General features: G+C 68.2%; 184 protein-coding genes (1 of these 184 running past the window's edge). 118 read left to right on the top strand and 66 right to left on the bottom strand.

Translation table 11 applies throughout. The annotated features are described in order from the left end of the window. The first annotated feature begins 95 nt into the window (after positions 1–95). Positions 96–401 carry a hypothetical protein gene (locus tag KOR34_RS17240; protein WP_146566472.1) on the top strand — a complete coding sequence of 102 codons (306 nt, stop codon included), beginning with the start codon at positions 96–98 and terminating at the stop codon, positions 399–401. A gap of 125 nt (positions 402–526) precedes the next feature. Next, a complete protein-coding gene (locus KOR34_RS17235) occupies positions 527–976 on the top strand; it encodes an acetyltransferase (RefSeq protein WP_146566470.1) in 450 nt (149 codons plus the stop codon). A 41-nt stretch (positions 977–1017) separates the two neighbouring features. Here KOR34_RS17235 and KOR34_RS17230 read toward each other — a convergent pair whose 3' ends face one another. The 4 genes from KOR34_RS17230 to KOR34_RS17215 form a co-directional block, all read right to left on the bottom strand. Further along, positions 1018–1683 (bottom strand): CatB-related O-acetyltransferase, encoded by a 666-nt coding sequence (locus KOR34_RS17230; protein WP_146566468.1) that lies wholly within the window; start codon positions 1681–1683, stop codon positions 1018–1020. A gap of 136 nt (positions 1684–1819) precedes the next feature. Next, on the bottom strand, positions 1820–2623 hold the full coding sequence (locus KOR34_RS17225) for a polyphosphate kinase 2 family protein (protein ID WP_146566465.1): 804 nt from the start codon (positions 2621–2623) through the stop codon (positions 1820–1822). 81 nt (positions 2624–2704) lie between these two features. Next, entirely contained in the window at positions 2705–2887 is a 183-nt protein-coding gene (locus KOR34_RS17220) for a CPXCG motif-containing cysteine-rich protein (RefSeq protein ID WP_146566463.1), read from the bottom strand. Between the two features lie 97 nt (positions 2888–2984). Further along, complete coding sequence (locus KOR34_RS17215; protein WP_146566461.1) at positions 2985–4382, bottom strand: RtcB family protein; 1398 nt, start codon at positions 4380–4382, stop codon at positions 2985–2987. Positions 4383–5036: 654 nt separating this feature from the next. On the opposite strand from KOR34_RS17215, the gene KOR34_RS17210 reads away from it, so the two are divergent. Continuing rightward, complete coding sequence (locus tag KOR34_RS17210; RefSeq protein WP_146566460.1) at positions 5037–5444, top strand: hypothetical protein; 408 nt, start codon at positions 5037–5039, stop codon at positions 5442–5444. A gap of 297 nt (positions 5445–5741) precedes the next feature. Continuing rightward, on the top strand, positions 5742–8735 hold the full coding sequence (locus KOR34_RS17205) for a secretin N-terminal domain-containing protein (RefSeq protein ID WP_146566458.1): 2994 nt from the start codon (positions 5742–5744) through the stop codon (positions 8733–8735). A 17-nt stretch (positions 8736–8752) separates the two neighbouring features. Here the strand turns inward: KOR34_RS17205 and KOR34_RS17200 are convergent, their stop codons facing one another. Continuing rightward, a complete protein-coding gene (locus tag KOR34_RS17200; RefSeq protein ID WP_146566455.1) occupies positions 8753–10198 on the bottom strand; it encodes a hypothetical protein in 1446 nt (481 codons plus the stop codon). A 196-nt stretch (positions 10199–10394) separates the two neighbouring features. On the opposite strand from KOR34_RS17200, the gene KOR34_RS17195 reads away from it, so the two are divergent. The 5 genes from KOR34_RS17195 (at position 10395) to purB (ending at position 17496) form a co-directional block, all read left to right on the top strand. Next, positions 10395–12518, top strand: a complete 2124-nt coding sequence (locus KOR34_RS17195; protein WP_146566453.1) for a serine/threonine-protein kinase — start codon at positions 10395–10397, stop codon at positions 12516–12518. Positions 12519–12689: 171 nt separating this feature from the next. Continuing rightward, entirely contained in the window at positions 12690–13292 is a 603-nt protein-coding gene (locus tag KOR34_RS17190) for a hypothetical protein (protein WP_146566451.1), read from the top strand. Between the two features lie 536 nt (positions 13293–13828). Continuing rightward, the gene (locus KOR34_RS17185; RefSeq protein ID WP_146566449.1) at positions 13829–14392 is read left to right on the top strand and encodes a hypothetical protein; all 564 of its coding nucleotides are present in this window, start codon (positions 13829–13831) and stop codon (positions 14390–14392) included. A gap of 219 nt (positions 14393–14611) precedes the next feature. Then, positions 14612–16021 (top strand): HD domain-containing protein, encoded by a 1410-nt coding sequence (locus KOR34_RS17180; protein ID WP_146566447.1) that lies wholly within the window; start codon positions 14612–14614, stop codon positions 16019–16021. A 50-nt stretch (positions 16022–16071) separates the two neighbouring features. After that, positions 16072–17496 carry an adenylosuccinate lyase gene (gene purB / locus KOR34_RS17175; protein ID WP_146566445.1) on the top strand — a complete coding sequence of 475 codons (1425 nt, stop codon included), beginning with the start codon at positions 16072–16074 and terminating at the stop codon, positions 17494–17496. A 68-nt stretch (positions 17497–17564) separates the two neighbouring features. On the opposite strand, the gene KOR34_RS17170 is transcribed toward purB, so the two are convergent. From KOR34_RS17170 to KOR34_RS17160, 3 genes are all read right to left on the bottom strand, one after another. Beyond that, entirely contained in the window at positions 17565–18338 is a 774-nt protein-coding gene (locus tag KOR34_RS17170) for an SDR family NAD(P)-dependent oxidoreductase (protein ID WP_146566443.1), read from the bottom strand. Positions 18339–18352: 14 nt separating this feature from the next. Next, complete coding sequence (locus tag KOR34_RS17165; RefSeq protein ID WP_146566441.1) at positions 18353–18868, bottom strand: Fur family transcriptional regulator; 516 nt, start codon at positions 18866–18868, stop codon at positions 18353–18355. A 147-nt stretch (positions 18869–19015) separates the two neighbouring features. Further along, entirely contained in the window at positions 19016–19282 is a 267-nt protein-coding gene (locus KOR34_RS17160) for a flagellar biosynthesis anti-sigma factor FlgM (RefSeq protein WP_146566439.1), read from the bottom strand. A gap of 657 nt (positions 19283–19939) precedes the next feature. On the opposite strand from KOR34_RS17160, the gene KOR34_RS17155 reads away from it, so the two are divergent. Beyond that, the gene (locus KOR34_RS17155; protein ID WP_197531517.1) at positions 19940–20713 is read left to right on the top strand and encodes a CvpA family protein; all 774 of its coding nucleotides are present in this window, start codon (positions 19940–19942) and stop codon (positions 20711–20713) included. A 118-nt stretch (positions 20714–20831) separates the two neighbouring features. Here the strand turns inward: KOR34_RS17155 and KOR34_RS17150 are convergent, their stop codons facing one another. Both KOR34_RS17150 and KOR34_RS17145 read right to left on the bottom strand, forming a co-directional pair. Then, complete coding sequence (locus KOR34_RS17150; protein ID WP_146566436.1) at positions 20832–21185, bottom strand: hypothetical protein; 354 nt, start codon at positions 21183–21185, stop codon at positions 20832–20834. A 128-nt stretch (positions 21186–21313) separates the two neighbouring features. Further along, positions 21314–24466: an AsmA-like C-terminal region-containing protein gene (locus tag KOR34_RS17145; RefSeq protein WP_146566434.1), complete on the bottom strand. Its 3153-nt coding sequence runs from the start codon at positions 24464–24466 to the stop codon at positions 21314–21316. Between the two features lie 520 nt (positions 24467–24986). Here KOR34_RS17145 and KOR34_RS17140 point away from each other — a divergent pair. Then, the gene (locus KOR34_RS17140) at positions 24987–26150 is read left to right on the top strand and encodes a serine hydrolase domain-containing protein (RefSeq protein ID WP_197531516.1); all 1164 of its coding nucleotides are present in this window, start codon (positions 24987–24989) and stop codon (positions 26148–26150) included. Here KOR34_RS17140 and tilS read toward each other — a convergent pair. Further along, positions 26147–27133, bottom strand: coding sequence for a tRNA lysidine(34) synthetase TilS (gene tilS, locus KOR34_RS17135; protein ID WP_146566430.1), 987 nt, complete (start codon positions 27131–27133; stop codon positions 26147–26149). The two genes, KOR34_RS17140 and tilS, sit on opposite strands and share 4 nt — an antisense overlap. A gap of 839 nt (positions 27134–27972) precedes the next feature. Between tilS and rny the strand changes: the two genes are divergently transcribed. The 5 genes from rny (at position 27973) to KOR34_RS17110 (ending at position 33172) form a co-directional block, all read left to right on the top strand. Further along, positions 27973–29586 (top strand): ribonuclease Y, encoded by a 1614-nt coding sequence (rny, locus tag KOR34_RS17130; protein WP_146566428.1) that lies wholly within the window; start codon positions 27973–27975, stop codon positions 29584–29586. Between the two features lie 87 nt (positions 29587–29673). Then, a complete protein-coding gene (locus tag KOR34_RS17125) occupies positions 29674–30492 on the top strand; it encodes a TIGR00282 family metallophosphoesterase (RefSeq protein WP_146566426.1) in 819 nt (272 codons plus the stop codon). 43 nt (positions 30493–30535) lie between these two features. Continuing rightward, the gene (locus KOR34_RS17120; RefSeq protein WP_146566424.1) at positions 30536–31054 is read left to right on the top strand and encodes an O-acetyl-ADP-ribose deacetylase; all 519 of its coding nucleotides are present in this window, start codon (positions 30536–30538) and stop codon (positions 31052–31054) included. Positions 31055–31212: 158 nt separating this feature from the next. Beyond that, complete coding sequence (locus KOR34_RS17115; RefSeq protein WP_146566422.1) at positions 31213–31911, top strand: PEP-CTERM sorting domain-containing protein; 699 nt, start codon at positions 31213–31215, stop codon at positions 31909–31911. Between the two features lie 352 nt (positions 31912–32263). Next, entirely contained in the window at positions 32264–33172 is a 909-nt protein-coding gene (locus KOR34_RS17110; RefSeq protein WP_146566420.1) for a LysM peptidoglycan-binding domain-containing protein, read from the top strand. 73 nt (positions 33173–33245) lie between these two features. On the opposite strand, the gene KOR34_RS17105 is transcribed toward KOR34_RS17110, so the two are convergent. Continuing rightward, positions 33246–34163 carry an alpha/beta hydrolase gene (locus tag KOR34_RS17105; RefSeq protein WP_146566418.1) on the bottom strand — a complete coding sequence of 306 codons (918 nt, stop codon included), beginning with the start codon at positions 34161–34163 and terminating at the stop codon, positions 33246–33248. Positions 34164–34406: 243 nt separating this feature from the next. On the opposite strand from KOR34_RS17105, the gene KOR34_RS17100 reads away from it, so the two are divergent. The 3 genes from KOR34_RS17100 to KOR34_RS17090 all read left to right on the top strand — a co-directional run bounded on the left by KOR34_RS17100 (position 34407) and on the right by KOR34_RS17090 (position 39293). After that, a complete protein-coding gene (locus tag KOR34_RS17100; RefSeq protein ID WP_146566417.1) occupies positions 34407–36389 on the top strand; it encodes a vWA domain-containing protein in 1983 nt (660 codons plus the stop codon). 687 nt (positions 36390–37076) lie between these two features. After that, positions 37077–38687 (top strand): PDZ domain-containing protein, encoded by a 1611-nt coding sequence (locus tag KOR34_RS17095; protein ID WP_146566415.1) that lies wholly within the window; start codon positions 37077–37079, stop codon positions 38685–38687. Positions 38688–38783: 96 nt separating this feature from the next. After that, positions 38784–39293 (top strand): DUF4112 domain-containing protein, encoded by a 510-nt coding sequence (locus tag KOR34_RS17090; protein WP_146566413.1) that lies wholly within the window; start codon positions 38784–38786, stop codon positions 39291–39293. Positions 39294–39312: 19 nt separating this feature from the next. Here the strand turns inward: KOR34_RS17090 and KOR34_RS17085 are convergent, their stop codons facing one another. From KOR34_RS17085 to KOR34_RS17070, 4 genes are all read right to left on the bottom strand, one after another. After that, complete coding sequence (locus KOR34_RS17085) at positions 39313–40398, bottom strand: acyl-CoA dehydrogenase family protein (protein WP_146566411.1); 1086 nt, start codon at positions 40396–40398, stop codon at positions 39313–39315. Positions 40399–40507: 109 nt separating this feature from the next. Beyond that, positions 40508–41788, bottom strand: a complete 1281-nt coding sequence (locus tag KOR34_RS17080) for a hypothetical protein (protein WP_146566409.1) — start codon at positions 41786–41788, stop codon at positions 40508–40510. 504 nt (positions 41789–42292) lie between these two features. After that, the gene (gene glgP, locus KOR34_RS17075) at positions 42293–44491 is read right to left on the bottom strand and encodes an alpha-glucan family phosphorylase (protein WP_146566407.1); all 2199 of its coding nucleotides are present in this window, start codon (positions 44489–44491) and stop codon (positions 42293–42295) included. 183 nt (positions 44492–44674) lie between these two features. After that, positions 44675–45730: a GGDEF domain-containing protein gene (locus tag KOR34_RS17070; protein ID WP_146566405.1), complete on the bottom strand. Its 1056-nt coding sequence runs from the start codon at positions 45728–45730 to the stop codon at positions 44675–44677. A 229-nt stretch (positions 45731–45959) separates the two neighbouring features. On the opposite strand from KOR34_RS17070, the gene metF reads away from it, so the two are divergent. After that, positions 45960–46832: a methylenetetrahydrofolate reductase [NAD(P)H] gene (gene metF, locus KOR34_RS17065; RefSeq protein ID WP_146566403.1), complete on the top strand. Its 873-nt coding sequence runs from the start codon at positions 45960–45962 to the stop codon at positions 46830–46832. 63 nt (positions 46833–46895) lie between these two features. Beyond that, the gene (locus KOR34_RS17060; protein ID WP_146566401.1) at positions 46896–48395 is read left to right on the top strand and encodes a serine/threonine-protein kinase; all 1500 of its coding nucleotides are present in this window, start codon (positions 46896–46898) and stop codon (positions 48393–48395) included. Between the two features lie 22 nt (positions 48396–48417). Here KOR34_RS17060 and KOR34_RS17055 read toward each other — a convergent pair whose 3' ends face one another. After that, on the bottom strand, positions 48418–48621 hold the full coding sequence (locus KOR34_RS17055; RefSeq protein WP_146566400.1) for a hypothetical protein: 204 nt from the start codon (positions 48619–48621) through the stop codon (positions 48418–48420). 519 nt (positions 48622–49140) lie between these two features. On the opposite strand from KOR34_RS17055, the gene KOR34_RS17050 reads away from it, so the two are divergent. Next, the gene (locus KOR34_RS17050; protein ID WP_146566398.1) at positions 49141–49434 is read left to right on the top strand and encodes a hypothetical protein; all 294 of its coding nucleotides are present in this window, start codon (positions 49141–49143) and stop codon (positions 49432–49434) included. Between the two features lie 424 nt (positions 49435–49858). Next, complete coding sequence (locus KOR34_RS17045) at positions 49859–51145, top strand: citrate synthase (RefSeq protein ID WP_146566396.1); 1287 nt, start codon at positions 49859–49861, stop codon at positions 51143–51145. A gap of 6 nt (positions 51146–51151) precedes the next feature. On the opposite strand, the gene KOR34_RS17040 is transcribed toward KOR34_RS17045, so the two are convergent. Continuing rightward, positions 51152–51754, bottom strand: a complete 603-nt coding sequence (locus KOR34_RS17040) for a hypothetical protein (protein ID WP_146566394.1) — start codon at positions 51752–51754, stop codon at positions 51152–51154. Between the two features lie 198 nt (positions 51755–51952). On the opposite strand from KOR34_RS17040, the gene KOR34_RS17035 reads away from it, so the two are divergent. The 13 genes from KOR34_RS17035 to KOR34_RS26770 all read left to right on the top strand — a co-directional run bounded on the left by KOR34_RS17035 (position 51953) and on the right by KOR34_RS26770 (position 66145). Next, on the top strand, positions 51953–52585 hold the full coding sequence (locus KOR34_RS17035; RefSeq protein ID WP_146566393.1) for a hypothetical protein: 633 nt from the start codon (positions 51953–51955) through the stop codon (positions 52583–52585). A gap of 138 nt (positions 52586–52723) precedes the next feature. Continuing rightward, the gene (locus tag KOR34_RS17030) at positions 52724–54142 is read left to right on the top strand and encodes an aldehyde dehydrogenase family protein (protein ID WP_146566391.1); all 1419 of its coding nucleotides are present in this window, start codon (positions 52724–52726) and stop codon (positions 54140–54142) included. A 119-nt stretch (positions 54143–54261) separates the two neighbouring features. After that, the gene (locus tag KOR34_RS27510) at positions 54262–54663 is read left to right on the top strand and encodes an endonuclease domain-containing protein (protein ID WP_146566389.1); all 402 of its coding nucleotides are present in this window, start codon (positions 54262–54264) and stop codon (positions 54661–54663) included. Between the two features lie 65 nt (positions 54664–54728). Further along, complete coding sequence (locus KOR34_RS17020) at positions 54729–55886, top strand: iron-containing alcohol dehydrogenase (protein WP_146566387.1); 1158 nt, start codon at positions 54729–54731, stop codon at positions 55884–55886. A gap of 26 nt (positions 55887–55912) precedes the next feature. Beyond that, positions 55913–57037 (top strand): outer membrane protein assembly factor BamB family protein, encoded by a 1125-nt coding sequence (locus KOR34_RS17015; protein ID WP_146566385.1) that lies wholly within the window; start codon positions 55913–55915, stop codon positions 57035–57037. Positions 57038–57173: 136 nt separating this feature from the next. Continuing rightward, on the top strand, positions 57174–58472 hold the full coding sequence (locus KOR34_RS17010) for a coproporphyrinogen-III oxidase family protein (RefSeq protein ID WP_146566383.1): 1299 nt from the start codon (positions 57174–57176) through the stop codon (positions 58470–58472). Between the two features lie 258 nt (positions 58473–58730). Continuing rightward, positions 58731–59714, top strand: coding sequence for an aldo/keto reductase (locus KOR34_RS17005; RefSeq protein ID WP_146566380.1), 984 nt, complete (start codon positions 58731–58733; stop codon positions 59712–59714). A gap of 924 nt (positions 59715–60638) precedes the next feature. After that, on the top strand, positions 60639–60956 hold the full coding sequence (locus tag KOR34_RS17000; RefSeq protein WP_146566378.1) for a phage holin family protein: 318 nt from the start codon (positions 60639–60641) through the stop codon (positions 60954–60956). Positions 60957–61048: 92 nt separating this feature from the next. Next, complete coding sequence (locus tag KOR34_RS16995; protein ID WP_146566377.1) at positions 61049–61297, top strand: hypothetical protein; 249 nt, start codon at positions 61049–61051, stop codon at positions 61295–61297. A 374-nt stretch (positions 61298–61671) separates the two neighbouring features. Continuing rightward, entirely contained in the window at positions 61672–61989 is a 318-nt protein-coding gene (locus tag KOR34_RS16990) for a hypothetical protein (protein WP_146566375.1), read from the top strand. Between the two features lie 41 nt (positions 61990–62030). Beyond that, positions 62031–62345 carry a hypothetical protein gene (locus KOR34_RS16985; RefSeq protein ID WP_146566373.1) on the top strand — a complete coding sequence of 105 codons (315 nt, stop codon included), beginning with the start codon at positions 62031–62033 and terminating at the stop codon, positions 62343–62345. Then, positions 62342–63823 (top strand): radical SAM protein, encoded by a 1482-nt coding sequence (locus tag KOR34_RS16980; protein WP_146566371.1) that lies wholly within the window; start codon positions 62342–62344, stop codon positions 63821–63823. The genes KOR34_RS16985 and KOR34_RS16980 overlap by 4 nt, the downstream gene beginning before the upstream one ends. Before the next feature lie 414 nt (positions 63824–64237). Next, positions 64238–66145 carry a sodium:solute symporter gene (locus KOR34_RS26770; protein ID WP_197531515.1) on the top strand — a complete coding sequence of 636 codons (1908 nt, stop codon included), beginning with the start codon at positions 64238–64240 and terminating at the stop codon, positions 66143–66145. Positions 66146–66232: 87 nt separating this feature from the next. On the opposite strand, the gene KOR34_RS16970 is transcribed toward KOR34_RS26770, so the two are convergent. Further along, a complete protein-coding gene (locus KOR34_RS16970) occupies positions 66233–66724 on the bottom strand; it encodes a DinB family protein (protein WP_146566370.1) in 492 nt (163 codons plus the stop codon). A 125-nt stretch (positions 66725–66849) separates the two neighbouring features. On the opposite strand from KOR34_RS16970, the gene cysC reads away from it, so the two are divergent. Both cysC and KOR34_RS16960 read left to right on the top strand, forming a co-directional pair. After that, positions 66850–67521 (top strand): adenylyl-sulfate kinase, encoded by a 672-nt coding sequence (gene cysC, locus KOR34_RS16965; protein ID WP_146566369.1) that lies wholly within the window; start codon positions 66850–66852, stop codon positions 67519–67521. 346 nt (positions 67522–67867) lie between these two features. Next, positions 67868–68080, top strand: a complete 213-nt coding sequence (locus KOR34_RS16960; RefSeq protein ID WP_146566368.1) for a BON domain-containing protein — start codon at positions 67868–67870, stop codon at positions 68078–68080. A gap of 75 nt (positions 68081–68155) precedes the next feature. Here the strand turns inward: KOR34_RS16960 and lpxK are convergent, their stop codons facing one another. Then, on the bottom strand, positions 68156–69232 hold the full coding sequence (gene lpxK, locus KOR34_RS16955) for a tetraacyldisaccharide 4'-kinase (protein WP_228714676.1): 1077 nt from the start codon (positions 69230–69232) through the stop codon (positions 68156–68158). 240 nt (positions 69233–69472) lie between these two features. Here lpxK and KOR34_RS16950 point away from each other — a divergent pair, with 240 nt between their 5' ends. Next, entirely contained in the window at positions 69473–73084 is a 3612-nt protein-coding gene (locus tag KOR34_RS16950; protein ID WP_146566366.1) for a hypothetical protein, read from the top strand. 89 nt (positions 73085–73173) lie between these two features. Here the strand turns inward: KOR34_RS16950 and KOR34_RS16945 are convergent, their stop codons facing one another. Then, positions 73174–73830 (bottom strand): hypothetical protein, encoded by a 657-nt coding sequence (locus KOR34_RS16945; protein ID WP_146566365.1) that lies wholly within the window; start codon positions 73828–73830, stop codon positions 73174–73176. A gap of 152 nt (positions 73831–73982) precedes the next feature. Next, positions 73983–74549 carry a zinc ribbon domain-containing protein gene (locus KOR34_RS16940; protein WP_146566364.1) on the bottom strand — a complete coding sequence of 189 codons (567 nt, stop codon included), beginning with the start codon at positions 74547–74549 and terminating at the stop codon, positions 73983–73985. A gap of 200 nt (positions 74550–74749) precedes the next feature. Here KOR34_RS16940 and nadB point away from each other — a divergent pair, with 200 nt between their 5' ends. From nadB to KOR34_RS16895, 9 genes are all read left to right on the top strand, one after another. Continuing rightward, complete coding sequence (gene nadB, locus KOR34_RS16935) at positions 74750–76405, top strand: L-aspartate oxidase (protein ID WP_146566362.1); 1656 nt, start codon at positions 74750–74752, stop codon at positions 76403–76405. Between the two features lie 373 nt (positions 76406–76778). Beyond that, the gene (locus KOR34_RS16930) at positions 76779–77537 is read left to right on the top strand and encodes an ABC transporter ATP-binding protein (protein ID WP_228714675.1); all 759 of its coding nucleotides are present in this window, start codon (positions 76779–76781) and stop codon (positions 77535–77537) included. A 92-nt stretch (positions 77538–77629) separates the two neighbouring features. Continuing rightward, a complete protein-coding gene (locus tag KOR34_RS16925) occupies positions 77630–80437 on the top strand; it encodes a Gldg family protein (protein ID WP_146566360.1) in 2808 nt (935 codons plus the stop codon). Between the two features lie 104 nt (positions 80438–80541). After that, positions 80542–82485, top strand: a complete 1944-nt coding sequence (locus KOR34_RS16920; protein WP_146566358.1) for a DUF4340 domain-containing protein — start codon at positions 80542–80544, stop codon at positions 82483–82485. A gap of 33 nt (positions 82486–82518) precedes the next feature. After that, positions 82519–83013, top strand: a complete 495-nt coding sequence (locus tag KOR34_RS16915; RefSeq protein ID WP_146566356.1) for an ankyrin repeat domain-containing protein — start codon at positions 82519–82521, stop codon at positions 83011–83013. 126 nt (positions 83014–83139) lie between these two features. Continuing rightward, positions 83140–83337, top strand: coding sequence for a hypothetical protein (locus KOR34_RS16910; protein WP_146566354.1), 198 nt, complete (start codon positions 83140–83142; stop codon positions 83335–83337). Between the two features lie 62 nt (positions 83338–83399). Next, a complete protein-coding gene (locus KOR34_RS16905) occupies positions 83400–83894 on the top strand; it encodes a hypothetical protein (protein WP_146566352.1) in 495 nt (164 codons plus the stop codon). Positions 83895–84056: 162 nt separating this feature from the next. Continuing rightward, complete coding sequence (locus tag KOR34_RS26765) at positions 84057–84359, top strand: hypothetical protein (protein WP_197531514.1); 303 nt, start codon at positions 84057–84059, stop codon at positions 84357–84359. Positions 84360–85077: 718 nt separating this feature from the next. After that, on the top strand, positions 85078–87690 hold the full coding sequence (locus tag KOR34_RS16895) for a secretin N-terminal domain-containing protein (protein ID WP_146566350.1): 2613 nt from the start codon (positions 85078–85080) through the stop codon (positions 87688–87690). 16 nt (positions 87691–87706) lie between these two features. Here the strand turns inward: KOR34_RS16895 and KOR34_RS26760 are convergent, their stop codons facing one another. The 4 genes from KOR34_RS26760 to KOR34_RS16880 form a co-directional block, all read right to left on the bottom strand. After that, the gene (locus tag KOR34_RS26760) at positions 87707–87877 is read right to left on the bottom strand and encodes a hypothetical protein (protein WP_197531513.1); all 171 of its coding nucleotides are present in this window, start codon (positions 87875–87877) and stop codon (positions 87707–87709) included. A 103-nt stretch (positions 87878–87980) separates the two neighbouring features. After that, entirely contained in the window at positions 87981–88406 is a 426-nt protein-coding gene (locus KOR34_RS16890) for a hypothetical protein (protein ID WP_146566348.1), read from the bottom strand. Between the two features lie 111 nt (positions 88407–88517). Then, entirely contained in the window at positions 88518–89951 is a 1434-nt protein-coding gene (locus KOR34_RS16885; protein ID WP_228714674.1) for a BNR-4 repeat-containing protein, read from the bottom strand. A gap of 190 nt (positions 89952–90141) precedes the next feature. Next, positions 90142–90669, bottom strand: a complete 528-nt coding sequence (locus KOR34_RS16880) for a hypothetical protein (protein ID WP_146566346.1) — start codon at positions 90667–90669, stop codon at positions 90142–90144. 230 nt (positions 90670–90899) lie between these two features. On the opposite strand from KOR34_RS16880, the gene KOR34_RS16875 reads away from it, so the two are divergent. Beyond that, on the top strand, positions 90900–91550 hold the full coding sequence (locus KOR34_RS16875) for a PEP-CTERM sorting domain-containing protein (protein ID WP_197531512.1): 651 nt from the start codon (positions 90900–90902) through the stop codon (positions 91548–91550). A gap of 202 nt (positions 91551–91752) precedes the next feature. After that, entirely contained in the window at positions 91753–92292 is a 540-nt protein-coding gene (locus KOR34_RS16870; RefSeq protein ID WP_146566342.1) for a helix-turn-helix domain-containing protein, read from the top strand. Between the two features lie 288 nt (positions 92293–92580). On the opposite strand, the gene KOR34_RS16865 is transcribed toward KOR34_RS16870, so the two are convergent. The 5 genes from KOR34_RS16865 to KOR34_RS16845 all read right to left on the bottom strand — a co-directional run bounded on the left by KOR34_RS16865 (position 92581) and on the right by KOR34_RS16845 (position 100242). Beyond that, positions 92581–92895, bottom strand: a complete 315-nt coding sequence (locus KOR34_RS16865) for a DUF971 domain-containing protein (protein WP_146566340.1) — start codon at positions 92893–92895, stop codon at positions 92581–92583. 55 nt (positions 92896–92950) lie between these two features. Next, the gene (gene trhO / locus KOR34_RS16860) at positions 92951–94801 is read right to left on the bottom strand and encodes an oxygen-dependent tRNA uridine(34) hydroxylase TrhO (RefSeq protein WP_146566338.1); all 1851 of its coding nucleotides are present in this window, start codon (positions 94799–94801) and stop codon (positions 92951–92953) included. Positions 94802–95615: 814 nt separating this feature from the next. Further along, positions 95616–98429, bottom strand: coding sequence for a sulfatase-like hydrolase/transferase (locus KOR34_RS16855; protein WP_146566336.1), 2814 nt, complete (start codon positions 98427–98429; stop codon positions 95616–95618). A gap of 217 nt (positions 98430–98646) precedes the next feature. After that, complete coding sequence (locus KOR34_RS16850; RefSeq protein ID WP_146566334.1) at positions 98647–99891, bottom strand: outer membrane protein assembly factor BamB family protein; 1245 nt, start codon at positions 99889–99891, stop codon at positions 98647–98649. A gap of 72 nt (positions 99892–99963) precedes the next feature. Continuing rightward, complete coding sequence (locus KOR34_RS16845; RefSeq protein ID WP_146566332.1) at positions 99964–100242, bottom strand: hypothetical protein; 279 nt, start codon at positions 100240–100242, stop codon at positions 99964–99966. Between the two features lie 211 nt (positions 100243–100453). Between KOR34_RS16845 and KOR34_RS16840 the strand changes: the two genes are divergently transcribed. The 3 genes from KOR34_RS16840 to KOR34_RS16830 all read left to right on the top strand — a co-directional run bounded on the left by KOR34_RS16840 (position 100454) and on the right by KOR34_RS16830 (position 104967). After that, positions 100454–102739 (top strand): DUF1588 domain-containing protein, encoded by a 2286-nt coding sequence (locus KOR34_RS16840; protein WP_197531510.1) that lies wholly within the window; start codon positions 100454–100456, stop codon positions 102737–102739. Positions 102740–102770: 31 nt separating this feature from the next. Then, positions 102771–104093 carry a DUF1552 domain-containing protein gene (locus KOR34_RS16835; RefSeq protein ID WP_146566328.1) on the top strand — a complete coding sequence of 441 codons (1323 nt, stop codon included), beginning with the start codon at positions 102771–102773 and terminating at the stop codon, positions 104091–104093. A 76-nt stretch (positions 104094–104169) separates the two neighbouring features. Then, positions 104170–104967 (top strand): hypothetical protein, encoded by a 798-nt coding sequence (locus tag KOR34_RS16830; RefSeq protein ID WP_146566326.1) that lies wholly within the window; start codon positions 104170–104172, stop codon positions 104965–104967. Between the two features lie 35 nt (positions 104968–105002). Here the strand turns inward: KOR34_RS16830 and KOR34_RS16825 are convergent, their stop codons facing one another. The 3 genes from KOR34_RS16825 to KOR34_RS16815 all read right to left on the bottom strand — a co-directional run bounded on the left by KOR34_RS16825 (position 105003) and on the right by KOR34_RS16815 (position 108119). Then, a complete protein-coding gene (locus KOR34_RS16825) occupies positions 105003–105686 on the bottom strand; it encodes a class I SAM-dependent methyltransferase (protein ID WP_146566324.1) in 684 nt (227 codons plus the stop codon). 46 nt (positions 105687–105732) lie between these two features. Further along, a complete protein-coding gene (locus KOR34_RS16820; protein WP_146566322.1) occupies positions 105733–107151 on the bottom strand; it encodes a sodium:solute symporter family protein in 1419 nt (472 codons plus the stop codon). A 65-nt stretch (positions 107152–107216) separates the two neighbouring features. Continuing rightward, positions 107217–108119, bottom strand: a complete 903-nt coding sequence (locus KOR34_RS16815; RefSeq protein WP_146566320.1) for a hypothetical protein — start codon at positions 108117–108119, stop codon at positions 107217–107219. A 269-nt stretch (positions 108120–108388) separates the two neighbouring features. On the opposite strand from KOR34_RS16815, the gene KOR34_RS16810 reads away from it, so the two are divergent. The 19 genes from KOR34_RS16810 (at position 108389) to KOR34_RS16720 (ending at position 133721) form a co-directional block, all read left to right on the top strand. Next, positions 108389–109135, top strand: a complete 747-nt coding sequence (locus KOR34_RS16810) for a carboxypeptidase regulatory-like domain-containing protein (protein WP_146566318.1) — start codon at positions 108389–108391, stop codon at positions 109133–109135. A gap of 187 nt (positions 109136–109322) precedes the next feature. Next, positions 109323–110483, top strand: a complete 1161-nt coding sequence (locus KOR34_RS16805) for a cytochrome c (protein ID WP_197531509.1) — start codon at positions 109323–109325, stop codon at positions 110481–110483. Beyond that, positions 110476–111486, top strand: coding sequence for a COX15/CtaA family protein (locus tag KOR34_RS16800; protein ID WP_146566314.1), 1011 nt, complete (start codon positions 110476–110478; stop codon positions 111484–111486). The genes KOR34_RS16805 and KOR34_RS16800 overlap by 8 nt, the downstream gene beginning before the upstream one ends. 27 nt (positions 111487–111513) lie before the next feature. Continuing rightward, on the top strand, positions 111514–112422 hold the full coding sequence (cyoE, locus tag KOR34_RS16795; RefSeq protein ID WP_146566312.1) for a heme o synthase: 909 nt from the start codon (positions 111514–111516) through the stop codon (positions 112420–112422). An 87-nt stretch (positions 112423–112509) separates the two neighbouring features. Continuing rightward, the gene (locus KOR34_RS16790) at positions 112510–113487 is read left to right on the top strand and encodes an ABC transporter ATP-binding protein (protein WP_146566310.1); all 978 of its coding nucleotides are present in this window, start codon (positions 112510–112512) and stop codon (positions 113485–113487) included. Positions 113488–113594: 107 nt separating this feature from the next. Further along, entirely contained in the window at positions 113595–114368 is a 774-nt protein-coding gene (locus KOR34_RS16785; protein WP_146566308.1) for an ABC transporter permease, read from the top strand. Next, positions 114365–114883, top strand: coding sequence for a DUF420 domain-containing protein (locus KOR34_RS16780; RefSeq protein WP_228714673.1), 519 nt, complete (start codon positions 114365–114367; stop codon positions 114881–114883). The genes KOR34_RS16785 and KOR34_RS16780 overlap by 4 nt, the downstream gene beginning before the upstream one ends. A gap of 56 nt (positions 114884–114939) precedes the next feature. Next, positions 114940–117264, top strand: coding sequence for an outer membrane protein assembly factor BamB family protein (locus KOR34_RS16775; RefSeq protein ID WP_146566306.1), 2325 nt, complete (start codon positions 114940–114942; stop codon positions 117262–117264). A 64-nt stretch (positions 117265–117328) separates the two neighbouring features. Beyond that, on the top strand, positions 117329–118333 hold the full coding sequence (locus KOR34_RS16770; RefSeq protein ID WP_146566305.1) for an AAA family ATPase: 1005 nt from the start codon (positions 117329–117331) through the stop codon (positions 118331–118333). 141 nt (positions 118334–118474) lie between these two features. Continuing rightward, entirely contained in the window at positions 118475–118888 is a 414-nt protein-coding gene (locus KOR34_RS16765) for a DMP19 family protein (RefSeq protein ID WP_197531508.1), read from the top strand. A 91-nt stretch (positions 118889–118979) separates the two neighbouring features. After that, on the top strand, positions 118980–119924 hold the full coding sequence (locus KOR34_RS16760) for a DUF58 domain-containing protein (protein ID WP_146566301.1): 945 nt from the start codon (positions 118980–118982) through the stop codon (positions 119922–119924). 182 nt (positions 119925–120106) lie between these two features. After that, complete coding sequence (locus KOR34_RS16755; RefSeq protein WP_146566299.1) at positions 120107–122353, top strand: vWA domain-containing protein; 2247 nt, start codon at positions 120107–120109, stop codon at positions 122351–122353. Beyond that, complete coding sequence (locus KOR34_RS16750; RefSeq protein ID WP_146566297.1) at positions 122350–124647, top strand: VWA domain-containing protein; 2298 nt, start codon at positions 122350–122352, stop codon at positions 124645–124647. Before KOR34_RS16755 ends, KOR34_RS16750 begins: the two co-directional genes overlap by 4 nt. A 167-nt stretch (positions 124648–124814) precedes the next feature. Then, positions 124815–128438 carry a hypothetical protein gene (locus tag KOR34_RS16745; RefSeq protein WP_146566295.1) on the top strand — a complete coding sequence of 1208 codons (3624 nt, stop codon included), beginning with the start codon at positions 124815–124817 and terminating at the stop codon, positions 128436–128438. Further along, a complete protein-coding gene (locus KOR34_RS16740) occupies positions 128425–129246 on the top strand; it encodes a hypothetical protein (RefSeq protein ID WP_146566293.1) in 822 nt (273 codons plus the stop codon). Before KOR34_RS16745 ends, KOR34_RS16740 begins: the two co-directional genes overlap by 14 nt. 157 nt (positions 129247–129403) lie before the next feature. Then, the gene (locus KOR34_RS16735; RefSeq protein WP_197531507.1) at positions 129404–130075 is read left to right on the top strand and encodes a metallophosphoesterase family protein; all 672 of its coding nucleotides are present in this window, start codon (positions 129404–129406) and stop codon (positions 130073–130075) included. A gap of 86 nt (positions 130076–130161) precedes the next feature. Then, positions 130162–130518 (top strand): VOC family protein, encoded by a 357-nt coding sequence (locus KOR34_RS16730; protein WP_146566289.1) that lies wholly within the window; start codon positions 130162–130164, stop codon positions 130516–130518. Positions 130519–130654: 136 nt separating this feature from the next. Next, complete coding sequence (locus tag KOR34_RS16725; RefSeq protein ID WP_146566287.1) at positions 130655–132007, top strand: dihydrolipoyl dehydrogenase family protein; 1353 nt, start codon at positions 130655–130657, stop codon at positions 132005–132007. A 73-nt stretch (positions 132008–132080) separates the two neighbouring features. Further along, complete coding sequence (locus KOR34_RS16720) at positions 132081–133721, top strand: hypothetical protein (protein ID WP_146566285.1); 1641 nt, start codon at positions 132081–132083, stop codon at positions 133719–133721. Here the strand turns inward: KOR34_RS16720 and KOR34_RS16715 are convergent. Beyond that, complete coding sequence (locus tag KOR34_RS16715) at positions 133718–134641, bottom strand: DUF3239 domain-containing protein (RefSeq protein ID WP_146566283.1); 924 nt, start codon at positions 134639–134641, stop codon at positions 133718–133720. The genes KOR34_RS16720 and KOR34_RS16715 overlap by 4 nt on opposite strands. A 433-nt stretch (positions 134642–135074) precedes the next feature. On the opposite strand from KOR34_RS16715, the gene KOR34_RS16710 reads away from it, so the two are divergent. From KOR34_RS16710 to KOR34_RS16700, 3 genes are all read left to right on the top strand, one after another. Continuing rightward, the gene (locus KOR34_RS16710; RefSeq protein WP_146566281.1) at positions 135075–135443 is read left to right on the top strand and encodes a hypothetical protein; all 369 of its coding nucleotides are present in this window, start codon (positions 135075–135077) and stop codon (positions 135441–135443) included. Between the two features lie 94 nt (positions 135444–135537). After that, a complete protein-coding gene (locus KOR34_RS16705; protein WP_228714672.1) occupies positions 135538–136590 on the top strand; it encodes a prenyltransferase/squalene oxidase repeat-containing protein in 1053 nt (350 codons plus the stop codon). A 186-nt stretch (positions 136591–136776) separates the two neighbouring features. Next, complete coding sequence (locus KOR34_RS16700) at positions 136777–137907, top strand: NPCBM/NEW2 domain-containing protein (RefSeq protein ID WP_197531506.1); 1131 nt, start codon at positions 136777–136779, stop codon at positions 137905–137907. Positions 137908–137925: 18 nt separating this feature from the next. Here the strand turns inward: KOR34_RS16700 and KOR34_RS16695 are convergent, their stop codons facing one another. Continuing rightward, positions 137926–138621, bottom strand: a complete 696-nt coding sequence (locus tag KOR34_RS16695; RefSeq protein ID WP_146566276.1) for an MBL fold metallo-hydrolase — start codon at positions 138619–138621, stop codon at positions 137926–137928. A gap of 32 nt (positions 138622–138653) precedes the next feature. On the opposite strand from KOR34_RS16695, the gene KOR34_RS16690 reads away from it, so the two are divergent. After that, entirely contained in the window at positions 138654–140249 is a 1596-nt protein-coding gene (locus tag KOR34_RS16690; RefSeq protein ID WP_197531505.1) for a hypothetical protein, read from the top strand. A gap of 34 nt (positions 140250–140283) precedes the next feature. Here KOR34_RS16690 and KOR34_RS16685 read toward each other — a convergent pair whose 3' ends face one another. Further along, on the bottom strand, positions 140284–141492 hold the full coding sequence (locus KOR34_RS16685; protein ID WP_146566272.1) for a 2,3-bisphosphoglycerate-independent phosphoglycerate mutase: 1209 nt from the start codon (positions 141490–141492) through the stop codon (positions 140284–140286). A 178-nt stretch (positions 141493–141670) separates the two neighbouring features. Between KOR34_RS16685 and KOR34_RS16680 the strand changes: the two genes are divergently transcribed. From KOR34_RS16680 to KOR34_RS16665, 4 genes are all read left to right on the top strand, one after another. Beyond that, a complete protein-coding gene (locus KOR34_RS16680) occupies positions 141671–143059 on the top strand; it encodes a glucose-6-phosphate isomerase (RefSeq protein ID WP_146566271.1) in 1389 nt (462 codons plus the stop codon). Positions 143060–143158: 99 nt separating this feature from the next. Continuing rightward, positions 143159–144616, top strand: coding sequence for a Gfo/Idh/MocA family protein (locus KOR34_RS16675; RefSeq protein ID WP_146566269.1), 1458 nt, complete (start codon positions 143159–143161; stop codon positions 144614–144616). Positions 144617–144791: 175 nt separating this feature from the next. Further along, positions 144792–146426 (top strand): fucose isomerase, encoded by a 1635-nt coding sequence (locus KOR34_RS16670; protein ID WP_146566266.1) that lies wholly within the window; start codon positions 144792–144794, stop codon positions 146424–146426. A gap of 506 nt (positions 146427–146932) precedes the next feature. Continuing rightward, the gene (locus KOR34_RS16665; protein WP_146566264.1) at positions 146933–149140 is read left to right on the top strand and encodes a serpin family protein; all 2208 of its coding nucleotides are present in this window, start codon (positions 146933–146935) and stop codon (positions 149138–149140) included. Between the two features lie 16 nt (positions 149141–149156). Here KOR34_RS16665 and KOR34_RS16660 read toward each other — a convergent pair whose 3' ends face one another. From KOR34_RS16660 to rnr, 6 genes are all read right to left on the bottom strand, one after another. Then, the gene (locus tag KOR34_RS16660) at positions 149157–150956 is read right to left on the bottom strand and encodes a biotin/lipoyl-containing protein (protein WP_197531504.1); all 1800 of its coding nucleotides are present in this window, start codon (positions 150954–150956) and stop codon (positions 149157–149159) included. 126 nt (positions 150957–151082) lie between these two features. Beyond that, positions 151083–151508 (bottom strand): hypothetical protein, encoded by a 426-nt coding sequence (locus KOR34_RS16655; protein ID WP_146566262.1) that lies wholly within the window; start codon positions 151506–151508, stop codon positions 151083–151085. A 42-nt stretch (positions 151509–151550) separates the two neighbouring features. Then, positions 151551–152924: an aminomethyl-transferring glycine dehydrogenase subunit GcvPA gene (gene gcvPA / locus KOR34_RS16650; RefSeq protein ID WP_146566261.1), complete on the bottom strand. Its 1374-nt coding sequence runs from the start codon at positions 152922–152924 to the stop codon at positions 151551–151553. Between the two features lie 104 nt (positions 152925–153028). Beyond that, positions 153029–153415: a glycine cleavage system protein GcvH gene (gcvH, locus tag KOR34_RS16645; RefSeq protein WP_146566259.1), complete on the bottom strand. Its 387-nt coding sequence runs from the start codon at positions 153413–153415 to the stop codon at positions 153029–153031. A 55-nt stretch (positions 153416–153470) separates the two neighbouring features. Then, entirely contained in the window at positions 153471–154610 is a 1140-nt protein-coding gene (gene gcvT / locus KOR34_RS16640; RefSeq protein WP_146566257.1) for a glycine cleavage system aminomethyltransferase GcvT, read from the bottom strand. Positions 154611–154700: 90 nt separating this feature from the next. After that, complete coding sequence (rnr, locus tag KOR34_RS16635; protein ID WP_146566255.1) at positions 154701–157082, bottom strand: ribonuclease R; 2382 nt, start codon at positions 157080–157082, stop codon at positions 154701–154703. A gap of 144 nt (positions 157083–157226) precedes the next feature. Between rnr and KOR34_RS16630 the strand changes: the two genes are divergently transcribed. After that, positions 157227–158300, top strand: coding sequence for a glycosyltransferase family 4 protein (locus KOR34_RS16630; RefSeq protein WP_146566253.1), 1074 nt, complete (start codon positions 157227–157229; stop codon positions 158298–158300). Here KOR34_RS16630 and KOR34_RS16625 read toward each other — a convergent pair. Continuing rightward, positions 158297–159268 (bottom strand): 3'-5' exoribonuclease YhaM family protein, encoded by a 972-nt coding sequence (locus KOR34_RS16625; RefSeq protein WP_146566251.1) that lies wholly within the window; start codon positions 159266–159268, stop codon positions 158297–158299. The two genes, KOR34_RS16630 and KOR34_RS16625, sit on opposite strands and share 4 nt — an antisense overlap. Before the next feature lie 164 nt (positions 159269–159432). On the opposite strand from KOR34_RS16625, the gene proS reads away from it, so the two are divergent. From proS to KOR34_RS16600, 5 genes are all read left to right on the top strand, one after another. Continuing rightward, positions 159433–160941: a proline--tRNA ligase gene (proS, locus tag KOR34_RS16620; protein WP_146566249.1), complete on the top strand. Its 1509-nt coding sequence runs from the start codon at positions 159433–159435 to the stop codon at positions 160939–160941. 88 nt (positions 160942–161029) lie between these two features. Further along, entirely contained in the window at positions 161030–162184 is a 1155-nt protein-coding gene (locus KOR34_RS16615; RefSeq protein WP_146566247.1) for a DUF1573 domain-containing protein, read from the top strand. Positions 162185–162331: 147 nt separating this feature from the next. Then, the gene (locus tag KOR34_RS16610; protein ID WP_146566245.1) at positions 162332–163924 is read left to right on the top strand and encodes a multiheme c-type cytochrome; all 1593 of its coding nucleotides are present in this window, start codon (positions 162332–162334) and stop codon (positions 163922–163924) included. 308 nt (positions 163925–164232) lie between these two features. Continuing rightward, a complete protein-coding gene (locus KOR34_RS16605; protein ID WP_197531503.1) occupies positions 164233–165252 on the top strand; it encodes a YheT family hydrolase in 1020 nt (339 codons plus the stop codon). 200 nt (positions 165253–165452) lie between these two features. Then, positions 165453–166403, top strand: a complete 951-nt coding sequence (locus tag KOR34_RS16600) for a calcium/sodium antiporter (protein WP_146566241.1) — start codon at positions 165453–165455, stop codon at positions 166401–166403. A 57-nt stretch (positions 166404–166460) separates the two neighbouring features. On the opposite strand, the gene KOR34_RS16595 is transcribed toward KOR34_RS16600, so the two are convergent. Then, the gene (locus KOR34_RS16595; protein ID WP_228714671.1) at positions 166461–167816 is read right to left on the bottom strand and encodes a PQQ-binding-like beta-propeller repeat protein; all 1356 of its coding nucleotides are present in this window, start codon (positions 167814–167816) and stop codon (positions 166461–166463) included. Positions 167817–168071: 255 nt separating this feature from the next. Here KOR34_RS16595 and KOR34_RS16590 point away from each other — a divergent pair, with 255 nt between their 5' ends. Then, complete coding sequence (locus KOR34_RS16590) at positions 168072–169010, top strand: AraC family transcriptional regulator (RefSeq protein WP_146566239.1); 939 nt, start codon at positions 168072–168074, stop codon at positions 169008–169010. Between the two features lie 18 nt (positions 169011–169028). Here KOR34_RS16590 and KOR34_RS16585 read toward each other — a convergent pair whose 3' ends face one another. Then, a complete protein-coding gene (locus KOR34_RS16585; RefSeq protein ID WP_146566237.1) occupies positions 169029–170831 on the bottom strand; it encodes an NPCBM/NEW2 domain-containing protein in 1803 nt (600 codons plus the stop codon). A 264-nt stretch (positions 170832–171095) separates the two neighbouring features. Between KOR34_RS16585 and KOR34_RS16580 the strand changes: the two genes are divergently transcribed. Beyond that, positions 171096–173159, top strand: a complete 2064-nt coding sequence (locus KOR34_RS16580) for a patatin-like phospholipase family protein (RefSeq protein ID WP_146566235.1) — start codon at positions 171096–171098, stop codon at positions 173157–173159. Here KOR34_RS16580 and KOR34_RS16575 read toward each other — a convergent pair whose 3' ends face one another. Further along, positions 173160–174071: a ZIP family metal transporter gene (locus tag KOR34_RS16575; protein WP_146566233.1), complete on the bottom strand. Its 912-nt coding sequence runs from the start codon at positions 174069–174071 to the stop codon at positions 173160–173162. A 114-nt stretch (positions 174072–174185) separates the two neighbouring features. Between KOR34_RS16575 and dtd the strand changes: the two genes are divergently transcribed. Continuing rightward, a complete protein-coding gene (gene dtd, locus KOR34_RS16570; RefSeq protein ID WP_315852860.1) occupies positions 174186–174614 on the top strand; it encodes a D-aminoacyl-tRNA deacylase in 429 nt (142 codons plus the stop codon). A gap of 30 nt (positions 174615–174644) precedes the next feature. Then, complete coding sequence (locus KOR34_RS16565) at positions 174645–176438, top strand: adenylate/guanylate cyclase domain-containing protein (RefSeq protein ID WP_146566229.1); 1794 nt, start codon at positions 174645–174647, stop codon at positions 176436–176438. A gap of 205 nt (positions 176439–176643) precedes the next feature. Here KOR34_RS16565 and KOR34_RS16560 read toward each other — a convergent pair whose 3' ends face one another. Further along, positions 176644–177675, bottom strand: coding sequence for a metal-dependent hydrolase (locus KOR34_RS16560; protein ID WP_146566227.1), 1032 nt, complete (start codon positions 177673–177675; stop codon positions 176644–176646). A gap of 205 nt (positions 177676–177880) precedes the next feature. Here KOR34_RS16560 and KOR34_RS16555 point away from each other — a divergent pair, with 205 nt between their 5' ends. The 6 genes from KOR34_RS16555 (at position 177881) to KOR34_RS16530 (ending at position 182701) form a co-directional block, all read left to right on the top strand. Continuing rightward, a complete protein-coding gene (locus KOR34_RS16555; protein WP_197531502.1) occupies positions 177881–179026 on the top strand; it encodes an EF-hand domain-containing protein in 1146 nt (381 codons plus the stop codon). 263 nt (positions 179027–179289) lie between these two features. Then, entirely contained in the window at positions 179290–179484 is a 195-nt protein-coding gene (locus tag KOR34_RS16550; protein WP_146566223.1) for a hypothetical protein, read from the top strand. Positions 179485–179610: 126 nt separating this feature from the next. Continuing rightward, on the top strand, positions 179611–180576 hold the full coding sequence (gene ispH / locus KOR34_RS16545; RefSeq protein WP_146567254.1) for a 4-hydroxy-3-methylbut-2-enyl diphosphate reductase: 966 nt from the start codon (positions 179611–179613) through the stop codon (positions 180574–180576). Positions 180577–180729: 153 nt separating this feature from the next. After that, on the top strand, positions 180730–181146 hold the full coding sequence (locus tag KOR34_RS16540; protein WP_146566221.1) for a secondary thiamine-phosphate synthase enzyme YjbQ: 417 nt from the start codon (positions 180730–180732) through the stop codon (positions 181144–181146). 64 nt (positions 181147–181210) lie between these two features. After that, positions 181211–181555, top strand: a complete 345-nt coding sequence (locus KOR34_RS16535) for a DMT family protein (RefSeq protein ID WP_146566220.1) — start codon at positions 181211–181213, stop codon at positions 181553–181555. A gap of 15 nt (positions 181556–181570) precedes the next feature. Continuing rightward, the gene (locus KOR34_RS16530; RefSeq protein WP_146566218.1) at positions 181571–182701 is read left to right on the top strand and encodes a DmpA family aminopeptidase; all 1131 of its coding nucleotides are present in this window, start codon (positions 181571–181573) and stop codon (positions 182699–182701) included. Here KOR34_RS16530 and KOR34_RS16525 read toward each other — a convergent pair. The 3 genes from KOR34_RS16525 to KOR34_RS16515 form a co-directional block, all read right to left on the bottom strand. Beyond that, positions 182691–183428: an alpha/beta fold hydrolase gene (locus KOR34_RS16525; RefSeq protein ID WP_146566216.1), complete on the bottom strand. Its 738-nt coding sequence runs from the start codon at positions 183426–183428 to the stop codon at positions 182691–182693. The genes KOR34_RS16530 and KOR34_RS16525 overlap by 11 nt on opposite strands. A gap of 648 nt (positions 183429–184076) precedes the next feature. After that, positions 184077–184949, bottom strand: coding sequence for an ABC transporter permease (locus tag KOR34_RS16520; protein ID WP_228714670.1), 873 nt, complete (start codon positions 184947–184949; stop codon positions 184077–184079). Between the two features lie 90 nt (positions 184950–185039). Then, complete coding sequence (locus tag KOR34_RS16515; RefSeq protein ID WP_146566214.1) at positions 185040–185867, bottom strand: ABC transporter permease; 828 nt, start codon at positions 185865–185867, stop codon at positions 185040–185042. A gap of 152 nt (positions 185868–186019) precedes the next feature. Here KOR34_RS16515 and KOR34_RS16510 point away from each other — a divergent pair, with 152 nt between their 5' ends. Beyond that, the gene (locus KOR34_RS16510; RefSeq protein ID WP_146566212.1) at positions 186020–186937 is read left to right on the top strand and encodes an NTP transferase domain-containing protein; all 918 of its coding nucleotides are present in this window, start codon (positions 186020–186022) and stop codon (positions 186935–186937) included. Between the two features lie 65 nt (positions 186938–187002). Here KOR34_RS16510 and KOR34_RS16505 read toward each other — a convergent pair whose 3' ends face one another. From KOR34_RS16505 to KOR34_RS16485, 5 genes are all read right to left on the bottom strand, one after another. Then, a complete protein-coding gene (locus KOR34_RS16505; RefSeq protein ID WP_146566210.1) occupies positions 187003–187215 on the bottom strand; it encodes a hypothetical protein in 213 nt (70 codons plus the stop codon). Further along, positions 187212–188648, bottom strand: coding sequence for a purine-cytosine permease family protein (locus tag KOR34_RS16500; protein WP_146566208.1), 1437 nt, complete (start codon positions 188646–188648; stop codon positions 187212–187214). The genes KOR34_RS16505 and KOR34_RS16500 overlap by 4 nt, the downstream gene beginning before the upstream one ends. 152 nt (positions 188649–188800) lie before the next feature. Next, the gene (locus KOR34_RS16495) at positions 188801–190057 is read right to left on the bottom strand and encodes an L-rhamnose isomerase (protein ID WP_197531501.1); all 1257 of its coding nucleotides are present in this window, start codon (positions 190055–190057) and stop codon (positions 188801–188803) included. A gap of 159 nt (positions 190058–190216) precedes the next feature. Then, complete coding sequence (locus KOR34_RS16490) at positions 190217–191719, bottom strand: rhamnulokinase (RefSeq protein ID WP_146566205.1); 1503 nt, start codon at positions 191717–191719, stop codon at positions 190217–190219. A 213-nt stretch (positions 191720–191932) separates the two neighbouring features. After that, the gene (locus tag KOR34_RS16485) at positions 191933–194140 is read right to left on the bottom strand and encodes a bifunctional rhamnulose-1-phosphate aldolase/short-chain dehydrogenase (RefSeq protein WP_146566203.1); all 2208 of its coding nucleotides are present in this window, start codon (positions 194138–194140) and stop codon (positions 191933–191935) included. A gap of 136 nt (positions 194141–194276) precedes the next feature. Between KOR34_RS16485 and KOR34_RS16480 the strand changes: the two genes are divergently transcribed. Further along, a complete protein-coding gene (locus KOR34_RS16480) occupies positions 194277–195104 on the top strand; it encodes a DeoR/GlpR family DNA-binding transcription regulator (protein WP_146566201.1) in 828 nt (275 codons plus the stop codon). 70 nt (positions 195105–195174) lie between these two features. Here the strand turns inward: KOR34_RS16480 and KOR34_RS16475 are convergent, their stop codons facing one another. Continuing rightward, the gene (locus KOR34_RS16475; RefSeq protein WP_146566198.1) at positions 195175–196413 is read right to left on the bottom strand and encodes an alpha-hydroxy acid oxidase; all 1239 of its coding nucleotides are present in this window, start codon (positions 196411–196413) and stop codon (positions 195175–195177) included. 502 nt (positions 196414–196915) lie between these two features. Further along, positions 196916–197917 carry a hypothetical protein gene (locus tag KOR34_RS16470; RefSeq protein WP_146566196.1) on the bottom strand — a complete coding sequence of 334 codons (1002 nt, stop codon included), beginning with the start codon at positions 197915–197917 and terminating at the stop codon, positions 196916–196918. Between the two features lie 663 nt (positions 197918–198580). Here KOR34_RS16470 and KOR34_RS16465 point away from each other — a divergent pair. The 4 genes from KOR34_RS16465 to KOR34_RS16450 all read left to right on the top strand — a co-directional run bounded on the left by KOR34_RS16465 (position 198581) and on the right by KOR34_RS16450 (position 205493). After that, positions 198581–199318, top strand: a complete 738-nt coding sequence (locus KOR34_RS16465; protein WP_146566194.1) for a hypothetical protein — start codon at positions 198581–198583, stop codon at positions 199316–199318. Further along, positions 199311–200861 carry a hypothetical protein gene (locus KOR34_RS16460; RefSeq protein ID WP_146566192.1) on the top strand — a complete coding sequence of 517 codons (1551 nt, stop codon included), beginning with the start codon at positions 199311–199313 and terminating at the stop codon, positions 200859–200861. The genes KOR34_RS16465 and KOR34_RS16460 overlap by 8 nt, the downstream gene beginning before the upstream one ends. Positions 200862–201752: 891 nt before the next feature. Further along, the gene (locus KOR34_RS16455; protein WP_228714669.1) at positions 201753–204017 is read left to right on the top strand and encodes a glycoside hydrolase family 95 protein; all 2265 of its coding nucleotides are present in this window, start codon (positions 201753–201755) and stop codon (positions 204015–204017) included. A gap of 78 nt (positions 204018–204095) precedes the next feature. Further along, positions 204096–205493, top strand: coding sequence for an arylsulfatase (locus KOR34_RS16450; RefSeq protein ID WP_228714668.1), 1398 nt, complete (start codon positions 204096–204098; stop codon positions 205491–205493). Positions 205494–205714: 221 nt separating this feature from the next. Here the strand turns inward: KOR34_RS16450 and KOR34_RS16445 are convergent, their stop codons facing one another. Next, positions 205715–207409, bottom strand: coding sequence for a GH39 family glycosyl hydrolase (locus KOR34_RS16445; protein ID WP_146566188.1), 1695 nt, complete (start codon positions 207407–207409; stop codon positions 205715–205717). 174 nt (positions 207410–207583) lie between these two features. Between KOR34_RS16445 and KOR34_RS16440 the strand changes: the two genes are divergently transcribed. From KOR34_RS16440 to KOR34_RS16425, 4 genes are all read left to right on the top strand, one after another. Continuing rightward, positions 207584–207832 carry a hypothetical protein gene (locus KOR34_RS16440; protein WP_146566186.1) on the top strand — a complete coding sequence of 83 codons (249 nt, stop codon included), beginning with the start codon at positions 207584–207586 and terminating at the stop codon, positions 207830–207832. 267 nt (positions 207833–208099) lie between these two features. Further along, positions 208100–208711, top strand: coding sequence for an NAD(P)H:quinone oxidoreductase (gene wrbA / locus KOR34_RS16435; protein ID WP_146566184.1), 612 nt, complete (start codon positions 208100–208102; stop codon positions 208709–208711). A gap of 85 nt (positions 208712–208796) precedes the next feature. Then, positions 208797–210851: a catalase gene (locus tag KOR34_RS16430; RefSeq protein WP_146566182.1), complete on the top strand. Its 2055-nt coding sequence runs from the start codon at positions 208797–208799 to the stop codon at positions 210849–210851. A 101-nt stretch (positions 210852–210952) separates the two neighbouring features. Continuing rightward, the gene (locus tag KOR34_RS16425) at positions 210953–211855 is read left to right on the top strand and encodes a diacylglycerol/lipid kinase family protein (RefSeq protein WP_146566181.1); all 903 of its coding nucleotides are present in this window, start codon (positions 210953–210955) and stop codon (positions 211853–211855) included. 18 nt (positions 211856–211873) lie between these two features. Here KOR34_RS16425 and KOR34_RS16420 read toward each other — a convergent pair whose 3' ends face one another. Then, on the bottom strand, positions 211874–212707 hold the full coding sequence (locus KOR34_RS16420; RefSeq protein WP_146566179.1) for a metallophosphoesterase family protein: 834 nt from the start codon (positions 212705–212707) through the stop codon (positions 211874–211876). Positions 212708–212753: 46 nt separating this feature from the next. On the opposite strand from KOR34_RS16420, the gene KOR34_RS16415 reads away from it, so the two are divergent. Both KOR34_RS16415 and KOR34_RS16410 read left to right on the top strand, forming a co-directional pair. Then, a complete protein-coding gene (locus KOR34_RS16415; RefSeq protein ID WP_146566177.1) occupies positions 212754–213494 on the top strand; it encodes a lysophospholipid acyltransferase family protein in 741 nt (246 codons plus the stop codon). Positions 213495–213576: 82 nt separating this feature from the next. Next, positions 213577–214092, top strand: a complete 516-nt coding sequence (locus tag KOR34_RS16410; protein ID WP_146566175.1) for a hypothetical protein — start codon at positions 213577–213579, stop codon at positions 214090–214092. A gap of 148 nt (positions 214093–214240) precedes the next feature. Here the strand turns inward: KOR34_RS16410 and KOR34_RS16405 are convergent, their stop codons facing one another. Next, complete coding sequence (locus tag KOR34_RS16405; protein WP_146566173.1) at positions 214241–215149, bottom strand: LysR family transcriptional regulator; 909 nt, start codon at positions 215147–215149, stop codon at positions 214241–214243. A gap of 241 nt (positions 215150–215390) precedes the next feature. Here KOR34_RS16405 and KOR34_RS16400 point away from each other — a divergent pair, with 241 nt between their 5' ends. The 3 genes from KOR34_RS16400 (at position 215391) to KOR34_RS16390 (ending at position 219280) form a co-directional block, all read left to right on the top strand. Next, positions 215391–215753: a hypothetical protein gene (locus tag KOR34_RS16400; RefSeq protein ID WP_228714667.1), complete on the top strand. Its 363-nt coding sequence runs from the start codon at positions 215391–215393 to the stop codon at positions 215751–215753. 301 nt (positions 215754–216054) lie between these two features. Then, positions 216055–218829: a DUF2092 domain-containing protein gene (locus tag KOR34_RS16395; RefSeq protein WP_146566170.1), complete on the top strand. Its 2775-nt coding sequence runs from the start codon at positions 216055–216057 to the stop codon at positions 218827–218829. Between the two features lie 37 nt (positions 218830–218866). Beyond that, positions 218867–219280, top strand: a complete 414-nt coding sequence (locus KOR34_RS16390) for a VOC family protein (RefSeq protein WP_146566167.1) — start codon at positions 218867–218869, stop codon at positions 219278–219280. Positions 219281–219567: 287 nt separating this feature from the next. On the opposite strand, the gene KOR34_RS16385 is transcribed toward KOR34_RS16390, so the two are convergent. The 3 genes from KOR34_RS16385 to kaiB all read right to left on the bottom strand — a co-directional run bounded on the left by KOR34_RS16385 (position 219568) and on the right by kaiB (position 222302). Next, on the bottom strand, positions 219568–220245 hold the full coding sequence (locus KOR34_RS16385; protein WP_146566165.1) for an MYXO-CTERM sorting domain-containing protein: 678 nt from the start codon (positions 220243–220245) through the stop codon (positions 219568–219570). Positions 220246–220465: 220 nt separating this feature from the next. Further along, positions 220466–221968, bottom strand: a complete 1503-nt coding sequence (gene kaiC / locus KOR34_RS16380; protein ID WP_146566163.1) for a circadian clock protein KaiC — start codon at positions 221966–221968, stop codon at positions 220466–220468. Between the two features lie 52 nt (positions 221969–222020). Beyond that, positions 222021–222302: a circadian clock protein KaiB gene (kaiB, locus tag KOR34_RS16375; protein ID WP_146566161.1), complete on the bottom strand. Its 282-nt coding sequence runs from the start codon at positions 222300–222302 to the stop codon at positions 222021–222023. A gap of 278 nt (positions 222303–222580) precedes the next feature. Between kaiB and KOR34_RS16370 the strand changes: the two genes are divergently transcribed. From KOR34_RS16370 to KOR34_RS16360, 3 genes are all read left to right on the top strand, one after another. Next, entirely contained in the window at positions 222581–222889 is a 309-nt protein-coding gene (locus KOR34_RS16370; RefSeq protein ID WP_146566158.1) for a hypothetical protein, read from the top strand. Between the two features lie 69 nt (positions 222890–222958). Then, positions 222959–223189 carry a hypothetical protein gene (locus KOR34_RS16365; protein WP_146566157.1) on the top strand — a complete coding sequence of 77 codons (231 nt, stop codon included), beginning with the start codon at positions 222959–222961 and terminating at the stop codon, positions 223187–223189. Continuing rightward, on the top strand, positions 223186–224340 hold the full coding sequence (locus KOR34_RS16360) for a S1 family peptidase (RefSeq protein WP_146566155.1): 1155 nt from the start codon (positions 223186–223188) through the stop codon (positions 224338–224340). Before KOR34_RS16365 ends, KOR34_RS16360 begins: the two co-directional genes overlap by 4 nt. A 12-nt stretch (positions 224341–224352) precedes the next feature. On the opposite strand, the gene coaD is transcribed toward KOR34_RS16360, so the two are convergent. Continuing rightward, a complete protein-coding gene (gene coaD, locus KOR34_RS16355; RefSeq protein ID WP_146566153.1) occupies positions 224353–224841 on the bottom strand; it encodes a pantetheine-phosphate adenylyltransferase in 489 nt (162 codons plus the stop codon). Positions 224842–224989: 148 nt separating this feature from the next. Beyond that, positions 224990–226159 carry an aminotransferase class V-fold PLP-dependent enzyme gene (locus tag KOR34_RS16350; RefSeq protein ID WP_228714666.1) on the bottom strand — a complete coding sequence of 390 codons (1170 nt, stop codon included), beginning with the start codon at positions 226157–226159 and terminating at the stop codon, positions 224990–224992. A gap of 164 nt (positions 226160–226323) precedes the next feature. On the opposite strand from KOR34_RS16350, the gene KOR34_RS16345 reads away from it, so the two are divergent. The 4 genes from KOR34_RS16345 to KOR34_RS16330 all read left to right on the top strand — a co-directional run. Further along, positions 226324–227547, top strand: coding sequence for a protein-L-isoaspartate(D-aspartate) O-methyltransferase (locus KOR34_RS16345; protein WP_146566151.1), 1224 nt, complete (start codon positions 226324–226326; stop codon positions 227545–227547). A 286-nt stretch (positions 227548–227833) separates the two neighbouring features. Beyond that, on the top strand, positions 227834–228847 hold the full coding sequence (locus KOR34_RS16340) for a TIGR03000 domain-containing protein (RefSeq protein WP_146566149.1): 1014 nt from the start codon (positions 227834–227836) through the stop codon (positions 228845–228847). Between the two features lie 123 nt (positions 228848–228970). Further along, a complete protein-coding gene (locus tag KOR34_RS16335) occupies positions 228971–229693 on the top strand; it encodes a hypothetical protein (protein WP_146566147.1) in 723 nt (240 codons plus the stop codon). Next, positions 229690–230686: the 5' portion of an HTTM domain-containing protein gene (locus tag KOR34_RS16330; RefSeq protein ID WP_146566145.1), read on the top strand. Its footprint extends 17 nt past the window's final position; the window shows 997 of its 1014 coding nt (coding positions 1–997); the start codon lies at positions 229690–229692; the stop codon falls past the right edge of the window. The genes KOR34_RS16335 and KOR34_RS16330 overlap by 4 nt, the downstream gene beginning before the upstream one ends.

Genomic DNA, 230686 nt, shown 5'->3' with positions numbered 1-230686 from the left:
GTTGGCCAGGCCAACCCACAAACCATTGGGGCGGCGCGAACCTGGTCGCGTCGTACGTGGTCCTCCCCCCGTTCCGTGTTCCGGAGGGGGAAACGATGGACTCATCTGACTGGCGGTCGTTGCGTGGAGATCCGGCCGCAGGCGACGACGCGCGGCGGCGCTGGGCGCGGTGGGCGCGGTGGGAGGCGAAGAGCGCCGCCACCGAGGCCGACCTCTGCCGGCGTACCGCCCCCGACGACCGCCCGCCGGCTTGGCTCGCCCCAGCGTTCCTGTCGGTCCTGCTGCTGGTCTGGCGGCTGAGCAGCTGCGCGGGCGACCCGGGCAGCACCCCGCCGGCGGCCGATTGGCGTGATGCGGTGGTTGTGGACTCGCCGCCGCCGAGGCACGAAGGTTGGCGGTAGGCGGCGTGCGGCGGGCGTAGTCTTTCAGCCGCCTCCGGACGCTACTCCCAGCAGCCATGCCGGTGGGGTAGCCTTAGCCCTAAATCGCGGATTCGACGCAAGATTACCGGCTCATGGAAGATGGCATGAAGGTCGAACAGGCCACGAGGAACGAGTACCCCGCCATGATAGAAGTCTGGGAGTCGTCCGTCAGGGCAACCCACGACTTCCTGTCCGCGGAAGATATCGACGGGCTCAAGCCGCTGATCCTCGAGCAGTACTTCGACGCGGTCGAGCTTACGTGCGCCGCCGCGGACGATGGCCGACTCCTTGGCTTCTGCGGCGTGCTGGCGGGCCGCATCGAGATGCTGTTTGTGGCCGCCGAGGCGCGGGGGCGTGGCGTCGGGCGATTGCTGACCCGCCACGCGGTCGAGATCCAGGGCGCCACCAAGGTTGACGTCAACGAGCAGAACCCGCAGGCGGTTGGGTTCTATGAACGCATGGGGTTCCACGTCGTGGGACGTTCGCCGCTCGACGGGCAGGGCAGGCCGTTCCCGCTGCTGCACATGGAGCTGGGGGACGCCGGGCTGCGCTAGCGCGGTAGTGCGAGCAACGCTGCCGGCCGCGGTCGCGTTTGCTAGCCCGCGTCCGCCGCGCGGGTCAGCGCGTCGATGTCGGCGCCGGTGATCGCGTCGATGCTGGCCTCGATCTTCTCGACCGGCCAGTCCCACCAACGGACTGCGAGGAGGGCTCGGGTGGTGGGCTCGTCGAACCGGCGCTTGACCGGCCGGGCGGGGTTGCCGGCGACGACGGTGTAAGGCGGCACGTCCGACGCGACGACCGCACGGGCGCCGATGATCGCGCCGTCGCCGACGGTCACGCCCGGCATGACGATGGCCTCCATGCCGATCCAGACGTCGTTGCCGATGACGGTGTCCCCCTTGCCGCCGGCGGCGTCGAACAACGCCTGGACCTCCGCGGGCGTGGTGTCACCGTCCATCGTGAAGTTGCTGAACGGGTAGGTCGAGAAGCCGCGCATGTCGTGGTTGGCGGAGCTCGTGATGAAACGCACGCCGTGGGCAATCTGGCAGAACCTGCCGATCACCAGCCGCTCTGGGCTGAGCGGGAACAGGAACGGCGCGAGGACGCCGGCGTAGTCGTCGAACTCGGTGAGCTGCCCGGAGTAGGTGAAGTCGCCGATCTCGATCCGCGGGTGGTCGATGACCCGGTTCAGGTGGACGACCGTCTTGATGACGGCGCCGTCGGGCATCACCATCGGGTGCTTCTTCGTAGGGTCGAGCATCAGATTCCTTTCCGCTAGGGGCGTCACGCGGGCGTTTCACGGACGCGGTGGGCGCGACAGGGGCATGTCCCTCGGTCGCCCCTCAAGCTGACGAACCGCTGGCCGTGGCTAGCGTCAACTTCCGACCGCCTCGCCTTCACTCCACAACAATCCCATCCAGCCCTTCTTCGCTGGGGGGGAACTGCGGGTCGAGGTCCTCGAGCGTGTCCTTGAGCAGCTCGCTGACGATCAGGTTGCGGTACCACTTGCGGTCGCTGGGGATGATGTGCCAGGGCGCGTGCTTGGTGTTGCACTTGTTGAGCGCGTCCTCGTAGGCCTCCTGGTAGTCGTCCCACAGCTTGCGCTCGGCCAGGTCGCCCTTGCTGAATTTCCACCGCTTGTCGGGGTTGTCGAGCCGCGCCTGCAGCCGCTCACGCTGCTCCTCCTTGCTGATGTGGAGGAAGCACTTGACGATCCGCACGCCGCCCTCGGTCAGCAGCTTCTCGAAGTCGTTGATGCGGTCGTAGCGGGTGCTCCAGACCGACTTGGGGACCAGGTTGTGCACCCGGACTATCAGCACGTCCTCGTACTGCGAGCGGTTGAAGATCCCCACGTTGCCCCGCCGGGGCACCGCCTTGTGGACACGCCACAGGAAGTCGTGGTCCAGCTCCTCGGAGCTGGGCTGCTTGAACGGCGCGATCTGGAAGCTCTGCGGGTTGATGCCGGTCGTGACGTGGCGGATGGTGCCGTCCTTGCCGGCGGTGTCCATGCCCTGCAGCACCAGCAGCAGCGTCTGCTTGTTCTCGGCGTACAGCCGGTACGCCAGGTCGCGGCTTTTGGCGGTGTTCTCGGCCATCCGCTCGGCGGCGGACTCCTTGTCCCAGTGGCCGACGTCCGGCCGGGCGGCGACGTCCTTCAGGTTGATCTTGTCGCCGGGGTCGAACGTAAACGGCTTGGGCATCAGGGCGGCCTGGGACGGGGAGGCGGTTGGTGGCTCTCTCACTACGAGTATAGCCCCTCGGGCGCCCCGGCGCAGGCGGCGCTACTCCAGCTCGGCCCACGCGCGGGCGTCGCCGTCGTCGTCGACTTCGACGGATATCACGTTCGCGCGGCAGCAGACGGGACAGTCTTCGACGTACTGCTGCGAGGGGCCGGCCGAGAGGTCGACCGGGATGACGATCTCCTCGCCGCACTCGCCGCAGATGTAGGAGGCTTCAGGGGACAAAGTGGTAGGTGGGGGGGCGGAATGGGTGGTGGCTTCTATCTCTCTTACCACTAAGCTTCCAACTTCCAGCCGCCAGCTGTCAACGGTCGTCCGCGCCTCAATCCTCGGCGCGGGAGCCGTCGCCGCACATGCGGACGATTTTGGGATCGAAGCGTGCCACGACGTCCACCAGGTCCTGCTGGGCGGCCATTACCTGGCGGATGTCCTTGTACACGCCAGGCGCCTCGTCGGTGCCGGCGGCCAGCACGTCGACGCCGCGCTTGGCCAGGTCGCCCTTCACGGCGTTGAAGCGGTAGGTGTCCTTGGCCTGCTTGCGGCTCATCCGCCGACCGGCGCCGTGCGACGCCGAGCAGAAGCTGGCAGGCTCGCCCCGCCCGCGGACCACGAACGCCGGGTCGGCCATCGAGCCGGGGATCACGCCCAGCTCACCGGCGGCGGCGGGCGTGGCGCCCTTGCGGTGCACGACCAGCTCGCGGCCGTTGTGGAACTCTTTCCAGGCGAAGTTGTGGTGGTTCTCCACTCCGGCAACGATATGGGCGCCCAGCAGGTTGGTCACCAGCCGGTGGATCACCGCGTGGTTGGCCGCGGCGTACTCGCCCATCAGGTTCATCGCGGCCCAGTACTCCTGGCCCTCTGAGCTGTCGAGCGAGAGCCACGCCAGACGTCCGAGGTCGGCGAACCGGCGGGGCAGCATCCGCTGCGCGACGGCGCTATACGTGCTGCAGACCGCCGCGCCCGGCCCGCGGCTGCCGCTGTGCGAGAGCAACGCCACGTAGGCGCCGGCGTCGAGGCCGAGCTCGTCGTCGCACTGGTCGAGCGTGAGCTCGCCGAACTCGACGAAATGGTTGCCCGAGCCGCTGGTGCCCAGCTGACGCCAGGCGGTGTCCTTCTTCTCTCGCGTGATCCGCGAGACGCCCCAGTCGCGGTCCAGCACGTCGTGCTGCTGCTTTGGTCGGTGTTCGACGCCGACGCCAAACCGCGTGCCGCCGGTCAGCGCTTCCTTGAAGCTGTTGCGCCGGTTGGCGAGCGCCTCGACCGGCAGGTCGAGCACCGACAGCTTCATGCGGCACGCGATGTCCACGCCCACCGCGTACGGGATGACCGCGTTCTCGCACGCCAGCACACCGCCGATCGGCAGCCCGTAGCCGACGTGCGCGTCGGGCATCAGCGCGGCGCCGACCGCGCTGGGAACGCGGCACGCCTGGCGCATCTGCGCGTGCGCGGCGTCGTCGATGTCGTCGCCCCAGGTGCGGTAGTCGATGCTGGAGAGCGTCGGCTGCTCGGCGTCGGCCAGCAGCTCCTTGGCCAGCTCGCCCCAGACGGGGTCGTCAACGTAGGAGCGGGGCTCGCCCAGCACATCGGTGATCAGCAGCTTGGCCCGCTTGCCCTTGAGCCCGAAGCCCTCGCCCTCTTGGGCGGCGCGCGTCAGGGCCTGGACGGCGGGTTTGACGCAGTCGGGCGGGACGCCGAGTTTCTGCAGCTGCTTGCGGTTCATGGTAAGCAGAGAAGAGTTCGCCCCAGAGAAAAGGTTCGCGCCGCCACGCAGCCCACCTCGGGCGGCGGGGGCTGGGGCAGGCAAACCCGCCGGTGAATTCCGAAATCTCGGCGGGCCGGCGAACCCTTCTGGTGGGGGTTGCGTCTGATATTACAGAGGCTTTTTTTCCTGCAGGAAATCTCTGCTGCGTTATGCCAGGCGGCCGATTATACTGCAGGAGTACTTACCGGGCTCGTGCTAACGCGGCACGGCTAACTAGAGGGCCAGGTGGGCGTGTCTCTGGCATTCACGCCTGCCCCGCCATGTTTCTAGGTAGGAAGGAGGTGGTTAATTGTCTGATATTAACTGTAGCCAGCGAGGTGGTTTAACCTAGATGGCCGGCGGGTCGCCTAGGCGACCACCACCTGCTTCTGAGTTCCCGCTGCGGAGCCGTTCTTTAGTTAGGGCGACGTTCGCCTTAAGGGCGGATCTCCAAAGCCTGTTCTCAAAGCAACACTAACAGGCCCGACCCCCAGGTGTGTGGGGTCGGGCCTTCTTTTTTGCGCGGCCGGTTGAGGTTCTACTGGTAGCAATGCGGCGACAGCAGCCGCTTCCATTACCTACCCCGTCTAGCGGGTGGGCCCAAGTGTACTCCACTGCCGTCGCACAACACCTATGCAAGACCCCGAACTCGAAGCCGCGCTCGAAGAGCAACAGAACCTCGTCGAGTCGAGCCTGCCCGCCGTGTTCGAGGCCTACGACGCCGCGATCGCTGAGAAGATCTCGCAGCCGGTGGTGATGGTGATCGACTGCCTGGACGAGTTCGGCGGGCAGATCGCCGCGGCCTGGGTGGGGGACGAGGCGGTCGAGGAGGCGATCGCCGAGCGCGACCCCGACGACGACACGGTCGTCTTCGCCGCGGCCTTCGCCTGGGAGGATTGCCGCCGCGAGGTGCCGGAGTTCTTCCCCTACCTGAAACCCGTATTCGACCAGGATCCCCCTTCCGATGGGGTCTTGGTGATCGGGGTCACCAGCGGCGGCGCGTCAGCACTGACGGCGCCCTTCGACGCCCGGCCCGAGTAGTCCCGGCCCGCCGCCCCACCGGGAGCCTGCCGTGGGGCGCAGATATCTCCGCTTTTTGCGCACCGCCCGGGAATGATCTCAGCGCAAGCAGCGACTAACGTAGGGCCGCCAGCGGGACATTGGGGGCCGAACCTGGGGTGCTTGGAGCGGCTTTAGTTGTTTGAGCGCCGACTCCCGCAGGCGTATACTGACGGCTTGCGACTCCCCGCGATTGACCCCTCCGATCCCGCGGCGCCCGGCTGCCATCGTGGCCGCGACGCGACGACGATCCATCCCTACCAGGTACAAGGCGTGTCCATGTCCGTGCAGAGCCCCTCATCCACCGGACGACCGACGCTCCGCCTGCTGACGGCCCTGGTTGTGGCCGGCGTCCTCGCGGCCTCGGCCGACGCGCAGCAGCGGGTTGTGATCCGCAACGGGCAGCCGGTAGTCCTGGAGGGGCCCCAGCCCAGTGGGCCGCAGCCGGGCCAGCCAACTGCCCAGCCACAGCCCGCCGGCCAGCCGGGCGAGCAGCCCAACGGCGAAGAGAAGAAAGAAGAGGGCGGTGAAGAGAAGAAAGAGGAGGGGGACGAGAAGAAGTCCTCGGATGTTGAGCGACCCGAAGAAGCGCCGCAGCCGCCCGACCCGCGTGAGCTCGAGGCCCGTCCCGACGAGAACGGCCGCGTGCCCTTTAGCTTCAACGGCCAGCCCTGGCCGGCCGTGCTGCAATGGCTGGCGAACATCAGCGACCTGAGCCTCGACTGGCAGGAGATGCCGTCGGGGTACCTCAACCTCACCACGCAGCGCACCTACACGCTTCCCGAGGCCCGCGACCTCATCAACCGGCACCTGCAGGCGCGGGGCTACACGCTGATCCTGGCCGGTGAGGTGCTGAGCGTCTTCAAGCTGGACAACATCGACCCCAGCCTGGTGCCCAGGGTGGACGAGGTCGACCTCTACGACCACCAGCCGCACGACCTGGTGAAGGTCACGTTCGAATTGCCGACCGACATGGAGGTCGCCAAGGCGGCCGAGGACTTCAAGAAGCTGCTCAGCAAGAACGCCAAGCTGCTGCCGCTGCCGTCGACGCGGCGCGTGCTGGCGATCGACACCGCCGCCAACCTGCGGCTGGTCAGCGAGCTGCTGAACCAGGAGCGGATGGCCGAGGACAGCCGCGAGATCCCCCGCCGCTTCGTGCTGGAGCACGCCCGCGCGGAGAAGGTCATCGAGACGCTCTACGTGGTGCTCGGCATGGACCCGGGCGGCCAGCCCTCGCAGCTCGCGCTGCAGATGCAGATGCAGCAGATGCAGCAGCAGCAGCGGAACAACAACAAGAAGGCCCAGGCGCCCCCGAAGGACAAGCCGAAGGTCCACCTGGCCTTCAACCACAAAGAGAACAGCATCCTCGCCAACGCGCCCCCGGCGGAGATGCGGATCATCGAACGCACCATCAAGCTGCTCGACATCCCGGTCGGCGGCGCCGACCCGGTCCGCACGGCCAGCGGCGCCCGGTTCCCCAAGACCTACACGCTAGAGAACATCAACCCCGACTCGCTGATGGCCACCCTCGAGGAGATCGGCGACCTCGACCCGCTGACCGAGCTGCGGGCCGACAACCAGGCCGACCTGCTGTTCGTCCGCGCCGACCAGCAGGACCACGAGAAGGTGCAGAAGATCATCGACCAGCTCGACACGGGCGGCCAGGAGTTCGCCGTGTTCCAGCTGCGGTACCACGCGGCCGACGCGGTCGCCGGCACCGTGATGGAGCTGCTCAAGGAGGAGGAAGAGGACAACAACAACCGCCGCTCGTACTACTACTACTCGCCGTTCGGACGCAACAACCAGGAAGAGAAGAAGAAGTCGACGCTCCGCGTCACAGCCGACGTTGAGAACAACCGGCTGTTGGTCCGCGGCACCGCCGAGGAGCTGCAGCAGGTCCGCGGGCTGCTGACCAAGCTCGGCGAGCTGGACGGCCGCAGGACCGCCGACGGGCCCGCGGTGCGGGTGGTCGATTCGCTCGACCCCAAGTCGACCGACGAGCTGCTCCGCCAGCTCCGCGCGGCGTGGCCCGCGATGGGCGGCGGGGCGGAGCTGATTATCGAGCCGGCCAAGCCGCAGGAGTCCGCGGCCGAGCCGCAGCGGGATGCCTCTCAGGACCGCAGCGCCGCGGCGGCGCCGAAGGCGACCGGCGCGACGCTGGTGTCCAACCCCTACCGGCTGCTCAGCGACCAGCAGCCGGTCGCGGCCGAGGCCGCCTCGGTCGACGCCCAGTCGCCCGCGGCCGCGGACGGGGAAGCCGCCGCGCCGGAAGAGCAGTCCAAGAAGCCGCCGGTGGCGGTCACCGTCGCGCCCGACGGGCGGATCGTGCTGATGTCCGACGACCCCGCGGCGCTCGCTCGGGCCGAGGACCTGCTCAACACGCTCGCCCCACGCGAAGAGCAGTTCCACGAGTTCAAGATCAAGCACACCGACGCGTACTACATCTGGTACGACCTCGAGGACTACTTCGAGGAGGAGCTAGACAAGGAGGAAGACTCGAACTCGAACCGCCGGTATATCTACTACTACGACTACGCGCCGCAGAACGACGACGACAAGAGCTCGATGATGCTGTCGAAACGCCGGAAGCTGCGGTTCTTGTACATCGTGCAGACGAACTCGGTGATCGTGGCCAACGCCACGCCCCAGCAGCTGGACACCATCGGCAAGCTGATCGAGATCTGGGACCAGCCGCCCCGCGACACCGACATCACCAACCGCCGCACCGGCATGGTCGAGGTGAAGTACTCCAGCCCCACCAAGATCGCCAACGCGCTGAAGGAGGTCTACCGCGACCTGCTGAGCTCGCGGGACAAGGAGTTCCAGACCGACGACGAGAAGTCCGGCAGCAGCTACACGACCGCCAAGACCACCAAGCTCGAGTTTGCCGGCGTCGAGGCGTCCGGCTCGCCAATGACCGAGTCGAAGCCGATCCGCGTGCGGTTTGACGGCGCGCTGTCGATCGGCGTGGACGAGGTCTCCGGCATGCTGCTGATTTCTGCCCGCACCGAGATCTACGACGACGTCGTGCGGATGATCACGCTGATGGACGAGGCCGCCATGCCGAACAACACCGTGCAGGTCCGCCGCGTGAGCGCCGCTCAGGTCGACTCCATCCAGCGGGCGCTCTCCAGCACCATGGGCAAGACCTGGGTCGGCGGCAAGCCGGAGGAGGCAGCCCCGCAGCAGCCCCAGCAGCCGCAAGAGAACAACAACGACCGCCGCCGCGACCGGGACCGCCGCCGCCGCGGCGGTGACCGTGGCCGCGGCTAGGCGGGCGGGCGGGCGGGCTACGGCAGCGGCTCCATGGTCACCTCCACGCTGGTCCCCTCCGCCGAGGCGGTCAGCTTCCCCTCGTGCTGCTCAAAGCGGTGCACCCCGCCGCGGGGCTCGGTGACGATAAAGTTGTGCCCGCCCAGCGGCAGGCCGGTGAGGGTCACCCGGCCGTCCTCGTCGGTGACGCCGGAGAACAGCCGGCCGTAGCGTTCAGCGCCGTCGTCGTGGCTCCAAGCCGCCTCGTTGATCTGGTCGATCAGGGCGGCCGTCCGCCGCAGTGGCGAGCAGTAGATCTGGCTGCCGCCGTTCCACCACTTCACGTTGGGCCAGGTCTCGGCCTGCAGGCCCGCGAGCGGGGCGCCCGCGGCGTCCAGGACGCGCACCTCGCACCGGCCGGTCGGCTTCATCGCGACGGTCAGCTCGGCCTCGCCCTCCTGCGGCAGGTCGAACACCTGCGGCAGGTGGAAGTCGGCCAGGCCGCGGGCCTCCAGGCGGCGTTCGCGCAGGTCCCGCTCGTTGTCGTCGGCGAATTCCGGCGCGTCGCCCGAGGCCGCTATGAACCCGTCGCACAGGCCGATCAGCTGCAGCGGCTCGCCGGGCGGCAGCCCCGTGAGGGTGAAGGTCCCGTCCTCGGCGACCGGCGCCCAGTCGTTCCAGTAGAGCGTCTCCCAGTTCTCGCCCGGCGCCTTCGCTGCCACCACCACCGCGACACGGCCGTTCTTGACCGGGCGGGGCACGTTGTCGCTCAGTCGTCCCTGGACCGATGCCGCCGGCTGCAGCGACTCCATCAGCTCAACCGCTTGGCCGTCGGCCAGCAGGAACGGCAACGGCGGGCTGAAGTGGGTGGCCTGGTCCCCCTCGATACGGACCAGCCGCACCAGCTCGGCGCCGGCGGTCAGCCTCGGCAGCACGATCGCCTCGCCGTCGGTCCTGGCGCGGGCGGACGAGCTCCAGTACGAGTTGTCGCACCACATCGCGTGGACGCCGTCGGTGACCGGCTCGAGGTTTTCGTCGAGCGGAGCGATCCGCACCTCGGCGCCCCTGGCCAGTTCAATACGCTCCGGGCCGTCCGTCTGAGGGACCGGCACCTCGTTGTAGACGGTGTCGGCGTAGTCGGGGTGCTCGACGCGGCAGGAGAGCTGCAGGCAGGGGATCTGCCGCGACGGCGCCGCGTACTTGGGGTACTCGAACTCCGCCAGGCCTCGCTCGTCGGTTTGGACGACCGGCGGCTTGCTCCGGCCTTGGCCGTCGGGCGCCCAGCTCCCGTGTCCCAGGTCGGACCGGATGGCCCACGGCGCGACCGTGGCGCCGGCGACCGGATCGCCGTCGCTGTTGACCACCATCACGCGCGCCGTGAGCATCGGGTTTGGGGCCTGGGCGGCGTCGCTTTCGGCGGCGATCGCGGGGGGAACACACGCCAACGCGGCGGAAAGGAACAGCGACACAACTCGAGGTTTCATAGCTCGCTCGTTGGCAAGGAGATCGGATGCTGATCGACGAGAAGGGTTTGCAGGTTGGTCGCCCGAACGCGGCCCAGCACGCGTCGCGGCGGGGAGAATCGCCCCGATTGGGTCCCGCCGGCCGCCTCAGCCCTGGCGTTGGGCCGCCGCGTAGGCCTTAATAGGGACGGTCGCCGCCCCCTTTGTCCCGCTCGTCATGGCCCAAGACTCCGCCTCAGAACTCGACGTCGAGCAGCTGGTCGACGGCATCTGCGACCGGTTCGAGCTCGCCTGGACTGACGGCCCACCGCCCGACATCGCGGGGTTCCTCGACCAGGCGCCGCCGCAGCTCACGCTCCGCGTGCTGGCGGAGCTGTGGGCGATCGAGCTGCACCACCGCCGCGACGCCGACGGCCGCCGCGTCGACGACGCCCGCCTGGCCGAGATCCACCCGCAGCTGGTGCCGCTGCTGGCCGAGCTCCCCACGCTGGACGGCGTGGGGCCTGGCCCGGGCGGCGCGTCGGACGTGATGCTGGCGTCGGGAGAATCCAGCCGCGCCACCCGCCGCGAGTCCGGCCGCGGCAAGCAGCGCCCCACCGAGTCTCGCGGGCTGCACATCCGCTGCCCCCACTGCAGCAACGCGGTCGAGCTGCTGGCCGACTCGCCCGTCGACGACGTCGAGTGCGAGTCGTGCGGCAGCCAGTTCAGCCTGGTCGGCTCGCCCGACGACGAGGACGCGGAGCACGCGCTCGACACGCTCGGGCGGTTCGAGCTGCTCAGCCGGCTGGGCGTGGGCGGGTTCGGCACCGTGTGGAAGGCCCGCGACACCGAGCTGCACCGCATCGTTGCCCTGAAGATCCCCCGCAAGGGCCGGCTCAGCACCCGCGAGGTGGAGCAGTTTCTCCGCGAGGCCCGCTCCGCCGCGCAGCTCCGCCACCCCAACATCGTGCCGGTGTTCGAGGTCGGCCGAGAGGGCGACACGCTGTTCATCATCAGCGAGTTTGTCCGCGGCGTGACGCTGTCCGAGTGGGCCGCCCGCAAGCCGCAGCCGCCCCGCGAGGTCGCCGAGCTGTGCGCCGTGGTCGCCGACGCGCTGCACTGCGCGCACACCGAGGGCGTGGTGCACCGCGACCTCAAGCCGTCCAACGTGATGCTCGACTACTCCCGCCGCCCGCGGCTGATGGACTTCGGCCTGGCCAAGCGGGACGCGGGCGAGGTCACGATGACGATGGACGGGCAGGTGCTCGGCACGCCGGCCTACATGTCGCCCGAGCAGGCCCGCGGCCACGGCCACTGGACCGACCGCCGCACGGACGTGTACTCGCTGGGGGTGATGCTGTTCGAGCTGCTGACCGGCGAGCTGCCGTTCCGCGGCAACGCCGCCGCCCAGATCCAGCGCCGCCTGACGGCCGACCCGCCCAGCCCCCGCACCCTCAACCGCGGCGTGCCCGAGGACCTGGCCACCATCAGCCTGAAGTGCATGGAGCTGGACCCCAACCGCCGGTACCAGGCCGCCGCCGAAGTAGCCGACGAGCTGCGGCGGTACCTGGCCGGCCAGCCGATCAACGCGCGGCCGCTCTCGAAGCTGGGCCACGCCGCCCGCTGGGCCCGCCGCAACCCGGCGCTGGCGTCGGCCATCGCGCTGGGCGCCGTGCTGGCGGTCGCCGGCCCGACGGCCGCGGTCGTGATCGGCCTCAAGAACCAGCGGATCGAAGAGCAGCTGGCCGAGCGCAACGGGCTGATCATCCAGGCGGAGGAGGACCGCGCGCGGTTCGAGAGGCGGGCCGCGGACGCGGAGGAGCGGCTGGCGGCCATCACCAGCCTCGACCCGAGACCAGACGCCGACCGCGACTGGCGCCGCGAGCTCATCGAGCGGCTGCTCGACGAACGGCTGGCGAGGTACGCCGCCGAGGTCAACGACCTCCCCTCCGCCGAGCAGCGCGCCGCCGCCAAGATCGCGCTCGCGCGGCTGCTGGCCGCCGCCGACCGGAACGACGCCGCCGCGACGCAGCTGGTCTCCGCCCTGGCGGAGGAGCTCGAGCCGTCGCCCGCCCGCACGGACGCCTACCTGCTGCTGGCCGAGCTGCTGCTGCTGGCCGGCAACCAAGAGGGCGCCGCCGCCGCGCTGGCCGACATGCGGGCCGAAGGGGAGGGGGAGTCGCCCACGAACCTGATCCCTGAGATCGACGCCAGGATGCTGCAGGTGCGGGCGCACAACGACCTCGCCGCCAAGACAACTTCGCTGCGCGACGCGCGGGACTCGGTCGAGAAGCTGCTAAACGAGCTGCCCACCCAGGCCGACCGGCTGCCGGAAATCGCCAAGCAGCTGCTGGGCGAATAGCCCACCACGCCAACGCGAACGTACTAGCCACCCCGTAGCCCCCGGCTCTGCCGGGGGATTGCTGCAGGTCAACCACTCCAGTGTGATCATCTCCCGGCAGAGCCGGGGGCTACGAGCAACCCGCGCCGCCCGACCGCTTCATTCCGTCAACCTCACGGGTGTATTGCTTGCGTGCCTGACGAGATCGACAACCCGTTCGCCGCGCCGAGGTCAGAGGATGCGCCTTCCACCCGGCCGCTGCCAGCGTGGGACGGCGTCATGCCGACTAGCGTGCGGCTGGCGCTGTGGTGCTTGTCGGCGGGGGCCGCGGTGTTCGCGCTCACGACGCTCCGGATCCTGGCGACCGAGGGGGAGGTCGCCTGGCTGCTGGTGATCCTGCTGGCGGCCAATGGGATTGCGGTCTACGGAATCGCCCTCGGCAAGCGGCTGGCGTGGGGCAACGCACGTCTCCTCACGGCCGCCTTCGGCGGGTTGACCGCGCTTGGCCTTGCGCTGCTTGCTTGGTTGGCGTTGGATGAGTTGGTCCGAACGATCTCTGCCGTGGGGCAAACGCCGGTGGTCTTCTCGCGGCTGCGGAACTTCGACTTCCTTTCGTTCTTGGTTGTTGGCGCCGCCGTGTCTGCCAGCTACTGGGCCGCGTTTGTGTCGCTCGGACGCCTCTCGGCTCGCAGGTACTTCGACCGGGTCTGCCCGGCGTGCGGATCAACGAAGATTAAAGTGGCGAGCCGCCGCCCGCTGGTGCTTCGCTGCCGCCAGTGCCCCGGCGAGTGGTAGTTGCGACGAGCCCGATACCATATTGCAAAGAAGGGCAGGCACGACGCGACACTGCGTTGCCCCAGTCCCTGTTTGCAACTCGTTCCCGTTTCCCGGCCGCAAGATCGTCGCTCGGTGGTCCTCCACCGAGTCCGCCCGCGGTTCCCGCCGCTACTGAGGGCAGGTTCCTCGCCAGTTCGTCGTAGAAACCGGCCACCCGCCGTGGTCCAATGAGGGGGTGCAGCTAGGTGCAATTCACCGAGCGGCCCGCTTGAATGGCGGCGGCCGCCTCGGTTCGCTGCTGCGCGGTCGCGGAGACTCACTCGAGGCCATCGGGTTTTGTCCGTTTGGTCGCGTTGCGCCACCGCGAATCGGACAAAACCCCCCGGCGACTTTCCCGGACACGATAAGGAAACCCTGCTGTAGCAGCGTGAACTCAACAGCAAGGTGAAAATGCGCCCAGAGTTTTGTCCCCTTCGCTCGTGTTTTTGGACAAAACGATTCGGACAAAACCCAGGCGGGCGGCGGGGCGAACGCACGCAGGTAGAGTGCGGCTCATGCCGGATGACTCAGGAAACCCGTACGCCTCGCCGGAGGCGGCCGCTGACAACGCGCAGGTTGCGGCCGATGGCCGCATGCCGGGCAGCGTAAAGCTGGCGATCGGCTGCCTGAGCCTGTTCGCGATGGTGGTAGCCGCCAACCTGCTCCGCAACCTAGCCGACTACGGGGGGTCCACCGGGTTTCTGGTGGTGCACCTCGGACCGCTGGCAATGGTGCTGATTGTGTTGGCAGGCGTGGCCCAGCGCAGCCCGATCGCCGCGGCGATGGCGTCGTTATTCTCGGCGGTCGGCGCGATGCTCCTCACGCTGGTGGTGCTCTCCGCTGTGGCAGTGATCGTGGCCGAGGTGTGGGCCGGGATCGGCATCGGCGGCGTCTGGGTGAGCGGCGTTCCGGGAGAATTCGACCCAGCGTTGTGGGCCTACAGCGTCGCAGTCGCTGTGCTGGGCTCTCTCGCCGGCGCACTGTGGACCGTGGTCGGCGCGTTGCGGACGCGATCGGCCAGGGTTTACTTTGGGCGGACGGCAAGCGTAGCGGGACGCGGCACTACAACTTCCCCCTAGCCGACGGATTACATCCGTCGGATGCCCCGGTGTACGCTCTCCTGGCGGACCGACCCAACCCCGGGGTCTCCGCCGGATGTAATCCGTCGGCTGGGGGGGCGCTCGGGTTGCCGTCGGCCGCCAACTTCCAATCTCCAACTTCCAACCGGCCGCTAGGCGCCGCCAACCGCTCCCCCTTCCCCCTTCCGCCGTCCGCCTTCCCCCTTCAAAATACCTCGGATGAAGGACTTCACCCGCGAGAGCCTGCTGCACTGCCCGGTGCACGGGTACATCCCGTTCACGTCGATTGTGCCGCCCGGCGAGGTGTCGGAGCGGACGCTGCTGGACAACCCCTGGCTGCAGCGGCTGCGGCAGATCCACCAGCTGCAGACCGCCTGGTGGGTGTACCCCTCGGCCGAGCACACGCGGTTTCAGCACGTGGTGGGCGCCATGCACATGGCCAGCCGCACGGTCGATGCGCTGTACCCCAGCCTGCACGAGGTCTGCCACGGCGACGTGCCCAGCCGCGGCTATGTTGAGTGCCTGGCCCGCATGGCGGCCCTGCTGCACGACGTCGGCCACGGGCCGTTCGGGCATTTCTTCGACGCGCACTTCCTGAAGCCGCACTACGGCCTGAACCACGAGGTGCTGGGCGCGCACATCATCGAGCACGAGCTGGGCGAGCTGCTCCGCGGCGTGCGGGAGTGCCCCAACACCCGGATGGCCGACGGCGAGTCGCTCGACCCGGCGCAGGTGGCCACGCTGATCATGCGGCCCAAAACGCACGACGCCGACCAGCACCCCCGCTGGCTGATCCTGCTGCGGAGCCTGTTCTGCGGCCTGTACACCGTGGACAACATGGACTTTGTGCTCCGCGACGCGTACATGTCCGGCTACAGCTCGCGGGCGTACGACCTTGACCGGCTGCTGCGGTACAGCTTCTTCAGCGACCGCGGGCTGACCATCCACCAGAAGGGGATGAACGCGCTCTTGAAGTTCGTGCAGACCAAGAGCGAGCTGTTCCGCGCGGTCTACTTCCACCGCACCGTGCGGGCGATCGACAAGACGCTCGAGGGCCTGTTCCGCGACAGCCGCGAGCTGCTGTTCCCCGGCAACCCGCTGGAGCACCTGGAGGACTACCGCGGGTTCACCGAGTGGTCGCTGCTGATCGACGTGTCGCGGTGGAGCAAGTTCGACGACCCAGCCACCCGCTCGCTGGGCCAGCGGTGGGACCGGCTGCTGGAGCGGCAGGTCGACTGGGTCTGCGTCGAGGACCGCAACCAGACCGTGCGCGAGGGCGAGAGCGAGCAGACCAGCGTGTTCGCCGACGAGAACGTGCTGGAGCAGGTGCTCCGCGGCAAGCTGCCCGGCGAGATGCGCGACCTGCCGATGCAGATCGACCTGCCGCGGCACATCTACCGGCCCGACGCGCTGGCGGCCACCGCCGGGCAGAACTTCCAGTACAGCCCGGCTACCGGCAAGGTGTACCCGCTGACCGACGACCAGCTGTTCAAGCAGCTGCCGCTGGCCCACCGCGCGTGCCGCATCTACCTGCGGAAGGACCACACGTCCGAGCAGGCCAGCGCGATCGGCGCCGCGCTCGACGCGATCGTCGGCAGCCGCGGCGAGGACGATTTGACGAACATGTAACCGCATTCCCATAGCCAACAGCCGGCAGCCAACAGCCCATAGCCAACCCAATGTCCGAGTACTACGACAACCCCCTGATCACCCGCTACGCCTCGCGCAAGATGGCCGCCCTGTGGGGCGCGCAGAAGAAGTTCAGCACCTGGCGGCGGCTGTGGGTCGCGCTGGCCGAGGCCGAGGCCGAGCTCGGTTTGCCCATCAGCGAGGAGCAGCTCAACGAGCTGCGGGCGAACGTCGACCAGATCGACTTCGACAACGCCGCCGCCTATGAGAAGAAGCTGCGGCACGACGTCATGGCCCACGTGCACGCGTACGGCGACCAGTGCCCCGGCGCCAAGGCGATCATCCACCTCGGCGCGACCAGCAACTTCGTGGTCGACAATACCGACCTGATCCTGATCCGTGAGTCGCTGGAACTGGTGCGCGACCGGCTGGTGGCCGTGATCCGGGCGCTGGACGACTTCGCCCGCGAGCACCGCGCGTTGCCGACCCTCGGCTTCACCCACATGCAGCCGGCCCAGCCGACCACGGTTGGCAAGCGGGCCACGCTGTGGTGCTACGACCTGATCCTCGACCTGGAGGAGGTGGAGCACCGCCTGGCGACCCTCCGCGCCCGCAGCACCAAGGGCACCACCGGCACGCAGGCCAGCTTCCTGGAGTTGTTTGACGGCGACCACACCAAGGTGCGCGAGCTGGAAACGCTGGTCTCGCAGAAGATGGGCTTCGACCAGACCTACGCGGTCACCGGGCAGACCTACCCGCGGGGCGTCGACACGCACGTGCTGAGCACGCTGGGCGGGCTGGCCGGCAGCTGCCACAAGGCGGCCACCGACATCCGCCTGCTGGCCAACCGCAAGGAGCTGGAGGAGCCGTTCGAGAAGCACCAGATTGGCAGCTCGGCGATGGCCTACAAGCGGAACCCGATGCGGAGTGAGCGGATCTGCGGCCTGGCCCGCTACGTGATGAGCCTCACCGCCAACGGCGCCGACACGCACGCCACGCAGTGGATGGAGCGCACGCTCGACGACTCGGCCAACCGCCGGCTGTCGCTGCCGCAGGCGTTCTTGGGGATCGACGCGGTGCTGTCGATCTACCACAACGTGGCCAGCGGGCTGGTGGTGTACCCGAAGGTGATCGAGCGGAACCTGGCGGCCGAGCTGCCGTTCATGGCCACCGAGAACCTGCTGATGGAGGCCGTCCGCGCCGGCGGCGACCGCCAGGACCTGCACGAGGTGATCCGCCAGCACAGCCAGGCGGCCGCCGCGGTGGTGAAGCAGGAGGGCGGCGACAACGACTTGCTGGACCGGCTGCGGAAGGACCCGGCCTTCGCCGGCGTGGACGTCGACGCCGCGGTCGACGCGTCGGGCCTGGTGGGCCGCGCGCCGGAGCAGGTCGACGAGTTCCTGGCCGAGGTGGTCGAGCCGGTTCTCGCGCGGCTGGGCGAGCAGGCCGCCGGCGGCGACGAGCTGAGGGTGTAGGGCTGCGGGGGCGGCGGGCCGGCTGCGTCTGCGGCGGCGCTAACGAGGGACGCCGCAGCGAACGGCGCCTAGTCCTTGGGGTGCTGGATCTTGCCGATCAGCGTCCGCACGAGGAGGGGGGGCGTGAACCGGACGGCGTACGCGCCGATCTTGTTCAGCAGGCCCGGCACGATAACCCGCTTGCCGCGGCGGAAGCCGTGATAGCCGATCGCGGCGACGCGCTCGGCGGTCATGGTCGACCAGAACAGCGCGGTCGACTCCATGCCCGAGTCGGCGCCGAACTCGGTCTCGGTGGGGCCGGGGCACAGGCAGCTGACCGTGATGTCGGTGGTGCGGAACTCGTGGGCCAGGGCCTCGCTGAGGAACCGCACGTACGCCTTGCTGGCGTAGTACACGGCCATGTAGGGGCCGGGTTGGAACGAGGCGGTCGACGCCACGTTCAGCACGCCGCCCCGGTTCCGGTTGGCCATGCCCTGCATGAACAGCCGGGTCAGCTCGGTCAGCGTCACCACGTTCAGCTGGGCCATGGCGGTCTGCCGGTCGGGGGGCAGCCAGATGAACCGGCCGAGGGCGCCGAAGCCGGCGTTGTTGACCAGCACGTCTACCTCGACCTGCTCGGCGGCCAGGTGGTCGAACAGCGCGCGCGGCGCGGCCGGGTCGGCCAGGTCCTTGGCGATCACGATCGAGTCGGTCTTGTGGTCGCGGCGCAGCTCGTTGGCCAGCTCGTGCAGCCGCTGCTCGCGGCGGGCGACCAGCACCAGCCGGGCACCGTCGGCGGCGAACAGCTTGGCGAGCTCTCGGCCGATGCCGGAGCTGGCGCCGGTGATGAGGACGGTCTCCATCGGCGCGGGCCCGCTCAGATGAGGTCGAGCGGCGAGTGCCGGCGGTGCCGCTTCTGGCTGCACTCCTCGCACACGCCCGACACAATCAGCCGGTGGCCGGTGACGCGGAAGCTGTGCTTGGCGGCCACGGCGTCACGGATCTCCATGAGCTCCTCGCTGCGGAACTCGATCAGCTTGTGGCACTGCTGGCAGTAGAGGTGGTCGTGCTGGGGGTAGCCGTAGTCGTGCTCGTAGACTGCGCGGCCGCCCAGGTCCATCTTGCGGAGCAGGCCGGCTTTGACCAGCTCGTCCAGCGTGCGGTAGACGGTGGCCCGGCTGACCGACGCGCCCTCGGCGTGGCGCGCGACCATCTCCAGCAGCTCGTCGGCGTCGAAGTGCTCGTGCTTCTCGAACACGCACTCCACCAGCGCCCGACGCTGCTGCGTGATCCGCTGGCCCTTGCTCTGCAGGTACTCCTCGAACCGCTCCTGCGGGGAGGAGGCGACCTGCACTTCGCCCAGCGAAAAGTCTTGTGAGAGGTCCTCTGCCATGCTGCCTGTCTGGGGTGCGCGGCGGCAGGGTAGCGGCCGCGGGACTGCAAACTGCCCGAAAGGGGCGACACTTACAGTCTAGATGGGCGGCAAGGTTTGAACAACCGAAGGCGTCGGGCCCGCCGGGCGGCCCCCCGCTTTCGGGGCCTAGCCGATCTGGTCCAGCAGGCGGTCGAGGGCGGCGTCGAGCTTCTCGGGCGTCTCGTAGGCGCCGGAGGCGATCTGGCTCTTTAGGCTGTTGACCAGGTCGGTACGGACCTCGCCGGCGCCGGAAGCGGCCGCCGCCTCGGGCGAGATATCCAGCTGGTCGACCGTCTGCGGCCGCGGCGCCGACGCGCCCTGCGAGGGGCGGTTGGAGTGCGGGCCGGCCAGGCCCTGGGGTCCGTGAACGTGGGTGGCGCCGTGAATCTGCATGTCTCTTGCTCCCCGATGTGCCGCTGCCCCGCGGGTTGGTTCTGCGGGGCGAGTCTAACGAAGGTTGTGCGTGGTGTGACTGAATACAAACCGCTCTGATGCACCGGCCGACCCAGTGGGCGGCCCCGCGGTGCGTCGCGTGGCAGATCCATCAACCACTTTCGCCGTGTCCCGGCCCTCAATCGCCGACTCCTGTCGGCAGGGCCTGTTACGCGGCGTCCCCTCCATGCGGCGGTCACGCGGACGCGTGACCCTTCGACGAGCGTACAAGGGGGATCGACGCGTTGGCGTCGGTCCGTCCATGGGTTTCGTCAAAAGGCCAGTCAGCGCGGGCACGCTCACTTTTCAGGGTATTCCGATCTTACGCGGTCGCGTGGCGGCGGGGCAACACGAATCACAAGCGCCGCGTGGCGCCGCCGCAACGCGGACCCGCCCTAGTTACGCCGCCGACCGCTCCGTGGTTCGGGTTGGTCCGTCTGGCGGGTGTTCTCGCGCGAGGGTAGCTTCTGCGGGTCGGTCGCACAACGCCGGTTTCGCATGCGGCGCCAGCACCCGCCGCGGCCGCCGGGCCTGGTTGATATTCGCCGCCCGGCGCCCGACGGGTATACTTCCCCGCCCAACCCCTACCGCCCGCACCCGCCACGACCCGCTCCGCCGATGCAGCCGTACGACTTCCTGATGATCGCCGTGATGGCTGGCCTGACGCTGCACGGCTACTCCAAGGGCATGGCCTGGCAGCTCGCTTACCTGGGGTCGCTGATCGCCAGCTACTTCGTGGCGCTCAAGTTCGCGGACCAGATGGCGCCGATGTTCGGCGACTCGGCGCCGTGGAACAAGTTCATCGCGATGCTGGTGATCTACATCGGCACATCGTTCGTGATCTGGATGGGCTTCCGGGTCGTCCGTGGCGCGATCGACAAGGTCAAGATGGAGGGCTTCGACCACCAGATGGGCGCGCTGATCGGCGCCGCCCGCGGTGCCCTGTGGTGCGTGGGGATCACTTTCTTCGCCGTGACCCTGCTGCCGCAGGGGCAGAAGGAGTGGATCCTGTCGACCAAGTCGGGCCGCACGATCGCCGTGGCTCTGGACAAGACCGAGTCGGTGGTCCCGCCCGAGGTGCACGACGTCATTGCCCCGGTGATCCAGCGGATCGAGCAGGGCCTGCAGAACGGCGGCGGGACGCAGGCGCCGACGATGCCCCCGCAGCAACAGCAGCCGATCTGGCCGACCCAGCAGCATGCTTCGCAGCCCGGTCAACCGCAGCCGCAGGCGGGTCAGCAGTGGCCGGTCGCCGGGGCCGCGGGCGGCTGGCCCAATTCCAACCCGGGCGGCGCCCCCGCTGGCGGCTGGCCCCAGCAGCCCGCGGCGCCGACCTACCCCCCCAGCGGCACCCCGGCGAGCCCCGCTTCGTGGCCGAACCCGCGGCCGTAGCCAGGCTCGCCACAGAGTTGACGACCTGCCGCACAGTCTCCACAGTCTGGCGACGATGGCTACGAGAAAGTGGCGCTGGCGCAAGTCCTCGCTGCCGCGTCAGAGTAGTACGCGTGGCCTACCCTAACAGATCCAACCGACTCCCCGCTTCGCCCTTGGGGTCTTTCACCCGCTTGTCGGTTGGCTGCGGCGGGGTTTCGGGCTGCTCTTCGGTCGGGTGCTCGTCCTGCTCGCCGTCGTCGTCGGCGGGGTCTTCCCACAGTCGGCGGCCGTCGGCGTCGCGGTCTTCGGCACCCTGGTCCTCTTCGGTGGTGCCAATGCCGGACGCCGCGTCGGCGTGCTTCTCGGACGCCACCCGGTTGTCCTGCGCGGCGCCCTCGCGGGCGGCGCGTTCGGTCTCCGATCCCTTGGTCTGCGAGAGTGGCGCCCCGGCTGCGCTGCCGATGACGCCTCCTAACGGTCCGATGCTCATGGAACGTGTCCTCCGGAGCGATTGGCTGTTAGCGGTGGGCCGGGCGGTGGCTGCCCAGTGGGGCGAGCGGCCGGCTCTCTACTCTACGTTTCCAGGGTGCGCATTCGGTGAGAATTCTTCGGTGGGGTCTACCTTCTCTGGGCGGCCGAGCCGGGCAGCTGGGCGGGGCGGGTGAGCGGCTGGGGGCTGAAGTCTTGCTGCAGCTGCTGGATCACGTTGCTCACAAGGGGCAGCGTCTCAGGCGTTACGACCGCTTCCTCCATCAGGCCGGTCACCTTGATCTTGAGCAGTTGCTCGCTTGCCTGGCCGGCCAGCGTGCGGAGCACCGGCGCCGCAAAACCGTTGCGTCCGACCATCGTGTGGAAAACCAGGTTCAGGCGGCGGTCGAGGCTCGCCTCGCCGCGGCCGTACAGGCTGATGGCGTCGCCCTCCAGGTCCAGCTTCTGGAACTGGATGTGCTCGCCCCGCATCGTGAAGTCGGTGGTCACGGTGTTGAACGCGGTGGAGTCGACCGGGCGGTTGCGGAGCACTTTGAGCATCGACACCAGCAGCGGCAGCTCGTAGAGGTCGGCGTCGGTCGCCTCGAGGTGGCCGCTGCCGGTCAGCCCGTAGATCTTGTTGCCGGTGCCCTGCAGGGTGACCTGGCCATCGACTTTGCCGGTCATGCCAGCGGTGTTGTGCAGGTAGTCGTTGCTGAGCCGCTCGAGGTCGATCGCCTTGAGCGTGACGCCCATGCCGTACTTGGCGAGGGCGCCGTGCACGGCGTGCCCGTCCATCGTCACGACGCCGCCGTAGGCCTGGGCGGTGATGGGCCGGGGCTGGCCGCGCTGCAGGTCCGCGACCCCGCGGCCCAGGCGGCAGATGCTGCGGTCGCAGTACAGTGGTCCGGTGACGTTGGTCAGCTGCATGCCGTTCCACAGCAGGCTGTCGAGCTGCAGCTCGCCGAACGAGCGGCCGGCGACGCTGTCCCCCACCACGCGCACGGTGCCGTTGACGTCGTCCACCCGCGCGCCGACGTTAACGTCCAGCTGCAGGCAGTCGACGAACAGGTCCCAGTTGGCCTGCACCGGCCGTGCGGGGTCGCCATTGTGCGCGAAGGTGAGCCGCCCCCGGTGCACGCCGACGCCGCCCTGGGGCTCGAGGCAGTCGATTACCTTTTTGAGCTCGAGCGGCGCCGCAGCGCGGAAGTCGGAGTTGATGGCCAGCCGCTCGACGTTGAGGTTCACCAGGTCGAACCGCCAGCCGTTCTGCTCGTCACGCTGGTAGTGCCCGTCGGACATCAGCCGGGTGGGGCCGTGTCGGGCGCGGGCCTGAACAAAGCGGACCTCGCCGTCGGTGATCTCGAACTCCCCCTGCAGCGCCTCGAGCCCGTACTCGAAGAACGTCGGCATCAGGGAAACGGTGTCGCCTACCGGCCGGGCGGTGAGGTTGATCTGCGGGGCCGGGTCGCCGGCCGAGTAGCCGACCCGCGACTCGAACGACACCCGCCCGCTAGGGCGCAGCGCGGCCCACGCCTGCTGCTGGGGGGGGGGCAGGGCGGCGCGGAGCGTTTCGTCTAGCGGGACGCCGCCGCCGTTGATCTGCAGGTCCAGCCGCGGCGGTGTGGCCGCCGCGTCGAACGTGCCGGCGGCGGTGAGGGTCGTGACCCCGCCGTCGCCGCGGGCGCGTAGGTCGGAGAACGTCCACCGCTTGTCGCGCTGCTGCACCGTGCCGGTCAGGCGGCGGATGGGGTAGGGGAACTTGTCGTAGCGGATGGCGCCGTCGTGGATCACCAGGTCGGTGGCGAAGGTCGGCTCGGGCTCCTGCAGCGAGTCCCGCCGCATCGTCCAGGTGACGCCGAACTCGCCGGCCGGGCGGAGCGACTGCACCACGCCGCGGGCGTTGTCGGGGAGCGCTGCTAGCAGGCGCGGGCTGACCCGCAGCGACGTGCCGGTCACCTTCAGGTAGCCTACCGGGCACTCGCCCCGCCGCTCGGGCGGCTGGGGGAGGCCTTGGAATTCGCCGCCGATCTGCACCGGCCGTCCGTCCGCCTCGGCGCTGATCGACACCGTCAGCCGCGACTGCTCCTTCGCCTGCTTGTCGACAAACCGGAGCGAGCCGGTCCCCGACGTTAGCCGGAACGGGAATTTCTTCTTGTCCTCGAAGGTCAGGTTCCGTCCGTCGAGCTTCACGTCCGACCAGATGCGGCCGGGCGAGGTCCAGAAGTACGCCAGCGCGTCGACCTCGCCGGTCGGGTCGAAACGGTCCCAGGAACGCTTGAGCGAGTCGGGGAGCGAACGGTAGAGGTCCGAGTTGAGCTCCAGCTTCAGCGCCCGCAGCCAGCCGGCTGCGCGGGCCTGGGGGCCCCAGCCCAGCATGTTGAGCGCGCCGTTCAGCTCGGCGCCGCCGTTCTTGGCGTTGGCCTGCTCGATGCGGACGCCGGCCGGGTCGCAGTCTCCCCGGAGCTCGACCTCGGTCATCTGCTTGGGGATCAGCGGGTGCGCGAGCGTGCCCTTGCTGACTTTGAAGTCGCACTTCCAGTCGAGCGGGCCGGCGGGCGAGAGCCGCTTGATGGTGGTGCGGGCGTCGACCATGGCTTCGACCGTCGCGCCGGCCAGCAGCAGCGGCGACAGCCCCGGCGCGGCCATCAGCCGCCCGGTGGTGAGGCCGAGCTGCGACACGTCGATCGTGACGTCGAGCCGCCCACCGTCGGTGTCGGCGGCGCCGTTGACCTTGATGAGCTGGGCGAGCGTGTCCTGCGCCTGCCCCTCGATCTTCACACGCTCGACTCCGGGCGCGGCGCCGGGGGCGGCGGGGCCGGTGGTCAGCTTGAGGTCGACGTTGCGGAGCGTGATCGGCTCGGCGTCCGGCTTGGCGGCGTCGGACACCACGACCGTGGCGCCGTGGATGTGCAGCGGCACGCCGGCCGGTCCGTCGGATTCGGCAGTGGGGCGGAGCCGCTCGAGGTTCCAGCGGCCGTCGGCCAGACGCACGGCGTGCAGCTCGGGCCGGATCGCCTCGATCCGCTCGATCTTCGGCTTGCGGGTGGTCAGGGCCTCGACGTCGATCGAGCCGACCAGACGCAGCTCGGGCACTGTGAGCAGCGGCCGGGCCGGGGCGCCCACCTGCGGCTCGGCCACCCGGATGCCGGTGATCATGACCCCGCTGCCCGGCACGTAGCGGGCGGCCTCGACCCGCACGTCCAGGTCGGCGTACTGCGCGGCGAGGTACTGCTGCGCGAAGTGGGTGATCTCTTCGTCGAGCTTGAAGTACAGGTACCCACCGACCGCGACCGCCAGCACGAGCGCAATCCCAGCGCCCCACTTTACGCAGCCCCAGCAGAGTCGGAAGGTCCGGCGGAAAATCGTAGTGGTCTCCAGTCGATCGGTACGGCCGCGCAGCGTCGGTGGTTCCCCTCGCCCGAGAGAGAGGCGGCGGATACTAGGTCCCGTCAGGCCGCGGGGTCAAGACGCCTTCGGCCGTTACTAGCAACCACCGGCGTGCCAGAAAGCAGTGGGAACCAGCCACCCGATGGGGTCTAATGGAGCGTTGCGGGCCGAAGCTGTTCGCTCGCTAGCTGCTCCGCTTGGGGCTAGGGCCACCGCTGATCCGTGCGACCGGCCAGAGTTTTGTCCCCTGTTTGCGTCCGAAATGGACAAAAGTAGCCTGTTAAGGAATGGTGAATTGGTCGCAAGTCTCTGGCCTGAAGGTGTTTGCGAATCAAAGTCCTCGGAAGGGAGGCGACTTTTGTCCCTAAGGATGAAGTATGCGTTAAGGGGACAAAACTCCGCGGCTGATCGCTTAACTTGGGCAATGAAGCGGGTGCAGCTTAGACCCGCACTGACCAAGCTCCTCTGCGCGGGCGTGGCGGTGCTATCGATGACAGCGGCGGCCGGCGCAATGGAGGACGAATCGGCAGCCGTGGCCGAAGCTGGGCTGGCGCCGTTGGTGAAACGGCTGAGGGAAGAGAAGAAGCTGGTCGGCCTGGCAGCCATGGTGATGGTTGATGGGAAAGTGGTGGATCAGGCGGCCGATGGCGAGCGGAAGCAGGGTAGCGGCGTCCTCGTGACCACCTCCGACCGCTGGCACCTGGGCTCGATCACCAAGTCGATTACTTCGACCCTGATCGGCCGGCTGGTCGAGGCCGGCAAGCTGGACTGGGACACGACCATCGGCGACGCGCTGGCCGGACAGCCAATCCACGACGACTGGCGCGGCGTGACGCTCACGCAGCTCCTGACGCACACCGCCGGGGCCCCGGCCAACTTTCCGATGCTGGTTAAGCTCAAGAACCCGGCGGAGGGCCAGCCCCGCGTGGACGCCCGGCGCGAGGCGGTGCTGGGCGTCATTGCCAAGCCACCGCTGACGCCGCCGGGCGAGGCGTTCGCGTACAGCAACGTCGGCTACACAATCGCTGGTGTGATGGCCGAACAAGCGACCGGCAAGCCCTGGGAAGACCTGGTGCGGCAGGAGGTGTTCGCGCCGCTTAAGCTGGACCAAGCGGGTTTCGGGCCGCCCAAGAGCCCGGCCAAGGGCTACGACCAGCCGCGCGGGCACGTCACCCGGCTGGGATTCAAAGTCGCCATGGGGGATGACGCCGACAACACGCCGATCATGGGACCCGCCGGCACCGCGTGCATGACGCTCGACGAGCTGTGCTGCTACGCCAACGAGCACCTGCGGGGCGAGCAGGGGGGCGGCAAGCTGCTGTCGGCCGAAACGTACCGGAGGCTGCACGAGCCGGCGCTGGACGACTACGCGTGCGGCTGGGTGGCGCGGGCTGAGGCCGACGGCGTGCCGGCCTGCCGCTGGCACAACGGCTCGAACACCATGTGGTACGCGTTTGTCGCGTTCATTCCGACGAACAATATGGTGGTGGCGATCACCGCCAACGACGGCGACATCCGCGCCGCCGAGGACGCTGCGCTGCAGGTGCTCAAGGCGAGCCAGTCGCTGGCGCCTGCGTCCAAGACCAGTCAGCCTTAAGTGCGACGCAGCTCGACCCGGTCGCCGACCCAGCGGGCGTCGACTCCGCCCGGCAGCTGGATCGCCGCGGCGTCGGGCGTGGAGAGCAACGCGAGCAGGCGCCGCCACTCGTCGGCGCCCATTGCCTGCTCCGGCCAACCGGCCGCCCGCCACGCGAGCTTGCACGCCTCGCGGGCGATCAGCGGCGGCTGGCAGTGGAATGGGCTGGGCTGGAGTTCGATTCGGTTGACGCGCGTGACTTCCGCGGCCGCGAGCGCCAGGTCTTCGGCCAGTGACCTCACGATGGCCTGGGCCTCGGACGCCTGCTCCCCGGCACGGCGGATGGCGTCGTCGACCGAGGGGCCAAACTGCTCCCGGAGCAGCGGCAACACCTCGTTCCGCAGGCGGTTGCGGGTGAAGTCCGCGTGTTCGTTGGTGGCGTCAGTGCAGAAGTCTTGTCCGAGGTCGCCCAGGAAGGATTCGACCTGGGCACGAGAGACGGAGAGCAGCGGGCGGACGACCTCGCAGACCTCGCTCAGCGGTCGGCTGCTGGGGATGCCGGCCAGCCCGGCCAATCCGGACCCACGGAGCAGGCGGTGCAGGATGGTTTCGGTCTGGTCGTCGGCGGTGTGGCCGGTCGCGACGTAGCGGGTGCCGACCTGGTGGGCGGTGTCGGTGAGCCACCGGTAGCGGGCGTCGCGTGCCTGCTGCTCGCTGGCGAGCGACTGCCCCGCGGCCTCGCCGAGGTGGAACGGGAGGTTGAGCGAGTCGGCGAGGCGGCCAACCCATTCGGCGTCGGCGGTGGACGCGCCGCCCCGGAGGCGGTGGTCGAAGTGGGCGACCATCAGCTGGCCGCGGCCACCAGATTGTTGCTTCAAGAAGTGCAACGCCCGCAGCATCGCGACGCTATCCGCGCCGCCCGATACGGCGGCCAGCACGTGCGTGTCGCGCCACGCGGCGGGCGGCCAGTCGTCGGCGACCTGAGCGGCGAGGAAAGGCGACACGCTAGCCCCGTCTGCCGGGTTGGCGGGGGCAAGAGGCGGCTGCGGCGGCGGGTCGCGCAGCCGACCGGAAAACGACGTATCTTGCGGCTGAGCTTTGATTTGGGTACATTGCCACGATTCAAATGGCAGGCTTTGACGTGTCCGCCGCCCGCGACGCGTTGCGGATTCATATCCACCTTATTCAGAGATTATATCTGTTGCGGGCCGGTGGTCGTACAGCCGCCGAGCAGAGAGTTTGCTTGCAGAATAGGCTCCTACGTTGACACATCCGGGTGTTTCGACGATCCCCAACGCCCCCGGCGGGCCGGTGTTCCGGTCGCTTGGCCGGCTGTGCCTCGCGGCGGTGTTCCGGCTGATGCTGGCCCCGTCGGCGTCGTCCGGCGTGAACGCGGGGTTTTGTCCGCTCGGAACAACCAGACCAGTGGCCCCGCGTCCGGGCGGTTTCCGCCTCCGCGACTCGGCCCCGGTTTGGAACTCTCGGATTCTCCCTGATGGCTCGCCGGCGGAAGGCGGGCGCCCACGGGCGCCCGGTCAGTCGCCGGCCGCCGTGAACGCGTCGCGCCGCCAGTGGTCAGCGCGGCAAGACCAGACCAAAGCGGCGCCGCCCCTCGGCGGGGCGACGCTCGCCGACGATCGTCTATCAGGGCGCCTCCGGGCGGCGTAGCACCTGCCGTTGATCCAGCCGTGGCCACTTGGCCCGGAATCGGGATCGACGGGGGCCTCTTCTCTGGCGGACCGGCATGCGCCGGCCTCACTCTCTGCCTGGCCGGCCGCACGCGCCGGCGTCCTAGCCAGCCCCACGCGGAGCCCCTGGCCACCGCTCAATCAGACAAGCAAACATGGACCTCACGATATACTCTTCCGCCACGCAGCCCGCTCTGCTCCCACTCGCGCTGACCGCCACGCAGGTCGGGTGGGTGGTGGGCGCCGCTCTGCTCGGCGCCGTGATGGGCTTCGGCCTGCTGCAGCTGATCAACCACCTCCGCCGCCGCGACGCCGACAAGGAGGCCCGCCAGATCATCGACCGGGCCGAGATCGAGGCCGCCGGCCGACGCAAGGAGGCCGAGATCGAGGCCAAGGAGATCGCCCTCAAGGAGAAGTCCCGCGTTGAGGAGGAGGCAAACAAGCTCCGCAACGAACTGCACGAACGCGACCGTCAGCTCGACAAACGCGAGGACGCGCTGCAGCAGCGGGACGACCAGCTCGGCAAGCAGGAGAAGATGGTCGAGAGCAACCAGCGCCGGCTGGCCGAGAAGATGGAGGACGTCAACCGCCGGCAGAAGGAGCTGGACGACCTGCTGGACGTCGAGCGTCAGACGCTGCACCGGCTGAGCGGCCTGAACGCCGACGACGCCCGCACCGAACTGCTCGATCGGCTCGACAAGGAGCTGGCGCACGAGCAGGGGGCCCTGATCGTCAAGCAGCAGAAGGCGATCGAGCAGGCCTGCGACGCCAAGGCGAAGGAGCTGCTGATCACCTGCATCCAGCGCTTCGCCGCAGCGCACACGGCCGAGGCCACGACCAACACGGTCGACATCCCCAACGACGACATGAAGGGCCGCATCATCGGCCGCGAGGGCCGCAACATCCGCTCGTTCGAGAAGGCCACCGGCGTCGACGTGATCATCGACGACACGCCGGGCGTGGTGATTGTCAGCGCGTTCGACCCGGTCCGCCGCGAGATCGCGAGGATCTCCCTGGCGAATCTTATCACCGACGGACGCATCCACCCCAGCCGCATCGAGGAGGTGGTCGCGGAGACCGAGAAGGAGATCGAGGGCAAGCTCAAGGTGTATGGCGAGGAGGCGATGCAGGAGGTCGACGTCCCCGGCCTGCACCCCAAGGTGATCAACCTGCTGGGGCGTCTGCGGTACCGCACCAGCTACAGCCAGAACGTGCTGCGGCACTCGATTGAGGTGGCGTTTATCTCCGGGCTGATCGCCGAGGAGATGGGCCTGGACGGCGACCTGGCCCGCCGCGCCGGCCTGCTGCACGACATCGGCAAGGCCGCCGACCACGACACCGAGGGGGGACACCCCAAGATCGGCGCCGACCTGCTCAAGCGGTACGGCGAGAACGAGGTGGTGGTACACGCCGCGCTGGGCCACCACGACGACATCCGCGCCGACATGCCGTACACGGTGATCTGCGCAGCGGCGGACGCCTGCAGCGCGTCCCGCCCCGGCGCCCGCCGCGAGACCCTGGACCGCTACATCAAGCGGATGCAGGAGCTCGAGACCATCGCCACCGGGTTCGAGGGCGTTCACCAGGCGTTCGCGATCCAGGCGGGCCGCGAGGTCCGGGTGATCGCCAACACCAAGCAGACGACCGACGAGTCTGCCGCCAAGATCTGCCGCGACATCGCCGCCGCGTTCGAGCAGCAGCTCACCTACCCCGGCGAGATCCGCGTCACAATGATCCGCGAGAGCCGCTTTTCTGAAACAGCCAAGTGATCGCGCATCGAGGATTGCAGATTGCGGATTGGCTTTGGGCCGAGCCGCAGCGAATCCGCAATCCGAGATTTGCAGTCCGCAATTGACATGAACCTCCTCTTCATCGGCGACATCGTAGGCGAGCCCGGCCGGGCGATTGTTTCGCAGGCGGTGCGCGGTCTGGTGGCTGAGGAGCGGATCGACCTGGTGATCGCCAACGCCGAGAACGCGGCCGGCGGGTCGGGCCTGACGCCGGAGCTGTACAAGGACATCATCGGCGCGGGCGTGGACGCGATCACTTTGGGCGACCACCTGTACCGCCGCAAGCAGATCTACAAGATCCTCGAAGCGCGGGACAACATCGTCCGTCCGGTAAACCTGCCCGCCGAGGCGATCGGCAGGCGATGGGCGGTGGTGAGGACGAAGAGCGGCGTCTCGGTCGGCGTTTGCTGTGCGCTGGGCCAGCTGTTCATGAAGCCGGTCGACACGCCCTGGCGGGCCGTGGACGACGCGCTCGCCCAGATGCCCTCGGACGTCAAGGTGCGGTTGGTCGACTTCCACGCCGAGGCAACCAGCGAGATGCAGGTCATGGGACGCTACCTGGACGGTCGCGTGAGCGCCGTGCTGGGCACCCACACGCACGTCGCCACGTCAGACGAGCAGGTGCTGCCGGGCGGCACGGCGTTTCAGTGCGATGTCGGCATGACCGGCCCGCACGAGAGCATCATCGGCCGCCGGGTGGATCGCGTGCTTGAGACCACGCTCACCGGGCTCCCCTCGCCGTTCGATGTCGCGACCGGCGATGTCCGCCTCAACGGGGCGGTTGTCGAGGTGAATCCCGACAGCGGTCGCGCGGTCGCGATCCGCCGGTTGTGCGTTGACGAAGAACGGGCGGCGCAACTCGCCAAGGATTACCCCGCGGGCTAGCCGGTGAGCGAAGCCCCGCGGCTGTTGGCGCCAAGGTTTTCCGATGCAGCGTGTCGAGATCCTTCAGGGCGATATCACGACGCTCCACGTCGACGTGGTCGTCAATGCGGCCAACGAGTGGATGCTGGGCGGCGGTGGGGTGGATGGCGCCATCCACCAGGCGGCGGGACCGCGACTGCTGGAGGCCTGCCGGCAGGTTCCGGAGGTCGCTCCAGGCGTCCGCTGCCCGACCGGCGAATGCCGCATCACACCGGGCTTCGACCTGCCCGCCCGGCATGTGATCCACACGGTTGGCCCTGTCTGGCGTGGCGGCGCGTCGGGCGAGCCAGATCTGCTGGCAAGCTGCTATCAGAACTCACTCGCCACGGCCCGTGGCCACGGCCTCGTCAGCATCGCGTTTCCCGCGATCAGCTGTGGGGTGTACGGCTACCCCTGGCGAGGCGCCGCCGCGGTTGCTCGGCAGTCGCTTGAAGCGTTTCTTGCCGGCGACAGCCGGCTGCAGCGGGTGGTTCTGGTCGCCTTCGAGGAGTCGCTGCACAGGGTCCTCCGGGACACTTTCTGACGTTATCTGCGGCGCCGGCGGTTTCTGTGAGAACTCCAGCGGGTGGATTCCTGCGCCAGGTGGCGGCACGCGACTCGTTCTGTTGATTGTCAGAGACCCGACCACGACGCCGCGTCGCGGCGGGCGGAACAGGAACTCTGACGAGAACGAGGTGCTCCATGAAGACTGCTGCAACCGCGCCCCCACGAGTGCTAGCCGTGGCCGGCGTCACCCTGACGTTGCTGACGCTGGCGGCGCACGCCGGCGCCGCGCCGCTGGCCGCCGGCGGGGTCAACTTCCTGACCGGGACCACGTCCGCCGCCGACCCACGGCTGGCGGGCGGCGTGCAGGACGACCCGCTCGTGCCGTTTGAGATCCTCGGCAACTTTGGCGAGGTGCTGCTGTCGGGCAACCTGCAGGACCGCGTGGTGGAATCGAATGACACCGGCACGTTGATCTTCGCCCCGCGTCTGAGGGATCTTGTCGGCGCGCCGTTCGCGCCCGATATGGAGGTCCGCGCGCTGTTCATTTCGGGCTACGGCAACGTGTTGACGGATGTCGAGTACCGCACCGATGGCCTCGGAGACGTCGGGCCGTCGGCGGCGCTGCGGAGCTTTGATAACAACAGCCTGCAGTTTGCCTTCGACCCGCTTGATCTGATCGCGCCGGAGGAAAGCTACTTCATGTCGGTGCTGACGGACGCCACTGAGTTCGCACCCATCGGCACGGCGCGGATCGTCGCGCAGAACGTCATCAGCGGCCAGTTCTTCGAGACGACCCTGACCGGCATCAACGTGCCGGTTCCCGAGCCGGGCACGCTCGGCCTGCTCGGCGCCGCCGCGGGCGCCGCACTGGCGGTGTGCCGGCGACGCAGCTAGCAAAGTCAGCCCATGCCGCCCGCTCGCCAGTTGCGAGCGGGCGGTTTTCTGTGCGCGGCCCTCGCCGCTCCGCCGCCGCACGCTGGTGGTGCATGCCGCGCAGGCGCCCGAGCGGCCGCCTGCCTTTCCCAGGCCGCAGGGTTTGCCAGTGGCGCCCGAACTTGGGCGAGATTCTTCGGGATTGTGGTCGGATCCGCTCGCGTGCTTCGCCGATGCAAACACAACGCAGTGTGGCCGCATCGGAGCGTGGCCGCGCAAGAGCTCACGGATGAGACTTCCCTTCAAGCGATAGCCCGCGCGCTGAGCGTCTGCATCAGACGCCGCCGGAGTCGCCCAAGGATCGAGGACCACCGTGACGAGTATCTCCAAGACGGTGCTAGCGCTTCTCCTGCTAGCCGGCGGCTTCATCGCCGCCAAGACGTTCGGCCCCCCCGACCTCGCGGAACGCCTGGTCGACAGCTGGCGGCCCGAATCTTCCTCCGGCTACGGCGAGCTACAGCCCGCGCCGTTCGACCGGCACCGGGCGGACTTCCTCCCGCCGCTCGAGATGTCGAACCCGCCCGCAGGGTTCCAGACGGCCCACGCTGAGCCTGCGCCGCCCGCGGCGCCGCCGTCAGGCTGGGGGGCGCCACCGGAGCAGGTTGGCGGCTGGGCTGCCCGGGCGCCCGACCCGGCGTTAACGCCGTCGTCGTTCGAGGAGGAGATGGCGCCGCTACGCCCGCTCAATGCGCCCGTCCAGGCCGCCCCTGCGACCGCTTGGCAGACGCCCGTTGCGTCGCCCGAACCAAGCCGGAGCCCGGCGCCGCCGGAACCGCCCGCACTGAACCCGCCGGCCGGTTGGTCGGACGGCTGGGGCGAGCCGTCGCGAGCGGCGGCGCCCGCGGCTCAGCCGCCTGCCGACTGGCCGCCGGCCGTCACGGCGCCGGTGCGAGAGGTCTCGCAATCGACGGCGGCGCAGCCGACGATGCTGGGCCCGCCTCCAGCGGATGACTGGGAAACGCCGGCGTCTTCGCCCCTAGCGACCGACTGGCAGACCGAGCCGGCGGCGGCGCTCGCGCCGCTGACGCCCCCCAGCCCCTGGGCGGAGGAGGGCGGACAGTCGAAGTCCCATATTGTGGCCGACGGCGACAGCCTGCCGCGGCTGGCGGAGCGGTACCTGGGCGACGCGTCCCGGTCGAGCGAAATCTACGAACTCAACCGGCAGCAGCTCACGCACCCCGAACTGCTGCCGCTGGGCCTGGAGCTAAAGCTGCCGCGGTAGAGCGGCTAAGCATGTGAACGCGAAACAGCCGAGCCGGGCGCCCCCGGCTCGGCTGCTTCTATTGAGGCCGCGATCAGTCGAACCGGCGGCGTTCGCTCCACGGGTGGTCGGGGTCCACCGAGTGCTTCTGAAGGTAGCCGGTAACGAGGCTCACGCCTTTCGGGCCGGCCTGCTTGAGCCACTTGGCGCCTTGCAGCTCGGTCTCGACGCCCACCTTCATCAGGCTGGGGAACTTCTCGCCGGGCGTGTCGGGGGTCGGCCGGTCGCGGGCGAGCTGCTTCTCGATCCGCTCGACATCCGCATTGACGCGGCGGTTCTCAGAGCCGTACATCATCAGCACGGCCACATCTTTACGCAGGCCGGGCTGCTGAACCGCCCTGGCGACCGGCAGGTTCTCCTTCCACCGCGGTGAGACCATCAGCAGCGACTTCACGTCCTGACCCTGTTTGACGGTCGCCAGCGGCGGCGCCGCCCAATCGGTGGCGGTCCAGTTCATGCCGACCGCTGCTCCCAGCCCGACGCCCACCACGCTGAGCGCGTTGAGGTTCAGCCGGCCGGCGTCGTTCTCTGTCACCAGGAACTTTCGCACGGCCTCCATGTCGCGGGCGACCATCGCCACGTAGTCGTCGCCGCGTAGTTTGGCGGCGGAGATCTCGCGGGTGCGGCCACGGTAGGTCTGGTTGACGCTCTCGCCGTGCCCGCGGAGGTCAACCGTGACCACCGCGTAGGGGCTGTTGCCGTCCTGCCAGAGCTCCTTGGCCAGGTCACTGTAGGTTTGCCGCGTCTCCTTCAAGTCGTGGATGATGACCACCGGAACCGCGGCCTTGCCCGCGTTCGAGGGGTAGTAGGTGTAGTGCAGATCGACGCCGTCCCGCGTGGTGAGCTTGTCGTTCTGGACCTCCGCTGCGCGGCGGCGTTGGGCGTCGGCCGGCGGGGCGGCCAGCAGGGTCAGGGCGAGGGCGGCGAGCAACGAGAGACGAGCAGCAAGCATGGCGTCCTGCAGGAGAAGCGGGTGAATGGCGTCGGGTTTGGGCGTCGGTTTCAATTATACGGGCTGGCAGCTAGGAATGGCAGCAAATCCCCGCAAGCTCAATGCCGGCAATAAGTTGCACAAATCCAATCGATTACCGACAATGGCAATAGGCGCTGCGACGGCCCGCGCCCGCGGGCCGCTGGAACAGGTTGCGGCGCGCCGTTCCCATGCGGTGAACGGCCACAGGGTGGAAGGGGACCCATGGTACAGAAGGTGCGCGGCTGGCTGTCTGCTGTGACCGGCTCGGAGGACGTCCCCGTCGACGCCGAGACCGGCGCCTGGGCGATCAGCCTCGGTGTGCACCTGCTGCTGCTGGTGGTCTTCACGCTGGCGGTCTTCTCGCTGCCGGTCGACGACCGCCTGATCCTGAGCTCCACGCCGGTCGACTTCGAGGAAGAGACCCCTCCCGAAGAGTTCCGCTTCTCCGACGAGCTGCAGGACCAGATCGGCGCCCTGGCCGACGCCGGCGCCGCCAACGCCGAGGCGTCCGCCCTGGTCGAGGCGCTGGAGTCTGAGATCGTGATGCCGGTCGAGCCGCTCTCGACCTTCGGCGAGATCCAGGCCTTCGAGGTCGAGCAGCCGATCCTGCAGGGGCCCAAGATCGACGAGGCCCTCATGGTGCAGGGCGTGGGCAGCGTCGGCGCGACCGGCGCCGTGGGCGCCGTCGACCGCATCACCACCGAGATCCTCGCCTCGCTCGACAACGAGCCGACGCTCGTCGTCTGGCTGTTCGACCAGTCGGGCAGCCTGCGGACGCAGCGTGAGCAAATCGCCCGCCGGTTCGACCGCGTGTACGAAGAGCTCGGCGTGATCCGCGAGAACGGCGCCGCGGCCTTCGAGCAGCACGAGGAGAAGCCGCTGCTGACCTATGTCGCGCAGTTCGGCCAGACCGTCAGCCCGCTCACGCCCGACCCCACCGACGACCTCGCCGAGATCAAGTCGGCCGTGCGGTCGGTCACCGAGGACGACGGCGGCGTCGAGAACGTGTTCACGGCGGTCGGCACAATCGCGCAGCAGCTCCGCCACCACCGGCTGAAGCGGCCCCGCCGCAACGTGATGATCGTTGTGTTCACCGACGAGGCCGGCGACGACGTCAACCGGCTGGACGACGCGGTCACCGTCTGCACTAAGTACCAGATGCCGGTGTACGTGGTCGGTGTGCCCGCGCCGTTTGGCCGCGAGCAGGCGTTCGTCAAGTACGTCCACCCCGACGCCGACCGCTTCGACCAGACGCCCATCGACGTGCCGGTCGACCAGGGCCCCGAGTCGCTGATGCCCGAGCGGATCAAGCTCGGCTTCCTCGGCGGCGACAACGGCGACCCGCGGGCCAACCTCGACTCCGGCTTCGGCCCGTTCGGGCTCACCCGGCTGGCGTACCAGACCGGCGGCATGTACTTCACCGTGCACCCCAACCGCACGGTGGGACGCACCGTCCGCCGCCGCGACACGGCCGTGATGAGCGCCTACCTGACGGACTTCTTCGACCCCCGGATCATGCGCCGCTACCGGCCCGACTACGTCACCGTGGCCGAGTACCGGCAGAACCTGGTCCGCAAGTCCAACCGCGGCGCGCTGGTCCGCGCCGCCGCCATGACCTGGACCATGCCGATGGACCAGGTGCGGCAGGTGTTCGAGAAAGTCGACGACGCCGAGTTCGCCCAGGCGTTGTCGCTCGCGCAGCGCGACGCGGCCAAGCTCGAACCGCGGCTCGATCAGCTCACCCAGACGCTGGCCGCCGGCGAGCGCGACCGCCGCAAGGAGGAAGAGCTCCGCTGGCAGGCCGGCTTCGACCTGGCCTACGGACGCGCCCTGGCCGCCAAGGTCCGCACCGAGGGCTACAACGCCATGCTCGCCCAGGCGAAGCAGGGCATGAAGTTTGAGCAGGAGGACTCGGACACCTGGATCATCCAGCCGTCGGACAACATCTCGACCGGAAGCGTGCTCGCCAAGGAGGCCGCCAAGGCGACCGAGCTGCTCGCCGGCGTCGCGCAGGACCACGCCGGCACGCCGTGGGCGCTGCTGGCCGAGCGCGAACTCTCCACGCCGCTCGGCTGGGAGTGGAGCGAAGCGTTCCGCGATGTCGCCGCCCGCCGCGAGCGGATGGCCCAGGCCGCCAACCGCCCCCGCCCCGAGCCACGCAACCTGCCCCCCCGCAAGCCGGCGCCGCCGCTGCCAAAGCTGTAGGGAGCGAACGCCTCGGTCTGCCGTAGCCCGCCACCGCCCGCTGCGCCGCTCCCTGAGTATTCTGATCTCCGTGGTGAGTGCGCTGTCCCACTTGTTTTGTCCAAAAACACGAGCGAAGGGGACAAAACTAAGGGGGCATTTCCCCCTCGCTTTCCTCTCTTACGCTTCTATTGCAGGGTTTGCTGGGTTACCGCGGGGAAGCGGCCGGGGAGTTTTGTCCGATTGTGGCTACCGCGTGGGACAGAATCGGACAGAACCCCAGCGGTGCGTCGCGATTGCCAACCGCGCAGCAGACAGCCCTCACACGCCAACTGGGCTGCGGCGAGTGGGTACAGATGAATACACTCTGGATTAGATCACGCCAGGTGGCCGTTTTCCACAACGAAGCGGCGGCCACGCGGCGCTACTCTGCTACGCCGGGCAACGCGTCGGGCGGAGTCTGATCGGCACGCGTTGTCGCTATCCGACCGCTGGTCGCTGCTCGGCCAGTACGGTTCTGCCCGGCTCATTGTCGTGGCAGCTTGCGCGTCTGTTCGCGGGTTCTATTGGCGCCGCACCGCTTTGTTGCGTCCTCAATCGGATGGCCGGCACGTGCTTTGCTTTTCCTCCGTGACGCTAGTCAACAACCCGGACGGTCGACGCCACGCGGCGCGGCCGTCCGCGACTCCAACCCAAGCGGGGGATACGATGAGCGTCCACAGGATCACATCCAGGCAGCGCGAGTGGAGCGAAGTGCTCAACGCGGCGCTCCTCGCCGCACTAATCAGCTGCGCCGTCCTGGTGAACAGCGTTTTTTCCCAACAGCCGGGCCAGCCCGCTACCGATGACGCCCCAACGCAAAGTGATCAGGCCGACGAGACGCCGGAGGACCAGGAATACACCGGGCCGCCGCTGACCCACGTGCTGGGGATGTCGATCGCCGACGCGCGGCCCACCGGCGCCATCGTCCAGAAGGTGGACGTGACCGGACCCGCGGCGGAGGCCGGCGTGAAACGCGGCGACATCCTGACCGAGGTTGCCGGCAAGAAGACCCAGCCGTACGACAAATTCCTCGAGCTGCTGCGTGATGCGATCGAGAAACGCACCAAGGGCGACTCGGTGCCGATCACGGTGCTGCGGGAGGGCGAGTCGCAGCAGCTGACGCTCACCGAGCGGACCGGCAGCGAGGAGCGGAAAGACGACATCAAGGAACTGGCCGAAGAGTACTCCGAGAAGCAGGAGGCCGAGCGCAAAGCGGAGAGCCAGGACACAGCCGCCGAGCAGAGCGGTTCCCTCGCCGACGCGATCATGGACCAGCGCGACCGGGGCTCCGACGAAGACAAGCCGACCGACACCGCCAGCCTGTCCGAGCTGCTCGGTGGCGGCGGGGTCCAGCAGCCGGCCGACAACGACTATGACTACTATTTTGGCAGCGGCGGCTTCTACGGCGGCGCGCTGACGTCGGTGCAGCAGAACGAGCTCGACCGGCTGATGCGGATGCAGGACCGCAACGGCTTGACCAATGCCCAGCAGCAGCGGCTCGACGAGCTCTCGCAGCTGGAGTTTGGTCAGTTCGACCGACTCGGCGAGCTGAACCCCGACGAGCAGACCGAGCTGGACGAGTTGTTCGCCCGCCGCCGCGGCGGCGACGAGCTCGGCGCCGACGAGCGGGTCCGCCTCCGCCAGCTTATCGGCCGCCGCTTCGGCAGCGAGGGCGACTACCAACGCAGCCTCCAGCAGCTAGAGCAGATGTCCGAGCGTGGCGAGCTGAACAACCGCCAGCAGATGCGGCTCGACATGCTCCGCGAGCTGGGCCCCAACCCCGGCGAGCGGGTCAACGAGACCAGCCTCCAGCAGCTCCGCGAGCTGGTAGGCGATGACTACCAATCGCTCGACGGTCAGCAGCTCCAGCGGATGCAGGAGCTGGCCGCCCGGCGTAGCGACCTGACGCCGCAGGACATGGCCGAGCTGCGTCAGCTCCGCCTGCAGAACCAGAGCCAGCTCGCCCGTCAGCTCCGCAACGAGTACCAGTCGGCCCAGCGGATGCTCCGCAGCGGGCAGCAGTTCAACCCGCAGCAGGCCGCCCGTTTCCAGCAGCTGCAGCGGAACCTGAACCGCTTCTCCGCGGGCGTGCCGCGTGGCGCCGTGCCGTACCCCAACGCCGCGATGCAGCCGGGCGGGGCGCCGGCCGGTGGGCCCGCAGGCGCCGGCGGCGCCGCCGGGCCGTCGAGCCCCGCCAGCGGCAGCGGCATCGGCACCGCCAGCGGACCTGGCGTCGGCTCGGCGCCAAGCGGTGGGATCATCAGCGGCGACCAGTAGGCCGATGCCAATTACACCCCTATGATTCTCTCGATCCCCAGCGGCGGCCTCCGGCCCGCCGCTGGGGATTACATTCAATGCAAACCGCGAAGTCAGATGAAACCGCCCACCACCGAGCACCGCTTCACGGCCGATCCCAGCGAGCCGCCGCACCACGAGGCGCGCCGCACGCTCGCGCGGCTGGAGCGGATCAGCCGCCTGTTTGACGACGCGCTCCGCATCCCCGGCACCGACATCCGCTTCGGTTGGGATGTGGTGCTCGGCCTGATCCCTGTCGGCGGCGACGCCCTCAGCACCGGCATCACCGCCTACTACATGTGGGAGGCCCACCGGCTGGGCGCCCGCAAACGCGTGCTGCTCACAATGCTGGCCAACTCAGGCGTCGACTTCCTGGTCGGCGCGGTGCCGGTAGTCGGCGACCTGGCCGACGTCGCGTGGCGGTCCAACCGCAAGAACATGCGGGTGCTGCTCAACGAGCTCCACCGCCTGGGCAAGCTCCCGCCGGGCGTCGCGCCCGAATCGCTCAGGCGGACCGAGTCACGCCGCAGCCGGCGCTCGGGCTGGCTGCCCACACTCAGGCCATTCCGCCCGCTGATCATGCCGTAGCTACGGCCCGCTCCGGCGCCTACTCGGCGATGCCCGCCAGCTCGCACAGATTGGCGTTGGCGACCGGCGCCGGGCAGCTCCAGACCATGAAGAACAGCGCCTCGCGGCACCAGCGGCCCACCGGGTGGCCGGCCACATAGCCGCGTCCCTTGGCCGCGGACAGCGCGGCCTGCGTCGCCCGCAGCACGAGGCTGTTGGCCCGCGTGCGGAGCGACTCGTTGCTGCAGGCGGGCTGGCCCGCGGCGGTGGCCAGCAGGTCCTCGCGCAGGCCTTCGCGTTCGGAGTCGAGCCGCAGGTGGGCCTCGCTCAGGTCGGGGCGTTTGGACGCCTCCTCGCCGAGGTAGCCCAACGCCGCCGACGCCAGGCCGAGCGCCAGGGTCGAGGTCTCGTAACCGCCGGTGTTGCCGCCGCGGCCGATCGACATCACCTTCTCGGCGGGGCCGTTGATCAGCTGCTCGCGCGGCACGAAGACCTCCTCTAGCAGCACCGGCCCGGTCGAGCTGGCCGTGACGCCCACCAGCGCGAAGGGGTCGCCCACGGTCAGGCCGGCCGCGTCGCGGGGGACGGCGATCAGCAGTTCCTCGCCGGTCGCCGTCTCGCCGTCCACCACCGACGCGCCCAGCACCACCCAGTCGGCCGCCACACCGCCGGTGACCCACGGCGCCCGGCCGGTCAGCCGCCAACCGCCGTCGGCCGGCCGCGCGGACAGCATCGGCTTGGCCAGGTGCCGGCCGCTGGTGGTGAGGTGGCTGATGCCGACGGTCGCAAACGACCGGCTGGTGGCCAGCTCCGGCAGCAGCCGCTCCTTGAGCTGCTGGTTGTCGCTGCCGGCGATCCGGCGGCACGCGCCGGTCCGCTGGGTGATGGCGAAGGTCGTGCTCAGGCAGGCCCGGCTGAGCGCCAGGTAGCCGCGGACGATGTCGGCGTCGGTCCACGCCTGGCCGCCCCACTCCGGCGCCAGGAACCACTCGTACACGCCGGCCTCGCCGCACAGGCGGATCTGCTCGGCGGGGAAGCGGCCGCTGGCGTCGGTCTCGTCGGCCCGGGCGGCGAGCTCGGCGCAGAGCTGCTCGAGGGCAGGGGAGTCGGGCGAGGTGATCTTCATGCGATTGGGAGCGGGTTCGGTGGCGGCGGGACCTTACTATTGATGCCATGTTCTGCCCTTGGCGCCAGCCCCCGCGGCCGACGAAGCCCGCCGGCGCCGTACGAAGTGTCTACGGCAGCAGGGTTCGCAGCTTCTCCTGCTCGGCGTCGCTGATGGCGCCCTTGCGCGACAGCCAGGGCCGGTAGAAGTGGCCGTCGCACAGCCCGCACTGGATGATCTGCGACTCGGGTCCGATGAACCGCAGCCACAGCCCCGGGGGCTCGCCCGCGGCGGGGTCGTACTCCTCCCAGGCGATCTGCTGGTCGGCGGCCCACTGCTCCAGCAGGTCCAGCACCGCCGCGATCGTGCCGGCGTCGTTGACGGCGCCGTTCGGCGTGCCCTCGGGGTCCCCTTCGACGACGACCAGCCGGGCCACCTGCTCGGGGAGGCAGAGCCGGCGCTCGTCGGTGCTCACCAGGCAGTTGGGCATCGCCAGGCAGAGCCGGCGGTGCTCCTCGGTCGTGAGGCCGTTGGCGGGCGCGTGCAGCCACTTGAGCCGGGGGAGGCCGCTGAGCTGCAGCAGCCCGTCCGCTGTGACCGGCGTGTTCAAGATCCACAGCCTCGACAGCCGCGGCAGTTCGGCGATCGACGCCAGGCCGGCGTCGGTGATGGGCAGCGGGGGCAGGTTCCGCTCGGACATCACCACCAGCGACTCGAGGTGGTGCATCCGCCCGATGTGCTCCAGGCCGCGGTCGGTGATCCGCGGGCCGTTGATGAACAGGTGCGTCAGGTTGTTCCACTCGCCCAGGCGGGCGATGCCCTCGTCGGTCACGGCCGGCGAGTAGACCGCCGCCTGCGTCAGGTTGGGCAGCCCGTTGAGCTCGGCGACCCGGGCGAGCGCCGAGTCGCCCGCGCGGCGGTAGAAGGCGACGCTCTCGAGATGACGCAGGCTGTCGGCGTGCCGGAGGATGGCGTCGACCCCGCCGGGGCCGCGCACCTCGAGCCGGGTGACCTCGAACGGGTCGAAGCCGAGCCGCTGCTTCAGCCAGTCGTCGTCGTCGGACACAAGGTCCTCCACGTACACGCCCGACTGGTAGAGGTCGTGCACGGCCATCGACTGCCGCAGCAGCGTGCGACCGATGGTCCCGAACAGCACGGCCAGCAGCGTCGTGACGACCAGCAGGTGGCGGAGCCGGTACCGCGCCGCGCCCCGCGACCAGTTGAACGCGGCCCTGCCGGCGGCCGCGGCGCCGAGCAGCGTCACCACCGCCGTGGCGGCGAACACCACCCACGCCGGCAGGTCCCAGAGGTGCACCAGCCACAGCAGCGACGCGAACGCCGCCGCCCCGACTACCGGCGTGGCGAGCGCCGCCGCCAGCGCGGCCGCGAGCCGGGGGGTAAGTTGTTGCATAACGCGACGCGGGGGGCCGGGGGAGGGGGCTGGTGTGGGTAGGTCGCCGGTCACGCCCGTTTCCCGCGGGATGCGGGTCCAACAAAAAAACAGGCGCCACGGGAGGCCCGCGGCGCCTGTTGCTGTTGGCTTGTCTCAGAATGCCTGAGCGGGGGCTACTTGCCCTTCTTGGCCGGGGTCTTGCTCGGCGTGGCCGGCTTCGACTTGGGGGACGGGGCAGCCTTCACAGCATTCTTCACGGGCTTAGCAGCCATTGTCGCAACTCCTGTACGACATTCCCGCCGGGGGGGCCCGCTGTCAAGCGGGCCGGTAGTCCATGCCCCACGCGGTTAATCGATGTATATGATCGGTAGGACAAACCGGCAAGATCATTGCGTCAAGATTTTTCTTTAGCGGGGAGCAGCTGCTAGCTCACGGCAGGGGGCTGGGCGGCCGCGCAAGAGCAACGCCCCGCTCGGCGGGGCCGGGCGGGGCGTTGCGGGTTTCTAGGTTGTCGCGGCGGCGTTACCGCACGGACATGTCACTCGACAGGCCGCCGGCGGCCGGCACGTAGCTGTGACGCACGTAGTCGATCACCATGCGGTGGGCGCTGAACCGGGCGGCGAGGGTCACGATGGAGTCGATCATGAACTCCAGCCAGGCGTGGGGCAGGCCGTCGGTGTCGCGGTCGTAGTAGAGCGGGATCACCTCGTCGCGGAGGACTGCGAACAGGTCCTCGGCGTCACGCTCGTCGGTGATGTGGTCGTCGACGTGCTGCGTGCCCTTGCCGATGGCGAAGCCGTTCTGGCCGTTGTAGGCCTCGGCCCACCAGCCGTCCAGGATGGAGCAGTTCAGGCCGCCGTTGAGCACGGCCTTCATGCCGCTGGTGCCGGAGGCCTCCAGCGGACGGCGGGGGTTGTTGAGCCAGACGTCAACGCCCTGCACCAGGTGGCGTGCGACGTTGATGTCGTAGTCCTCGACAAACACGATGCGGCCGGCGAAGCGCGGGTCGTTCCGCAGGTTGGCGATCCGCTTGATGAAGCTCTTGCCCCCCTCGTCGGCCGGGTGGGCCTTGCCTGAGAAGATGAACTGCACCGGGCGGTTGGCGTCGTTGATCAGCTCGGAGATCGCGTCGAGCTGCCGCAGGAACAGGTCCGCCCGCTTGTAGGTGGCGAACCGCCGCGCGAAACCGATGGTCAGCGCGCTGGGGTCCAGCGCGGTGCGGGCGGCGTCGACGCGGGACTCGTCCTCGTTGCGGCGGCGGCACTGGCGGCTGAGGCGGCGGCGGACGAACTCCAGCAGCCGGCTCTTGAGGGCGTTGTGGGTCTCCCACAGCTCGCCGCGGTCGACGTTGTAGATGTTCTGCCAGGCCTGGGTGTCGCCCTGGTGGAAGCCCCAGTCGGCCGGCAGGATCTTGTCGTACAGCTGACGCATCGGCTGGGCCAGCCAGCTCGCCATGTGCACGCCGTTGGTGATGTGGCCGATGGGGACTTCTTCCTCCACCCGCCAGGGCCAGAGGTGGGCCCACATGCGGCGCGACACCTTGCCGTGCAGCGAGCTGACCGCGTTGGCCTTGCGCGAGAGCTTCAGGCCGATAACGGTCATGCAGAAGGTCTCTTGCTCGTTCTGCGGCTCGACCCGGCCGAGGCCCATCAGCTGCTCGTGCGAGATGCCGAGCGAGTCGCGGAGCGGGCCGAGGTGCTCCTCGATCAGGGCCGCGTCGAAGCGGTCGTGGCCGGCGGGGACCGGCGTGTGCGTGGTGAAGGTGGTCATCTGGGCCACCTCACGCAGCGCGTCGTCGAAGGACAGGCCGTCGTGCTCCATGACGCCGCGGATCACCTCCAGCGGCGCGAACGCGCTGTGGCCCTCGTTCAGGTGGTACACGCCGGCGTCGATGCCCAACGCCCGCAGCGCCTTCACGCCGCCAACGCCGAGGACCATCTCCTGGCGGATGCGGGTCCGCTGGTCGCCGCCGTACAGGCGGGAGGTGAGCTGGCGGTCCTGGGGGCTGTTGCCCTCGACGTCGCAGTCGAGCAGGTACAGGTTGATGCGGCCGACCCGCATCAGCCAGACCTTGGCCAGGAGGGCGCCGTCGCGGGTGTCGATCTTGACGGTGATGTGCTCGCCGTCCTCGCCGACCGCCTGCTCCATCGGCAGGTTCTCAACGCGGGTGTCGACGTACTCTTCTTGCTGGTAGCCGTCGCCGTCGAGGTGCTGGCGGAAGTAGCCCTGGTCGTAGAACAGGCCGATGGCCACCAGCGGCACGCCCAGCCCGCTGGCGCTCTTGATGTGGTCGCCGGACAGCACGCCCAGGCCGCCGGAGTAGATCGGCACGCACTCGTGGATGCCGAACTCGGCGGAGAAGTAGGCCACCGGCTTGGCGCCCAGCACGCCGGCGTGGCGGGCGCCCCAGGTGTGCGTGGTGTCCGACAGGTACTCCTTCAACCGGCGGTGGGCCTGGTTGATGCGGGTGTAGAGGACCATCTCGTTCGCGCGGTCGGCGACCTGCTGCGGGGTCATCTCCGACAAGAGCGCGATCGGGTTGTGATCGAGCTGGCGCCAGCGGACGGGGTCGAGGTCTCGGAACAGCGAGACGACTTCCGGGTGCCAGCTCCACCAGAGGTTGCGAGCGACGGTCGTCAGCTTCGCGTAGAGGGTTTCTGGGGTGACCTCGGTCCAGTTGACGCGCTCCACGTTGGGCTCTGCGGCTTCAGCACGACTCATAACGATCCCTCTCAGTTTCGGAAGTTGATAGCCGCCTAGGCTAAGTACCTTCCCCGCGGGGAAGCAACGTGCTGCGATCCAACTCTCGCAGGCCGGGCGGTTGGGGGGTAAAAAACACGGGTTCCCTGCCGCCGGTCGACTGTAAGCGTAATCGATTCGGGTCGGATGGGAAGGACCCTGAGGCTAGGGGGCGTGGGTCCCCGTCTCGGGTTCCAGCAGGGCTGTCATGCTGCTGGACAGGGCCGAGCACGCCTGCTGGAGGTCGGGGCTGATCCCGCGGAGCCCGCCGCCCGGCCCGGGGGGACTCTCCGTCGACCCGACGCGGTGCTCCAGGGGGGATAGGTCGTGCCCGTCGTGCAGCCAGGCCCGATCACGGCCGGCCTGCTTGGCGGCGTACAGGGCCTGGTCGGCGCGCCGCATGAGCGACTCGAGCCGCTCCGACGGTCGGACGCTGGCGAGGCCGACGCTGGCGGTCACGGGGATGGTCTCGCCGTGCACCTCGACCACGGTCGAGCGGACCGCGTCGATCGTCTTGCGGACCGCGGCGTGCGCGGTCGACAGGTCGGTGTGCGGCAGCACCACGGCGAACTCCTCGCCGCCGTACCGCGCGACAACGTCGTGGTGACGAAGCGCCCCGCGCAGGGCGGCGCCGATGGACCGCAGCGCCTGGTCCCCCGCCGCGTGCCCGTGGGTGTCGTTGAATTGCTTGAAGTGGTCGACGTCCACCATCACCACCGAGAACGGCGTTTGGTGCTTCCGCCACGCGTCGGCGCGGACGTTGAGGTGGTCGTCCAGCGCGCGGCGGTTTGGCAAACCGGTGAGCGGGTCCGTCATGGCGGTCTGCAGGTGCTCGGCGACCTCGGCGGTGCGGGCCTCGAGCTCCAGCTCGGCGGAGGCCAGCCGCTCCTGCAGCGACTGGTTGGCCCGCAGCATCTCGCGGACCACGCCGCTCACCAGCGACGTCAGCGGGTGCTCGGCGGAGTCGGCGTCCAGCGACGCGGCCTCGGACTGCAGACGCTCGTCGACGCGGGAGAGCTGCTCGCCCTGGGCCCGCGCCTGCGCGGACAGGTCGGCCGTGAGCGTCTGCAGCTCGCCGGCCAGACGCCTGGCGCGGCGGCGGTCCTCGCCGGCGGCGCGGAGCGCGCGGCGGGGCGTAGCGGTCCATCGCCCGATAGCGACCCCAGCGATAAGCTGCAGGGCGCCCAGCGCGAGTCCGGTGATCAGGATCGTGGTAGACACGTGTTCGTCGGGCCTCCTGGGTCTGTCGTCTACCGACAGGCTACAACGCCCGACGCGCCCGCGCGGCGTGGTCGGGGCGCCAATCGGGGGCGGGTTGGCGCCTGCTCCGCCGGTTGTCGGGGTTGCGACGCCTCCACTGCCTGAGGGGCCAGGCGACTGATATAATCCGCGGACGCCCACCGGCGCCCCGCCCGGCGCCGCCACTCACAACGAGGATGCTTAGCAGACGATGACCATCGCCGCGGCCTACGGACCCGACAGAGTTGCGCTCTCCTTCGAGCTCTTCCCTCCTAAGACCGACCAGGGCGACGCCGCCCTGCTGAAGCACGTCGCGCGGTTGATGGAGTTCCGGCCGAGCTTCGTCACGTGCACCTACGGGGCCGGCGGATCGACCCAGGACAAGACGCTGCAGATCGTCTCGCGGGTCCACCAGGACTTCGACGTGCCGGTGGCCACGCACCTCACCTGTGTCGGGAGCACGGCCGACCAGCTCCGCTCCTACTTATCGGACGCGGTTGCGGCGGGAGTCCAGAATGTTGTGGCCCTGAGGGGCGACCCGCCCAAGGGGGAGGAGCAGTTCCGCCAGACCGCCGGCGGCTTCGCGTACGCCAACGAGCTGGTGGCGATGATCCGCGGCGAGTTCCCCACGCTGGGCATCGCGGTGGCCGGCTACCCGGAGGTCCACCAGGAGGCCCCCAGCCGCGAGGCGGACCTGGAGAACCTCAAGCGGAAGGTCGACGCCGGGGCCGACGCCGTCATCACCCAGCTGTTCTACGACAACCAGGACTTCTTCCGCTTCCGCGACGACTGCCGGCGGGCCGGCATCGAGGCCCCCATCGTGCCCGGGCTGCTGCCGATCACCAACACGGCCCAGATCAAGCGGATCACCGCCTTGTGCGGCGCACGGCTGCCCGCGGAGCTGGTCGATCGCCTCGAGGCGGCCGGCGAGGACCCCGACTCCCAGTTTGAGGCCGGTGTAGAAATCGCCACCCGGCAGACGGTTGAATTGCTGGATCAGGGCGTGCCCGGCATCCATTATTATGTACTGAATAAGTCGGAAGCCGCGTCGCGGGTGCTCCAGAGCGTGAACCTCCGCGGCTGAAACCGCGTAGAAGCAGCCGCGGACTCTGGCCCGTCGCCCCTCCCATCCCCCGCCCGCCGTTCTTTGCAAGACTACACCGGCCAGCAGATCGGCGACTACCTGGTGCTGCGGCGGCTCGGCCGCGGCGCGATGGCCGACGTATACCTGGCGGAGCAGCAGTCGCTGGGGCGGCAGATCGCGCTGAAGATCCTCAAGTCGGACCTGGCGTCGGACGCCACGTACGTCAGCCGGTTCCAGCACGAGGCCCGCTCGGCCGCCAAGCTGGTGCACGCCAACATCGTGCAGGTGTACGAGGTGGGCCGCTCCGGCGACGCCCACTTCATTGCGCAGGAATACGTATCCGGCAAGAACCTGGGCGAGCTGGTCCAGCAGCAGGGCCGGCTGCAGCCCGGCGTGGTGCTGGACATCCTGCGGCAGAGCGCCGCCGCGCTGCACCGCGCCCAGGAGGTGGGCGTCGTGCACCGCGACATCAAGCCCGAGAACCTGATGCTGACCCAGAGCGGCGAGCTGAAGGTCGCCGACTTCGGCCTGGCGCGCGTCTCGACGCCGACCGAACAGCAGCTCACCCAGGTGGGCGTCACGATGGGCACGCCGCTGTACATGAGCCCCGAGCAGATCGAGGGCCGCCCGGTCGACGCGCGGAGCGACCTCTACTCGTTAGGCGTCACGGCGTACCACTTGCTGTCGGGCGAGGCGCCCTTCCGCGGCGAAACGCCGCTCGCCGTGGCGGTGCAGCACCTCAACAACCGCGCCACGCCGCTGGCCGACACCGAGCCCGACATGCCTGTCCGGCTGTCGCAGGTGGTCGAGAAGCTGATGGCCAAGGAGCCGGGCCACCGCTACCAAACGCCGGCCGACCTGCTGGCCGACCTGCGCGAGCTGGCGCGGCAGGCCGCCGACGAGGGCTGGGCCGACGGGCCCGAGCACTGGACCGCGGTGGACCTGAGCGTGCTCCGCGACGGGCACGCCGCGACCCAGGAGCTGGACCAGCTGATGAAGCAGGCCAGCGCGCTGTCGCTGGGCCGCTCGCCCTGGGGGCGTCGCGTGGCGGTGGTGGCCGCGCTGCTGATGGCCGGCGGACTGGTCGGCATGGCGACCCAGCCCGCGCCGCTGTTGTCCAGCGAGCGCACGCTGATCGAAGAACGCGACGACGTGCTCAGCCAGCTCTACTTCGCCAAGCAGGTCGACACCGAGGCGGCCTGGAAAGCAGTGAAGACCTACTTCTCCGAAGACCTCGACGTCCGCCACGAGATGATGGCCGACCAGGGGCTGGCGCGTTTGTATCTGGGGCAGGGCCGCTACGAGGAGGCGCGCGACGTCTGCCTCCGCCTGTACGACATGGCCGGCGATTCCGACCCCTACGTGCGTCGCTTTGCGGCCGCCGGACTGACCGTTGCGTTTGTCGGCATGGAGTACTGGGACCAGGCCCGCGAGGCGGCCGGCCAGTTCCTGGCGGCCGACGACCTGATCGAGCTCGAGCAGCTCGAGCCACAGCTCTACCGGATGTTCAACGAGGCGCTCGAACGCCTCGACTCACAGGGCTCGACCCACGCCCAGCTGTAGCGCGGCGCGAGTTCTCCACCCGCTACGCCCCGGCGACCGCCTGGTCGCGGTCGCGCCGCCGCCGGCGACGCTTGCTGTACTTAGGGGCGGGCGGCGCGGTCGGCTGGCTCGAGAGCCGCTTGCGGCGGGCCTCCGACAGTTTGTCGCGCAGCATCGTGACTGCAATGAACGACCACACCGCCAAGAACGCGGCGCCGAGAATCGATTGCAGGATGTGGTACGACACGGGCGGCTCCGTAGGGATGGGTCGCGCAGCCTCCATGCGGCAATCGCTGGCAATCCATACTGTTGGTCGTTCATCGACAAGCGGGCCAGCAGCGGGTGAGGTGCGCCGCGGGCGCCGTTAAAGCCTCCACATCCCGCAAAGCCCCCTCACTGTCACCGTCTCCTCCCCGCCCAGCTTGCAGACTGCAAAGCCTCGCTCCTGCCGCACAAAAGTGGCTTTATTTCTTGGGTTTGTTGCTAGAAATCGGCCGCCGTAAATGTTAGGCTGGCGCCTGGTTGGTGAACGTTAGTTCAGTGTTTGGGCTGTGCTGAATGACCGGCGTGGCGGTGCGTTGCCTATCAGTTGTGACTACTGCGGCGCCGGCCGCCGCGCTCCGCAGATTGTCAGCGCAGCCGTGGCATCGCCTGTTGGGCGCCGATGGGCCGGGGCTCGAAGAACGCGACGAGGGACGCGATGAGGGGTAGCGGTTGTGGGCGGTGGTTGGTTTGTCCGAGTGGGACTTTCACAGCAGGGGGGGAGATGCTGCCTTATCCCGTGGTTTCGGAGATTGAGGATCTGCTTGGCGAGGGCCGCCTGTCGCGGCGGGCGATCGCCAGGCAGGTGGGCGTGAGCCGGTGGGCGGTCGACGCGGTTGCGACCGGCGTCCGCCGGTCAGGCGTAGCCGACGGCGACCCTGACGGGGGCCAGCCGGTCTACCTGCGTTGCCCCGGCTGCGGCATGCGGGTGGAGCTGCCGTGCGTGTACTGCCGCACGGTTGCCTACGTGTCCCGCGGCCGGTTGGGCGTGGCGCCTCGTGCTCGGCGGGCGGCGTAAGACGCGTTGCGGACGGAGCTAATCGGCGCAACCGGCGCCCCGGCTGGAGAATCCGCCTCATTCTGAGTCGGCGGGCGCCGCCGGGCCGCCGGCCGGGAGCAACGATTAGGCGGCTTTGCCACTTGGCCACGATACGGCGCGTCCGCTGGGCAGCGATGCCCCGGGCGCGCCGTTGAGGCCCGGCCCCGCCGCCGGTGTGTGGCGTCTCTTCAGCGGGCCGGAGCAACCCCCACAGCCGTGCGAAAACCCTTGCGCAGACGTCGTAGACAGGCGGAATGCGGCGCGGGGCGGCGGTCTGGACGATTGCTGATCAGCCACCAAACGGGTTACACTACCCGCTCCGCGGCGTCGGCCCTGGCGGCCGCCGCGGGCGCGGAGCAGATACTAGAGCGACAAATAAGGCGACACAGCGAAGGAGTTGTCGATGGGTGAGGTAGGTCGGCTGACCGTCAGCGAACAAGAGATTGACCTGCCCCTGATCCGAGGGACCGAGGGCGAAGAGGCGCTCGACATCTCTGCGCTGCGGAAGCAGACGGGGCTGGTCACTCTGGACGAGGGCTACGTCAACACCGGCTCAACGACCAGCGACATCACCTTCCTGGACGGCGAGCAGGGCATCCTGCGGTACCGGGGCTACCCGATCGAGGACCTGGCCGCCAAGTGCGACTTCGTCGAGGTCGCGTACCTGCTGATCTACGGCGAGCTGCCGACCGTCGCGCAGCTGGAAGACTTCCGCAACTCGCTGCGTCGGCACTCGCTGCTGCACGAGGACCTGCGGATCTTCTACGACGGCTTCCCGCGCGACGCGCACCCGATGGCCATCCTCAGCTCGGTGGTCGGCGCGCTCTCCACGTTCTACCAGGACCTCGTCAGCCTGACCGACCCGCAGGTGGTCGACACCACCATCCACCGGCTGCTGGCCAAGATCCCGACCATCGCGGCCTACTCGCACAAGAAGTCGATCGGCCAGCCGTTCGTCTACCCGGACAACTCGCTGTCGTACTGCGAGAACTTCCTGCAGATGATGTTCTCGGTTCCCAGCGAGCCGTACGAGATCGACCCCGACTTCGTCGAGGCGCTCAACCTGCTGTTGATCGTGCACGCCGACCACGAGCAGAACTGCAGCACCAGCACCGTCCGGATGGTAGGCAGCTCCGACGCCAACCTGTTCGCCAGCATCTCGGCCGGCATCTGCGCCCTGTGGGGCCCGCTGCACGGCGGCGCCAACGAGGCCTGCGTCGCGATGCTGGACCGCATCGTGGCCGACGGGGGCGACGTCAAGAAGTACGTCGACATGGCGAAGGACAAGGCCAACAACTTCCGCCTGATGGGCTTCGGCCACCGCGTCTACAAGAACTTCGACCCCCGCGCCCGCATCATCAAGGCGAGCTGCGAGAAGCTGCTGGCCAAGCGCGGCATCGAGGACCCGATGTTCGACGTCGCCAAGCAGCTGGCCGACACCGCGCTGTCCGACGAGTACTTCATAGAGCGCAAGCTCTACCCCAACGTCGACTTCTACTCCGGCGTCATCTACCGCGCTATCGGCATCCCGGTCGAGATGTTCACCGTGATGTTCGCCATCGGCCGCCTGCCGGGCTGGATCGCCCACTGGCTGGAGATGCGGCAGAGCCCCGGCAAGAAGATCTGCCGCCCGCGTCAGGTGTACACCGGGCCGCTGGAGCGGACCGTGGTGCCAATCGGCGAGCGGTAGTCGACGTCAGTCTGACTCCGGCTCGGCGTCGTCCAGCGGGTGACGCGACTCCTCCTCCGTGGGCCGCGTGGGGCTGCCCGTTGCTGTGAGCCGCGCGGCGAGCACCAGCCCCAGCAGCCCTATGCCGGCGATGCCGATCGCGTTGGCCGAGCCCTCTAGCGCCTCGAGCCGCGCGTAGAAGTCCTCGCGCAGCTTGAGCGCTTCGGACTGACGCTTTGCCCGCTCGCGGTACTCTTCGTTCGCCGCCTGCAGGGCGATCCGCAGCTCGTACGCCATGCTCAGTCGGCGTGACTGGGCCCGCTCGGTCATGTCCTGGCCGGCCGGGTCGTCGAAGCCCCGCGCGTAGGCCACAAACGTGACCGGCGACATCGCCGGGAACCACCACAAAGCCGCGCCGTAAGACAACGCGAACAGCGAGAACCCGAGCGCCATCGCCCGTGCGCGGCCCGCCAGCAGACAAGCCGCCAGCACCGCGTAGGCTGTGACCAGTCCGGTGAGCAGCCACAGGAACTGCTCCCAGAGCTTGCCCTGCTGGCTGCAGGCGGCCGCTGCCAGCGCCGCATAAGTAACGCCCAACAGCAGCCACTTAAGTGAAAACCCGTTCTGCATAGCTCCGAGGCCTCGCGGCGGTAGGGGGCAGCCCGCATCGTAGCACCTGCGGGTGTTAACAACCAAACCGGCGGCGCCGGCTGTTCCGGCCGAGGCCCGGTTGCGTTGATCGGCAAACACCCAGTTTGGTCATGCGACTTTCCGTCGGCGGGCTAGCTTTGCGTTGACCACCCGGGCCGAGAATTGAAAGGGACACCGATGCGGCGACGCCTGCTCCAGATGCTTTGTATCAGCCTGACTACCGCGTGTGCGCCGAGCGCCCAGGCGAGTGGCTACGAGGCCGCGCCGTCGGAGGTGGAGCTGACCATCGGCCGCACGAAGCACGTGCTGGTCGAGGGCGTGAGCAGCAATATCCAGGTGAACGGGCGGTCGGTCCCAGTGAAGGTCGAGCTGCAGCCCGCTCAGCGTCTGCACGTGGACAACTTCTCGTTTAGCTATCCGACGGGCTTCACGGTGCTCAACAGCGCAAGCGAGGGCGCCCCGACGTCCGCTTCGTGGATGCTCAAGGGCAGGACCTGCCAGATCACCATCCACCGCAAGGCGAAGGGCACCACGCTCAACTTCCTGGCGGACCACATGGCCGAGTTCTACGAGGGGCTCCCGGAGGTGTCCGACCTGAGCCGCAACACCACGCGGATGACCATCGGCCGCAAGAGCGTATCGGGGGTGCGGTTCCTGATGAAGACCCGCCGCGAAGGCGTCAGCTTCCAGGACTACTTCCAGCTGCCGACGCCGTCGTCGCAGTACAACTACTTCTTGGTGATCCACGCCAAGCCGGGCGACCAGTCCGAGCAGCAGGCCCGCACCATGATCGGCAGCACACTTCGGTAAGCTGGCGTACGGTAGGCGTCGGGCGGCCGCGGCCAGCTTGGCGGAGTGTTTCGCCCCGCCTAGGATGCCGGTAGAATGTGGCTGCGCCCCAGCGCAGGGGCGGCCCTCACTGTTCTCCCGCCTCTTACCGGTTCCCAGATGATCGAGCTGCCAGCTATCCGTTGGGGCGAGCCCTACGAGTCTCTCGACGTTGACCAGGTCTCGCACTTCTACACCGGCGAGCCGATCGCCAAGGTCCACACGGTCGGCTCCGGCATCGTCCGCCGAGACGCCAAGAAGGCCAAGCACGCCCGCCGGGCGCTGCAGGCGATGTCGCCGGCCGAGCTGATCGCCAGGTGCGCCGAGGCGGGCGAGCTGTTTGAGTCGGGCACGCTGGCCGTGGGCGACTCGCAGCAGACGCCCGCCGACTTTGTGCAGCAGCAGTCCGCCACCACCGGCATGCCGGTCAGCATGTGCGAGGCGAACGTCACGAAGAACGCGTTCGTGCTGAAGAACATGGAGCGGATCCTGGACTGCCTGACCCGCGGCCTGGACCTGAACATCCTGGCCCGCGGCTACGGCGAGGAGGGCCGCGGGGTGACCGTCAGCTACGCCGCGCAGTGCGACGCGCTGGGCGCCGTGCTGCCGAGCAACTCGCCGGGCGTGCACACGCTGTGGCTGCCGGTGATCGCGCTGCAGATGGGCCTGGTGCTGAAGCCGGGATCTTCGGAACCCTGGACGCCGTACCGGGTTTACTCCGCTATGGTCCAGGCCGGCATTCCCAGGGAGGCGTTCTGTTTGTACCCCGGCGCCGGCGCCGAGATCGGCGGCGCCATCCTGGCCAGCTGCCGCCGCAGCATGATCTTCGGCGGCCCCCAGACCATCGCGCAGTACGAGGGGAACCCCCGCGTGCAGCCGCACGGCCCGGGCTACAGCAAGATCCTCTTCGGCGACGACTGCGTCGACCAGTGGGAGCAGCACATCGACCTGATGGTCGACAGCGTGCTGAAGAATGGCGGCCGCAGCTGCATCAACTGCAGCAGCATCTACGCCTCGCGGCACACGCGTGAAATCGCCCAGGCGCTGGCGGAGCGGCTCGGCCCGGTCGAGGTGCTGCCGCCCGACGACCCGCAGTCGCAGCTCGCCGCGTTCACCATCCCCGGCGCGGCGCCAGCCATCTGGGGAGCGATCGAGGCCGACATCAACGACCCGCAAACCACGCACATGACCGAGGCCTACGGTGACCGCCTGGTGGAGAAGGACCCGGTCGCGTACCTCCGCCCGGTGGTGCTGCACTGCGACAGCCCCGACGCGCCCGCCGCCAACAAGGAGTATATGTTCCCGGCGGTCAGCGTGGTCGAGTGCCCGCAGGAGAAGATGCTAGACGCCATCGGCACGACGCTGATCGGCACCGCGATCACCAACGACGAGTCGTTCCGCGCCGACCTGATCGACTGCACCGACATCGACCGCCTGAACCTCGGCCCGATCCCCACCCCCCAAGTCGACTGGCTGCAGCCGCACGAGGGGAACCTGATCGAGTTCCTGTACCGCAACCGCGCGGTGCAGGTAGGGTAGGGCGGTGCTGGTTGTGGTTGGTAGTTGGCCGCGACGTCCCGCGCAGCGGGGCGAGCGGTCTACTCCCTCCCCCTTTGGGGGAGGGCCGGGGTGGGGGTGAACCAGGGTTGGCTTAGCCGATGTACCAATCCAACGACCAACGCGCATTCGCCCGAGCGCTGCGGAGCAACCAAACCGAGGCTGAACGACAGCTTTGGAGCAGGCTGCGAAAGCGGCAGCTCTGTGACTGCCGGTTCCGGCGCCAGTTCGCGGTTGGGCCGTTTGTAGTCGACTTCGAGTGCAGCGAGCGCCAGGTCGTTGTCGAGCTCGACGGTGGAGGGCACAACACCGAAGCCGAACGACAACGCGACCAGCGTCGTACTCAGTATCTGGAGTCCCGCGGGTATCAGGTGCTTCGCTACTGGAACACCGACGTAACGGACGACACCGACGCGGTGCTTGAAGCGATTGCTAGAGTGTTGGTTGACCGTGTTTCGGGGCGCCCCCACCCTAACCCTCCCCCAGTGGGGGAGGGGACTTAACGGCCCGCCTCCGCTGCGCTAAGGCATCGCGACTAACCTCTCCCCAAATACCTCCCTACGCCCGCATGCTCCCCTTCGACTTCCACTGCCCGACACGGATTGTCTTCGGCGCCGGCCGCATCAAGGAGCTGGGCGAACTGGTCGCCGGGCTGGGGCTGAAGCGGGCGATGGTGGTTTCCGACCCCGGCATCATCCAGGCGGGGCACACGCAGCGCGGCGTGAATCATCTGCTGGCGGCCGGGCTCGAAACGCTCGTCTTTGACGGCGTGCAGGAGAACCCCACCACCGACAACGTCGAGGCCGGCGTGGCGGTCGCAGAGGATTACCGGCCCGACGTGATCGTAGCGATCGGCGGCGGCAGCAGCATGGACTGCGCGAAGGGGATCAACTTCGTCCACTCCTGCGGACCGCCCATGCAGCGGTACTGGGGCGTCGGCAAGGCGACCGCCGACATGCTGCCGATGGTCGCCGTGCCGACCACTTCCGGCACCGGCAGCGAGGCCCAGTCGTTCGCGCTGATCTCCGACGCGCAGACCCACGCCAAGATGGCCTGTGGCGACAAGCGGGCCGCGTTCCGCCTGGCGTTGCTCGACCCCGAGCTCACGCTCACCCAGCCGGCCAGCGTCACCGCGCTGACGGGCATCGACGCCATCGCGCACACCATCGAGACCCTGGTCACCAAGAAACGCAACCAGCTGTCGCTCGCGTTCAGCCGCGAGGCGTGGCGGCTCCTGTCGCAGGGGTTCCCCCGCGTGCTCTCTGACCCGGCCGACCTCGCCGCCCGCGGCCTGATGCAGCAGGGCGCCTGCTTCGCTGGTTTTGCCATTGAGAACTCGATGCTGGGCGCCGCGCACGCGCTGGCCAACCCGCTCACCGCCGCCTACGGCATCGTGCACGGCCAGGCGGTCGGCATGATGCTGCCGCACGTGGTGTCGCACAACGCCGCCGAGTCCGACTCGGCGCGGGCGGCCTACCAGTCGCTCGGCGGGGAGATCACCCCGGAAGAGGCGCCGCTCTACGCGTCGGGCGAGCTTGAGCTCGAGGCGTTCCTGTTCAGCCTGCTGGAAGAGGCCGGGCTCAAGCCGACGCTGTCGGAGCTCGGCGTCGACCGCGAGAAGCTGCCCGAGCTCGCCACCCAGGCCGCCACGCAGTGGACCGGCAACTTCAACCCGGTCGAGATGACCGCCGACGACTTCCGCCGGCTCTACGAAGCCGCGTACTGATCACCCCCCGACCCAGGCCATTCAACATGACCGCCGCCCGCACCTTCCGCCTGTCCTGGCTCTGCAGTGCCGCGCTGACGCTGGCCGCGGTTTCCGCGGTCGCCGGAGACTGGCCCTTCGAACGCGGCGACGCCGCCGGCGCCGGCGTGGCCGCCACCAAGCTGCCGGCCGAGCCGGAGCTGCTGTGGGAGTTTAAGGCCGGCAACGCGCTGGAGGTGACGCCCGTCACCGCCGGTGGGGTGGCCTACCTGGGCGACGCCGGCGGCACGTTCTACGCCGTGAAGCTGGCCGACGGGTCGAAGCTCTGGTCACAAGAGTTCGAGGACGCGATCTTCATCGCCGCCGCCGCGGTCGAGGGCGAGCGGGTGGTGGTTGCGGACCTGGACGGCATCGTCCGGTGCCTGTCGACCAAGGACGGCGGCGAGCTGTGGACCGCCGACGCAGAGAACGAGGTGAACGCCGGCCCCACCATCGCCGGGGGCCTGGCGCTGGTCACCACCGAGGGCGGGCTGCTGGTCGCCTTCGACATGGAGTCGGGCGAGGAGCGGTGGCGGTTCACGATCGACGCGCCGCTGCGGTGCTCGCCGACCATCGCCGAGGGACGCATCCTGCTGGCCGGCTGCGACGCCAAGCTTCACGCCATCGACGCGTCGACCGGCAAGGAGGTCAGCAGCGTTGACATCGGTTCGCAGACCGGCAACTCCGCAGCCGCGTCGGGCGGGCGGTCGTTCTTCGGGACCGAGGGGGGCGCCTTCCTGGCCGTGAACGCCAAGGGGCGGCTCGCCGAGGCCTGGCAGTTCAACAACCCCCGCCGCGCGTCCGGCATCCGCACCGCGGCGGCGGCCTCCGAGCAGGCGATCGTGTTCGCCAATGAGGCCAAGACCGTGTTCGCCCTCAACCCGGCCACCGGCGAACCCCTGTGGGAGACCCCCACCCGCAGCCGCGTCGAGGCCTCGCCCATCATCGTCGGCGACCGGGTGGTGATCGGCACCAGCCGCGGCCGCCTGCTGCTGCTGGACCTGGCCAACGGGGAGGAGACCTGGCAGTACAACGCCGGCGGCAAGTTCCTGTCCGGCGCCGCCGCGGTCGACGGCCGACTGCTGATCACCAACGACGACGGCCGGCTGTACTGCTTCGGGAAGAAGCAATAAAAACCGCTAGCGTTCGCCGTCAGGCGATCTATTACCCCTCCGTTGTCGGGCAGGGGAGTACGGCCGGCGCCGCTCGTTGGTGATTGCGGCCCCCGGGCAGGTAACACGCACATCGCTCTGCCGTTAGAATGGACCTATGCCAGAATCCACCAAAACCGACGTCGGCAGCTACTTCATCAGCAACTACCCGCCGTTCTCGCAGTGGTCGACCGACCACCTGGCTGAGATCGAGCAGGCGATGGCCGCGCCGCCGGCCGACGTGCCGCTGGGGCTCTACCTGCACATCCCGTTCTGCCGCAAGCGGTGCAAGTTCTGCTACTTCAAGGTGTTCACCGACAAGAACGCTGAGAACATCGAGCGGTACCTGGCCGCGCTGTCGCGCGAGATCGAGCTGGTCAGCCAGCAGCCCGTGATGGGTGGGCGGCCGTTCCGGTTCGTCTACTTCGGCGGCGGCACGCCGTCGTACCTGTCCAGCCGGCAGCTCCACCGGCTGGTCGACCGGCTGCGGGCGAACATCGACTGGTCGCTGGCCGAGGAGGTCACCTTCGAGTGCGAGCCCGGCACCCTCAGCGAGGCCAAGGTCGGCACGCTCCGTGAGATCGGCGTCACGCGGCTGAGCCTGGGCGTCGAGCACTTCACCGACGAGATCCTCGAGGCCAACGGCCGTGCGCACCTGTCGGCCGAGGTCTACAAGGTCTACCCCTGGATCCAGGCCGCTGGCTTCGACAGCGTCAACATCGACCTCATCGCCGGCATGGTCGGCGAGACCTGGGAGACCTGGCGTGACGCGGTGAAGAAGGCGCTCGACATGGCGCCGGACAGCGTCACGATCTACCAGATGGAGCTGCCGTTCAACACGGTCTACTCCAAGGACATCCTCGGCGGCCAGATCGAAACGCCGGTCGCCGACTGGCCGCTCAAGCGCGAGTGGGTGGACTGGGCGTTCGACCAGTTCGCCGAGCAGGGCTACAGCGTGTCCAGCGCGTACACCATGGTGAAGTCGCCGGACGTGAAGTTCAGCTACCGCGACAACCTGTGGCGCGGCTCCGACCTGTTGGCCACCGGCATCGCCAGCTTCGGCCACGTGTCGGGCGTGCATTACCAGAACCAGCCGGAGTGGGAGGACTACTGCGGCGCGCTCGAGGAGGGGAAGATGCCACTCAACCGCGCGCTCCGCATCACGCCCCACCAGGCGCTCATCCGCGAGATGATCCTGCAGCTCAAGAAGGGCTGGCTCGACGCGGGCTACTTCCGCGACAAGTTCGACGCCGAGATCCTGCAGATGTGGGCGCCCGCCTGGAAGGAGTTCGCCGAGAACGACTGGCTCTCCGTCGAGGGCGACCGCATCGAGCTGACCCGCGCGGGCCTGCTGCGCGTCGACGGCCTGTTGCCGGCCTTCTTCGAAGAAGAGCACCAAGGCGTGCGGTACACGTAGTCGGGTACTGCCAATTGCGTTCGCCCGCGCTTCGACCCGTAGCCCCCGGCTCTGCCGGGGGATTGCTTTGCAGCCAATCGCAGCGACAGGTTCATCCCCCGGCAGGGCCGGGGGCTACTGGCCTGCGATGCCTCAGCGCGTGGCGGCAGCGTCGGACTCTTGCCTAGGTGTCGGCCTCGGAGCAGTGGTGCCCGGCCGCCGATCTGGTCTAATAGCAGCAGCGACGCTCCCTCGCACTACAACCACACGGAACGAGTCATGGCGGTTGAAACCTTCACCACGGCAAGCGGCGGCGAGCTTCCGTCCCTGGGGCTCGGGCTCTGGAAGCTTGAGAACGAGAAGGTCGGCCCGATTGCCCGCCGGGCGATCGAGCTCGGTTACCGCCACTTCGACAGCGCGTGCGACTACGGCAACGAGCCCGCGGCGGGCGCCGCGCTCGAGCAGGCCGTCACCGACGGCCTGTGCCGGCGGGAAGACCTGTGGGTCACCTCCAAGCTGTGGAACACCTACCACGCGCCGCAGAACGTGCGGCCGGCGATCGAGCGCACGCTCTCCGACCTGCGGCTCGACTACCTTGACCTGTACTTGATCCACTTCCCGATCTCGCTGCGGTTCGTGCCGTTCGAGAAGCGGTACCCGCCCGGCTGGTTCTTCGAGCCCAACGCCGACGAGCCGGCCATGGAGTTCGACCCCACGCCCCTGCACGAGACCTGGCGGGCGATGGAGGAGCTGGTCGACGCCGGGCTCGCCAAGCACATCGGCGTCTGCAACTACGGCACGGCCATGCTGCACGACCTGCTGAACTACGCCCGCGTGCGGCCCGACGTGCTGCAGGTCGAGCTGCACCCGCTGCTGACCCAGGAGCGGCTGGTCCGCTTCGCCCGCGAGCGGGACGTCACGGTCACCGGGTTCAGCCCGCTGGGCGCGCCGTCGTACGTGTCGTCGGGCAGGGCCGCGGAGGACGAGTCGCTGCTGACCCACGGCACGGTCAAGGAGATCGCCGCCCGGCACAGCAAGACCCCGGCCCAGGTGCTGCTGCGGTGGGGCGTGCAGCGCGGCACGGCCGTGATCCCCAAGACTTCGAGCCTCGACCGCCTGGAGGAGAACATCGCGTTGTTCGACTTCGAGCTGTCCGCCGACCAGATGCAGCGGATCACGGCGCTCAACGAGAACCGCCGCTTCAACGACCCCGGCGCGTTCTGCGAGGACCTCTTCAACACGTTCTGCCCGATCTACGACTGAATCGGCTACGCAACGCTCGACGAGCGCGCGAATGGGAGCGGAGTGGGCCACACATCTTTCAGTCGCTGCCCCAGTGAAACGCGTGTCGGATTCAAGCGACAACCCGTACCAGTCTCCAGCCAGTCAGGAAGATGCAGAGGACGACCTGGCGGCGTTCGATTGGCTGCTAGTGCTGGGGATGGCGGTGGTGGTTGCTGGGGCATGGTGGCACTCACGTGGCGCTGGCATCGCCGCTACCGTGCTGGCCGTTCCAGTTGCAGTGCGGTCACTGCGAGTTTTTCATGAGCGGCGGCGCCGCGGCATTCCGACATCGCGTGGCCAGAAGGTAGCGATGCTTTTTGGGTCTGCGATCGTAACCGCCGTCATTCTTGGCGGCGCCGCACTTGGGTTGTTTGTGTCGGTCGTAGTGGCGGTTGGCATGGCCTGCTCCAATTCCTCGTCTGCTGCGCCGCTGGTGCTAATCGGCGGAGGGCTGGGGACGGTGTTGGTCACCTTGGTGGTTGGTAGCCGGTGGGTCCGGCATCGCTGGCGCAGGGCAATTAGCTCCGAGGACGAGCGGGCGCCAGACGCTACATCGTCGCCCGCTCCCGGGGTAGCTGGGGAACTTCCGGTTCCCTCGAACGAGATTCAAGATCGAGGCGAGTTGCTGCCGCCGGAGGGACCATCCTGGCAAGCCTTGGCGTTGTGCGTTGCGATCCCAGCCGCGTTGTTAGCCTCTTGGCAGCTGGTCGCTACTGTGATGGATAATACGGAGGGATCCTGGTCTACTGTGAGCGTTGCGACGGCGATCATTGGGGCGTGGATTGCAGTCGGGGTGGCCGCTTGTCGCTGGCGACGCAAACAGAGCGATCGCTAGAGATCGGGTAGAGAACTCGCGACGCCGTTGAAGGCAATGAATCCGATGACTCACTGCGAGGTCCGGCGATGAGACCAGACGACGAGTCGACGCGCGAGCAACGGAGCAACCCGTACGAGTCGCCCCGCGCAGACCCGTCGCCGGCGCAGCGGACCGCGCGTCGGCTTGGGGCCTGGTTTGCGGCGCCGCTGAGCCTGGTCGCCGCGCTCATCGCCTTCTGCGGGGCCTGCTACCCAACGGCGTTCGTGGCGTACGGGATGGCCTACGGCGTGTCGTACGAATCGTCGCCGTGGTCGTGGTTGGCCTACCCGCTGATCGCGCTGCCGTGGTTGTTGGGGATCGGCGTCGCCGTGTTGGTTGGCCGCGCGATTTGGCGGTTGAAGTAGCGAGGCTTCGACGAGTGACAGTCGATCACCAAGGCAACCCATATGAGCCGCCGCAAAGCGAGCCATCGCCCGTGCACCGGGTGGCGCGGCGTATGAGCCTCGTGGCCGCGGTCCCGCTGGTGATTGTGGCGGCCGGGGCGGCGTTCTGCTGCACGTGCTTTCCGATCGGCTTTGTTGGTTTTGGCGTTGGCTATCAGGGCGAAGCGGCGCCCTTAACGACTCAGGGCGAAGTCTTGATGTGGGCGGCGTGGGTATTCGGCGGGGTGGTTGGGGCGGTGGCCGGCTTCGCGGTGTGGTCCGCCGCCCGGCGGCCGGTTGATAGGGAATCTGAGCAATTGTGAGCCGACGGAATGACAACCCGTACAAATCGCCCCAGTCCAAGCCCACGCCCGCACAACGGGCCGCGCGACGGCTTGGCGTTTGGGTGGCGTTGCCACTCTCGATTGCAGCGGGGGTAGTTGCGTTCTGCGTGACCTGTATCCCGGTTGCTTAGGTTCCAATCGCGATGACAAGCAGTCCCGGCAACGCCAACTACCTGGTCGCATTGATTGCCGCTGGGCCGGCGGTCATCAGCGGTTTCCTCGCCGCCTACTTTGCTGCTCGAGCAGTCTGGCGAAGGCGATGAACGTCGGCAGCTCTGATTTGTTAGAATCTCCGTTGTAGATTGCCGCACACACGCCCTGATCGACGATGTCGCGAGGGAGTCCCCTGCAGCGTGGACGAGCAAGAACCCAACCCGTACGAGTCGCCGCGGGCGAGTGTGCCGCCAATCTACCGGTTCGGGCTGATTGGCAGGTGCGTCGTGGGGGTAGTCGCGGCTGTTGTTGCCGTGGTGTCCACGCGGATCTGCTTTAACACCATCTGCTACGGAGGGCTCTACCTCGGGTTTTACGGGCCAGGCACTAACCGGCGCCTCACAGATACGGGCCTGTGGCTGATGGTCGGTTTTTCCGTGCTGGTTGGCATTGTCGTAGCAGTCTTGGTTGCGCGGGTGCTCTACCGCAAATGGGTGAAGTGGAGCAGGGATCGATGACGTTGACGGAATCGTCGCGGGTGGGGAGCGGGTGACTCGCAGTGGCTGAGCACAACGAGAACCCGTACGAGTCCCCGCGGTCGAAGCCTCCGGTGAGGCAGGTCGGTTTGCTCTGGCAGTTTCTGACGTTCCTGCTGGTCGCCGGCGCCGTGGGGGTATCGTTCGTGATCTGCTGCGTGTCGGTTTGTCTTGGCGGCGTCGCCGCGGCGCTGAACGGGCCGGAGTGGCTGCGGCCGTTGTTTGGCGAGGGCGGATGGGTGATTTACCCGCTTGCCGCATTGTGTGGGTTGGCAGCCGCCGGAATCGTGGCTTGGCGACTCGGTAGACGCCTGCTTTGGCGAAAGGACATGAAATGACGCTCCCGTTCCGCGACTACACGTTCCTTGGCGCCACGCAGAGCCTCTGCCCGGAGTGCCTCCGGCTTGTTCCGGCGAAGATTATTGATCGGCGGGGCCGGGTGTACTTCCGCAAACGCTGCCCGGAGCATGGCGACCGGGAGGACTTTGTCTGCTCCGACAGCCGCTGGTTCGACAAGCCGGGCTACCACACCCCGGCGCGGCAGCCGCACGTGATGGCCGTCGAACCCGACCGCGGCTGCCCCTACGACTGCGGCCTGTGCACCGAGCACGAGCAGCACACCTGCCTGGGGCTGCTGGAGATCACCTCCACCTGCAACCTGGAGTGCCCCATCTGCTTCGCGTCGAGCGGGCCCGGCGGCAAGCACCTGACGGTCGACGAGTGCCGCGCGGCGATCGACCACCTGGTGGCCGCCGAGGGCCGGCCGGAGATCCTGCAGCTCTCCGGCGGCGAGCCGACGATCCACCCTCACTTCTTTGATATCTACGACTACGCGTGCAGCCAGCCGATCGACTACGTGATGATCAACACCAACGGCCTGCGGCTGGCGCGGGACCGCGCGTTCGCCGAGCGGCTGGCGGAGCAGCGACACCGGGTGGAGGTCTACCTGCAGTTTGATGGCCTGGAGGAGTCGAACTACGCGTCGCTGCGGGATCCGTCTGCTGGGGGCTCGTCCCTGCTGGACATCAAGCACCAGGCGGTCGAAGCGTGCGCCGCCGTCGGGCTGAACGTGATCCTGGTCGCCACGCTGCAGGCGGGCGTGAACGTGGATCAAGTAGGTCCGATCGTCCGCTACGGCATGCAGCGGCCCACGGTCTCTGGTGTGAGCTTTCAGCCCGCCTGCTACACCGGGCGACACTTCTTGCCGGAGGACCTGGAGGACCGCGTCACGTTCCCCGATGTGTTGCGCGCGCTGGAGGATCAGTGCGGCGATGTCTGGCGTGCCGACGACTTCACGCCGCTGCCGTGCGCGCACCCCAACGCGCACACGCTCGCGTACGGCTACCGCGACGGCCAGCAGGTCACGCCGCTCGCAAGGTTCGTGGATATCGACCGCAACCTTGACCTGCTGTCCGGCGGCATCACCTTCACCCGCCCGCGGGCGAAGCAGCTGATCGAGCAGGTGATGAGCCGGCTGACCTGCGGCGAAGGCTGCGGTTGTGGGCCGGTGGAGCTTGGGGGGGCCGGTGATCACGACCTGATCCAGTTAGGACAGGTTGGGGGACAGCGCGTAGCAGCGGAGTTCTTCGAGCGGGCGATGACCGAACGGCTCACCCCGGCCGACATGTTCCGCATCACCACCACCTCGTTCATGGACGCGTACAACTTCGACGTGCGGCAGCTGATGAAGAGCTGCGTCCACTTTGTGCTGCCCTCCGGCCACCTGATCCCGTTCAGCGCGTACAACGTCCTCTACCGTGAGGGGCACGTACCGCTACCGCCACTGAACAAGAAACTAAACGTCGCCAACCCGTAGGTTGTAGGCCGGAACCAACGCAGTGCAGTTCCGGCGTTTGGGCGGTCGTAGAGGGAACACTCATGGCAGCTGATGGACGGGGACGAAACGGCGTGCATTACTAGCGCAGATTCGTTTTCGCCTGCGTGAGTGAAAAGAGCGATCGCTCGGGACGTGGTCGCAGACCCTCTGACCGGCATGTCTTCTCAGGCGCGTTCCGATGGGCCGTGCGTCTGCGACCAACGGCCGTCCGATCTGCTTGTGTTCGGTCGGGCCGGGGCTTAGTATCTGGCCACCCGCGGGTGGTCGGGCTTTGACCAAGATTATGCTCGCCGCGGGGTAGACTTTGTCGGAAAGCTAAATCAGAATGTGAAATCCGACGGGCGGACTTTTTCTCTTTCTCTTCTCCAACAGGGCCTCTGGGCCCCTTAAGCAATGCTGACGAACCTGAACTGGATTACGCTCGCCGCGATGGAGCCGCTCGACTGGGGCGTCATCGGCGTTTACTTCGCCATCATCGGGTTTGTGGCCTGGTGGTACGGGCGGAACCAGCAGGACACCGACGACTTCTTCCTGGCGGGCCGTAACGCCGGCTGGGTGGTGATCGGGGCGTCGATCTTCACGTCGAACATCGGCTCGGAGCACATCGTCGGCCTGGCGGGGCAGGGCGCCGCGACCGGCATGGCGATGGCCCACTGGGAGCTGCACGCGTGGGTGCTGATCCTGCTTGCGGGCATCTTCGTGCCGTTTTATTACAAGTCGGGCGTGCAGACGATCCCAGAGTTCCTCGAGAAACGCTTCAACGCCACGACGCGTCTGCTGCTGTCGCTGGTTTCGCTGGTGGCGTACATCTTCACCAAGGTGAGCGTCACCGTGTACGCCGGCGCCATCGTGTTCAAGGCGCTGCTGCCGGAGATCAACCTCGACCTCGGCTTTGTGTACCTCGACGCGTTCTGGATCGGCGCCTTCTCGACCGTCATCCTGACCGGCTTGTACACGGTGTTCGGCGGCATGCGGGCCATCATGGCGACCGCCACGCCGCAGGCGGTGATCATCCTGTTCGGCTCGTTTGTGATCACGTACATCGGCCTCGGCCGCCTTGGCGGCGACGCCGGCGTGACGGCGGGCTGGGGCGAGCTGGTCAACGAGGCCGGTGAGAACGCCGTGCAGTTTGCGCTGTGGCGTCCGCTGTCCGACCCCGACTTCCCGTGGCTCGGCGTGCTGATCGCGTCGCCGATTATCGGCATCTGGTACTGGTGTACCGACCAGTACATCGTGCAGCGGACGCTGGCCGCCAAGGACCTCGCCACCGCCCGGCGTGGCGCCTTGTTCGGCGGCCTGCTGAAGGTGTGGCCGGTGCTGATCTTCCTGATCCCGGGCATGATCGGCTGGACTCTCGACAAGGAGTTTAACCGCGGCATGGAAGACCCGGCCCTGGCGGCCACCTTCGCGCAGGATTCGTCGCCGGAGGAACGCGCCAAGTCGGTAGCCGACGCCAACGTGTTGCTCCGCGACGCCAACCTGGCCGAGGCCGAGGGAGCCACTCCCGGCTTCTTCATCCCCCGCAAGCTGGTGAAGAACGAAGCGGGCGAATACGTCTTTGATATCGACGGCGACCAGGTGTTCCCGTCGCTGGTGTCGCAGCTCCTGCCACCGGGCATCCGCGGCCTGATCGTGGCGTGCCTGCTGTCGGCGCTGATGAGCTCGCTGGCGTCGCTGTTCAACTCCAGCGCCGCGCTGTTCACGGTGGACGTCTACGAGAAGATCCGCCCCGGCATGTCGCAGAGCCACCTGCTGACGGTCGGCCGCGTGGCGACCACCGTGGTGGTGGGCGCCGGCATCATCTGGATCCCGGTCATGAAGGCGATCGCCGGCGGCGGGCTGTACCAGTACCTGCAGAGCGTGCAGGGCTACCTGGCGCCGCCGATCACCGCGGTGTTCCTGCTGGGCTTGTTCTGGCCGCGGATGAACGCCGCCGGCGCCACGGCGGCCCTGGCCATCGGCTTCGTGCTTGGCATGTTTAAGCTGACCGTGCAGGCGATGTACGGCGCCGGCGAGGGCAAGATCCACGACCCGGCACTGCTGGCCGCGATCGGCGACTTCAACTTCCTGTACGCCACGGGTGTGCTGATGCTGATCAGCATCTTGGTGATGATCGGGGTCTCGCTGATCACCGCGCCGCCAGCCGAAGAGAAGACCCGTGGCCTGACCTACGGCTCGATCCACGAGCTGGCCGAGGACGAGATCTCCGGCAGCTGGGACTGGGGCAACAAGCTGCTGGCCGGCCTGATTCTGCTGTGCGTGGGCGGCATGTACCTGTACTTCAGCTTCTGGCTGAACTAGCAGCGGGCCTAGCAAAGCGTTTTGCCAAAGCAGCACGGCCGTTGGGGCCGTGCTGCTTTTTTCGTGTAGGGCCTCTACCGACCGCCGCTAGATCACGATCGGCTTGCCCAGCGCCCGGCGTACCGGCACAAACTGCCCGGCGTGCATCATCGGGTGGGTGGCGATCAGCACGAAGATGTCGCCTACGGTGGAGAACATCGGCCGCATGTGCTCCGGGCCGGGCTGGTCGAGGTCGGCGTCGCTGAGCTTGTCGAGCGCCGCGACGGTCGCGTCCTGCACCCTGCTCAGCAGCTCGAGGTACTCGGCCGTGCCGCAGAACTGGCTGGCGTCGTCGCTGGCGGTGGCCTCCTTGCTGTGCCGTTCGGCGAAGCCATCGGGCAGTTCCGGCGCGGCGCCGGGGCACACGGACTCCAGCAGCTGGTGCTCCGACGAGATCAGGTGCCCCAGCTGCCAGGCCAGGTGGTTGCAGCCAGCGGCCGGGCGGGTCAGCAGCTCCTGGTCGGACAGGTCCTCGCAGTACTTGGTGACCACCATCTTGCTGGTGGCGGCGGTGGCGCGGAGGGCGTCTTGGGCTTTCATGGCGTGTCCCATGCTGGCGGGCTCCTGGCGTGGGGTTCCTGGATGATGCGGGTGTTGAGGCGTATAGTATCGCACTGCCGCCCCCACGACCGTGGGGGAGAACACCCTCCGCCCCGACCAGCCCTATGCCCGACCCGACCGACCCGCAAGTAGTGTGGCACCAGCACGCCGTGACCCGCGAGCTGCGCGAGCAGCAGTCCGGTCACCGCGGCTTTGTGCTGTGGTTCACCGGCCTGAGCGGGTCGGGCAAGAGCACCATCGCCGGGGCGGTGGACCAGCTGCTGTTCGCCAAGGGCGTGCGGACGTACCTGCTGGACGGCGACAACGTGCGGCACGGCCTCAACGCGGCGCCGAAGATGCTCTCCGAACGCTACGGCGACGAGTTCGCCCAGCGGTTCGGCCTCGGGTTTGGCAAGCAGGACCGTGAGGAGAATATCCGCCGGATCGGCGCGGTGGCCGGTTTGTTCGCCGACGCCGGCGTCGCAACCCTGACGGCGTTTGTCAGCCCCTACCAAGCCGACCGGGACGCGGTGCGAGCCAGCCTGCCGGAGGGGGATTTTATCGAAGTGTTTGTCGACACCCCACTCGAGGTGTGCGAGAGCCGCGACCCCAAAGGGTTGTACAAGAAGGCCCGGGCGGGCGAGATCAAGGGCTTTACCGGCATCGATGACCCCTACGAGGCGCCGGTCGCTCCGGAGCTGCGGCTGGCGACCGCGGAAAAGGATATTACTTCACTAGCAGATGAGGTGGTCCAGTACCTGCGCCGGTCAGGAAAGATTTGCCAAAAGCAGGATTAATAGTGCGCTAACGATTTGACACCTGCCGAGTCGGAAGAGTAGACTACCCGGCCGCAAGGGACGCGTGGCGCCAATGTTTCCTGACGGAACACCCACCGGATGCTTGCTCTCCCCACAATTGGCGCCGGTTTTGCGGTTGGACAGACGGATCCTGCTGCGGTTGATTGACCCGTGACACTCGATTGGACCGCGCTCGCTGAAGCGCGACGAGTGCAGCTGGCGAAACAACCATGAATATGTCTTTGGCGGGACGTCCCTATCTACGGAGGGTTTAGATTTGCCGCCCCTATCGAACCAGCGCCGCGTTTCGTCTTACGCAACCGAAGCCGACAGCTTCGCGGCCCCCATGCCTTGCCTCGCGTCGCGGATTCAGAGCCGCATCGAACGCCGGCTGGGTGATCGGATCCAGGGTCTGAGGGTTAGCGTTGATGACAAACACGTTACGCTAGCGGGGCGATGCGCCACCTACTACTCCAAGCAGCTGGCTCAGCACGCGGCGCTCGGTGTGCTCGAGGACGAGCGGCTAGAGAACGAGATCCTGGTGGGTCTGCTCCACTAGCGATAGCTTTAATCCGGTGAGCGTTGCGCTGGCTACTGCCCGATCTATACGGGATCAGGCTGCGCTGACGGCGTGCTAGCAGCTCTCTCCCCGTTCACCGGCTTCTAGGGCTCGCGCCGCGATTTCGTTAATCAGCGCGGACAGCGGTTCTTCCCCTAGGAGCAGTCGCATCTCGATCTCGACCGCCCACAGCGGCCGCTGACCGAGTTCTTCCGATTGCACCTTCGCCAGGTCCTTGTGGGTGCAGAGCACCAACTCCGCCGGCTCGGCGTCGGCGGTGATCTTCTCAATATCTTCACGCGTGTAGCGGTGATGGTCGGGAAACTCGCGCCAGGCGACCACCTCGCCGCCTAGTTCTTCTACCGTGCGACGGAACGCGGCTGGGTTTCCAATCCCGCAGAACGCAGCGACACGTCTGCCGGACGCCGCGGCCAGTTCTGCCTGGGCGCCGGCGGCGTTTATGAGCCGCTGCGGCGCGTGGGCGGCTTCGCACCACAGTGCTTCCGGCGCGGCCTGTGCTACCCGCCGCCTGATCGCCTCGCGGTCGGGCTCGCTAGCCATGTCGGCCCGCGTCAGGCAGACCACGTCTGCGCGCCGGAGCGACCCGACCGGCTCCCGCAGCAGGCCTCGTGGGAGGAGGTGTCCATGCCCGAACGGGCAGGTGGCGTCCAGCAGCACGATGTCCAGGTCGCGGCCCAGCCGGCGGTGCTGGAAGGCGTCGTCCAGCAGGAGCAGCTGCGACTCCAGCTCCTCGATCGCGATTGCCGCCGACGCGACCCGGTCTGGGTCCTGCACGTGCGGCACATCGGGCAGCGACTCCTCGAGCTCGATCGCCTCGTCGTTCAGGCCGCCTTCTTCGGCGCCGTAGCCGCGGCTCAGGATCGCCACCCGGACGTGCTGCTCGCGGAGCCGACGGGCGACCCACTTGACCATAGGCGTCTTGCCGGTGCCGCCGACCGTTAGGTTGCCGATGCTGATCACGGGAACCGATGCCCTCGTCACCGCGTCGGAAGAGTGGTCGTACCTCCGGTTGCGGGCGGCCACTACCGCGCGGTAGGGCCACTGGGCGCCCCACAGCCCGGCCCGCAACGCCGCCGCAACGGGGCCGCGCCGACGGCCGCTGACCAGGTCGTGGAAGAATTGCTCGTTCAAGGGCGAATAGGGAAGCGGCGGGGACTGAACCGACCCGGGGGACTCCCGGCAGGGCCCCATGGTAGGGGGCCGGGCGGCTGTGGGCCAGATTGACCCGCGTCCGGCCCGCACCAGCAGCCGAGGCGGCACAACCCCTCGGCGCCGCGCTCGCCGGGCTGAGCCCCGCGGCCGCCCGCCGCGTGGCCGCCGGCCGTCAGGCGGTATAATCGAAGAAAGCCCGCGACTCCCAGCCCCCTCCGCATGCCCAAGCTCCCCGCCGCTCTCGAACGCTCCTCTATCCTGCAGGCAATCCGCTCGGCCGACGAGGGGCCGCAGGTAGTGGAGTACGACCGCTACGTCACCGACCATATCCGGCGGACCGGGCGGGCCGTTCAGGCGACCGAGATCGCCTACGCGATGATGGGGCTAGCGGTCGGCTGGCTGGTGTTCCTGCTGACCGCGGCGGTGGCCGAGCACTGGCTCACCCAGCGGGGCTTCTCGGACGCGTTCCGATACGTGCTGTTCGCCGCCGCGATGCTGGCCACCGGCTGGTATGCCAAGACGCTGCTGTGGCCGCTGGTCACCGGACGCATCAACCCGCTTTACACGGCCAAGTCGATCGAGGAGAGCGCCCCGTCGCTCAAGAACAGCCTGATCAACCTGCTCACGCTCCGCGGCAGCGGTCGGCCGCTCCCGCCCGCGGTGCTGGCCACCCTGGAGCAGCAGGCCGCCGAGGGGATCTCTCGCGCGCCGGAAGAGGCGGTCGTCGACCGCTCGCGCGTGGTCCGCATGGCGGCCGTGATGGTCGGCCTGCTGGCGGCGGTCGCCGTGTACACGCTGGCGTCGACCAAGGACCCGTTCACCACCGCCGCGCGGATTGTCGCACCGTGGGCCAAGATCGCCCCGCCGAGCCGCGTCCGCATCACCGACGTCACCCCCGGCGACACGACGCTGGTCGAGGGCCAGACGCTGGACATCGAGGCCCGTGTCGACGGGCTCGCCGATGGCGAGCAGGTCGACGTGGTGCTCACCTCGGACGACGGCCAGCGGCTGGACGACCGCCAGCCGCTGACGTTCGATGAGGGCGTCAACCGCTTCACGCTGTCGCTGCCGACCCTCGCCGAGCCCGGCAAGCGGGCCGGACTGTCGGGCCGTGTGCGGTACCGCGTCGAGGCCGGCGACGGCCGCACCCCCACGTTTGTTGTCAACGTGCTGCCCGCTCCGGCCATTGTGGTGGGCTCGGTCGACTACCGCTTTCCTGCCTACACGGGCCTGTTGGACTACACGCAGGAGAAGTCGGGCGACCTCCGCGCCATCGAGGGGACCCGCGTCACGCTGCACGCCCAGGCGAACACCACGCTCGAGAGCGCCTACGTTGACTTCGACGCCGACGGCAGTCGCGACCTGCAGATGGAGGTTGAAGGCGACTCCGCCACGGTCAGATTCGACCTCGCGCTCCGCGACGACCGCCAAACCCCAAAGCACGGCGGCTACGTGCTGCGGCTCAAGACTGCCGGCGGCCTCACCAACGCCAAGCCGGCCAAGCACGCGATCGAGGTGTACCCGGACTACCCCCCGGAGGCCGAGCTGACCGCCCCGGAAGAGCCCGAGCTCACGATCCGGCAGAACGACACCGTCGACATCCGCGGCACGGCCCGCGACCCCGACTTCGGCCTGTCCGACGTGCGGGTGTTCGCCGAGCGGGACGGCCGCCGGGTGCTGCACAAACGGCTGCTCACGCGCACGTTCCGCGGCAAGTACGAGGCCCAGTACGCCTTCACCCCCACCGACCACGGTTTGCGTGCCGGCGATGTGGTGGAGTACTGGCTCGAGGCCTCCGACAACCGTCAGCCGGAGCCGCAGACCGTGGTGACCCGTCGGCAGACCTTCCGCATCGCATCGCCCGACGCTCGTGGCGACCGCCGGCGAGAGGAAATGGCCGACGCGGGCGACACCGGCGACGCCGGGCAGGACAGTCAGGACCAGCGCCAGCCCGGCGAGAACGGCGGCGAGGCAGACGAGGGCGATCCCAGCGAAGAAGGCCAATCGCCCGATGGACAAAACGGCGAAGGCGGGGAGGGCCAGCCGCAGGACCAGAATCAGCAGCCGACCGAGGGCGACCGCCAGCAGGGCGAGCTGCAGCGCGGCCAGGGCGGGGAAGAGCAGGACGCCGAGAACCAGCAGGGCCAGGGCGATTCGAACCAGCAGCAGGGCGACTCCAATAAGCCGAGCGAGACCGGCAGCCAGCAGCAGCCCGAGGGCGAGGAGGGCAACGAGCAGCAGGAGCAGGGTTCCAACGAAGGGGGCGATGGCCTGCAGACCCAGGATCGCGGCGCCGCGCCCAACTCGGAGAACCCACAGCAGGGGCAGGATAGCGGCAACGAGCAGTCGTCCGGCGAGAACAACGGCCAGTCTTCCGGCGGGCAGAACGACAGCCGCCGCAACAGCGGCCAGCAGAACCGCCAACGGGGCGCCGGCGGCAACGAGTCCGGCAAACAGGGCGGGTCGCACGTCAAGCCGGAAGACAACGCCTCGGGCGGCGGCACGCCCACCCCGCAGGAGCAGCCGATCGATGATTCCGGCGCCGACGACGGCGAGGCCTTCGAGCGGATGCTCGAGCACATGCAGCAGGAAGGTCAGCAGGGCAAGCCCCGTGACGCCGCGCCGCAGGACCACCCCGCCGACAACGGCGAGAGTGCAGACCGTTCGGACGGCGCTGGCGCCGACACCATGGGCGGCGACCTGAACAACAAGCCCCAGGAAGACCAGGGCGGAGCCGAATCGAGCGAGGCGCCGGGCGGCAAGCAGCAGTCGCCGCGAGGCGATCAGTCGACCCCTGGGTCGGCCGGCAAGCCCAAGGGGTCGCCTACCATCGAGAACGACCGCGCCCCCACCGAGAAGTTCAAGGACAGCCCGGCCCCCGACAAGCAGAACAACGAGGAGGCGCAGTCGCCCGCGTCCGACAAGAACAAGACCGAGATGGACGAGCAAGGCGACCAGGGCGGCGAGAAGTCCGGCGCCGGCGCTGAGGGGGGAGGCCAACGCGGCGACCAGGAGGGAACCGGCAGCGCTGGGCAGAACACCGCGTCCGACGAGGGCGCCGGCCGCGCTTCCGAGCAGGGCCAGGGCGAGGCGGGAGAGCGCGGCGGCACAGACCAGGTCGCCGACCAGCAGACCGGCGAGCGGGGCCGCGACTCGGGCGAGGGCTCGACCCAGCAGCAGGGCCAAGGCGACAAGGCCGGCGGCGATCAAGCCGGCGAGTCGCAGGACCAGGCGGAAGGGGGGCGTTCGCCAGTACAGGCAACGCCGCAGCAGGAGGGCCAGCCTCGGCCCCGGCCCGCCGACAACAACCAGCAGCAGCCCTCCGACGCCAGTCAGCCCGGCCGCGGCGCACCAGGCCAGTCGCAGCAGGAGGGAACCGACGGCGACCAGTCGGACATCGGCGCCAGCGGCGCCCCGTCGACCGGCCCGACCGAGGGGGGCGACGTCGGCGGCGACAAGGCCAACCTCGACTACGCCCGGCAGAAGACCGACCTGGTGCTGGAGCGGCTGGCCGACCAGCTCAAGAAGGACGAGGTCGACCCGGACCTGCTCGACAAGCTCGGCTGGAACGAGGACCAGCTGCGGCGGTTCGTCCAGCGCTGGAACCAGCGGAAGCAGGCCGCCCGGCGGCCGAACAGTTCCAAGGCCCAGGCCGAGCTCGACGACGCGCTGCGTGGGCTAGGAAGGTTGCCCGGCAGCCCGGCCAGCCAAACCGACCGCACGGTCGACGAGCTCCGCAACAACGCCGGCGCCCGCAACGCCCCCGCGCCGCTGAAGTGGCGCGAGCGGCTGCAGCGGTACAACCAGGGCGTGAGCGGGGGCGTGGAGTAGCGGCGCCGTAGGCTGTGTGACTCGCTGCACGGTTACGGCAATGGAAGTTAACACGCGCCGATGTCGCTTTGCGCTCGTTACCTCCATCCTCATTGCTCCCCTCGATCGTCGGAACGGCCGTCCACGCTGCCTTGCAACTGCTCCAGAGCTTCGGATGCCTCTTCGCCGATCTCGTCCAAGTCACCGAACTCGTCTACCTGGCCGTGTTTGGAGAGTATCTGGCGGATTGCGCGGGAGTGTGACTCATCGTCGCCGACGAGCCTAGCGAGCGGGAAATGGGCCCAGACCTGAACTCGTTCATCCTCATCTGAGCAAGCTGCTCCAAGCAACGGAATCGCGGGCGCCGCTGCCTGTCCCATTTCAGCCAGAAACTGTGCTGCGTGCATACGCTCGGAAGCAAGCCGGAAGCTGCCGAAACGCTGCAGCGAGCGGACATGCGATTCGACGCTGTTCCAGTCGGGAGGTTCGAACTTCAATCCCGCCGTATCAAGCACTCCGAGGAGGAAGTAGAGCTGTGCCGACTCCGCGTACTCATCAATCGGGCGCTGGTCGAGATAGCTCATGAGTTCGCTCAGATGGCCACCACATCGCAGACGCTCGGCAATGCCCGCAAGCTCCTCCATTTGTGCGGGCGTTGCGTCCGCTAAGAATGCGTCGACCTGGGCATCAGACTGGTGGATGCCGAACCTCCGAGAAGCGTCGATGAGGTAGTCGAGCTTTCGTGGCAGGTCTATGTGATTGTCCATTCGGCTGCGAAGAGTTGGTGGCGGCGAGTCTCTGGGGGTGTGAGCCGTGGGGGAACACGCGAGTCTAGCAGCTCTTCAAAACGTATCGCTAGACCGCAGTTCTCGAAGCCCCCGTAGGGCGCCAGAGTCGCCTGTGCGCTCGCCAGATGGCGTTATTCGCCCAGCGGGCTGTTCTCCGCTTGGCTCAATGCGAAGCCACATGATGGACAGAAGCTGGCGTTGGCGGGGAAGGGGTTGCTGCAATTGGGGCAGGCGGTCATCGCTTGGCCCTGCTGCAGCAAAGGTGAGTTCACCCTGAAGGTGACAAACTTCCACTCGCCGTCTGACTTCTTCATCTTGGCCACGACATCTCCGGCTCCGTTTTCGAACGTTGCGCTGTACGTCACATCGTAGTACGCGGCGCCATTGTCGTATCGGTAGTTAACGCTGCGCAACGACTTTGATTCCAGCCGTCCAAGTCGATTCTTGATCATTTTGCCTACAGCAACGTACTGCTCCCTAGTCGACGCGTCACGCAGCTCTTGCGTTGTCGCTGAATCGTAGGTGCTGGCTAGCGTGTCGGCCTCGATCGCGGCGAACAGAGCATCGATCCGGGGCGACACCGCCGCGTCGGCGTTGGTGAAGCCAGAGTAGATGAGGGCGACGCAGGAGCCAACGGTTAGCAAACCCAATGCCGCTACGGCCGCGAGCGCTAGGAAGACTAGTTTGGGTTTCGACATTGGAGTGGCTCCAGCAGGCTGCCCAGCGGCGATGCATCGAGTCACCGAATGTAGGTCCTGGGCGCTGGGCGTGAAAGGGCGCTGAAGTGCCGCGGCCGCACGCCCAGCTTCACACGGCGACCGCCCTGGGCTAGGGGAGGGAGTGCTACTATGGTCAACTAGTAGTCCCACGCTGCGTTCCCCCTCATCGCAATCCGACCATGCCCCAGCCGATCCCGCGGTACCTTGTCCCGTTCCACCCCAAGAAGATCCCGCACCACTTTGTCGATGTGCTGGTGATCGGCGGCGGCATCGCCGGGCTGCGGGCGGCCATGCAGGCGCCGGCGGACCTGTCGGTGCTTATAGTCACGAAGGACGTCGAGCGGGAGTCCAACAGCACCTACGCGCAGGGCGGCATCGCCGGCGTGCTGGACGCCACCGACGATTTCTCGAACCACGTCGAGGACACGCTCACCGCCGGCGCCAACCTGTGCGACCGCGGGGTGGTCGAGATGGTGGTCCGCGAGGCGCCCGCGCACATCCGTCAGCTCATCGAGTGGGGGGCGCGGTTCGACACCGCGCCCGACGGCGACCTGCTGCTCGGCCGCGAGGGGGGGCACAGCCACAACCGGATTGTGCATGCGCTGGGCGACTCGACCGGCCGCGAGATCATGCGCGCCATGTGGACCCACGCCAAGCAGGTGATGGGCGCCCAGGTGTGGCAGAACACGTTCACCATCGACCTGCTCACCCACCCCGGCCCTGACGGTCCGGAGGAGTGCCGCGGCGCGCTGGTGTGGAACCCCTACCACGGCAAGACCTTCATCTGGGCCAAGCAGACCATCCTCTGCACCGGCGGAGCGGGGCAGATCTTCCGCGAGACCACCAATCCGCCGGTGGCCACCGGCGACGGCCACGCGATCGCGTTTCGGGCCGGCGCCGAGCTGGCCGATATGGAGTTCATGCAGTTCCACCCCACGGTGCTGTACATCGCCGGCAGCAGCCGCAGCCTGGTAACCGAGGCGATGCGCGGCGAGGGCGCGGTGCTGCTCGACTCCGAGGGCCGCCGCTTCATGCCCGAGTACGACCAGCGCGCCGAGCTCGCCCCCCGCGACGTGGTGAGCCAGGCGATCGTCGCGCAGATGGAGAAAACCAAGCACCCGAACGTGTACCTCGACCTCAGCCACCTGGACGCCGCGTTCGTCAAGCAACGGTTCCCGGGCATCGCCAAGACCTGCTTGGAGTTCGGCATCGACATCACCAAGGACCGCATCCCGGTGCGGCCCGGCGCGCACTACATGCTGGGCGGCGTGGTGGTGGACGAGCACGGCGCGTCCAGCCTGCCGCGGCTGTGGGCCGCGGGCGAGGCGACCAGCAGCGGCCTGCACGGCGCCAACCGGCTGGCGTCCAACAGCCTGCTGGAGGGGCTGGTGTACGGCGCGCGGGCCGGCCGCGCCGCGTGCGACGCCGCGCTCGGCGAGGACGACAGCTTCCGCGCCATCCCGCTCGAGAACCCGGCTGTCGAGCCGAAGGCGGAGCTCCTGGACCTGCAGGACATACGCAATTCGCTCAAGGCGCTCATGTGGCGGCGGGCCAGCGTGTGGCGGGACCAGGGTGGGCTGGACGAGGCCGACGGCAACCTCGAGAGCTGGCGGCGGTACGTGCTGCCCCGCCAGCTGATCGACCCGGCCGGCTGGGAGCTGCAGAACATGCTGGTCGTGGCGGAGCTGATGATCCACGCCGCCCGCCAGCGGACCGAGTCGCGGGGCGTGCACCTGCGGACTGATTTTCCGGAGACCGACCCGGCCTGGCGGCGGCGGATCCTGCTGCGGCTGGAGCAGGGGCAGATCGCCTCGCGGCTGGACGAGCCGTTGTAGGGGTCGGGTCTCGGGTCTCGGAGAGGCGCGCTCTCACGCTCCTCTTCTTCTGAATCCCGGCGCCCCAAGCCCGATACCCGCTGCCCCGAACCCTCCCGGCGGCCCGTGCGTAGCCAAAGAAGCCTGTAAGAGTAGGGCGGTATAGACAATTCGGGCCCAGACCGATTAGGCTGCTGGGCTTACTGGGGGCTGCCCGCCCCGGCTTCTACCGCCGGGAAGCCCCCAGCGGTTCGGCCGGGCGTCCTGCCCGGCCACAGGCGTAGTGAGCATTCCGCTGGCCGCCCGTCCTCTGACGGCGTGTGCCCCGGGCGGCTCGTTGCGCCCCCGCCCACACACGAGACCGACCGAGACCTCCACAGGGAGCTGCCCGTCGATGAGCACGAGCGAGCAAAACGGCTCGGCCGCCGAGCCGATGATCGAGGCCGTTGGCCTGTCTAAGTTCTACGGCGATTTCGCCGCGACACGCGACGTGTCGTTCACGATCAACCGCGGCGAGGTGGCCGCCTTCCTGGGGCCCAACGGCGCCGGCAAGAGCACCACCATGAAGCTGCTGACCGGCTACCTGGCGCCGTCCGCCGGCTCGGCCCGCATCGCCGGGCACGACGTCGCGACCGACCGGCTGACCGCTTCGCGGCGGCTGGGCTACCTGCCCGAGAACGGCCCGCTGTGGCACGAGATGACCCCCCGCGGTCTGCTCAAGTTCATCGGCGAGGCCCGCCAGATGCCCTCCGACCGGCTGCGGCAGCGGACCGAGGAGGTGATCGAGCTGTGCAACCTGCAGGCGGTGCTCGGCAAGCCGGTGGGCAAGCTCTCCAAGGGCTACAAGCAGCGGGTCGGCATGGCGCAGGCGTTGCTGCACGAGCCGGACGTGCTGATCCTCGACGAGCCGACCTCCGGCCTGGACCCCAACCAGATCCGCGACGTGCGGAGCCTGATCCGCAAGCTGGGCGAGACCAAGACCATCCTGCTGAGCACGCACATCCTGCAGGAGGTCGACGCCATGTGCAACCGCGTGGTTTTCATCGACGAGGGCCGGGTCGTGTTCGACGGCGCGCCAGCGGAGATGACGCAGCAGGGCGCCTCGATGGACGAGCGCTTCCACCAGCTCACCGGGGCGAGCGCCGGGGTGTAGGGATCGGCTCCCCGAGCCGATGCTCGGAGCTCCTGACAGCGCCTCCGTCTGCCGCTAACAGCCAATAGCCAACAGCTAACAGCTACCAAGCCATGAACCCGACCGTTATCAAAGCGATCTTCAAACGCGACTTCATCAGCTACTTCTCGAACCCGACGGGCTACGTCTTTATCGGCGTGTTCGTGGTGCTGAGCTCGGTGGCCGCGTTCTGGCCACCGGCGTTCTTCAGCAACAACCTGGCGAACCTCGACCAGCTCAGCGAGTGGATGCCGTTCATCCTGATCATCTTCATCCCGGCGATCACGATGAGCATCTGGGCGGAGGAGCGGCGGCAGGGCACCGACGAGCTGCTGCTGACGCTGCCCGCCAGCGACTTCGACGTGGTGCTTGGCAAGTTCAAGGCGGGCGTGGCGATCTTCCTGGTCGCGCTGCTGTTCTCGATGTTCTCCATCTTCCTGGTGTTCTCCTACGGCCTCGGCTCGCCGGACGTGGGGCAGTTCCTGTGCACCTACCTGGGGTACTTCTTGGTGGGCGTCGCGATGCTGGGCATCGGCATGGTGGCGTCGTTCCTGACCAGCAACCTGACAGTCGGCTTTATCCTGGGCATGCTGTTCAACCTACCGCTGGCGCTGGCCGGGCAGGCGGACGCGTTCATCTCCAACCGCACGGTCGTGCAGGCGATCCGCCAATGGAGCGCGGCCGAGCAGTTCGCGGACTTCTCCCGCGGCGTCGTGACGCTCAGCGGCATCGTGTACTTCGTCAGCATCGCGCTGGTCGCGTTGTACCTCTGCATGGTGCTGATCGGCCGCCGCCACTGGGCCGGCAGCGAGCAGGGCGAGTCGCTCGGGTCGCACTTCTTCCTCCGCACGCTCGCGCTGCTGGTGACCGTCGGCGCCGTCAACATCTTCCTGTCCAACAACAACCTGTTCCGCTTCGACGCCACCGAGGGCGAGATCAACTCGCTGGCGGATAGCAGCCGCACGCTGGTGCGTGAGCTCGGCCGCGACGATGAGGTCAAACCGGTCAAGGTCGACGTGTTCGTCAGCCCCACCGTGCCCGCGGAGTACGCCAAACAGAAACGCGAGCTGCTGAGCACGCTGCAGGAGCTCGAGTCGATCTCCGGCGGCAAGGTCCAGGCCAACATCAACCAGATCGAGGTCTACAGCGAGGAGGCCACCGTGGCCGAGCAGGCCTACGGCATCGAGCCCCGCGAGGTGATCAGCACCGTGCAGGGCGCGCAGTCCCAGGAGGAGATCTTCATGGGCGCCGCGATCACCAGCGGCCTGGACAAGGTGGTTGTGCCGTTCTTCGACCGCGGCGTGCCGGTGGAGTACGAGCTGGTCCGCTCGATCGCGACCGTCGCGCAGCAGGAACGCAAGAAGGTCGGCGTGCTGAAGACCGACGCGCCCCTGATGGGCGGCTTCACCATGCAGGGCCCCACCGAGGAGGCCCTCATCATCACCGAGCTCAAGAAGCAGTACGACCTGGTCGAGATCGACCCGGCCAACCCGATCACCGAGAAGGTCGACGTGCTGCTGGCCGTGCAGCCCAGCTCGCTGAGCCCGGAAGCGATGGTCAACTTCGTCGAGTTCGTCCGCTCCGGCCAGCCGGTGGCGATCTTCGAGGACCCGCTGCCCGGCATGATCGCCGGCGTGCCCGGCACCGCGCAGCCCAAGCAGGCCGGCGGTCCGATGGCGATGTTCGGCGGCGGGCAGCCCGAGCCCAAGGGCGACATCAACCAGTTGTGGGACGTACTCGGCGTGCGGCTCAACGGCGCCGAGCTGGTTTGGCAGGGGTACAACCCCTACCCGGTGTTCGGCGCGTACTGGAACCCCCAGTGGGTGTTCATCGATGGCAACAACGGCGCGCTGCACCCGTTCAGCACCGATGACCCGATCAGCTCCGGGCTGAACCAGCTGCTGTTCTTCTACGCCGGCGGCCTCAGCAACATGGGCCGCGAGGACGTCACTTTCACCAACCTGGCGGTCACCGGTGACCAGACCGGCGTGGTGCCGGCGTCCTCGCCGGGGCCGATCCTGATGAGCGGCGACCTGACCCCCGCCCACCGCCCGACCGGCAAGTCGTACATCCTGGCCGCCCACGTCCGCGGCACCGTGGCCGAGGACGAGGACCTGCAGCTCGAGGAGAGCGTCAGCGACGAGGAGCTGGCCAAGGCCCAGGAGGAGCTGACCGCCGAGTCAGACGCGGCCGACGAGAAGAAAGAAATGAAGGAGCCGGTCAAGTTCAACGCGGTGGTGGTGGCCGACATCGACTGCCTGTCCGACCAGTTCTTCGACCTGCGTCGCGCCGGTGAGGACGACATGGTCGTGAAGTGGCGGATCCAGAACGTGGCGTTCGTGCTCAACGCGCTCGACTCGCTCGCCGGCGACGACCGCTTCATCGAGCTGCGGAAGCGGGCCAAGAACTACCGGACGCTGGAGCAGATCGAGCAGCAGACCGCCGACTACCGCGCGGCCTCGCAGAAGCAACAAGAGAAGTTCCAGGCCGACGCGAAGGCCCAGATCGAGGAGGCCGGGCGGAGCTTCGAGAAGGCGATCGCGACCATCGAGTCCCGCACGGACCTCTCGCCGATCGAGAAGCAGCTGCTGCTCGAGGAGACCCGCATCCGCGAGTCCCGCAAACGCGACGTCAAGATCAAGCGGCTGGAGGACGAACGCGACACGCAGGTCCGCCAGAACGAGCGCGAGCTGGCGGCCAAGATCCGCGGCGTGCAGGGATCCTACAAGATGGCCGCCGTGCTGGTGCCGCCCATCCTGCCGATCCTGCTGGCCGCCTGGGTGTTCTTCCACCGCCGGCAGCAGGAGAAGGAGGGCGTGGCCCAGAGCCGCCTGCGTTACGGGAGCAAGGAAGGCAAGAAAGAGGGCCCCACGGCCGCCTGACGCAAATCCCACCGGCGCCCGCGGGCGACACAGCCACCACAGTTCACAGAAGTTCGAACCTGATTGACCGCCAAAGCGGCCGCTGACGAACCACTGAAGAAGCCATGAACGAATCGAGCAAGACCGTCACCTTCCTGGCCGTCGCCGCGGCGGCCTGCCTTGCGGCCTACCTGAGCGTGCCCAAGTCGGCCGAGTTCAACGCCGACGACGAGGTCGGGCGTCAGCTCACCAAGGCCTTCGATGTCGACAAGGCGGACCGGATGAAGATCACCCGCTTCGACGAGGACGCCGCCAGCCTCAGCAAGTTTGAAGTCGCCCGCGATGGCAACTTGTGGACTATCCCGTCCAAGGGTGGCTACCCCGCCGACGCGCAGACCCAGATGGCCGAGGCCCGCACCGGCGTGCTGGACCGCGAGATCCTGCGGGTCGTGACCGGTAACCCGGCCGAGCACGCCACGTACGGCGTGGTGGACCCCGAGTCGCCCAAGCTGGACGCCGGCCAGACCGGCGTGGGGACCCGGGTCACCGTGACCGGCGAGGAGGACGGCCCGCTGGTCGACCTGATCATCGGCCACGAGGTCAAGGACTCGGACGGCAACCACTTCGTCCGCCGCGCCAACCAGGACTTTGTCTACGTGGTGAAGATCAACCCGGAGGACTTCTCCACCACGTTCGAGGACTGGATCGAGGACGACCTGCTCAAGATCAGCCCCTGGGACATCGCCCAGGTTGAGATCAACGACTACTCGGCCGAGATGTACCTGAGCCAGCAGGGGGGCCTGGGCGTCGAGACCGACTACCGCACCGACATGACCCTCCGCTACGACGACAGCGACTCGAAGTGGGCGCCGGTCACCCTCAAGCAGGCCACCAACCCCCGCCGCGGCGTGTTCGAGGAGTTCACCCTTGGCGAGGACCAGGAACTGAACGCCGACAAGCTGGGCGACCTCAAGAACGCGCTGGACGACCTGCGGATCGTCGACGTCGCGAAGAAGCCCGCCGGCCTGTCGAAGGACCTCAAGGCCGGCGAAGATTTCATGCGCGACAACGAGGCGCTGCTGAGCCTCATCCAGCGCGGCTTCGCCCCCGTGGGCACGCAGTCCGGCGCGTCCGACCTGCTGGCCAGCTCGGGCGAGGTGATCTGCACCATGAAGGACGGCGTCGAGTACGTGCTCCGCTTCGGCAACCCCCAGGTCGAAACCGGCGCGGCCCCCGCCGAGGGCGACGCCGAGCGTGAGGCCGTCAACCGCTACCTGTTCGTCATGGCCCGCTTCAACGAGGACGCCATCGCCAAGCCCGAGCTGGAGGACCTGCCCGAGCTCCCCGAGACCGTCCAGGAAGCGGAGGCCCAGGAGGAGTCCGGCGACCCGACCGACGACGCCGAGGGCGACGTCGAGCAGCAGCCCGAAGAGCCCTCCGAGGAAAGCGAGGGCAACGACGACGGCGGTGAGGAAGCCGACGCCGAGCCGGACGCGTCGACCGAGGAGCTGACCGCAGAGCGGAAGGAGATCGAGCAACGCAACCAGCGCAAGCTGGACGAGTACGCCGACAAGGTCGCCGAGGGCAAGCAGAAGGTCTCGGACCTGAACGCCCGCTTCGGTGACTGGTACTACGTGATCTCGAACGACGTCTTCAAGAAGATCCACCTCAGTCGCGACGACGTGATCAAGCAGAAGGACGCCGACGAAGACGACGGCGGCGAGTCGGACGCCAGCCCCCTCGGCACCGCGGGTTCGGCCATCCCCGGGATGCCCAACTTCGGCGGCCTCGGCGCTCCGCCCGCCGACCAGCCCGCTGCCTCCGATGAGCCGACAGGCGAAGAGGCGACAACCGATGAGCCGACAGGCGAAGAGGCGACAACCGATGAGCCGACAGGCGAAGAGGCGACAACCGATGAGCCGACAGGCGAAGAGGCGACAACCGGCGAGCCGACAGGCGAAGAGGCTTCGAGCGACGAGCCTGCAGCCAGCGAGCCGGCAAGCGAACAACCCGCAGCCGACGGGTCAACTGCCGACGAGTCAGCAGGCGAAGAGCAGCCTCAGGGCTAGTGCTCCCTCCGCGGCACCCCTAGGCGGCATCCCATGAACGAGCTGCAAGAGGCCGCGTTTGAGCTCCGGATCGCCGACCTAAAGCGGCTGATCGCCGCCGGGCACGATGCCGCCGGCGGGCTGCTCGCGGCGAGCTCCGCGTATGATCCCGACCCTTCCGCGCAGCGGGAGGCCATCAGGCTGCTGATCGGCGCCGGCGTTCCGGTGAACGAGGCCGACAAGAACGGCGTGACGCCGCTGCACCGCGCGGTCCGGTTCCGGTCGCCGGCTGCCGCGGAGGAACTCATCACCCATGGCGCGGACGTGAACGCCGCTGATAAACGGAGCCGCGCCACGCCGCTGCACCGCACCGCCGTCAGCTCCGGAGCGCCGGCCACCGCCGGCAAGACCGACGCCGCGATCCGGCTGGCAGAGCTGCTCCTCGCCCACGGCGCCGACCCCCAGGCGACCAACAAGAGCGGCCAGACGCCGGGGGACCTCGCCCGGGACCAGCAGCTGCGGGCCGTGCTCCGGGCTGAGCGGGCGTAGCGGCCCGCCTCGACCCGGTAGAAACGCGCGCTGGCGCCCGCCCGGACGGGTGGTAGAATGGGGGCGTCTTCTCTGATTGGCTTCCGCGGCACGTGCTCCTCTCTTCTCATTTAGGAGTCCCCGGTAATGCAGCTTAAGCACACCGTTGTCTGGATCCTTGCGCTATCGTTGTTGTTCGCCACGGCGATCGTCGTCCTCGACCGGCTAACGGAAGGGACGCCGTGGAACCAGACCGTCACGTACCTGATGGTCGCCGTGTGGTTTGTGCCGATCAGCGTGCTGGCCTCGCGAGCGCAGCAGGCTGAACGGACGCAGCGGTCCTGACGCCCGTCAGAGTCGCAGCAACGGGCGCGCCGCGGTTCGTATCCTTGATTGGAGGTCGCGCAGTGAATCGACGAACGCTACTCGCAGCGGCGGGTCTCGCGGTAGGCGGCAACGCCGTGCACGGCGCGCCCGCTAAGGACACCGGACCGCCGCGGGCGATGCCGGGCATGTTCGATGTGGAGCTCGACAAAGAGTTCTCGCTGTCGATGCAATCGTCGCCGGTGGTGCAGGGCGGCGCCAGGTTCAGCCTGGTCAGCCTCGGCAAGTGCCGGCTGACCCTCGACGCCGACAGCCGTTTGCGGGCGAAGGTCCACGCCGCGGTTGTGCAGTACAGCGAGGTCGACTACTGGATCTCGTTGGCCGTTTACAACGAGCAGCAAGAGCTGCTCGGCGCCGCGGTGCACAAGGAAGCGATCCGCTACATCCGCCTGGGCGCTACCCCGACCATGCTGCCGGAGCTGGAGTTCGACTTCGGAGTGTCAAACAGGTTCAATGCCGTGTCGCGGATCGCGGCAGCCATCAGCGAGCGGGATGTCCCCGAGCCGGGGCAAGATTGACAACCCTGCGACGAATACGCGGTCAGACCAACACAACGCCCGTCATGGGGCGTTGGGATACCTTCGCCGACCCGCGTCGTCGCGTTCGCGGAGGACGGGAGGCGCACTGAACGCCGCGTCCGTGGGGCCGGCGTCACTAACCCTTACACGAAGGAGTTTCTGATGGGTGTGATCGGTTCGTTACTGATGGGCGTGGGGGCGATTGTGGCCATCGTGGGCGGCATCTGGGTGCTGGTCGTGGCCTTCCAGGAGAGCATCGTCTGGGGGCTGCTGAGCCTGTTCATCCCGTTTGCCGCGCTGGTGTTTGTCATCATGCACTGGAACAAGGCGGCCAAGCCGTTTCTGATTAACGTAGCGGGCGCCGTCCTGATGTTTGTCGGGGCGTTGATCGCCGGCCCGTCTCCGGACCTCGGGCCGCCCGCGGTCGGCGTGCACACCGCCGCGCCACAAGTTCTGCCTTGCTAGGCCTGCGGCTTGGGGCAACTCGCTTAGAGGACGAGTACCTTCTTCTCACAACAGCGGCCGCGGCCGGCGTGCTAACGTCGGTCGCGGCCGCTTCTTGCTTAACACGCCACGTCGGGCAGAATCTGGACGCGGGTGGGGGCTAGAGCAAGCAGTCGCCGAAATTGGCGCCGACGCGGTGGCCTCCGCACGGACGATGGGTTGTTCGCCACCTACCAGACGCCATCGGGCGAACGCGCATGCTGCGGCGCCGATCCCACAGTCTGGCGGGACTGGGCTAGCTGATCTGGCAGGGAACGGCTTACCGGCAGAAACCTACCAGCAGCACGACACCTGCCGCCCGGCTCGGGGTTGTATCAACTGGGGCGAAGCTTTGCGCCGAGGTGTTGTCTAGGCGATGATCGCCTAATCCGTCACGCGTCGCGCGGCCAACGCGGTGCGATTGAGACCACTAATGCTGCTGCCCGTTCCAGATGTTGCTTCAACGGCGCTTTCTCATGATTAACGCGCAGTGCTCTCACGGGCCAGCGCATCAATCAGTAAGTCGATTGGTCACGGGCCTGCAGGGCTGCTACAGTGGTGGGGACCGAAAACGCGGCGCTGGCCTTTGGCGCTGTTTTTGATTCCCGCCCGCCGCCTCTGCCGGCGCCCTCGCTGAGAGCCGCGATCCTCCCCGGATCGCACTAACCAACTCGCAGCGGCTAATCCCACAGGTAGATCCATGGATCGCGATTCTCATCGGTGGCGTAACCTCCTGCTAACGACCCTCCTCACCGCAACGCCCGCCTGGGCCAACAACCCCGCGGCGACGCCAGACGCCGGCGCCGCCGAACCGCCGGCGGCAACGGCGGCGCCGGGCGCGCCGATCCAGTTCAGCTTCTCGGGCGCCGAGTGGCCGACCGTGCTGGAGTGGATGGCCGAGAACGCGGGCCTGTCGCTCGACCTGACCGACGTGCCGCCCGGCACCTTCAGCTACATTGACGATCAGCGGCACACGGTGCCGGGGGCGCTGGATGTGCTGAACGGCTACCTGCTACCGCGCGGCTACGTGCTGCTGCGGCGCGACCAGTTCCTGGTGGCGATGAAGACCGACAACCCTGTGCTCGCGAACCTGATCCCGACCGTGCCGGCGTCCACGCTGTCCGAGTACGGCGACAACGAGCTGCTGCGGATCGTCGTGCCGGTGAAGGGCTTCCAGCCGCAGGAGGTGGCGGAGCAGATGCTGCAGCTGCTCGGCCCACGCGGCATGGCGGCGCCGCTCGACTCGTCGGGCGCGATGGTGCTGCAGGGCTTCGGCAAGAGTCTCCGCGAGGCGGTGGAGCTGCTGGCCTCGGCCGAGCCGCCCCCGGCGGACGACGAGCTGATCTTCCGCTCGTTCGCGCTGAACAACGTGGCGGCGTCGGACGCCGAACGCCAGATCCAGAACCTGTTCGGGCTCGGCACCAACCCGTTCCAGGCCGCCATGCAGCGCCGCGCACAGTGGCAGCAGCAGCGGCGGGGCCGCGGCCGTGACGACCGCGGCGGCGTCGATCAGGGCAACCAGCCCGCCTCGCCGACGCCGCTCGTGCAGGAGATGGCGATGAACATGAAGGTGTCGGCGCTCCGGCACACCAACAGCCTGCTGGTCACGGCGACCCCCGCCGCGATCAAACTCGTCGAGAGCATCCTCGAAACGATCGACGTCCCCTCGCCCGACGGCCGCGCGTCCGCCTTCACCAGCAACACGCCCGAGCTCCGCGTCTACACCGTCGAGAACGCCGACGAGGACGACGTCGCGGAGACCGTCGACTCGGTCATCCCGGGCGTGGTGATCAACGAGGACGGCCGCAACAACAGCATCCACGTGCTCGCCACGCCGGCCGAGCACGCCGAGATCGAGCAGCTGATCACCACCATCGACTCGGGCGGCATGGGCGCCGGCGTCGAGGTGATCCCGCTCTCGCAGTCCGACCCGCAGATGATGAGCGAGCTGCTGGCGCAGCTGTTCGACAACGAGGACCGGGACGACCGCCCGGTGATCACGCCCAACTTCCGGAACCGCTCGCTGATCGTGCGCGGCTCGTCCGCGCAGGTGGCGGAGATGAGGAAGGCGTTGACCTCGTTCCAGGAGGGCGAGGGGCTTGCCCTCGGCGGCGACAGCAGCCGCTTCCGCCGCCTGCCGCTGTCCGGCAGCGGCGAGGCCGAGCGGGTCGCCCGGGTGGTGAAGGAGCTGCTCGAGGCCGACGACGAGTTCGACAATCAGATCCGCGTGGTGGCCCCCGGCGGCGGCAATGGCGAACAGTCGCACGCGAGCGACGACCTCCGCCGCGCGCCGGTCGACACGGCCAAGCGGCGCTCCGAACACGGCGCCTCGGCGACGATCAAGTCGATAGCCTACGAGACGGACGCGCAGGGGCGGGTTGTGTTCGCCGTTGCGAAGCAGCCGGCCGCGAGCCCTGCCGCGCCCGCCGCCGATCAGCAGGCCAGCGAGAACCCTGACGCGAATGGCGAGCGGGTCACCATCGAGGTCCGCGGCGACGAGCTGCTGATGTACTCCAACGACGGCGTCGCGCTCGACCAGGTCGAGAACACCATCCGCGAGCTCGTCCGCCAGATGCCCGCCCGCAAGCGGTGGACCGTGTTCTTCCTCCGCGCCGCCCCGGCGGAGACTACCGCCCAGACGCTGGTCGAGCTGCTCCGCGGCGACGCCTACTCCGACGTCATCGTCGGCTCGGGCCCCGACTACGGCTTCTCCAGCTCCGAGACCCAGACCATGCGGATCGTGCCCGACGCCCGCACCAACTCGCTCTTTGTGAGCGGGCCAGAGGAACGCGTCGCGCGGGCGGAGCGGTTCCTCAAGTTCCTCGACACGACCGAGCTGCCCGAGTCGCTCCGCGACCGCGTGCCCCGCTCGATCCAGGTCGAGCACGCCGACGCCAACGATGTCGCGCAGATCATCCGCGAGCTGTACAAGGACTTCATGGTGGACCCGGCCGCGGAGGCCCGCGCCGCCCGCCGCGACGACCGGCGGGGCGACCAGCGGCGGGCGTCGGTGTCCGCCACGCAGTCGCAGTCACCCGGCCTGCGGCCGCTCGGCATCCAGCTTACGCTGGCCGTCGACGAGGCCGCCAACACGCTGCTGGTCTCGTGCAACGACCAGCTCTTCCAGCAGATCAGCGAGCTTGTCGACGAGCGGGACACGGCCGCCCAGAAGTCGCAGCCGGTGGTGCGCGTGCTGCAGATGTCGCCCGGCACGGCCGAGAGCATCCGCGCGGCGCTCGACGGCCTGGCCCAGCCAAGCGACGCCGAGCCGACACGCGACGACCGCCGCCGGCGAGAACGCTCCCGCCGCTAGGCGGGCGCAGGCGGCGTCAGTTTTGTTTCGTAGAGGCGGTGGCCATCCCGGCGCCGATCGCCACTCCCAACGCTACCCCAATGGCGATGTTGCCCATCGCCGCCCCCAACCCCGCGCCGATCGCGACGCCTGCAGCGAGCCAGGTGGGGTTGAATCCGTTGGACTTTTCAGGGGAGGCTCCGCTCATCGCTCTCTCCTCGTCGGTCCTGTCCGTTGCTCCGCGGCGGCCATGGTCGGCTCCGCTAGGTGGTTAGCAGGTATTCGACCCGCACAAGCGAGTCTTGCCACGGCTACCCCACGACGTAGCGGAATAGCTGGTCCGGCGGTGCGTTGTGGGGGATCGACAGGCTGACCCGCAGGTCCCACAGGATCGCTTCGGCCGGGTGCTCGCCGATGAGGGAGTCGGCGGGCCGCTTCTCCAACTCGGCGATCAGCGCCTTGAGTGTCGCCACGCCGTCTTCCAGCGGCGACCACTTCTCGTCGATCTCGTCAGGGTCGAGGCCAAACTCCTCCATCTCCTCTTCGTCGAGGTCTTCGGCCAGGAAGTTCTCGATCGGCTCGACGCCCGCCGCCTCGCAGATCGCGTTGAGCTCGTCGATACCGCGGCACTGCCCCAGGTTCTGCCCGTAGACAAAGCCCTGGTTGTCCGGGTCGAACTCCGGGGGGAGGGGCTGGTGGCCCGACTCGTCTAGCTCGATCATCGCGTACATCGACATGGCGCGTCCCTTCGTAGAAAACAGAGCGGTGACGGCGGGGCGCCGCTGGTGCGAGCATACCGAACCGACCGGCGGCGGGGCAACTCTTGCGGCGCATGGCCGGCCTCGTCGCTATGGGCGCGCGTCAGCGGGCGGGGCCGTCACCGGTTGTGGGCGGGCCCAAGCGCTATCCATGGTTGTCGGCAGCCGGAACACCTCGCCCGCCTGCGTGCAGAAGTAGAGCCGCGACTCCGACGGCTGGCGTCCGTGACCGTCGGCCCACAGGGCGTAGAAGTCGGCCGCCGCGTCCACCGGCCGCCGCACGTAGCCGTGGTTGTGCTCCGACCCATCGGTAAGGCGCCGCTCGAGCCGCCACGCCTGGCCGCCGTCGGTGCTGACGTGCATGGCGATCTCACCGCCCGGGTTGTACGCCTGCGGCCCGGGCAGCGTCGGGGCAATCACCCGCAGGCGGCCGTCTTCCAGGTAGAGCGAGCCCATGTCGTAGTTGTTGTCCGACCGCGCCACCACGCTCCGCCGCCAGGCGTCGCCGGTCCAGCGGAACAGCTCCCAGGTGCGCGGGTCGTTGGTGGGCCCGGGCGCGTGCCCCCCGCTGGTGACCACCAGGATCAGCGGCCGGCCGGCGCCGTCCAGCCGGATATCCTTCAGGTAGACGTTCCGGCCCTCGCTTGCGAAGTCGTGCACCAGGCAGGGCGAGTTGGGCGAGGTGACGGGCGTGTCGACCGGCTGGCCATCGGCTGTCTGCCAGCTGTGGCCCGAGTCGGGCGTCTGCAGGTAGTAGAGGTTGGTGCGGCTGTCGAGGCCGCCGCTCCGCGGGTGGTAGTTGAAGGCCGCCGCGAGCAGCCCGTCCCGGGCCGCGGAGATCTGGTAGTGCCCCTTCTCGATCGCCGCCAGTCGGGTCCACGCCGACCAGCGGCGGCCGTCCTCGCTGGTCATGAACATGCTGGTTCGGTCGGCCGGGTCCTGGTAGTGCGTGAAGAACGCGGCGAAGCCGCCCGCCGGGCGCCGCCAGGCCTGCACGTAGGAGAAGTTGTCGAGCGGGGTCTCGCCGCCGGCCCCACCGTAAACGGCGTCGATCCGCTCGAACCGGTCGATGGCGTGCGGCTCGACGCTCTTGTGGATAAACGACGGTCGGCCGCGCCCGTGCGAGGTGGAGAACACCCATAGGTGGCCTTCGTCGTCGACCGACAGGACCGGGTTGTCGTGCGCGTCGCCGGTCTGCTTGTCGAGCAGCAGCCGCGGCCGCGCGACGAGGCCCGTCTGGTGGTCGTAGCAGCCCACCATGTGCACCAGCCGGTCGGTGGTCCCGCTCGCCGCCCCGCCGTACACAAAGAACGTCTTGCCGACCTCCGCCCGGTGCACGGCGAATGGGGCGTGCTTGGCGCAGTACGTGCCCAGGCCGCCGGAGTACTTGTAGCGGTACTCATCGCCGGTGCGGCCAACGCTGTACCAGATGCCGCGGTAGCCATTGGCCGGCGCGGCGTCGACAACCTCCGTGGCGATGACCGCGGTGGGGAACGCTCCACCGGCCGACACGAGCAGAATCATGAACGCAACACACCGTTTCAGCGTGGCGGGACAATGAGCGGTTATCGGCATAGCAACTCCGGGAGGGCAGGGGAGGGCTATGCGTTGTAACCCGGACGACCGGCCCGTTGCAAAGCGTTTCGCGTTTGCAAGGGAAACCGACGCAAAGCGCAGAACGCACGGGGCGCGCGCAACGGTGATCGTCGGCCGCCTAGTAGCTGATGATCGTGTAGGACCACCCAGGAACGTTGAAGCCGATCCCGCGGTCGACCTCCCAGAAGTCGGCGCCGGCGGGCATCCACCAGCCGAGGTACGCGACGCATGCCTCCCTGAGCCGCGGCGGGGCGAACACCACGTTGGTGGCGATGGGGCCGTACACGTGATGGAACAGCCTGGCGGCCGCTGGCGGAGGAGGGTGATAGAACGCCATCGCCCAGCACGCCGGCCCGAACGACAGGTACAGCAGCCCAATCGATAGCAGCACCGCCAGTGCTCCGATCAGCGCCCGGCGGGCCCACCGTTGGCGCCGCGGCGCGATCCATACGGCGGCGCCCAGCGCTGTTGTTAGCAGGAATGATCCCGCCAGCACCGCGGGGCCGAGCCACTCGCCATGGCTGGGCCACGCCTGCACCAGCACCACCGCCAGCGCCACCGCCAGCGCCACCGCCGGCGTAAGCAGCAGCAGGGTCCTGGTCGAAAAGCGGATCCGCCCAAACCACGGCATGGGAACAGACTTCATGGGCAAGGTTGGGGGTGAGCAGCTTAGTCGCCCCAGGCAGCCATAGCACGCAGCGGACACGGCGGGGGCATTCCTTGCAGGCGTGTGCAGGGGGAGGGAAGGCGTCTGGGGCTGAGCAACGCCACCGCGGGTTTGGTTAACTTTCTGCACAGATGATTGACGCGAGGCCGGCATCGGATACGCTTGCCCGCATCCTAGGCGGAAGTCTCACCACACCACAGGAAGACCTCATGAAACACTGGATCTGTTTCCCGCTGATGTCGGCGCTGATTGCCGCCGCCTCGGCCTCCGCCCAGACGCCGCTGCCGGTGTCGATCGACGGCGCTGGGACCGCCGATTTCTTGTCGGCCGTGCCGACCGATTTCGCGCCGTTCAACGCGACAGGAATGATTAACTTTCGGGGCGAGAGCCTGCCGTACGAACTGACCTCGGCGGACGTGGGGGGCGTGATGATTACCGACCCCGGCCCCCCGTTGGTGGCCGATTTCAGCAACTCGGTTCCGGTTACCTTCTCCAGCACCGCACCGGGCGATGGCAGCCAGATCTCGCTGAACTACCAGGGCGTCGTGACCCTGACGCCCGTCAGCGCAACCGAGTTCACCGCGGAGTTTGTCGCGGACTTCACGCCGATCGCCGGGACCGGGGCTGGGTTGTTCGACGGCGTTGTCGGCGGTTCGTTCGAGATGACCGCGGTGGTCTCGCAGCCGTTCGTCCCCAAGCTCGATCCCAGCCAGGTCGACGGCTACTCGCTGGACATCCCATTCACGTGGATGACCACCGGCGGGGCCAACGACGTCTTCCAGGTCGTGCCCGAGCCAGCCACGGCGTGGCTGGCCCTGGTGGGCGCGGTCGCAGCGGCCCGCCGCCGTCGCGCGGCTTGATACCTCACCGCTTTCTGAATCCCCAGAATGCCCACGCCCTGCGCGTGCCGCCGGCTCGCGCAGGGCGTTCTCTTAGGGCTGAGGGAGGCGGTGACTGGCCGGCAGAATCCCCCTGTTTTTTTGGTAGAAACCAGGCCACCCGGACCCGTAGAATCAAGGGTTCTGAGGGGTGTTGCGCGGGTTCTACACAGGGGGGTGAGCGATGGCGATGGGGCGACCAAAGAGCCTAGACGATCAGAAGCAGCGGGAGGTTTGCGCGTTGGTTTCGGCCGGCATGTCGCTGCCCAAGGTGGCGATGTACGTCGGCTGCAGCGTGAAGACCATCCGCCGGCTGCGGGACTGCGAGCCAGACTTCGACGAGCGGATGCGGCGGGCCCAGCTGGCCGCCGACCTGAACCCGCTCGAGGCGATGCGCCGCGCGTCGGGGACGCACTGGCGGGCCGCGGCCTGGATGCTGGACCGCCAGGAACGCCGCGGGCAAAGCGGCAAGGACAAACGACGTGACGGGGAGTTTCTGCGGGCGGTGACCGACGCCCACGCCAAGGCCCGGCAACTGGTGCAGCGGGAGGTGATCTGCCCGCTGACGCAGGACCGGCTGCAGCCGGGGCTCGACCTGCTGTTCGCGACCCTGGCGGGCGAAGCGGCCGGCGGGACTTCTGTCCCTATGCCGGGCGCCGAGGGGACAAAAGTCGCCGCTGAGTCGACCACGCAGGACGCGCCGGACACTGCTGTACAAGCGTGAAACGAGTCTTCCGGCTAGCGGTGTGAGTCGACTTTTGTCCCTAAGGATCGATAGCGCCAGAAGGGACAAAAGTCGGTGCGAAAGGGGAAAGAGGAAAGGCGAAAGGGGAAGGCCGCCGACGGGTGACGGCCGTCTGCTGAAGGCGGCTTCGCTAGTGCCGCAGGCAAACCAAGTTGCCCGTAGCCCCCGGCTCCGCCGGGGGATTGCGCACCAACGGACGGGCCGTCCCCCGGCAGAGCCGGGGGCTACGAGTCGGCACTGGGGAGGTGTGAACCTCTCGGGCCGAAGTTACGCGTCGACCGCTTCGCCCAGCTCGCGCAGCAGGTCGAACTGGTAGAGGCCGCTGCCGTGGCCGTCGGAGAACTTGATCGCGTACGCGTAGCCGCCGGCCGAGCGCATGCCCTGGATTGACAGCGGGCGGGCCTCCTCGGGCGAGAGCACCGGCAGCATGTTGGCCGGCGGCGCGGGCGCGCCGTGCTTCTCGCGGCAGGTCGCGCACGGGCAGGCCTTGCGGAGTTCGCCGGCGGTGTACTGGCGGACCTGGCCGTCGGACCAGGTGATCCGCAGGCCGTCGTCGGTGCGTTCTAGGTTGGTGGGTTGCAAGTGGGGTGTGGTGTTTAGTTGGTGGCGGGTAGCTGTTGGTAATCGGCTATCGGCGTTAGCTGCTCACGCGGCCGCCGAGCGGCAGTGAATTGGGGTCGGGGCGCCAGTCGGGGCTGGCCCACTCGGGCGGTTCGGCGGTGAACTCGACCGGCTGCTCGGTCGCCGGGTGCGTGAAGCGGATGGCGGCCGACTGCAGGCACATCGGCGGGTCGTCGGTGTCGAGCGCCTGCTGCTTGGTGACGCGGCCGCCGGTGCGGTAGGTCGGGTCGCCGACGATTGGCAGGCCGAGCGACCACAGGTGCAGGCGGATCTGGTTGGTGCGGCCGGTCAGCGGGCGGACGTCCAGGAGCGTCGTGCCGTCGGCGAACCGCTGGATGACGCGGAAGCGGGTTTCGCTGGCGGCGCCGTCGGCGTCGAGTAGCTTGATGCCGGCGGCGGCCGTTTCCTTGGAGATTGCCGCCGTGCAGCCGAACCGGTCCTTGGCGGGCGAGCCGTGCACGCGGGCCAAGTAGCGTTTCTCGACGAGCCCTTGGCTGAACTGTGGCTGCAGCCGCTGGGCCATCCGCCGCGTGCGGGTCAGCACCGCCACGCCCTGGGTGTTGCTGTCCAGGCGGTGGGCGTTCCGCAGCTGTTGCGGCTGGTACACCTGACCGAGCAGGAACGAGAGCGTGTTGCGGTTGAACCGCCCACAGGGGTGCATCGGCAGCGGCGCCGGCTTGTCGACCACGACGATCGCCTCGTCCTCGTGGAGGATGCGGACGCCGGCGTCCACGTCGGGCTCGACCAGGTTGGGCTGCAGGTGGTCGTACCGCTGGCCGGCCTCGACCCGGCGGCTGGCGTCCACCGTGCGGCCGGCGTACTGCAGGCGGCCGGCGTTGACCTCCGCGGTCCACCACTCGAGCGCGCCCGCCTGGGCGACCGCGGCGAGGAACCGCGGCAGCGGCATGCCGTCGCAGCGGGCGGGCACGTAGATCGGCCGCAGGTTGTCGTAGGGCAGGCTGCCGGGCAGCGGCGTGGCGGCCGCCTGCAGGTCGGCCTGCCGCTGGGCGAGCCGCGCGGCGAGCTCCTCGTCGGCCGGCCGGTAGCAGTGGGGGCAGCTCTCGCTCTTCACGTAGTGGGGCGAACGCTGCTCCTCCTCCGTGAGGATCGCCTGGCAGGCGTAGCACTGGGCGGCGCCGGTCTCGCGGAGCGCGGCGTCAACCGCCACCCGCTGGTCGAACACAAAGCAGTCGCCGCGGTAGTGCGCCTGGCCGACCTCCTCGAAGTACTTGAGGATGCCGCCGTCCAGCTGCAACACATTGCGGAAGCCGCGGCGCGTCAACAGCGGGCCGGCCTTCTCGCAGCGGATGCCGCCGGTGCAGTACATCACCAGCGGCTTCTCGCGCCAGTGGTCAGGGAACCGGTCCACGGCCGCCGGGAACTCGCGGAAGTGGTCGATGTGGGGGACCTCGGCGTGCTCGAACGCGCCGAGCTTCACCTCGTAGTCGTTGCGGGTGTCGAGCAGCGTGAAGTCGCGGCCCTCGTCCAGCCACTGCTTGAGTTCGGCGGGCGAGATCTTGTGGCAGTCCTCCCCGCCGGGCTCTACGCCGTCGACGCCGAACGCGATGATCTCCTGCTTCACCTTGACCAGCATGCGGTTGAACGGCTGGTAGGCGGTGGAGCTGCGTTTGACCTCCAGCGGGCCGATCTCGGGGTGGGACTCGAGCCGCTCGAGCAGCTTTCCCACGGCCGGCTCCTCGCCGGCCACAAACAGGTTGATCCCCTCCGGCGCGAGCAGGATGGTGCCGCGGAGCTTCTGCCGCTGGCAGAACCGGCGCAGGCTGTGCCGCAGCTCCTTGAGGGAGTCGATCCGCGTGAACTTGTACGCGGCAATGTTGAGCACGGCGGGGGAAGCGGACTCGGCCATAAGGCCGATTATAGCGGGGGAGCAAGGGGGCCCCTAGCCGCGGCGACGGTGTGCCGCAGCTGCGCCAATCGCCACACAGAGAAGTGTAGCGGACATGGGTTCCGGCATTGCAGCAAACGAGAGATTGCTGATCTTGAGAGTCCCTGGGATGGGGCTGCCAACTGGACCGTCAGCGCCAATCACGGGGAGGGCGGGACTTGCAATTAACCGAGTCTCAGTAACGCCCGACATCACTTCTTGAAAGGTTGCGTTTCCCGAAAGGTTCACAATCGAGTCTATGCCAATGTCGCCGAGAGGGAAATACATCTCGCCCGACTCCCATTCGCCAGGTGTGAGGGCTGGGCCGAAGAACCAAGATACTGCGTAGGTTGTGTCACCGTTGGAGATTGTTAGGTAGAGGTCAACCTCGGCTGGTCCTGTGTACTGGGGCGAGATTAGCAGCGGCCCCCCTCCGAGGGAATAGTCCCCGACCCACTCAGTTGAGTTTCGAAAGAGAAGGTGGCCTGAAAGGTCGTCGTTGCCAGTGGATGTGTACGCGATGTACTGATCGAGCGGGTGACCGTCCCCGTCGCCGGACTGTACGGATGCCGACCCGGTTGGTGATTCCCAACCATGGGCAAGCCCATCTTCAAAGGAATTCCGCTGTCCGCGAGTGATCGCATGAGCGCTGGTGACACACAATCCGATAGACAGGAGACTAATTGACAGAGAGATCAGACGGTGCAGCCGTGGCATGAGATCGACTCTGCGGGGCGAACTGTTGCAAGGGGAGATCCGGAAGCCAACCACCTTAGTGGGATTTGTGGCTTTACTTTTATCGTACCAAAGCAGCCTTCCGCCGGCGAAGAAACCCGATGGAAACGAGCAGCAGCATTCCGGCCGACGGCTCGGGGACCGAAGCAAACTGACCGCCGCTGACTGCCTGGTAGTCGAGCCCGTACCAGGTCCGCCAGAATGCGAGGTCGTGCTCGTCGACGACGCCGTCGCGGACGCCGAAGCCGGAGCCGTCGTCGCCGTCGCCGGGGAGGCCGGGGGCCCCGACCGCGCCCAGGTTGTCGCGCCAGACGGTGTAGTCGGCGGCGTCGACAGCGCCGTCGCCGTTGAAGTCGCCCGGCAGGGCGTTGGTGTCGAGCAGGGCGAGCGTGTCGAAGACGCCACTGATGTGGACCAGCTCCAGTCCGCCGGCGTCGCCGGTGAGCTGCAGGCCGCCGTCGACGATCGTATCGGCGAAGGCGAGTTGGAAGACCTGGCCTGCCGCGGCGGTGAAGCCGTCGATGGCGACTACCTGCAGGGCGCCGCGGAGGTCCGCCGTGTTGGTGACCGAGAGCCTGTCGTGGGAGAGCTGCCCCCCGGCGGCGGAGATCTCGATCTCAAGCGTTGCGCCGGAGTCCAGCAGCAGCCCGCCGCTGACGACGGTGTCGCCGATCGACTCGCCAGGTGCGAGCACGCCACCCGAGACCGCGAGGTCTCCGTTGACGAGGTCGGCCGAGAGCACGCCGCCCGTCATCGCGAACGACGCGCCGGCCGTGTTGAGCCTGTCGGCCCGCACGCGACCGTTGCGGAGCTCGAGCGAGCCGGCGGGCGTGAGCGTGATGTCGCCAGCGGTGGTGAGCTCGGCGTTGGCGGCGTCGACGATGATGGCGCCCCCGTTGACGGTCACTCCGGTCCCAACATCGATCAGTCCTTCCAGCACAACGGTGCTGGCGCCGGTCTTGGTGATGCGGGTGGGCAAATCGTAGTCGGTCGTGGCGCCCGTGAGGCGGGGAAGCTGGGTGCCGTCGCCGGTGATCTCGAGGTCGTGCAGCAGGTAGGCGATCTGGTCGAAGACGAAGTCAAAGTTGTTGCCGCCCGTCGAGGTCGCGTCGATGCGGATCTTGGGGCCTTCGCCGCTGAGGTTGTTGACGAACACCATGCCGATGTCCAGGCTGCGGTTGATGGTCGCCTGGTGATCGCCGGCGCCCGCGAACTCGCCGGTGAAACGCACCTGATTGAGCATGAACTCGCGTCGGGTAGCGCGACGCATATTGTTCGTCGACGTGTAGTCGCCTGAGTCGTTGGTGGTGAACTCGAGGACCGCGTTGGCGTACGCGTCCTGCGGCATCAGGGTCGCGGCCTCGCCGCTCCCTCCGAAGCTCCACCCGCCCGCTGTGCTCCAGTCCGCAGCGGCGGGGTCGTTGCGGAAGACGAAGTGGTCCTCGGTGTTGAAGTCGAGGTCGCCGAGGTCGTCCCACTTCGGTCGTTCCAGCGTGGCCTCCCAGTGTGTGAGCTCGCGGTTCAGGTCGTCGACGACGTGCTGGTACATGCCGTTGTTGGCGTTGCCATTGAAGTAGGTCCGTTCCGAGGGGTCCCACACCATGTTGTTGAGTCGTGCGAACGGGTGGTCCGTTGGCCGCACGAGCTTCCAGTCGCCTTTCCTCACGGCAAATCGGCCGTCGGTGCCACGCCAGAACAGGACCTCGTGGGGGTTGGACTCGTCGACGCCGTTGAGGTGCGGGGTGAGGTCCACGCCGTCGACATCGAGCTGGCTCGGATCGCCCCCCCCCATCGCGTAGAACGTTGGGAGCAGGTCGCGGGTGGTGATGGGCTGGTCGTAAACCTGGGCCTCGGTCCCCGGCGCCTTCATCAAGAACGGCACGCGTATGCCGCCGTCGAACATCTGCCCCTTGGTGCCAAAGAAGGGGCTGTTGGTCTGCCCGATGTCGAATGCCGGCGCGCCGTTGTCGTTGAGGAATACAACGACCGTGTTATCCTCAACGCCGTTGGCTTCCAGGGCGTCCATGATCATCCCCACCGCGCGGTCGGCGGAGTAGTTGAGCGCTGCGATCTTCTTGCGGTCGGGGTCGTCGATAATCCCGTCGAAGTGGTCGAGGTCCGACTGCTTGACCTGGATCGGCGTGTGGGGGGCCGTGATCGCCGTGTAGAGGAAGAAGGGCTGCCCGGTCGAGGCGTTCCGGTTGATGAAATCGGCGCTCTCTTCGCCGAACGCGTCCGTCAGGTAACGCCCCCTAGACGGGTCGTACAGAGAAGAATCCCCCTCGGCGCCCCACAGGTGTTCGATGTCCTCGTCGCCGCGCCTCATCCGAGAGCGGTCCGAGGCGCCCGGCCAAGGCCAGTAGTCGCGTCCCCCTCCGAGCAGACCGTAGAACTCGTCGAAGCCCATGTCCTGAGGTCGGTTGAGGTCGTCCTGGTAGCCGAGGTGCCACTTGCCCACCACGCCGGTCGTGTAGCCAAGCGACTGAAGGTGGTGCCCCATCGTGAGCTGGCTGGCGGTTAGGCCCTGCGGGCTGCTGGTGTCGTTGCTGGGGTTGTTCTCCCATCCGAACCGGTTGGCGTACTGACCGGTCAGCATCGCCGCGCGGGAGGGGCTGCAGAGGGGCGCCGATACGTAGCCCTGTGAAAAGATGGCGCCGCCGGCGGCGAGCGCGTTGATGTTCGGCGTGTCAGAGATCCGGCTTTGGCCAAACAAGTCGTTGGCGAACCCGTACTCGTTGTAGCCCGCATCGTCCACCATGATCAGCACGATGTTGGGCTGCGCCGCGCTGGTTTGAGCCTCGGCAGGCCGGGCGTAGTTCAACAACGGGACGAACGCCGCGAGCAGCAAGGCGCGGCAGAGTCGCGAGGTAGTCATAGGGGGCAATCAGGGTAGCGTTGGTGTCGGCCGCAGGCGGTGGAGTGGAGGCGCACAGAGGGCGCGGCGTGCGACGTGGTAGGAGAAGCACCCCTTGATACTAAGTACGGAGACCCGCCGCCGCAAGCAACTTGCGCATGCAGCGGTCGTGCTGGTTCGCCGGTCCAGAGAATCGGCGTCCGAGAGGGCGCCGCAGGGCGGTTGCGGAACTCCGGAGTTACTCCCCAATCGCCGCCAGGTACTCCTGCCGCTGGGCGCCCTGGCCGTTGCCGTAGCGGTGGTACAGGCGGCCGCCCGAGGGGGTGGTGGTGGGGAAGCAGTCGGTCCCAAGCTGGTTTTCGGCGAGCTGCTGGTAGCCCTCGTGGGTCGCGCGGAAGACGAAGGTCGTGCCTTGCTCGCTGCTGACGTAGATGGCGTCGCCGACCAGCACCGGGGACGCGCTGTAGCCGCCGCCCAGCCGCTGGCGCCACATCTCCTCGCCGTCGATCGAACGCCAGCAGTAGGCTACCCCACGGTCCGAAACGCCGTACACGTACCCGTTAGCGAACAGCAGCGACTGCTCGTAGCACTTGACGCTGTTGTCCCACACCACCTGGTGCTCGCCGTCGGCTCGGATGGCGAGCGTGAAAGAGTCGGGGTAGCCGCCGCTCGCGAACGCGAGTTGGTTCTCGGCGTCCCACACCATGGTGCCGCAGGTGGCGACCGTGCTAGCGATCTGCGACCAGAGCTTCTCGCCGGTGGCCGGGTCGTAGGAAACAATCAGTCCGTCGCCGCTCAGCATCAGCTGCCGGCGGCCGGCGAGCTGTGCGTCGATCGGGGTTGAGAAGCTGATGCCAGGCCGGCGCGGCGCCTTCCAGATCTCGCCTCCGTCGGCCGGGTCGATGGCGTACACGCCCGCGTCGGGGCCGTCGTACTCGGCGCTGATGATCAGCTTGCCGTCAACCAGGCGGGGCGAGGACCCGAAGCCAAACTGGTACATCTGCGGGTCGAACCCGCAGACCTTACGCTGCCACAGCCGCTGGCCGGACAGGTCGAAGGCGGTGACCCTCGCGCCGGACTTCTGGTAGAACAGTGCGAACACGCGCTCGCCGTCGCTCGCCACGGTCGGGCTGGCGTGGGTGTTGTTGCCGTGGATGCGGGCGGGCAGGCCGTCGCGGTGCGCGACCTCCTGGCGGATCAGCCTGCCGGTCGCCTTGTCGACGATCAGCAGCGACTGCGTCTGCTCCTGTTCGTCGGCCGTGGTTAGGTAGATGCGGTCGCCGACGATGGTGGGCGAGCTGTGCCCCCTGCCGGGGATCGGCGTCAGCCAGGCCAGGCCCGCGTCCTCGGACCACTCGACCGGCGCTGTGGCGCCGGCCGCCGCGTGGTTGTCGCCGGTGGGGCCGCGCCACTGACGCCAGTCTTGGGCACAGGCGGAGCAGGCGGCGGTCAGCAGTAGAGCGGCGGCGATCAGGTTACGCATGGCGGCGGCCCGGTGGGGGAGTGGGGTACCCCAAGCGTTCTAGCCGTTCGCGACGCGGTTGAAAAGCGTGGTTTAGGCTAGCGCCAGACGGCCCTCGAACCCAACCGGGGCGAAGTTCTCCGTCTTGAGCGGGTCGGTCAGCTTCATCGCGGCGATGGTCTCGAACTCCAGCAGCACAAACCGGCCGCCCATCGCGTCAGGCGTTTGACGCTCGAGCAGCAGCAGGCTGCCCTTGATCATAAACCCCTTGAAGCTGACGGTGTCGTTCAGCTGATTGATGACAATCCCGCGGCGCGGCAGCGAATCGGGCCAGTTGGCGAACAACTCTTGATACGGGTTGGCGGTCGGCATCGGGGCGTCCAGGGTAGGGGCGGTGAATCTCGGCAAGCATAGGTCACAGAACCGGTCTCGGACGGGGCACCGCGGCAGGTCAAATTCTTGCAAAACTAGGGCGACACCGGTCGCCCGATCCGCCACAATAGGGGGAACCCTCCTGCCTGCGGCCCGACGGGCCGCCCCGATCCTGCCTATGCGTTTGCCAGCATCCAGTCCCGGCGGAGCCGTGATCGTACTCGCGGCGTTGCTCGTCACGCAGCTCGCGTGCGGCGTGGGGGCCACTCCTCCCGATGGCGCGGCGATCTACGCCGAGCGGTGCGCTGCCTGCCACGGCGACAAGGGGCAGGGAACGGACATTTACGAGATCCCCCTCGCCGGGGACCTGCCGGTGTCGCGGCTCTCGGAGGTGATCTCCGACACCATGCCCGAAGGCGAGCCGGAGCTCTGCACCGGCGCTGAGGCCGAGGCGGCCGCCCGCTACGTCTACGATACGTTCTACTCGCCGATCGCTCAGGCCCGGCTGCGACCGCCGCGGGTGGCGTTGTCGCGGCTCACGGCGCGGCAGCACCGGCAGACGCTGATCGATCTCGCGCAGTCGTTTTCATGGCGCGGAAAGGAGGACGGCAGCCGCGGTCTCACCGCTGAGTTCTTCGAGGGGCACCGACCCAATGGCGATCGTCGCAAGGCCGAGCGGGTTGACGCCCGGGTCGATTTTGCGCTGATCGATTCCGGCCTGTTCAGCAAGGAGTTCCTCTTCCCGCCCGAGGACAAGAGCCTCGACCCGATCCCCCGCGCCAGGAAGCACTCGGTTGTGATGCTGTGGCGCGGCGGTGTGCGGGCGCCGGAAACGGGGCCCTACGAGTTCATCGTCCAGACCAACGCGGGTTTCACGCTCCATCTGAACGACCGCGACGAGCCGCTCATCGACGGCCGCGTCAAGAGCGGCGACGCCGACGGTGGCCGCGCCCGCATCAACCTGGTCGAGGGGCGTGTCTACCACGTGCGGCTGGAGGTCACCCGGGTGTTTGAGGAGGACGTCTACGTCCGCCTGCGGTGGAAGACCCCTACCGGCGTGGAGCAGCTCATCCCGACACAGATGCTGACGCCGCATGACCAGCCCGAGCTGCTGATCCTCGACACAGCGCTGCCGGCCGACGACCAGAGCGAGGGGTTCGTGCGCGGCGCCAACGTGTCGGCGCAGTGGGAGGAGGCGACGACGCGCCTCGCCCTGGAAGCGGCCGACAAGCTGATCGAGGAGCTGCCCGGGCGGCTCAAGCTCTCTGGCGATCCGCAGCACGACCGGGCGTTGGTGCGGACCTTCTGCCTGGACTTCGCCGACCGCGCGTTCCGCCGGCCGCTCACCGACGAGCAGCGCCGCCGCTGCGTGGACGCTTACTTCGACACGGACGCCCGCTGGCGGCAGGCCGCCAAGCTGTCGCTGCTCACTACGCTGAAGTCGCCGTACTTTTTGTACCCAGAGCTCGGCGCCGCGGGGCCCGAGTCGGACTGGCGGGTGGCGTCACGGCTTGCGCTTTCGTTGTGGGACTCGACGCCCGATGAGACGCTCAGCTTGCTTGCCCGCAAAGGCGAGATCCACTCCCTGGCGCAGGCGCTGGAGCAGGCGCACTGGATGCTCGGGGACCCCCGCTCCGAGGCGAAGCTGGTGCAGTTCTTCCGCAACTGGCTGGAGATGAACCTGCCCGAGCCGATCCGCCGCGACCCGGACGTGTTCGCCGGCTTCGACGAGCATGTGGCGGACGACCTGCGCACCTCGCTCGAGCTTTTCGTGACCGACGTGCTGCGTAGCGAAGCCAGCGACTTCCGCCAGCTGTTCCTGTCGAACCAGATCTACCTCAACGACCGACTGGCGTCGTTCCTGGGCGCCGAGCCGCCCGGCGATGACGGGTTTCAGCAGGTTTCGTTCGAGCCCGAGCACCGGGCGGGCGTCGTGACCCACCCGTTTGTGGTCGCAAACCACTCGTACTTCCGCGAGACCTCGCCGATACACCGCGGGGTATTCCTGGCCCGGCACATCCTGGGGCGGGCGCTCCGCCCGCCGCCCGTGGCCGTGGCGCCGACCGCGCCCGACCTGCATCCGGGGATGACTACCCGCGAGCGGGTCGCGCTGCAGACCAGTCCCCCCGAGTGCCAGCACTGCCACGTGATGATCAACGACCTCGGCTTCAGCCTCGAGCAGTTCGACGCGGTAGGCCGGCTTCGAGAAGCGGAGCACGGCAAGCCGATCGACCCATCCGGCGGCTACGTTACGACTGAGGGCCACGAGCACGAGTTCCGCCACGCCCGCGAGCTGGCCCACTTCCTGGCCGACAGCCGCGACGTGCAGCGGGCGTTTGTCATTCAGCTGTTCGAGCACCTGTCGAAGCAGCCCGTGATGGCCTACGGCGCCGACACGCCCGACCAGCTCATGGAGATCTTCAAGTCCGGCGACTTTAGTATTCGGAGCCTGGCCGCCGAGATGGCCGCCATCATCGCGACGCACGACGCCAACTAAGCGGGCCCCCGACAACCAAAGGAACGCGGCTATGTACCCGACCTCACGGAGACGATTCCTCAGGACGCTGGGCGTCACGCCCGCCGCGCTGCCGTTCGTGCTCAACCTGCCCAGCCTGGCCGCCGACGCGCCGGGCGCGGGGCTGCGGAAGAAGCGGCTCGTGGTGGTGTTCAGCCCCAACGGGGTGATCCCGAGCACCTTCTGGCCCGACGCCAACGCGGAGTCCTTCACGCTGCCCGAGAGCCTCAAGCCGCTCGAGCCGTTCAAGGACCAGGTGCTCACGCTGCAGGGGGTCAACAACAGCGTCAAGGGCGACGGCGACGACCACATGCGGGGCATCGGCTGCCTGCTGACCGGCGCCGAGCTGATGCCGGGCAACGTGCAGGGCGGCGGGCACACGCCGGCCGGTTGGTCGAGCGGCCGCTCCGTCGACCAGGAGATCAAGAGCGTGTTGCAGTCCGATGCCGCCACGCGGACGCGGTTCGGCTCACTGGAGTTCGGCGTGCACGTGCCCGACCGCGCCGACACCTGGACCCGGATGGTCTACGCCGGCCCCAACAAGCCGATCGCGCCGATCAGCAACCCGTACCAGATGTTCGCCAAGCTCTACGGGAGCCGACGCGACAGCGAACTGGTGAAGAGCGTGCTGGACGACATCCAGGAGGACTTCAAGCGGGTCGAATCGATGGTCAGCGACGCCGACCGCCGGCTCTTATCGGAGCACGCCGAGCTGGTGCGGAGCATGGAGCGGACCCTGATGTCCGACAGCGCCGCCGGCCCGCAGCACGCCGCCCCCGAGCTGGAGCCCGATGTCAGCGAACAGAACGACGATGTCCCCAAGATCAGCCGCATGCAGATCGAGCTGCTGGTGAGCGGCATGCTGGCCGACTTCTCGCGGGTCGCCACCCTGCAGTACACCCACTCGGTCGGCGGGCTCCGCCTGCGGTGGATCGGCGTGGACGAAGGGCACCACGAGCTATCCCACGAGCCCGACAAGAACGCCGAGGCCGTCGACAAGCTGACCCGCATCAACGCCTGGTACTGCGGCGAGATCGCGCACCTGGCAAAGCGGTTATCCGAGACGCCTGAGCCGGGCGGCGACGGTTCGCTGCTCGAAAACACGGTGATCGTGTGGACCAACGAGCTGGGAAAGGGCAACAGCCACACCCACGTCGACACGCCGTTTGTGCTGATCGGCGGCGGCCTGGGGACCGCCGGCGGACGGACGCTGCACATGGGCGGGGTGCATCACAACCGCCTGCTGCTGTGGCTGGCGCAGCAGTTTGGCTCCCGGGTCGAGACCTTCGGCAACCCCGACTACTGCGGCGAAGGGCCGCTTACAGGTCTGGTTTAAGGACTGGCAAAGCGTTTTGCTCAACGTCGGCGTAATGCTTCACTAGAACGTCGCAGCCAACCGAAAGGACACGCCGTTGGCGACGCTCATCGTAGTCCTGCTGCTTGATCTGACCGTTGCATTGCTGTTCGGATCCGGTTGGCGTGGCGGCCAATTCCCGTTTGCATTGAATATCATCAGCGGCTTTGCGGTGGGGCAGATTTGCCTGGTCGGCGTGTGGCTCGCGTTCCGGCGCCGACACGGCGTGGTCTCTTGGCTCGCGCCGCCGGTGATCCTGCTGTGCGCTTCGTGGATCCGCCAGCAGATTGGATTCTTCTTCGAGTTCACGTTCTTGGACTACACCTGCCGCAACCTGCTCCAGGGGCTGTTCCCGCTGGTGGTGCTGTGGTTGCTGGCGAGGACCCCCGCGTGGCGTCAGGTCAGCCGTGAATCCGACCACGCGGGGTTAACACTCGGGTACTCGATCAAGCACCTGTTGTTCTGGATGACCGCGGTCGCTTTAATGGCCGGGCTCATTGGCCGCGCGACGCAACAGAACGGCAGCCCCTTGGCGGTGACCCAGTGGGTTGGCGTGGTGGCGCCTGGCGTGATCGCGATTCTCGTCGTGGCGATCCGACAGCTGCCGATCCCCGGAGCGTTGCGGTGCATTCTGCACACCGCCGTTGGCGTTGCGGTTGGCTACGCGGTAGCCGAGCTTGCCGGCAACTCTTTGCACCGGTCGTTGATGGTCGAGTTTGGCGTGCAGGCGGTGGTGCTGGCCTTAGGTATCGAGGTTGGTCGCGTGACGGCCGCGACCAACTCCATAGAGCCCGAACCCGCAGGGCAGGCAGCAGACTCGTCGCCCGTGTCCAGCCACGATTCACCGTTAGGGTAGGAGCACGTTGGCGCCCGCTCGGGCTCGTCTCCAAGTCAGGGGCTAGGCGGCCGCTCGAGCGACATCACCACGACCATCGGATAACCCACGTACTTTTCCGCCCGCGGGAACCTGGCTGCGAAGTCGGCGTCGGGCGCCGACTCGGTCAGGCCGCTGATCTGGAAGCCGCCGCCCAGGGCGGCCATCACGAACTCGCTGATGGAGTGCGGCAGGCTGCCGACCGGGACGACCTCGCCCGTATCGGGATCGGTGAACCGGGCCTGAGAGCCGCGGAGGAACATCGCCGGGTGCATCGCGGAGAGCACCGCCCGGCCGCCCGGCTTGAGCGTGGCGTACGCCGCGGAGAAGAGCCGCGGCAGGTCGCTGACGTGCTCGAGCACCAGGCCGCTCACCAGCAGGTCGAAGGCTTCGGCATAGGGTAGCGGTTCGTGCAGGTCGAGCTGGACGAACTCCACCCGCTCGGCGCCCGGCTTCACGCGGGCGGCGTCCAGCATGCCGCTGGAGAAGTCGACGGCCGTCACATTGGCCCCGGCGGCGGCCAGCCAGAGCGCGTGGCGGCCGGTGCCGCACCCAAGGTCCAAGACGCGGAGGCCTCTGGCGTCGCCAACCGAGGTGCGGACCAGCGGCTCCTCCAACGGCGGGAGTGGGTTGGCGTCGCTGTCATAGACGGCGGCCCAGCGGTCGTAACCGGATCGGACGTGGGCGAGTGAATCGGGCATTGGTCACACCTCGGTAGCTGAGTTTTCTTCTGGTAATCCCTGTTCGCTAACGGGACAGCCCGTGGGGCTGCTCGGTTCGGCTCCCGGCGATACTGCCAACCAGCATGCCCACGGTGGCCATGATCAGCCCCGCGAGCTGGGACGGGAACCGCCCCCCCAGCGGCGTCGAGAAGAAAAGCACCCAGACTCCAATCCCGAGCACGATGGACGCCACCGCTCCGCAGTTGTTTGCCCGCCGCCAGTAGAGGCCGGCGGCAAGCGGGACGAACGCGCCGACGAGCGGCACCTGGTAGCTGCTCGATACCAGCTCGTAGATAGTCGCCCCCTGCATGGCGAGAGCGTACGCCAGCACCCCCAACGAAAACACCAGCACGGTCGCACGCATCAGGCGGAGCTCAACTCGATCGGTCATGCCCGGCAGGGCGTGTTTCAGGATGTTCTGCACGAAAATGGTTGAAGGCGCCAAGATGGTGGCCGACGCGGTAGACATGATCGCCGACAGCAGCGCCCCGAAAAACATCACCTGAGCGAAGCGGGGCATCCGCTCCAGCACGAGCGAGGTTAGCACCGCTTCCGGGTCGCCCGCCGCGGCGCCGGACCCCAGCACGAGCGCACACGCCACGATGAACATCGGGACCAGCGAGAACGCCATGTACGCAACGCCGCCCACGACGGGCCCGATAGCGGCGGTCGACTCGTCTCGGGCCGACATCACCCGTTGGAACACGTCCTGCTGAGGGATCGAGCCAAGCATGATCGTCACGCCCGCTCCGATAAAGAACGAGATGTCGTGGAATGTCGGCGCCGGCAGGAACCTGAGCAGGCCCGCGTCCGCGGCGTGCACGACCACGGCGGCCGGGCCGCCGGCCATCCGACCGGCCGTCACCGCGATCAGCGCCAGGCCGACCACGATCACGGTCATCTGGACGGCGTCGGTAAGCGCCACCGACCACATCCCGCCGAAGACGGTGTACAACAGCACCACGCCCATGCCGATCAGTGCGCCCTGGGTTTCGGTGATCTGCCCCTCCGTCAGCAGCGAGAACACCAGCCCGAGCGCGGTGACCTGCGCCGCGACCCAGCCCAAGTAGGAGACGATGCTGGCGGTTGAGCAGACAACCTCGACGGTCTTCCCATACCGCTGACGGTAGAAGTCGCCCACCGTGAGCAGCGACATGCGGTACAGCCGGCGCGCGAAGAACAGGCCGACCAGCACCAGGCACAGCCCGGCGCCCCAGGGGTCCTCAACCGTGCCGCCCAGCCCGCTGGAGATGAACGTGGCGGGGATGCCGAGCACCGTTTCCGACCCAAACCAAGTCGCGAACGTGGTGGCCACCACCATGGGTAGCGGGAGCGAGCGGCCGGCGACCGTATAGTCCGTTGTGCTGTGAACCCGCCGCGCGGCGGCCAGCCCAATCGCCATCGAAACGGCGAGGTAGATCAACACGAACCAGAGCAGCGGCATACACGCACCCTAAACCGGACGCGCATGTTGTAGCTTACCGCCCCGCTAAGCCGCTAGCGGCCGTCTCAGTAGTGCACGTAGGTCTTCCCGTCGGCGCCGATGTACCAGTGGGCCTCGAATTTCAGGCGGTCGGGTTCCGCGGGCAGGCCGAAGCACAGGATCGGGTCGATGGTCACGTGCCAGCGGATCTGCCGGATGGCCTTCTCCAACTTCTCGGCTTCGTCCAGCTGGCCGGTGCGTCGCGCTACCTCGTAACGCTGCTCGAGCCTCCGCAGGCTCATCGGCTGCGGGAACGCCCGTGCGGTGAACTCGAGCAACGCGTCCTCCAGGCGGTCGGCGGCCCACGCCGCGGCGTCCGCCAAGCGACGACGCTGGCACCGGGCCCAGCTGCGGGCGCGGAACAGCCCGCCGTAGTTGCGCGCCAGCATGAACGCGTCGGCGCGGTCGCCCGCGGCCTCGTCGCGGAGTTCGCACGCCGGGTACAGGCGGAGGGTCGGCTCGCGCGTGAAGACCGGCTCCAGGTAGTAGAAGGTCGCCTCCGGGTGGGCGTCCAGCGCCTCCATGTGGCGGAGCATCACGCCCTGCGGCGGCGACTCCGGGATCTGCGTCGGGTTGACGGTCGCCTCGAACACCACCTCGCCCGCCGGCAGGAAGAACGAGGGCCTAGCCAGCGAGATCACCGCGTAGGTCTTGAAGCAGTGCGGGTTGGCCGCAACACAGGCCAGCCAGGTTGCGTCACGCGAGTCGCCGGGCTGTCGGTGGCAGGCGATCCAGTCGCCCAGCCGCCACAGCGTGCCGGGCCGCGCTACGGTGACGTTCTGGCGCCGACTGCCGAAGTCGGCAAACGGACGCGCCCGCGGGACCAGCCGAGGCGTCGGAGTGGTTGAGGCTGTCGCCGCAGGCATTGCGGCCGAGGGCCTTGGCGCGGCGGTTGGTTGAGGAGAGACCTGTTGCAGCGAGACGCTCATACCGTTTCCTCCAGTAGGGCCGGGGACACAAGGCCTCCCCGGTAGAGTGAGCATTGCAGGGATGGAACCGATCGCGGTGAAGGAACCGCTGCACGCGTAGGGGTCTATCGGTGACCCGGCAGCTGATTATTTCCGATCGCCGCACGCCGAAGCAAACCAGAAGGTCAAAACGCTGGCCGCAGCGCCCCCTGCGGCCGATTCGGTGAACTGTTAAACTAGGCGGGATGGTCAGATATCACTCCAGGCGGATGGCCGGCGGCGCGGCTGCGATGGCCTTGTTGCTCGTGTCGCCCTGCATCGCCCAGGCGTCGGGCTTCGGTGTGCTGCGGGGGCGGTTTGTGGTGGATGGCAAGCCGCCGGTCCCGTCGGCGCCCAAGGTCACCGCGGACGAGTTTTGCATCAACTGCAAGCCGCAGCAGCAGTCGGTTGTGGTGAGCGACGCCGGCGGCCTGGCCAATGCGGTCGTGTGGCTGCGTCCCCCACGGGGCGAGAAGATCCCGCTCCCGCCCGGCGACCCCGAGGCGCTCCGCAAGTCGGTCGAGCTGGCCAACAAGAATTGCGTGTTCACCCCGCACGTGACGCTGGTCCGCACGGGGCAGACCCTACGGATCACCAACCAGGACCCAACCGGGCACAACACCAAGTTCGACCTCGTCCGCAACGCCCCGTTCAACCAACTGATCCCGGCCGAGGGGAAGATCTCTAAACGGCTCGACGAGGCCGAGAGCAAGCCGCTGCCGGTGGCCTGCAACATCCACCCCTTCATGCGCGGGTACCTGCTGGTCCGCGACGACCCCTACATGGCCGTGTCGGACAAGGACGGGCGGTTCGAGATCCCGGTGATGCCCGCCGGCGAGCACGAGATCCAGTTCTGGCACGAGACCGGCTACTTGAAGAACGTGCCGCTGCCGACCGGCGCGACCGACCGGCGGGGCAGGGCGGAGCTGACGATCACCGCCGGCCAGACGCTCGACCTGGGCGACGTGTCCGTGCCGGCAGGGCTGCTGGTCGACTGACGCCAACGGGATAGAGTACCTTGGCGCCTGTACGTATCCTTCCCGGCTGCCCCCGCCACCCGTGACTCCCGCAACCCGATTCCCCAGACTGCTGATGTCCTTGGTGGCTTGTTGCGCGCTCGGGGCGGGCTGCGGTGACGCCGACCGATTTACGGCAGACAAGCTTGTCCTTGCCGAGCAGCAGGTCGTGCCGACCCACGCGCAGCAGGTGTCCAATGTTCTGCACGAGGTGTTCGGCTCGCCAAGCGAACCCCGGGTTCCCGATCAGCTGGCGGATCTGCTCGACCTTTCGCAACTGCAGCAGGCGGCGGGCCGTGTGGCCTCCAACCGACCCGGACACACGCTCGGCCTGTACCGCCGGCACTGCGCGGTCTGCCACGGGTTGAGCGGCGACGGCCGCGGCCCGGCCGCGTTGTACGAGTCCCCCTACCCACGCGACTACCGCGCCGGAGTATTCAAGTTCAAGTCGACCTACCGCGGAGTCCCCCCGACCGACGCCGACCTCGCCGCGACGCTCCGCTTCGGACTGCCCGGCACCGCGATGCCCTCCTTCGAATTGCTGCCGCCCGAAGAGATCGGCGCGCTGGTCCAGTACATCAAGTACCTCGCGATCCGTGGCGAGCTCGAGCGGTCGCTGGTGCGGCATGTCGGAGAGGAGTTCGATTTCGACCCCGTAACCGGCGAGGCGAGCGACGAAACCCGCCTGGACTGGAGCGAAGAGGAAACCAGGGAGTTGGTGCTTGACGAGGTGCTGCCCCGCATCGCGCGCCGCTGGCGTGACGCGCCGGATTCGATCGTGCCGGTCGACGAGTCGTTGGCGGGCGCCGACCCACCGAGCGCCGCAGAGGTTGAAGCCGGCCGGCAGCTCTTCCACGACGCCCGCCGCGCCAACTGCGTGAAGTGCCACGGACAGAACGGCGCCGGCGGCGTCAACGTGGTGGACTTCAGCGACTGGGACAAGCGGACGCACGAATTCATCGCGCAGACAGATCGGCTTGCCGCGTCACGCGAGACGCTCACTAGCAGGATGGCGGGCACCGCGCCGGCACGGCGCGGCCTGCTGGAGAAGCAGCTGGCGGAACTCAACGCCGAGATCGGCCACCGCGAGCAGTTCCAGGACGCACTGCTGCCGCCCCGCGTCGCCGACCCGCGGCGGCTAGCGCCCGGGGCGCTGCGCGGCGTGAGATCGCGCGCCGACCTGTTCCGGATTATCTCGCAGGGCGTGGCGGGCACGCCAATGCCGGCCGTGGGCGCGACCGACCCGGGCGGCGTTGGCGCGTTGACCGATGAGGAGATCTGGCGGCTCGTTGCGTACGTGCAGAGTCTGACAGGCGGGATTCATGACTGACGCCAACGACAGCCCCAGACAGCAGGAGTCGCCCTGGCCGCGGCGGTGGGCGGTTGCGCTCTGCTGCTGCACGTTCCCACTGTTGTGGGTCGGCGGTCTGGTCACCTCCACCGACGCCGGCATGGCGGTGCCCGACTGGCCCACCACCTACGGCTACAACATGTTCGCCTACCCGTGGCAGACCTGGATGTTCGGCCCATGGGACCTGCTGGTCGAGCACGGTCATCGCCTGCTTGGTTCGCTGGTTGGGCTGCTTACGATTGGGCTCCTGGTCGCCGTTTGGCGCAGCGATAGCCGCCGCTGGCTGCGGTGGCTGACCGTCGGCGCTCTCGTGCTCGTCATCGCGCAAGGCGTGCTGGGCGGGATGCGGGTGATCTTGAACGAGCGGCAGCTCGCGATGCTGCACGGCTGCACCGGTCCGCTGTTTTTCGCGCTGGCCTGCGTGCTGCTGGCGGTCACCTCGCGGGCGTGGTTCTTGATCGGCAATGAGTCAAATGAGGGTGCGACAAATCGTCGCACCCCGGGCGGTCTGCTCGCGGCCACGGCCCTGTTTGCCTACCTGCAGCTGGTGCTCGGCGCCCAGTTGCGGCACGTCCCGGTGACGGTGGACCCGTGGGCGTTCGCGGCGATCGTCAAACTGCACCTTGTGATGGCGGCCGTGGTTTCGGGGCATGTCGTGGCGTCGGCGGTCCGGGCCTGGCAGGGCGAGGGTTGCCCCCGTGCGGTTCGTCGGCTGACCGCTGTGATGACCCTGGCGGTGGTCGTGCAGCTTTCGCTGGGCGTGGCGACCTGGCTTCTCAAGTACGGACGCCCAGGCTGGGCCTCGGCGTGGCTGCCGGATACCATGGGAGCAGTTGTCGCGGACGGCTGGGCGCAGACCCACATCGCGACCGCGCATAGCGCCGTCGGCTCGCTCATTCTGGGGCTGGCGGCGGCCGCCGCGGCGATCGCCATCCGCTCAACAGCCTCCCCCTCACCGACGTCCGCCGTAGCGGTGGACTGATCAACTCCGCAATCCGAGTCACGGCGCATGAGCACCGGCGCAACCACCTTGGCGATCCCCCGGTCACAGGTCACTTCACCGTCGCGGCTGCGTGACTTTGTGGAGCTGGCCAAGCCCCGCATCACGATCCTCGAGCTCGTGACCGCGGTGGCCGGCATGTACCTCGCGACCCACGCCCAGTGGTCGCCGCTGGTAGTCGGCGCGACGCTGCTGGGCGCCGGGCTGCTGGCGGCCAGCGCCAACTCGCTGAACATGTACCTCGAGCGTCGGCTCGACGCCAAGATGACCCGCACCGCCGACCGCCCGCTACCGGCCGGGCGGATGGCGCCGGCCGAGGCCGCCGTGTTCGGCGTCGCGACCGTGTCGATCGGCTTCACGCTGCTGGTGCTCGGCGTCAACTGGACCACCGCACTACTCGGCCTGGCGAGCTGGTTCCTCTACGTCGCCGTCTACACGCCGCTCAAGACCCGCACGCCCCTGAACACGTTTGTTGGCGCCATTAGCGGCGCGCTGCCGATCGTGATGGGCTGGACCGCCGGAGGCGGCGCCCTGGACGCCACAGCGCTCGGCCTGTTCCTGGTGCTGTTCCTCTGGCAGTACCCGCACTTCATGGCGATCGCCTGGCTCTGCAAGGACGACTACGCCGCGGCCGGCTACAAGATGGACACCGTAGTCGAGCCGACCGGCGCCCGCGCCGGCGCGCTCGCTGTGGCCGGCGGCGCGCTCTTGCTGCCGGCGGCGCTGCTCCCCGCGATCCGCACCGACTACTCGGCCCAGACCTACGCGGTGTTGGCTTCGCTGTTCACGCTGGCGTTTGTGGCGGCGGCGGCCGCGTTCCTCGTCCGCCGCAACGACCGCTCCGCCCGGCTGCTGCTGCGGGCCAGTTTGCTCTACTTGCCGGCTTGGATGGTCGTGCTGTGCCTGTTCGGATCGTAACCCCACAGGGTTGCGACTGACCATCGATCCGAAGGGACGCGTTGCACACCTTCTACACGCCGCCGCGTCCGCAGAACCCCGCCTGTTATGGATAGCCAATCGCCCGCGGTCCACGTCGCCGACCTCCGGTACCGTTACGGCGACCGCGAGGCGCTCCGCGGCCTTTCGCTCGACGTGGCGCCGGGTGAGCTGTTCGCCGTGCTCGGCCCCAACGGCAGCGGCAAGACGACGCTCTTCCGCCTGCTCTCCACCCTGGCGCCGATGCAGCAGGGCACGGTCAGCGTATTTGGGCACGACCTCCGCACCGAGGGCGACCGCGTCCGCGCCTCGCTCGGCGTGGTGTTCCAGGCGCCCAGCCTCGACAAGCACCTGTCGGTGATCGAGAACCTCCGGTGCCACGGGCTGCTGTACGGCCTCAGCGGCCTGACGCTCGCCCGCCGCTGCGAGGAGATGCTAGACCAGCTCGGCGTCCGCGATCGCACCAACGACAAAGTCGCCGACCTGTCGGGTGGGCTCCGCCGTCGTGTCGAGCTAGCCCAGGGCATGCTGCACAGCCCCCGGCTGCTGCTGCTGGACGAGCCCTCCACCGGTCTGGACCCCGCCGCCCGCAGCGACCTCTGGCGATACCTCGCCCAGGCCCGCGACGCGGAGGGCGTCACGGTGCTGACCACGACCCACCTGCTGGAAGAGGCCGACCGCGCCGACCGGATCGCCATCGTCCACGAGGGCCAGGTCGCCGCGCTCGACACGCCCGACGCGCTCAAGTCGCAGGTGGGCGGCGACTCGATCACGCTCCGCAGCGACAACCCCGACGAGCTGGCGGCGGCCATCACCGAGCGTTTTGCCACGCCCGCCAGCGTGGTGAACCACGCCGTCCGGCTCGAGCAGCCCGATGGAGCGGCCTGGGCGCCCAAGCTGTTCGATGCCTTCGGCGACCGCATCCGCGAGCTTACCATCGGCAAGCCAACGCTCGAGGACGTGTTTATCGACCGTACCGGGCACAGGTTCTTTGGAAGCGAGTCCGCGCCAGCCGACGAGGCGTCAAGCAAGAAACGCAAGCACTAGACAAGGACGATCGTTGCTTACGATGAGGCAACGCTGATCAGCGATGATTGACGCTAGCCAGTGTGCATCAGCGGCGAGTAGCGTTCTCAGAACCTAAGAGCATTGCCATGAGTTCAGCCACCGCCCCCGCCATCCCGGTCGTGTTCGCGCTCTCGCACCGCGAGCTGGTGCGGTTCTTCCGGCAGCGCAACCGCGTGATCGGTGCGTTCCTGCAGCCCATCATCTTCTGGCTGCTGTTCAGCGAGGGGCTGCGGTCCAGCAACCTGGGGTACGTGCACTTCTACCCCGGCACGCTGGCGATGATCCTGCTGTTCACCGCCATCTTCGCCACGATCTCGATCATCGAGGACCGCAACGAGGGGTTCTTGCAGGGCGTGCTCGTGGCGCCCGTGCCGCGGATGGCGATGGTGCTGGGCAAGGTGCTCGGCGGCTCGGCGATCGCGATGATCCAGGCGATCCTGTTCATGATCCTCGGCTGGATCACTTGCCCGGACGTCGCGCCCACGCCGGCGCAGGCGCTCCTCGCGACGCTGCTGATGGCGGTGATGAGCATCGCGCTGACTTCGCTGGGCTTCCTCATCGCGTGGCGGATGAATTCCAGCCAGGCGTACCACGCCATCATGAGCGTGTTCCTGTTCCCGATGTGGCTGCTGTCGGGCGCGTTCTTCCCCCAGGGAGAGGAGGGGCTGCTCGGCTGGATCGTGGCGATCAATCCTTTGACTTACGGCGTTGCCGGACTGAATCACTACCTGGTCACCCTGAGCAAGACCACCATCCCGCTGTGGCGCTGCTGGCTGGTGAGCGTGCTGTTCGCCGTGGTGATGCTGGGCCTCTGCTGGCGGGTTGCGGGGTCGCGCGCCAAGGGAGACTTTGTTTCGTGATCACCCACCTGCTCCTCGCCGCCGCCAGCCCGATTGTGCACGTCAACGCGGCGCTCAACTCGTTGGCCGCTGTGCTGCTGGTGCTAGGCTACGTGCTCATCAAGCAGCGGAAGGAAGTCGCGCACAAGCGGGTGATGCTGCTGGCGTTCGCGGTCTCCTCGGCGTTCCTCGTCTGCTACCTGTACTACCACTACCAGGTGCAGCACGTGAAGTTCACCGCCGAGGGCGTGGTGAGGTACGTGTACTACGGCATCCTGCTGTCGCACGTGCTGCTTGCGGTGACCGTGCCGTTCCTGGCGCTCGCCACGATCTACTTCGGCCACCGCGCCCTCGGATGCAACCAGCCCGCCAGCGACGACGGACCCTCGCCCGAGTCGCTCGAAGCGAGTGGTCGGTACCGGACCAAGCACCGCAGGCTTGCCCGGATTACCTTCCCTATCTGGCTGTACGTGTCGGTGACCGGCGTGGTGGTGTACGTGATGCTCTACCACCTGTGGCCGCCGGCGGGGCTGTAGCCCGCGGGCCGCTGCTTCTTTGTCACCTTGGCGGCTAGGCCGTATAATCACGGGCGATGCACGTCCCCCCGCCACCCGCCCAGCGCTGCGCCGCGTTCGCCCCGGTTTTGGCGCTCGTTCTGCACGCGGTCCTGGGCGCTGGCGCCGCGCGCGCCGCCCAGCCCGTGATCGAGGCGCCGTCCATCTCCAGCCGGACCGAGCGGCTGCTCGCACAGGCCGACGCGCTGCTCGAAGATGGCCAGTGGGAGGACGCCCTGGAGACCATCACGCTCGTGATGGACGACTCCGACGGGCAGCTCGTCCGCGTCGACGGGGGCCGCTACGTCCGGCTGCGGGACGCCTGCCAGGCCCGGCTCACCAGGATGCCACCCGAGCTCCTCGCGGAGCACCGCCGCCGCATCGACCCGGCCGCCGATCGGCTGCTGGAGGAGGGCCGCCGGGATCGCGACGTCGCGCCGCTGCAGCGCGTCATCGACGAGTACTTCGTGAGCTCGAGCACGCCGGCCGCCGCGCTGTTATTGTCCGACCTGGCCATCGAGCGGGGCGACTTCAACGCCGCGCGGGCGGCCCTCGCCCGCCTGCATCCGCTGCTAACGGACCCCGCCGGGCGGCCAATCGGGATCGCGCTGAACGGCGTCGACCTCCCATCGCACTGGGAGCAGATCGACCCGCTGCTGCGCGAGCCGCGGCAGACGCTCCCGCCAACCTACCCAGACGCCGAAGCCGAGCTCCCCGCCGCCTTAGCGCGGCTCGCGCTGATCTCGACCCTTGAGCTCGACCTTGACCGCGCCCGGGCCGAGGCGGCTCTGCTCCGCCAGGCGGCTCCCGAGGCGACCGGCCTGCTGGCCGGACAGACCGGGCCGTTCGTCGACCGACTTGCAATGCTGATCGAGGCCGCGGACCAGTGGCCACGCGGCGCCATGCCGGCCGGGGCGCCCACCTTCGCCGGCGACGCAACCCGCAGCGGGGCGGCTGCGCCACTGGGCGAGCTCGCCGGGCCGATCTGGCCGGAGCCGCACACCCTCACCCCGGTCACGCTGCCAGGCGAGGTGGCGACGCGCCGCAACGAGGTCGTGATTGTCGGCGGCCGCCGCGTTATCCGCACGGTGGAGCCGGAGGTCAGCCAGGACCCGCAGGCGTTGCCGGTCGTGTTTGGTCCCTGGGTGCTGGTCCGTGACGCGGGCGCCCTGTCCGCGCTGCAGCTCCGCGACGGAGCGGCCGGCGTAACCAAGGACGGGCTGTTGTACCAGGCGGCGGTCGGCGGCGGGGCCGTCTACCAGATGCAGGACATGCGGGTGCTCAACCTGATGCGTGCCCGCGGCCTCGCCGGAGCGCTGGTCACCCCGCTGGGCCCGTTGGAGGTGAGCCGCGGCGTGCTGTACGCACGCGTGGGGCGTAACCAGCCGCGTCGCACGGGGCGTGTGGTGCGCACCGCGGCCGACCCCCGTGTGCTGGGGTTCGGGTTGCTCAGCGAAGGCCTGCAGGTGGTCGAGTTCGAGGAGCCCGAAGAGCCGTGGCGGTTCAGTGGCCCTCCGTTAATCGGTGGGGGCCTAGCGTTCATCGCGCTGGACGCCAACGAGGTGCGGCCGCGCGTCGCGGTGGCGTGCTACTCGGTGGCCACCGGCAAGCAGGTCTGGATTACGCCGGTCTGCAGCGGCGCCCCGGCCGAAGACGCCGTGGGCGTGCGTCCGGCCGACGTGCTGACCAAGCAGGGCGACGCGATCTACTTCAACACGAACATGGGCGCGATCGCCGCGCTGGACGCGCGGAGCGGCCGGCTCGATTGGCTGGCCGAGTACCCCCGCCACGAGCTTGGCGAGTCGCCCCACCGGGCTGACGCCGCGCTGCTGGTGTCGCCCTGCATCGCCCACTGCGGCAGGCTGCTCGTCGCGCCGGTCGACTGCCCCTATGTCCTGGCGATCGACCAGGCGTCTGGCCGAGGCCTGTGGTCCGCCGAGCTGGTCGACCGCCGCGCCGAGTTGCTGGGCGTCAGGGGGCAGACGCTCGTTGCCGCGGGCGGGTTGCTTACCGGGCTCGACACCAACACGGGCGCGCGGCGGTACCAATGGCCCAGCAGCGACCGCTCTGGCATCCGCGGGATGGGCCGCGGCTGCCTGGCGGGTGGCGAGGTCTTCTGGCCCACCCGCTCGGCGATCTACGCCCGCGACGCCGAAACCGGCGCCGCGACCCGCACGCCGATCGACCTTAGCCCAATCGGCGCCGCCGGCGCTAATCTGACGCCTGCCCACGGGCTGCTGGTGGCCGCCGGACGCGAGAAGATGACCGTCTACGGTCCGCAGCCGGCGCCCCCGCCCGACCCGCCCAAGCAGTTTTCTGCCGTAACGCCTGCCGCCGGCGCAGCTTCCGACGCAAACGACTAGAATACCGGTACCCCTCGCGGCGCCGGCCGGCGCCAAGAACTCCAGCCAGCCAATCGAGGCGCCCATGCTCCCAGAGTCCGACATCGACGCGATCAATCAGCTCGGCGAGTCTTACCGCAAGCTCAAGAACGAGCTGGGCAAGGTGATCGTCGGCCAGCAGGAGGTGGTCGACCAGCTGCTGATCGCGTTGTTCGCCCGCGGCCACTGCCTGCTGGTGGGGGTGCCCGGCCTGGCCAAGACGCTCTTGATCCGCTCGCTCTCTGACGCGCTGTCGCTCGACTTCAACCGGGTGCAGTTCACGCCCGACCTGATGCCGGCCGACATCACCGGCACCGAGGTGATGCAGGAGGACCGCGCCACCGGCGAACGGGCGTTCAAGTTCGTGCCGGGGCCGATCTTCGCCAACATCGTGCTGGCCGACGAAATCAACCGCACCCCGCCCAAGACCCAGGCCGCGCTGCTCGAGGCGATGCAGGAGAAGCAGGTCACCGTGGGCGGCGAGCGGCGGGCGTTGCCCGACCCGTTCTTCGTGCTCGCCACGCAGAACCCGATCGAACAAGAGGGCACGTACCCGCTGCCCGAGGCCCAGCTCGACCGCTTCATGTTCATGGTGCAGGTCGACTACCCGGAAGCGGACGAGGAGCTGCAGATCGTCAAGCAGACCACCGCCGACTTCCAGACCAGCATCGAGGCCACGCTGTCGGCCGACCAGATCGCCGCGATGAGCCACTTGGTGCGGCGGATGCCGATCGCCGACCACCTGGCGATGTACGCGATCAACCTGGTGCGGCAGACCCGCGTACGCAAGGGCGGCGTGCCGGAGATCGTCGACAAGTACGTCAGCTGGGGCGCCGGCCCGCGGGCGAGCCAGTTTCTGGTGCTCGCCGCCAAGGCCCGCGCCGCCCTGGCCGGCCGCCACTGTGTCGAGGCCGACGACCTCAAGGCGGTCGCCGCCCCGGTGCTGCGGCACCGCATTGTCACCAACTTCAACGCCGAAGCCGACGGGGTCACCGCCGACGACGTCGTGGCGGCGCTCTTGGAGAAGACAGCGATCGAGGCCGCGGCGTAGGCGAGTAATAGCCGGCGAGCTACGCCTCGGCGGGGTGTGTTCAAATACACAGCACAAGTGAGTGCTATGAGGATGCATCAGGTACTGTTGGCATTGTATTTGACCGCTATGGGCTGCAGTGGTAGGGAAGTCGAAGAGCAGATGAATTGGTACGACGTGTGTGACAAGTGGTCGAGCGAAGGCTACGATTCCCTCTCGGCCCCTCAGCAAGTCTGGGTAAATACTCGCGGGTTCATCGACGCAGTGGACAATGGTGGGCTGGTGAGCTTCTTTTACAACTCACAAGCAGACCGCTACGAAGACACCGTTTTTGCCTTAGCAGATCTGGAAGCCGCCGAAGCACTTGATGTGCTTGAGACCTTCGGCGCATTCTTCGGTGATGAAGTACCTGACGACATGGTTGAGCGGAACGAGATCATTAACTCCTGGGCGAGCGATAGTCCTCAGAGTCGAGCATGTGAAAGTGTGGACACGATTCTGAGACCGTACATCGAACCTCTTGAACAGAAGTTGGAAGCATACGTCATCGAGCAGGGTTTTGATCCAGAGTACTAGTCTCCTAAGCAATGAATGACGGTCTTGCTCGGGCAGCACATCCCCCGCCGAGGCGTAGCTCGCCGGCTACTTTCCTGAACTCCTTCACTGAATGCCCACTACCCCCACCTCAAAACGTTTCCTCGACCCCGCGGTCTTGGCCAAGCTCAAGGGGCTGCGGCTGCGCGCGGAGCATATTGTTGAGGGGTACGTGGCCGGCCTGCACCGCAGCCCGTTCCAGGGGTTCAGCATCGAGTTCGCCGAGCACCGCGAGTACGCGCCCGGCGACGACCTGCGGTTTGTCGACTGGAAGGTGTTCGGCAAGACCGACCGGGTGTACCTCAAGCAGTACGAGGAAGAGACCAACCTCATCGCGTACCTCGTGCTCGACCAGTCGGAGAGCATGACCTACCAGAGCGGCGCAGGCGAGAGCCGGGGGCGTAAGCCCTCGGAGGGCGCCCCGATGTCCAAGCTTGAGTACGCCCAGACAGCCGCCGCCGCGCTGGCGTACCTGGTGCTGCACCAGCAGGACGCGGTGGGGCTTGCTACGTTCGACGACCGCGTGCGGCGGGTGATGCGGCCCAGCAGCAGCCCGGCGACCCTGAACCAGTTGCTGGCCGAGATGGAGCGAGTTGACGCCCGCGAGAAGACCGCCACCGGCCCCATCTTCCACGACCTGGCCGAGCGGCTCAGCCGCCGCGGGGTGGTGTTTGTGTTCAGCGACCTGTTCGACGATGTCGACAGCATGCTGGCCGGGCTGAAGCACTTCCGCCACCGCCGGCACGACGTGATCGTGTGCCACGTGCTCGACCCGGCCGAGCTGGAGTTCCCGTTCGACCAGCCCACGCTGTTCAAGGGCCTCGAGCAGGCGGGCGACATCCTGGCCGACCCGGCCCGCCTGCGCGAGGCCTACAAGACCGAGTTCGACGCGTTCACCACCGCGGTCGCCACCGGCTGCCGCAGTCAGGGCGCCGACTACCTGCAACTCAGAACCGACCAACCGCTCGACGCGGTGCTGCACCGCTTCCTCGCCGCGCGGCAGCAACGCGTGCGGTGAGGTTGGGCCTACTTAACAACGACAACAATGACGATCACGCAGAGCCGCAGAGTCGCAGAGAAGAACGAGTGTTATCCTCACTCTGCGCCTCTGCGGCTCTGCGTGACACCTTCTGCTGCAAGCACGCAGACTAAGGCTGCGCGCAACGATAGGATCGACCGTCCTTCGAGGGGGCGATTGCATTGAATCACCTCCCACTAGCCTTCGGCTTCGCCAACCTTGCCATCCTCGGGTGGCTCGGGGCGGCGGCTGCGCCGATCCTGATCCACCTGTGGATGAAGCGGGTCAGGAAGGAGACCCGCTGGGCCGCCGTGCGGTTCCTGCAGGCGGCAATCAAGCGGCACGCGCGGCGGTTGCAGCTGCAGCAGTGGATCCTGCTGGCGATCCGCACCGCGATCATCCTGCTCGTGGTGCTGGCCGCGGCCAAGCCGACCCTCGACTCGCTCGGGCTGGTCGGGCCGGGCGTACGGACTCACCGGCTGCTGGTGCTGGACGCGTCGCTGTCGATGGGGCTCGAAACCGACGACGGCCGGCTGATCACCCACGCCAAGCGGCTCGCCGAGCGGCTTATCGACCAGTCCCGCCCGGGCGATGTGTACTCGGTCTGCACGCTCGCCGCGCCGCCCCGCGCGGTGCTCGCCCAGCCAACGTCCGACAGCTCGCGGGCGAAGCAGTCCGTGCAGCAAGTCAAGCTCACCGAGGGGACCGCCGACCTGGGACGCGGCCTGACGCTGGTGCGCCAGCTGCTGACCAACGCCGAGGCCGCCGCCACGAAGGTCGACCGGCACGAGGTGACCTTCTTCACCGACCTGACCGCGACCACCTGGGGTCCGCTGACCGGCGACACGCCGCCCGATGGCGTCGACGCTAGCGACTCCGCCGAAGCGGCCAAGCTGTATTCGCAGCTCGTCGAAGACGCCGTGCTGACGGTTGTCGACGTCGGGCAGCCCGACGCGGGCAACGCCGCGGTGGTGGGGATCGCGATCGAGTCCGCCACACCAACCACACAGCAGCCGCTGGCCATCCGCGCCAGGGTGGCCCGATTCGGCGAAGCCGACGCCGATGCAGACGCGCTGGTCGACCTGGTGGTCGATGGCGTGACGGTCGCCTCGGCGCCGGCGCGGTTCGGCCCGGACGAAACGGCGAGCGTCTCGTTCACGCACCCAATCCGTCTGCCGGGGCTGCACACGCTCTCGGTGCGGGTGGCGGAGGACCGGCTGGTGGCCGACAACCAGCGGTGGCTGGCCTGCCAGGTCGACGAGCACGTGCGGGTGCTGTGCGTCGAGGGCCGTCGCGGCGCCGCGATGTATGTCGCAGGGGCGTTGAACCCCTCCGGCCAAGCCGACGCGGCGATCCAGCCGGAGGTGGTGTCGGACGCCGAGCTCGCCTCGATCGACCTTAACGACTTCCGCTGCGTGTTCTTCTGCAACGTGGCCCAGCTCTCACGCAGCGAGGCGGACCGGGTCGCCAGCTACGTGCGCGGCGGCGGCGGGGCCGTGTTCTTCCTGGGCGACCGCGTCGACCCCGACCGCTACAACGACCTCCTCGGGCCTTCCGAATCCGCCGGGCGGTCGCTGACGCCGGTGCTGTTCCAGCCGGGGCAAGAGGACAACGGCGGCCTGCTGCCGGCCGAGATCGGCGCCCCGGTCTCCTCGCCGCAGTTCCGGCTCGATCCGCTGGAGTACGCCCACCCCATCGTGGCGCCCTTCCGCGGCCGCGAGCGCGCCGGGCTGATCACCACGCCGATCTCACGCTACTACCAACTAGTCTTGCCGGAGCAGACTTCGTCGCAGACCGCGCTCGCCACCCCCTCGGGCGACCCCTTGGTCGTCAGCTCTGAGCATGGGCGGGGCAGGGTGGTGCTGGTCGCGACCGACGGGTCGCTCACGTCGGTCGACCCCGCGACCGGCGAGCCGTGGACCGTTATGCCGGCGTGGCCGAGCTTCCTCCCGATTGTCCGCGAGCTGCTCAGCTTCGCGTCCGCCGGCGGGGGTGGGCCGCCGAGCGTCACGGTCGGCCAGCCGATCAGCGGCGCCGCGCCCGAGTGGGCCGCCGGCGGCGAGCTGACCATCCTCCGCCCCGACGGCGAGGAAGAATCCACGCTGGTCCACTCGGGCGGCGGCGAGGCGACCTGGGCCTACGACCGCACCAACCGGGCCGGCGTGTACCGGGTTGAGTCGCCCGACCGGCCCGCCCCGGTCGGCGCGGCCGCCGTGAACCCGGACCCGCGCGAAAGTAACCTGACGCGGGTGTCGACCGCGTCGCTGCCGGCCGAACTGCGGCTGCGCAATACCCCGGCCGCCGCCACCGGCGCCAGCGCCGACCTTGCGCCGGCGACCGGGGTGCACCGCGGGCTGCTGATGGCCGCGCTGTTGCTGGTCCTGCTCGAGACCTTCCTCGCGTACTGGTTCGGGAGGTCGGCGGCATGACCCAACGCCTTCCGGCATTCATCGCTCAGGTTGCGCCGGTCGAAACCGACGCGGTCTGGCGGCTGCAGACGCACTGGACGTTCGCCCCGTGGCTGACGGTGGTGCTCATCTCGTCGGCGGCTGCGCTGGTGATCTACTGCTACGCCCGCGAGCGGACGCCGGCCGGCGCGTGGTACCGCTCCCTCCTGGGGCTGCTGCGGCTGGCGACCATCGCGATGATCCTAGTGATGCTTAGCGAGCTGCTGTTGGCCGGCACGCGGTCGGGACGGCCACGCTTCGGCTGGATCTTCGACCTCTCGGGGAGCATGTCGGTCACGGATTCGCTCAGCCAGGCGGACGCGCCGTCGCGGCTGGACAAGGTCAAGCAGAAGCTCCTGGAGGACGACGCGGCGATCGTCCGCGGCGTGGGCGGGCAGTACGACATGGACGCCCTGACCCTCGGCGCGACGCAGCAGCCGCTGGCGTCCGCCGCCGACCAGCTGCCCGACGCCATCGAGACCCTCCGCGCCGACCCGGACGCGATGACCCGGCTGGGCGACGCCGTGCAGAGCATGGTCGAGCGTTCGGCCGGCCCCGCGCCGCAGGCGGTGGTGGTCTGGACCGACGGCCGCAACACCGCCGGGCGGTCGTTGTCGGCCGCCGCCGACGCCGCCCGCCGGGCCGGCACGCAGCTGTTCTTCATCGGCGTTGGCGCCGAAGAGAGCCCGCCCGACATCGTGCTGTCCGACCCGCTGGCCGATGAGGTGGTGTTCGTCGACGACATCCTCTCGCTCGGCGCCACCCTGCGCGTGAAGGGCGACCTCAAGACGCCCGTTCGGCTCACGCTGCGTCAGGAGGGCGAGTCCACGCCGCTCGCCGAACAGACGCTCAATCCGTCCACCGACGCGGCCACGCCGGTGCAGCTGCTGCACCGGCCGACCGAGCCCGGCGACTACCGCTACGTGATCGAGGCAGCGCCGGTCGAGGGCGAACGGGACGCCGACAACAACCGCGTCGCGTTCGACGTGCAGGTCCGCAAGGCTCACGTGCGGGTGCTGCTGGCGGCGGGCTACCCGATGTACGAGTTCCGCTACCTCAAGAGCCTGCTGGGCCGCGACACGACCGTCGCGCTGCAGACCTACCTGCAAGAGTCGGACCTGCAGTACGCCACGAGCGACCAGACGGCCATCCAGCGGTTCCCCCTCCGCCGCCGCGACCTCGACCAGTACGACGTGGTCGTGCTGCTGGATGTCGACCCGCAGCTGCTGCCACGCTCGGTCTGGAGCGAGCTGGCGGGGTTCGTCAGCGAGGACGGCGGCGGGCTGGTGATGGTGGCCGGCACGCGCTACCTGCCGTGGGCGTACCGCCGGTACGAAGACTTCCAATCGCTATCGCCGACCCGGCTCGATACGGCGCCGCTGGCCAGTCGCACGCCGCCGGACCAGTACCTACTGCGGCCCACGCCGCTCGGGATGCAGAGCTCCTCGTTCCAGCTCGGCGACAACCCACGCGACAGCCAGTCCATCTGGCGGCGGCTCACGGCCCTCAACTGGGCCGCCGACCTGGGCGAGCCCAAGCCCGCCGCGCAGGTGCTGGCCGTGCACCCTAGCCGCACCACGGCCGAGGGCCGGCCGCTGCCGCTGGTCGCGACCCAGTATTTCGGCGCTGGTCAGGTGCTGATGCACGGCTTCGACAGCAGCTACCTATGGCGCAAACGCGTCGGCGACGTCTACTTCGCCCGCTATTGGGTGCAGACGCTCCGCCGTCTGGCCCACGGGCGGCTCAAACGCGACGACCGCGGCTGGGAGCTGGCGGTCGAACGGGGCGAGTACGAGCGTGGCGAGCCGGTCCGCGTGCGGCTCCGCACCCCCGACGGTGGGGTTCGCGAGGCCGCCGTGCTGCTGCAGCCCGAAAGCGGCCCGCAGCAGCGTGTCGAGCTGAGCCCCTCCGCGGTGCGGCCGGGCGTGCTCGAAACCGACCTCGAGGACCTTCCCGCCGGGCGGTACCGCGTGCTGCTGGCGGGCGCCGACAGCGAGTCGGTCAGCGCGACCTTCGAGGTGGTGAACCCGCCCGGAGAGTTTGCCCAGCTTGAAATGAACGCGGCCGGCATGCGGGCCGCGGCCGAGCGTACCGGCGGGGCGTTCTACCGTCTGGACGAGGCTCAGGAGCTGCTCGCCAACCTGCCAGAGGCCCAGCGGGTGCCGATTGAATCGCTCCCCCCGATCGAGCTGTGGAACCGCTGGTGGATGCTCGCCGGCATCTGCGGCTGCCTGTGCGCCGAGTGGATTCTGCGAAAACGCAAGGCAATGCTATAACCGACGGAGAGAATCAGGGTTCAATGCATCGGCAAGCTCTCTCCCATTCGGATGAGGGAGTCCAACTCGAGCAAGGCGGAGCCGCAACGCTTCGTAATCAAACACCAGCCGCCAAGCACTAGCCACCAGCCACCAGCCACTAGTTACCAACCACTGGCCACCAACAAATGCCCCACCCACTGCTGCAACGCGTTGCCCGCATTGCCGACCGTGCCCGCAGGGTCGCGGTCTGCGCGGCGGTGGGGCGCGTGCTGGCGGTGGCGCTCGGCGTGGCGTTGGTGCTGATGCTGGCGGACTACGCGATGCGGCTCTCGGACCCCGGCATGCGCTGGTTGTTCGCCGGGCTGCTGCTGGCGGCGGTCGCGGCGGCGGCGGTGCGGTGGCTCTCCGGCGCCGCGTGGCGGGGGGTGACGCCGCTGACCGTGGCGCAGCAGATCCAGGCCGACCGCCCCACGCTCGGCAGCCGCCTGGCCAGCGCCATCGAGTTCCTCCAGCAACGCACCGACGACCCGTCCGCCGGCTCGGCCGACCTCCGCAGGGCCGTCGTTTTCGAGACCACCGCCGACGTCGAACAGCTCCCCCTTGAGGAAGTGATCGACCACCGCCCACTGCGCCGCGCGGGCCAGTGGGTCGCGGCATGTGTGGCGGTCGCGGTGGTGTTTGGCGTCGCCGACCCGGCCGGCCTGCAGACCGCCGCCGCCCGACTCGTGGCGCCCTGGAGCGACCAGCACTGGCCACGCCGGAACCACCTGGCGGTCGACGAGGCGCCGGGCCGCATCGCCCGCGGCCAGTCGTTCGAGGCCCGCATCCTCGACGAGCACGACGCCCGCCTCCCCGCGGACCTGAAGGTGCAGTACCGCACCCGCGTCGGCGGCGCGACCCGCGTGGAGGAGCAGGCGTTGCCGTCGACCGGCAGCGAGGTAAACCTACTACGCGAGAACGTCCAGCAGGCCTTCGCGTACCGCGTGGTCGGCGGCGATGACAACTCGATGGCCTGGCGGCAGGTCGAAGTGGTCGACCCGCCGCAGGTTAGCGACTGGCGCCTCACGTCGACGCCGCCCGCCTACTCGGGGCTCCCCGCACAGAGCCTCCGCGAGGAGGGGCGCGTGCTAGAAGGGTCGTCGCTCGGCCTCAATGGGCGCACGCCAGAGGAGTTGTCCGCGGGCGAACTGATTGTGGTCGGTGAGGGCGAGCAACAGCCGCTGCCGCTCACGCTGCAGCCCATAAGCGGCGAGACATCGCTCAGCCTGGCGGCGCCCTGGCTTCCGCAGACCGATGGCGCCGGCCCACGCACCGTCAGCTACCGGCTGCGTGTCGCGAGCGCCGGAGGGCTGGAGGGGCAGACGAAGCCGCGATCGCTCCGCATCGAGCCCGACGCGCCGCCCGCCATCGACTGGCTCACGCCGGCGCCGGAGAGCTACGTCACCGCCCGCGCGGTCGTGCCGGTCAGCGTGCTGGCGGAGGACAACCTGGCGATCGCCAAGGCGGAGCTGCTCTGGCGGCGCGAAGCAACCGAACCGCTCACGTCCACTGATGACGAGCCGGGCGCCGTGCAGCCTGCCGACGAGACACCCGCCGAAGCCACGGCGGAGCGGATCATCATCTACACCGGACCCGAGTCGCCGCCCGAGCGGGCGTCGCTGCCGTGGGATTCGCCGGCCGACTCGCGCGAGTTGTCGCACGAGCTGGCGCTCGAGCCGCTGGGGCTCTCGCCCGGCGACCAGATCCTGCTGCTGGTCGAGGCCGCCGACTACCGGCCGGGCGTAGGCGTCACGCCGCTGCCGCGTCGGATTATCATCATCACCGACGAGGAGTTCGACTCCCGCCTGGCGGACATGCAGTCCGAGCTGGTGCAGGACCTCAGCCGGCTGTTGGCCGAGCAACGCGAGGCCCGCGCAGCGGCCGGCGAGCTGACCATCGACCGGCAGTCGAGCCCACAGACGACCCCGCAGACGCTCGACCGGTTGTCGGCAATCGGGTTCGAGCAGCTCCGCATCAACGAGGGCGTGTCGGACGAGCGCCGCGGCGCCGCGGCCCGGGCCGAAGAACTGCTCGACGAGCTGGCCCGCAACCAGCAGGATCGTCCCGAGTTGCGGGAACAGCTCGAGGCGCTCCGCGATGGGCTCCGGCAGCTTTCTGACGGGCCCCTTGCTAACGCCGGTCGCGACCTCGCCGACGCCCGCCGCTCCGCCCAGCAGGCGGCCGAGCAGGCCGACGGCCAGCCCAACGCCGCAGCGGAGAAGGAAGTCGACCGTTCGCTGGCCGACGCCGCCGGCCAGCAGGACCGCGCCATCGAGTCGCTGGAGGGCATGGTCGAGCGGATGTCCGGCTGGTCGGACTACCAGCGGTTCGCCCAGGAACTTGCAGACCTTGAGCGCGAGCAACGCGAGCTCCGCGAGGAGACCCTCAAGGAGGCCGCCCGCGCGGCCGCTAGCCTTCCATCGCCCGAACGGACGGCCGCCCGCGAGAAGCTCCGCGCGGCGCAGTCAGAGATTGCCAAGCGGTTCGGCAAGCTGCAGGACGCCATGCGGAAGGCGGCCGACCAGTCGCAGGGCGATCAGTCGGAGGGCGGCGCGCAGAAGTCTGACGCCGCGCAGGCCCTGCAGGACGCCTTGGCGGAATCACGCGACAACGCCACCCGCGGCAAGCTGGACGAGGCCCAGCGGCAGCTCGGCGACGGCCAGCTCGGCCGATCGGCCGCCGAGCAAGAGGCCGGCGCCGACGACATGCGCAGCATGCTTGAAACCCTACGCGACCGCGCGTCGTCCGACCCCAAGGAGCTGGCCGAGCAGCTCCGCGAGGCGCAGGAGAAGCTGGCCGAGTTGCAGAAGGAGCTCGACGAGCTCAAGCAGCAGGCCGACCAACCCGGGCAGCAGCGTCAGCAGCAGAAGCTGGCCGATCAGACCGAGCGGATGAGCCGCAAGCTCGACCGGCTCGGCGCCCAGCAGGCCGGCCAGAGCACCCAGCAGGGCGCGCAGAAGATGGAGCAGTCGGCCGAGCAGTCGCGGCAGGGCGAGTCCGGCAGCGAGAGCTTGGCCGACGCGCAGGAGCAGCTGAAGAAGGCGCAGGAGCAGCTCGAGCAGGAGATCGAGCGGCAGAAACAGATCCACGCGCTGCGGGTGCTCGACCGCCTGGCGGGCCGGCTGCCGGAGCTCATCGAGCGGCAGACCAAGCTGCTGGAGGGCACGGTCGGCGCCGAGCAGGAATCCCAGGCGGGCGCCGCCGGCGAGGACTTCGAGGCCGGCGTGCGGCAGCTCGCCGAAGGCCAGCAGGGCCTCCGCGAGGACGTCGAAGTCGCCCGCCGCAATGTCGAGGAGCGGGAAGTTTTCGAGCTTGCGCTCCGCGGCGCCGTGGCCGATATGGATCAAGCGCTCGAGCTGCTGGCCAAGCCCGAGGTGTCCCGCCCGACGCAGCAGCGGCAGTACTCCGCCCTGCAGCGGCTGAAACACGTGTCCGACGCCCTTAAACTGAACCCGCCCCCCGAGGAGGAGCAGGAGGAACAGCAGCAGGGCGGAGGGCAGGGGGGCCAGCCGGGTCAGCCGCCGCCCCCCTCGCCGGTGGATGTGGCCGAGCTGAAGATGCTACGATTGATGCAGCTGGACGTGAACGCCCAGACCCGCGAACTGGAGGGCGAGGCCGCCGACAACCGCCTGACGCCCGCCGAGGCCCGCCGCCAGGCGGACGAGCTCTCCGACCGGCAGCAGCGGCTGGGCGATCTTGTCCAGGAGCTGATTGAGCGTATTAATGAACGGCAGACCAATCCAGGAGAACTGCCCGATGACGCCGCGTAGCCCCCTCGCCGCTGTTCCCGCCGCCATGGTTTACGGCGCCGCTTTCGGCCTGGCCGCCGTGCTGCCCGCGTGCGTTTCAATCGCCGGGCCCGCCATCGGCTCCAGCAGCCCCTCGCTGACGCAGGGGCTCGACGACCTGCTCGGCCCACCGGCGTCAGCAGGCGGCGTCGAACAGAAGCCCGCCCTCGGCCAGCCCACACCGGGCCTCATGCCGGACCAGAAGCTGCTGGACAAGATGATCCAGCAGGGCTTGGAGGACGGGCCGCCGGGGCCGATCGTTGGCGAGGACATCGGTCAGGCCAAGCAGGACCCGTTGGAGCGTGTGCAGCAGAACATGGGGCACGCGTCGCAGATGATCGACCGCATCGACGCCCGCTCCAAGCAGGTGCAGCAGCAGATCGTCAGCGACCTCGACGAGCTGATCGCCAAGATGGAGAAGCAGTGCCAGGGCGGTCAGTGCAACAACCCCCAGCAGAGCGAGTCGCAGCAGAGCCAACGCAGCCAGCCGAAGCAGGCCCAATCGAAGCCCAAGCCCGGGCAGCCGAAGCCGGGCCAGCCAAAGCCCGGCCAGTCGCAGGCGGCCAGCGCGGCCGGCGATTCGACGCTGCGGCTCAGCTCCAGCGCCGCCGCCGAGGCCCAGGGTCGCTCCAGCCAGGAGCTGATGAAGGAAGTCTGGGGCCACCTGCCCGAGCGCCTCCGCGAGCAGATGCTGCAGAGCTCGTCCGACGAGTTCCTGCCGCAGTACCGCGAGGAGATCGAGCGGTACTTCCAGCGGCTGGCCGAAGAAGAAGCCGCGGGTGGGCGGTAGGTGTCAGAGCGGTGAGTGAACTGATAGGCCGAGCAATCCTCGTCGGACTGGCGGGGCGCGCCCTCGTGCGACCCGTGCTCTGTTTGGAGCAGTCTGGTATGCACTTCTTGCTCCCGACTACCATTGCCGTTTGTTCTGGCGACGAGGGCAGCGTCTAGTGTCCGGACGATTGCTTGCCATTGGCGACGTGCACGGGTGCCAACGAGCCCTCGAGTCGCTGCTTGATCAGATCGGGCTGACGGCGGAGGACACGCTCGTCTTCTTGGGGGATCTGGTCGATCGCGGGCCGTCATCCAATGGCGTTGTGGATTGTGTTTGCGAGCTGCGCGAAGAACACAACGTCGTCGTGATCATGGGGAATCACGAGGAGATGATGCGAGACGCGATCTCCGGGCGGGGGTTGTACAACGCCTGGCTCGACGTGGGCGGTCGCGAGACGATCCGGTCCTACGGAGGCGACGCAGACGCCATCCCGCCGTCACACTCGCGGTTGCTCTTCTCTTCTGCCCATTACTTCGAAGCGGATCGCGATGTCTTCGTGCACGCCAGCTTGGAGCCAGGCGTATCGCTTCCGAATCAGAGCTCGGACTACCTCCGCTGGAAGCATCTATCGGGCTCTGAGCAACCGCATCTATCGGGCAAACGAGTGGTTTGTGGTCACACCGCGCAGCGAGATGGCGTCCCGCTCGTTCTCGATGGATGGGTGTGCATCGACACCTATGCACACGGCGGCCAGTGGCTTTCGTGCTTGGATGCCGATGCTAACCACGTCTACCAGGCGTCGGAGAAGGGCGAGGTGCGTGACTTCTCTTTGCTGAAGTACTCGTAGAATCAAGTCCTCCCCAAGTGGTACCGGTTACGCCGCTCATCGAAACGCCAGCGCTCACCTGAAGAGTCAGCACACGAGGGTTACCCATGCTCCTCCGCCTGATCCCTAAGATCTTCTTTAACCACATGGCCGAGGGCCTCGACCTGTTCGTCGACGGGCTGGGGTTTGAGGTGCTGCACCAGGATGATTCATTGGCGGTCGTCGCCCGCGACGGCGCCAAGGCGTACGTGGTCGAGAGCCCCGAGTACGCGGCGAAGGACCGTCCGGAGGTCGCCATCGAGACCGACACGATCGACGAGGTACACGCCGACATCGCCGCCCGCCGGCCCGACCTGCTTCACCCGAACGTGCCCGAGCCAACCGACCGGCCGTGGGGCGCCCGGGAGTTCGCGGTGCTCGACCAGACCGGCGTGTGCGTTGTGTTCCGCCAGTGGCCCGAGTAGCAGCAGCCGACTGGCGGTAATAGCACGCCGCACGCGCAGTTTGGCGCATCTGCGGGCGGCCTCACTCATGGCCGGCATAGGAGTTGCTGCCATCCGCCTCAGTGGTTGACTCGATCACTTACCCACGAGGCGCCCCATGCCCGACTACTTCGACCTCATTGTGCTGGGCAGCGGCCCGGCCGCCGCCCGCGTGGTTGCCAAGTGCGCGAAGGCCGGCTGGAGCGTGGCGGTCATCGACCCGCGACCGGTCGGCGGCACGTGCGCGCTGCGGGGCTGCAACCCGAAGAAGGTGCTGGTGCGGGCGGCGGAGCTGGTCGACCGGGCCCGGCAGATGGACGGCGCGGGGACCCACCTGGGCGGTGCGCGGGTCGATTGGTCGGACTTGATCCGGTTCAAGCGCAAGTTTACCGATCCGGTCACCGAGGGCCGGCGGGGTTCGTTCCTGGAGATGGGGGTGCAGATCTTCGAGGGCGCACCCCGCTTCACCGGGCCGACCACGCTGCAGGTCGATGGCCGCCGCCTGACCGCCGGGAAGGTGCTGATCGCCACCGGCGCCAAACCCGCGCCGCTACGCATAGAGGGCGCCGACCTGCTGACTGACAGCGAGTCCTTCATGGAGCTCGACGAGCTGCCCGAGGAGATTGGGTTTATCGGCGGCGGGTACATCTCGTTCGAATTCGCCCACGTCGCGGCCCGGGCCGGGGCGCGTGTGCGGATCCTCGAGCACAGCCGCCCGCTCGAGCGGTTCGATCACGAACTGGTGGAGAGATTGATCGACCGCTCTGAGGAGATCGGCGTTCATGTCCAAACGGGCGTCGACGTAATGGGGGTCGAACAGGCGCCCGGCGGCGGTCTGCGGGTGCACACCTCGGCCGAGGGCGAGCTCTCGTCGGTTGCGGCCGGGCTGGTGGTGCACGGGGCGGGGCGGGTTCCTAATGTGGATGGGCTGTTCCTCGAGGCGGGCGGCATTCAGTACGGCGACCGCGGCATCGAGGTCAACGACCACTTCCAGAGCGTGTCGAACCCCGACGTGTACGCCGCCGGCGATGTCATCGACAGCGGTCTGCCCGCCTTAACGCCGGCCGCCAACTACGCGGCGCGGATTGTCGCCCAGAACCTGCTGGAAGAGGGGAGCGCGCAGAACGAGCGCCCGGTGGTCCCCGCCGCGGTGTTCACCTCGCCCGGTTTGGCCGCGGTCGGACTGACCGAAGCGGAGGCGAGCGAGCGCGGCGTCGACTGCCGCGTCAGCTCGGGTAACTGGTCCGGCTTCAGCTCGATGAGGAAGCTCGGCGCGACCCACGCCCTGTACAAGGTGCTGATTGACCTGCAGACCGACAAGATCCTCGGCGCCCACCTGCTCGGCCCGGACGCGGCGGAGGTGATCAACCTGTTCGCGCTGGCGATGCACACCGGCGCCACTGCGGGCGACCTCGAGTCGACGCTGTTCGTGTTCCCCACGCTGGCGTCGGACATCCACTCGATGCTGTAAACGGATTGGCGGCGGCGCGGCGTCCGCGTTACGATCGTAAACGCGCGACGCCACCATCCTAGGAGCCAGCCCGATGCGCTACGCCACTCTGCTCATGTGCGCTTTGCTTGTCAGCCCCCCGTCGGCCCGCGGCCAGCCGGACCACGGCGAGCCGCCCGTGCGGGCGCCGTTCGAGCGGATCGATACGCTCGCCACCAACGACTGGTGGAACCGCCCGGCGTCGAAGATCCTCGACGTCCGGGCGCCTCGTGACCAGGTTGTGGCGTTCGGCATCTACACGGTCGCGGACGGCGTGCTGAAGCTCTCGGCGCAGCTCTACCCGCTCTACCCGGACGAGAGCCGCACCGTGCGGCTCGAACTCTTCCGCGACGGGCGGTGGCACGAGGTCGCCCGGCAGGACGTGAACGACATCGGCTGGTCGACCACGTTCCGCGTCGAGGGCTGGGACGCGACCCGCGACGTCCCCTACCGGCTGCGGCACGGCGACGCGGCCCAGTTCGAGGGGCGGGTCCGCCGCGACCCGAGCGAGAAGGAGCAGATCGTGCTGGCGGCGCTCTCGTGCAACTCCAACAAAGACCGCGGCGGCCGGGCGCGGATGGTCGACAACCTGATCCACCACGACCCGGACGTGCTGTTCTTCGCCGGCGACCAGTCGTACGATCACCGCGAGCACACGGCCGCCTGGTTGGCCTGTGGGCTGCAGTTCCGTGACGTCTTCCGCGACCGGCCGTGCGTCACCATCCCCGACGACCACGACGTCGGACAGCCCAACCTGTGGGGCGAGGGCGGCAAGCGGGCCAGGCTGCCCGGCGCGGCCGACGGCGGCTACCTGCTGCACCCCGAGTACGTGAAGATGGTGGAGCGGCAGCAGACCGCCCACCTGCCCGACCCCATCGACCCGACGCCGGTGGGGCAGGGGATCGGGGTGTACTACACGCGGCTGATTGTGGGCGGCGTCGACTTCGCGATTATCGAGGACCGCAAGTTCAAGTCCGGCCCGGCCGGCAAGATCCCGCAGCAGGGCCCGCGCCCCGACCACGTCCGCAACCCGGAGTACGACCCCGCGTCGATCGACCTGCCGGGCCTCGAGCTGCTGGGCGGGCGTCAGCTTGGGTTCCTCGACCGGTGGGCCGAACAGCGTGACGGCGTCGCGTTGAAGGCGGTGCTCTCGCAGACCGGCTTCTGCGGCGCGGCCCACATCCACGGCGCGGAGGACAACCGTCTGCACGCCGACCTCGACTCCAACGGCTGGCCCCAGGCGGGCCGCAACCAGGCTCTGCGGCTGATCCGCAAGGCGGGCGCGGTGCACATCGGCGGCGACCAGCACCTGGCGACCGTCGTGCAGCACGGCGTCGACGAGTTCCGCGACGGCCCCTGGGCGTTCGTCGTGCCGGCGATCGTCAACAACTACTACAGCCGCTGGTGGAAGCCGGAGGACGAGCGGCCCGGCGGCGCCCACAACCCCAACAGCCCGCTGCCGTGGACCGGCGACTACCTGGACGGCTTCGGCAACAAGATCACGATGCACGCCTACGCCAACCCGGACACCCCGTCGTTCGGCGGCGGCTACGGGCTGGTCCGCTTCAACAAGCCGGCGCAGACCGTCACGTTCGAGTGCTGGCCCCGCGGCGCCGACGTCACCGCGCCCGACGCGCGGCAGTTTGTGGGCTGGCCGATCACGGTCGACCTCAAGCAGGCCGACCCGGCGCCCTAGAAGTCGGCCGGCTTGTTGATCTTCCGGCCGGGCGCTTTGCCGGGCGTCGACCACAGGGCGTACAGGCCGGGTTGGAAGGGCTGCTCGATCTGCGACAGCGCGTGCTCGAGGAAGTCGTACTGCTCATCGGGGAAGCTCGCCAGCACCCGCTGAACCACTTGTGGGTTCGACGTGCCGTACTCGACCGGGACCGGCGCGAAGTCGCTCCAGTGGCCGGCCTGCTTGTCGTGCGGCTGCGCGTACAGGGCGACCGTCGGCACGCGCGACCCGACCCGCAACGGCTCGCCGGCCGATGTCTTGAGGTTGATGCGCAGGATCCGCACGGCCGGAAACTCGCCGGCGCCCTGCGTCAAGTCGGTCGCCACGGCAAGGAGCGTCGGGTTCAACGCAACGACCACGCCCGGGTTGGCGTCGCCGGACTTGAACCGCCGCGCGTGCGTCCAGGTGAAGAAGGCGAGCGTGGCCAGGCACGCGGGCGCGAACAGCCAGATCGGGGTCTCGCCCCCGTCCTTGGTGGGGATGCCGCCGCTGTGGCCCGCCATGGTCAGCCCCACCCACAGCAGCACGGCGACCACCGCCGCCGCGACCGCGGCCACGAACGGCAGCGGGTGGTGACGCTGCCACTGGATCGGGTTGAAGCGGACCTCGCCCGGGTTGCTGGCTACCGTGTCCTGGAAGAAGGTTCGCTCTGGAGGCTGGGGCAGGGTGGGCGCCGGCTCGCCCCCCGGGCCGCGTGGAGGGCGGGACGGCTGCGGACGCTCAGGCGGTGGGTCGGCCGGCGCCCGGAGCTCGAACGATTGGCGGCAGCCCTCCGCGGCGCACTTCACCCTCCGGCCGACGAACTCCGCCGGCGCGGAAGCCGATGCGCCGCAGTGGGGGCAGGTCACACGGATGCGGCGTGGGTCTCGGTCCTGGGGCATGGCGCGTTGGTGAGTGGGGGAATGGTGAAGGGCCGGCCGTCGCCCCGGGTCGCAGCGAGCTGGTATCGTAGCATTCATGGAAGGAGGCGGCACGCGGCGTTGGGGGCGGTAGGTCGCGGCATTTTTGTGCAGAAACCGGCCACCTTGTCGGGTAGAACTATGGGTTGGCGGTGCGCTTGTTAGCGGCGCAGTCGCACAGGTTGAGCGCCCGATCGGGTTGGGCACTTTTGTCCCTATTCTGTCCCAGCAGGGGACAAAAGTCTGGCAGGTTCGGTGGGTGGGGCACGCGTAGAGGCTGCTATACAAGCGTGAAACGAATTCGAGGCTCGAGATGGAGCCCGACTTTTGTCCCTAAGGATCGATAGCGCCAAAAGGGACAAAACTCTTGGCGCCACACGGCGGTTCGCCGGGATCGCCAACGCAGGGGTCAGCCATGACGCAGCGGATCGACCGGACCACGCAGCGGGTGGGTGATAGGTACCACGTTTGGCACACGCCGCGGCTGTGGGAGCAGACCAAAGACTACCCGGTGGTCGAAGTCGAGATCGCGAGCCTCAAGCACCTGGACGTGGTCTGCTGGTTCCGCGACAGCCACCCAGCCACGCTGCGGAACGTGGCGGCGCATTTTGTGCGGATGCAGGAAGCCGACGAGCGTATCCCGATCTTGCTCGATCCCAACGGCCAGATCTTCGACGGCGCGCACCGGGTCGCGGAGGCAATGGCCGCGGGGAAAACGACCATCCGCGCGGTTCAGTTGCGGCGGGTCCCCCCGCCCGACGAGGTGGTCGACTCCATCGATTAGCGCGGCGCCAGCAGGTAGCCGCCCGGCTCGCCGGGGCGGTAGAATGCAGCAGCGGCCCGCTCACTCACCTACCGAACCCGACCGCTCCAGCACATTGGCTTCCCACCCCCCTCCGTTCTTCGTACGCGCGTTCCTGGCTGCGGCGCTAACGCTGCCCGCCGCGGCAGCGCACGGTCAGAACCCCGCGGAGACCGCCGCTGCGCTTATCGCCCCTGCCGATCAGGCGATCCAACGCGGCCTGGACTACCTGGCCAGCCAGCAGAACGACGACGGCTCGTACGGCGGCGGCTACGGCCAGAACGTGGCGGTGGTCGGCCTGTCGGGTATCGCGTTTCTGGCCAACGGCAGCACGCCCGAACGCGGGCCCTACGCCCGCAACCTGGAGCGGTGCCTGAACTACCTGCTGTCCAATACGCAGCCCAGCGGCTTCATCACGGTCGGCGGCGCCACGAGTCAGGGCCCGATGTACGGCCACGGGTTTGCGACGCTGTTCCTGGCCGAGGCGTACGGCATGTCGCCCCGCGACGACCTGCGCGACAAGCTGGTTGCGGCGGTCAACCTGATTGTCACCACCCAGAACGACGAGGGCGGCTGGCGGTACCAGCCACGGCCCGACGACGCCGACCTGTCGGTCACGATCTGCCAGATCATGGCGCTACGGGCGGCGCGCAACGCCGGCATCTACGTGCCCGCCGACACGGTCGAGAAGTGCACCAACTACGTCCGCAAGTGCCAGAATCCCGACGGCGGGTTCCGCTACATGCTCAACCAGCGTGGCAGCGTGTTCCCCCGCTCGGCGGCCGGCGTGGTGGCGCTGTACAGCGCCGGAGTGTACGAGGGGCCGGAGATCGAACGCGGGCTGGCCTACCTCGAGCGGCACCGTGCGGGCCGCGATGCGGGCATGCGTGGCGTCGGCCGCCGGTCCGGTCACTTCTACTACGGCCAGTACTACGGCGTGCAGGCGATGTGGCAGGCGGGCGGCGAGCGGTGGGCGCAGTGGTACCCCGCCATCCGCGACGACCTGCTCGCCCACCAGCAGCCCGACGGCCGCTGGGACGACAGCAACATCGGGTCGGTCTACAGCACCTCGATGTCCTGCATCATCCTGCAGATTCCCAACGATCTCCTGCCGATCTTCCAACGCTGAATGGGATTGATGCTTTTGCTGTCCGCGAGCCAACCAGATCCGCAGCCAGCCCCTGTTGTCCAGCAACGGGCGACAGACCTCCGCCCCGGCTTCATCCTCCGGCAGAGCCGGGGGCTACGAGTTGGATTGTGGGGCGTGGCGTTAACACTGCTTTTTGCGGCAGCCCCATTACACGCCGCCGAGCGGTTGGGCGAACTGGTTACCGTAGAGGGCCTGCGGACCGAGGCCCACCTGGTCCGCGTGGCGGATGGCAAGCTGGAGTTCCTCGCGGACAACAAGAAGATCGACATCCCGCAGGACGACCTCGTCCGGTGGGGCGAGCCAGCCACGCCGGCGGCCCAACCCACAGCGTTGTTGGCGGACGGGTCGGTCGTGGTGTGCGGGCCCGCCTGGGCCGACGGCGGCGCTCTCAGCTACCACGACGGCGAGTGGCAGATCAAGAACCCGCGGTTCCGCACGCTCTCGGTTCCGCGCGAGCGCGTGCGGGCGGCCTGGCTGGCGGCCGCCGGCGAGCAGCCGCTGCTGCGGAGCGTCCGCCGCGAGTCGGCAAGCTACAGCGAGGAGGGGGACCGCGTCTGGCTCACCTCGGGCGACACGCTCAGCGGGGAGCTCAAGGCCATCGGCAAGCAGGCGGTGCAGTTCGACGTGGCCGGCGAGGCGATCGACATGCCGATCGAGCGCGTCGCGGCGATTGCCGTTGGCGGCCAGCGCGAGCAGCCCGCTACGCCGTGGGTCGTCGGCCTGCCAGACGGCACGCTGCTGAGGGCCGAGAGCGTCGAGCGGACCGGGACCAAGGGCGTTGTCACGTTGGCCGGCGGCGTGCAGGTGGAGGGCCGGACCGGCGTTCAGCTCTGCTACCTGCAACACGATAGCGACCGCCTCCGCTACCTCAGCGACCTCGAGCCGCTCGACTACCAGCACACGCCCTACCTGAGCGTGGGCTGGCCGCTGGGCCGTGACGCCGGCGGCCAGGGGGAGGCCCTGCAGGCCGCGGGCCGGCGGTTCCTGCGAGGGATCACGATGCACAGCGCGTCGCGCGTGGTGTACCGGGTCGAGGGCGACTGGCGCCGGCTGGCTGCCAGCCTGGCGGTGGAGGACACGGGCGCCGAGGGCAGTGTGACGTTCCACGTGCTGGTCGCGCGACAGGGTAGTTTCGAATCCGCGTACGACAGCCCGATCGTCCGCAGTGGCGATCCCCCCATGCCGATCTCGGTCGACATCGAGGGCGCCCGGGCGGTCGCGCTGCTGGTCGATTTCGCCGACTACGGCGACCGCGGCGACCACGCCGTGTGGCTCGACGCGCGGCTGGAGAGGTAACGGACGACACGCCGCGGGCTACGCGCCGCTCGCCGCGACCTGCGGGACGCGGATCCGCGGGGCGATCTGCGACGAGTCAATGGGCCCGCCGTGCCCAAGGTACCACCGGCCCGCCGCGCGGCCGCACAGCTTGGCCACGCTCTCGTACAACTGGGGCAGGTCCTCGGCGAAGTACGGCACGCGGGGGCGGTTTGGCTCCACCAGCCCGCCGAGGAAGCCGCCGATCAGCAGGTCGCCGGCCAGCGCGTCGTCGAACGGCAGCACCACCGACACCGACCCGCTGGAGTGCCCCGGCGTTTCGACCACCGTGGCGTCCAGGCCCCATTCGTTCAGTTGTTGACCGTCGTGCAGCGCGATGTCGGGGCGGCAGCCCGGGAATGGGCGGTTGAGAAACGGTTCCCACAACGCGTGACGGGGCCGCACCGGCGTGAGCTTGCCCATGTGGCCCCGCTCGAGCATCCGGTCCTCGGCCGGGTGCAGCGCGATTGGGGCGCCGGTCAGCTCGCGCACCGCCTTGGCCGACCCGGCGTGGTCGCGGTGCGCGTGCGTGAGCAGGATCAAAGCAATGTCCGACAACTCAACCCCGGCGGCGGCCACCGCCCGAGCGATCTTCCGCTCCTCGCCCGGGCTGCCGGCGTCCACCAGCACGGGCCGCTCGCCGCGGACGAGGAACGCGTTGGAGAGCGACAGGCGGATGGGGGTGATGAGTTGCATGGACTCAACGAAACGCAGCGGTTTTGACTACGATGGAATACTCCGAATCTGCCCGGGCGAAACTTCCGATCACGCGCGGTTGGCGGAGTACAACCGGCATTCTAGCACTGGAACCAATGATGACACACTCTCAAACAGCCCTCATCGCGGTGCTGATCGGGGCCGCCGCGGCCATGCCGCCGACCATGGAGGCGGAACCATTGGCAGCCGAAGGCGTGGAAGCTCGCGGTTCGCGTTTGACGGTTGACCCGGCCGCATTGATGGCGGCGCCGCTTTCTCAGAAGGTGAGCCTTGAATTCAACGGGCAGTCGCTCAGAGAGGTGGCGGATTGGATCGTGGCGAATCTAGACCTGAAGGTTCGACTCGACCAGTCCGCCCTGCGATACGACAGTGTGCCGCTGGACGACCATATCCACGAGTCACTGCAAGAGGAGCCGCTGTACTTCTTGCTCGACCGGCTAGGGGCGATGGGCATAGCGTGGGTCTACCGAGACGGCATGCTCACCTTTACTAGCGAAGACGGCATTTCGTCCCACATGATCACACGTGCCTACGACCTCGGAGACCTTCTCGACCGGGGCTACGGCCGGGAGCAACTCCTGCACCTGCTCGAGAAGGTGGTGCGGCCCGAAGAATGGTACGGCTCTTCAGGAGAGGGACGCGCCCAATGGCTTGGCGACGTCTTGGTCGTTACGCACGCAGCCCGGCCACAATTGGAGTTGCAAGGGCTCTTCTCAGTGCTCCGATCCCCGGATGGGCGGACATTTGTTTGCGATCCCCCTGCGCATGATTCGATTCGCCGTCGGTTGCGTCAGCCGGTCCGTATTCGAATGGGAGAAACGCCGTTGAGCGAAGCGATCAAGGGACTTGCCGACGCCGCAGCAATAGACATTAGGTGTGACGGGTACTCCGATATAGATCTTGCTAAGCCTGCTTCTCTCGACTGCTCCGGAGGTCGCCTGTTCGACGCACTACAGGAGTTGGTGCGCGATCGAGACCTGACGTGGGGCATTGTGGCGGGGCAGGTGTGGATCAGCAGCCGTTGGCCAGCCGAGAGCATGCTCAAGACCGCTGTCTACGATGTTCTAGACCTGTGCGGCGACCTTGATTCGACGGTGACACTTGCTGACCTGATCGAGAGCCAGGCCGCGCCGGAATCATGGGACGGCGTTGGAAACGGAGGGGTGCTGGCTGTCGCCAAGCCGGGCGTATTGGTCATCAGGCAGTCCGATCCGGTTCACGACGAAGTCGCTGCTCTTCTCGACGAAGTTCGACGCGTCCATCATGCGGCAGGGCAACGTGATCACTACGGACCAGACCCTGCTGAGGTCGTGACCCACTACTATGTGATGTCCCACGACATGGCCAAGAGCATGGCTGAAAACCTGCCGAAGCTTGTTCAACCGTGGACTGCGCCAAATCAAGCGGAAGCGGACGGCGTAGGATCGATCCGCCTGGTCGTATCCGAGGACCGTGAGCAGCGCGCCAAGGATGGAACCATGCGATGGGTCCCGCAGGCAACGTTGGTAATACGGCACACCCGCGAAACTCACGAACAAATACGAGTAGCGATCCACCAGGTGCGTTTCGGAGACTCCCGGATGATTGGCGCTGCTGCCAGCGAGTGACGGACGCACGTAAGAAACGGCGCCGCGACCGCCACTATGCCCCGAACTTCGCCAGCCGCCCGGCGTTGGCCAGCGCGAGCGTCATCAGGTGGCGGGCCTCAAACTGGCCGAGACCGCCGGTCAGGCACTGCGACTCGCCGAACGACTCGCACGGGTCGGTGCGGCAGTTCTTGGCCCACAGCAGCGTCGGCACCGGGTGCCAGCTGTGGCTGGCGAGCATGCTGGGGGTGGAGTGGTCGCCGGTGGCGATCACCACGTCCGGGCCCAGCTCCATGATCTTGGGCACGGCGGCGTCGTACTCCTCGGTCCGCTTCACCTTGGCGTCAAAGGCGCCGTCCTCGCCGGTCGAGTCGGTGTACTTGAAGTGGATGAAGAAGAAGTCGTACTTGTCCCAGTTGGCCTTGAGCACCTCCATCTGCTCGTCGAGGGTCTGGGCGTCGCCGATGACGTCCATCCCCACCAGCTGGGCCAGGCCCTTGTACATCGGGTACACGGCGATGGCGGCCGCGCGGAGGCCGTAGACTTCCTCGTAGGTGGGGATGCTCGGCTTGCCGGTGATCCCGCGGAGCGTGCAGCAGTTGGCCTTGGGTTCGTCGGCCAGGATCTTCTTGGCCTGGGCGATGAACTCGTCGCAGATCTCGGCGGTCTTGCGGCTGGCGTCGTCCTTCGCCTGGGCGGACAGCGGCGGCACGCCGGTGGCCTGCGGGTCGGTGTCGGCCACGTTGCCGACGAGGCCCGCGCCCCGGAACACCACCACGAAGCGGTGCTCCTTGACCGGCTTCACAAACACCTCGACGCCGGGGATCGAGATCCCCGCGGCCAGCTTGTCGACGACCTTGAACGACTCTTCGCTGGGGATGCGGCCCGCCCGGCGGTCGGCGATCTTTCCGTCGGCGTCCAGCGTGCAGAAGTTCGCCCGGATCGCGACGTCGCCCTCCTTGAGCTCGAAGCCGATGCCGGTCGCCTCGAGCGCGCCGCGGCCGATCAGGTACGTCACCGGGTCGAACCCGAACAGCCCCAGGTGGCCCGGGCCGCTGCCGGGCGAGATGCCGGGCGCCACCGGGATGCTGCCGCCGCACACGCCCTCCTTGACCAGCTTGTCCAGGTTGGGGGTGGCGGCGGTTTCCAGCTCGGTCTTGCCGCCGGGCTGCTGGGGGAGCCCGCCCAGGCCGTCACCCACGTACATCACGATCTTGGAGTCGTTTTTCTGCAGGAGCGGCTTGATCAGGGCGTGGGTGTCCATGGTTCGTTGGGCGGGGCGTTGAAAGGAGGGGGATCATTTACGAACCGTAGATTCTAACCGTGCCCGGCCGGGTCGTCAGGGGCCGCGCACCCTCTTGTAACGGGGGCCAAGCTGGGCGACCATGACGCGCTCAGGCGGCCCACAACCACACCTCTCCCTGCCCGCTACCCGTACTGCCATGACCAGCATCCGCTACAATCCCGCCGGCGCGTTCCTCAGCTCTGGCGGCACGTCCGCCGCCGACCTCGAGGCGCTCGCCCCGAAACTCCAGGCCGCCCGCGACGAGGTGCTCGCCGACGCTCAGCTGTGGGCCGACGGCGCGGAGGTCCCAGCCGCCAAGCAGCCGCTTGACGCCGGATTCCACCTGCTGCCGGACCGGCTGCTGGCCGAGCTGAAGAACAAGGGCGCCGAGAGCGAGCTGGCGCGGCTCAAGGCCACGGCCGACCGCCTGGCGGACAGCTGCGCGAGTGTTGTCGTGCTGGGGATCGGCGGCTCGTACATGGGCGCCCGGGCGCTGATGGAGGCCTGCTGCCACCCCTACTACAACGAGGTGCCGCCCGCCATGCGCGGCGGCCGGCCCAAGGTCTACTACGAGGGCAACAACGTCGACAACGACGCCGCGCAGGGCCTGCTCGACGTGCTGGGCAGCGACACCGGCCAGTGGGGCGTGGTGGTGATCAGCAAGAGCGGCGGCACGCTCGAGACCGCCGCCGCCACGCGGATCATGATCCGCGAACTGGGCGATTCGCTCGGCGGCGACCAGCAGCTGGCCGACTACTTTGTCCCGGTCACGGGGACCAGCGGAAAGCTGTTCGATCTCAGCAAGGCCCTCGGCTGCCAGGAGGTCTACGAGGTGCCCGACGGCGTCGGCGGGCGGTTCTCGGTGCTCTCGGCGGTCGGGCTGCTGCCCGCGGCGGTGATGGGGCTGGATATTGAGAAGCTGCTGCAGGGCGCGGCCGACATGAACGAGCACTTCGCGTCGGCCAAGCCGGGCGAGAACGTCGTGCTCGACTACGTCGGCGTCTGCCACCTGCTGGAGGAGAACCAGGGCTGCGACATCCGCATCCTCAGCACCTGGGGCAAGCGTCTCGAGGCGCTCGGCCTGTGGTACGACCAGCTGCTCGCCGAGAGCCTGGGCAAGGAAGAGAAGGGCGCGCTGCCGCTCACCATCGTCAACACCCGCGACCTGCACAGCCGGGGGCAGCAGCACCAGGAGGGCAAACGCGACAAGCTGATCACGAACATCATCGTCGAAGGCTTCGACCGCGACCCGCTGTCGATCGGCGAGAGCGCCAACAACCAGGACCAGCTCAACGAGCTGGCCGACAAGACGCTGCCGAACATCCTGTCGGCCGCGATCGCGGGCACCAACCAGGCCTACCTGGAGGACAACCGCCCGACCGCCGATCTGATCTGCCCCGAGCTCGACGAGTACGTGATGGGTAAGCTGCTGCAGATGTTCATGCTGGCCACGGTGGTTGAGGGCCGGCTGATCGGCATCAACCCGTACGGGCAGCCCGGCGTAGAGGCCTATAAACGCAACATGAACGCGATTCTGCGCAAGTAGCGGCAAGCTGGATCGGCGCCCCCGGGTGTGGTAATCTGAACGCTTCCCCGCGTTCAGACGCTCCTCACCTGCCTCCCCTCGTCCCCGAGGATTACCGCCATGCCGTTGCCGCCCGCCAGCCGTCGTGAGTTCCTTGCCGCCGCCGCCGCGGTTGGCGTCGCCGCCACCGCGCCGAGTTCCGCCAGCGCCGCGCGTGACAAGTCCGACTTGCGGATCGCGGTGATCGGCGCCCGGGGCCGTGGTAAGTCGCACATCGACGGCTTCCGCGACCAGCTGGTGGCGGTGTGCGACGTCGACCAGGATGTGCTGGACGGCACGGTCGCCCGCTTCAAGGAGAAGCGTGGCCGTACGCTCGACAAGCACGTCGACTACCGTGAGCTGCTCGACCGTGACGACATCGACGCCGTGTCGATCGCCACGCCGAACCACACGCACTCGCTGATCGGCATCGCCGCGGTTCAGGCGGGCAAGGACGTGTACGTCGAGAAGCCGGTCTCGAACAACGTGTGGGAGGGCCGCCAGCTGGTGGCCGCCGCCCGCAAGAACCGCCGCATCGTGCAGGCCGGCACGCAGTCGCGCTCCAGCAAGTGCCTGCAGGAGGCGGTCGCCTTTGTGCAGGGCGGCGGGCTCGGCAAGATCCAGTACGCGCTGGGCACCTGCTACAAGCCGCGCCCCGCGATTGGCAAGCTCGACGCGCCGCTCTCGATCCCGAGCACCATCGACTACGACCTGTGGTGCGGCCCGGCCGACAAGGTGGACCTCTACCGGCCGAAGCTGCACTACGACTGGCACTGGGACTACAACACCGGCGCCGGCGACATGGGCAACCAGGGCATCCACCAGATGGACATCGCCCGCTGGTTCCTCGGTGAGAACGGCATGGCGCCTCGCACGTTCAGCGTGGGCGCCCGGCTGGGCTACGAGGACGGCGGCGACACCGCCAACACGCAGATGGTGGTGCACGAGTACGAGTCGGCGCCCCTCATCTTCGAGACCCGCGGCCTGCCCCGCTCCAAGGAGGGGCAGAAGCAGTGGGGCCGCTCGATGGACGAGTTCCGCGGCTCGCGGATCGGCGTGATCGTGCAGTGCGAGGGCGGGCACGTGGTCGCCCCCGCGTCGTACCGCGACGTCTACGCCTACGACCGCAGCGGAAAGCTGGTCAAGCACTTCAAGGGCTCCGGCGACCACTTCGGCAACTTCCTGTCGGCCGTCTCTGCAGGCGACGCCAGCCGCCTGAACGCCGACATCGCTGAGGGGCACGTCTCTAGCGCGCTGTGCCACGCCGGCAACGTGTCTCACCGGATCGGCGAGCGGGCCTCGGCCGGCGAGATCGCTAGCAGCCTGGCCCACAACGAGCTGCTCAGCTACTCGTTCGACCGCATGGCCACGCACCTCCGCGCGAACGACGTCGACATCGACCGCGACGCCCTGGTGCTCGGCGAGTGGATCGAGGTCGACCCCGCCAGCGAGACCCTCGTCAACAGCGAAGCCGGTCAGCAGTACTGGAAGCGTGAGGGCCGCGACGGTTTCAAGGTGCCGAGCGTCGAAGCCGTCTAACGCCTGGCCAACCAGCTGACGCACCACACCAGCACGCCCTGGGGACCCGCTCCTCAGGGCGTGCTCTCGTTGGCGGCGCCCGGTAGCTGCTTCCCACCTGGCCGACGGCGCCCTATGTTGCGGGCTTGGCGGCTCTTCCCTACCTACTCCTGGCAAATCCCGATAGCAACTCATCATGAAATGTGGTCCTAAGCAGGTTCAGCTCGTCGTGAGCGGCGACCAACGCCTCTCCGCCAACCAGATGTGCTGGCCGGCGCAACAAGAGATGGAAGCCTCGCTCGCCAAGGCGGTCGCCGCGGCCGGCTACGAGCTGGTCCGCGCCCACCAGCCGGGGCCCGACGGCCACGGTTTCATCGCCAGCCAAAAGGAGGGCATGGCGATCTTCAAGGACGTCGATCCCGATGCGCCGCTCATCGTCGCCGAGGCGGTCTGGCAGTACAGCCACCACGTGCTCGCCGGGCTGATCAGCCACCGCGGCCCGATCCTCACCGCCGCCAACTGGTCCGGCACCTGGCCCGGGCTGGTGGGCATGCTGAACCTCAACGGCTCGCTCACCAAGGCGGGCGTGGCGTACTCCACCCTCTGGTCGGACGACTTCACCGACGAGTACTTCACCAGCCGGCTGCAGCAGTGGCTCCAGACGGGCGCCTGCGGGCACGACGTGTCGCACGTGGCGCCGGCCGACTCGCTCGCCCTCGACCCCGAGGCCCGCGCGGTCGGCGAGCAGCTCGCCGCGCAGCTCCAGAGCGAGAAGGCGATTATGGGCGTCTTCGACGAGGGCTGCATGGGCATGTTCAACGCGATCATCCCGGACCACCTGCTGCACCCCACCGGCGTGTTCAAGGAACGGCTCAGCCAGTCGGCCCTGTACTACGAGTCGACCCAGGTCACCGACGACGAGGCCCGCGCCGTCCGCCAGTGGATGGAGGACCGCGGCATGACCTTCCACACCGGCCCCACCCACGAGGACGACCTGACCGACGAGCAGATCCACAAGCAGTGCCAGATGTACGTGGCGGCGGTGCGGATCGCGGACGACTTTGGCTGCGACCTCATCGGCATCCAGTACCAGCAGGGCATGAAGGACCTGCTGCCCGCCAGCGACCTGGTGGAGGGCACGCTCAACAACTCCGAGCGGCCCCCCGTGAAGAGCCGCTGCGGCTCGCGCGTGCTGTTCGACGGCCAGCCGGTCACGCACTTCAACGAGGTCGACGAGTGCGCGGGCCTCGACGGCCTCTTGACCAACCGCGTGCAGCAGGCGCTCGGCCAGCCGGTCGAGAACACGCTGCACGACGTCCGCTGGGGCGACCGCGACCAGTCCGGGACGACCGACGACTACGTCTGGGTGTTCGAGATCAGCGGATCCGCGCCGCCCGCCCACTTCATCGACGGCTGGGGCGGCGCCGAGGGCTTCCGCCAGCCGGCCATGTACTTCCCAAACGGCGGCAGCACGCTACGCGGCATCAGCAAGCCGGGCGAAATTGTGTGGTCGCGGATCTACGTCGAGGACGATTCGCTCGCGATGGACCTCGGCCGGGGCGACGTCGTCGAGCTGCCCCGCGACGAGACCGAGCGCCGCTGGAACGCCACCACCCCGCAGTGGCCCATCATGCACGCGGTGCTGTACGGCGTCTCGCGCGAGGAGCTGATGGCCCAGCACAAGAGCAACCACGTGCAGTGCGTCTACAGCATCTCGGCCGCCGACGCCGACCGCACCCTGGCCGCCAAGGCGGCCATGGCCCAGGCGCTCGGCATGAAGGTCAACGTGTGCGGCCAGCGGAGCCGCGACGAACCGTGGCCCCAGCGGTAGCAGGCGGACGCCCGACTTTTGTCCCTTTTGGCGCTATCGATTCTTAGGGACAAAAGTCGGACCCCACCACTAACCCGCAGGCTCGTTTCACGCTTGTATAGCAGTGTCTGCTGTTCTTCTCCTCGGTCGCAGCGGCCGACTTTTGTCCACCTCTGTGCGCCAATAGGGACAATAGTGGACAAAACCCTCAAGCCATAATCAACAACGCACCCCACTCAGCCGCTGGGCGTTAGCCCACGAGGCGAACCAGTATTGATCGAGGGCTAGCGCCCAGCGGCTGAGTGGGCGGCAACCAGCCACCCCCAATTGGACCGCGCGGGGTGGCCGGTTTCTACTGATATCCGCCTGCCGCGTGCAGATTGCCTGGCAGCAGTCGACCCCATGCGGGCGCTGGGGGCAAACGTTGCGGCCGCCTGCCGACGCGAGTAGGATGCGGTTTGGCGTGACCGGCGGTCCCACACTAATGCGGGGCTCGTCACCGGGAACCAGGCAGAGGAGGAGGCGGCATGTCGGCATCGACCCACGCAGATCGCACCCACAAGCGGCAGCGGACGTTGCGGCACGAGCCGCTGGAAGAACGCTGCCTGCTGGCCGGCGACGCCGCCGCGGCGATCAACCAGTTCGCGTTCGATCTCTACCAGCACATGCAGCACGAAGAGGGCAACCTCTTCTTCTCGCCGTTGAGCATCTCGACCGCGCTAGCGATGACCTACGCGGGCGCCGGCGGCCAGACCGCCGCCGAGATGGAAGAGGTGCTGCACTTTGGCGACTCCGAAGACATCCACGCGGCGTTTGGCGAGCTGCTGGCGTCGTTCGCGGAGCGGACAGGGGAGGACCCGGCGCCGCCGGTTGTCTGGCCTTTCCCAGGTGACCCGCCGGACTGGTGGCATGGCGGGTCCCCTGCTTCTTTCGATTTTCAGATGGATGTAGCGAATGGGATTTGGAGCGGTCAGAGTCTTATGGGTGATTACTCTGACGTCGTCACCGAGCATTACGACGCGCAGATCCAGGGCGCAGACTTTTCGGACGCAGCTCAAGTCAAGGACGGCATCAACGAGTGGGTGAGTGACGTCACGCGAGGACGCATCCAAGACCTGGTCGACGATCTGTCTTCTGCAACTGTTGCTGTGATCGTCAATGCCGTGTTCTTCAACGGGAGTTGGGACGACCCATTCGATCCCGAGTTCACTCAGTTGGGTAGCTTCACCACGCCTAAGGACGTTGTTAACGCAGAGATCATGTACGGTCAACCAGACGTCTATCGCACGACGATTGACGGGTTTGACGTGATCGAGATGACGATGTCCGACGGCGAGGCGTCAGCGATCTTCATGATGCCGCTCGTAGAAGACGGTTCTAACATGATGACCGAGGAGCTGTTCGTCGGCATCACCGATTGGACGAACTCGGCCGGCCGTTCTCGCAGGATGACCCTGATTAACCTCCCTAAGTTCAGCACGGACATCGCAACCGATTTCAACCACGCGCTTGCAGGCCTCGGCATGCCGACCGCGTTCATTCCCGGTTCCGCCGACTTCTCGCCGATGTTCGGGGCCAATGGCCAGGCGGAGGAGGTTTATATTCGCAAGGTCTTCCACAAAGCGACGCTTGAGGTGAACGAACAGGGGACGACAGCGGCGGCAGCGACTGAGGTCGAACTTGCACTCTGTTTTGCCGCCGGCACGTCGGTGCTGACGCCAGACGGCGCGGCGCCGATCGAGGAGGTGCGGGTTGGCGACACCGTGCTTGCTCGGAACGAGCACCTGCTCGAGGGGCCCGTTGAGCCAAGGGTGGTTGAAGCAACCCGCCACGGCGAGGCAGAGATTCTAGAACTGCACCTTGGGCGCCGTGTGATCCGCACGACAGAGTTGCACCCGTTTTTCGTCGAGGGGCAGGGGTGGCTGCCGGCCGCAGAGATCAGCTCAGGAGACCGGTTGGCCTGTGACCGCGGCGGAGCGATCGCTGTGTCGTACGTGCAGCGGACCGGCAAGGTCGAGGCTGTCTTCAACCTGCGGGTCGCGGAGCACCGAACATTCTTTATCGGCGAGGACGACTGGGGCTTCGGGGTCTGGACGCACAACTTCTACGACACGGGCTTCTACGCGAACCGACCGTTCCACTTGATGATCCGCGACAACGTGACCGACACCATCGCGTTCATGGGCCGCATCGACGACCCAACCCAGCTTGAGAATTCGGTGACTCCACAGGTCATCGAGAGCAACGCCGACTGGGGCGACTTCGACAACAGCGGCGTCGTGGACCAGGCCGACTACGCGCTGTGGCGGTCGAGCTACGGCCAGACCGGCTCACGCCTGCAGGCGGACGGGAACGGCGACGGGCGGGTCGACAGCGCCGACTACACCGTCTGGCGGGACAACCTGGGCGCCACCGCGGCCGCCCCGCTGGTAGTTGAAGCGGTCGCCGACGCCGACGAAGCGGTCGTTGACGATCAGCCGGCGCCGGCTGCGCCGCTGGTGCTGACTCCGTCGCCGCGCCCGCAGCGGTCGCTTGGCGGGCCGGTCAGGCCGCAGCGGGCGTTATCTTCGACTGAAGCGGAGCCGGACCTGTTGCTGCTGCTGGCTGCCCAGCGCCAGCGTGCGGCCCAGGCAGAGCAACTCAACGCTCACGTTGAGACCGGCGAAACTGCGGAGGAGGAGCCGGTCCGCGAGGTCTTCGCGACGGTCGATAGCTGGTTAGATTCGCCGTTGTAGCAAGCGGCGGGATCGGCTACCCAATCGCCGCTAGCTGCTGGCCGTTGGCGACCTGGTCGCCCTGGCTGACGTTGATCTCGGCAATCTGGCCGTCGCACGGCGAGGCGACCGGGACCTCCATCTTCATCGCCTCGAGGACCATGATCGCCTGCCCCTGCTTCACGGCGTCGCCGGCGCTGGCCAGGGTGCGGAGCACCACGCCGGGCATCTGGGCGTTGACGGGCGTCGTGGCGCCGGCCGGGGCCGACGTGGCGGCCGGGCCGTCCTGGCCGTCGGCGAGCTCCACCTGGTAGCTCTTGCCGTTGACCGTGACCGCGCCGCCGTTGACGCTGACCTTGTGCTGCTTGCCGTCGACCTTGAGGACGAAATCGCTGGCGCCGGTTGCCGGCGCCGAACCCGCCGCCGCCGGCTTCTCCACCTTCCGCACGCCGAGCTCGGCCTTGCCCTGCAGGAACGCGAGGCCCTTCTCCTTGCACGCCGCGACGATAAAGATATTCTCGTCCGTGGTCGGAAGGTTGTTCTCTTCGAGGGTCTTCTTGGCCGGCGCCACGCCCTTGTTGGGGTCGGCGTCGTTCATCTCGATGGGGGAGCGGGTGGTCGGCTCCAGCTCGAGCTGCTTGCTGGCCAGCGCGACGATCTCCGGGTCGGGCGGCACGGGCGTCTTGCCGAAGTAGCCGAGCACCATCTTGCCGTACGGCTCGGCGATCTTCTCCCAGGGGCCGAACATCACGTTGTTGAACGCCTGCTGGAAGTAGAACTGCGAGACCGGCGTGACCGACGTGCCGTACCCGCCGCGGCGGACCACGTCGGACATCGCCTTGATCATGTCCGGGTAGCGGTCCATGATGCCGTTGTCGCGGAGCATCTGGGTGTTGGCGGTGAGGGCGCCGCCCGGCATCGGGCTCCACGGTATCAGCGGCTCGACGGCCACGGCCTCGGGCGGCAGGAAGTAGTCCTTCATGCAGTCCTTGAAGACCTCCTCGGCCTCGCGGATCTTCTCGATGTCCACGTCCAGCGTGTAGTCGGTGCCGCGGAGCGCGTGCCACATGACGATCACGTCCGGCTGGCAGGTGCCGCCGGAGCAGGGCGCCAGCGAAAGGTCGATGGCGTTGGCGCCGGCGTCGATGGCCGCCTGGTAGGCCAGCACGCTCACGCCGGTGGTCTCGTGCGTGTGGAAGTGGATGTACGCGTCGGCGGGCAGCATCTTGCGCGCCTGCTTGATGGTCTCATACACCTTGGACGGCACGGCAGTGCCCGAGGCGTCCTTGAAGCAGACCGCGTCGAACGGGATCTGGGCGTCGAGGATGTCCTGCAGCGTCTTGGCGTAGAACTCCGCGTCGTGCGCGCCGGTGCAGCCCGGCGGAAGCTCCATCATGGTGACCACCACCTGGTGCTTCAGCCCGGCGTCGACGATGCACTGCCCGCTGTAGATCAGGTTGTTGACGTCGTTCAGCGCGTCGAAGTTGCGGATGGTGGTCATGCCGTGCTTCTTGAACATCTCGGCATGCAGCTTGATGATGTCCGACGACTGCGACTCGAGCCCGACCACGTTGACGCCGCGGGCGAGGGTCTGCAGGTTGGCGTCGGGCCCCGCGGTCTGGCGGAACGCGTCCATCATGTCGAACGCGTCTTCTTGGCAGTAGAAGTAGAGCGACTGGAACCGGGCGCCGCCGCCGGCCTCGAAGTAGCTGATCCCCGCGTCGCGGGCCGCCTCGAGGGCCGGCAGGAAGTCGGGGGTCTGCACCCGCGCGCCGTAGGCCGACTGGAAGCCGTCCCGGAACGCGGTGCACATGAAGTCGATTTTCTTCTTGGCCACGGGAGTCTTTCGCGGTATTCGATTGGGCGTGCAGCACGCCGATAAGGTCCAGGACAAGCGGCGGGGCAGGGCCCCGCCACGCCCCAGAATCTACCAGAAATCGGGGCGGGGACCCACGGGGAGCGCCTAGTCCTCACGGAGGCTCACGCCCCGCGACCGCCTTGACCGCCAACCGTGCACGGCGCCCAGCAGCGCGGGCAGCAACCCGATCCACAGGGCGCGCCAGCTGAGTAGCAGGTCGAGCGATAGCGGTGGCCAGCTTATCAGGCCCCGCGAGGCCAGCCGATGGACGGCCAGCAGCAACAGCCACGCTGTCCCGCCGACCAGCGTCGCGAGCAGCAGCAAGGTGAGCCCACCCGCACGGCGGAGCCCCCGCAGGAACCACCCCGAAGCCGTCAGGTAGACCGCCGCGTATGCCGCTACGCAGATCGCGAAATTGCGGATCAGGGCGAAGAAGATCGCGTCCTCCGACGCACGCACCGCTGCGAGGACCATCGCCGCACCGCCCATCACGGCCAGCAGCGTCTCGAGGCTGAAGCGCGGGGGACGCATCGCCGCGTGTTGGTTCTCGAGGAGGTGGAAAGCGACTAACGGCTACCCCGCGGCCACCGGCGTCGAGCGGACCTCCGCGCCGGTCAGCACGCCGACCAGCGCGTCGATCTCTTCCTTCGTCCGCTTCTCGGTGACCGCGATCAGCAGGCAGTCGGACAGCTCTGGGTAGAACCGCCCCAGCGGCACGCCCGCCAGCATCCCCTGGGAGAGGGCGGTCTGCACGAGCTCGTCGACCTTGTTCTCGCGGTCGCGGACGACGAACTCCTTGAAGGTTTGCTGATCGAAGGCCGCCTCGAACCGGTCGCTGCCGGCGAGCTGGTCGGCCAGGTAGCGGCTCTTCTGCAGGCAGAGGTTGGCGGTCTCCTTCAGGCCCTGGGGGCCGAGCAGCGACAGGTAGACCGTCGCGCGCAGGGCGAACAGGCCCTGGTTGCTGCAGACGTTGCTGGTCGCCTTGTCGCGGCGAATGTGCTGCTCGCGGGTCTGCAGCGTGAGCGTGAAGCACCGCTTGCCGCGGCGGTCGGTGGTCTGCCCGACGATGCGGCCCGGCATGCGGCGGACCAGCTTCTCGGTGCAGGCCATCACGCCCAGGTAGGGACCGCCGTACTGCATGGGCGAACCGAGCGACTGGCCCTCGGCGACGGCGATATCCGCGCCGTAGTCCCCGGGACGCTTCATGAGTCCAAGGCTGATCGGGTCGAAAGCCACGATGAACAGCGCGCCGGCCTCGTGGGCGGCGGCGCCGATCGCCTCGGCCTCCTCTACGGCGCCGAAGAAGTTGGGCTGCTGCAGCAGCACCGCGGCGGTCCCGTCGGTCAGCTCCGCCCGCAGCTCGTCGACGTCGACTGCGCCGCCGGGCGCCGGTACGGTCACGACCTCCACGCCCAGGCACTCGAGGTAGGTGGCGATCGTCTGGCGGTACTCGGGGTGCACCGAGGCGGGCATCACCACGCGGCCGGTGCGGCGGGTGGCGGCGATGGCCATCAGCACCGCCTCGGCGGCGGCGGTGGCGCCGTCGTACAGGCTGTTGTTCGAGATGTCCAAGCCGGTCATCCGCGCGATGAGCGACTGGTACTCGAACATCGCCTGCAGGTTGCCCTGCGCCACCTCGGGCTGGTACGGCGTGTAGCTGGTGTAGAACTCGCTGCGCGACGCGACCACGTCCACCACCGCCGGCACGAAGTGGTCGTACGACCCGGCGCCCAGGAAGCAGACCGAGTTTGCGGTCGACGCGTTCTTGCCCGACAGCCGCCGCATGTGCTGGTCCAGCTCCATCTCGCCCAGGGCGGGCGGCAGGTCCAGCGGCCGGTCGAGCCGCAGGTCGCTGGGCACCATGTCGTAGAGCTCCTCGAGGGACTCCACGCCAATCGCGGCCAGCATCTCAGCGACGTCTTCGGGGGTGTTGTAGGTGTAGGGCATTGCGGATTGCAGATTCGGGATTGCGGATTACTCGCCGTGCGGATTGTTGATCTGGGGTAGGGCTTCTCGCGTCCAATCCGCAATCTGCAATCCCCGATCCGCAATCAGCCGGCTTCTTCCTCGCACTGCTTCTGGTAGGCGGCGTGGTCCATCAGGGCGTCGGCCTCGGCGGGGTCGGACATCTTGATCTTGGCGATCCAGCCGCCGCCGTACGGGTCGTCGCTGAACAGCTCGAGCTGGTCGGCCAGCGGCTCGTTGACCTCGATCACCTCGCCCGATACCGGCGCGTAGACGTCGCTCACGGCCTTGACCGACTCGATCTCGCAGAAGGACTGCTCCTTCTGGACGGACGCGCCGACCTTGGGGAGTTCGATGAACACCAGGTCGGTCAGCGCCTCGACGGCGAACGCCGAGATGCCCATCGTCGCGACGCCGTCCGCGACAGAAATCCATTCGTGTGTCTTGGCGAAACGCAGGTCTTCTGGGTTCATTTCGTTCAGGGCCTGGGTGGGATGAGTCGCGTGCGGCGGCGGGCCCGCGGTGGGCCTACTTGCCGCGTTCGTAGAACACCGGCGGGGCGACGGTCGCCGCGAGGTGCGTGCCGCGGGCGTCGACGGCGACCGGCTCGCCCGGCGCCGCGGCGGTTGGTTTGACGTAGGCCATGGCGATCGGCTTGTTGAGCGTGGGCGAGAACGTGCCGCTGGTCACCTCGCCCACGACCTCGTTCTCCTGCAGCACCGGGTACCCCTCGCGCGGGGCGCGGCGGCCCTCCAGCTGCAGCCCCACCCGCACCCGCTGGCCCTTGTCCTGCGTGGCCGCCGTGAGCGCGTCGCGCCCGACGAAGTCGCGGTCCTTGAGCGTCACGGCGAAGCCGAGCCCGGCCTGGATGGGGTTGATCTCTTCGGTCAGCTCGTGCCCGTACAGCGGCATGCCGGCCTCGAGCCGCAGCGTGTTGCGGGCCGCCAGGCCGACGGCGCTTCCGTCGACCTCCTCCGCCTTGGCGTGCAGGCTCTCCCACAGTCCGGCGGCCAGGTCGGCGTGGACGACAATCTCGCAGCCGTCCTCGCCGGTGTAGCCGGTGCGGCTGATGTAGCAGCCGCAGCCGTCGACGTTGGTCTCGGCTCCGGTGTAGTAGCGGAGCGACGTGAGCGGGTGATCGGTCAGCGGGTCGAGCAGCTCAATCGCCTTGGGCCCCTGCACGGCGATCATGGCGTACTCGGCCGAGATGTCCTCCAGCTCCACGGCGCGGTTGCCGATGCGGCCGTTGATCCACTCGACGATCTTGGGGCGGTTGCTGGCGTTGACCACCATGCCGAAGCCCGACAGCCGGCCCGAGCCCGATCGGACGCCGTCCTCGAGTTCGATGCGGTAGATCAGCACGTCGTCCAGCACGCCGCCCTGCTCGTTGCAGATCAGCGAGTAGCGGATCTGCCCCGGCTTGAGGTCGGTAACCCGCCGGGTGGAGATTGAGTCGAGCAGCGCCTCGGCGTCGGCGCCGGAGAACAGCAGCCGCCCCATGTGCGAGATGTCGAACAGGCCGACCGCGTTGCGGGTGGCGTGGTGCTCGTCGACGATCGAGCCGTACTGCACGGGCATGGCCCAGCCGGCGAAGTCGACCATGCGTCCGCCGTTGGCGACGTGCCAGTCGTACAGCGGCGTCTTGGCGAGGGCGTCGGGGGTGCTCATCCGGCTGGCGGGGGGCGTCGGGGGAGGGCGGGGGGGCTTTGCCGTATTCTACGAGTTCGTGATCGGATCGGTAGGGGCGCGCGGGCGCGGTTACTTCTTCTTCCGGCGGTGCTTGCCGGTCTTGTCGGACCGGCCGCGGGGGGGGCGGCCCTCTTTGGGGCCCTGCGACCGCTGGGGAGACTTGCCCGGCTTGCCGCCGGCGCGGCCCTTCTTTTTCTTCTTCGCGGCCTGCGGGCCTTTGCCCAGCATGCGGAAGTCCAGCTCGCGGGCGTCGACATTGACCGCGGCCACGGCGACCCGGACCTCGTCGCCCAGGCGGAAGCTGTTGCCGCCGCGGAACCCCGAGATCGAGTGGCTGGCGCGGTCGTGCTTGTAGTAGTCGTCGCCCAGGGCGGTGATGTGCACGAAGCCCTCGGCCGGCAGGTCCTTGCCCTCGACAAAGATGCCGAAGCTCTCCACGCCGGTGATCACGCCCTGCATCTCCATGCCGATCTTGTCCGACAGGAAGTTGAGCAGCTTGACCTTGTTGAGCTCGCGCTCGGCGGCCGTGGCGCGGCCCTCGCGGTCGGAGCAGTGGTCGCCCCACTGGAAGTAGGTGCCGATCTGCTGCTTGGGCTTCTTGCCGGCGTTCAGCTCGTTGATCAGCCGGTGGATGGTGAGGTCGGGGTAGCGGCGGATGGGCGAGGTGAAGTGGCAGTAGCAGTCGCTGGCCAGGGCGTAGTGGCCCTCGTCCTCGGGGCTGTAGATGGCGCGCTGCATCGAGCGGAGCGTGGCGAAGTTGACCGCGTGCTCACGCGGGTCGCCCTTGATCGACTCGAGCAGCGTCTGCAGCTCGAAGCGGTCCTGCAGGTTGCTGACCGTGAAGCCCAGGCTGCGGACAAACTCGGTCAGGGCCTTCGTCTTCCGCGGGTCGGGCGCGCCGTGCACACGGCGGAGGAAGATCAGCCCCGCGTCCGCCAGGTGTCGGGCCACAGCCTCGTTGGCGGCCAGCATGAACTCCTCGATGATCTGGTGGCTCTCGGTGTTGATCTCCAGGTGCGCGCCGCTGACCTTGCCCTGCTTGTCGAGGTCGATCTCGAGCTCGGGCATGTTGAGCTCCAGCGCCCCGCGTTCGAAGCGGCGTTTGCGGAGGATCATCGCCAGCTCGAACATGTCCGACAGCAGCCGGTCCACCTCGGGCTTCAGCGACTCAACCACGCCGGTCGGCTTCGGCGGCTTCCGCTTCTTGCTGGGCTTGACCAGCGACTTCTCCGCCAGGTACTCGTCGACCTCCTCGTAGGTAAACCGGCGGCGGCTCTTGATGGCGCTCTTGAACACCTCGGCGCCGATCGGCACGCCCTCGGCGGTGAACTCGATGACGGCGGTCATCGCGTAGCGGACCTTGTCCGGCTGCAGGCTCGCCAGGTTGTTGCTGATGATCTCCGGCAGCATCGGGATGACCTGGTCCGGCAGGTACACGCTGGTCGCGCGGTCGTAGGCCTCGCGGTCCAGCGGCGTCTTCTCTTGGACAAAGTGCGAAACGTCCGCGATGTGCACGCCCAGCTCCCAGTGGCCGTTGGCGGCCCGCTTGAGCGAGATGGCGTCGTCGAAGTCGCGGGCGGTGAGCGGGTCGATGGTGGCGATCACCTCGCAGGTCATGTCGCGGCGGTCGTCGGGGATCGACTCGTCGAACAGCTCGGCCTGGCGGCGCGACTCCGCCAGCACCTCCTCGGAGAACTCGCCGGGCAGGCCGAACTCGTAGATGATGCTCAGCGTGTCGACGCCCGGCTGGCCCCGCGCGCCGAGCACCTGCGTGATGACGCCCTCGCCCTCGTGGAAGTGGGACGGGAACCGGACCATGTCGATCACGACCTTGTCGTCCGGCTGCGCGCCCTTGGCGCCGGGGTCGCCGACGAAGATCGGCGAGTTGAACACCTTGCCGTCCACGTTCACCAGCCCGCGGCCCTCGCTCTCGTGGTACGCGCCGACGAACTTGCTGGTCGAACGCGACACCACGTCCACCAGCTTGCCCTCTGACTTGCCACGCGGGCCCGACGAGCCGCCGAGCGAGATCCGCACCGTGTCGCCGCTGGCGGCGTCGCCCGTGTTCCGCTTGTTGATGTAGACGTCCGCGTCCTTGCCCGCGCTGGCGGGCGTGCCCTCGGGGCGGACGTAGCCGTCGCCGGAGCTGACGCGGCGGAACACGCCCACCACGTGCTTGCCGCCCGACTTCTTCTTCTGCTTCGCGGGCTCCTTCAGGTCATCCCCGCCCAGCGAGTTGCGGGCCGGGTGCTTTGGGTCGGTCGGCAGCACCAGGTGGCGGGGGCCGTACTCCAGCTCGCCGTCCTTGACCATCTTCTTGACGACCTTCTTGACCATTGCAATGTCGTCCTGCGACAGGCCGAGCCGCTCGCCGATCAGGCGGGGCTTCATCGGCTTGTAGGCCTGATTGCTGGTGTAGGCGAGGATGGCGGCGCGGAGTTCGTCTTGCATGCAGTTGGGTCTCTTAGCTGGTACTGGGAGTGGCGTTGTGCGGCAAACCTAATGTTGCTAACGTCCGCAACGCCCGGCCCCCGCTCGCAATGCTATCGCGCTGGGGCCCACGGCGATACCGATCTCCCCCCGGAGGCCCGCGACATGCGATTCCTGCTCTGCAACCGCGACTGCCAGATCTCGGGGGGAACCACCTACCTATTGATGCTCGCCGAGGGCCTGTTGGCCGCCGGCCATAACGTCACGCTGGCCGCCGGGGCCGGCATGGTCGCCGAGCGTTTCGACCAGCTGGGCGTGCGGCGCCTGTTCACCGTCGGCGGGCCGCTGAGCAGCTGGGTGGTCCACCGCGAGGCCGCCCGCAACCGCCCGGACGCGGTGGTCTACAGCAGCCGGGGCTCCGCCCGGGACCTGGCGGCCTCCGTCGTGCGATCGACCGGCGCGGTGGGCGTCTGCGTGCTGCAGGACCACGTGAAGAGCGGCGGCGAGGCCGCCGCCCTGTGCGAGGCCGATGTGGCGGTCGCCCTCGAGCGGCCGATCTACGACCAGGCGATCGCCGCCGGCGCCCCGGCCGAGCGGCTGCACTGCTGGCCGCGGCCGGTGATGCGGGCGAGCCGCGTCGATCCAAACGGTGCCGAGCCCAACCGGCTGCTGTGGATGGGCCGCATGAGCGGCAACAAGTCTTGGTCGGCGTTCACGCTGATCGAGGCGCTGCCGGCAATCGCCAACCGCATCCCGGGCGTGGAAGTTTCGATTGTTGGGAGCGGGTCGCGGGCTCGGCGGATCCGCCAAGCTGCGCGCGACATGAACCAACAGCTCGGCCGCGACGCGATCGAGGTGCGTCCGGCGACCAACAACCCGCTGGCCGACATCCGCCGCGCGACGCTAGTAATCGGCGGCGGCTACACGTGCCTGGAGGCGTTGTACAACGGTCGCCCGGCGATCGCCAGCGGCTTCGAGTGGCTGGGCCCGGTCACCCGGGACCGGATCGCCGACGCGTACGACCAGCACTTCGGCGACCGATCGGCCGGCCGCACCGACGCCGCCGGCATTGCGGACGCGGTCTGCGAGGTGCACCAGGCCTCGGCCGCCGGCGGCCTTCACCGCTTCCAGCCCCGGCCCGACTGGTTCCCGGTCGACCACACGACGCTCGGCCACGCCGAGATGCTGGGCGACGCCGTCGAGGCGATCGCCGCGCCGGCGGCGCTGTGCCTGGCCTAGCCCTCGCGCACGCCCTTCCACAGCTTGCGGTCCAGGTTGGGGTAGTACTGTGTCCAGTTGCTCTCGCTGTTGGGGCAGTCGTTGATCAGCTGGCTGAAGCTGGCCATCTTGGCGTCCAGGTTGTCCAGCAGGTTGAGGGCGACCGCCTCGAGCGTCATCGGCAGCTTGGCGCTGCCGTACGCGTACTCGCCGTGGTGGCTGATCACCAGGTGCTTGATCTCCATCACCAGGTTGGCGTCGATGGGGTCGCCGGTCAGCCGCTCCGCCTCGCGGACCTTGTCGTCGATCATCTTCATGGCCATCACCATGTGGCCCAGCATCTGGCCCTCGTCGGTGTACGAGATGTCGCGCTCGTAGGCCAGCTCGTCCACCTTGGCGGCGTCGTGCAGGAAGGCGCCCAGCAGCAGCTTGTCCTGGTCCAGGCCCTTGTAGCGGGGCGCCACCAGCAGCACCAGCTCGCACAGGCTCAGCACGTGCTCCAGCAGGCCGCCCTGGTAGGCGTGGTGGTTCTTCATGCCGGCGGGCGCGCGGGTGAACTTGCCCATGAAGTCCTCGTCCACCAGGAAGCACTCGGTGATCGCGGCCAGCGCGGGGCTCTGGATGCCGCGGAGGATCTCCGCCAGCCGCCGGGCCATGTTGTCGATGTCCTCGCTCTGCAGCGTCAGGAAGTCCGACTCGTCGACCTCGTCGGGGCGGGCCTTGCGGATGCTGTTGGCGATCAGCTGCATGTTGCCCTGGAACAGCTGCGTGGCGCCCCCCACCACGACGTAGTCGCCGTTCTCGAAGGCCTTGTAGTCGCTCTCGTTCGCGTTCCACATCCGAGTGGCGATGCTGCCCGACTTGTCGCTCAGCTCGAGCTGCAGGTACAGGTTGCCGCTGCGGTTGGGCCGCAGCTGCTTGTCGCTGGCGATAAAGACCTGCTGGACTTGTTCGTTGTGGCCAAGCTGCGAAACGTAGCGTCGAGACATGCGGGATTGCGGAATTCGGCTGGGGGAGCAGAAACGGGTGATCCCGCATCGTAGCAGATTGCCCCGCCGTTGCCCCGGGGGATGCGATTCCGCGGGGGGGCCGAATCTCGTAGAATCACCCCCTCGATCCCACAGAACCCCCAATCCGCAATCCCGGCACTGCAATGGCCAAGGGCCCCAAGAACGCGATCTCGCCCACCCGGGCGGAAAACTACCCGGAGTGGTACCAGCAGGTCATTACCGCCGCCGACCTGGCCGAAGACTCGGACGTGCGTGGTTGCATGGTGATCAAGCCGTGGGGCTACGCCATCTGGGAGAACATCCAGCGGCGGCTGGACGCCATGTTCAAGGCCACCGGGCACGAGAACGCCTACTTCCCGCTGTTCATCCCGATGAGCTTCCTGGAGAAGGAGGCCGAGCACGTCGAGGGCTTCGCCAAGGAGTGCGCGGTGGTCACGCACCACAAGCTGGTGCCCGACGGCGAGGGCGGCCTGCGGCCCGACCCGGAATCGAAGCTCGACGAGCCGCTCATCGTGCGGCCCACCAGCGAGACCATCATCGGCGCCACGTTCGCGCGGTGGGTGCAGAGCTACCGCGACCTGCCGATCCTGATCAACCAGTGGGCCAACGTGGTGCGGTGGGAGCTGCGCACCCGCAAGTTCCTCCGCACGACCGAGTTCCTCTGGCAGGAGGGCCACACGGTGCACGCCGCCCGCGAGCAGGCCGAGGACGAGACCCGGCTCATGCTCGACGTGTACGCCGCGTTCGCCGAGCAGCACATGGCGATGCCGGTCATCAAGGGCGAGAAGACCGCTGGCGAGCGGTTCCCCGGCGCCGTGGCCACCTACTCCATCGAGGCCATGATGCAGGACCGCAAGGCGCTGCAGGCCGGCACCTCGCACTTCCTGGGGCAGAACTTCGCCAAGGCGCAGGAGATCATGTTCCAGAGCGAAGAGGGCCAGCGCGAGTACGCCTGGACCACCAGCTGGGGCGTGAGCACGCGGCTGGTGGGCGGGCTGATCATGACCCACTCCGACGACGACGGGCTCGTGCTGCCCCCCAAGCTGGCGCCGGCCCACGTGGTGATCCTGCCGATGCACCGCAACGACGAGGAGCGGGACATGGTCATGGAGTACGTGTCGAACCTGAAGGGCGCGCTGGAGGCCCAGCTGTACGACGGCGAGCCGATCCGCGTGCGGGTCGACAGCCGCGACCTCCGCGGCGGCGAGAAGAAGTGGCAGTGGGTCAAGAAGGGCGTGCCGATCCGGATCGAGATCGGCCCCCGCGACATCGCCCAAGGCGGCTTCAAGCCGGCCCGCCGCGACCTGTCCGGGCCGCCGCAAGACCTGGTCAGCGCCGAGGCGTTTGTCGCCAGCGCGGCGTCGATCCTGGAGGAGATCCAGCAGGGCCTGTTCGACCGCGCGGCCAAGCTCCGCGACGAGGCGACCGTCGAGATCGACGACCTCAAGCAGTTCGAGGAGTTCTTCGCCGCCAAGGCGCCCGGCGGGCTGGCCTACGCTTACTTCACCGATGGCCCCGAGATGGAGGCCAAGTGCAAGGCCCTCAAGATCACGCCCCGCTGCGTGCCGCTGGACGACGACCCGCAGCCCGGCAAGTGCCTGTTCACCGGCGCCGAGACCACCAAGCGGGCCGTGTTCGCCCGGGCCTACTAGTTGATATCGGTCGGCGGAGCTGCCGTCCCACTTCCCCGCTGGGTCGCGTAGTTTGACGCCCCCCGCGGATCGATCCTAGAATTGCGGTATGAAAGCAATTCCCGTGGCGATCGGTTCGTTGGTAGTCGGAGCGGTGATCGGCAGCGCGGTGGGGTACGTCAGCGTGGGTCCCCCGGCGCCGGTCAGCCTGGACGACGTCGGCCCGATCGCGGGGCCGGGGATCGACACCTCCGCGCCCAAGATCGTGGTCGACGCCCCGACGTTTGAGTTCGGCGTCATGCAGCGGGGCTCGAAGATGCGGCACAACTTCGTGATCCGCAACGATGGCACCGCCGCGCTCCGGCTGGTCGCCGGCCGGCCGAGCTGCAAGTGCACCGCGTTTGAGGTCACCTCCGAGTCGATCCCGGCGGGCGGGCAGGCCGAGATCGGGCTGGAGTGGGTGGCCAAGAGCGTGCCCGGCCCGTTCCGCCAGACCGCGCCGGTCAACACCAACGACCCCACCCGGCCGGTGGTCGAGCTGGTGATCGAGGGGACGGTGATCGAGCCCTCCGGCCTGGAGCCGAGCGTGTTTGAGTTTGGCGAGATCCGGGCGGGCGAGCCGGCCACGGCTTCTCTTATCTACTACACCACCAAGGAGGGTGAGATCGACCTCACCGCCGAGGCGCCTTCGCGGGAGGAGATCGCCGGGTTGTACGACGTCTCGATCGAGCCGGTCGACGCGTCGGAGCTGCCCACCCCCAACGCGGTGGACGGCCGCCGCGTGACGCTCACCTCGTCGGCCGGCCTGCCGGTCGGGCCGGTGATGGAGTGGGTCAAGCTGCGGCGGGGCCAGAACGAGGACGACGAGATCGAGGTGCCGGTCGCCGGCCGCGTGGTGGGCGACATCACCCTGCACGGCGGCAAGTGGAACGAGAACGCCGGCGTGCTGAACTTCGGCATGGTGCCCAGCGACGAGGGCGCCAAGAGCCGGCTCCTGTTGTCGGCCAAGGGAGAGCACGCCGCGGACACGCGGTTCGAGGTGCTGTCGGTCGACCCGCCGGAGCTCGAGGTCGAGCTGGGCGAGACCGTCCGCCGCAGCGACGACGTCTACCACACCTACTTCACGGTTGAAGTCCCTAAGGGGACCCGGCCGATGATTCACCTGAACACTCCTCAGGGGGACGACGGGGTCATCCGTATCAAGACCACGCACCCCAAATCGCCGGAGGTGGTGGTGCGGGTTCGGTTCGCCGTGACCAAGTAGCGGGCGGCCGATCGCCGCGTCTGCTTCGCGGGTTGCCGAGCCGACCGCCCCGATTGGTTGGCTTTGCCCGGCCCGCTGGCATCCGCTATCCTCCGGGACTACGACCCGAACTACTCACCCACCGTGACGCGACCCTCGGAGCCGGCGATGCCCGACGTTTCTCGAAGTTCTGCCGGCGCCCGCTTGCGCGTGCTGTTGTCGCTGTCACTGCTGGCGGTGGTTTGCTACGCGGGCAGCGTGATCGCCGACACCAGCGGCGCCGAAGCCCCCGCCAAGCCCGGCTACGCCGAGAAACGCCCGCTGCCCGACAAGCACGCCAAAGTCGACCCGATTAAGGCCAACGGCCCGATCTTTGTCGACTGGACCAAGCCCGACCTGACGCTGGTGCTGACCGGGGCCCAGGACGGCTACATGGAGCCGTGCGGCTGCGCGGGCCTGACCAACCAGAAGGGCGGCCTGAAGCGGCGCCACACATTCCTCAAGGGGCTCGAGGCCGAGGGCTGGAACCCGGTTGCGCTGGACGCCGGCGGCCAGATCAAGCGTTTCGGCCAGCAGGCCCAGATCAAGCTCCGCCGCTCGCTCGAGGCGCTGGTCGCGATGGACTACCAGGGCGTGGCGTTCGGCAGCAAGGACCTGCGGATGGACCTGCTGGGCGTGCTGATCAACTTCGACCCGGAACAGAACCCGATGGTCAGCGCGAACGTCGGCATCTTCGGCTTCGACCCGGCGTTCAGCCGCCGCTACAAGGTGATTGAGCGGGGCGGCTTAAAGGTCGGCTTCACGTCGGTGCTGGGCAAGAAAGAGATCGCCCAGCTCGGCAAGCTCACCGACGTCGACCTGCTGGACCCGGAGGAGGCGATCAAGCAGGTCGTGCCGAAGATGATGGAGGAGCACTGCGACCAGCATGTGCTCTTGGTGCACGGCTACCCGGACGAGGCCGCCGAGCTGGCCAAGCACTTCCCCGCGTTCAACTGGGTGGTCGCCGGCCTGGGCTCGGACGTGCCCACCATCGAGGCCCGCCAGGTCGAGGGCGCCAAGGCGCGGCTCATCGAGGTCGGCCACAAGGGCATGTACGCGGTGGCGATCGGCCTGTACAAGGACCCCAACGCCGCGGCCCGCTACCAGAGCGTGCCGATGGACCACCGGTTCGAGGACTCGGACCAGATGCAGCAGATGCTCGTCGAGTACCAGGACGAGCTCAAGACCATGACCCTCAAGGGCCTGGGCATCCGCGCGGTGGCCCACCCCCGCGGGCACGAGTTTGCCGGCTCGGCCGTTTGTGGCGACTGCCACACCGAGGCGATGGAGGTCTTCGAGAACACGCCGCACTCGCACGCCACCAAGACGCTGGTCGAACTCGACCCGCCGCGGCACTTCGACCCCGAGTGCCTGAGCTGCCACGTCACGGGCTGGAGCCCGCAGAAGTACGTGCCGTTCAACTCCGGCTTTGTGAGCCTGCAGGCCACGTCGCACCTGAACGCCAACGGCTGCGAGAACTGCCACGGCCCGGCCGCCCGCCACGTGGCGGCCGAGAACGGCGACATCGACGCTACCGACGAGCAGATCGAGGCCCTCCGCCAGGAGCTGCACATGGAGCTGGTGGAGAACGAGGGCAACAAGGACGGGCAGAAGCTGGGCGAGGTGGTCAACAACTGCCTGCTCTGCCACGACGAGGACAACTCGCCGGACTTCGACTTCCAGCTCTACTGGCCGCACGTCGAGCACCACGGCAAGGACTGACCCCTCCCGCCGGCACAGCGGGGCGTCACCCCCGCCCCAGCTAGCAGCGTTTCCCCGGCCGGCTCAGGCGCCCGGCGACGCACAGCCCGCGCGTCAGCTAGGTCCGGCGCTGGCGGGGCACAATTCGGCGGATTCGGGGCGGATCTTCTCTTCGCGGCCGCGCCCCGGCGGTTATGTTTGCACGCCGGAGGCCGCCCTCTTTTCGGGGTCCCGACCTGGTGGTCTGGGCTGCTTGGCGTGCCCCTCCGGATTGCGTAGGCTGGTTCCAGCTAGCATCTTCAGAGGTCCAACAGAGGAAGAGACGTCCCTTGGTAGCTGCTTCGCGATTGCTGCAACGATTCCGCCCCCACCCGCTGGTCTGGGGCGGCAACGCCCAGACCCTGTTTGCGGCGCTGTTCCCCTGGGAGGCCGGCCCGTACAAGGCGGTCCGCCGGCTGGTGGACCTGGAGGACGGCGACCGGCTGATGGTGCACGACGACTGCCCCCGCGGCTGGAACGACGCCAGCCCCTCGGCCCTGCTGGTGCACGGCCTGGGCGGCTCGCACGCCAGCCCGTACGTCGAACGCGCCGCGGCGAAGCTCAACGCCGAGGGCGTCCGCACGTTCCGCATGGACCTCCGCGGCTGCGGCGCCGGCGAGCCCTACGCCCGCGGCGGCGCCCACTGCGGCAGCTGGGATGACGTCCGCGCCGTGGTGGAGCATGTCAGCGAGCTGGCGCCCCGCTCGCCGCTGCACCTCATCGGCTACTCGCTCGGCGGGTCGCTCGCGCTGAACCTGGCCGGCGAGCTGGCCGAACAACGCTGCGGCACGCTGCACAGCGTGATGGCGGTCTGCCCCCCGGTCGACCTGCACGCGGTCGACAAGTCGTTCAGCCGCGGCGCCGGCAGGGCGTACTCACGCCACTTCGCGCGCATGATGTGGAAGCAGATCACCCACCGCCTAGAGACGATGCCCGACCCGCCGTACGTGGACACGTCACGGGTGCCGCGGCACATCCGGCAGCTCGACGAGCAGATCACCGCGCCGCTGCACGGCTACGCCAGCGTCGAGGAGTACTACAACCACGCCAGCGCCGGTCCCCGGCTCGGCCGCATCAAGCTGCCGACGCAGATCATCGCCGCCGCGGACGACCCGGTCATCCCGGCCGACGCGCTCTCGGCGTTCAGCCTCAGCAGCGCCATCGAGGTGGTGGTCACCAAGGGCGGCGGTCACCTCGGCTTCTTCGGCCGCTTCGGCGACGACCCCGACCGCCGCTGGATCGACTGGCGCGTGGTGGAGTGGGTCCGCGGTCAGCACCGCGCCGCTAGCTCTCAGCTTGCGATGGCGTAGCCCCAACCGCCGGCGGGAGTCCTGTCCCGTGTTGGCGCACTGATTCTCAACGACTCGACTCGGCGGGGCTCGTCCCCGCCGAGTTTCGTTTTGGGCTGGTCTGCTACCCCGCGGTGGTGGGCAGAGCCGGGGCCGCGGGCGGTCTAATAATCTATGTGCGGGGCTCTTCGTCCGGCCCGGTCGGCGTGCTAATTTGAGGCATGGTAACGCTGCAATTCTTGGGCGGCCTGTCGCTGCTGATCGCGGGGGCGGAGCTGTTGGTGCGTGGCGCCAGCCGGCTGGCCGCCGCGGTGGGCCTGTCACCGTTGGTCATCGGGCTGACGGTGGTGGCGTTCGGCACCAGCGCCCCGGAGCTGGCGGTGAGCGTCAAGGCGTCGGTGTCCGGCCAGGCGGACGTGGCGCTGGGCAACGTGGTCGGCAGCAACACGTTCAACGTGCTGGCTATCCTGGGTGTGGCGTCGCTTATCGCACCGCTGGCGGTCTCGTCGCAGCTCGTGCGGCTGGACGTCCCCGTGATGGTTGTGGCGTCGGTGCTGGCGTGGTGGCTGGCCAGCGACGGCGTGATCAGCCGGGCCGACGGGCTGCTGCTGGCGTCGCTGTTCGCAGCGTACACGGTCGCGCTGCTACGCATCGGCAAGCAGGAGTCGCTGACACTAGCGCAACAAGACTCCGATCAGGCCGGCGCGGGCCGGATGATGCTGAAGGCGGCGGCTGCAGCGGTTATTGGGCTCGGCATGCTGGTCGTCGGCGCCCGGCTGCTGGTCGACGCGGCCGTCGCGATGGCGACCGCCGCCGGCGTCAGCGAGGTGCTGATCGGCTTGACGATCGTGGCGGCCGGCACCTCGCTGCCCGAGGTGGTCACGTCGGTGGTCGCCAGCCTCCGCGGCGAGCGGGACATCGCGGTCGGCAACGTGGTCGGCAGCAACCTGTTCAATCTGCTGTGCGTGCTGGGCGTCGCGGGCATGGCGTCGCCGGCGGGCGTGCCGGTCGCGCCGGCGGTGCTGCGATTCGACCTGCCCGTGATGACGGCCGCCGCCGCCCTCTGCCTGCCGATCTTCTTCACCCGCTTCACGATCGACCGCTGGGAGGGCGCCGTATTGCTCGGCCTGTACGTCGCCTACGTCGGGTGGCTGGCATCGTCGGCGATGTAGCCGCTGAGGCAGTCGGCTGGCGCCACCGCTACGCGTCGCAGCCCTTCCTCCAGGCGATCAACCGCCCGACGCCGCCGCGCTGACGTCGTAACAGAGCAGCAGGCCCTGGTCGCGGATGTAGAGCCGGCCGTTGGCGACCACCGGGTGCGCCCAGGCGGGCTTGTCGGTGCGCTGCGGCTGCTCGAACCGGCCATGGGTGATCAGCTCGTCGCGGTTGGGCTCGATCAGCAGCACCTCGCCGTCCTCGCTGCGGAGATAGATCCGCCGGTCGGCGTAGAGCAGGGCGCCCTTGGGCGCGTCGCGGTCGCGCCACAGCAGCTCGCCGGACGGGAAGTCCAGGCAGGCCAAGAACCCGCCGCCGTTGCCGCCGTTCGCGCCGTACAGCGCGTTGTCGATCACCAGCATCCCGCCGTGGTGGTTCTGCATGTTGGACGAGAAGTAGACCTCCTCGGCCTCGACGCCGCCCTGGCCGTCGGGGCTGAGCCGCACGGCGCCGCCGCCGGTCCCGTAGGCCGAAGCGGCGAACGCCAGGCCATCATGGAAGATAGGCGTGGAGCAGTTGATCCGCATGGCGTTGGCCGGGTGGTCGTACCGCCACAGCAGGCGGCCGTCCTCCGCATCGACGCCGACCAGCGCCAGCCCGGTGAACTGCAGGTACTGCCGCCGGCCGTCGAAGTCGATCGCGATCGGAGAAGAGTACGCCGCGCCAGACGGCGGGCCGAGGTCGAAACCGCGCCGGCGACGCCGCCCGCCCTCCTGCTCGTCCCCGTCGCCCGCCGGTTTCTCGGCCTCGGGGACGACCGTGGTCCAGATCGTCTCGCCGGTCAGCTTGTCGAGCGCGGCGATCGTCGCGTCCTTGCCGCCGGGCGTGCAGATCACGCGGCCGCCGTCGACCAGCGGCGACTCGCGGTAGCTCCAGGCCGGCACGACGCCGCCGAACTCTTCGGTCATGCTCCGCCGCCACAGCACCTCGCCGTCGGCGGCCCGCAGGCAGGCGACCGTGCCGCCCATGCCAATCACGTACAGGCGGTCGCCGTTGACGGTCGGCGTGCAGCCGGGGCCTTCTTTCGATTGGGGGAACCGCTGATCGAACGCCGGCCCCAGCGGGCTGGCCCACAGCGGGCTGCCGTCGGACTCGTTGAGCGCCCACACCACCTCTTCGTCGCCGCGGTTGCTCATGCCGTACAGGCGCCCGTCGGCGATGGCGGGCGCGCTGTCGCCGCCGCCGAGCTCCTCGACCTGCCAGGCGAGCTTGGGTCCGCCCTCGGGCCATTCCTGCAGCAGGCCGGTCGCGGCCGACGCAGCGTCGCGGTTGGGGCCCTGCCACTGGGGCCAGTCGCCGCCCGCGGCCGAGTCGGCGAGCGACGGGGTGGCGAGCATGCAGAACGCTAGGCAGAGGGCGGGGCGGGTCATCGGCTGACTCCTGGTTCCAGGTGGGGCGGCTTGGTGGGTCAGACGTGATCTGAGATCGCGCGGCAACCACCCAGTCCGGTGGTAGAAAAATACAGCGATCCAGAGGAACGCCACAATCGCTTGTTAGCACAGCAACTTGGATCTTACGCGATACACCAGGAGAAGGAGTAGAACGATCCTCGCCGAAACTATAATGATCCTCTATCCGTCGGCTTCAGATGTGCACTCCGCGTTTCGCCGCGTTACGATGCAGTTATGAACCAGGATCTACCAAGCGCCGCCACCGACCGGGTGCAGGATGATACCCAAGAACTGGCGGACCGGATCGCCGCCCGGCACGCCGAAGACGGTCGGCTGGAGGTGCAGCCCGGCCTGTTCTTCAACCGTGGCAGCCAGGCCGGCCAGAGGGTGCACGCGCTGGTTGAGCCATCGTTCTGCGTGATTGCCCAGGGCAGCAAGGAGATCATGCTGGGGGCCGAGGCGTTCCGCTACGACCCGGCGCACTACCTGATCACGACGCTGAGGCTCCCGCTCACCGGCGAGGTGGTCGACGCGTCGCCCGAGCGACCCTACCTCAGTTTCCGCCTGGTGCTCGACCCCGCAATGGTGACCTCCGTCATTGTCGAGTCGGGACTTGTCGAACCGCAAGCGGACGCCGGGCAGCGGGCCGTAGACGTGAGCCCGCTGGGGGGCGACCTGCTTGACGCGGTGCTGCGGCTGGTGCGACTCACCGAACAGCCGGACGCGTACGCGGTTCTCGCTCCGCTCGTCACGCGGGAGATCGTCTACCGGCTGCTGGTGGGCGCGCAGAGCGGTCGCCTGCGCCACCTCGCGAAGCTCGGCGGCCACTCGCACCGCATCGCCGAGGCGATCGAGACCATCCGCAACAACTTTGACAAGCCGCTGCGGGTGGAGGGGGTGGCGAAGCAGCTAAGCATGAGTGTGTCTGGATTCCACGCGCAGTTTAAGAACGTCACGGCTATGAGCCCGCTGCAGTTCCAGAAGAACCTGCGGCTGCAAGAGGCCCGCCGGCTGATGGTGAGCGAGAACCTGGACGCCGCCCAGGCGGGGTTTTCCGTCGGCTACGAGGACGCTTCCCACTTTAGCCGCGAGTACAAACGGCACTTCGGCAACCCTCCCAAGCGGGATGTGGAAGCAATCCGTGAAAGGGCGTCGGTCGGCGGTCGAAACTGATTAGGGCCGACGCGGCGTTCATTCCCCAACCGGCGACAACCGGTACAGCCCGGCCGCGTGCAGCGGGAGCGAGCGGCTGAACGCGCCCTCGACTTCGCCGAGGTCCTCGCCGCTCCACAGGTCGCGCACGGCCGCCTTGCCGGTGATGCCGAGCTCGGCGAGCGGCACGGCGACCTCCGCGGCGTCGGCGACGCCGTTCTCGCCCTTGTCGACCAGCACGCCGAACACGGCCGACCCGCGGTGGGTCATCACGCCGGTGGCGGTGAAGCGGTCGTAGCCGTCGGGCAGGTCGTAGATGATGGTCGACTCGGCGTGCGTGCCGATCCCCTTGGCGGGCTCGCCGTTGACGCGCAGCGGGCGGCCCTCGCAGGTGCGGTCGACGCGGGTCTCGCCCCAGCCGGCCGAGGCGTGGCTCCACTCGAGGTCGGTGAGCGGCAGGTCGCCGTCGGGGCCGTGCAGCGTGGGTTCGACCCACGCTGCGTGGTCGTACGAGAAGCCATCGCCGCCGTCCTTAACGAACAGCACCAGCCGCTTGCCCCCCTCGACCGACACCTCCACCTCCTGCGACTTGCCACGGCCGGCGATGACCGGGCTGGTGTAGTTGGCGTCGCCGAAGTCGATGGAGTCGCCCTTGCTCTGGGCGTTGAACAGGGCCACGTACTTGTCGCGTCCGTTCTCCGCGTCGGCCGTCCAGACGATCAGGTTTTTCTCACGCGACACCTGGCGGTTGCGCGTGCTCGCCTGGTTGACCTTCAGCACCTCGGCGTTGGTGAGCAGCGCGAGCGTCGGCTCGTCCAGGCGGGTCATGTCGCCGCCGAAGATGAGCGGCGAGCGGGCGATGCTCCACAGCGTCATGAGCGTCTGCTGCTCGTCGGCGGTGAACTTGGTCGGGCGGCCGAACTCGACGTAGCCCAGGGGGATCATGTCGGCGTCGGGCCATGCGCCGGGCCGGCGGTAGGGCGTCCACGCGTCGACGCGTTCGAACATGGCGTGCAGCAGCCCCCAGCGGTCCCAGAAGTCGTCGGTGATCCGCCACAGGTTGGCGTGCCGCATCACGTGCGGCCCGGCGGCAACCGGCGTCGCGCCGGGCGAGAGGCTCAGCACGATCGGCCGGCCGGTTTTGTCGATCGCCTTGCGGATCGCCTCGATCTCGGCGCGCTGCACCTCGTCGTACGGGCGGGAGATGTCGTCGACCTTCACGTAGTCGACGCCCCAGTCGGCGTACATCGCGAACAGCGAGTCGTAGTACGCCTGGCCGCCCGGCTTTGTCGCGTCGACGCCGTACATGTCGGGGTTCCAGGGGCAGGTCGAGCTGGTCACGGCGATGTCCTGCGCGCGGACGTCCGTTCCCAGCACGGGCGTGTTCGCCTTGACCGCCTGCTTGGGGATGCCCCGCATGATGTGGATGCCGAACCGCAGCCCTTTGGAGTGCACGTAGTCGGCCAGCGGCTTGAAGCCCTTGCCGTCGGCCGCGGAGGGGAACTTCTTCAGGCCCGGCGTCAGGCGGCCGTGGCTGTCCATCGTCAGCTCGGCGCCCGGGCGGTACACGTGGCCCACGGAGTTCGGCTCGTACCACTGGATATCGACGGTCAGCACGTCGTAGCCGGCGGGCAGCAGGTGCTCGGCCATCGCGTCGGCCTGCTCTCTGGTCTGCTGCTCGGTGACGGTGGTGCCGAAGATGTCCCAACTATTCCAGCCCATCGGCGGCGTGGGGGCGAACTCCCAGTAGGCGGGGTCGTTGGAGGCCGCGTCGTCGGCTGTGGCGGCCGTGCAGTAGGTCCCTAGGCTGAGAAGCAGAATGAGCAGCGGTGCTTTGGTCATAGGGGGCTCTCGCGGTGGAATCGCCGTCAATCAGATCCGAAACCATCCATTGTACCGAAGTTCCGAACGTTTTGGCGGGGAGTTTTCGCAGAGGTTCCTGCCGCCGATCACCTCATTTCCGGCTGGGCAGCGGAGCGGCCCTGACCCCTCAACCAGCCCGCGGTGCGGGTTTTCTTCGATCGCCAGCAGCGTTGAACTAGACTACAGAAAGGGGACTCACTTTCCAAAGATCACCAATCTCGTGCAGCTTGAGGAACTATTTCAATGCCTAAGCTGGGCCTAGCGCTATCAGGGGGAGGGTACCGCGCAACGTTGTTCCATCTGGGGGTGGTCCGGTTCCTTAGGGACGCGGGCCAGTTGCAGCACGTGACGGATGTCGCGTCGGTGTCGGGCGGCAGCATCCTGGCGGCCCACCTGGTGCTGAATTGGGACCGCTACAACGGGGGCGACGAGCAGTTCGACGAGGCCGCCGCCGAGGTAGTGCGGTTCGTGCAGTCGGACGTGCGAAACTTTATTGTGCGTCGCTTGCCGCTGCAGTACCCGCTGCGCCTGCTGGCGAAGCTGACGCGTCTTGAAGTGCGCAACCTTACGCCTAACGCGATCCTCGAACACTGCTACGAGAAACGCTTGTACGGCGACCGCTGCCTGTACGAGCTGCCCGCGCAGCCGATGCTGCACATGCTGGCGACCAACGTCAGCAACGGCGGTCTGTCCGTGTTTAACCGCGACGGGCTGTACATCCAGCAGCGCCCGGAAGGCGGCGAGGTGCGGTTCGAGTTTGTGCCCGCCCGCATGGCGAGCATCCCCCGCGTGGTGGGCGCGTCGTCCGCGTTCCCCGGCCTGTTCCCGCCGGTGGAAGTAACGGCCGCCGACCTGGGCGTCCGCGAGGGGGAGTTCCCCACCGAATACTTCACCGACGGCGGCGTGTTCGACAACCTGGGGATCCGCGCGTTCTCGTGGCTCAAGAAGAACGGGCAGGAGTTGGAGCAGGTGGTGGTCAGCGACGCGGGCAAGCCGTTCCAGATTCTCAGCGACACCGCGCTGGGGTTCATCGGCCAGTCGGTGCGGGCGACGGACATCCTGTGGGACCGGGTCTGGCAGCTGGAGCGGGAGAACTTTGGCAAGCAGGACGGGTTCGTCTTCGTGCCGATCACCGAGATGGTTGACGAGGACGAGCAACCTTGCCTGCACCCGGTTGTGCAGGCCGAGGTGCAGTCGATCCGCACCGACCTTGACCGATTCTCCGACGAAGAGGTCAACGCGCTGGCGCAGCACGGCTACGAGGTAGCCCACAAGGTGTGGCGGGAGCACGCCGGCCCGGATTCCGAGCCGGTTGCCGCATCACAAGGGTGGGCGCCGGTCGCCGACAAGCGGCTGCCCGGCGTAGACACGCCGCGCCGTGCCGCGGGGGTGGGCGCCTCGGCGCCGACAGAGATCGCGCGGAGGCTGCGTGGTTCGGCGGTCAGGCGGGTCTGGTCGCGGCTGCTGGACCCGCGTGACTGGCCGTCGTACCTGTACCTTGCGGTAGCCGCCCTGCTGCTGGTCTACCTCCCGCTCAAGGTCTACCAGCTGTACGACCGCGCCCAGACCCTCACAACCGTCAACGACGCCATCGCCCAGGGCGACCCCGACATCCGTCGCGTGCTGGAACTCGTGACCGAAAGGCCGCAAACGGACTGGGACACGCTGCCCGTGGGCGACGCCGCTGAGCGCGCGCCGTTGGACTACGACGGCCTGGAGGTCCTCAGCCACAGCCGGATCATCGATCTGCGGGGCTGGCGCCCGCTGGAACGCGACGCCGATCGGAGGGGCAGGGTGTACCTGCACGACCGCGTCCGCTTGCGTTTGAAGGATTCGTACCAGGGGGACCGCCGCGTGACGCTGTTCATGCCGCTGGCGTCTGACCAGGTAGAGTTCGCGCAGCCGCCCGGCGCGCGTGCGGTCACCATCCGCAGGGTGACCAAGAAGTTTGCAGAACGCGGCGTAGAGAAAACGCCCTACGAATTCGAGTTCGACCTGCAGGACGTGACGGTCGGCGAGCCAGTAGTCCTTGAGCTGGAGCTGCTGGTCGACGTCCCCCAGGACAGGTCCCGCGTCCAGTTTGCAACGCGGCTCACGACCGACCTGGTGTCGATGTGGATGCTGTTCCCGGAAGATCGCCCGTACCGTACGTACAACCTTGTCCAGTACCCCGCCGACCGCAGCGAGGCGCCGACCATCCTCGACTCGCGTTATAAGATCGACCACCCCTACGGCTCGCTGATCGGCTGGTCGGCGGTCAACCCGCCGATCGGCAACATCTACGAGTGCCGCTGGAGCTACGAGTAGCTAGCTCGGCTCTGCAGTGACGGCGGCGGCGCCCAATCCGCCGCCCGGCTCAACCGGACCGTGCGTGTGCTGCTCGAACCGGCAGGCGACCCACGCCACGGCCAGGCCGAGCAGCAGCGCGGCCGACAGCTTGAAGCGGTCGTGGTGGTGGAACTGCAGCTCGGGGAGCAGGTCGGACATCGAGATGCACAGGAACATGCCGGCGCTGAACGCCAGCGCCGACCCGGCCGCGGCGTTGGCCGCCTCGTGCCCGTTGACGGCGCCGAGGTAGAACAGCACCGCGCCCAGCGGCACCGCCAGCGCGAACGCCGCGTTCGCCGCCGCCTGCGCGGTCGCCGACCGGCCCCCGCGGGCCATCAGCATCGCGATGGTCATCGAGTCGAACGGCTTGTGCAGCACGATCGCGACGAACACGCCCAGCCCGGCCCACGCGCCGCCGGTCTGGTTGTGGAACACGCTGGCCGCCAGCGCCACGCCCGCCAGCACGCTGTGCAGCGTGAGGCCGAAGATGGCGCCGCCCCACGACAGGTCGTGCGAGTGGTCGCTGTGGGCGTGGCCGTGCTCCTCGCAGGCGATCGGGCCGGCGTGGTCGTGGTCGTGGTCGTCGTCGGGCAGGTCGTGGTGGTGGAAGCAGAAGAACCGCTCGACGAAGAACATCGCCAGCCATCCGACCAGCGCCCACTGCAGCGGGCCGAGGAAGCGGTTGGGGCCGCTGCCGGTGGCGGCGGCCGTGTCGAGCGCGTGCGGCAGCAGGTGCAGCAGCGCGACGCCCAGCATCACGCCGGCGACCAGGCTCACCGCGCACTCCATCCAGCGGTGCGTCAGCCGCAGCCAGCCCGGCAGCATCCCGCCCAGCACCGAGGCAAGCAGGATCGCCACGCAGTAGTACGCTAACAGGACAATCGGCGGCATCGGCTTCGTGCGGCGACCCGGGTGCGGTAGGATAGGGGCAAGCCCCTCATGGTAACCCGCGGGCGGCCGGTTCCCTATCCCCTCAGCCCAGGCCCAGAAGACTTGAAAGCGGTAGTGCAACGCGTCAGCTCGGCGGCGGTGGTGGTCGAGAGGGAAACGGTCGGCGCCGTCGACGCGGGCCTGATGGTGCTGCTGGGCGTGGGCCACGGCGACGACGCGGCGGCCGTCCGCTGGATGGCCGACAAGCTGGTCGGCCTGCGGATCTTCGAGGACGACGATGGCAAGATGAACCGCTCGCTGCTCGAAGTTGGCGGCCAGATGCTGGTGGTCAGCCAGTTCACGCTGTTCGGCGACTGCAAGAAGGGCCGCCGGCCGAGCTTTGTCGACGCCGCCCCGCCAGAACTTGCCGAGCGGCTCTACGAGGAGTTCGTCGCCGCGGTGCGGGCGCACGGCGTGACGGTCGGGACCGGGCGGTTCCGCACGCACATGGAGGTCTCGCTCACGAACGACGGCCCCGTTACGCTGATTGTTGAGTCCCCCTGAGTCTTCTCTCTGCAGGCGTGTTGCTATCGCATGGCTGAACTAGTGGCGATCGGCGGCGGCTCGAACCAGCAGTCACGGTTCGTGCTCGCCGAGGGCGAGGAGGTGCTGCTGGGCCGCGCGCCCCGGAGCGGCTGCGCCACGCCGTGGGACCGACTGATCTCGCGCGAGCACGCCCAGCTGCGGATGGAAGCGGGGCGGCTGGTCGTCACGGCGCTGCCCACCGCCCGCAACCCAATCTTCCACGGCGACCGCCCCTCGAGCGAGTTCTCGCTCTCGCCCGGGCAGCAGTTCCGCATCGGCGAGACCAACTTCTTCTTCGAGTCGGGCGAGCCGACCGACGACGGCCAGCCGGTCGTGGCCGAGCACGTGCTGGGCGACGAGGTGCTCACCTCCGAGCGGTTCAGCAACCCCGCCAGCTGCCTGCACGCGCTGTGCAAGATGCCGGAGCTGATCGCCCAGAGCCGCGACGACGCGCACCTGGCCGAGCAGGTGGTCGACCTGCTGCTGGACACCATCCGCGGCGCGGCGGCCGCCGCGGTGATGCAGTTCGACAGCCCCGCGGGCGGCCCGACCGGCGACCCCACGGCCGACGCCTCGCTGATGCGGTGGGACTGCCGCGACGCGTCGGTCGTCCGGTTCCGCCCCAGCCGGCGTCTGATCGCCGCGGCTCTCGACCGCCAGCAGAGCGTGGTGCACCTGTGGGCCGACGACAGCGAGGTCGACGATAACTTCACCCTCAACAACGACCTCGACTGGGCCTTCTGCACGCCGATCCCGGTCGGGCCCGGCGAGTGGTGGTGCCTGTACGTCAGCGGGCAGCGGCGGTTCGCCGGCCTGCGCGAGGTCGGCTCGCCCCAGGACCTGATCGGCGAGCTGCGCACCGCCGAGCTGGTGGCGCGGTTCCTCGGCTCGGTGCGGCAGGTGCGGTCGCTCGAACAAGAGCGGCGGCAGATGCGGCAGTTCTTCTCGCCCGCGGTGATCGAGCAGCTAGCCGACCGCTCGCTGGACGACGCGCTCGCCCCCCGCAGCGGGCCGGTGAGCGTGCTGTTCTGCGACGTGCGCGGCTTCAGCCGCAAGGTCGAGGCCGCCGGCGACCTGCACGCGCTGCTGGACCAGGTGAGCCACGCGCTGAGCGCCATGACCCGCAGCATCCTGAAGTACGAGGGCGTGATCGCCGACTTCCAGGGAGACGCCGCGCTGGGCTTCTGGGGCTGGCCCAGCGACAACGACGAGGGCCCCCTGCTGGCCTGCCGCGCGGCGGCCGCCATCAGCCAGACCTTCGCCGCCGCGCAGGCGGACCCGGCCGACCCGCTGTACGGCTTCCGCGTCGGCATCGGCGTGGGCCATGGGCAGGCGATCGCCGGCCGCATCGGCGCGTTGGAGCAGATCAAGGTCGGCGTGTTCGGGCCGGTGGTGAACCTGGCGTCGCGGCTGCAGGACCTGACCAAGCAGGTGGGCGTGCCGATCCTGCTCGACGAGGCCACCGCCGACGCGGCCCGTGGCCCGCTGGGCGGCGAGTCGCTGCGCCGCCTGGGCCGTTTCCGCCCGCCGGGCGTGGACTCGGCGGTGGGCGTGTACACGCTCGAGTCAGCCGCGCCGCTGCCGACCGCGCACCGCCAGGCGTACGACGCCGCGGTCGCGGCGCTGGAGCAGGGCGACTGGACCGCCGCCGCGGACCTGCTCTCCCAGACGCCGCCCGACGACCCGTGCTCGGTGTTCCTCCGCGAGGTAGTCCGCGGCGCCGACGGCCCGCCAGAGAGCTGGGACGGCGTGCTGTCGATCGAGCGGCAAGGATCGGTCAGCTTCAAAACCGACGCCACCTAGCCGCATCCATCGCACCAGCCGACGGATTACATCCGTCGGAGAACTAGTGCAGTTCCGTCGCCGCAGAGGAGCGTTCACCCGGGGTGTCCAATGGCCGTAGACCCTCGGCTTCACGCGCGTTGAGAAACGGGGACTGGCTCGACGTACGCGGCCGGTTAGCCCGAGGCGCTTGTCGGAATGCGACTTGCCTGTACCCGATTATCGACTACCGTTGGTTCCACCCGCCGCCGTAGCCCGGCTGCTGCGCGGTGGGCGACTGGTAGTTGTACCGCGGCGGCGGTGGGGCGTAGCCGCCGTTGTTGGGCGTGAAACCGCCCTGCGGCTGGGCGGGGGTGATCGGCGCGAAGGGCTGGCGTGGTTGGTGGGGCTGCTGCCCCCACGCCGGTTGCGACGGCTGTTGCGGCGCCGCCCCCCAGCCGGCCTGACCCTGATTGGGCTGGCCCTGGTTGGACTGGCCCCACCCCAGCTTCTCAGCGGCGGCCTGGCCCCACGGCTGCTGGCCCTGCTGCGGCAGGCTGGGGACGTGCTCTTGGGCGAAGCCGCGGACCTCCTCGCGCAGCGCCTGGATCTTGCCGGCCGCCTCGGGGTGGTTCTCACGGAAGCGTTGGCGGACGGCGGTGTCGCCGAAGATCACGGCCATCACCGCGATCAGCTTGGCGTAGGTCGAGAAGTTGGCCCACGGGCTCTTGCCCCAGAACTTGACCGCGGTGCCAAACGACTTCTTGAACCGTGGCACCACGCCGCGCGTGTCGACGCTGTACACCTCGTCCAGCACCAGGTGGCTCATCGTCCCCAGGAACACGGCGAACGCCTTGAAGTACTTGAGCGACAGGTCGTTGGTGCCGGTGATCAGGAACGCCAGCCCCGCGAAGATCAGCGCCGCGGGGATGCTGTGCCACATGCCGCGGTGCACGGAGAAGCGGCCGATCAGCTTCGACAGACCAAACCGGATGCCGAAGTACAGCCCGGCGGCCGACAGCACCATCTGGTCGTGGGTGAGGTTGAACTCCTGGAAGCGGTGGACCATCAGCATCGGCACGATGGCGGCCGCGAAGCCCATGGTCTCGCGGCGGGGGATGCCGGAGTCGCTGTCCACGTCCGGCAGCATGCCCGACACGCCGCACAGCCCGCCGGCCACCAGCGAGGTGCTCATGTCCACGCCCGCTGTCATGCCGGCGAACGCGTAGCCGCAGCCCAGCACGCTGCTGAACGTGACGTGCGTCTTGAAGTCGGCCATGGCGGACGGGTCCGGGAGAGCTGGGAAACCCGGGGAATGTACGGGAAACGCCGCGAGCGCGGAAGGCGGATCGGGCGGGCGCCCGCTAGCAGTCAGAACCCGCAACGGCGTAGGGGGTTACAATGGAAGAGGGCGGCGGGCCGACGGTTCGCGCGCCTCCACCAATTGTCTATCGACCAAGCGAGTCGTTGGTATGAGCACCGCAATGCGACGAACCACACGCCTGGCGGCCGGGTGCCTGCTCCTGTCCGCCCTCACCGCGTCGGCCGATCAGGCGAGCGACCAACTCTTCGCCCGCCTGGACGGGAACTCAGACCAGGTGCTCGATCCAGCGGAGGTCGACGCCGAGCACCGCCGGCTGTTCGACCGCCTGCTGCGCCGCGCCGACCAGGACGGCGACGGCCGGCTCACGCCCGCCGAGTTCGCCGCCGGACTCACCCCCAGCGAGCCCCCCAAGCCGATCGTCGATGAGCCTGTCGACTCCAACCCGGGCGCCGACGCGCTGCGGCTGCTCCTGCTGAAGCTCGACGCCAACCGCGACGGCATGCTGACCAAGGCGGAAGCGCCGACGCAGCTGGCCGACGCGTACGACCAGCTGGCCCGGGTCGTCGACCAGGACGACAACAACATCATCATCTACCGCGAGCTTATCCAGGCCGCCCGCCCGGCGACGCAGGCCGCCGTGCGCATCGCCCGCAGCGAGCGGTGGGACGTCCAACGCGAGCTGAAGCGGATCGCGGCCGAGCAGGGCGACGACGCCAAGCGGTTCGACTCGGCGCCCAACCGGCGTGACGCGCTGGCCAGCGGGCCGCGGATGGAGGACCTGTTCAAGCAGCTCGACGCAAATGGCGACGGCCGGCTCGAGCCAGCCGAGCTGCCCGAGCAGTACCGCGACCAGCTAGAACGGCTGGTCCGCGCCGCCGATCGTGACAACAGCGGCGATGTCACCCTCGCGGAGTTCCAGTCCCAGGCCCGCCGCGCGGCCCGGCTGCTCGCGCTGACGGAGTCACGCCAGCGCGACAAGAGCGACGCGGGCCAGATGGACGACGCGATGATGATGGGCGCCGACGCGCCCGACAACCGCGCTCCCCGGCGGCAGGCCGACGGCCCGGCCCCGACAAAGCCGGGTGCGGCGCAGCCGGACCCGCGGCGGGTAGTCGCCGCCATGGACCGCAACGGCGACGGCATGATCCAGGCCTCCGAAGCGACCGGCGCTCTGCAGCGGCGGTTCGAGCGGCTCGACGCCAACGCCGACGGCCAGCTCGACCCACGCGAGCTGCGCCGCGCGGCACGGCAGCTCCAGCGCGGACGCACCGACCGCCTGCGGGAACGCGGCGACGCCCGGCCCTAGCCCCACAGCCCCCGGATTTCTAGTTGGCGGTCTCCGCGCGCCAACTATGATATTCGTGTGGCGGGCGTGCAATCTTCCCGTCGGACGCGGAAAGTTCTGGTGCGGTTCTCCCGCCCGCCGGAACAACCTGAATTCCGCCCCGAACCCGGAAACATCGCGCCCTGTCCTGCGTATAAGAACACGGACCGCACCGGTTCCCCCCTGTCAGTCACGCCACGGACTGAAGCCGGAATGGTCTAGCGAACAGCAGGCAAGAGGACGTCATGACTACCCAGCCCCTCCCCGAAGAGCAGGACCACCCGCTCGTTGACCTCGAGCAGGAGTGGTTCCAGCCGATCCTGCTTCCCCTTGAATCCTACAGCGACTTCGCCCAGGACCTGGACGACCAGCTCGCTGAACTGGAACGCCGCTTCCCCGCGCCGACGCGACCGGCGGCCGACCCGTTCGACCGGGCGTAGAGGGTCTTAGAACGCCCTGCGGCCTCCGGTTTCTCGCTTGCCGCCGCCGGCCTACAATGGGGGCAGGCGGCACACGTGTGTCGCGACCTCCCCCGACTGGACGCTGACCGAGGCGTGCGACGACGTATGAAGGTGCTGCTGGCGAGCCCGCGTGGATTCTGTGCGGGCGTGAATATGGCGATCGAATCGCTGGAGCTGGCGCTGGCTTCCTTCGGCCCGCCGATCTACGTCTACCACGAGATCGTCCACAACCGGTACGTGGTGTCCCACTTCCGCGACCGCGGCGTCACCTTCCTGGATGACGTGGACGACGCGCCCGAGGGCTCGACGCTGCTTTTCTCGGCGCACGGCGTGTCGCCCCAGATCCGCCAGGCCGCCCGTGAGCGGAACCTGACCGCGATCGACGCCACCTGCCCGCTGGTCACCAAGGTCCACCTCGAGGCGATCAAGTACGCCAAGCAGGGGTACACGATCCTGCTGATCGGCCACGAGGGGCACGACGAGGTGATCGGCACCATGGGCGAGGCGCCCGAGGCGACCCTGCTGGTCGAGACCCCCGAAGACGTCGACCGCCTGGAGGTGGCCGACGAGACCAAGGTGGCGTACCTCACCCAGACCACGCTCAGCGTCGACGACGCCAACCGCATCATCCAGCGGCTCCGCGAACGCTTCCCGCACATCGCCGCGCCGCCGAAGTCCGACATCTGCTACGCCACCTCCAACCGCCAGGAGGCGGTCGCCAAGCTGGCCGCCCAGGCGGACCTGACGCTGGTGCTCGGCAGCCAGAACAGCTCCAACAGCGCGCGGCTGGCCGAGCTCTCGGTCGAGTGCGGCACGCCCGCCCACCTGATCGACGGCGCCGGCGACATCGACCCCGCCTGGCTCGACGGCGTCGAGACCGTGCTGGTGACCGCCGGCGCGAGCGCACCCGAAACCGTGGTTAACGAGTGCCTCGACTTCCTGGCGGACCGCTACGGCGCGACCGTCGAGCCGCAGGTGATCCGCACCGAGAGCGTGTCGTTCCCGCTGCCGCGTGAGCTCCGCGCGCACGCCGAGAAGCACGACGTGACCAGCGTGCTGACGCGGCCCTGACCGCGGCGAGGCTAACGCAAGCAACCGGGCGACCCGTAGCCCCCGGCTCCGCCGGGGGATGACTACTCAGCGCGACGTGTCGCCAACGCGATCCCCCGGCAGAGCCGGGGGCTACGAGCAACACTGGGCTTGGCCGGATAGGAGCGGCGCAGCATGGTCCACCAAGAAGAGTTCATCATCGAGACCAGCGGCCACCGCGACATGCACGACCTTACCGAGCGGGTCGGCAAGGTGGTGGCCGCGTCGGGCGTCACGACCGGCACGGCCCAAGTGTTCAATGTCGGCAGCACCGGCGTGGTGGCGGCCATCGAGTTCGAGCCCGGCCTGGCGGCCGACCTGCCCGAGCTGCTCGACCGCCTCATCCCGCCCGGCCGCGACTACGGGCACGAGCAGGCGTGGCACGACGGCAACGCCCACTCGCACCTGCAGGCGACCTGGCTGGGGCACTCGTTCAGCTTTCCGGTGGCGCACGGCGCGCCGGTGCTGGGGACCTGGCAGCAGGTCATCCACCTGGAGTGCGACGTGAACCCCCGCCGGCGGAGGATCGTGGTGACCGTGATCGGCGAGTAGCGGGCGGCGGCCGCCGACGCTACAACGGAGCGGTCCTCGCCCCGCCCCCTCCCGCACCGTCGCCGTGTCGCCCTACCTCTCCACCGTCCTGTTGCTGGTCTGCAGCAACGTGTTCATGACCTTCGCCTGGTACGGCCACCTGCGTGGCATGAGCGGCAAGCCGTGGCTGCTGGTCGCGCTGGCGAGCTGGGGCGTCGCGCTGTTCGAGTACCTGCTGCAGGTGCCGGCCAACCGGATCGGCTACACCGTGATGGACGTCGGCAAGCTGAAGGTGCTGCAGGAGGTGATCGCGCTGTCGGTGTTCGCGCCGTTCGCGGTCCTCTACCTGCGGCACAAGCTGACCTGGGACTACCTGTGGGCGTCGCTCTGCATCGCTGCCGCCGCGTACTTCATCTTCCGCAAGCACTAACCCACAAGCAGAGGCATGCCCCGCTCTAGCTCACGAATCGTGCTGATTACCATCGCCGGGTTGCTCGTCACTGAACCTACGGCCGCGCAACGCCCCCGTGCACGCGAGCTGGGCGTCACGCCGGGGCGGTTCGAGCCGGGCCGGCACAACGCGATCACCGACGTCGCCGGCGTGCGGGTGGGGCACGCCACGCTCAACCAGGGCGACTCGCTCCGCACCGGCGCCACCGCCGTGATTCCCCACGCGGGCGATCTTTACCAGAGCAAGGTCCCGGCCGCGGTGGCGGTAGGCAACGGCTTTGGCAAGTTGGTGGGCGTCACGCAGGTGGACGAGCTCGGCCAGCTCGAGACGCCCCTCCTGCTCACCAACACGCTCAACGTGTGGGAGGCGGCCGCCGCGCTCGTCGACCGCACCCTCGCCGCGCCGGGCAACGAAGCGGTGCGGTCGGTGAACCCGGTCGTCGGCGAGACCAACGACGGCTGGCTCAACGACATCCGCTCGCGGCCGCTGACCGCCGGGCACTTTGCCCAGGCGCTCGACGCCGCCCGCGGGGGGCCGGTCGCCGAGGGCTGCGTCGGCGCCGGCGCCGGCACGACAACCATGGGCTACAAGGGAGGCATCGGCACCTCGTCCCGCGTGTTGCCGGCCGACGCGGGAGGGTTCACGGTCGGGGTGTTGACGCAGACCAACTTCGGCGGCCGGCTCACCATCGCCGGCCATCCCATCGACCCGCCGCCCGCCCACGCCCGGTTTGAACCGGCCGAGCCGCCGGTCGAGTACGGGTCCTGCATGATGATTGTCGCGACCGACGCGCCGCTCTCGGCGCGGCAGCTCAAGCGGCTCGCCCGCCGTGCGCTGGTAGGCATGGCCCGCACGGGCGCCAACTTCTCGCACGGCAGCGGCGACTACGTGGTCGCGTTCTCCACCCACGAGTCGGTCCGCATCCCGAACGACCCGGCCGGCGTTACCCGCGCGACGCTGGTTGTCGAGGAGTCGCGGCTCACCCCGCTGTTCGAGGCGACCGCCGACGCCACCGAGGAGGCGATCTACAACGCGCTGCTCCAGGCGACCACCACCACCGGCCGCGACGGCCACACCGCGCACGCGCTGCCGGTCGACCTGGTGAAAGAGGCCCTCAAGCAGTAGGTCCGCCGGCAATGAGTCCCTCCCCCTGCGGGGGAGGGGACTGAACGATGCCGTGACGCTCCCACCACTGCTCAATCGTCCGCAGCGACTCTTGCGGATGGGTCTGCACCAGCAGGTGCGGACCGGGCAGCTTGACCCGCTGGCTGCCCGGGATGTGGCGCTCGATCCGCCGCGAGTTGTACGGCCAGACAAACACATCATTGGCGCCGTGCAGCACCAGTGTCGGCGCGGTGATGCGGGCCGCCCGGCGGGTGGCGTCGGTGCGGTAGAGCAGGCGGAAGCGTCCCGCCACGAGCCGGGGGTCGAGCCGGCCGACGATCGAGCGGGTGAGGTCGCGCAGCTCTGGGCTGGAGTCGCCGTCTACCAGCAGCAGGCTGGACAGCACCCACGGCGGCCGCACCTTCACCTGGGTCACGCCGCATGTCAGCGGCCCCATCGGCAGCTTCAGGAATGTGTTGACCAGCACCAGCCCGACCAGGTTGTCCGGCCGTGTGGCCGCGTAGAGCGCCGCGAACATGCCGGAGAACGACTCGGCCAGCAGCACGTACGGCCGGTCCGTGGGTGTGCTGTCGGCGATGGCCGCCAGGACCGACTCGGCGGTCGGCGAGCAATCGTCCGGGTAGTGCGTGGCGGTGTGCGGCGCATTGCCCAGCGCGTCGGTGAACGGCCGGTACAGTTCCGGCGTGCCGTGCATACCGGGCAGCAGGTGGAGGTGGGGCAGAGGCATCGGGTTGATTCGGGGCGGCGATTCAAATTCAGACGCGGCTGCAAGGTATCATAGGCACGATGGGTGTTGGAACTCACCACTTTCTGCACTGTGGGTGCGGCGGGGCTATCCCGTTTACTGTGGGCCAGTGCGGCGGGCGCGTCGTGTGTCCTTCGTGCGGCGCGGAACAGGTCGCTCCCTCGCTAACGCAGCTGAATGATCCCCTCTGCGCTGCGCCGGGGGACGCTGCTGCAGAAAGACTCGATCTATTCCGAGCCGTTCACGCTCCCCCGCGATGACGAGCTCTAGCCCGCGGGCGGTCGCCGTTCGCTTGCTCGTTAACGACGATCACACCGTTTCGTCATAGAAACCGGCCACCTAGAGTGGTCCAATGGGTGGTGCACTGGCGTGAACTTAGTCGGCGGCCGCGATGGCGGCTTGGGCCGCTGTTCTCTGCTGCGCGGTCGTGCCGACGGTCGCGCGAAGGGGTTTTGTCCCTTATTGGCCTTGCTTGCGCGCAGAAACGGACAAAACCCTGGGTCGCATTCCCGCCTTCGCACGGCAGACACTGCAATACAAGCGTGAAATGTGACGAGAGGGGGAAATGCCCCCGGAGTTTTGTCCGCTCCGCGCGTGTTTTCGGACAAAACAAATCGGGCACAACCCGCGTCAGCTGCTGGCGCTGCGGTAGCTGGACAGCGCCCGCTGGAAGATCCAGCGGCTGAAGATCAGCGCCACGGCCGTGGCGGCGGCGCCGTAGAGGGCGAGCTGCGCGTACTTGGGGTCGAGCGGCTTGGCCATCAGCCCGGCGGGGACGTTGATCACGATCAGGATCGGCACGATGTAGGTGAACACGAACTGCAGCGGGTCGCCGACCGGGCCCTGGTAGATCTCCATCGGGTAGCGGGAGAAGTTGGTGATGTAGAACCAGAAGTCGTACAGCGACTGGTTGCGGCCCAGCCAGATGCTGGTGGCGGCCAGCGTGATCATGATGCTGTACAGGATCGCCACGCCGGCGATCACGTACGCCGGGTAGAGCACGAACGACCACACGCTGGCCGGCCGGCCCTCGAGCTGGCTCAGCGAGTACGCCAGCAGGATCAACGCGATAAAGAAGTTGCCCAGCGACGACCAGCTGATCTTCCGCATCGACAGCATGAATTGCGCGTCGACCGGCTTGAGCAGCACGAAGTCGAGCCCGCCGGTGCGGACCAGCTCGCTCAGCTCCTGGGCGTTGGGCATGAACAACGCCTGCACCAGGCTGTTGACGAACATCGTGGTGGCGATGAACACGAAGAACTCGTACTTGGTCCAGCCCTCGATGGTCGCCGGCCCGGACGAGTTCTCGCCCAGCAGGCCGTACACCAGCGCGTAGAACCCCAGGTTCATGACCATCCAGGTCATGCTGCTGACCATCTCGATCAGGAAGTTGGAGCGGAACGTCATGTCCCGGATCAGGCTGTTGCGCGCGAACGTCAGGAACAGCTTGGGGTACAGGAGTATCTGGGATCTGGGATTGCGGATTTCGGATTGGCGGGTCACGGGCGGCCTCCCGGGGCGCGCGAGCGGAGCGTCCCGAACGGCGCCGTACGCTTGCTAATCCGCGATCTGCAATCTGCAATCTGCAATCGTCTACCCTCCGTAACCGCTGTACCGCTGGTAGCCGGCGTTCATGGCCCAGCGGCTGGCCCCGATGAAGAACAGCACCCAGGCGGCCTGCAGCATCAGGCCGAGCGCCAGGTCCCAGCCCTGCACCTTGCCGAGCCACACGGCCGACGGGAAGTACGCCAGGAACTGCAGCGGCTGCAGCATCACCACCTTGGCCAGCCAGTCCGGCAGGAACCCGTACAGGAAGTCCAGCGGGAACATGTGCCCGGAGAAGAAGAAGTTGAACAGCATGTACACGAACAGCAGAGAACTGACCTCCAGGAACCAGAAGCCGAGCATGCCGATGGTCGCCTCGAGGTAGAACCCGAGCAAGAAGCCCATGATCAGCGACGCCACGAACGCCAGCGCCTGGGTGGGCTCGGGCCAGGGGGGGAAGTAGTCGCCGCAGAGCCAGAACACCAGCGCGAAGGGGATCGCCGCGACGATGTAGTAGACGAGCTTGTGGGCGATCCGCGCCAGCAGCAGGAACGACAGCAGGTCGATCGGCTGGATCATGAACTTCTTGATCTCGCCCTCGCGGACCTGCCGGGCGATGCCGGACGCCAGGCCCGGCATGCTGCTGAACGCGCGGCTGACCATGGTGAGCAGGTAGTACGCGATGACGTCGTGGCTGCTGTAGCCGCGGATGTCGCCGCCCCGGACCGACGCGAACACGGCCGTCCACAGGAAGATCTGCGTGACGATCGGCAGGAACCGCATCAGCGTGCCGAGGATGAAGTCGCCCCGGTAGACCAGACGCTCCTCCAGGCAGATCCGCAGGATTGTCCACCAGGTTGTTGCGCGGGCCAGCATGCAGAGGAAGGGGAGAGGGGAGGGCGGCGGGGTTTCTGCGATCTTCGTTCATTCGGCCCCGGGCCGCAAGCTGGCTGCTCTTGGCGCTGCGGCGGGGGCGGCGAGAATGTGGGCTCCGACACTAAAAACAACCGCAACCCAGAGAGACCCAAGTGCCACACAACCCAGACGGACCGGTCCTGTTGATCATGGCGGCGGGCGCCGCCCGGCGGTACGGCGGGCTGAAGCAGCTGGCGCCGGTTGGGCCCGGCGGCGAGGCGATCATGGAGTACTCCATCGCCGACGCGCTGGCCGGCGGGTTCGGCCGGGTGGTGCTGGTGATCCGCAAGGAGTTCGAGCAGCAGTTCCGCGACAAGTTCGTCGACCGGGCCCGCGGCGCGGCGCCGATCGACTTCGCGTTCCAGGAGCTCGAGAGCGGCGTGCCCGCCGCCCACCTGCCGGTCGAGAGGGAGAAGCCGTGGGGCACCGGGCACGCGGTCCTGTGCGCCAAGAACCTGATCGACCGGCCGTTCGCGGTGATCAACGCCGACGACTTCTACGGCCCGTCGGCCCTGGCCGAGATGGGCGGGTTCCTGCAGGGCGTGGGCGGCCAGCAGCCGATGGCCGGGGCGATGATCGGCTACCAGCTGCGCAACACGCTTTCGGACCACGGCACCGTGAGCCGCGGCGTGTGCGAGGTGACCCCCGACGGCGCCCTGTCGACCATCACCGAGCGGCACAGCATCGCCCGCGCCGGCGACGACGCCGTGTACCACGCGGCCGAGGGCGAGGAGCTGCGCCTGAGCGGTGACACCACCGTGTCGATGAACCTGTGGGGCTACCCGGCCGAGGTGTTCGGCGAGCTAGAGAAACGCTTCCACGCGTTCCTCGACAGCCCCCGCGAGGCGAAGCAGGAGTACGAGATTCCCACCGTCACGCGGCAGATCATGGACGACGGCCTGATGACCGTGCGCGTGTTCAAGACCGCCGAGCGGTGGTGCGGCATGACCTACCAGGAGGACCTGCCGATCGCGCAGCGGCGGATCGGTTCACTCGTTGAGGAGGGGAAGTACCCTAAGCAGCTGTGGTAGGCAGCCGAAGCGAGGAACGGTCAGCGCCGCTCAGCAAGCGGAAGGATCGATTCGGAACCTGACGGCTACGGCACGACTTCGCCGCCGGACTCCTCGACGATCTTTTCGAGCTTGGTCTGGCGGTCGGCGACCGGCGCCACAATGAACCAGACGACCGTGAACACCAGCAGCCAGGTCTTCATGCTCTCGAGGCTCATCGATCCGGACAGGTAGGCGGCCGGGGGAGCGATGGTGCCGAGCAGGGCAACCAGGCCGACAACGCGGGCGATAGTTCTCATGCTGCTTCTCCGGCGGGGGACTGCTGCAGGACCTTGCTGAGGCCGATGTAGATCGCCGAGGCGATGAACCAGCCGGGCAACGCGACGAAGTAGATTTCAAACACGCGGACCCCGCCGATCGTCACGTCGGGGAGGCCTTTGACCAGGCCGACGCAGATGGCGAGCGTGCCGAGCCACGCGGCACCCGCCGCCCAGTTGAACGGGATGCGGGCGTACTCGGCGTAGTAGGACCGCAGGCCGAGCCTCGGCAGCAGCCAGAAGTCGCAGAAGATAACCGCGCCCATCGGCATGAGGATCAGGCCGTAGATCGCGACAAAGCCGAGCAGGCCCATCGCCACGCCCGGGAACATGCCGACCACCGTGACGATCAGGCCGGTGCCGACCGTGACCCAGAACCGCGAGGCGCCGGGGATGATCGACTGGAACGCCAGGCCGGCGCGGTAGATGGTCGGGTTGGCGGTGGTCCAGCCGGCGATAATCACACAGATCAGGCCCGCCACGCCGGCGGCGCTGTCGGCCAGCGGGCCGGGCAGCACGTCGGTGTTCTCTGGGTTCCGGTGCAGCTGCAGGGCGTACAGGATCGAGGCGCTGATCCAGGCCATGAAGTGCCCTACGTACATCCCCGAGGCGGTCGCCAGGCCGTACCACGACTTTTTGGCGAAACGGAACACCGACAGGTCGCTCATGCCGACGTGCATCGCCATGTTGCAGAACCAGCCGAAGAACATCACGTGCCAGAAGGTGAACTTGGACTGGTCGCCGATCGGATCGCCGCCCTTCCAGATGTCGTTCTTGGCGAGCTCCCAGAACGACGCGAGCGAGTTGACCTCGGTCCCCGTTTCGTTCATGAACTCACGCAGGCCGATCAGGCCGAACGCCAGGAACACCAGCACCATCCAGGGCGCCGCGATGTTGGCGAAGCGGGCCACCATGCTGTAGCCGGCGGCCGCCACAATACTGACCACCACGCCGAGCGCCGCCACGGCCACCACCCAGCTGACCGAGGTCGGGTAGGTGTCGCCGAGGCTAGGCATCGGGAACTTGAACCACACGCCGAGCGCCGTCGCGGAGACCGTGATCATCGAGCCCGCCAGGAAGCAGAACGCCACGCCGTTCGCAACGTTGTACAGCGTCACGAGGTGGCGGCCACAGATCTTCTCCAACTGGTAGTACAGTGTCAGGCGGGCGCGGGTGGCGATCGGGGCGCACAGCAGCATCCAGCTGAGCACCGCCAGCGCGTTGCCGATCAGCAGGCCCACGATCAGGTCGAACGCGCTGACGCCCGCCGCGACAAACAGCGGCCCGAGCATCAGCTCGGTGCCGGCGCAGTGCTCGCCGGCGTACATGCCGACAAAGCTCTTGAAGCCGAGCAAGGAGCTCTCGGGCGCCGGTTCGCGTTCAAACTCGCCGCCCGTCGATTCGGAATCGCTCATGCGTTGTGTCTAGAAGAGGGGAGAAGAGGAGGGGATTGGTTATCAGAGAACTTCGGTCGACGCTAATGTAACGACCCTGGCTAAGCCTTGGCTAGCTGAATCGAAAGCTTGGCGACCAGCTCCAGTGAGTGTTCATATTCGACAACTCTGAACTAATTGCGTTTGGCCAGCACGTCGGACTCGTAGCGTTTGACCTCGGCGAGCCAGGCGTCGCTGGCGGGGACGCCCGACCGCTCGCAGTGGTAGTCCCACACCGCGCCCCAGGGCATCTGCTTGGCCTCCTCGAGCAGCGCCAGCCGGGTGGTGAGGTCGCCGCTCTGCTCGGCGGCGGTCAGGCGGTCGATCGGCTCCAGCATCGCCCGCAGCAGCGACTTGAGCGTCGCGCGGGTGCCGATCACCCAGGCCGCGACGCGGTTGATGCTGGCGTCGAAGAAGTCGAGGCCGATGTGCGTGCGGCCGAGGTACTCGCCGCGGACCAGCTCCTGGGCGAGGGCGTTGAGCTCGTCGGTCAGCAGCACCACATGGTCGCTGTCCCAGCGGACGCCGCGGCTGACGTGCAGCAGCACCTGGTCGACGTACTGGAACACCGAGGTCAGCTTGTCGGCCAGCAGTTCGGTCGGGTGGAAGTGGCCGGCGTCCAGGCAGAGGACCGTTTGGTTCTTCACCGCGTAGCCGAGGTAGAACTCGTGCGAGCCGACCACGTAGCTTTCCGAGCCGATGCCGAACAGCTTCGACTCGACCGCGTCCAGCAGGTGCTGCTTGTCGTAGGGCTTCGCGAGGATGGCGTCGAGCGAAGCGGCCAGCCGCTCGCGGGGGCCGCGGCGGTCGATCGGCAGGTCCTTGTAGCCATCGGGGATCCAGATGTTGGTGACGCACGGCGAGCCGAGCGCGGCGCCCATCGACGCGCCGATCTCGCGGCAGGCGATCCCGTGGTCGATCCAGAACTTCCGGACGCCCTCGTCGGGGCTCGACAGCGTGAAGCCGTCGTCCGCCTTGGGGTGCGAGAAGTAGGTAGGGTTGAAGTCGAGTCCGTGGTTGTTGGTCTTGGCCCAGTCGATCCACGAGGCGAAGTGCTCCGGCTGCAGCTCGTCCCGTTCGACCGTGGCGCCGTCGAGCTCGGCGTAGCAGGCGTGCAGATTCAGGCGGTGGTCGCCCGGGATCAGCGCGTAGGCCTTGTCGAGGTCGGCGCGGAGCTCGTCGGGCGTGCGGGCCTTGCCGGGGTACGACCCGGTGACGGCCAGGCCGCCGCCCAGCTCGTCGGCGCCCTCGAAGCCGGTGACGTCGTCGCCCTGCCAGCAGTGCATCGAGATCGCGACCTGCGAGAGTTGCTGGAGCGCCGCGTCGGCGTCGACGCCCCACTCGGCGAACTGCTCCTTGGCGAGGTTGTAGCGTTGTTCAAGGTCGGGCACGGTTGGTCTCGTGTAGGTCGTCGAAAAGTGTGAGTTGATTTGGCGAGCCGAGTTGCTCGTAGCCCCCGGCTCTGCCGGGGGATCTCTTTGCTCGTATGTTTTTGCTCTGACGCCATCCCCCGGCAGAGCCGGGGGCTACGGGGTAAATAGTCAGCGATCTCAGCTTGAAAGGGTTTCGAATCGCTCGCGCGCCTGGCGCCAATCATCCTTGGCGCCGATCGGCGTCGCGGCTTCGACCGGCTCGGAGCGGGCGACCACCTGGCGGAGCTCGGCCAGGTCGGCGATGGCGCCGCAGCCCATGGCCTGCACCAAAGCGTTGCCGATGGCGGTGGCCTCGGTGGGACCCGTCAGCACTTGGCAGTTGAGGGCGCCGGCGGTCATAGCGTTGAGCAGCTTGTTCTGCGTGCCGCCGCCGACCACGTGCAGCCGTTCAATCGGGCTGCCGGTGAAGCCCGCCAGCCGGTCGGCGGTTTGGGCGTAGCACAATGCTAGGCTCTCCAAGCAACAGCGGACAAACTGGCCGGGGGTTTCTGGGGCGGGCTGCCCGGCCGCGGCGGCCAGCTCGGCAACACGAGGCGTCATCGCCCCCGGCGCGGCGAGCCTGGCGTCGTTCGGGTTGATTAGTGTGCGGAACGGCTCGGCCGCCTCGGCCAGCTCGACGAGCTTGGCGAACGAGTAGTCCTGACCGGCGTCGGTGTACTCGCGACGCAGCTCCTGCACGAGCCACAGGCCGGCGATGTTTTTGAGGAATCGGATCGTGCCGTCGACGCCACGCTCGTTAGTGAACGGCGCGCGGCAGGCGGCCTCGGTGCTACACGGCTGACTCAGCTCGGCGCCGAGCAGCGACCAGGTGCCGCTGGACAGGTAGGCCCAGGGGGCGCCGGCATCGGTTACCGGCGCGGCGGCGATGGCTGACGCGGTGTCGTGCGAGGCGGGCGCGATCACCTTCAGCCCCCGTGGGGCGCCGGTCTCGTCGGCCAGCGCGTCGCGGAGCGAGCCGACCTGCGTGCCCGGATCGATGATCGGTCCGAGGATGCCGGACGGAAGGTCAAGCAGGCCCATCAGGCCGAGGTCCCACTCGCCCGACTGAACATCGAGCAGCGCGCCGGTCGAAGCGATCGTCCGCTCGGTGGCCTGCTCTCCTGATAGCCAGTAGTGGAACAGGTCGGGCAGGAACAGCAGCCGGCTGGCGGCGTCGAGTTGCGCCGGCTCGGCGGCGCGGAGCGCCTCGAGCTGGAACACTGTGTTGAACGGCATCCGCTGGATTCCGGTGCGGGCGTACAACGCCTCCTCGCCGCCAACCCGCTCCACGACGCGGTCGCTGGCGGGCTCGTTCCGCGCGTCGCGGTAGCAGTGGGGCAGGCCGAGCACCTCGCCGCCGGCGCCGACTAGCACAAAATCAACGCCCCAGCAGTCGACGCCGATGCTCGTCAGCTCGACGCCCAACTCCTTGCACCGCGCAGCGCCGGCCGCCAGCCCGTGCAGGATCTGCCGCCAGATGCCGGTCAGGTTCCAGACGATGCCGGTGGGGACGGTGCAGGCGTGGTGCTCGAAACGGTGGACTTCTTCCAGTTTGAGCTGCAGCGGTTCGCCGTCCAGCAGGCCCAGCATCGCGCGTCCGGAACTGGCGCCGAGGTCGATGGCCAGGTGAGCGGACTGCATAGATTCACCAACGGGGTAAGAGAAGAGTGCCGCTATTCTGTGATGACTCGACCGCCGGGTCTAGTCGCCCGGGCAGTTTGTTCCCCGCGCTCCGCACACGCCAGCCGGCCGCGCGGACGCAACGGGCGCGACGCACGCGGTTGGGAAGGCTTCCGGGGACGGTGGAAGCCGCGTGCGAGCGTGCGCCCGTTGCGCTGCGAGGGTGTCCGCCGACTACCGCTGGAAGGCCTCGTGCAGGCCGCCGTCGACGTTGATAATCTGGCCCGTGGTCTTGCCCGAGCGGTCCGACGCCAGGAAGTACGCCGCCTCGGCCTGGTCGGCCGGGGTGATCGGGTGTTTGGTGAGAGTCCGCTGAGCGTAAAAGTTCGCCAGCGCGGAACGCAGCTCGTCGTCGCTGGCAGACTCCTCAAACGGGATTTCGTACTTCGTGAGCGAAGCGATCACCCGGTCGCGGGGGAACATGGTCGAGCCCTGCACCACGGTCGCCGGCGCGATGGCGTTCACGCGGGCCAGCGGGGCCAGCTCGATGGCCAGCTCCCGCACCAGGTGGTTGGCGGCGGCCTTCGAGGTGTCGTACGCGACCGAGCCCTTCTTGCTGACCACGCCGTTCACGCTGGTGGTCAGCACCACGGCGGCCGGCAGGCCCTGCTCCTTCAGCAGGCCACGGCACTCGTCCACCACGTTGTAGCTGCCCTGCACGTTCACGTTGAACGTGAGCTGCCACTGCTGGTCGGTCACCTGGCCGTCGCGGCTGGGCGGCACAAACACGCCGGCCGTGACGATCAGCTTGTCCAGGCCGCCGTAGGCCAGCAGCGTCTGGGCGTACAGCTCGCGGATCGACTCGCGGTTGGTGATGTCCACGCCCAAGCCGATGGCCGGGCCGCAGGCCGAGATGCCGTCGCCGGCGACGCCGATTCCCTGGCCGTAGATGTCGGTCAGCTCGTCGGCGGTCGCCTGGGCCGCTTCGGCGTTGAGGTCGGCACACACGACGTGGGCGCCCTCCTTCGCGACGCGGTGGGCCACCTCCTTGCCGATCCCGTTGCCGGCGCCCAGCACCACGACGATGTCGCGGGCCAGGTCCTTCTCCGGCGGCATCCGCTGCAGCTTGGCCTCCTCGAGCAGCCAGTACTCGATGTCGAAGGCCTCTTGCTGGGGCAGGGCGATGTACTCATCCATCGCCTCGGCGCCACGCATCACCTCGACCGCACAGTTGTAGAACTCGGCGGTCACGCGCGACTCGCTCTTGTTCTTGCCCCAGGCGATCATGCCGACGCCGGGGACCAGGATCACGGTCGGGTTGGGGTCCCGCATGGCGGGCGAGTTGTCGTGCTTGCACCGCTCGTAGTAGTCGGCGTAGTCCTTGCGGTACTGCTCCAGGCCGGCGGTCAGCTTCTGCTTGAGCGCGTCGACGTCCTCGGTCTGCGGGTTCCAGTCCACGTACAGCGGCTTGATCTTGGTCCGCAGGAAGTGGTCCGGGCAGCTGGTGCCCAGCTCGGCGAGCCGCGGGGCGTCGTTCGAGTTGACGAACCGCAGGATCTTCTCGTCGCCCTGAACGGTGCCGATGAACTTCTTCTGCTGGCAGACCTGGCCCCGCAGCCACGGCAGCAGCTTGACCAGCACGTCCTTGCGGGCGTCGGCGTTGAGGGTCTGGTACTTCTGGCCGCCAAAGGTCTGCTCGCCCTTGTCCTTGGACTCGATGAAGCGGGCCGCCTTTTCGATGAGCGACAGCGTCAGCTCGTAGCACTCTTTGTCGTCGTCGGCCCAGTTGATCAGGCCGTGCTGGCTCATCACCAGGCCCTTAAGGCTCGGGTTGGCCTCGGCCTCGCGCTGCATCATCAGACCCAGCTCGAAGCCGGGACGCAGCCACGGGACCCAGCCGATCTCGTCGCCGAACACCTCGGTGGTCAGCTCCTTGCTGCGGCGGCTCGCGGCGATGGCGATAACGCTGTTCGGGTGCATGTGGTCAACGTGCCGCGCCGGCAGGAAGCCGTGCAGCGGGGTGTCGATCGAGCTCGCCCGCGGATTGAGGTTGAACGAACAGTGCGGGAAGTAGCCGACCATCGCGTCCTCGGACGGCGTCTTCGGGCCGGGGTTGGGGCTGTCGCGGTAGAGCGGCTGCAGGGCGAGCAGCTTGTCCATGTACAGCGATGCGAAGTTGCCCCGCTTGCTGGTCCGCAGGTCGCCGCCGGATCCCTTGACCCACAGTACGTCGACCTCGTCGCCCGACAGCGGGTCGGCCGCCATCACCTTCGACGAAGTGTTGCCGCCGCCGGTGTTGGTGATCCGCTGATCGGCGCCCAGGCAGTTCGAGCGGTAAACCAGACGCTCGACCTCATCGAGCTGGCTCGCCACGCTGTCGTCCCAGAGGTAATTGACGTGTTTCAGGTCGTTGACGTCGACGGAAGGAAGGGTCGTTGACATGTGGGAAATCGCCTGGTTTTGCCAAAACGGGCCGGAGAGGGATTGAAAGGCCACATAATCTCACTCATAATGCCACTCGTCAAGCCGCTGATCGGACAATATCGCAAAATTTCAGGCGCCTTCGGGCCGCTGATGCATGACTCAAGAAGCCGCCACCCAGTCCACCACGCCTACTACGCCGCTACCCCAGGAACGCCACGACCAGATCATCGGCCTGCTCGAGAAGCAGGGCTCGGTGCGTGTCGCTAAGCTGGCGGAGCGGTTCTCTGTCGCCGAGGAGACCATCCGGCGCGACCTGGAACGCTTGGGTGAAGCCGGCCTGCTGGTCCGCACCCACGGCGGGGCCCTCCGCATCCGTGACGACCGCCAGGATGCGCCGATCGCGGTGCGGCGGACCACCAACGCCGCTCAAAAGCGGGCGATTGCCGCGGTTGCGGTTCCCCTTGTTCAAGAGGGCGAGACCATCGCCCTCGACTCCTCCAGCACTGCGCTCGAGCTCGCCAGCGCGTTGCCCGACATCCCACTGACGGTGGTGACCAACTCGCTCGACGCGGTCCGGGTGCTCGCCGCGCGGACTCACATTACGGCCACACTGACAGGCGGAGAACTGGCGCCCGAGTCACGGTCGCTTCTGGGGCCGATCGCCGAGGGCACGCTCCGCCAGTTCGCCTTCGACAAGGTGTTCTTCTCCTGCAAGGCCATCGACCCGCGCCGCGGGCTGAGCGAGGCGAGCGTCGCGCACGCGTCGCTCAAGCGGTGGCTGCTGGACCTGGCGGACGCGTCGGTGCTGCTGGCCGACCACAGCAAATTCGGCGTGCGCTCGGTCTCTTTCTTCGGCATGCTGACAGAGGTCGGCACGCTGGTCACCGATGACCAGACCAACCAGGACTTCCTCGGGCCGCTCGAAGCCGCCGGGGTGCAGACGCTCATCGCGGCGCCGTCGGGCGCCAACGCCGGTCCGTAACGCGGGCCGGTTGGCGCAGTGCAGTGTCGGTTGCACGCCCTGGGACGCTACGTCTCGGCAGGTGGCCTCGCTACACGCGGCTGTCACGCAGGTACGATTCGTCGAGCTCGGCAAGGCTCGCGCACCCGAGTTGGCGCATGGTGTGCTCGAGTTCTGACCGCAGGATGCTGAACGCCTTGCTCACGCCGGCGTGTCCGGCTGTGCCGAGGCCGAACGTGTAGGCGCGGCCGATCAGGACCGCTTTTGCCCCCCTGGCGATTGCGATCGCCACGTCGCCTCCGGACCGGATTCCACCGTCCATGAGGACATCGATGTTCCGGTCCTTCATGTGCGGTGCGATCTCCCGGAGCGCGTCGAGCGTGGGCAGCACCCGGTCGAGCTGCCGCCCGCCATGGTTCGACACCACGATTGCGGCGGCGCCGACGTCGGCCGCCTTTTGCGCGTCGTGGAGGGTGTGCACGCCCTTGACGATGATCGGGCCCTGCCAGGCGTCGCGGATCCATTGGATATCGTCCCAAGTGACGGCGGCCTTCTGCAGCTGATTGCCGATGTCCGCGTACGGCATAGGCTCGCCTCCCGGCAACTCGATGTTGGGGAAGTCCATCAGCCCGCCGTCGTGGTAGTAGCTGGTCAGCCACGAAAGGTGCCGGCTCATCTGCGGCGCGAACCGCATCTTCTGCAGCAGGCCCCCGTTGATCGCTTGGGACGAGCCGTTCCGCATGTCGCGGTACCTCAGGCCGGCCACCGGGGTGTCGATCGTCAGCACCAGCGCCGTGTAGCCGGCCTTCTTCGCACGCTCGATCGCTTTGGTCGCAACCTCTTGCCCGCCCACAAGATAGAGCTGGAACCAGCAGTCGTGCGGCGAAGCGGCCCGAACCTCTTCCAGCCTGGTACCGGTCAGCGTCGACAGGGTGCAGATCGTGCCCGCTTCGCCCACCGCCTTGGCGGCGACCGCCTCGCCGTGGGGCCACACGGTGCGGAGGCTGCCCACCGGCGCGGCGATGATGGGCATGCTGACCTTGGTCCCGGCCACCGTGGTGCTGGTGTCGATCGAGTCGTAGCGGATCCCGTAGTTGGGTGCGAAGCGGGTGCGCTCGAAAGCGGCTTCGTTTTCTCGCAGCGTCCGCTCGTCACTCGCGCCGCCCAAGAAATAGTCGCCCACCACAGGCGGGATCCGCTTCTCGAACAGCGACTTGAGGTCGCTAATCGTGAAGCACTTGTCGAGGCGTTGGGTCCACCGACGCACGGTGGCGTCGTGGCATGGCTTGAGCAGTTTTTGGAGCGTGCCGGCTTTCTGGATCTCACTCATCACGACGACTGGCTGTCTTGACCTTGTCTTCCGCGCTGGGGCGACGCGGCATCGGGAGGGTTGGAAAGGAAGCGCCGGCGGCCCGCCCGAGGACCGGCCACGCAGGCAGAATAGAAGCTTTGCTGTAGATCAGAGCGCCGCTACAACCGAGCGTCTCAGGCCGTGCCGCCCCCGCATGGTGGGCGGGGATCGGCCCGCACGAGGTTACCATTTTTCTCGGGACTCTGCTAATAGGCCCACCGCCCGGCGGAAGCCTTGGTTGGGGCCGTGGGCGGCCCGGCCGGCGGGGGACCGACCGCCGCCGTGCTTTCTGGGTTGGGCGAGTTGGTCCCAAAGCCGTAGGACTGCCTGACCCCGTTGCGGGAACTGCACTGCGCGCCGCGGGCCGCCTAGCACGCCTCACCCGCCGGCAACGCGTTCGGCGCCAACAGCCCGAACACGCTGCCCGTGATCCTAGTGGGCTCGTAGCCCAGGCCCGCAGGGGCTATGCACCGCCAGCCGTCTAGAAGCTGAGCGTCGCGCGCGCCGTCAGGCCGTGGTACAGCACCTCGCCGTTCTGGATGCTGGAGGTAGCGGGCTGGAACGGCTGCATGTCGATGGCTTGGCTTTGATCGCCCGCCAGGGCCACGCCGGTGATCAGCATCAGGTTGTAGCCCGCGTCGACGGTGAGGCAGTCCATGACGCGGACGCGGGCCAGCAGGCCGAGTTCGCCAACAAAGGCGCCGCGTTCCGAAGAGTCGGCGGTCGAGCCGAGGGTGACCGCGCCGGCGGCGTTCGGGAAGCTGTCCAGGCGGGTGTCGGCAAAGTACACGCCGGCCTTGCTCGTCGCGACCAGAGAGAAGCACGAGCAGGGGCGGGCCCACAGGTCGGCGTCGACGCCCAGCTGCAGCCCGTACAGCTCGTTCCGGGTCTCGGTGAAGAGCACGCCGGTGAACCCGGGGAAGCTGCCGGCGATGCCCTCGTTCAGCTGCAGGTAACGGAAGCCGGACTTTACCCGGACGACGGCGCACGGGTCCGTGCAGTACAGGTTGATCTCGCCGCTGTGCAGGTCGGTGTCGTAGGCCACGGCAATGTCGCTGAAGTAGTCGTCGCCCTGAAAGGTGACCTGGTTGCCAAACGAGGCCGCCGCCAAGTCCTGCGCATCGCTCGAGATCTGCAAGTAGCGGGCCTCGAGCCGTGACCATCGGCCGCTGACTTCAAATCCCGACTCAAAGTCGCCCTCGAAGTCACTCATCCCGATCAGGGTGTCGCCGCTGGAAGCGGCGCTCACCAGCGGTGAGTTGCGGCCATACTCGCGGGCCATGTACAGGTACCCCGCGGTGAACTCGCAGCTCGGGCAGCAGTCGCAGTCGTTGCCGCATGCGCAACAACCCGCGGCGCCAGCGACCTCTCCGTAGCAAGCGGTCTGGAGGACGTTCGCGCGGAACGCCGGCTCCGCCCCGTGAGCAGAGCCGGCGGCGATCGCCACCGCCACGGTCATAACCGCGCAGGTTTGCCAATTCATACAGGTCGTCCTTAGCGGCTGCGCGCTGGTTGGTGATGCATCCGCCCAACTCCAGAGCGAGGGGCCAATGGGTTGTTCGGCACGCCGACCGGGCGGCGGTTACCTGCCGTACCACCGCTGGCGCAGCCCGCAAACCTGGACTACCCGACCAAGATTGCCGGGGGCGATCGCCATCCCCAGCGCGTCGCTCACTGTAGGCCGTAACCAACGCCAGACCCGCCTTGGGGTATTGTCCGATTCGTTTTGTCCAAAAACACGAGCGGAGGGGGCAAAACTCGGCGCATACTTCTGCCTCGTTTGTGCGTAAGTGCTTTTGAAATAAACTCTTGCGCCGGTGTCTCCCCAGCAGGCCCGCGGGGTTTTGTCCGATTTTGGCGGCGCCAGATCGGCCAAAACCCGGGGCCTGATCAGCGCTCAGCTTGGACAACCGCTCACTGCGCGCAGCGGCCCAGCCACCCCACCGCGGCAGGCGAACACCCGAGCTCAATCTCCATTAGAACGCGCGGGGTGGCCGTTTTCAGCAACGAACTGAGGGCGGTAGAGGGAACACTTTTATCGGCGGCGTTCCAGGGGATTCAGAGCCAGTAGTGCGGCGGCGTGCCCAAGAAACTGGCGCCGATTGCGAATAGGATGCTACTACTCCAACACCTCGTAACGGCGCCTATGAAATACGTGATTCGACTGTTCGCGATCGTCCTCTTGCTTGCTGGCGGGATCGCGCTGGCCCGGCTGTCGATGGCCAACCACGAACTGCAGCGACAGATCACCCAGCTCGAAGCCGAGGTGGGGCGGATGCCGATCGAGGACTCCGAACGCGTCCATCTCGTGGAGATCGAGTCGCCCGAAGTGCCGCCGGAGGTGGCGGCGCGGGTCGAACGCGTCTGGCAGTTCCGCTGCTACCTCCCTCCAGACTACGGCATGATGCGGTTCAGTGGCGACGGCCGGGTTGCGGAGGAGGGGCTCTACTTCCAGGGCGGTTCCAGTTCGGGCTCGGGCTCTCCGAGTCCTGAGGCGATCCACCAGCTGATGACCGTCAGCTTTCAGAAGAAGGGCGACCGGCTCGAGGCGTTCCACGCGTTCGGCGGATCATCGGGGACCTCTTCGTGGGGGAGTTTCGACGTCGATGACTTTGACGACTCATGGGTCGTCCAGAAGGCAGTGAGCAGCAGCCGAGGCCCACGATCGTTCGATCACGAAACGATCCTGCCGCTGCTGAAGATCTACGACCCCGACTCCGCCGAGGAGAAGCAGGTCGCGGGCCAGCCGGTGACAACCTACGCCGGCGGGTTGTTCGTGCTGTGCCCCAAGTCGCTTAACGCGGAGTTCGACCAGCTAAAACGCGGCGAAACACCCGCCGGCTTCGACCCCAGCTGGGTGGCGGGGGTGGCGGCCGATGAATGACGCCCACCCGCGGCGATCGCTCTCGCCCCGATTCTCGCTGCTGAACCTGCTGACGCTAACCGCCGTGGTGGCGATCGGCGCCGCCGCGGGGTCGGCGTACCGAGAGAACCAGGCACTGGTCCAAGAGCATGACGAGCTGCTCGCCCTCTCCAGTCGCCTGCGGGTGGGCGACGCGGGCAAGCTAAACTCGGCCGCGATGCCGCGGGTGGCGGACGACTTCTACTCGTGGAACGTGCACGTGCCCGACGGTCAGGACTACGAGCTGCGGCTCGGCGTGGGAGAGGTCTCTGAGAACGGCGTGCCAAGGGACTTCGACCGCGTGGCGATCCCTGCGGGGCGCCACCGGGTGACGCTCCACGCCGGCGACTCGCCCGACGAGGAGTTCCGCTTCGTCGTGTACCTGGACGGCGAGCCGGTGATCGATCGGTCGATGGGCCGCGACTGGATACCGGGCGGCTGGTCGTCCGCCGGTGGGGTGAACTGGCCGCCGACACGGGAGCCCGCCCCGGAGCCGCTGCAGCTCTCCTCGCGATACTACAAGCCGAAACGCGACTTCGGCCGTGGAAGCGGGCGCTACTTCAACGGCAACAGCGACAACTACGTGACGCGGAGGGGATACCGGCTCTGGATCGACGACCCCGACCGCAGCTACCCGCCGGCTTCTCCGTTCGTCGGCATTGGCGGTGCTTCCCAAATTGACGGCGTCGGTTTGCGGGACGGCATGCGGTTCCAGCCGCGTGGTCGTGGGCCTTACGAGTGGTGGTTCACGCGACCGAGTCTGGAAACGCGAGACCCCGTGCTCCAAGTCTCCGCCACGTTCATCGGGACCGACGGCGCCACGCTCACCAGCCAGACGCCGGCTTTCGAGTCGTGGCAGCTCCGCAGCGGCCCCCAGGGAGAGAACGCCCTGAGCTGGCAGGCCGACCCGCCGCAGTCGGCCCGCTCCGCCTTCCTGCACGCGGTGCTTGCCGCCGGCGCAGCGCCGCAGCCGGTCGTCGAACTGAGATGGGACACCAGCAGGCCCGACGAGGTGGCGCTGCGGCTGGCGGACACGCCCGCCAACGACCGCATCAGCCGCTGGCGGCTGCGGTTCGTGAGGGGCGCCGAGCAGCTCTGGCGGGTGCTGCAGGTCGGCGACCGCACGATCGACGCTGGCAACGCAACGGATGGCGAGTCGACCACGCCGGCCGGCGATGCAATCGCAATTGATCCTGAGGGCGGCGAAGCGGCCGACACCCTCCTCCGGTGGCGGGCCAAAGAGACGCTGCCCCTGCAGATCGTCGAGCGGACCCAGCCGAGCTACGGGGGCATCGGGCTCTACAAGGGGCTGCCGGTGATGCTCGGGATGCAGGTACCGGCGGCGATGAAACCGGCCCTCAAGGTCCAGCTTCTTGACGAGGACCCCAACTTCCCGGGCCAACCGTTTCCCAGCGGCGCGGTCTACGACGAGATCGAGATCGACCTCGACGCGACCGTGCGCGAGTGGATCTGGCTGCGGGCAGAGCCGATGGAGATGCCGGAAGCAGAAGAAACCGGACGCTAACGCGTGCGTCGGGTCAGCCGTCGCTGTACGCCGTATCAAGCGCTAGCGCAGTTGCGGCGTGAAGCACGTCTGCCGTTTGTTACGGCCTACACCTTCGTAGCAGTCTCGTAGGGTGGGCGGCAGCGAAGCGAACGCCCACCGCTAGCGGGCCGCGTCTTAACAAACGGTGGGCCTATCGGCCCAACCTACGTGGCTTCGCTCTGGGATCGCGTTTGATTCGTGGTGGCGTGCATCGCATCCAAGGGGTAGCTGGCGATATCAGGCCATGGTTGCGTGGCACATAATGGGTGTCGTCCTGCTCTTGGTCTTCTCATGTTTCTCAATCCTCTAAGGGATCGTTCGCACAGCCGCTCAGCTAGCCGCTGCGTTCGTAGGCCGTAACATGCGTTAGCGCGGTTACGGCAACGAGAGTGTCTGCCGTAACCGCGCTCCGCTTGTTACGGCCTACTGACTAGCGCCCTAGCGACAGCCTCACTTTGGTCGCTATTCCCAGCTCAGCACCACCAGCGACACGCCTTGAACGGACGGAACCTCGCAGGAGGGCGACGCTGCGTGTGCTTGGGGGCTGTCGGCCCGCTGAGGTTGAGAGAACCGACCCCCTGCGCGGAAGCCACAATCCAATCACCGCAGTCGGGCGGGTTGGAACGGCGGATCACTGCACGATCGCGCCATGTTATGCTAGGGGATCTGTCGCACGGTACACCCCAGAGCTCAAGTCAAGATAGCCAAGAAAGGCGCCAGTCGATGATGCCGCCTCTGCGTTTCAATCCACTACGCTCCCATCCGCTGCGCTTTCTGCTGGCGTGTATTGCAGCGATCGCTTCGGCAACGGAGACCGCCGCGGACGAACCGGTTCCGGGTATCAGCTTCAAGCACCAAGAGCCGGCCGAAGTGACCGGCCTGCTCGAACCGCCCGCGGAGCCCCTGTCGCTCTGGTACGTAAAGCCGGCGACCCGCTGGGAAGAGTCGTTGCCGGTCGGTAACGGCCGGCTGGGCGCGATGGTCTACGGCGGCGTCAGCAACGAGATCATTCAGCTCAACGAAGAATCGATCTGGGCTGGACCGCCCGTCCCCACGCTTTCCGGCGACGCCAGCGAGACCATCAGCCAGGTGCGAACGCTGCTGTTCGAAGGCCGCTTTGTTGAGGCTCAACAGCTCCAGCAGTCGATCATGGCGCCCAGGATATCGCCGCGCAGCTACCAGACGCTGGGCGAGTTGAGTTTCGACTTCGGCGTCCAGGGACCGGCGACCGAGTACCGCCGCGACCTCAACCTCGACACCGCAGTCGCGACGACGCGGTTTTCCGTTGGGGGCGTCGAGTACACACGCCAGGTGATGGCGAGTCCGGTCGACCAGGTCGTCACGGTCCGAATCACCGCCAGCGAGCCGGGGGCGGTGTCGTTCACCGCGGCGCCTACTCGGAAAGGCGTCTTCTCGGTCGAGCCGCAGGGGGACGATGCTCTGGTCGCGCGGGGCCAGGCTTCGCACGGCGACAAACACAAGGGCGTGAGATTTGCCGCCGTCTATAGAGTTGTCGCCTCGAACGGGAGCGTTCGCACGGAGGACGGCAGCCTCCGGGTGGACTCGGCGGATGCGGCGACCCTCTACATCGCCGCGGCGACCGACTACAACCGCAACGACACCGCAAGGCCGCTTGAACGTGACCGCGTCGCGACCTGCCTGGCGACCGTCCGCGCCGCGGTTGCGAAGGGTTATGACAGAGTGAGAGACGACGCGATCGCGTCCCACCGAGAACTGTTCCGTCGCGTGGAGCTAAACCTTGGCAGGCCTTCTAGCGAATCGACCCTGGAGCGGCTGCAGACCTACGGGCAGGGCGGGCCCGCCAGCGACCCCAACTTCGAGGCGCTCTACTTCCAGTACGGCCGGTACCTGCTGATCACGTCGTCGCGGGACGGCGCCCTCCCGGCGAACCTCCAGGGCATCTGGTGCAAGGACATGGAGGCGCCCTGGAACAGCGACTACCACATCAACATCAACGCGCAGATGAATTACTGGCCCGCCGAGGTGGGCAACCTCTCGGAGTGCCACCGGCCGTTCTTCGATTACGTGGAACGCTTGGTCCCGGCCGGAAAGCAGACCGCTCAGGACCTGTACGGCTGCCGGGGCTTTTTCGCTTCGCACACATCGGACGCGTGGCACTTTGCCGTTCCGTTCGGCAAGGTGCAGTACGGGCAGTGGGTCGTTGGTGGGGCTTGGTGCACGCAGCACTTCATGGAGCACTACCGCTTTACCGGAGATAAAGAGTTCTTGCGGTCGCGCGCGTACCCTGTGCTGAAGGAAGCCTCGCTGTTCTTCCTCGACTGGCTCGTGGAAGACCCGGAATCCGGCAAGCTGGTTTCTGGGCCGAGCACCTCGCCCGAGAACAGGTTCTACGTCCCTGGGACAGAGAACAAGCAGTGGGCGAACCTCTCGATGGGGCCTTCCATGGACCAGCAGGTCATCTGGGACGTGTTCACCAACACCCTGGAAGCGGCCGAAATCCTGGGGATCGACGACTCGTTTGTCGCGGACGTGCGGGCCAAGCTTGAGAACCTGGCGCTGCCCCAGGTCGGATCGGACGGGCGGCTGATGGAGTGGGCTGAGGATTTCGGTGAGGTAGACCCCGGGCACCGTCACATCTCCCACCTCTTCGCGCTGTACCCGGGGCGTCAGTACCACCTCAACAACGCTCCGGAGATGGTCTCCGCCGCGCGCAAGACGATTGACGCCCGATTGGCCCAGGGCGGCGGCCACACGGGTTGGAGCCGCGCATGGATCATCAACTTCTGGGCTCGGTTCAAGGACGCGGAGAAAGCCCGCAGCAATCTCGTTCTGCTGCTCAGGAAGTCGACCTACAACAACCTGTTCGACAAGCATCCCCCCTTCCAGATTGACGGCAACCTAGGAGCCACCGCCGGAATAGCCGAGATGCTCCTTCAATCGCACGCGGGGGAAATCGAACTGCTGCCGGCCCTGCCGGAGGCGTGGGCCGACGGTTCGGTCAAAGGCCTGCGCGCGAGGGGGGGCTACGAACTCGATTTCGCCTGGGTGGAGGGCAAGGTCACCGACGTGTCGGTCCGCCGCGTCGGCATGTTCCCCCCTGAAGCCGTAAAGCTACGCGTCAACGGCGACGTCCGAGAGCTGGGAGTTGAATGAACTCCGGCCGCGGAGCGTTGGAAACGTTTCAGCGTCCCCTCCATCGTCCTTAGCCCGCCACGCCCCGGTAGTCACCTCATGCGATACCTGTTCTTAATGCTCTGCACACTCGTTGCTCTCCCCACGGCAGCTGCCGCCGAAGGAGAGCGAAGCCAGCCGAACATCATCTACTTGATGCTGGACGAATGGGGGTACTTCGAGTCGAGCCACATGGGACATCAGGAGTTGGTCACTCCCAACATCGACCAGTTTGCCAGCGAGGGTATGCGGTTCACCAACGCGCTGGCTGGCGCGCCCGTCTGTGGCCCCACGCGGTGTGTGTTGCTCACGGGACTGCACAGCGGGCACACGTCGGTGCGAACCAACAACGGCTACTCGCCCATTCGGGCAGACGAGCCAACGCTAGCCTCGATGCTCAAACAACAAGGCTACGTGACCGGTGGTTTCGGGAAGTGGGGAATCGGTGCGCGGGGCACCTCGGGTGTGCCGGAGAAGCACGGCTTCGATGTCTTCTTCGGCTACTACGACCAGGTCCACGCCCACACGTACTACCCACGCTACCTCATCCGCAACAGCGAAGAGGCGCCACTGGCCGGCAACACCGGCGGTGACCCCTACACCGGAAAGACCCATGCCCAGCCGGTGATCTGCCGTGAGTCGCTCAAGTTCATCCGCGACAACAAAGACCACCCCTTCTTCTGCTACCTTCCCTGGACGCCGCCGCACGGGCACTGGGGAATTGATGAGGACGACCCCTCTTGGAAACTGTTTGCCGACAAGCCGTGGAGGGCGGGGCAGAGCACGGAACGCGACGCCCGGGTCTACGCCGCGTTCATGCACATGGTCGACCGCCAGCTCGGAGAGATCAAATCGTTGCTTCAGGAGCTCGAGCTTGACGACAACACGATCATCTTTCTGTGCGGGGACAACGGTGGGCAAGACTACTTCAAGACCCCCGACCGCCCCCACGGGTTCTTCGGGCCGAACCTGAACCCGGTGACCGGGGAACGTTTCCGCGCCGGCAAGGGGTCGTTGTACGAGGGCGGCCTCCGGGTGCCGTACCTTGTTTGCTGGCCAGGCACAATCAAGGCCGGCTCTGTTTCGGACCACGTGCTTGGATTCCAAGACGTGATGCCCACACTTGCCGAGCTGACCGACGCTAACTGCCCCCCCACCGATGGCCTCTCGTTCCTGCCGACATTGATGGGGCAGCCCGGCCAGCAGGAGCATCCGTATCTTTACTGGGAGCACCGCAACCAAGTCGCCGTGCGAAAAGGCAGATGGAAGGCCTACCGCGCCGGGAAAAACCGCTGGGAGCTCTACGACCTGGCCGCTGACATCGAAGAGAAGCACAACGTCGCCGCGAGCCATCCGGAAACCGTGCAGGAGCTGGCCGCTTTGGCGAGGGAGTCTCACGAACCGGTGGAACCGGGAGAGATCTACGACCGTGAGCTCGCCAGCAAGGATAGGAAGTAACTTGTCGAGCTAGCTCCACCTCTTGCCCGCCAGGTGCGGGAGAGCCCATGGCGGGCGCGCCGGTGGGTTGGTCGCGGACTGCACGCGGTCCCTGAGTGCCCAGCTGGTAGCTCCCAGGGCGTCACAAATTGTGTACGAAAAGATAGAACCGCACGCTAACGCGTCGCGGCTGATGGAGGGACGCCGACGCCAAGCCCCGCGTGCGTAGCGCCCGTCGTGGTTCAGTCCCAGCTCAGCACCACCAGCGACACGCCTTGGCGTGGCAGCTCGAAGTCGACGGTCGCGGCGCCGTCGGACGCTTCGACTTCGCGTGGCTCGTGCAGCTCGGCAAGCCGCGACGCCTGCTCGAGTTCGGCGTACTGCCGGCGGCCGGGGGCGACCGGTTTGCCCATCCGCAGCCAGGCGTCGTAGCTGTTGCTGTGCTGCTTGTCGACGCGGTAGTGGCTCAGCTTGGCCTTGGCGAGCGAGTCGGGCAGGCCGTCGATCTTCAGCGCAACCGCCGCGTCGGGGCCGGCCAGGTCGTCGTCGTGGTAGTGCCACACCAGCACGGCCACCGAGTTGTCCGTGCGGCTGGCCAGGGCGCCGACGTCCGGCTCACGGCGGACGCCGCGCCGCATGATCCGCTCGAGCGGGAGCTGCCCCGAGCTCTCGGCCGTGACCCGCTGGCCGTCCATCTTGCTCATCATGCGGAACACGTTGAGCACCGGCATTGCCAGCCCGTTGCTGGCCAGCTGGCGGAAGCCGGCGAAGTAGGGCTGGTCCTCGAACGTGAACGCCCAGGTCAGCGCGCCGGCGAAGTTGATCCCGTGCTTGTCGGCCAAGTCGTGCTTGCGGGCGAAGCTGGCGGCGGTGTAGCTGGAGTACATCGTGCCGTTGCGGTAGCTGAACTGATCGCCCTGGCAGGCGGCGCAGCCCTCCGGGTCGGACTCGCCGATCACGATCGGCGTGTCGCGGAGCTGCGGAAACTCGGCCACGATGCCGAAGCCGCGGTCGATGGTCCGCAGCTGGTTGGCGATGCCCATGCGGATGTGGTCGCCCTCCCAGCGGGGCGCGCCCTTGGCGTGGAACGACACAAAGTCCAGCCGCGTGCCCTGCTCGCCGGTAGCGTGGTTCGTGCCCTCCAGGCAGTGGCGGTAGAAGTTGCGGGCGAAGTCGCCGCCGTCGCCGGCCACGTCGGGCCCGCCGATGCGGGCGGTCGGCAGCGCGCGGAGCACGCCGGCGATCGCGTAGTCGTGCAGCTTGTTGAACTCCTCCTGGGTGCCCCGCCAGTAGCCGATGTTGGGCTCGTTCCAGGTCTCCCACCACCAGGACTCCACCTCCTCGCGGCCGTAGCGGTCGACGCAGTGCTGGGCCCACTGGTAGGCCAGCTCGCCCCACTTCTCGTAGTCGTTGGGTGGGTAGGCCCAGCCGGTGTACACCTCCTCGTAGGGCATGCCGGGGCGCCAGCTGTGGGCGTAGGGTTCGGGCCGGGTGGAGAGCGCCTGCGGCATGAAGCCGAGCTGCACGTACGGCCGCACGCCCCGCTTGAGGTAGGTGTCGAATATCAGGTCGACGATCTCCCAGTCGTAGACCGGGCCGCCATCGGCGTCTTCGGTGTAGGCGTTGGTGCTGCCCCACTTGAGCGCCGGGTACGCGGGCCCGGTGTTGAGCAGGTTGTGCGTGCGGAAGAACACCTCGCCCGGCGCCATATCGCCGAGCTGGCCGAGCAGCTTGCGGCCGTCCTTCATGTAGGCGTAGTTGGGCTCGTCGGCGCCGAAGAACCGCCAGATCCGCCGCAGCTCGTCCTGCGTTTGGTCGGCGTCGACCTTGATGGACACCGAGAACGGGCCGTCCTGCTGGGCGGAGCAACGCGGCAGGCCGGCGAGACCAACGACGCAAGAAAGGGCGAGGGTGAGGTAGGCGGCGCGAGGGTCCATAGGTGCCTGGTGTTCCGGAGCTGAGGATAAGGGTTCGACGCCTCAGCATTGTAGGGGACGGTTGCACGCGGCCGCAACTTTCGCCGGAACCGCGCCGCCGCGGGCCGGTTTTGGTGGGGGCGGCCGCTCGTGCTACACTCGTGGCGTTGTCGCCATCCGATCGAGGCCACCGAAATGCTCGACGATTCTTCTCACCGTTTCGTGGCCGACGGACCCGAGCGCTACGGCCGCGCCATCCGAGATGCGCACCTCCCCGGCATCGAGGCGGCCGTGCTCGAGGAGTACCAGCTCCGGCTCAACGCCGCTGGTGTGCTGCGACGGTGGCTGGTCCGGCTGCAGATCCGCGCCGAGATTGAGCGCCGACTGGCCGTTGCGTTGTCGGTCGACGACGCGCCTGAGCCTTCGCCGACGGCGCTCTGGTAGCAGGACGTCGCGGCGAGTTGCTCGCTGGTCGGCCGCCGGTCGGGTTGGGCGGTCGGCGATCGGCCGCGGTGCGCTGCTCGGTGCCAGCCCGCGTCGATTCCGTGTCGCTATTCGGGCACCGAAGCGATGCTTGCGGCAGCACGCTTCGTATTGCGCAGCAATTGGCACAGGCCCTGCTGTAGCGGAGCAGCAGTCCTCGTGCGCCGCCGGAGACTCCGGTCGGCCGCTACGCTCGCTCCCTCGCGCACTCTTGCCAGCAGGCCCCCCATGAAGGTTGCTGTCGTCTTTTACAGCACGTACGGACACGTCTACCAGCTCGCCCAGGCAATCGCCGATGGCGCGAGCGGCGTTGATGGCGCCGACGCAGAGCTCTACCAGGTCGCCGAGACGCTCCCCGACGAGGTGCTCAAAAAAATGGGCGCCTTGGAGGCCCGAAAGGCGTTCGCTGACGTGCCCGAGGCCACCACCGACGTGCTCGCCGAGGCGGACGCGGTCGTGTTCGGCACGCCGACCCGCTTTGGCAATATGGCCGCCCAGATGCGAACGTTCCTCGACTCGACGGGCGGGCTGTGGAAGAAGGGCGCGCTGGTGGGAAAGGTCGGCAGCGTGTTCGCCTCGACCGCGACTCAGCACGGCGGCCAAGAGACCACCATCACCAGCTTCCACACTACGCTGCTGCACCACGGCATGGTGGTGGTTGGGGTTCCCTACAGCTGCCCGGAGCTCTCGGAGATGGGCGAGATCACCGGCGGAACGCCCTACGGCGCCACGACGCTGGCCAAAGATGACGGCTCGCGTCAGCCCTCGGAGAACGAACTCGCCATCGCCCGCTTCCAGGGCAGGCACGTAGCCGAGATCGCCAAGAAGCTGGCCGGGTAATCAGTCGGCCGGCTGCCGCTCAATCAGAACACCGTACGGCGGGGCCGTCCCCGCCGCCTTCAATGCTCAACGATAGGAATGTGCTGTGTCAGATACAAAGAAAAACGAAGCGCTCGGCAAGGGCGGGGAGCTCCACCAGCACGCCGCGTCGCCCGAGGGTAGGCTGACGTCCAACCAGGGGGTGGCGGTCAGCGACGATCAGAACACGCTGACGGTCGGACCCCGCGGGCCGCAGCTGCTGGAGGACCACCTGCTGCGTGAGAAGATCACGCACTTCGACCACGAGCGCATCCCGGAACGTGTGGTCCACGCCCGGGGCTACGGCGCCCACGGCTATTTCCAGGCCTACGAGTCGCACGCCAAGCTCACCAAGGCGGACTTCCTGCAGGACCCCGCGGTGCAGACGCCGGTGTTCGTGCGGTTCTCGACGGTCGCCGGCAGCGCGGGCTCGCCAGACGCGGCGCGGGACGTGCGCGGCTTCGCGGTGAAGTTCTACACCAGCGAGGGCAACTACGACCTGGTCGGCAACAACATCCCGGTGTTCTTCATCCAGGACGCCATCAAGTTCCCGGACCTGATCCACAGCGTCAAACCGGCGCCGGACCGCGACTTCCCCCAGGCGCAGTCCGCGCACGACACCTTCTGGGACTTCGTGTCGTTGATCCCCGAGAGCATGCACATGCTGATGTGGGTCATGTCGGACCGGGCCATCCCCCGCTCGTTCCGCATGATGGAGGGGTTCGGCGTGCACACCTTCCGGATGATCAACGAGCAGGGCGACGTCACGCTGGTCAAGTTCCACTGGCGGCCGAAGCTCGGCACGTTCTCGCTCGTCTGGGACGAGGCGGTCGTGATCAACGGCGCCGACCCCGACTTCCACCGCCGCGACCTGTGGAACGCGATCGAGTCGGGCGACTACCCGGAGTGGGAGCTGTGCGTGCAGGCCTTCACCGAGGAGGAGGCCGCGGGCTTCAACTTCGACGTGCTCGACCCCACCAAGCTGGTCCCCGAGGAGCTCGTGCCGCTCACCCCGCTCGGCAAGATGGTCCTCAACCGCAACGTGGACAACTTCTTCGCCGAGACCGAGCAGGTGGCGTTCTGCCCGTCGCACGTGGTGCCAGGCATCGACTTCTCGAACGACCCGCTGCTGCAGGGCCGGTTGTTCAGCTACCTCGACACCCAGCTCTCGCGGCTCGGCAGCCCCAACTTCCACCAGATCCCGATCAACCAGCCGAAGTGCCCGATCAGCAACTTCCAACGCGACGGTCACATGCAGACGTTCGTGCCGACCGGCCGGGTCGCCAACGAGCCCAACACCCTGGACGACGGAGCGCCGCGCGAGTGCCCCAAGACCGGCTTCTCCAGCGCACCCGTCCCCGAAGCGGGCGACAAGATGCGAACGCGGCCGGAGAGCTTCGCGGACCACTACACGCAGGCGAGGCAGTTCTACCGCTCGATGCTGGACGTGGAGCAGGAGCACATCGCCGGCGGCCTGGCGTTCGAGCTCGGCAAGTGCAAGGAGCTGAAGGTCCGCAAGCGGATGCTGGGCCACCTGAAGCTAATCGACGAGGGGCTGTGCGAGGACGTGTCGAAGAAGCTCGGCATGGTCGGCATGGCGGACGACATCAAGCCCGCCGCCCCGGTGCGCGACTCGGAACCATCGCCCGCGTTATCGCAATACAAGAAGGCGCCGCAGACGCTGATGGGCAAGAAGGTCGGCCTGCTGACCACCGACGGCGTCGACGCCAAATGGCTGGCGTCGCTGCAGAAGGCGGTCGAGGAGGAGGGCGCCACGCTGGCCATCATCGCCCCGGCCGCCGGCCCGTTCGCCGACAGCAGCGGCGGCGAGGTCACGCCCGACGACTTCCTCGACGGCGCCCCGTCGGCCCTGTTCGACTGCGTTGTCGTGGCGCCCACCGCGGACGACTCGGCCATGCTCGGCAAGCAGCAGGCGGCCGCCAACTGGCTGCGGATGGCCCACGGGCACCTCAAGGTGATCGGCTACACCAAGGCCGCCGAGTCGCTGCTCGACGACGCCGGCGTCCCGGCCGAGGCGGGGCAGGGCGTTGTGGCGGTGGACGGGGGCTTCGGCGACTTTATCGACTGGTCCAAGAAGCACCGGGTGTGGGACCGCCCGTAGCCTGTCCCGTAGCTTGCACAGCGGAAAGCTTGACCGGCGGCGCGCCGCCTGTCCTGATGCAGGGAGCCGTTTCTTTCTGAGACCCCCGAGTGCCACGCACGATGCCACAGCTCACCCGAACGCCGGTCTACGTCTTGCGGAACGCTGCGGCGGGTCCCGCGAACCCCGAGGACTTTTTGCCGCAGCAGCTCCAGCAGATGTTCGGCGAGGAGCTAGTGGTCGTCGAGACCCACACGCCGGAAGAGGGTGAGCAGGCGGTGCGCGAGGCGTGCGCCGAGGCCCGCATCATCGTCGTCGCCGGCGGGGACGGCACCATCAACTCGGTCATCAACACCATGATGCGTTGCGACCGCCGTCCCCCGTTGGGCCTCGTGCCCTTGGGCACCGGGAACAACCTGTGCCGCGCGTTGGGCGTGCCGCTCGACCCGCTGTCGGCGTACGCGGCGCTCGGGTCCGACCAGCGCGTGACCATCGACCTGGCCAGGGCGTCGTTCGCGGGGAGTGAGCGCTACTACGCCTGCGTGGCGAGCGGCGGAAACAGCGACCGAGTGATCGAGTGCCTGAAGCACGAGGAGAAGGCGGCCTGGGGCCCGTGGTGCTACCTCCGCAGCGCGTTGCCGGTGATGGCGGACCTGCAGGCCTACCACGTCAGCCTGGAGCACGACGACGGCGTGCTTGAAACGCCGCTCTGGAACATCATCGTGGCGAACGGCGCGTTCGCCGCCGGCGGGCTGCGGGTCGCGCCCCGCGCCAGCATGACCGACGGGCTGCTGGACGTGGTCGCGGTTCGCGACGGCACCCCGCTCGACCTGGCGGCCCTGAGCGCCGAGTTCTTCCTCGGCGACTACCTGGAGGACCAACGCGTCACGCACCTGCGGACCCGCCGGCTGCGGGTCGAGGCGCAGCCCGAGCTCCGTTTCCTGGCCGACGGCGAGATGCTCGTGGGGCAGCCGTTCGAGTTCGAGGCGGTCCCCGCCGCGATCGAGGTGGTAGTCCCCCGATAAGCGTGGTTCCGCGGTAAGCTACGCCGAGAGGTTGCGGTTTGGCCACCGCGGGAACCGGTGCGTGCTGATCGGCTCAAATCCGTCGGTGTCCGAGAAGTACATCCAGTGCGTAATCGTAATCGAGCGGTCGCTGACCTCCACCAGGTTGAACGAGTTCTTCTCGCGCTCGCGGGCGCGGCCCCGCCGCGACGTGGTGGTGCCCGACTGGCAGATAATGACGCCCCGCTGGCGCCGCGAGCCGGGGTAGATGTCCAGCGAGTTGCCGATGTACGCGCGGTGCAGGTGCCCGCCCATGATCAGGTCGACGCCCACCGACTCGAACCGGTCCATCGCCCGCTTGGCCCGCGGCATCACGTCGGTCTGCTCGTAGTCCGGCGCGGGGGCGAAGTGGTGGTGCGCCACCACGACGCGTAGCTCGCCGTCGCCGGCCCGCTGGAACTGCTCGGCGCAGTAGTCGAGCTGGTGGTTGCGGATCCGGCCGTTGGTGATCGCGTGGTAGGGCGCCGCCGAGTTGAGCGACACCACACACGCGCCCTCCACCCGCAGCACGCTGTCCAGCTCCTCGCTGATGTAGTGGCGGTAGTGCTTGTACGGCTCGGTCAGCCGCTCCCACACCCGGTAAAGCGGCACGTCGTGGTTGCCGGGCGTGACGACCTGCGGCGCCGCCGGCAGGTCGTCCAGGAACCGGCGGGCCGCCTGGTACTCCACCGGCTTAGCGCGCTGGGTAAAATCACCGCTCACCACCAGCACGCCGGGCCGCAGGTCGTGCGCGGCGCGGAGGGTCGCCTCGCCCACCTTCGGCAGGTAGTGCGGGCCGAAGTGAAGGTCCGAGATTTGCATTAGCGTGAGCATGGATCCTCGGGGTTGAGGTCGAACCACAGGTTTTTGAGAGGACGGGATGCAGGGCGCCTCCGCAAGCGACTACTTCGACCAGCCGGAGCAGCACCTGACCGACGAGCAGCGCCGCTGGCTCCGCCCGCTGGGGCCGGTGCGTTCGCGGTTGCGGCGGCTGTTTATCGCGATCAACCGCCGGCTGATGCGACTGCTGTTCCGGTTCACGGTCCGTGGCCTCGACCGGCTGCCGGCCGAGGGGCCATTGGTCATCGCCCCCAACCATACCAGCTCGCTGGACGGCGCGGCGCTGTTCGCCGCCCTTGACAACGCCACCCTCGACAAGACCCGCTGGGCCGGCCGGCGGGGCGCCGTGCTGCGGCACGCGGTGCGGCGGTTTTTTAATAGGTTAGCAAAAACGGTGCCTATCGAGCGTAAGGCCTCGGCGTTGGCGGCCGCGGCGGCCGTGCTCGAGCGCGACGAAAACCTAGTCTGGTTCCCCGAGGGCACCCGCACCATCGACGGCCGGCTCCAGGAGCTGAAGCCCGGCGTGGGGCTGCTGATGGTGCGTCTCGGCGTGCCGGTGGCGCCGGTCTGGCTGGAGGGCGCTTACTACGCGCTGCGGCCGCACACGCTGCGGCTGCGGCTGGGGTCGCCGATCGAGGTCCGCATCGGACGCCCCCTGGCGGCCGCCGATCTCGACCTCGACGGCCTGGACGACGAACAGCAGGTCAACCGCTGCATCGAGGAGCTCCGCCAGCGGCTCGAAGCGCTCCGCGATGGCCAAGAATCTTCCGATGGCGCGTAACAGCCCGCGGCGTGGTGCGTACTAGCGGGCGAGAGCACAGGGCGTGCTCGCCCCCACCCCCACGCACGAAGTGAGTTTCGCCATGTTGATCCTGATCGCCGTCGCCGGCCTGGTTGCCCTGCTGTCCCCCACTGCCGCCCTCGCGCAGAGCGGCTCGGTCTCGCTGGAGGAGGTGTACGGCGACCCCGTTTCGATCCCGCTGGCCGACGCGATGGACAGCATGTACGACTACGAGTTGTACATTGCCAAGCCGGGAACCGACGTCGCCTGGTACGTCGAGTACGCGTACGAGAACGGCAAGTACTGGTACAGCGGCGCGTTCGCCAGCTATGAGGACGCGCTGAAGTACCGCGACCGCCAGGACTGGAACGGCATCGACCCCTCCACGAACGACTGGGTCGATCCCGACAATCTGTTCACCACGACCATTTTCGAGGGCGTGAAGGAGCCCGACTGGCGCTACCACGAGACCTACGGCACGCTTGCCGAGGCCGAAGACGTGGCTGCGGAGTTCGAGGCGCTAGGGCTGCTAACCGAAATCCGTCGCGTATCGACGCTGCGGAGGGGGACCGCGGGTAAGACTACCGCACTGCGATAACGACCCGGTCAGGCCCCCACCAGCATCCAGCCCCTCAGGCTCAGCAGGAAACCGGCGGCCCCGTCTCAGGACGGCAGCCAACGGACTTCCAGCCGGGCCTGGGGGGCGATGCTTTTGCTAGTGGAGTCTTCGGTCCACCTGAGGCGGCTCAAGGCAGGCCGTCGGTCAGCCGGGCCTCGAACTCTGCGGCATACGACCGCAGGCGTTCCTTGAGCGCCCGCTGCAGCTTGCTCTCGAACCGGTAGGGGTTCCACAGCATCGCGATGGTGCGGTTGGGGACCTCGCCGGCCAGCGTGCGGTAGACCCGGTTGGGCGATTCGTCGAGCCGCCGCGCCATGGCCGGGATCATCGACACGCCGTGCCCCAACGACACCAGCTCCTGAACCGTGGTCAGTTGGCTGGTCCGCTCGACGGCCACCGGCTGGATCGACCGCTGCCGGCAGAACGACACCACGTTCTCCGTCAGGCAGTGGGCCTCGTCGAGCAGGATGAACGCACACGGCTCCACATCCTCCAGCGTCACCTCGGCCTTCGTGGCCAGCGGGTGGTCGGTGGCGGTGACCAACAGCAGCGGCTCGCTGAAGAGCGGCTCGGTCTGGAGGTACTTGGCAGAGATCGGCAGCGCCAGCACCGCCAAGTCGATCTCGCCGTCCTTGCACCGCTGCACCAGCTTGTCGGTGGTGTCTTCCTGCACAACCAGCATCGCATCGGGGTAGTCGTTGTGGAAGCACCGCAGGAAGTCTGGCAGGAAATACGGCGCCACGGTCGGGATCGAGGCAATCCGCAGCTGCCCGCTCTGCCCGTCGTCGGCGATCTGGGTCTTGGCGTCGTCCAGGATTTGCAGCACCTGCTTGGCGCGGGACTCCAGCAGCCGGCCCGCGTCGGTCAGCGCAATCGAACGCGTGCGACGCTCCAGCAGCGGCTGGCCGAACTCCTCCTCGAGCCGCTGGATTGAGCGGCTTAGCGTCGGCTGCGAGACGCCCAACTCCTCGCTGGCGTGGGTGATGTTCCCCCGTTCGGCCACACGCAGAAACTGCCTGAGTTGATCCGTGTCCATCGCGTCGCCCGCTCGTGCCGCCGTAGGTGAAGTGCTGTGTAGAACTGCATTATGGCAGTGGACCGGCGGGAGCACTAGCGACATTGAGGAGCGGCGGGGGAGCGACCGTCGCCAGGCGGTGGGGAGTGACGCCTCAGAGGAGGAGTGAGGACAGAGCGACCGACAGCGACTCTCGTATACTTAGTTCGTGAGAGCCTCGAAGGGTATTCGAGACTCAACTACTCCGCCCAGAGAGTTCCAAGTGCAATATCGCAACGTTACCCCCGTGTCCAAAGAAGAGGTTTATGCAGCGATTGATCGTGACGACCCAGACGAGCTATCGCTAATCCCAATCCGCGTTTCGCTGACCGATCCTGACCTAGAGTGGTCACAGGATATCTGTCTCGGCTTGGCTAGACATCATCATCCGCAGGTGCGTGGAAATGCTGTTCTCAGTCTTGGTCACCTTGCCAGACGGTTCGGGAAGCTTGACGAGACACGCGTACTTCCTGTCATCGAATCCGCGCTTGCTGAATCAGACAGAATCGTGACTGGACAAGCCATTGCAGCGGCTGACGACGTTTCGCACTTTCTCGGTTGGAACGTTACTGGTTTCGATACATAGACTTGAGACGCCTAAGCCGAATCAGTGTAGCCGCTTGTTCGGGCCGACCTCTGTCACACGGTGGTCCTCCACCGTGGACGCCGCGTTCTGCAGTCGCGGCGTAGTTCGTACAGCCGGGCCAAGCCGTTTAGTAGGCAGTACTCCTTAACCGTCCTTCGACCGGCGGACCCTGCAGGCGGAGCAGCGCGTTCGGCGACGAAGTGCTTTGTGCCGCCGATCGGGTGGTGATAGACTGGATGCGGAAGGCCGCCGGTCGGCTGCTTTTCGCTCAACCTCTTCATCACTTGAAAGTGAACCGTCTATGGCGATCCTTCAAACCCGCCGCACCGCGGCCGCGGTGCTGGTGGCGCTCTTGCTGCTGTCGCGAGGCCCGGCGGTGTTCGCCGCTGACGAGGCGCAACAGCTTGCGCAGCGTGTGACCGATTTCTACACCGCCGCCAAGAGTTTCTCCGTCGACGTGCAATACGGGATGGTCCAGCCGGAGGCCGAGCTCGAAGAACGCCGCGTGGTCCTCGCCCGACCCAACCGGCTGTCGGTCACCTCGCAGGGCGATTCCGGCGCGCAGTTCATCTGCGATGGCAAAAAGCTGGTCGCCACGATGCCGGTGTTCGGCCAGCAGGTTCAGGAAGAGGCCGGCGGTGACTTCGACTCGCTGCTCAGGACCGCCGCGGCCCGCGTGCTGGCGGGCGCTAGCGTGGCGGTCCGCCTGGCGGGCGCCGACCCGCTGGGCGTCGCCGGCGCCGGAATCGAGCTGTCGACGCTCGAGCCGCAGCGCGATGGGCGCGTGTTGTGCGACCGGCTTCAACTGGGCCGGGGCGACTCGCGGGTCGTTGTGTGGGTGCAGCAGGGCGACCAGCCCCTCGTGCGGAGGTTCGAGTGGAAGCTGCAGCCCGATGACGACGACTCTGCGGAGATGCCGATGCCCGTGGCGATCTTCGACAACTGGCGGTTTGACGCCGACCTTGCCGAGGACGCGTTCAAGCTGCCCGAGGCGGACGGCCTGGAGCTGGTTGAGTCGTTCGGGCCCCCCGGCGCGAAACGCCCCGACCTGACCGGCCCGATCCCCTTGAAGCCTGGGGCCACGACCGTGCGCGACTTCGCCGCCAGCAAGCTGGCGTTCAACCGCCGCACGTTGGTCGACGCCTACGCGGAGCACGGCTCGCACAACGACGCCTGGGACGAGCAAGCCACGCAGTTCCTCTCCGAGGTCGCCCGGCACTTCGGCGGCGACGAGGGCTTCAAGATGCAGGCCGAGCTGGCGGAGATGGGCCAGGCGGTGCTGGCGCTGGGCTGCGACGACCCGATGGTCCAGTACTGCGTGGGCGCGATGCTCCAGGACGCGGGCAGTGACGACGAAGCAAAGGCCCAGGCGGAGGAGCTGGTGGTGCAGAGCTACGCCGGCCTGGTTGAACGGGGCTACCCCGCGAACCGGAGGTACGCGGCGGCCAATCGCGCCCACCGCACGCTGAATCAGCAGATGGCCAATTCCGCGGACGCGGCCGAGTTCGCCGAGGCGGTCAAGCGGGAGGCCCTGCAGATGATCCTTCAAGACGACCTGTCCAACCAGCAGGGGCGGCAACTGTTGGATTCGATCCTGGAGGTCGCCAAGGGCTGCACCCTAGACGAGGAAGCCCAGTTCTACGAGGCCGCCCGTGCGCACGTGGAGCAGCAGCCGTTCATCGTCAACATGATCGGCGGCGCGCACCACTCGCGTCGGGCCTGGAAAGCCCGCGGCACCGGCTGGGCGTCTTCGGTATCCGAGGAGGGCTGGAAGGTGTTCGCAAAGGAGATGGCCGCCGCCCGGGACTGCTACGAGGACGCCTGGATCGCGGCGCCGGACCGCCCCGAGCCGGCGACCGAGATGATCGGACTCACGATGGCGGACAACGTGTCGCCGCCCAGTGAGATGCGGTTGTGGTTCGACCGCGCGGTCGAGGCGCAGATCGACCACAACCCGGCGTACCACGCCTACTTGTACGGCTTGACGCCCCGCTGGGGAGGGAGCTTCGGCCAGATGTACCAGTTCGGGCTGCGGTGCAAGCAGACCGAACGCTACGACACCGACGTCCCGTACATGCTGTGCGAGGCGCTCTGGAAAGTCGCTCGCGACAGCCAGAACACGCTCGGCCTGGACATCCTCAAGCGGCAGGGGGTCTATGACGAGGCGGCCGAGGTCTGCGACCGCTACATCGCCGAAGACTCCAACGCCAACTGGTGGCGGTCGGTGCACCTGGCGCTCGCCTACTGCACCGAGCACTGGGAGGACGCCGAACGCCGGCTCGACGAGCTCAACGGTGAGCCCGAGTTCAACGCGTTCGCCCGTTTCCCCGTGACGGTCAGCGAGGTGGTGTCGGAGGTGCGGGTGCGGACCTCCCCGCAGGCGGCGGAGCTGATGGAAGTCCTCTCGGACGACGACCCGGACAACCGCGCCACCGCGATCCAGCGGCTTGAGGAGCTCGCCGAGCAACAAGACATCGGCCCGCACGTGCGGTTCCGCCTGCGGTCGAAGCTGCAAACGCTCAACTGGCTGCGGGCGTTCGACGAGGGGCAGGCGGTGGCCCTGCAGGCCGACCCGACGCTAGCCGGTTGGCAAACGGCGGCGGGCTTCTGGACAAGTGAAGAGGACAACCGGGCGCTGCGGGGCGTCTCTTCAACCGACGGCGTGATCGCGGTCTGCCATGCCGACTTCGGCCCGGCCTGGGAGCTGAGCGGCGAGTGGGAGTACGGCGAGAGCCCCTACAACCTCTGGGACGCCGGGGTGTTCATCTGCCAGGCGGAGAAGCCGGCCTTCAGCGTGATGCTCAACCCCTCGGAGGATTGGATCGCCGCGGGGCCCTACGGGGAGCACACCGAGCACAAGACGCCGCTGGAGTGGTCCGACAAAGTGGCGCCGTTCCGTGTGCGCCTCGACCGCGGAGTGGTGGACGTCTGGATCGGCGACCAGCACGTGGTAGAAAGTAAAGCGCTGCCGGGCTGGACGCCCGCCCGCCCGCTCCAGGTCGGGTTCGGCGGCAAGTACAACTGGGGCGGATCTGTGCTAACATTCCGCAACCTCTCGATCAAGAAGATCGACTAGCCGCTTCCCCGACACTCCACACCCGCAGGTCGCCAGCGTGCAGCCCCGCATCAGCATGATCACCCTCGGCGTGAGCGACCTGGCCCGGTCGGTGGCGTTCTACCAGCAGGGCCTCGGCTTCCCCAAGCTCGAGTCGCCGCCGGAGGTGGCGTTCTTCACGCTGGGCGGCACGTGGCTCGGCCTGTACGGCCGCGAGGCGCTGGCCGAGGACGCCACGGTCTCGGCCGAGGGGAGCGGCTTCAAGGGCTTCGCCCTGGCGCACAACGTGAAGTCGGAGCAAGAGGTCCACGCCGTAGTCGACCAGGCGGTCGCCGCCGGCGCGACGCTCGTCAAGGAACCCCAGAAGGTGTTCTGGGGCGGCTACAGCGGCTACTTCGCCGACCCCGACGGCCACCTGTGGGAGGTGGCGCACAACCCGCTGATGTGGGTTGGGCCGGAGGACGCGGAGTAGCCCGGGCCCGCACCGTGAGTGTAGGCCGGAACAAGCAACAGCGCAGTTCCGGCAGTGGTGATTGAGAACGCTTGAAGCTGTTTCCGCTCGTCCCGCTCTGCGTAAGTACAACGCGTGGCGTTGGCAGTGCTCGGCGCTGGAGTGAAAGGCGTTTCCGCCGCCATCGTGCCGAGTCGACGCGGACATAACGTCCGCAGGTGTGAGCGGCAGCCTGCCGGAAAAGAAGCGAGCCGCGTCGGGCTTGGCCCAACGCGGCTCGCGGTCGATGCGGTAGTGTTCGCTGCCTGTTAGCGGCGACGGCGGGTGAGCGGGGCCAGGCCTAGCAGGGCCAGCATGGCGGCGCTCGGCTCCGGGACGTAGCCGGAGATGTTGAAGTTCACGTCGTCGAGGAAGATCGTCTGGTCTTGCACGCCGCCGAAGCTCTGGATGGCGTAGACGAGCCGAGCGGTGTCGGCGCCGGCAGGGATCGTGTCCGAGACGATGAACTCCTCGTAGTCGCTCCCGGCGGGCGAGGTCGTGAGGTTCGGCGTGCGCGAGATCTCGACGTCGTTCACCGAGTCACGCCACTCGATCCGGGCCTCGGTGCCGCCGGTGTTGCCCTGCAGCTTGTGCCAGCCGCTGAACCACGCCTGGGTGCCCGCCAGGCTCGACGGGAAGGACGCGTCCTGGAACAGGCCGGCGAAGCTGTTCTCGACGCTGCCGATCGCGATCTCCACGGCGCCCGATCCGGTGCGCGGCATGGTGGTGTCGTGCAGCACGGTGTCGCCGCCGGTGGCCTGGTCGCCGTCGAGGGAGAACGTCTCGTACGATCCGACGAACGGGGGCCCGTCCGCGGTCAGCGACGCCGGGTCTTCGAAGCTCGGGTCGCCGAGCAGGTTGGGGTTGTCGAGGTGAGCCGCCTGAGCGGTGATGGCGGCGCCCGCCGCCAGCAGCACGGCGACAGAACGAGTCACAAGGTGTCTCATCACTAGGCTTCCTCTGAACGTAGAAAAGGGACTGGAGAGATTCGTCGAAGAGCAAGCCGCCTGGTTGAAAGTTAGGCGGCTCAAGTAACACGTTAGCCGTAGCGAAACGTGTTGGTCAAAGGGTTTCTTGGCAAGTAACGCTTTCTCGCCAAGTAACAGTTTCCGGCGACCGAAAACCGACCAAACGGAAGCGCCCTTAATGCCGAGACGCGCAAAACCGCTAGGCCTGCGCGCGCCTGCCGCCGAGGATCCCGCTCAGGTGATCGAACGGCTCCATGATCTGCATCCCGCGGCTGCTGATCTCGAACCGACGCACGGACTTCTCGTGGCCCGAGCCGCGCATCTTCAGAACCGTGATGCCGCGGGCTACGCCGTCGGGCTCCTCGACGTAGCGGAGCAAGATGATCGCGTCGGTCAGGGTCGAGATGTTCTGCTCGGTGACGGTCGACACGCCGGAGAGCTCGTCGGTGGTCGACGTGTACAGGCCGGCGACCTGCCGCTGCTTGATCGACGAGGTCAGGCCGAGCACGAAGTCGCGGTAGTACCCCTCGTCAGCGACCCGCTTCATCGCCGTGATGCTGTCCACCACCAGCCGCTGCGGCCGGAACTCGTCCAGCATCTGCTTGATGGTGATCTGGTGGATCTCCAGGCTGACCGACTCGGGCAGCTGGCAGTGGATCTGCAGCAGCCCATCGTCCTCCATCTTCTCGAGGTCGATGCCCCAGCTCTTGGCGTTGCGGACCAGCTGCGGGCGGCTCTCCTCGAACCCCAGGAACAACGCCCGCTCGCCGCTCTCCGCGGCGCCCTTGAGGAACTGCATAGCGGTGAGCGTCTTGCCGGTGCCGGTCGCGCCCGAGACGATGGTCACCGAGTCCTGGAAGAAGCCGCCGGAGCACATCTCGTCGAGCTGCTTCGACCCGGAGCTGACGCGGCGGTCGGTCGATGGCTGCGTGAGCGCGAGCGAGCCGACCGGGATCGCGTGGATCCCCTCGCCGGTGATCGAGAACGCGTGCTCGCCGGTCTTGTGCCGGCCGCCGCGGAGCTTGAGCACCTCTAGCGTGCGGCGGCGGCGGGCGACCGACGGGTGATTCCGCAGCATGACGACCGCGTCCGCCACGTACTCCTCGACCTCAAACCGCGTGGTGTCCTCCTCGCTGTTGAGCAGCTCGGTGGTCAGCACCGCGGTCACGCCCAGCTCCTTGAGCCCGGCGGTCATCCGGGCGAGCTCACGGCGCACGACGCCCGCGTCGGGGAACCGGGTGAAGATAGCGGCGAGCGAGTCGAGCGCCACGCGTTTCGCCCCGGTGCTCTCGACCGCGTGCTTGATCCGGGTGCGCAGCCCCTCCAGGTTGAAGTCGCCGGCGACGAGGTGCTCTTCTTCGTCGGGCCGGAGGCCGGCGTCAACAAACCTCCAGACGCCTTGCTCTTCCCACTCGGGGATTGGCCAGTCGAACCCGGCCATGTTCTCGCGGATGTCTTGGGGCGTCTCCTCGAACGCGACGAACACGCCCGGCTCTTTGTGCTCGGCGATCCCGCAGGCCAGGAACTGCACGGAGAAGACCGTCTTGCCGCTGGCCGAGGTGCCGCAGATGAGCGTCGCGCGGCCCTTCGGCAGGCCCCCAAACGCCAGCGCGTCGACGCCGGGGATGCCGGTCGGCAGCCGCGGGACGTTGTGCTCGGAGTCGGCGATCGGGCCGGCAGGGTCGTTGGGCGGGCTGCTCATGCGGTAGGTGTTGTCGGGTGCGTGTTGGAAAGAGTTGGGGATGGGCGTCGCTTCAGCCCGACTGCAGGTCGAGCCCGAACAGCACCCGGTCGCGGTCGGAGAGGTCGCCGATGACGCGCCGGATCGGCGGCGGCAGCTCCTTGATCAGCGTCGGCACGGCCAGGATCCGCTCGTTCTCGGCGAGCTGAGGGTGTTCTCGGATGTCGATGACCTGGAAGTCGTAGCACCCGGTCAACTCGTCGTCGCAGAACGACCTCAGGGTCTCGATGGCCCGCTGAATCGCGGGCGTGATGTCGGTGACGTAGAGCTTGAGAACGTAGCTGGACTGTTCCATGGATTCGCTGGTTGTTCTTCGACCAGTGGCGCCGGCGTCCGGGCGAGACGCCTAGTGAAGAGTCACGGCAAGATCTAACCAATCCTAGCGATCGGGTTTGCAATCACAATCGCTAAACGCGCGAATTGGCGACAGCCGCGCAGCTAGACGCGTCGGGCGTCCCTCGCTGATCGCCGAACGACCAGTTCGCCGGATGCTCCGGCTGCGGCGACCCTGACCTTTGCGGCGGCGCTGAGGCCCAACGTCAGACGTTTGCAGAAACGTCCGCCCCGGCGCCGATGGCAGCCGTTATGGGAGAGAGCCCCCACACCACCGACGCCCCGCGCCTGCACCGGCCCGAGGACTGCCAGCCGGAGACGAAGCCGGCCAAGGTCCGGGCCACGCTCTACCTCCCCGCCGACCTGCTGGACGAGGCCCGCGACGCGGTGGTCTCGCTGGCGGGTTTCCCCGCACGGATGACGCTTACCAAACTGGCCGAGCGCGCCTTCCGCCGCGAGATCGAGCAACTCAAGAACGACCACAACGCCGGCAAGGACTTCCCGCGACGCACGGAGGAACTCAAGGGCGGCCGTCCTATCGCAGCATGATGCGAGTCGCCCCCGCGCCGAGCGATGCGCCGCGCATCCGACGGCAGGGGTGATCCACGAGAGCAACCTATGTCAGGCCTTCCCGTCCCGCAGCCGTCGGCTGCGGACTACGCCGCGCAACACACGGAGGCGCCGACCGTGCGCGCCCCCAAGCCCGCCGCGCACGCGCCCGTCGACGACAGCCGCGAGGAACTCCGCCGCCTCGCCGCCCGCACCCGGCTGCTGAACTTCATCCTCGAGAACCACCGCCAGCGGCAGCTCGACGCCGTGCGGGGGCTACGCAGCAGCGGGGCCGAATGATCCGAACCGCCGTGTCCCGACCGCCCGCCACGACCGCCCGACTCCGCACCGCCGCCGCGCTGGTGCTGATGTGCTGCGCGCCGGCCGCGTGGGCGGCGCCGCACCCGGCGGTGGCGCGGATCATCGTACAGGAGAACGGCGCCACCGCGTTCGGCAGCGGGTCGCTGATCGACAGCCGCGACCAGCACGGGCTGGTGATCACCAACTGGCACGTCGTGCGGGACGCGGTCGGCAAGATCGAGGTGGTGTTCCCCGACGGGTTCCGCAGCGAGGCCCGCGCCGTCAAGCTCGATGAGGACTGGGACCTCGCCGCGCTGGTCATCTGGCGCCCGCCGGCCCAGCCGGTCGCGATTGCCGCGCACCCGCCCCGCCCGGGCGACCAGCTCACGATCTGCGGCTACGGCCAGGGCGAGTACCGTGCGGCGACCGGCCGGTGCACCGAGTTCTACGCGCCGGAGGTCGGCATGCCACGCGAGCTGGTGGAGCTGAGCGTCGAGGCGCGGCAGGGCGATTCCGGCGGGCCGATCTTCAACGAGCGGGGCGAGCTGGCCGGTGTGCTTTTCGGCGCCGCCAACGGAACCACGCTAGGCAGCTTCGCGCCCCGGGTCGAGACGTTCCTCGCCTCCGTGGCGCCCGACATCGGCCGGCGCCCGCGGGCCGGTCACGGTCCGGCCGGCATCCCCTCCACGCCCGCCTTGATTGCGCACGCCCCGCCCCGTCCCGGCGAAGGCCGCCTGCCGGCCAAGGCCGCGAGCGCTCAGCTTGCCGACGACGCACAACAGCAAGAGTCCGGCGGCTGGCAGAAGCTGAACGGACCCCGCGACCTCGACAGCGACGCTGCTTTGGTCGCCGACGCCACGAAGCGCGATGCAGCGGCGTCCACCGATGACGAGCCCGGCATGCCGTGGCCCGAGCGGCCGATCGCCAAGGACCTGTTCGCCGCCAGTGCGGGCGGCGAAGCCGGCGACAACTTCCGCGAGTGGAAGTCCGCTTCGGACGAAGAGTCGGCGCCCGCCGTCGCATCAATCGCCGCCGCCAGCTCCGCCGACGCCGGCCTGGCGACGCCCGCCTGGTTTGACGCCGCGCGGAACGTGCTGGCGGTGATGGGCGCCACGTTCCTGTTCCTGCAGCTCGTGCGGATCGTTAGCTAGCCGCCCGCGAATCTAGTCCTGCAGCTTGGCGCGCAGGTCGGGGATGATCTGCTGCGGGACGAAGCGGGCGAGTTCCTCGTCGCTCGCCAGGGGCGTGATCTGCTTGATCAGCGAGCTGCTGACGTGCGAGAACTCGTCGTCCGCCATCAGGAAGACGGTCTCGATGTCGGGGTCGAGCTTGCGGTTGGCGAGCGTCATGGTGAACTCGACCTCCATGTCGCTCAGCGAACGCACGCCGCGGACGATCGTGCGGGCGCCGCAGTCCCGCACGAAGCGGACCGCCAGGCCAGAGAAGCTCTTCACCGTGACGTTCGGCAGGCCGTCGCACACGCGGCGGATGAGCTCGACCCGCTCGTCGGCGTCGAACAACGCCGTCTTGTCCGGGTTGACCCCGATGCCGACGATAAACTCGTCGAACAGCCGGCTGCTCCGCTGGATGACGTTCAGGTGCCCGAGCGTGATCGGGTCGAAGGAACCGGTGTAGACGGCAGTGCTGGCCATGGTCGTTGTAGAGCGGGAGGTGAAGAGAGTCTTCGTGATCTGACTGGCGTAGCGGGCCCGATGAGGTTCGTGGTCGCAAGCAGCCCGCGTGTTTCGTAGCCGCCGGCTCTGCCGGGGGATTGTGTACCGGTTGAGTTTCTTCGCAGGGTCAGGTTGACGGCTGGGCGATCGCGTCGATCAGCCGGTCGATGTCGCTCTGGTTGTTGTAGGCGTGGATCGCGATCCGCAGTCGGCCGCCGCGGCAGCTCAGCACCACGCGCTCCTCCAGGCAGCGGCGGCGGGCCTCCATCGGGTCACGGCCCGGCAGCTCGAACGCGACGATGCCGGTTCGTGGGTCGTGCCCGTTGGGCGCCGCCGCGCGGTGCGACACCACGGTCGCCCCGATAGCCTGTAGCCGTTCGCACGCGTAGTCGGACGTGGCGAGGATCGATTGCCGGAACTCCTCGGTCGGGCGGTCGGTCAGCAGTTTCAGGCTGGCGCCCAGCCCGATCATGCCGACCATGTTGGCCGACCCGCCCTCGAACCGCGCCGCCTCGGCGCGGAGCTTCAGCTCAATGTGGTTGAAGTCGTGCCGACCGGTCACGCTGTTCCAGCCGACGCCGAACGGGCGCAACAGGTCCAGGCGGTCCTGCCGGAAGTACGCCACGCCGGCGCCCTCGGGTCCCAGCATCCACTTGTGCCCGTCGGCGGCCAGGAAGTCGATCGGCGTGCGGCTCACGTCCAGCGGCGCAACGCCCATCCCTTGGATCGCGTCGACAAAGAACAACGCGCCCGCCGCGTGGGCGATCTCGGCGATGTCGTCGATCGGCTGCCGGTAGCCGGTCTTGTAGCCGACCCAGCTGACTGAGACCACGCGGGTGCGGTCGTCAACAGCATTGCGCAGCGCGTCCAGGTCGACGCGGCCGTTGTCGGTCTCGACCGTGCGCACCTCGACGCCGCGGTCCTGCTGGTGCATCCACGGGTAGAGGTTCGACGGGAACTCGTCGGCCAGCGTCACGACGTTGTCGCCCTGCCGCCAGTCCAGCCCCTCGGCGACCAGCGAGATGCCGTGCGTGGTGCTGGGGACCAGCGCCACTTCCTCCGGCTTGGCGGAGATCAGCTTGGCCGCAGCCGCGCGGGTCGCTTCGAGCTGCTTCGCCCAGTCGGGCCACACGACATCGCCCTGCTGGGTGGCCTGCGTGAGCCAGCGTCCGATCGCCTCGGCCGCGGGGCGGGGCAGGGGGGCCACCGCGGCGTGGTCCAGGTACGCGTACCGTTCGGTGACCGGCATCAGCTGGCGGAACGCGTCGCGGAGGGCAGCAATCGAGTCGTGGGACATGCAGAGCCGTTGTATCCGTTGCAGCCCGACCGGTGGTTCGACAGGCCGGGCCGCCGTGCCATAATCAGGAGAGGGGGCTTCGGTAGTCGATTCTACCGGTTCCGGCCGCCCCCGCCCACGGTCGCCCCGCCCGCCGCTTGTCCCTCAGCCGCCGCTGGTCCGCCATGAAGTCTTTCCTCTCCCTGCTGTTGTGCGTGTGCGTTCTCCACGGCGCGTCGGCCCCGGTCGCCGGCCAGTCGCGGCAGTCGATCGAGCGGCAACGCAACCAGATGGTCGACGAGGAGATCGTTGCCGCCGGCGTGGAGGACCCACGGGTGATCGCCGCCATGCGCGAGACGCCCCGCCACGAGTTCGTGCCGCTCGCCCGCCGCAAGCATGCTCATCTGGACATGGCGTTGCCGATCGGTTCGCAGCAGACCATCTCCCCGCCGTTCGTCGTGGCATACATGACCGAGCAGCTCGACGTGCAGCCGGACAGCAAGGTGCTGGAGATCGGCACCGGGTCGGGCTACCAGGCGGCCGTGCTGGGCGCTCTGGCGAGCGAGGTGTACTCGATCGAGATCGTCGGCGAGCTGGGCCGCAAGGCGGCCAAGACGCTCAAGCGGCTCAAGTACCGCAACGTGCACACCCGCATCGGCGACGGCTACCTCGGCTGGCCCGAAGCGGCGCCGTTCGACCGGATCATCGTCACCTGCTCGCCCGAGAACGTGCCCGAGCCGCTGGTCGAGCAGCTCCGCGAGGGGGGCAAGATGGTGATCCCGGTCGGCGCGCGGTACCACCAGAACCTGTACCTGTTCACCAAGGTCGACGGGCGGCTGGAGCGTCAGCCGCTGCGGGGCACCTTCTTCGTGCCGATGACCGGCGCCGCCGAGGAGCTGCGGCGCGTGCAGCCCGACCCGACCAACCCCACGCTGCGCAACGGCGGGTTCGAGGAGCTGCTGGGCGGCAAGGAGGAAGACACGCCCGACGCCTGGTACTACCTCCGCCAGGCCGAGGTGGTCCGCGACAACACCGAGGCCCAGGAGGGCGAGCGGTACATCCGGTTCCGCAACGAGGACCCCGGACGCGGCTGCCGGGCGCTGCAGAGCATGCCGGTCGACGGCCGCAAGGTCCGCAAGCTGGATGTGTCGTTCTGGGCCAAGGGGGACCGGATCCGCTACGGCGAGAACCACCAGCAGTGGCCTTACTTCGTCATTACCTTCTACGACGACCGCCGCGCCGCTATCGCCGACGAGGTCATCGGCCCGCTGCACGGCACGTTTTCTTGGACCGAGTACCGCCAGCAGCTAAGCGTGCCGCTGGCCGCCCGCGACGCGATCGTGCGGATTGGCCTGCTGGGGGCGATCGGCGAGCTTTCGCTCGACGGCATCACGATTCAAGGGCGCTGACGGTTGGAACCCCGCGGCGGCCACGCCGCGATGGGCGCGGAGGTTGGCCGCGCTCCTCGACGCACTCTAGCCGGCTAGCGATTGGCGATGGCGCGTTGGCTTTTCGCCAACCGGAGTGTTGCATAAACGCCCTATGTGGTCCTTTTTACCCATGCGCCAAAATCGAGGAAATCGGCCCATATTGCTTGCAATGCCATGCTCCGTTGCTATCTTTATAACCGGACGGAGGTCCGCAGATTGCCTATCTTGTTGAGTCACCTAGGTGAGTTTTTGGAGCGAAATGGAAATGCTTAGTCGCAACATTTTTGAAACGCCTCGTTCGTTGTGGGCGACGCTTGCCGTCGGCGCTGTGATGGTGATGCCTGCCGACGCCGGGGCGTTTTGGGCGAGCCACGGAAGCTCGGGCAGCAGCGGCTCTTACGGCAGCAGCGGTTCGTACGGCAGCAGCGGCTCCTACGCGAGCAGCGGCTCGTACGCCAGCAGCGGGTCCTACGGCTCGCACGGCCCCGGCCCGCTGCGTCGCCTCGCGGCCCGGATCCACGCTCGCCACCACGCCAGCAGCGGTTCCTATAGCAGCCACGGCAGCTCCAGCTCGTCGGGCAGCTACAGCAGCTACAGCACCTACCACGGCAGCTCCAGCTCGTCGGGCTCCTCGGGCAGCTACAGCACCCAGGGCAGCTACAGCAGCTATGGCAGCTACAGCACCTACGGCTCGACCAGCCGTGCTCAGCGCGTCTACGCCGCGAAGCCCGTCACCAGCGAGAGCGGCAAGGGCACGCTGCGGGTGAGCGTCCCGGCCGACGCCGTGGTGTGGGTCAACGGCGCCAAGACGACCAGCACCGGCACCGACCGGCACTACGTGTCGAACGGCCTGGCCTCGGGTCAGAGCTACACCTACCGCGTAAAGGTCGAGTTCGAGCGTGACGGCAAGACCGTCACCGAGAACCGCACCACCACGCTGACCGCCGGCGGCGACGTCCGCCTCAGCTTCTCCGCCCCCCAGGCGCCCGCCCCGGCCGTGGTCGAGGAGAAGCAGGAGACCACCACCAAGCTGACCCTGACCGTCCCGACCGACGCCAAGGTGACGCTGGCCGGCACCGACACCCGCCAGACCGGCGAGGTCCGCGAGTTCGCCACCACCCGCCTGCCCGCTGGGCAGACCTGGGAGGACTATGTTGTCCGGGTCGAGTTCGACCAGGACGGCAAGCACAAGGTGGTCGAGCGGAGCATCACGCTCCGCGGAGGCGAGGACCAGCAGCTTGATTTCAACGCCGTTGTCCCGACGCTAGCATCCAACTGACGCTAGCGGACCCGCGTGACAAGCGGCCAAAGAGTCACGACCCCGCACCGGCATTGACCGGTGCGGGGTTTTTTCATTTGCTACGCAGGCAACACCAACGCCTCCTCCCGCCAGCGACGCCCCGTGGCCAAGAACAAGCCGACCGACCAGGCCGAGCCCAAGCCGAAGCGGGCCCCCAAGCCGAAGCCCGCGCCCGGGCCGTGGCCATTCCCGTACTGGCTGCGGTTGTGCCTGTCGGTGTGGCTGGCGTGGCACATGTTCGTGGTGTTCATGGCGCCGCTGTCGCTGCAGCCCAAGACCTCGCTGCTCACCGAGACCATCGCGCAGTCGAAGCTGATCCGCTGGTACTCCGACCCGCTGTACCTCAACGGCGGCTACTCGTTCTTCAGCCCCGACCCTCCGCCCGGAGGGCGGGTCTACCGCTACACCGTTTACGGCGAGGGGAACCAGCCGATCGCCGAGGGCGAGTTCCCCAACCGGGCGAATCCAAACCACGCCACGCAGTGGCCGCGGCTGTGGTACCACCGGCACATGATGCTGGTCGACCAGTCGACCTTCGCGCCGCTCGCGCCCACCGAAGAGGAGACCCGCCGGCTCTTCATGCGGAGCTACGCGCGGCACCTGCTGCGTAAGCACGGCGGCCAATCGATCAAGCTGGAGAGCGTCACGCACGACCTCTTGATGCCCGACGGCGTGCTGTCCGGCCAGGACCCGACCGACCCGGAGCTGTACCGCTCGGAGCTGACCGTGGTGGAGCGGGCCGACCAGCTCGACCAGCCGCTGCTGCCGGAAGACATGTTCCAGCCGCCGGCCGAACTCCTCCCGCAGGGGGGCCCGGCGCAATGAACCTGATCAACCGAACCTCCCAGTACGTGCGCGACCTGTGGCGCGAGTGGAACGACTTCTGGTTCACGCCAACCGACCCGGCGCTGGTCTCGCTGCTGCGGGTTCTTGTGGGCGCAATGCTGTTCTACACGCACCTGGTGTGGTCCAACGGCCTGTACGACTTCTTCCACCCCACGCTGGGCTGGACGGGCGAGCTGCTGCCCGCCACGCAGCGGTTCCGCATGGGGTTCAGCTTCTTCGACTACATTGGCTCGGACGCACTGCGGTGGGCGGTGCACATCGCCTGCCTCATCGTGTTCTTCTGCCTGACGATTGGCCTGTTCAGCCGCACAATGGCGGTGCTGGCCTGGGTGGCTGCGCTGAGCTACGCCAACCGGGTCACCCCGGGCGGGTTCTACGGCCTGGAGAAGGCCAACTGCATGATGATCGCCTACGTGATGCTCAGCCCGTGCGGCGCGCGGTACTCGGTGGACCGGCTGTGGAAGCTGCACCGGGGCGCGATCGCCGAGGCCGCGCCCAGCGTGATGGCCAACGTGTCGACGCGCCTTATCCAGCTGCACCTGTGCGTGATCTACCTGTTCGGCGGCCTCGGCAAGGCCCAGGGCGACCGGTGGTGGGACGGCACCGCAGTGTGGTTCTCGGTGGCGAACTACGAGTACCGCTCGCTCGACATGACCTGGCTGTCGCAGAAGATCCCGCTCGGGCCGTGGTCGTTCGACCTGCTCTACCTGGTTGACCTGCTGACCACCGGCACGGTGTTCCTCGAGATCTTCTACTGCTGCCTGGTCTGGAACCGCTGGGCCCGCCCGTGGGTGGTGGGGTCGATGATCGCGATGCACCTGCTCATCGGCGCGGCGATGGGGATGTGGACCTTCGCGCTGATCATGATCTTCGCCAACCTGGCCTTCTTCCGCCCCGAAAGCATCCGCTGGGCGTGCGACCCGCTGGCCCGGCGGATCAAGCTGGCCCTGGTGGGCGACAAGTCGCCCGCCG

The organism is Posidoniimonas corsicana (assembly GCF_007859765.1).
In the GTDB taxonomy this organism is placed as follows: domain Bacteria; phylum Planctomycetota; class Planctomycetia; order Pirellulales; family Lacipirellulaceae; genus Posidoniimonas; species Posidoniimonas corsicana.
This window is presented reverse-complemented; position numbering and strand designations above follow the sequence as displayed.

Bases quoted from the DNA above. Each gene is read 5' to 3' on its own strand.
- KOR34_RS16715 (WP_146566283.1), bottom strand. From the start codon at position 134,641: ATGCCCCAGGACCGAGACCCACGCCGCATCCGTGTGACCTGCCCCCAC.
- ispH (WP_146567254.1), top strand. From the start codon at position 179,611: ATGAAGGTGCTGCTGGCGAGCCCGCGTGGATTCTGTGCGGGCGTGAAT.
- KOR34_RS16565 (WP_146566229.1), top strand. From the start codon at position 174,645: ATGGCTGAACTAGTGGCGATCGGCGGCGGCTCGAACCAGCAGTCACGG.
- KOR34_RS16615 (WP_146566247.1), top strand. From the start codon at position 161,030: ATGAAAGCAATTCCCGTGGCGATCGGTTCGTTGGTAGTCGGAGCGGTG.
- KOR34_RS16720 (WP_146566285.1), top strand. From the start codon at position 132,081: ATGCGCTACGCCACTCTGCTCATGTGCGCTTTGCTTGTCAGCCCCCCG.
- KOR34_RS16600 (WP_146566241.1), top strand. From the start codon at position 165,453: ATGGTAACGCTGCAATTCTTGGGCGGCCTGTCGCTGCTGATCGCGGGG.
- KOR34_RS16340 (WP_146566149.1), top strand. From the start codon at position 227,834: ATGCTTAGTCGCAACATTTTTGAAACGCCTCGTTCGTTGTGGGCGACG.
- KOR34_RS16980 (WP_146566371.1), top strand. From the start codon at position 62,342: ATGACGCTCCCGTTCCGCGACTACACGTTCCTTGGCGCCACGCAGAGC.
- gcvPA (WP_146566261.1), bottom strand. From the start codon at position 152,924: ATGCCCTACACCTACAACACCCCCGAAGACGTCGCTGAGATGCTGGCC.
- KOR34_RS16345 (WP_146566151.1), top strand. From the start codon at position 226,324: ATGAAGTCTTTCCTCTCCCTGCTGTTGTGCGTGTGCGTTCTCCACGGC.
- KOR34_RS17230 (WP_146566468.1), bottom strand. From the start codon at position 1,683: ATGCTCGACCCTACGAAGAAGCACCCGATGGTGATGCCCGACGGCGCC.
- KOR34_RS16500 (WP_146566208.1), bottom strand. From the start codon at position 188,648: ATGAGCGATTCCGAATCGACGGGCGGCGAGTTTGAACGCGAACCGGCG.
- proS (WP_146566249.1), top strand. From the start codon at position 159,433: ATGGCCAAGGGCCCCAAGAACGCGATCTCGCCCACCCGGGCGGAAAAC.
- KOR34_RS27510 (WP_146566389.1), top strand. From the start codon at position 54,262: ATGTACCAATCCAACGACCAACGCGCATTCGCCCGAGCGCTGCGGAGC.
- KOR34_RS17170 (WP_146566443.1), bottom strand. From the start codon at position 18,338: ATGGAGACCGTCCTCATCACCGGCGCCAGCTCCGGCATCGGCCGAGAG.
- KOR34_RS16895 (WP_146566350.1), top strand. From the start codon at position 85,078: ATGGATCGCGATTCTCATCGGTGGCGTAACCTCCTGCTAACGACCCTC.
- KOR34_RS16675 (WP_146566269.1), top strand. From the start codon at position 143,159: ATGCCGTTGCCGCCCGCCAGCCGTCGTGAGTTCCTTGCCGCCGCCGCC.
- KOR34_RS16855 (WP_146566336.1), bottom strand. From the start codon at position 98,429: ATGACTACCTCGCGACTCTGCCGCGCCTTGCTGCTCGCGGCGTTCGTC.
- KOR34_RS16485 (WP_146566203.1), bottom strand. From the start codon at position 194,140: ATGTCAACGACCCTTCCTTCCGTCGACGTCAACGACCTGAAACACGTC.
- KOR34_RS17040 (WP_146566394.1), bottom strand. From the start codon at position 51,754: ATGCAGAACGGGTTTTCACTTAAGTGGCTGCTGTTGGGCGTTACTTAT.
- KOR34_RS16480 (WP_146566201.1), top strand. From the start codon at position 194,277: ATGACTCAAGAAGCCGCCACCCAGTCCACCACGCCTACTACGCCGCTA.
- KOR34_RS17005 (WP_146566380.1), top strand. From the start codon at position 58,731: ATGGCGGTTGAAACCTTCACCACGGCAAGCGGCGGCGAGCTTCCGTCC.
- KOR34_RS17015 (WP_146566385.1), top strand. From the start codon at position 55,913: ATGACCGCCGCCCGCACCTTCCGCCTGTCCTGGCTCTGCAGTGCCGCG.
- KOR34_RS16880 (WP_146566346.1), bottom strand. From the start codon at position 90,669: ATGAAGTCTGTTCCCATGCCGTGGTTTGGGCGGATCCGCTTTTCGACC.
- KOR34_RS16875 (WP_197531512.1), top strand. From the start codon at position 90,900: ATGAAACACTGGATCTGTTTCCCGCTGATGTCGGCGCTGATTGCCGCC.
- nadB (WP_146566362.1), top strand. From the start codon at position 74,750: ATGCCCCAGCCGATCCCGCGGTACCTTGTCCCGTTCCACCCCAAGAAG.
- KOR34_RS16555 (WP_197531502.1), top strand. From the start codon at position 177,881: ATGCGACGAACCACACGCCTGGCGGCCGGGTGCCTGCTCCTGTCCGCC.
- KOR34_RS17200 (WP_146566455.1), bottom strand. From the start codon at position 10,198: ATGAAACCTCGAGTTGTGTCGCTGTTCCTTTCCGCCGCGTTGGCGTGT.
- kaiB (WP_146566161.1), bottom strand. From the start codon at position 222,302: ATGGAACAGTCCAGCTACGTTCTCAAGCTCTACGTCACCGACATCACG.
- KOR34_RS16415 (WP_146566177.1), top strand. From the start codon at position 212,754: ATGCAGGGCGCCTCCGCAAGCGACTACTTCGACCAGCCGGAGCAGCAC.
- KOR34_RS16730 (WP_146566289.1), top strand. From the start codon at position 130,162: ATGCTCCTCCGCCTGATCCCTAAGATCTTCTTTAACCACATGGCCGAG.
- KOR34_RS16575 (WP_146566233.1), bottom strand. From the start codon at position 174,071: ATGCCGCCGATTGTCCTGTTAGCGTACTACTGCGTGGCGATCCTGCTT.
- KOR34_RS16540 (WP_146566221.1), top strand. From the start codon at position 180,730: ATGGTCCACCAAGAAGAGTTCATCATCGAGACCAGCGGCCACCGCGAC.
- KOR34_RS16690 (WP_197531505.1), top strand. From the start codon at position 138,654: ATGGAATACTCCGAATCTGCCCGGGCGAAACTTCCGATCACGCGCGGT.
- KOR34_RS16460 (WP_146566192.1), top strand. From the start codon at position 199,311: ATGAATGACGCCCACCCGCGGCGATCGCTCTCGCCCCGATTCTCGCTG.
- KOR34_RS16420 (WP_146566179.1), bottom strand. From the start codon at position 212,707: ATGCTCACGCTAATGCAAATCTCGGACCTTCACTTCGGCCCGCACTAC.
- KOR34_RS16950 (WP_146566366.1), top strand. From the start codon at position 69,473: ATGCCCAAGCTCCCCGCCGCTCTCGAACGCTCCTCTATCCTGCAGGCA.
- KOR34_RS17085 (WP_146566411.1), bottom strand. From the start codon at position 40,398: ATGAAGATCACCTCGCCCGACTCCCCTGCCCTCGAGCAGCTCTGCGCC.
- KOR34_RS16595 (WP_228714671.1), bottom strand. From the start codon at position 167,816: ATGACCCGCCCCGCCCTCTGCCTAGCGTTCTGCATGCTCGCCACCCCG.
- KOR34_RS17205 (WP_146566458.1), top strand. From the start codon at position 5,742: ATGTCCGTGCAGAGCCCCTCATCCACCGGACGACCGACGCTCCGCCTG.
- KOR34_RS16775 (WP_146566306.1), top strand. From the start codon at position 114,940: ATGCACGTCCCCCCGCCACCCGCCCAGCGCTGCGCCGCGTTCGCCCCG.
- KOR34_RS16490 (WP_146566205.1), bottom strand. From the start codon at position 191,719: ATGCAGTCCGCTCACCTGGCCATCGACCTCGGCGCCAGTTCCGGACGC.
- KOR34_RS16655 (WP_146566262.1), bottom strand. From the start codon at position 151,508: ATGCGTCCCCCGCGCTTCAGCCTCGAGACGCTGCTGGCCGTGATGGGC.
- KOR34_RS16885 (WP_228714674.1), bottom strand. From the start codon at position 89,951: ATGATTCTGCTCGTGTCGGCCGGTGGAGCGTTCCCCACCGCGGTCATC.
- KOR34_RS17035 (WP_146566393.1), top strand. From the start codon at position 51,953: ATGCGGCGACGCCTGCTCCAGATGCTTTGTATCAGCCTGACTACCGCG.
- KOR34_RS16790 (WP_146566310.1), top strand. From the start codon at position 112,510: ATGGATAGCCAATCGCCCGCGGTCCACGTCGCCGACCTCCGGTACCGT.
- KOR34_RS17030 (WP_146566391.1), top strand. From the start codon at position 52,724: ATGATCGAGCTGCCAGCTATCCGTTGGGGCGAGCCCTACGAGTCTCTC.
- KOR34_RS16625 (WP_146566251.1), bottom strand. From the start codon at position 159,268: ATGTCTCGACGCTACGTTTCGCAGCTTGGCCACAACGAACAAGTCCAG.
- KOR34_RS16725 (WP_146566287.1), top strand. From the start codon at position 130,655: ATGCCCGACTACTTCGACCTCATTGTGCTGGGCAGCGGCCCGGCCGCC.
- KOR34_RS17050 (WP_146566398.1), top strand. From the start codon at position 49,141: ATGCTGCCTTATCCCGTGGTTTCGGAGATTGAGGATCTGCTTGGCGAG.
- KOR34_RS16610 (WP_146566245.1), top strand. From the start codon at position 162,332: ATGCCCGACGTTTCTCGAAGTTCTGCCGGCGCCCGCTTGCGCGTGCTG.
- KOR34_RS16800 (WP_146566314.1), top strand. From the start codon at position 110,476: ATGACTGACGCCAACGACAGCCCCAGACAGCAGGAGTCGCCCTGGCCG.
- KOR34_RS16695 (WP_146566276.1), bottom strand. From the start codon at position 138,621: ATGCAACTCATCACCCCCATCCGCCTGTCGCTCTCCAACGCGTTCCTC.
- KOR34_RS16515 (WP_146566214.1), bottom strand. From the start codon at position 185,867: ATGCTGGCCCGCGCAACAACCTGGTGGACAATCCTGCGGATCTGCCTG.
- KOR34_RS16385 (WP_146566165.1), bottom strand. From the start codon at position 220,245: ATGAGACACCTTGTGACTCGTTCTGTCGCCGTGCTGCTGGCGGCGGGC.
- KOR34_RS16585 (WP_146566237.1), bottom strand. From the start codon at position 170,831: ATGACCAAAGCACCGCTGCTCATTCTGCTTCTCAGCCTAGGGACCTAC.
- KOR34_RS17000 (WP_146566378.1), top strand. From the start codon at position 60,639: ATGAGACCAGACGACGAGTCGACGCGCGAGCAACGGAGCAACCCGTAC.
- KOR34_RS16580 (WP_146566235.1), top strand. From the start codon at position 171,096: ATGCCTAAGCTGGGCCTAGCGCTATCAGGGGGAGGGTACCGCGCAACG.
- KOR34_RS17215 (WP_146566461.1), bottom strand. From the start codon at position 4,382: ATGAACCGCAAGCAGCTGCAGAAACTCGGCGTCCCGCCCGACTGCGTC.
- KOR34_RS16770 (WP_146566305.1), top strand. From the start codon at position 117,329: ATGCTCCCAGAGTCCGACATCGACGCGATCAATCAGCTCGGCGAGTCT.
- KOR34_RS16350 (WP_228714666.1), bottom strand. From the start codon at position 226,159: ATGTCCCACGACTCGATTGCTGCCCTCCGCGACGCGTTCCGCCAGCTG.
- KOR34_RS16995 (WP_146566377.1), top strand. From the start codon at position 61,049: ATGAGCCTCGTGGCCGCGGTCCCGCTGGTGATTGTGGCGGCCGGGGCG.
- KOR34_RS16750 (WP_146566297.1), top strand. From the start codon at position 122,350: ATGACCCAACGCCTTCCGGCATTCATCGCTCAGGTTGCGCCGGTCGAA.
- metF (WP_146566403.1), top strand. From the start codon at position 45,960: ATGACCATCGCCGCGGCCTACGGACCCGACAGAGTTGCGCTCTCCTTC.
- KOR34_RS16665 (WP_146566264.1), top strand. From the start codon at position 146,933: ATGTCGGCATCGACCCACGCAGATCGCACCCACAAGCGGCAGCGGACG.
- KOR34_RS17105 (WP_146566418.1), bottom strand. From the start codon at position 34,163: ATGCTTGCTGCTCGTCTCTCGTTGCTCGCCGCCCTCGCCCTGACCCTG.
- KOR34_RS26770 (WP_197531515.1), top strand. From the start codon at position 64,238: ATGCTGACGAACCTGAACTGGATTACGCTCGCCGCGATGGAGCCGCTC.
- wrbA (WP_146566184.1), top strand. From the start codon at position 208,100: ATGAAGGTTGCTGTCGTCTTTTACAGCACGTACGGACACGTCTACCAG.
- KOR34_RS16425 (WP_146566181.1), top strand. From the start codon at position 210,953: ATGCCACAGCTCACCCGAACGCCGGTCTACGTCTTGCGGAACGCTGCG.
- KOR34_RS16850 (WP_146566334.1), bottom strand. From the start codon at position 99,891: ATGCGTAACCTGATCGCCGCCGCTCTACTGCTGACCGCCGCCTGCTCC.
- KOR34_RS26760 (WP_197531513.1), bottom strand. From the start codon at position 87,877: ATGAGCGGAGCCTCCCCTGAAAAGTCCAACGGATTCAACCCCACCTGG.
- KOR34_RS16685 (WP_146566272.1), bottom strand. From the start codon at position 141,492: ATGGACACCCACGCCCTGATCAAGCCGCTCCTGCAGAAAAACGACTCC.
- KOR34_RS16525 (WP_146566216.1), bottom strand. From the start codon at position 183,428: ATGCCTCTGCCCCACCTCCACCTGCTGCCCGGTATGCACGGCACGCCG.
- KOR34_RS17010 (WP_146566383.1), top strand. From the start codon at position 57,174: ATGCCAGAATCCACCAAAACCGACGTCGGCAGCTACTTCATCAGCAAC.
- KOR34_RS16785 (WP_146566308.1), top strand. From the start codon at position 113,595: ATGAGTTCAGCCACCGCCCCCGCCATCCCGGTCGTGTTCGCGCTCTCG.
- glgP (WP_146566407.1), bottom strand. From the start codon at position 44,491: ATGAGTCGTGCTGAAGCCGCAGAGCCCAACGTGGAGCGCGTCAACTGG.
- KOR34_RS16745 (WP_146566295.1), top strand. From the start codon at position 124,815: ATGCCCCACCCACTGCTGCAACGCGTTGCCCGCATTGCCGACCGTGCC.
- KOR34_RS16825 (WP_146566324.1), bottom strand. From the start codon at position 105,686: ATGCCCGATTCACTCGCCCACGTCCGATCCGGTTACGACCGCTGGGCC.
- KOR34_RS17180 (WP_146566447.1), top strand. From the start codon at position 14,612: ATGAAGGACTTCACCCGCGAGAGCCTGCTGCACTGCCCGGTGCACGGG.
- KOR34_RS16550 (WP_146566223.1), top strand. From the start codon at position 179,290: ATGACTACCCAGCCCCTCCCCGAAGAGCAGGACCACCCGCTCGTTGAC.
- KOR34_RS17210 (WP_146566460.1), top strand. From the start codon at position 5,037: ATGCAAGACCCCGAACTCGAAGCCGCGCTCGAAGAGCAACAGAACCTC.
- KOR34_RS16445 (WP_146566188.1), bottom strand. From the start codon at position 207,409: ATGGACCCTCGCGCCGCCTACCTCACCCTCGCCCTTTCTTGCGTCGTT.
- KOR34_RS17235 (WP_146566470.1), top strand. From the start codon at position 527: ATGAAGGTCGAACAGGCCACGAGGAACGAGTACCCCGCCATGATAGAA.
- KOR34_RS17120 (WP_146566424.1), top strand. From the start codon at position 30,536: ATGCAGCGTGTCGAGATCCTTCAGGGCGATATCACGACGCTCCACGTC.
- KOR34_RS16560 (WP_146566227.1), bottom strand. From the start codon at position 177,675: ATGGCCGACTTCAAGACGCACGTCACGTTCAGCAGCGTGCTGGGCTGC.
- KOR34_RS16920 (WP_146566358.1), top strand. From the start codon at position 80,542: ATGAACGAATCGAGCAAGACCGTCACCTTCCTGGCCGTCGCCGCGGCG.
- KOR34_RS16365 (WP_146566157.1), top strand. From the start codon at position 222,959: ATGTCAGGCCTTCCCGTCCCGCAGCCGTCGGCTGCGGACTACGCCGCG.
- KOR34_RS16470 (WP_146566196.1), bottom strand. From the start codon at position 197,917: ATGAATTGGCAAACCTGCGCGGTTATGACCGTGGCGGTGGCGATCGCC.
- KOR34_RS17125 (WP_146566426.1), top strand. From the start codon at position 29,674: ATGAACCTCCTCTTCATCGGCGACATCGTAGGCGAGCCCGGCCGGGCG.
- KOR34_RS17080 (WP_146566409.1), bottom strand. From the start codon at position 41,788: ATGCAACAACTTACCCCCCGGCTCGCGGCCGCGCTGGCGGCGGCGCTC.
- KOR34_RS17095 (WP_146566415.1), top strand. From the start codon at position 37,077: ATGAGCGTCCACAGGATCACATCCAGGCAGCGCGAGTGGAGCGAAGTG.
- KOR34_RS16440 (WP_146566186.1), top strand. From the start codon at position 207,584: ATGCTCGACGATTCTTCTCACCGTTTCGTGGCCGACGGACCCGAGCGC.
- kaiC (WP_146566163.1), bottom strand. From the start codon at position 221,968: ATGAGCAGCCCGCCCAACGACCCTGCCGGCCCGATCGCCGACTCCGAG.
- KOR34_RS17020 (WP_146566387.1), top strand. From the start codon at position 54,729: ATGCTCCCCTTCGACTTCCACTGCCCGACACGGATTGTCTTCGGCGCC.
- KOR34_RS17165 (WP_146566441.1), bottom strand. From the start codon at position 18,868: ATGGCAGAGGACCTCTCACAAGACTTTTCGCTGGGCGAAGTGCAGGTC.
- KOR34_RS17155 (WP_197531517.1), top strand. From the start codon at position 19,940: ATGCAGCCGTACGACTTCCTGATGATCGCCGTGATGGCTGGCCTGACG.
- KOR34_RS16760 (WP_146566301.1), top strand. From the start codon at position 118,980: ATGCCCACTACCCCCACCTCAAAACGTTTCCTCGACCCCGCGGTCTTG.
- KOR34_RS17195 (WP_146566453.1), top strand. From the start codon at position 10,395: ATGGCCCAAGACTCCGCCTCAGAACTCGACGTCGAGCAGCTGGTCGAC.
- KOR34_RS16740 (WP_146566293.1), top strand. From the start codon at position 128,425: ATGACGCCGCGTAGCCCCCTCGCCGCTGTTCCCGCCGCCATGGTTTAC.
- KOR34_RS17160 (WP_146566439.1), bottom strand. From the start codon at position 19,282: ATGCAGATTCACGGCGCCACCCACGTTCACGGACCCCAGGGCCTGGCC.
- KOR34_RS17240 (WP_146566472.1), top strand. From the start codon at position 96: ATGGACTCATCTGACTGGCGGTCGTTGCGTGGAGATCCGGCCGCAGGC.
- KOR34_RS26765 (WP_197531514.1), top strand. From the start codon at position 84,057: ATGGGTGTGATCGGTTCGTTACTGATGGGCGTGGGGGCGATTGTGGCC.
- purB (WP_146566445.1), top strand. From the start codon at position 16,072: ATGTCCGAGTACTACGACAACCCCCTGATCACCCGCTACGCCTCGCGC.
- rnr (WP_146566255.1), bottom strand. From the start codon at position 157,082: ATGCAAGACGAACTCCGCGCCGCCATCCTCGCCTACACCAGCAATCAG.
- KOR34_RS16405 (WP_146566173.1), bottom strand. From the start codon at position 215,149: ATGGACACGGATCAACTCAGGCAGTTTCTGCGTGTGGCCGAACGGGGG.
- KOR34_RS16970 (WP_146566370.1), bottom strand. From the start codon at position 66,724: ATGAAAGCCCAAGACGCCCTCCGCGCCACCGCCGCCACCAGCAAGATG.
- KOR34_RS16925 (WP_146566360.1), top strand. From the start codon at position 77,630: ATGAACCCGACCGTTATCAAAGCGATCTTCAAACGCGACTTCATCAGC.
- KOR34_RS16680 (WP_146566271.1), top strand. From the start codon at position 141,671: ATGACCAGCATCCGCTACAATCCCGCCGGCGCGTTCCTCAGCTCTGGC.
- KOR34_RS17185 (WP_146566449.1), top strand. From the start codon at position 13,829: ATGCCGGATGACTCAGGAAACCCGTACGCCTCGCCGGAGGCGGCCGCT.
- KOR34_RS16915 (WP_146566356.1), top strand. From the start codon at position 82,519: ATGAACGAGCTGCAAGAGGCCGCGTTTGAGCTCCGGATCGCCGACCTA.
- KOR34_RS16815 (WP_146566320.1), bottom strand. From the start codon at position 108,119: ATGAGCGTCTCGCTGCAACAGGTCTCTCCTCAACCAACCGCCGCGCCA.
- KOR34_RS16505 (WP_146566210.1), bottom strand. From the start codon at position 187,215: ATGAGAACTATCGCCCGCGTTGTCGGCCTGGTTGCCCTGCTCGGCACC.
- KOR34_RS16450 (WP_228714668.1), top strand. From the start codon at position 204,096: ATGCGATACCTGTTCTTAATGCTCTGCACACTCGTTGCTCTCCCCACG.
- KOR34_RS16630 (WP_146566253.1), top strand. From the start codon at position 157,227: ATGCGATTCCTGCTCTGCAACCGCGACTGCCAGATCTCGGGGGGAACC.
- KOR34_RS16765 (WP_197531508.1), top strand. From the start codon at position 118,475: ATGAATTGGTACGACGTGTGTGACAAGTGGTCGAGCGAAGGCTACGAT.
- KOR34_RS16530 (WP_146566218.1), top strand. From the start codon at position 181,571: ATGCCCCGCTCTAGCTCACGAATCGTGCTGATTACCATCGCCGGGTTG.
- KOR34_RS16910 (WP_146566354.1), top strand. From the start codon at position 83,140: ATGCAGCTTAAGCACACCGTTGTCTGGATCCTTGCGCTATCGTTGTTG.
- KOR34_RS16960 (WP_146566368.1), top strand. From the start codon at position 67,868: ATGCCTTGCCTCGCGTCGCGGATTCAGAGCCGCATCGAACGCCGGCTG.
- KOR34_RS16670 (WP_146566266.1), top strand. From the start codon at position 144,792: ATGAAATGTGGTCCTAAGCAGGTTCAGCTCGTCGTGAGCGGCGACCAA.
- KOR34_RS17090 (WP_146566413.1), top strand. From the start codon at position 38,784: ATGAAACCGCCCACCACCGAGCACCGCTTCACGGCCGATCCCAGCGAG.
- cyoE (WP_146566312.1), top strand. From the start codon at position 111,514: ATGAGCACCGGCGCAACCACCTTGGCGATCCCCCGGTCACAGGTCACT.
- KOR34_RS17115 (WP_146566422.1), top strand. From the start codon at position 31,213: ATGAAGACTGCTGCAACCGCGCCCCCACGAGTGCTAGCCGTGGCCGGC.
- KOR34_RS16930 (WP_228714675.1), top strand. From the start codon at position 76,779: ATGAGCACGAGCGAGCAAAACGGCTCGGCCGCCGAGCCGATGATCGAG.
- KOR34_RS17225 (WP_146566465.1), bottom strand. From the start codon at position 2,623: ATGCCCAAGCCGTTTACGTTCGACCCCGGCGACAAGATCAACCTGAAG.
- KOR34_RS17150 (WP_146566436.1), bottom strand. From the start codon at position 21,185: ATGAGCATCGGACCGTTAGGAGGCGTCATCGGCAGCGCAGCCGGGGCG.
- trhO (WP_146566338.1), bottom strand. From the start codon at position 94,801: ATGGCCGAGTCCGCTTCCCCCGCCGTGCTCAACATTGCCGCGTACAAG.
- KOR34_RS16890 (WP_146566348.1), bottom strand. From the start codon at position 88,406: ATGTCGATGTACGCGATGATCGAGCTAGACGAGTCGGGCCACCAGCCC.
- KOR34_RS17045 (WP_146566396.1), top strand. From the start codon at position 49,859: ATGGGTGAGGTAGGTCGGCTGACCGTCAGCGAACAAGAGATTGACCTG.
- KOR34_RS16410 (WP_146566175.1), top strand. From the start codon at position 213,577: ATGTTGATCCTGATCGCCGTCGCCGGCCTGGTTGCCCTGCTGTCCCCC.
- KOR34_RS16835 (WP_146566328.1), top strand. From the start codon at position 102,771: ATGTACCCGACCTCACGGAGACGATTCCTCAGGACGCTGGGCGTCACG.
- rny (WP_146566428.1), top strand. From the start codon at position 27,973: ATGGACCTCACGATATACTCTTCCGCCACGCAGCCCGCTCTGCTCCCA.
- KOR34_RS16475 (WP_146566198.1), bottom strand. From the start codon at position 196,413: ATGAGTGAGATCCAGAAAGCCGGCACGCTCCAAAAACTGCTCAAGCCA.
- KOR34_RS16820 (WP_146566322.1), bottom strand. From the start codon at position 107,151: ATGCCGCTGCTCTGGTTCGTGTTGATCTACCTCGCCGTTTCGATGGCG.
- KOR34_RS16845 (WP_146566332.1), bottom strand. From the start codon at position 100,242: ATGCCGACCGCCAACCCGTATCAAGAGTTGTTCGCCAACTGGCCCGAT.
- gcvT (WP_146566257.1), bottom strand. From the start codon at position 154,610: ATGAGCACCCCCGACGCCCTCGCCAAGACGCCGCTGTACGACTGGCAC.
- cysC (WP_146566369.1), top strand. From the start codon at position 66,850: ATGCCCGACCCGACCGACCCGCAAGTAGTGTGGCACCAGCACGCCGTG.
- KOR34_RS16710 (WP_146566281.1), top strand. From the start codon at position 135,075: ATGACGCAGCGGATCGACCGGACCACGCAGCGGGTGGGTGATAGGTAC.
- KOR34_RS16370 (WP_146566158.1), top strand. From the start codon at position 222,581: ATGGCAGCCGTTATGGGAGAGAGCCCCCACACCACCGACGCCCCGCGC.
- coaD (WP_146566153.1), bottom strand. From the start codon at position 224,841: ATGGCCAGCACTGCCGTCTACACCGGTTCCTTCGACCCGATCACGCTC.
- KOR34_RS16870 (WP_146566342.1), top strand. From the start codon at position 91,753: ATGGCGATGGGGCGACCAAAGAGCCTAGACGATCAGAAGCAGCGGGAG.
- KOR34_RS16395 (WP_146566170.1), top strand. From the start codon at position 216,055: ATGGCGATCCTTCAAACCCGCCGCACCGCGGCCGCGGTGCTGGTGGCG.
- KOR34_RS16360 (WP_146566155.1), top strand. From the start codon at position 223,186: ATGATCCGAACCGCCGTGTCCCGACCGCCCGCCACGACCGCCCGACTC.
- KOR34_RS16465 (WP_146566194.1), top strand. From the start codon at position 198,581: ATGAAATACGTGATTCGACTGTTCGCGATCGTCCTCTTGCTTGCTGGC.
- KOR34_RS16590 (WP_146566239.1), top strand. From the start codon at position 168,072: ATGAACCAGGATCTACCAAGCGCCGCCACCGACCGGGTGCAGGATGAT.
- gcvH (WP_146566259.1), bottom strand. From the start codon at position 153,415: ATGAACCCAGAAGACCTGCGTTTCGCCAAGACACACGAATGGATTTCT.
- KOR34_RS16940 (WP_146566364.1), bottom strand. From the start codon at position 74,549: ATGTCGAAACCCAAACTAGTCTTCCTAGCGCTCGCGGCCGTAGCGGCA.
- KOR34_RS17100 (WP_146566417.1), top strand. From the start codon at position 34,407: ATGGTACAGAAGGTGCGCGGCTGGCTGTCTGCTGTGACCGGCTCGGAG.
- KOR34_RS16945 (WP_146566365.1), bottom strand. From the start codon at position 73,830: ATGGACAATCACATAGACCTGCCACGAAAGCTCGACTACCTCATCGAC.
- KOR34_RS16810 (WP_146566318.1), top strand. From the start codon at position 108,389: ATGGCCTTGTTGCTCGTGTCGCCCTGCATCGCCCAGGCGTCGGGCTTC.